This is a genomic window from Nonomuraea sp. CA-218870 (assembly GCF_050936535.1).
Taxonomy (GTDB): domain Bacteria; phylum Actinomycetota; class Actinomycetes; order Streptosporangiales; family Streptosporangiaceae; genus Nonomuraea; species Nonomuraea corallina.
On sequence record NZ_JBNJMN010000001.1, the window covers coordinates 2061054 to 2285528 of the forward strand.

The 224475-nt window shown below is 71.1% G+C and carries 225 protein-coding genes, 1 tRNA gene, 2 pseudogenes and 2 riboswitches (1 of these 230 cut by a window edge); of the genes and pseudogenes, 152 read left to right on the forward strand and 76 right to left on the reverse strand.

Features of this window, described 5'->3' with window-relative positions; all coding sequences use genetic code 11:
* Positions 1-368, forward strand: partial view of a helical backbone metal receptor gene (locus ACQEUU_RS10195; RefSeq protein ID WP_433063405.1) — the 3' end only. 400 nt of this gene lie to the left of the window's left edge; only the last 368 of its 768 coding nucleotides appear in the window; its start codon lies beyond the left edge, outside the window; it ends in the stop codon at positions 366-368.
* Here the strand turns inward: ACQEUU_RS10195 and ACQEUU_RS10200 are convergent.
* From ACQEUU_RS10200 to ACQEUU_RS10215, 4 genes are read right to left on the reverse strand one after another with little or no spacing between them, the layout of a single operon-like run.
* On the reverse strand, positions 361-1524 hold the full coding sequence (locus ACQEUU_RS10200; protein ID WP_433063407.1) for an ROK family transcriptional regulator: 1164 nt from the start codon (positions 1522-1524) through the stop codon (positions 361-363). The two genes, ACQEUU_RS10195 and ACQEUU_RS10200, sit on opposite strands and share 8 nt — an antisense overlap.
* Before the next feature lie 3 nt (positions 1525-1527).
* Positions 1528-2373: a carbohydrate ABC transporter permease gene (locus ACQEUU_RS10205; RefSeq protein WP_433063410.1), complete on the reverse strand. Its 846-nt coding sequence runs from the start codon at positions 2371-2373 to the stop codon at positions 1528-1530.
* On the reverse strand, positions 2360-3274 hold the full coding sequence (locus tag ACQEUU_RS10210; RefSeq protein WP_433063412.1) for a carbohydrate ABC transporter permease: 915 nt from the start codon (positions 3272-3274) through the stop codon (positions 2360-2362). Before ACQEUU_RS10210 ends, ACQEUU_RS10205 begins: the two co-directional genes overlap by 14 nt.
* Entirely contained in the window at positions 3271-4638 is a 1368-nt protein-coding gene (locus tag ACQEUU_RS10215; RefSeq protein WP_433063415.1) for an ABC transporter substrate-binding protein, read from the reverse strand. The genes ACQEUU_RS10210 and ACQEUU_RS10215 overlap by 4 nt, the downstream gene beginning before the upstream one ends.
* A gap of 475 nt (positions 4639-5113) precedes the next feature.
* On the opposite strand from ACQEUU_RS10215, the gene ACQEUU_RS10220 reads away from it, so the two are divergent.
* The 3 genes and pseudogenes from ACQEUU_RS10220 to ACQEUU_RS10230 form a co-directional block, all read left to right on the forward strand.
* On the forward strand, positions 5114-6148 hold the full coding sequence (locus ACQEUU_RS10220) for a zinc-binding dehydrogenase (RefSeq protein WP_433063418.1): 1035 nt from the start codon (positions 5114-5116) through the stop codon (positions 6146-6148).
* The gene (locus ACQEUU_RS10225) at positions 6145-6930 is read left to right on the forward strand and encodes a sugar phosphate isomerase/epimerase family protein (protein ID WP_433063420.1); all 786 of its coding nucleotides are present in this window, start codon (positions 6145-6147) and stop codon (positions 6928-6930) included. Before ACQEUU_RS10220 ends, ACQEUU_RS10225 begins: the two co-directional genes overlap by 4 nt.
* Positions 6927-8105, forward strand: a pseudogene (locus ACQEUU_RS10230) (MGH1-like glycoside hydrolase domain-containing protein); the annotation flags it as partial. The gene ACQEUU_RS10225 and the pseudogene ACQEUU_RS10230, both read left to right, overlap by 4 nt.
* 9 nt (positions 8106-8114) lie before the next feature.
* Here the strand turns inward: ACQEUU_RS10230 and ACQEUU_RS10235 are convergent.
* Together ACQEUU_RS10235 and ACQEUU_RS10240 are read right to left on the reverse strand one after the other, a co-directional pair.
* Positions 8115-9227 (reverse strand): zinc-binding dehydrogenase, encoded by a 1113-nt coding sequence (locus tag ACQEUU_RS10235; protein ID WP_433063423.1) that lies wholly within the window; start codon positions 9225-9227, stop codon positions 8115-8117.
* Positions 9220-10224, reverse strand: a complete 1005-nt coding sequence (locus tag ACQEUU_RS10240) for a Gfo/Idh/MocA family protein (protein WP_433063425.1) — start codon at positions 10222-10224, stop codon at positions 9220-9222. The genes ACQEUU_RS10235 and ACQEUU_RS10240 overlap by 8 nt, the downstream gene beginning before the upstream one ends.
* Before the next feature lie 50 nt (positions 10225-10274).
* On the opposite strand from ACQEUU_RS10240, the gene ACQEUU_RS10245 reads away from it, so the two are divergent.
* Both ACQEUU_RS10245 and ACQEUU_RS10250 read left to right on the forward strand, forming a co-directional pair.
* Positions 10275-11249, forward strand: a complete 975-nt coding sequence (locus ACQEUU_RS10245; protein ID WP_433063428.1) for a glucosyl-3-phosphoglycerate synthase — start codon at positions 10275-10277, stop codon at positions 11247-11249.
* The gene (locus ACQEUU_RS10250) at positions 11246-12379 is read left to right on the forward strand and encodes a glycosyltransferase (protein ID WP_433063431.1); all 1134 of its coding nucleotides are present in this window, start codon (positions 11246-11248) and stop codon (positions 12377-12379) included. Before ACQEUU_RS10245 ends, ACQEUU_RS10250 begins: the two co-directional genes overlap by 4 nt.
* Here the strand turns inward: ACQEUU_RS10250 and ACQEUU_RS10255 are convergent.
* Entirely contained in the window at positions 12351-13145 is a 795-nt protein-coding gene (locus tag ACQEUU_RS10255; protein WP_433063434.1) for a universal stress protein, read from the reverse strand. The two genes, ACQEUU_RS10250 and ACQEUU_RS10255, sit on opposite strands and share 29 nt — an antisense overlap.
* A 77-nt stretch (positions 13146-13222) precedes the next feature.
* Between ACQEUU_RS10255 and ACQEUU_RS10260 the strand changes: the two genes are divergently transcribed.
* Together ACQEUU_RS10260 and ACQEUU_RS10265 are read left to right on the forward strand one after the other, a co-directional pair.
* Positions 13223-13531 carry a hypothetical protein gene (locus tag ACQEUU_RS10260; protein ID WP_433063437.1) on the forward strand — a complete coding sequence of 103 codons (309 nt, stop codon included), beginning with the start codon at positions 13223-13225 and terminating at the stop codon, positions 13529-13531.
* A gap of 84 nt (positions 13532-13615) precedes the next feature.
* Complete coding sequence (locus ACQEUU_RS10265) at positions 13616-14167, forward strand: phosphatase PAP2 family protein (protein ID WP_433063439.1); 552 nt, start codon at positions 13616-13618, stop codon at positions 14165-14167.
* 3 nt (positions 14168-14170) lie between these two features.
* Here the strand turns inward: ACQEUU_RS10265 and ACQEUU_RS10270 are convergent, their stop codons facing one another.
* The 5 genes from ACQEUU_RS10270 to ACQEUU_RS10290 all read right to left on the reverse strand — a co-directional run bounded on the left by ACQEUU_RS10270 (position 14171) and on the right by ACQEUU_RS10290 (position 17068).
* Complete coding sequence (locus tag ACQEUU_RS10270; RefSeq protein WP_433063442.1) at positions 14171-14749, reverse strand: hypothetical protein; 579 nt, start codon at positions 14747-14749, stop codon at positions 14171-14173.
* Positions 14750-14845: 96 nt separating this feature from the next.
* Positions 14846-15274: a large conductance mechanosensitive channel protein MscL gene (gene mscL / locus ACQEUU_RS10275; protein ID WP_433063445.1), complete on the reverse strand. Its 429-nt coding sequence runs from the start codon at positions 15272-15274 to the stop codon at positions 14846-14848.
* Positions 15275-15317: 43 nt separating this feature from the next.
* Positions 15318-15488 (reverse strand): DUF397 domain-containing protein, encoded by a 171-nt coding sequence (locus tag ACQEUU_RS10280; RefSeq protein WP_433063448.1) that lies wholly within the window; start codon positions 15486-15488, stop codon positions 15318-15320.
* A 144-nt stretch (positions 15489-15632) separates the two neighbouring features.
* Positions 15633-15824: a DUF397 domain-containing protein gene (locus tag ACQEUU_RS10285; protein ID WP_433063451.1), complete on the reverse strand. Its 192-nt coding sequence runs from the start codon at positions 15822-15824 to the stop codon at positions 15633-15635.
* Positions 15825-16219: 395 nt separating this feature from the next.
* Positions 16220-17068, reverse strand: coding sequence for a helix-turn-helix domain-containing protein (locus ACQEUU_RS10290; protein ID WP_433063454.1), 849 nt, complete (start codon positions 17066-17068; stop codon positions 16220-16222).
* A 573-nt stretch (positions 17069-17641) separates the two neighbouring features.
* Between ACQEUU_RS10290 and ACQEUU_RS10295 the strand changes: the two genes are divergently transcribed.
* From ACQEUU_RS10295 to ACQEUU_RS10320, 6 genes are all read left to right on the forward strand, one after another.
* Positions 17642-18115, forward strand: a complete 474-nt coding sequence (locus tag ACQEUU_RS10295) for a hypothetical protein (RefSeq protein ID WP_433063457.1) — start codon at positions 17642-17644, stop codon at positions 18113-18115.
* A gap of 190 nt (positions 18116-18305) precedes the next feature.
* A complete protein-coding gene (gene glgX / locus ACQEUU_RS10300; RefSeq protein WP_433063460.1) occupies positions 18306-20399 on the forward strand; it encodes a glycogen debranching protein GlgX in 2094 nt (697 codons plus the stop codon).
* The gene (gene treY, locus ACQEUU_RS10305; RefSeq protein ID WP_433063462.1) at positions 20392-22548 is read left to right on the forward strand and encodes a malto-oligosyltrehalose synthase; all 2157 of its coding nucleotides are present in this window, start codon (positions 20392-20394) and stop codon (positions 22546-22548) included. Before glgX ends, treY begins: the two co-directional genes overlap by 8 nt.
* Before the next feature lies 1 nt (position 22549).
* Positions 22550-24250 carry a malto-oligosyltrehalose trehalohydrolase gene (treZ, locus tag ACQEUU_RS10310; protein ID WP_433063465.1) on the forward strand — a complete coding sequence of 567 codons (1701 nt, stop codon included), beginning with the start codon at positions 22550-22552 and terminating at the stop codon, positions 24248-24250.
* Between the two features lie 166 nt (positions 24251-24416).
* Positions 24417-25313 (forward strand): hypothetical protein, encoded by an 897-nt coding sequence (locus ACQEUU_RS10315; protein WP_433063468.1) that lies wholly within the window; start codon positions 24417-24419, stop codon positions 25311-25313.
* A gap of 73 nt (positions 25314-25386) precedes the next feature.
* A complete protein-coding gene (locus ACQEUU_RS10320) occupies positions 25387-26325 on the forward strand; it encodes a hypothetical protein (RefSeq protein WP_433063470.1) in 939 nt (312 codons plus the stop codon).
* A 46-nt stretch (positions 26326-26371) separates the two neighbouring features.
* On the opposite strand, the gene ACQEUU_RS10325 is transcribed toward ACQEUU_RS10320, so the two are convergent.
* The 10 genes from ACQEUU_RS10325 to ACQEUU_RS10370 form a co-directional block, all read right to left on the reverse strand.
* Positions 26372-26602 (reverse strand): hypothetical protein, encoded by a 231-nt coding sequence (locus tag ACQEUU_RS10325; protein WP_433063473.1) that lies wholly within the window; start codon positions 26600-26602, stop codon positions 26372-26374.
* On the reverse strand, positions 26569-26817 hold the full coding sequence (locus ACQEUU_RS10330; RefSeq protein ID WP_433063476.1) for a hypothetical protein: 249 nt from the start codon (positions 26815-26817) through the stop codon (positions 26569-26571). Before ACQEUU_RS10330 ends, ACQEUU_RS10325 begins: the two co-directional genes overlap by 34 nt.
* 31 nt (positions 26818-26848) lie before the next feature.
* Positions 26849-27049, reverse strand: a complete 201-nt coding sequence (locus ACQEUU_RS10335; protein ID WP_433063479.1) for an FAD-dependent monooxygenase — start codon at positions 27047-27049, stop codon at positions 26849-26851.
* 78 nt (positions 27050-27127) lie between these two features.
* Positions 27128-27421 (reverse strand): MTH1187 family thiamine-binding protein, encoded by a 294-nt coding sequence (locus ACQEUU_RS10340; protein ID WP_433063482.1) that lies wholly within the window; start codon positions 27419-27421, stop codon positions 27128-27130.
* Positions 27422-27550: 129 nt separating this feature from the next.
* Complete coding sequence (locus ACQEUU_RS10345; protein ID WP_433063484.1) at positions 27551-27880, reverse strand: hypothetical protein; 330 nt, start codon at positions 27878-27880, stop codon at positions 27551-27553.
* A 9-nt stretch (positions 27881-27889) separates the two neighbouring features.
* Positions 27890-28567, reverse strand: coding sequence for a uracil-DNA glycosylase (locus tag ACQEUU_RS10350; RefSeq protein ID WP_433063487.1), 678 nt, complete (start codon positions 28565-28567; stop codon positions 27890-27892).
* Between the two features lie 109 nt (positions 28568-28676).
* A complete protein-coding gene (locus tag ACQEUU_RS10355) occupies positions 28677-29576 on the reverse strand; it encodes a carbohydrate ABC transporter permease (RefSeq protein ID WP_433063490.1) in 900 nt (299 codons plus the stop codon).
* Positions 29573-30958 carry an ABC transporter permease subunit gene (locus ACQEUU_RS10360; protein WP_433063493.1) on the reverse strand — a complete coding sequence of 462 codons (1386 nt, stop codon included), beginning with the start codon at positions 30956-30958 and terminating at the stop codon, positions 29573-29575. Before ACQEUU_RS10360 ends, ACQEUU_RS10355 begins: the two co-directional genes overlap by 4 nt.
* Before the next feature lie 6 nt (positions 30959-30964).
* Positions 30965-32290 carry an ABC transporter substrate-binding protein gene (locus tag ACQEUU_RS10365; protein ID WP_433063496.1) on the reverse strand — a complete coding sequence of 442 codons (1326 nt, stop codon included), beginning with the start codon at positions 32288-32290 and terminating at the stop codon, positions 30965-30967.
* Between the two features lie 8 nt (positions 32291-32298).
* Positions 32299-33546 carry an ABC transporter substrate-binding protein gene (locus tag ACQEUU_RS10370; protein ID WP_433063499.1) on the reverse strand — a complete coding sequence of 416 codons (1248 nt, stop codon included), beginning with the start codon at positions 33544-33546 and terminating at the stop codon, positions 32299-32301.
* A gap of 131 nt (positions 33547-33677) precedes the next feature.
* Between ACQEUU_RS10370 and ACQEUU_RS10375 the strand changes: the two genes are divergently transcribed.
* Genes ACQEUU_RS10375 through ACQEUU_RS10385 form a run of 3 tightly spaced genes read left to right on the forward strand, consistent with a single transcriptional unit; the run spans position 33678 to position 37188 of the window.
* Positions 33678-34184: a PadR family transcriptional regulator gene (locus ACQEUU_RS10375; protein WP_433063502.1), complete on the forward strand. Its 507-nt coding sequence runs from the start codon at positions 33678-33680 to the stop codon at positions 34182-34184.
* Complete coding sequence (locus tag ACQEUU_RS10380; protein ID WP_433063505.1) at positions 34181-34915, forward strand: ABC transporter ATP-binding protein; 735 nt, start codon at positions 34181-34183, stop codon at positions 34913-34915. Before ACQEUU_RS10375 ends, ACQEUU_RS10380 begins: the two co-directional genes overlap by 4 nt.
* Entirely contained in the window at positions 34912-37188 is a 2277-nt protein-coding gene (locus tag ACQEUU_RS10385) for an FtsX-like permease family protein (RefSeq protein ID WP_433063508.1), read from the forward strand. The genes ACQEUU_RS10380 and ACQEUU_RS10385 overlap by 4 nt, the downstream gene beginning before the upstream one ends.
* Here the strand turns inward: ACQEUU_RS10385 and treS are convergent.
* The gene (gene treS / locus ACQEUU_RS10390; protein WP_433063511.1) at positions 37175-38881 is read right to left on the reverse strand and encodes a maltose alpha-D-glucosyltransferase; all 1707 of its coding nucleotides are present in this window, start codon (positions 38879-38881) and stop codon (positions 37175-37177) included. The two genes, ACQEUU_RS10385 and treS, sit on opposite strands and share 14 nt — an antisense overlap.
* 271 nt (positions 38882-39152) lie before the next feature.
* Positions 39153-40802: an asparagine synthetase B family protein gene (locus ACQEUU_RS10395; RefSeq protein ID WP_433063514.1), complete on the reverse strand. Its 1650-nt coding sequence runs from the start codon at positions 40800-40802 to the stop codon at positions 39153-39155.
* Positions 40803-40845: 43 nt separating this feature from the next.
* Between ACQEUU_RS10395 and ACQEUU_RS10400 the strand changes: the two genes are divergently transcribed.
* From ACQEUU_RS10400 to ACQEUU_RS10425, 6 genes are all read left to right on the forward strand, one after another.
* A complete protein-coding gene (locus ACQEUU_RS10400; protein WP_433063517.1) occupies positions 40846-42717 on the forward strand; it encodes a hypothetical protein in 1872 nt (623 codons plus the stop codon).
* A gap of 55 nt (positions 42718-42772) precedes the next feature.
* The gene (locus tag ACQEUU_RS10405) at positions 42773-43393 is read left to right on the forward strand and encodes an anticodon-binding protein (protein ID WP_433063520.1); all 621 of its coding nucleotides are present in this window, start codon (positions 42773-42775) and stop codon (positions 43391-43393) included.
* A gap of 117 nt (positions 43394-43510) precedes the next feature.
* Positions 43511-44893: a diaminopimelate decarboxylase gene (gene lysA / locus ACQEUU_RS10410; protein WP_433063522.1), complete on the forward strand. Its 1383-nt coding sequence runs from the start codon at positions 43511-43513 to the stop codon at positions 44891-44893.
* Entirely contained in the window at positions 44890-46179 is a 1290-nt protein-coding gene (locus ACQEUU_RS10415; RefSeq protein ID WP_433063525.1) for a homoserine dehydrogenase, read from the forward strand. The genes lysA and ACQEUU_RS10415 overlap by 4 nt, the downstream gene beginning before the upstream one ends.
* 225 nt (positions 46180-46404) lie before the next feature.
* Positions 46405-47487: a glycosyltransferase family 2 protein gene (locus ACQEUU_RS10420; protein WP_433063528.1), complete on the forward strand. Its 1083-nt coding sequence runs from the start codon at positions 46405-46407 to the stop codon at positions 47485-47487.
* Positions 47484-49112, forward strand: a complete 1629-nt coding sequence (locus tag ACQEUU_RS10425; protein WP_433063531.1) for a glycosyltransferase — start codon at positions 47484-47486, stop codon at positions 49110-49112. The genes ACQEUU_RS10420 and ACQEUU_RS10425 overlap by 4 nt, the downstream gene beginning before the upstream one ends.
* Positions 49113-49174: 62 nt before the next feature.
* Here ACQEUU_RS10425 and ACQEUU_RS10430 read toward each other — a convergent pair whose 3' ends face one another.
* Positions 49175-50593 carry a glycosyltransferase gene (locus ACQEUU_RS10430; RefSeq protein ID WP_433063534.1) on the reverse strand — a complete coding sequence of 473 codons (1419 nt, stop codon included), beginning with the start codon at positions 50591-50593 and terminating at the stop codon, positions 49175-49177.
* Positions 50594-50800: 207 nt separating this feature from the next.
* On the opposite strand from ACQEUU_RS10430, the gene thrC reads away from it, so the two are divergent.
* From thrC to ACQEUU_RS10540, 22 genes are all read left to right on the forward strand, one after another.
* The gene (thrC, locus tag ACQEUU_RS10435; RefSeq protein ID WP_433063537.1) at positions 50801-51859 is read left to right on the forward strand and encodes a threonine synthase; all 1059 of its coding nucleotides are present in this window, start codon (positions 50801-50803) and stop codon (positions 51857-51859) included.
* Positions 51860-52071: 212 nt separating this feature from the next.
* Entirely contained in the window at positions 52072-52977 is a 906-nt protein-coding gene (gene thrB / locus ACQEUU_RS10440; RefSeq protein ID WP_433063540.1) for a homoserine kinase, read from the forward strand.
* A gap of 457 nt (positions 52978-53434) precedes the next feature.
* A complete protein-coding gene (rho, locus tag ACQEUU_RS10445) occupies positions 53435-55477 on the forward strand; it encodes a transcription termination factor Rho (RefSeq protein WP_433063543.1) in 2043 nt (680 codons plus the stop codon).
* Between the two features lie 207 nt (positions 55478-55684).
* A complete protein-coding gene (gene rpmE, locus ACQEUU_RS10450) occupies positions 55685-55903 on the forward strand; it encodes a 50S ribosomal protein L31 (RefSeq protein WP_148033924.1) in 219 nt (72 codons plus the stop codon).
* 85 nt (positions 55904-55988) lie between these two features.
* A complete protein-coding gene (prfA, locus tag ACQEUU_RS10455) occupies positions 55989-57041 on the forward strand; it encodes a peptide chain release factor 1 (protein ID WP_433063546.1) in 1053 nt (350 codons plus the stop codon).
* On the forward strand, positions 57038-57892 hold the full coding sequence (gene prmC / locus ACQEUU_RS10460; RefSeq protein ID WP_433063549.1) for a peptide chain release factor N(5)-glutamine methyltransferase: 855 nt from the start codon (positions 57038-57040) through the stop codon (positions 57890-57892). The genes prfA and prmC overlap by 4 nt, the downstream gene beginning before the upstream one ends.
* 99 nt (positions 57893-57991) lie before the next feature.
* A complete protein-coding gene (locus ACQEUU_RS10465; protein ID WP_433063552.1) occupies positions 57992-58639 on the forward strand; it encodes an L-threonylcarbamoyladenylate synthase in 648 nt (215 codons plus the stop codon).
* 27 nt (positions 58640-58666) lie between these two features.
* Positions 58667-60484 (forward strand): hypothetical protein, encoded by a 1818-nt coding sequence (locus ACQEUU_RS10470; RefSeq protein WP_433063555.1) that lies wholly within the window; start codon positions 58667-58669, stop codon positions 60482-60484.
* Positions 60484-60858: a hypothetical protein gene (locus ACQEUU_RS10475; protein ID WP_433063558.1), complete on the forward strand. Its 375-nt coding sequence runs from the start codon at positions 60484-60486 to the stop codon at positions 60856-60858. Before ACQEUU_RS10470 ends, ACQEUU_RS10475 begins: the two co-directional genes overlap by 1 nt.
* 49 nt (positions 60859-60907) lie before the next feature.
* Positions 60908-62170, forward strand: coding sequence for a serine hydroxymethyltransferase (gene glyA, locus ACQEUU_RS10480; RefSeq protein ID WP_433063560.1), 1263 nt, complete (start codon positions 60908-60910; stop codon positions 62168-62170).
* 60 nt (positions 62171-62230) lie between these two features.
* Positions 62231-63517: a glycosyltransferase family 4 protein gene (locus ACQEUU_RS10485; RefSeq protein WP_433063563.1), complete on the forward strand. Its 1287-nt coding sequence runs from the start codon at positions 62231-62233 to the stop codon at positions 63515-63517.
* 130 nt (positions 63518-63647) lie between these two features.
* Entirely contained in the window at positions 63648-64070 is a 423-nt protein-coding gene (locus tag ACQEUU_RS10490) for a hypothetical protein (RefSeq protein WP_433063565.1), read from the forward strand.
* Between the two features lie 64 nt (positions 64071-64134).
* Positions 64135-64350, forward strand: a complete 216-nt coding sequence (locus ACQEUU_RS10495; RefSeq protein WP_270156404.1) for an AtpZ/AtpI family protein — start codon at positions 64135-64137, stop codon at positions 64348-64350.
* Between the two features lie 67 nt (positions 64351-64417).
* A complete protein-coding gene (gene atpB, locus ACQEUU_RS10500; RefSeq protein ID WP_433063568.1) occupies positions 64418-65212 on the forward strand; it encodes a F0F1 ATP synthase subunit A in 795 nt (264 codons plus the stop codon).
* A 73-nt stretch (positions 65213-65285) separates the two neighbouring features.
* On the forward strand, positions 65286-65516 hold the full coding sequence (gene atpE / locus ACQEUU_RS10505; RefSeq protein WP_433063570.1) for an ATP synthase F0 subunit C: 231 nt from the start codon (positions 65286-65288) through the stop codon (positions 65514-65516).
* Between the two features lie 35 nt (positions 65517-65551).
* Complete coding sequence (locus tag ACQEUU_RS10510) at positions 65552-66109, forward strand: F0F1 ATP synthase subunit B (RefSeq protein WP_433063573.1); 558 nt, start codon at positions 65552-65554, stop codon at positions 66107-66109.
* Positions 66109-66918, forward strand: coding sequence for a F0F1 ATP synthase subunit delta (locus ACQEUU_RS10515; protein WP_433063576.1), 810 nt, complete (start codon positions 66109-66111; stop codon positions 66916-66918). The genes ACQEUU_RS10510 and ACQEUU_RS10515 overlap by 1 nt, the downstream gene beginning before the upstream one ends.
* Positions 66919-66941: 23 nt before the next feature.
* On the forward strand, positions 66942-68591 hold the full coding sequence (gene atpA / locus ACQEUU_RS10520; protein ID WP_433063578.1) for a F0F1 ATP synthase subunit alpha: 1650 nt from the start codon (positions 66942-66944) through the stop codon (positions 68589-68591).
* Between the two features lie 3 nt (positions 68592-68594).
* The gene (locus ACQEUU_RS10525) at positions 68595-69497 is read left to right on the forward strand and encodes a F0F1 ATP synthase subunit gamma (RefSeq protein ID WP_433063581.1); all 903 of its coding nucleotides are present in this window, start codon (positions 68595-68597) and stop codon (positions 69495-69497) included.
* A gap of 1 nt (position 69498) precedes the next feature.
* Positions 69499-70947 (forward strand): F0F1 ATP synthase subunit beta, encoded by a 1449-nt coding sequence (atpD, locus tag ACQEUU_RS10530; protein WP_433063583.1) that lies wholly within the window; start codon positions 69499-69501, stop codon positions 70945-70947.
* 69 nt (positions 70948-71016) lie between these two features.
* A complete protein-coding gene (locus ACQEUU_RS10535) occupies positions 71017-71418 on the forward strand; it encodes a F0F1 ATP synthase subunit epsilon (RefSeq protein WP_148033909.1) in 402 nt (133 codons plus the stop codon).
* Between the two features lie 24 nt (positions 71419-71442).
* Positions 71443-71817, forward strand: coding sequence for a DUF2550 domain-containing protein (locus ACQEUU_RS10540; protein WP_433063586.1), 375 nt, complete (start codon positions 71443-71445; stop codon positions 71815-71817).
* Between the two features lie 7 nt (positions 71818-71824).
* On the opposite strand, the gene ACQEUU_RS10545 is transcribed toward ACQEUU_RS10540, so the two are convergent.
* Positions 71825-72415: a cob(I)yrinic acid a,c-diamide adenosyltransferase gene (locus ACQEUU_RS10545; protein ID WP_433063589.1), complete on the reverse strand. Its 591-nt coding sequence runs from the start codon at positions 72413-72415 to the stop codon at positions 71825-71827.
* Positions 72416-72542: 127 nt separating this feature from the next.
* Here ACQEUU_RS10545 and ACQEUU_RS10550 point away from each other — a divergent pair, with 127 nt between their 5' ends.
* Genes ACQEUU_RS10550 through ACQEUU_RS10565 form a run of 4 tightly spaced genes read left to right on the forward strand, consistent with a single transcriptional unit; the run spans position 72543 to position 76077 of the window.
* On the forward strand, positions 72543-73439 hold the full coding sequence (locus tag ACQEUU_RS10550) for an ABC transporter ATP-binding protein (RefSeq protein ID WP_433063593.1): 897 nt from the start codon (positions 72543-72545) through the stop codon (positions 73437-73439).
* Positions 73440-73444: 5 nt separating this feature from the next.
* The gene (locus tag ACQEUU_RS10555) at positions 73445-74545 is read left to right on the forward strand and encodes an ABC transporter permease (RefSeq protein WP_433071802.1); all 1101 of its coding nucleotides are present in this window, start codon (positions 73445-73447) and stop codon (positions 74543-74545) included.
* Positions 74545-75717, forward strand: coding sequence for a sensor histidine kinase (locus tag ACQEUU_RS10560; protein ID WP_433063596.1), 1173 nt, complete (start codon positions 74545-74547; stop codon positions 75715-75717). Before ACQEUU_RS10555 ends, ACQEUU_RS10560 begins: the two co-directional genes overlap by 1 nt.
* Before the next feature lie 42 nt (positions 75718-75759).
* Positions 75760-76077 (forward strand): STAS domain-containing protein, encoded by a 318-nt coding sequence (locus tag ACQEUU_RS10565; protein ID WP_433063599.1) that lies wholly within the window; start codon positions 75760-75762, stop codon positions 76075-76077.
* A gap of 42 nt (positions 76078-76119) precedes the next feature.
* Here ACQEUU_RS10565 and ACQEUU_RS10570 read toward each other — a convergent pair whose 3' ends face one another.
* From ACQEUU_RS10570 to nucS, 3 genes are all read right to left on the reverse strand, one after another.
* Positions 76120-76659 carry a TetR/AcrR family transcriptional regulator gene (locus tag ACQEUU_RS10570; protein ID WP_433063602.1) on the reverse strand — a complete coding sequence of 180 codons (540 nt, stop codon included), beginning with the start codon at positions 76657-76659 and terminating at the stop codon, positions 76120-76122.
* Positions 76660-76802: 143 nt separating this feature from the next.
* Entirely contained in the window at positions 76803-78275 is a 1473-nt protein-coding gene (locus ACQEUU_RS10575) for an aldehyde dehydrogenase family protein (RefSeq protein WP_433063605.1), read from the reverse strand.
* Between the two features lie 124 nt (positions 78276-78399).
* Complete coding sequence (gene nucS, locus ACQEUU_RS10580) at positions 78400-79062, reverse strand: endonuclease NucS (RefSeq protein WP_270156420.1); 663 nt, start codon at positions 79060-79062, stop codon at positions 78400-78402.
* Between the two features lie 36 nt (positions 79063-79098).
* Between nucS and ACQEUU_RS10585 the strand changes: the two genes are divergently transcribed.
* The 5 genes from ACQEUU_RS10585 (at position 79099) to ACQEUU_RS10605 (ending at position 83227) form a co-directional block, all read left to right on the forward strand.
* Positions 79099-80547, forward strand: a complete 1449-nt coding sequence (locus tag ACQEUU_RS10585; protein ID WP_433063608.1) for a 3-hydroxyacyl-CoA dehydrogenase family protein — start codon at positions 79099-79101, stop codon at positions 80545-80547.
* On the forward strand, positions 80544-80834 hold the full coding sequence (locus ACQEUU_RS10590; RefSeq protein WP_433063611.1) for an ATP/GTP-binding protein: 291 nt from the start codon (positions 80544-80546) through the stop codon (positions 80832-80834). Before ACQEUU_RS10585 ends, ACQEUU_RS10590 begins: the two co-directional genes overlap by 4 nt.
* Positions 80835-80849: 15 nt before the next feature.
* Positions 80850-81554: an alpha/beta hydrolase gene (locus ACQEUU_RS10595; protein WP_433063614.1), complete on the forward strand. Its 705-nt coding sequence runs from the start codon at positions 80850-80852 to the stop codon at positions 81552-81554.
* 40 nt (positions 81555-81594) lie between these two features.
* Positions 81595-82353 carry an SDR family NAD(P)-dependent oxidoreductase gene (locus tag ACQEUU_RS10600; protein ID WP_433063616.1) on the forward strand — a complete coding sequence of 253 codons (759 nt, stop codon included), beginning with the start codon at positions 81595-81597 and terminating at the stop codon, positions 82351-82353.
* A gap of 79 nt (positions 82354-82432) precedes the next feature.
* Entirely contained in the window at positions 82433-83227 is a 795-nt protein-coding gene (locus ACQEUU_RS10605) for an alpha/beta fold hydrolase (RefSeq protein ID WP_433063619.1), read from the forward strand.
* On the opposite strand, the gene ACQEUU_RS10610 is transcribed toward ACQEUU_RS10605, so the two are convergent.
* From ACQEUU_RS10610 to mce, 3 genes are all read right to left on the reverse strand, one after another.
* Positions 83187-84314 (reverse strand): AI-2E family transporter, encoded by a 1128-nt coding sequence (locus tag ACQEUU_RS10610; RefSeq protein WP_433063622.1) that lies wholly within the window; start codon positions 84312-84314, stop codon positions 83187-83189. The genes ACQEUU_RS10605 and ACQEUU_RS10610 overlap by 41 nt on opposite strands.
* A gap of 116 nt (positions 84315-84430) precedes the next feature.
* A complete protein-coding gene (locus ACQEUU_RS10615; protein ID WP_433063625.1) occupies positions 84431-85720 on the reverse strand; it encodes a DivIVA domain-containing protein in 1290 nt (429 codons plus the stop codon).
* Between the two features lie 192 nt (positions 85721-85912).
* Positions 85913-86335 carry a methylmalonyl-CoA epimerase gene (mce, locus tag ACQEUU_RS10620; protein ID WP_433063628.1) on the reverse strand — a complete coding sequence of 141 codons (423 nt, stop codon included), beginning with the start codon at positions 86333-86335 and terminating at the stop codon, positions 85913-85915.
* An 84-nt stretch (positions 86336-86419) separates the two neighbouring features.
* On the opposite strand from mce, the gene ACQEUU_RS10625 reads away from it, so the two are divergent.
* Positions 86420-87610: an acetyl-CoA C-acetyltransferase gene (locus ACQEUU_RS10625; RefSeq protein ID WP_433063631.1), complete on the forward strand. Its 1191-nt coding sequence runs from the start codon at positions 86420-86422 to the stop codon at positions 87608-87610.
* 174 nt (positions 87611-87784) lie between these two features.
* Here the strand turns inward: ACQEUU_RS10625 and ACQEUU_RS10630 are convergent, their stop codons facing one another.
* From ACQEUU_RS10630 to ACQEUU_RS10640, 3 genes are all read right to left on the reverse strand, one after another.
* Complete coding sequence (locus ACQEUU_RS10630) at positions 87785-87937, reverse strand: hypothetical protein (protein WP_433063633.1); 153 nt, start codon at positions 87935-87937, stop codon at positions 87785-87787.
* 120 nt (positions 87938-88057) lie between these two features.
* Positions 88058-88729, reverse strand: coding sequence for a DUF4230 domain-containing protein (locus ACQEUU_RS10635; protein ID WP_433063635.1), 672 nt, complete (start codon positions 88727-88729; stop codon positions 88058-88060).
* A gap of 25 nt (positions 88730-88754) precedes the next feature.
* A complete protein-coding gene (locus ACQEUU_RS10640; RefSeq protein WP_433063638.1) occupies positions 88755-90134 on the reverse strand; it encodes a hypothetical protein in 1380 nt (459 codons plus the stop codon).
* A gap of 235 nt (positions 90135-90369) precedes the next feature.
* Between ACQEUU_RS10640 and ACQEUU_RS10645 the strand changes: the two genes are divergently transcribed.
* The 6 genes from ACQEUU_RS10645 (at position 90370) to ACQEUU_RS10670 (ending at position 95490) form a co-directional block, all read left to right on the forward strand.
* A complete protein-coding gene (locus tag ACQEUU_RS10645) occupies positions 90370-90921 on the forward strand; it encodes a MarR family winged helix-turn-helix transcriptional regulator (protein WP_433063641.1) in 552 nt (183 codons plus the stop codon).
* On the forward strand, positions 90905-91837 hold the full coding sequence (locus tag ACQEUU_RS10650; protein ID WP_433063643.1) for a tetratricopeptide repeat protein: 933 nt from the start codon (positions 90905-90907) through the stop codon (positions 91835-91837). The genes ACQEUU_RS10645 and ACQEUU_RS10650 overlap by 17 nt, the downstream gene beginning before the upstream one ends.
* 21 nt (positions 91838-91858) lie before the next feature.
* Complete coding sequence (locus ACQEUU_RS10655; protein ID WP_433063645.1) at positions 91859-92488, forward strand: AAA family ATPase; 630 nt, start codon at positions 91859-91861, stop codon at positions 92486-92488.
* A gap of 56 nt (positions 92489-92544) precedes the next feature.
* Positions 92545-93954 carry an NAD-dependent malic enzyme gene (locus ACQEUU_RS10660; RefSeq protein ID WP_433063648.1) on the forward strand — a complete coding sequence of 470 codons (1410 nt, stop codon included), beginning with the start codon at positions 92545-92547 and terminating at the stop codon, positions 93952-93954.
* A 222-nt stretch (positions 93955-94176) separates the two neighbouring features.
* A complete protein-coding gene (locus ACQEUU_RS10665) occupies positions 94177-94797 on the forward strand; it encodes a TetR/AcrR family transcriptional regulator (protein ID WP_433063651.1) in 621 nt (206 codons plus the stop codon).
* Positions 94798-94911: 114 nt separating this feature from the next.
* Positions 94912-95490 (forward strand): YqgE/AlgH family protein, encoded by a 579-nt coding sequence (locus ACQEUU_RS10670; RefSeq protein WP_433063653.1) that lies wholly within the window; start codon positions 94912-94914, stop codon positions 95488-95490.
* A 1-nt stretch (position 95491) separates the two neighbouring features.
* On the opposite strand, the gene ACQEUU_RS10675 is transcribed toward ACQEUU_RS10670, so the two are convergent.
* Positions 95492-96100: a TetR/AcrR family transcriptional regulator gene (locus ACQEUU_RS10675; protein WP_433063656.1), complete on the reverse strand. Its 609-nt coding sequence runs from the start codon at positions 96098-96100 to the stop codon at positions 95492-95494.
* Between the two features lie 134 nt (positions 96101-96234).
* Between ACQEUU_RS10675 and ACQEUU_RS10680 the strand changes: the two genes are divergently transcribed.
* The 10 genes from ACQEUU_RS10680 to ACQEUU_RS10725 all read left to right on the forward strand — a co-directional run bounded on the left by ACQEUU_RS10680 (position 96235) and on the right by ACQEUU_RS10725 (position 105094).
* A complete protein-coding gene (locus tag ACQEUU_RS10680) occupies positions 96235-97839 on the forward strand; it encodes a DHA2 family efflux MFS transporter permease subunit (RefSeq protein ID WP_433063659.1) in 1605 nt (534 codons plus the stop codon).
* Between the two features lie 84 nt (positions 97840-97923).
* Positions 97924-98184, forward strand: a complete 261-nt coding sequence (locus tag ACQEUU_RS10685; protein ID WP_433063661.1) for a DUF3039 domain-containing protein — start codon at positions 97924-97926, stop codon at positions 98182-98184.
* A 49-nt stretch (positions 98185-98233) separates the two neighbouring features.
* On the forward strand, positions 98234-99625 hold the full coding sequence (locus ACQEUU_RS10690) for an MFS transporter (RefSeq protein WP_433063664.1): 1392 nt from the start codon (positions 98234-98236) through the stop codon (positions 99623-99625).
* Positions 99626-99694: 69 nt separating this feature from the next.
* A complete protein-coding gene (locus ACQEUU_RS10695) occupies positions 99695-100333 on the forward strand; it encodes a hypothetical protein (protein WP_433063666.1) in 639 nt (212 codons plus the stop codon).
* Between the two features lie 124 nt (positions 100334-100457).
* Positions 100458-102206 (forward strand): DEAD/DEAH box helicase, encoded by a 1749-nt coding sequence (locus tag ACQEUU_RS10700; protein ID WP_433063668.1) that lies wholly within the window; start codon positions 100458-100460, stop codon positions 102204-102206.
* Between the two features lie 146 nt (positions 102207-102352).
* Positions 102353-102730: an STAS domain-containing protein gene (locus ACQEUU_RS10705; RefSeq protein WP_433063671.1), complete on the forward strand. Its 378-nt coding sequence runs from the start codon at positions 102353-102355 to the stop codon at positions 102728-102730.
* Positions 102731-102828: 98 nt separating this feature from the next.
* On the forward strand, positions 102829-103404 hold the full coding sequence (locus ACQEUU_RS10710) for an RNA polymerase sigma factor (protein ID WP_433063673.1): 576 nt from the start codon (positions 102829-102831) through the stop codon (positions 103402-103404).
* The gene (locus tag ACQEUU_RS10715) at positions 103397-104182 is read left to right on the forward strand and encodes a hypothetical protein (protein WP_433063675.1); all 786 of its coding nucleotides are present in this window, start codon (positions 103397-103399) and stop codon (positions 104180-104182) included. The genes ACQEUU_RS10710 and ACQEUU_RS10715 overlap by 8 nt, the downstream gene beginning before the upstream one ends.
* A gap of 253 nt (positions 104183-104435) precedes the next feature.
* Positions 104436-104672: a hypothetical protein gene (locus ACQEUU_RS10720; RefSeq protein ID WP_433063677.1), complete on the forward strand. Its 237-nt coding sequence runs from the start codon at positions 104436-104438 to the stop codon at positions 104670-104672.
* A complete protein-coding gene (locus tag ACQEUU_RS10725) occupies positions 104672-105094 on the forward strand; it encodes a PIN domain-containing protein (protein WP_433063679.1) in 423 nt (140 codons plus the stop codon). The genes ACQEUU_RS10720 and ACQEUU_RS10725 overlap by 1 nt, the downstream gene beginning before the upstream one ends.
* Here the strand turns inward: ACQEUU_RS10725 and ACQEUU_RS10730 are convergent.
* Together ACQEUU_RS10730 and ACQEUU_RS10735 are read right to left on the reverse strand one after the other, a co-directional pair.
* Entirely contained in the window at positions 105091-105660 is a 570-nt protein-coding gene (locus tag ACQEUU_RS10730) for a nicotinamidase (RefSeq protein ID WP_433063681.1), read from the reverse strand. The two genes, ACQEUU_RS10725 and ACQEUU_RS10730, sit on opposite strands and share 4 nt — an antisense overlap.
* A 15-nt stretch (positions 105661-105675) precedes the next feature.
* A complete protein-coding gene (locus tag ACQEUU_RS10735; RefSeq protein ID WP_433071804.1) occupies positions 105676-106959 on the reverse strand; it encodes a nicotinate phosphoribosyltransferase in 1284 nt (427 codons plus the stop codon).
* 45 nt (positions 106960-107004) lie between these two features.
* Between ACQEUU_RS10735 and clpS the strand changes: the two genes are divergently transcribed.
* From clpS to ACQEUU_RS10760, 5 genes are all read left to right on the forward strand, one after another.
* Entirely contained in the window at positions 107005-107298 is a 294-nt protein-coding gene (clpS, locus tag ACQEUU_RS10740) for an ATP-dependent Clp protease adapter ClpS (RefSeq protein WP_148034889.1), read from the forward strand.
* Between the two features lie 10 nt (positions 107299-107308).
* Positions 107309-107833 carry a DUF2017 domain-containing protein gene (locus tag ACQEUU_RS10745; protein ID WP_433063685.1) on the forward strand — a complete coding sequence of 175 codons (525 nt, stop codon included), beginning with the start codon at positions 107309-107311 and terminating at the stop codon, positions 107831-107833.
* A 10-nt stretch (positions 107834-107843) separates the two neighbouring features.
* Complete coding sequence (locus ACQEUU_RS10750) at positions 107844-108245, forward strand: M67 family metallopeptidase (protein WP_270159633.1); 402 nt, start codon at positions 107844-107846, stop codon at positions 108243-108245.
* Positions 108246-108403: 158 nt separating this feature from the next.
* The gene (locus ACQEUU_RS10755; protein ID WP_433063689.1) at positions 108404-108676 is read left to right on the forward strand and encodes a MoaD/ThiS family protein; all 273 of its coding nucleotides are present in this window, start codon (positions 108404-108406) and stop codon (positions 108674-108676) included.
* 1 nt (position 108677) lies between these two features.
* Complete coding sequence (locus tag ACQEUU_RS10760; protein WP_433063692.1) at positions 108678-109625, forward strand: PLP-dependent cysteine synthase family protein; 948 nt, start codon at positions 108678-108680, stop codon at positions 109623-109625.
* A gap of 48 nt (positions 109626-109673) precedes the next feature.
* Here the strand turns inward: ACQEUU_RS10760 and ACQEUU_RS10765 are convergent, their stop codons facing one another.
* Positions 109674-111524 (reverse strand): DUF3352 domain-containing protein, encoded by a 1851-nt coding sequence (locus tag ACQEUU_RS10765; protein ID WP_433063694.1) that lies wholly within the window; start codon positions 111522-111524, stop codon positions 109674-109676.
* Between the two features lie 306 nt (positions 111525-111830).
* Between ACQEUU_RS10765 and ACQEUU_RS10770 the strand changes: the two genes are divergently transcribed.
* The 8 genes from ACQEUU_RS10770 to ACQEUU_RS10805 all read left to right on the forward strand — a co-directional run bounded on the left by ACQEUU_RS10770 (position 111831) and on the right by ACQEUU_RS10805 (position 119189).
* Complete coding sequence (locus tag ACQEUU_RS10770; protein ID WP_433063696.1) at positions 111831-112622, forward strand: thioesterase family protein; 792 nt, start codon at positions 111831-111833, stop codon at positions 112620-112622.
* A 61-nt stretch (positions 112623-112683) separates the two neighbouring features.
* Positions 112684-113550, forward strand: a complete 867-nt coding sequence (murI, locus tag ACQEUU_RS10775) for a glutamate racemase (protein ID WP_433063699.1) — start codon at positions 112684-112686, stop codon at positions 113548-113550.
* Positions 113504-114256, forward strand: coding sequence for an MBL fold metallo-hydrolase (locus tag ACQEUU_RS10780; protein ID WP_433063702.1), 753 nt, complete (start codon positions 113504-113506; stop codon positions 114254-114256). Before murI ends, ACQEUU_RS10780 begins: the two co-directional genes overlap by 47 nt.
* A gap of 43 nt (positions 114257-114299) precedes the next feature.
* Complete coding sequence (gene rph, locus ACQEUU_RS10785; protein WP_433063705.1) at positions 114300-115019, forward strand: ribonuclease PH; 720 nt, start codon at positions 114300-114302, stop codon at positions 115017-115019.
* Positions 115016-115606 carry an RdgB/HAM1 family non-canonical purine NTP pyrophosphatase gene (gene rdgB, locus ACQEUU_RS10790; protein WP_433063708.1) on the forward strand — a complete coding sequence of 197 codons (591 nt, stop codon included), beginning with the start codon at positions 115016-115018 and terminating at the stop codon, positions 115604-115606. The genes rph and rdgB overlap by 4 nt, the downstream gene beginning before the upstream one ends.
* A 46-nt stretch (positions 115607-115652) precedes the next feature.
* Entirely contained in the window at positions 115653-117275 is a 1623-nt protein-coding gene (locus ACQEUU_RS10795; protein WP_433063711.1) for a molybdopterin-dependent oxidoreductase, read from the forward strand.
* Between the two features lie 874 nt (positions 117276-118149).
* The gene (locus ACQEUU_RS10800; protein ID WP_433063714.1) at positions 118150-118923 is read left to right on the forward strand and encodes a toxin glutamine deamidase domain-containing protein; all 774 of its coding nucleotides are present in this window, start codon (positions 118150-118152) and stop codon (positions 118921-118923) included.
* Positions 118920-119189: a hypothetical protein gene (locus ACQEUU_RS10805; protein WP_433063717.1), complete on the forward strand. Its 270-nt coding sequence runs from the start codon at positions 118920-118922 to the stop codon at positions 119187-119189. Before ACQEUU_RS10800 ends, ACQEUU_RS10805 begins: the two co-directional genes overlap by 4 nt.
* 135 nt (positions 119190-119324) lie before the next feature.
* Here ACQEUU_RS10805 and ACQEUU_RS10810 read toward each other — a convergent pair whose 3' ends face one another.
* From ACQEUU_RS10810 to ACQEUU_RS10825, 4 genes are all read right to left on the reverse strand, one after another.
* The gene (locus ACQEUU_RS10810; RefSeq protein ID WP_433063720.1) at positions 119325-121811 is read right to left on the reverse strand and encodes an ABC transporter permease; all 2487 of its coding nucleotides are present in this window, start codon (positions 121809-121811) and stop codon (positions 119325-119327) included.
* Between the two features lies 1 nt (position 121812).
* Positions 121813-122523: an ABC transporter ATP-binding protein gene (locus ACQEUU_RS10815; protein ID WP_433071806.1), complete on the reverse strand. Its 711-nt coding sequence runs from the start codon at positions 122521-122523 to the stop codon at positions 121813-121815.
* A gap of 150 nt (positions 122524-122673) precedes the next feature.
* Positions 122674-123312, reverse strand: coding sequence for a response regulator (locus tag ACQEUU_RS10820; protein WP_433071808.1), 639 nt, complete (start codon positions 123310-123312; stop codon positions 122674-122676).
* A 29-nt stretch (positions 123313-123341) separates the two neighbouring features.
* Positions 123342-124505 (reverse strand): sensor histidine kinase, encoded by a 1164-nt coding sequence (locus tag ACQEUU_RS10825; protein ID WP_433063723.1) that lies wholly within the window; start codon positions 124503-124505, stop codon positions 123342-123344.
* 146 nt (positions 124506-124651) lie between these two features.
* Here ACQEUU_RS10825 and ACQEUU_RS10830 point away from each other — a divergent pair, with 146 nt between their 5' ends.
* Positions 124652-125230, forward strand: a complete 579-nt coding sequence (locus ACQEUU_RS10830) for a hypothetical protein (RefSeq protein ID WP_433063726.1) — start codon at positions 124652-124654, stop codon at positions 125228-125230.
* 32 nt (positions 125231-125262) lie between these two features.
* On the forward strand, positions 125263-126396 hold the full coding sequence (locus ACQEUU_RS10835; RefSeq protein ID WP_433063728.1) for a 2-hydroxyacid dehydrogenase: 1134 nt from the start codon (positions 125263-125265) through the stop codon (positions 126394-126396).
* Between the two features lie 63 nt (positions 126397-126459).
* Here the strand turns inward: ACQEUU_RS10835 and ACQEUU_RS10840 are convergent.
* The 3 genes and pseudogenes from ACQEUU_RS10840 to bcp all read right to left on the reverse strand — a co-directional run bounded on the left by ACQEUU_RS10840 (position 126460) and on the right by bcp (position 128142).
* A pseudogene (locus tag ACQEUU_RS10840) lies at positions 126460-126963 on the reverse strand (DUF4291 domain-containing protein).
* 96 nt (positions 126964-127059) lie between these two features.
* Positions 127060-127132: transfer RNA gene (locus tag ACQEUU_RS10845), tRNA-Leu, on the reverse strand.
* A 536-nt stretch (positions 127133-127668) separates the two neighbouring features.
* Complete coding sequence (gene bcp / locus ACQEUU_RS10850; protein ID WP_433063730.1) at positions 127669-128142, reverse strand: thioredoxin-dependent thiol peroxidase; 474 nt, start codon at positions 128140-128142, stop codon at positions 127669-127671.
* A 123-nt stretch (positions 128143-128265) separates the two neighbouring features.
* Here bcp and ACQEUU_RS10855 point away from each other — a divergent pair, with 123 nt between their 5' ends.
* A complete protein-coding gene (locus tag ACQEUU_RS10855) occupies positions 128266-128595 on the forward strand; it encodes a DUF3618 domain-containing protein (protein ID WP_433063733.1) in 330 nt (109 codons plus the stop codon).
* Between the two features lie 3 nt (positions 128596-128598).
* Here the strand turns inward: ACQEUU_RS10855 and ACQEUU_RS10860 are convergent, their stop codons facing one another.
* Entirely contained in the window at positions 128599-129789 is a 1191-nt protein-coding gene (locus tag ACQEUU_RS10860; RefSeq protein WP_433063736.1) for an amino acid deaminase/aldolase, read from the reverse strand.
* A 138-nt stretch (positions 129790-129927) separates the two neighbouring features.
* On the opposite strand from ACQEUU_RS10860, the gene ACQEUU_RS10865 reads away from it, so the two are divergent.
* Both ACQEUU_RS10865 and ACQEUU_RS10870 read left to right on the forward strand, forming a co-directional pair.
* On the forward strand, positions 129928-130527 hold the full coding sequence (locus ACQEUU_RS10865) for a DUF6286 domain-containing protein (RefSeq protein ID WP_433063739.1): 600 nt from the start codon (positions 129928-129930) through the stop codon (positions 130525-130527).
* Positions 130527-131066, forward strand: a complete 540-nt coding sequence (locus tag ACQEUU_RS10870) for a hypothetical protein (protein WP_433063742.1) — start codon at positions 130527-130529, stop codon at positions 131064-131066. Before ACQEUU_RS10865 ends, ACQEUU_RS10870 begins: the two co-directional genes overlap by 1 nt.
* On the opposite strand, the gene ACQEUU_RS10875 is transcribed toward ACQEUU_RS10870, so the two are convergent.
* From ACQEUU_RS10875 to ACQEUU_RS10905, 7 genes are all read right to left on the reverse strand, one after another.
* Positions 131053-132429 (reverse strand): L-serine ammonia-lyase, encoded by a 1377-nt coding sequence (locus tag ACQEUU_RS10875; protein ID WP_433063745.1) that lies wholly within the window; start codon positions 132427-132429, stop codon positions 131053-131055. The genes ACQEUU_RS10870 and ACQEUU_RS10875 overlap by 14 nt on opposite strands.
* Before the next feature lie 58 nt (positions 132430-132487).
* Positions 132488-132877: a glycine cleavage system protein GcvH gene (gene gcvH, locus ACQEUU_RS10880; RefSeq protein WP_270157811.1), complete on the reverse strand. Its 390-nt coding sequence runs from the start codon at positions 132875-132877 to the stop codon at positions 132488-132490.
* Entirely contained in the window at positions 132874-133983 is a 1110-nt protein-coding gene (gene gcvT / locus ACQEUU_RS10885) for a glycine cleavage system aminomethyltransferase GcvT (protein ID WP_433063748.1), read from the reverse strand. Before gcvT ends, gcvH begins: the two co-directional genes overlap by 4 nt.
* Before the next feature lie 34 nt (positions 133984-134017).
* Positions 134018-134115, reverse strand: a riboswitch (glycine riboswitch).
* A riboswitch (glycine riboswitch) is annotated at positions 134116-134213 on the reverse strand. It lies immediately after the preceding riboswitch.
* A gap of 17 nt (positions 134214-134230) precedes the next feature.
* Positions 134231-134968, reverse strand: coding sequence for a gamma-glutamyl-gamma-aminobutyrate hydrolase family protein (locus tag ACQEUU_RS10890; protein WP_433063750.1), 738 nt, complete (start codon positions 134966-134968; stop codon positions 134231-134233).
* 20 nt (positions 134969-134988) lie between these two features.
* Positions 134989-135753, reverse strand: a complete 765-nt coding sequence (locus ACQEUU_RS10895; protein WP_270157814.1) for a 3-oxoacyl-ACP reductase — start codon at positions 135751-135753, stop codon at positions 134989-134991.
* 4 nt (positions 135754-135757) lie between these two features.
* The gene (locus ACQEUU_RS10900; RefSeq protein ID WP_433063753.1) at positions 135758-137098 is read right to left on the reverse strand and encodes an aldehyde dehydrogenase family protein; all 1341 of its coding nucleotides are present in this window, start codon (positions 137096-137098) and stop codon (positions 135758-135760) included.
* A gap of 5 nt (positions 137099-137103) precedes the next feature.
* Positions 137104-138474, reverse strand: coding sequence for a glutamine synthetase family protein (locus ACQEUU_RS10905; protein WP_433063756.1), 1371 nt, complete (start codon positions 138472-138474; stop codon positions 137104-137106).
* Positions 138475-138596: 122 nt separating this feature from the next.
* On the opposite strand from ACQEUU_RS10905, the gene ACQEUU_RS10910 reads away from it, so the two are divergent.
* The 8 genes from ACQEUU_RS10910 (at position 138597) to ACQEUU_RS10945 (ending at position 146525) form a co-directional block, all read left to right on the forward strand.
* On the forward strand, positions 138597-139301 hold the full coding sequence (locus tag ACQEUU_RS10910; RefSeq protein ID WP_433063759.1) for a FadR/GntR family transcriptional regulator: 705 nt from the start codon (positions 138597-138599) through the stop codon (positions 139299-139301).
* An 84-nt stretch (positions 139302-139385) separates the two neighbouring features.
* The gene (locus ACQEUU_RS10915) at positions 139386-140216 is read left to right on the forward strand and encodes a metalloregulator ArsR/SmtB family transcription factor (protein WP_433063762.1); all 831 of its coding nucleotides are present in this window, start codon (positions 139386-139388) and stop codon (positions 140214-140216) included.
* Positions 140213-140812 (forward strand): dihydrofolate reductase family protein, encoded by a 600-nt coding sequence (locus ACQEUU_RS10920; RefSeq protein WP_433063765.1) that lies wholly within the window; start codon positions 140213-140215, stop codon positions 140810-140812. Before ACQEUU_RS10915 ends, ACQEUU_RS10920 begins: the two co-directional genes overlap by 4 nt.
* Positions 140813-140897: 85 nt before the next feature.
* Positions 140898-141656: a hypothetical protein gene (locus ACQEUU_RS10925; protein ID WP_433063767.1), complete on the forward strand. Its 759-nt coding sequence runs from the start codon at positions 140898-140900 to the stop codon at positions 141654-141656.
* A gap of 3 nt (positions 141657-141659) precedes the next feature.
* Positions 141660-142028, forward strand: a complete 369-nt coding sequence (locus ACQEUU_RS10930) for a hypothetical protein (RefSeq protein ID WP_433063770.1) — start codon at positions 141660-141662, stop codon at positions 142026-142028.
* Between the two features lie 178 nt (positions 142029-142206).
* On the forward strand, positions 142207-143913 hold the full coding sequence (locus ACQEUU_RS10935; protein ID WP_433063773.1) for an ABC transporter ATP-binding protein: 1707 nt from the start codon (positions 142207-142209) through the stop codon (positions 143911-143913).
* Between the two features lie 71 nt (positions 143914-143984).
* On the forward strand, positions 143985-145634 hold the full coding sequence (gene hutU / locus ACQEUU_RS10940; protein ID WP_433063775.1) for a urocanate hydratase: 1650 nt from the start codon (positions 143985-143987) through the stop codon (positions 145632-145634).
* A gap of 57 nt (positions 145635-145691) precedes the next feature.
* Entirely contained in the window at positions 145692-146525 is an 834-nt protein-coding gene (locus ACQEUU_RS10945; protein WP_433063778.1) for a MurR/RpiR family transcriptional regulator, read from the forward strand.
* Here ACQEUU_RS10945 and ACQEUU_RS10950 read toward each other — a convergent pair.
* From ACQEUU_RS10950 to ACQEUU_RS10960, 3 genes are read right to left on the reverse strand one after another with little or no spacing between them, the layout of a single operon-like run.
* Positions 146505-147254: an ABC transporter permease gene (locus tag ACQEUU_RS10950; protein ID WP_433063780.1), complete on the reverse strand. Its 750-nt coding sequence runs from the start codon at positions 147252-147254 to the stop codon at positions 146505-146507. The genes ACQEUU_RS10945 and ACQEUU_RS10950 overlap by 21 nt on opposite strands.
* Positions 147251-148063, reverse strand: a complete 813-nt coding sequence (locus tag ACQEUU_RS10955; protein ID WP_433071810.1) for an ABC transporter ATP-binding protein — start codon at positions 148061-148063, stop codon at positions 147251-147253. Before ACQEUU_RS10955 ends, ACQEUU_RS10950 begins: the two co-directional genes overlap by 4 nt.
* A gap of 10 nt (positions 148064-148073) precedes the next feature.
* Complete coding sequence (locus tag ACQEUU_RS10960) at positions 148074-148604, reverse strand: helix-turn-helix transcriptional regulator (protein WP_433063782.1); 531 nt, start codon at positions 148602-148604, stop codon at positions 148074-148076.
* A 56-nt stretch (positions 148605-148660) separates the two neighbouring features.
* Here ACQEUU_RS10960 and ACQEUU_RS10965 point away from each other — a divergent pair, with 56 nt between their 5' ends.
* The 14 genes from ACQEUU_RS10965 (at position 148661) to ACQEUU_RS11030 (ending at position 164746) form a co-directional block, all read left to right on the forward strand.
* On the forward strand, positions 148661-149347 hold the full coding sequence (locus ACQEUU_RS10965; protein ID WP_433063785.1) for an SDR family oxidoreductase: 687 nt from the start codon (positions 148661-148663) through the stop codon (positions 149345-149347).
* A gap of 50 nt (positions 149348-149397) precedes the next feature.
* Positions 149398-150759 (forward strand): allantoate amidohydrolase, encoded by a 1362-nt coding sequence (locus ACQEUU_RS10970; RefSeq protein WP_433063787.1) that lies wholly within the window; start codon positions 149398-149400, stop codon positions 150757-150759.
* A complete protein-coding gene (locus tag ACQEUU_RS10975) occupies positions 150750-152072 on the forward strand; it encodes a formimidoylglutamate deiminase (protein WP_433063789.1) in 1323 nt (440 codons plus the stop codon). The genes ACQEUU_RS10970 and ACQEUU_RS10975 overlap by 10 nt, the downstream gene beginning before the upstream one ends.
* Positions 152073-152115: 43 nt before the next feature.
* Positions 152116-153264: an imidazolonepropionase gene (hutI, locus tag ACQEUU_RS10980; RefSeq protein ID WP_433063792.1), complete on the forward strand. Its 1149-nt coding sequence runs from the start codon at positions 152116-152118 to the stop codon at positions 153262-153264.
* Between the two features lie 104 nt (positions 153265-153368).
* Positions 153369-154310, forward strand: a complete 942-nt coding sequence (locus ACQEUU_RS10985) for a sigma-70 family RNA polymerase sigma factor (protein WP_433063795.1) — start codon at positions 153369-153371, stop codon at positions 154308-154310.
* A gap of 150 nt (positions 154311-154460) precedes the next feature.
* Positions 154461-155228 carry an MOSC domain-containing protein gene (locus ACQEUU_RS10990; protein WP_433063797.1) on the forward strand — a complete coding sequence of 256 codons (768 nt, stop codon included), beginning with the start codon at positions 154461-154463 and terminating at the stop codon, positions 155226-155228.
* A gap of 198 nt (positions 155229-155426) precedes the next feature.
* Positions 155427-156740, forward strand: coding sequence for an ammonium transporter (locus ACQEUU_RS10995; protein WP_433063800.1), 1314 nt, complete (start codon positions 155427-155429; stop codon positions 156738-156740).
* Positions 156737-157075: a P-II family nitrogen regulator gene (locus ACQEUU_RS11000; protein WP_433063803.1), complete on the forward strand. Its 339-nt coding sequence runs from the start codon at positions 156737-156739 to the stop codon at positions 157073-157075. The genes ACQEUU_RS10995 and ACQEUU_RS11000 overlap by 4 nt, the downstream gene beginning before the upstream one ends.
* 30 nt (positions 157076-157105) lie before the next feature.
* On the forward strand, positions 157106-159331 hold the full coding sequence (locus ACQEUU_RS11005; protein WP_433063806.1) for a [protein-PII] uridylyltransferase: 2226 nt from the start codon (positions 157106-157108) through the stop codon (positions 159329-159331).
* A 136-nt stretch (positions 159332-159467) separates the two neighbouring features.
* On the forward strand, positions 159468-162524 hold the full coding sequence (locus ACQEUU_RS11010) for a nitrate- and nitrite sensing domain-containing protein (protein WP_433063809.1): 3057 nt from the start codon (positions 159468-159470) through the stop codon (positions 162522-162524).
* Positions 162525-162546: 22 nt separating this feature from the next.
* Positions 162547-162969, forward strand: a complete 423-nt coding sequence (locus ACQEUU_RS11015) for a roadblock/LC7 domain-containing protein (protein WP_433063812.1) — start codon at positions 162547-162549, stop codon at positions 162967-162969.
* Positions 162970-162996: 27 nt separating this feature from the next.
* Positions 162997-163359, forward strand: coding sequence for a DUF742 domain-containing protein (locus tag ACQEUU_RS11020; RefSeq protein ID WP_270156109.1), 363 nt, complete (start codon positions 162997-162999; stop codon positions 163357-163359).
* Between the two features lie 7 nt (positions 163360-163366).
* Positions 163367-163915: a GTP-binding protein gene (locus ACQEUU_RS11025; protein WP_270156116.1), complete on the forward strand. Its 549-nt coding sequence runs from the start codon at positions 163367-163369 to the stop codon at positions 163913-163915.
* A gap of 78 nt (positions 163916-163993) precedes the next feature.
* Positions 163994-164746 (forward strand): hypothetical protein, encoded by a 753-nt coding sequence (locus tag ACQEUU_RS11030; protein WP_433063815.1) that lies wholly within the window; start codon positions 163994-163996, stop codon positions 164744-164746.
* Between the two features lie 78 nt (positions 164747-164824).
* On the opposite strand, the gene ACQEUU_RS11035 is transcribed toward ACQEUU_RS11030, so the two are convergent.
* Positions 164825-165601: a TetR/AcrR family transcriptional regulator C-terminal domain-containing protein gene (locus ACQEUU_RS11035; RefSeq protein WP_433063818.1), complete on the reverse strand. Its 777-nt coding sequence runs from the start codon at positions 165599-165601 to the stop codon at positions 164825-164827.
* A gap of 261 nt (positions 165602-165862) precedes the next feature.
* Here ACQEUU_RS11035 and ACQEUU_RS11040 point away from each other — a divergent pair, with 261 nt between their 5' ends.
* Positions 165863-166036, forward strand: coding sequence for a hypothetical protein (locus ACQEUU_RS11040; RefSeq protein WP_433063821.1), 174 nt, complete (start codon positions 165863-165865; stop codon positions 166034-166036).
* On the opposite strand, the gene betA is transcribed toward ACQEUU_RS11040, so the two are convergent.
* The 5 genes from betA to ACQEUU_RS11065 form a co-directional block, all read right to left on the reverse strand.
* Positions 166008-167660, reverse strand: coding sequence for a choline dehydrogenase (gene betA / locus ACQEUU_RS11045; RefSeq protein WP_433063823.1), 1653 nt, complete (start codon positions 167658-167660; stop codon positions 166008-166010). The two genes, ACQEUU_RS11040 and betA, sit on opposite strands and share 29 nt — an antisense overlap.
* Positions 167657-168592, reverse strand: a complete 936-nt coding sequence (locus ACQEUU_RS11050) for an ABC transporter substrate-binding protein (RefSeq protein WP_433063825.1) — start codon at positions 168590-168592, stop codon at positions 167657-167659. Before ACQEUU_RS11050 ends, betA begins: the two co-directional genes overlap by 4 nt.
* Positions 168593-168659: 67 nt before the next feature.
* Positions 168660-169631 (reverse strand): ABC transporter substrate-binding protein, encoded by a 972-nt coding sequence (locus ACQEUU_RS11055; RefSeq protein ID WP_270156104.1) that lies wholly within the window; start codon positions 169629-169631, stop codon positions 168660-168662.
* Positions 169628-171544, reverse strand: coding sequence for an ABC transporter permease (locus tag ACQEUU_RS11060; protein WP_433063829.1), 1917 nt, complete (start codon positions 171542-171544; stop codon positions 169628-169630). Before ACQEUU_RS11060 ends, ACQEUU_RS11055 begins: the two co-directional genes overlap by 4 nt.
* Positions 171541-172596, reverse strand: a complete 1056-nt coding sequence (locus tag ACQEUU_RS11065; protein ID WP_433063832.1) for a quaternary amine ABC transporter ATP-binding protein — start codon at positions 172594-172596, stop codon at positions 171541-171543. Before ACQEUU_RS11065 ends, ACQEUU_RS11060 begins: the two co-directional genes overlap by 4 nt.
* A gap of 372 nt (positions 172597-172968) precedes the next feature.
* Here ACQEUU_RS11065 and ACQEUU_RS11070 point away from each other — a divergent pair, with 372 nt between their 5' ends.
* The 4 genes from ACQEUU_RS11070 to ACQEUU_RS11085 all read left to right on the forward strand — a co-directional run bounded on the left by ACQEUU_RS11070 (position 172969) and on the right by ACQEUU_RS11085 (position 177303).
* On the forward strand, positions 172969-175953 hold the full coding sequence (locus ACQEUU_RS11070; protein WP_433063835.1) for a nitrate- and nitrite sensing domain-containing protein: 2985 nt from the start codon (positions 172969-172971) through the stop codon (positions 175951-175953).
* A complete protein-coding gene (locus tag ACQEUU_RS11075; protein ID WP_433063837.1) occupies positions 175953-176375 on the forward strand; it encodes a roadblock/LC7 domain-containing protein in 423 nt (140 codons plus the stop codon). Before ACQEUU_RS11070 ends, ACQEUU_RS11075 begins: the two co-directional genes overlap by 1 nt.
* A gap of 66 nt (positions 176376-176441) precedes the next feature.
* Complete coding sequence (locus tag ACQEUU_RS11080) at positions 176442-176750, forward strand: DUF742 domain-containing protein (RefSeq protein ID WP_433071812.1); 309 nt, start codon at positions 176442-176444, stop codon at positions 176748-176750.
* On the forward strand, positions 176731-177303 hold the full coding sequence (locus ACQEUU_RS11085) for a GTP-binding protein (RefSeq protein WP_433063840.1): 573 nt from the start codon (positions 176731-176733) through the stop codon (positions 177301-177303). The genes ACQEUU_RS11080 and ACQEUU_RS11085 overlap by 20 nt, the downstream gene beginning before the upstream one ends.
* Before the next feature lie 59 nt (positions 177304-177362).
* Here ACQEUU_RS11085 and ACQEUU_RS11090 read toward each other — a convergent pair whose 3' ends face one another.
* The gene (locus ACQEUU_RS11090; RefSeq protein ID WP_433063843.1) at positions 177363-178328 is read right to left on the reverse strand and encodes an SIS domain-containing protein; all 966 of its coding nucleotides are present in this window, start codon (positions 178326-178328) and stop codon (positions 177363-177365) included.
* Entirely contained in the window at positions 178325-179446 is a 1122-nt protein-coding gene (locus ACQEUU_RS11095; protein ID WP_433063845.1) for a hypothetical protein, read from the reverse strand. The genes ACQEUU_RS11090 and ACQEUU_RS11095 overlap by 4 nt, the downstream gene beginning before the upstream one ends.
* Positions 179447-179589: 143 nt before the next feature.
* Here ACQEUU_RS11095 and ACQEUU_RS11100 point away from each other — a divergent pair, with 143 nt between their 5' ends.
* Genes ACQEUU_RS11100 through ACQEUU_RS11115 form a run of 4 tightly spaced genes read left to right on the forward strand, consistent with a single transcriptional unit; the run spans position 179590 to position 183391 of the window.
* On the forward strand, positions 179590-180708 hold the full coding sequence (locus ACQEUU_RS11100; protein ID WP_433063847.1) for a polyamine ABC transporter substrate-binding protein: 1119 nt from the start codon (positions 179590-179592) through the stop codon (positions 180706-180708).
* A 29-nt stretch (positions 180709-180737) separates the two neighbouring features.
* Positions 180738-181577, forward strand: coding sequence for an ABC transporter permease (locus tag ACQEUU_RS11105; protein WP_433063850.1), 840 nt, complete (start codon positions 180738-180740; stop codon positions 181575-181577).
* Positions 181570-182355 carry an ABC transporter permease gene (locus ACQEUU_RS11110; RefSeq protein WP_433063853.1) on the forward strand — a complete coding sequence of 262 codons (786 nt, stop codon included), beginning with the start codon at positions 181570-181572 and terminating at the stop codon, positions 182353-182355. Before ACQEUU_RS11105 ends, ACQEUU_RS11110 begins: the two co-directional genes overlap by 8 nt.
* Positions 182342-183391 (forward strand): ABC transporter ATP-binding protein, encoded by a 1050-nt coding sequence (locus tag ACQEUU_RS11115; protein WP_433063855.1) that lies wholly within the window; start codon positions 182342-182344, stop codon positions 183389-183391. The genes ACQEUU_RS11110 and ACQEUU_RS11115 overlap by 14 nt, the downstream gene beginning before the upstream one ends.
* Here ACQEUU_RS11115 and ACQEUU_RS11120 read toward each other — a convergent pair.
* A complete protein-coding gene (locus ACQEUU_RS11120; RefSeq protein ID WP_433063858.1) occupies positions 183385-183990 on the reverse strand; it encodes a TetR/AcrR family transcriptional regulator in 606 nt (201 codons plus the stop codon). The two genes, ACQEUU_RS11115 and ACQEUU_RS11120, sit on opposite strands and share 7 nt — an antisense overlap.
* 127 nt (positions 183991-184117) lie before the next feature.
* Between ACQEUU_RS11120 and ACQEUU_RS11125 the strand changes: the two genes are divergently transcribed.
* The 6 genes from ACQEUU_RS11125 to ACQEUU_RS11150 all read left to right on the forward strand — a co-directional run bounded on the left by ACQEUU_RS11125 (position 184118) and on the right by ACQEUU_RS11150 (position 191610).
* The gene (locus tag ACQEUU_RS11125; RefSeq protein ID WP_433063860.1) at positions 184118-185389 is read left to right on the forward strand and encodes a glycosyltransferase; all 1272 of its coding nucleotides are present in this window, start codon (positions 184118-184120) and stop codon (positions 185387-185389) included.
* A gap of 30 nt (positions 185390-185419) precedes the next feature.
* Positions 185420-186817 (forward strand): aminobutyraldehyde dehydrogenase, encoded by a 1398-nt coding sequence (locus ACQEUU_RS11130; protein ID WP_433063863.1) that lies wholly within the window; start codon positions 185420-185422, stop codon positions 186815-186817.
* A 264-nt stretch (positions 186818-187081) separates the two neighbouring features.
* Entirely contained in the window at positions 187082-190207 is a 3126-nt protein-coding gene (locus ACQEUU_RS11135; protein WP_433063865.1) for a nitrate- and nitrite sensing domain-containing protein, read from the forward strand.
* Positions 190204-190626, forward strand: coding sequence for a roadblock/LC7 domain-containing protein (locus ACQEUU_RS11140; protein WP_270156088.1), 423 nt, complete (start codon positions 190204-190206; stop codon positions 190624-190626). The genes ACQEUU_RS11135 and ACQEUU_RS11140 overlap by 4 nt, the downstream gene beginning before the upstream one ends.
* A 17-nt stretch (positions 190627-190643) precedes the next feature.
* The gene (locus tag ACQEUU_RS11145) at positions 190644-191051 is read left to right on the forward strand and encodes a DUF742 domain-containing protein (protein ID WP_270156087.1); all 408 of its coding nucleotides are present in this window, start codon (positions 190644-190646) and stop codon (positions 191049-191051) included.
* Positions 191032-191610: a GTP-binding protein gene (locus ACQEUU_RS11150; RefSeq protein WP_433063869.1), complete on the forward strand. Its 579-nt coding sequence runs from the start codon at positions 191032-191034 to the stop codon at positions 191608-191610. The genes ACQEUU_RS11145 and ACQEUU_RS11150 overlap by 20 nt, the downstream gene beginning before the upstream one ends.
* A 70-nt stretch (positions 191611-191680) precedes the next feature.
* Here the strand turns inward: ACQEUU_RS11150 and ACQEUU_RS11155 are convergent, their stop codons facing one another.
* Positions 191681-192454: an ABC transporter ATP-binding protein gene (locus tag ACQEUU_RS11155; RefSeq protein ID WP_433063872.1), complete on the reverse strand. Its 774-nt coding sequence runs from the start codon at positions 192452-192454 to the stop codon at positions 191681-191683.
* A 147-nt stretch (positions 192455-192601) separates the two neighbouring features.
* Between ACQEUU_RS11155 and ACQEUU_RS11160 the strand changes: the two genes are divergently transcribed.
* A complete protein-coding gene (locus ACQEUU_RS11160; RefSeq protein WP_433063874.1) occupies positions 192602-193573 on the forward strand; it encodes an ABC transporter substrate-binding protein in 972 nt (323 codons plus the stop codon).
* Between the two features lie 3 nt (positions 193574-193576).
* Here the strand turns inward: ACQEUU_RS11160 and ACQEUU_RS11165 are convergent, their stop codons facing one another.
* The 3 genes from ACQEUU_RS11165 to ACQEUU_RS11175 are packed head-to-tail and all read right to left on the reverse strand — an operon-like array spanning position 193577 to position 196181.
* Positions 193577-194374 carry an ABC transporter permease gene (locus ACQEUU_RS11165; protein ID WP_433063877.1) on the reverse strand — a complete coding sequence of 266 codons (798 nt, stop codon included), beginning with the start codon at positions 194372-194374 and terminating at the stop codon, positions 193577-193579.
* Positions 194371-195183 (reverse strand): ABC transporter permease, encoded by an 813-nt coding sequence (locus tag ACQEUU_RS11170; RefSeq protein ID WP_433063880.1) that lies wholly within the window; start codon positions 195181-195183, stop codon positions 194371-194373. The genes ACQEUU_RS11165 and ACQEUU_RS11170 overlap by 4 nt, the downstream gene beginning before the upstream one ends.
* Positions 195180-196181: an ABC transporter substrate-binding protein gene (locus ACQEUU_RS11175; RefSeq protein ID WP_433063883.1), complete on the reverse strand. Its 1002-nt coding sequence runs from the start codon at positions 196179-196181 to the stop codon at positions 195180-195182. The genes ACQEUU_RS11170 and ACQEUU_RS11175 overlap by 4 nt, the downstream gene beginning before the upstream one ends.
* A gap of 107 nt (positions 196182-196288) precedes the next feature.
* On the opposite strand from ACQEUU_RS11175, the gene ACQEUU_RS11180 reads away from it, so the two are divergent.
* The 5 genes from ACQEUU_RS11180 (at position 196289) to ACQEUU_RS11200 (ending at position 200901) form a co-directional block, all read left to right on the forward strand.
* A complete protein-coding gene (locus ACQEUU_RS11180; RefSeq protein WP_433063886.1) occupies positions 196289-196495 on the forward strand; it encodes a hypothetical protein in 207 nt (68 codons plus the stop codon).
* A gap of 294 nt (positions 196496-196789) precedes the next feature.
* On the forward strand, positions 196790-199507 hold the full coding sequence (locus ACQEUU_RS11185) for a nitrate- and nitrite sensing domain-containing protein (RefSeq protein ID WP_433063888.1): 2718 nt from the start codon (positions 196790-196792) through the stop codon (positions 199505-199507).
* Positions 199504-199926, forward strand: coding sequence for a roadblock/LC7 domain-containing protein (locus ACQEUU_RS11190; RefSeq protein ID WP_270156240.1), 423 nt, complete (start codon positions 199504-199506; stop codon positions 199924-199926). The genes ACQEUU_RS11185 and ACQEUU_RS11190 overlap by 4 nt, the downstream gene beginning before the upstream one ends.
* Positions 199926-200333: a DUF742 domain-containing protein gene (locus ACQEUU_RS11195; RefSeq protein WP_433063891.1), complete on the forward strand. Its 408-nt coding sequence runs from the start codon at positions 199926-199928 to the stop codon at positions 200331-200333. The genes ACQEUU_RS11190 and ACQEUU_RS11195 overlap by 1 nt, the downstream gene beginning before the upstream one ends.
* A gap of 7 nt (positions 200334-200340) precedes the next feature.
* Positions 200341-200901, forward strand: a complete 561-nt coding sequence (locus tag ACQEUU_RS11200; RefSeq protein ID WP_433063894.1) for a GTP-binding protein — start codon at positions 200341-200343, stop codon at positions 200899-200901.
* On the opposite strand, the gene ACQEUU_RS11205 is transcribed toward ACQEUU_RS11200, so the two are convergent.
* The 4 genes from ACQEUU_RS11205 to ACQEUU_RS11220 are packed head-to-tail and all read right to left on the reverse strand — an operon-like array spanning position 200898 to position 204481.
* Positions 200898-201935 carry a methyltransferase gene (locus ACQEUU_RS11205; protein WP_433063897.1) on the reverse strand — a complete coding sequence of 346 codons (1038 nt, stop codon included), beginning with the start codon at positions 201933-201935 and terminating at the stop codon, positions 200898-200900. The genes ACQEUU_RS11200 and ACQEUU_RS11205 overlap by 4 nt on opposite strands.
* A gap of 4 nt (positions 201936-201939) precedes the next feature.
* On the reverse strand, positions 201940-202722 hold the full coding sequence (locus ACQEUU_RS11210; protein WP_433063900.1) for an ABC transporter permease: 783 nt from the start codon (positions 202720-202722) through the stop codon (positions 201940-201942).
* Positions 202719-203495, reverse strand: coding sequence for an ABC transporter permease (locus ACQEUU_RS11215; RefSeq protein WP_433063902.1), 777 nt, complete (start codon positions 203493-203495; stop codon positions 202719-202721). The genes ACQEUU_RS11210 and ACQEUU_RS11215 overlap by 4 nt, the downstream gene beginning before the upstream one ends.
* Entirely contained in the window at positions 203492-204481 is a 990-nt protein-coding gene (locus ACQEUU_RS11220) for an ABC transporter substrate-binding protein (protein WP_433063905.1), read from the reverse strand. Before ACQEUU_RS11220 ends, ACQEUU_RS11215 begins: the two co-directional genes overlap by 4 nt.
* A 524-nt stretch (positions 204482-205005) precedes the next feature.
* Here ACQEUU_RS11220 and ACQEUU_RS11225 point away from each other — a divergent pair.
* The 19 genes from ACQEUU_RS11225 (at position 205006) to ACQEUU_RS11315 (ending at position 221181) form a co-directional block, all read left to right on the forward strand.
* Positions 205006-207744: a nitrate- and nitrite sensing domain-containing protein gene (locus tag ACQEUU_RS11225; protein WP_433063908.1), complete on the forward strand. Its 2739-nt coding sequence runs from the start codon at positions 205006-205008 to the stop codon at positions 207742-207744.
* A complete protein-coding gene (locus ACQEUU_RS11230; protein ID WP_270156232.1) occupies positions 207741-208163 on the forward strand; it encodes a roadblock/LC7 domain-containing protein in 423 nt (140 codons plus the stop codon). The genes ACQEUU_RS11225 and ACQEUU_RS11230 overlap by 4 nt, the downstream gene beginning before the upstream one ends.
* A gap of 5 nt (positions 208164-208168) precedes the next feature.
* A complete protein-coding gene (locus ACQEUU_RS11235; RefSeq protein ID WP_408638176.1) occupies positions 208169-208570 on the forward strand; it encodes a DUF742 domain-containing protein in 402 nt (133 codons plus the stop codon).
* Positions 208524-209138, forward strand: coding sequence for a GTP-binding protein (locus tag ACQEUU_RS11240; protein WP_408638175.1), 615 nt, complete (start codon positions 208524-208526; stop codon positions 209136-209138). Before ACQEUU_RS11235 ends, ACQEUU_RS11240 begins: the two co-directional genes overlap by 47 nt.
* A 55-nt stretch (positions 209139-209193) precedes the next feature.
* Positions 209194-210750, forward strand: coding sequence for a signal recognition particle protein (gene ffh / locus ACQEUU_RS11245; RefSeq protein WP_433063913.1), 1557 nt, complete (start codon positions 209194-209196; stop codon positions 210748-210750).
* 195 nt (positions 210751-210945) lie between these two features.
* On the forward strand, positions 210946-211389 hold the full coding sequence (gene rpsP / locus ACQEUU_RS11250) for a 30S ribosomal protein S16 (RefSeq protein WP_433063915.1): 444 nt from the start codon (positions 210946-210948) through the stop codon (positions 211387-211389).
* 1 nt (position 211390) lies between these two features.
* A complete protein-coding gene (locus tag ACQEUU_RS11255) occupies positions 211391-211636 on the forward strand; it encodes an RNA-binding protein (RefSeq protein WP_379620357.1) in 246 nt (81 codons plus the stop codon).
* 72 nt (positions 211637-211708) lie between these two features.
* Positions 211709-212212 carry a ribosome maturation factor RimM gene (rimM, locus tag ACQEUU_RS11260; protein ID WP_433063918.1) on the forward strand — a complete coding sequence of 168 codons (504 nt, stop codon included), beginning with the start codon at positions 211709-211711 and terminating at the stop codon, positions 212210-212212.
* Positions 212209-212988: a tRNA (guanosine(37)-N1)-methyltransferase TrmD gene (trmD, locus tag ACQEUU_RS11265; protein ID WP_433063921.1), complete on the forward strand. Its 780-nt coding sequence runs from the start codon at positions 212209-212211 to the stop codon at positions 212986-212988. The genes rimM and trmD overlap by 4 nt, the downstream gene beginning before the upstream one ends.
* Before the next feature lie 137 nt (positions 212989-213125).
* Complete coding sequence (gene rplS, locus ACQEUU_RS11270; protein ID WP_270156226.1) at positions 213126-213485, forward strand: 50S ribosomal protein L19; 360 nt, start codon at positions 213126-213128, stop codon at positions 213483-213485.
* Positions 213486-213625: 140 nt separating this feature from the next.
* The gene (gene lepB / locus ACQEUU_RS11275) at positions 213626-214516 is read left to right on the forward strand and encodes a signal peptidase I (protein ID WP_433063924.1); all 891 of its coding nucleotides are present in this window, start codon (positions 213626-213628) and stop codon (positions 214514-214516) included.
* Entirely contained in the window at positions 214513-215103 is a 591-nt protein-coding gene (gene lepB, locus ACQEUU_RS11280) for a signal peptidase I (RefSeq protein WP_433063926.1), read from the forward strand. Before lepB (ACQEUU_RS11275) ends, lepB (ACQEUU_RS11280) begins: the two co-directional genes overlap by 4 nt.
* A gap of 39 nt (positions 215104-215142) precedes the next feature.
* Complete coding sequence (locus tag ACQEUU_RS11285; protein ID WP_433063929.1) at positions 215143-215811, forward strand: ribonuclease HII; 669 nt, start codon at positions 215143-215145, stop codon at positions 215809-215811.
* A gap of 39 nt (positions 215812-215850) precedes the next feature.
* Positions 215851-216174, forward strand: a complete 324-nt coding sequence (locus tag ACQEUU_RS11290; RefSeq protein WP_026215037.1) for a DUF2469 domain-containing protein — start codon at positions 215851-215853, stop codon at positions 216172-216174.
* 182 nt (positions 216175-216356) lie between these two features.
* Positions 216357-216710, forward strand: a complete 354-nt coding sequence (locus ACQEUU_RS11295) for a YraN family protein (protein ID WP_433063932.1) — start codon at positions 216357-216359, stop codon at positions 216708-216710.
* The gene (locus ACQEUU_RS11300; protein ID WP_433063935.1) at positions 216711-218318 is read left to right on the forward strand and encodes a YifB family Mg chelatase-like AAA ATPase; all 1608 of its coding nucleotides are present in this window, start codon (positions 216711-216713) and stop codon (positions 218316-218318) included. It begins immediately after the preceding gene.
* 20 nt (positions 218319-218338) lie between these two features.
* Positions 218339-219880, forward strand: a complete 1542-nt coding sequence (dprA, locus tag ACQEUU_RS11305) for a DNA-processing protein DprA (RefSeq protein WP_433063938.1) — start codon at positions 218339-218341, stop codon at positions 219878-219880.
* A 58-nt stretch (positions 219881-219938) separates the two neighbouring features.
* Complete coding sequence (locus tag ACQEUU_RS11310; protein WP_433063941.1) at positions 219939-220112, forward strand: hypothetical protein; 174 nt, start codon at positions 219939-219941, stop codon at positions 220110-220112.
* A 193-nt stretch (positions 220113-220305) separates the two neighbouring features.
* Entirely contained in the window at positions 220306-221181 is an 876-nt protein-coding gene (locus ACQEUU_RS11315; protein WP_433063944.1) for a tyrosine recombinase XerC, read from the forward strand.
* A gap of 123 nt (positions 221182-221304) precedes the next feature.
* Here the strand turns inward: ACQEUU_RS11315 and ACQEUU_RS11320 are convergent, their stop codons facing one another.
* On the reverse strand, positions 221305-222663 hold the full coding sequence (locus ACQEUU_RS11320; RefSeq protein ID WP_433063947.1) for a carotenoid oxygenase family protein: 1359 nt from the start codon (positions 222661-222663) through the stop codon (positions 221305-221307).
* Between the two features lie 91 nt (positions 222664-222754).
* On the opposite strand from ACQEUU_RS11320, the gene ACQEUU_RS11325 reads away from it, so the two are divergent.
* Positions 222755-223291: a PadR family transcriptional regulator gene (locus tag ACQEUU_RS11325; protein ID WP_433063950.1), complete on the forward strand. Its 537-nt coding sequence runs from the start codon at positions 222755-222757 to the stop codon at positions 223289-223291.
* A 137-nt stretch (positions 223292-223428) separates the two neighbouring features.
* On the opposite strand, the gene ACQEUU_RS11330 is transcribed toward ACQEUU_RS11325, so the two are convergent.
* Complete coding sequence (locus ACQEUU_RS11330) at positions 223429-224469, reverse strand: M23 family metallopeptidase (protein ID WP_433063953.1); 1041 nt, start codon at positions 224467-224469, stop codon at positions 223429-223431.
* Positions 224470-224475: the final 6 nt, after the last annotated feature.

Here is a 224475-nt window from a genome sequence, read left to right on the forward strand (position 1 = left end):
TCAGAGCCGGGGAGGTCTGGCGCGAGCCGCACCGGGGGCCGCGACGGACCGCGATCGTCCCGATCTGGCGCCGTCCCTGGATGGTGGCGGGCCGCGACACCTTCACCGGCGACGTGCTCGCCCGGCTGGGCGTGGACAACCTGTACGCCGGCCACCCCGAGCGCTATCCCAGGATCCCGCTCGCCGAGCTCGCCGGCGCCCGCCCCGACCTGGTGGTGCTGCCGGACGAGCCGTACGCCTTCAGCCGGACCGACGGCCCCGAGTCGTTCCCCGGCCTGCGCTGCGTGCCGGTCAGCGGCCGGCTGCTCACCTGGTACGGGCCCTCGCTCGTGGCCGCCAGGGCGGAGCTGGAGCGGGCGCTCAGGTGACGGCGTCCGTGCGCGGCCGGGCGGCCAGCGCCGCGTCGACGGCCTGGGGCGACAGCACGTGCTCCATGACGATCACCGCCGTGCCCACGATGCCCGCGCGGTCGCCCAGCGAACTGGTGGCGATCTCCAGGTTGCGGGTCGTGTACGGCAGGCTCCTGCGGTAGACGCTCTCCCTGATGCCCGTCAGGTAGTGCTCCCCGGTCTCGGCCATGTCGCCGGCGAGCACCAGCACGCCGGGGTTCAGCAGGCTGACCGCGGTGGCCAGCACGATGCCCAGCGTCCGCCCGCCCTCCTGGACCCGCGCGATGGCCGCCGGGTCGCCGGTCTGCACCAGCCGCACCACGTCGCGGCTGCTGTGCCGGCCCAGGTCGGCGGCCATGGCCTGGCCGCTGGCCAGCGACGCCACGCAGCCGCGCGAGCCGCAGGTGCACACCCGGTCGTCGGTCTCGAACAGCCGGACGTGGCCGAGGTTGCCGGCCGCCTCCTCGACGCCCCGGTAGATCCGGCCGCCCAGCACGATGCCGGTGCCGATCCCGGTCGACACCTTGACCAGGACCAGCGACGCGCAGTCGCGCCACGACGACCACCACTCGCCCAGCGCCATCGCGTTGGCGTCGTTCTCCACCAGCACCGGCACCGGGAACTCGGCGCGCAGCGCCTCCGTGATCGGGTGGTCGTCCCAGCCCGGCATGAGGAACGACCGGATCATCCGGCCGGAGGTCTGGTCGACCGAGCCGGGCAGGTTCAGGCCGATGCCGCAGATCTGCCCCGGCGGGCGCCCGGTGCGGTCGAGCAGCCGCCGGAACGCCTGCCGCACCCAGGTGAGCACGGCCTCAGGGCCCCGCTCGATGCGCATCTCGATGTGCTCCTCGGCCAGCGGCCGGGCCGCGAGGTCGGTCAGCGCGACCCGGGCGTGGCTGGCCCCGAGGTCTGCCACCAGCGCCAGGCGGCTGGTGGCGTCGATGTCGAGCACCGAGGGCGGTCGCCCGCCCCCGGAGGCCCCGACGCCGGACTCGTGGATGTACCCGGCGTCGATCAGCCGGTCCACCCGGTCGGTGATGGTCGACCGGGACAGGCCGGTGTACTCGATCAGTTCCTTGCGGGTGCGGCAGGTGCGATCGCGGATGAGCTGGAGGATCTGCCCTGCCGTCAGCATGGTCTATCCCTTCTCCGCTCCCGCCGTGAGCCCTTCCGTCAGCAACCTCTCACTGGCGAAGAAAAGGATCACGATGGGCAGTGTCAGAACCACCGATCCTGCCATGAGCACCGTCGTCGGGATCTCGATACTGCCCGCGAGTTGCGAGAGTCCGAGGGAGACGGTCCAGCTGTCCCGCTTCTCCACCAGGAAGAGCAGGGCGAACAGGAACTCGTTCCAGGCGATCATGAACGCGTAGAGGCCGGTCGCCATGAGCGCGGGCTTGGACAGCGGCAGCACCACCCGCCAGATGGTCGTCAGCCGGCCGCAGCCGTCGATCGCGGCCGCCTCCTCCACGCTCTGCGGCACGGTCTCGAAGTAGTTGCGCAGCATGTATACCGTGACGGGCACCGTCTGCGCGATGTACACGAGGATCAGGCCGACCAGCGAGCCCCGCAGCCCGAGCATGGTGAACAGCACGAACAGCGGGATGGCCAGCACGATCGCCGGGAAGAGATAGACGGCCAGGAACAGGAAGTGCACCTGGCGGCGGCCGAAGAAGTTCAGCCGGGCCACCGCGTACGCGCCGGGGATCGAGATCAGCAGGGTGACCGCCACGGACGCGACGGCCACGATCGCGCTGTTGCGCATGAAGGTCAGGAACCCCTGCCGGTCCAGCACGTTCAGGTACGTGTCGAACGTGAAGGTCTGCGGCCAGAGGGAGCCGGGCTGCAGGATCAGCTCCTGGATGTCCCGGAACGACAGCATGACCATGTAGTAGAACGGGAACGCGGTGATCAGGAAGAGCACCGCGATCACGACCGGCCGCAGCACCTTCAGCAGCGCCCGCTCGAACCTATCCCTGCTCACGTTCACCTCCGCCGAAGAACCGCAGGTAGATGACGAGGAAGACGACGAGCACGACGGCGAGCACGATCGCCTGGGCGGCGGAGGCGCCGATGTCGTCGCGGGCGGTCAGGAAGTTGTAGACCCGCACGCTGACGACCTCGGTGCCGGCGCCGCCGCCGGTGAGCAGGTAGACGTCGTCGAACTTGGTGAACGTGAACACGAACCGCAGCACCGACAGCAGCGCGATGATCCGCCAGAGCTGCGGCATGATCACGTAGCGGAACCGCTGGGTCGGCGTGGCCCCGTCGACCACCGCCGCCTCCTCCAGCTCCGCCGGCAGCGCCTGGATCCTGGCCAGGATGAACAGGAAGGCGAACGGGAAGTAGCGCCACGCCTCGAAGGCGATCACCGTGAGCAGCGCCACCGGCACCTCGATGCCCAGGAACGTGCCCTTGGCCTGGGTGAGGAAGGCGATCGGCTCGTCCAGCCAGGTGTTGACGATCCCGTACTGGGGGTTGAGCATCGTCTCCCACAGGAACGCCACCGCCACGACCGGCGCCACGTACGGGATCAGGATCGAGGCCCGCACGATCGTGCGGCCCCTGAACCGGTCGCGCAGCGCCAGCGCCGTCACCAGCCCGATCACGATCGACAGCGCGGTGCCCGCCACCGTGTAGACCAGCGTGTTGACCAGGGCGGACCAGAACCCCGGCTCGGTGATCACGTAGGTGAAGTTCTCCAGCGTGTAGTTGCCGAAGATGCCCGCCTGCCGGATGTTGATCAGGCGGACGTCCTGGAACGCCAGCATGATCGCCCACAGCAGCGGCACGACCACCACGACCAGCGTGATGATCAGGGTGGGGGAGATGAGCGCCAGCCCCGCCCGGCCCTCCTGCTCGCGCAGCGTGCGCCCGCGCCTCACTCGCGGATCCCGCGCTTGATGGTCTCGACCTCCCGCTTGGCCTGGGCCGCGGCCTCCTGGGCGGTGACCGAGCCCGCCACCGCCGCGCTCAGCGCGGTGGGCACGGGCAGCTCGCCCATCACGGCGCCGGCCAGCTTGCCCTGGCCCTGCGGGATGCCCCAGCGGCCGAACGTCTCAGGGCTGGTGCGCAGCGCGTCGAGCACCTCGGGCGGGTAGACGTCGCTCAGCGGCTTCTTGGTGTCGACGCCGGCCTCGAGCCCGCCCCACTTCTCCGCGAAGCCCTCGCGGGTCGGGAACTTGCCTTCCGGCGCCATGCCGAGCCACCGCTCGTAGCCCTCGTTCATCATGTACGAGACGAACCGGCTCGCCGGGTCGGTCGCGGAGTCCCGCATGATCGTCCAGGAGACGATCTCACCGTACTGCGCGGGCTCGCTCCCGTCGGGCCCCTTCAGCGCGGTCACGACCCCGGTGTTCTCGGCCAGCCACTCCGGGTCGGCGCGGCACTGCTCGCAGCTCGGCAGCGCGTCCTTGCGCAGCCCCGCCAGCTCGTCGAGGATGAACGACGACCAGATGGTCATGGCGGCCTTGCCGGAGAAGTAGGTCGCCCTGGTCGAGTCGACGTCCTGGGTGCCCTTGACCGAGTGGTTCTTGGCCAGGTTCGCGTAGAAGTCGAAGGCCTTCACGCACTGCGGCGAGTCGAGGGTGACGTTGCCGGCGTCGTCCACCATCTGGCAGCCGTTGGCCAGCGCCACGTGCTCGAAGCTCTGGGCGGTGAAGGAGTCCTTCGGCGCGACGGCGAGCGTGATGCCCGCGACGCCGCCGGTGTTGAGCTCGGCCGCGGCCTTCTCCAGGGCCTCGTAGGTGTCGGGCGGCGCCAGGCCCGCCTTCTCGAACAGGTCCTTGCGGTAGAGGATGAGCTGGGCCCAGCCGTCGCTCGGGACCGCCAGCAGCTTGCCGTCGCCGGTGTTGAGCTCCAGCGCGCGGGCGGAGAACGTGTCGCGCCCGAGCTGGTCGACGATCTTGCCAGGGGTCTCGGTGTCGAGGAGGTCGTTGGCCTCCAGCTCGCGGACGGAGCCCAGGGGCAGCGCCCCGATCACGTCGGGCAGGTCGCCCGCCGCCGCGGCGGAGGTGATGACCTGGCTGAACTGGTCCTCCGCCACGCCCACGAGCTCGACCTGGATGCCGGTCCGCTCGGTGAACTCCTTGATGATCTGTTGCTGCACGGCCATGCGGTCTTCGAGGTTCTCCTCGGTCCAGACCGTGATCTTGTTGCCGGCTTCCTGCTCGCTGCCGCCGCCGCAGGCTGTCAGGCACGCGGCCGACAGCACTGCGGCGGAGAGGACGGCGGTTACCTTCTTCGGCATGACGCGCTCCTCCGGGATGGGGATATGCCGCCACTTACCCGCTGATCATCAAGCAACGCGCGGGTGTCCATTCCGATACCAGTCTGTACCCATGCCGACCCTTCACCGCCGTTCCTCGCACGCCCCTCGTTTGGTCCTCAGGCGACGGCCCGCGGCAAAGGGCGGGTCCATTCGCGGCGAAATCCTCGTGTCCGGCGGACGCGGCGGTCGGCGCAGAAAGGCTCCATCTGATCGGATTTCGGGCATCGATGTGGAGCGGTTTCGGTCGGCACAAGCGACTGGTACCCCCGCCTGGAGCTGCCTGACGTCACATGCAGGTAAGGTCGCTTTCCAGAAATCGGTGACTGAAACCCCTTTTTGCTCCAGTTTCTCATACGGAAGTCGTAGACTTTCGAGTGATCCGCGCATGACTATGGTGTGCGGAGCCGAACTAATCCCGTGACTTTTGTTTGATTCATAAGCGTAAGTGATGGTAATGCGCGTCATCACCTTCCAAGAACCGGGCCGCGTCGCCGTCGGCCTGGAGCCGCCCGCCGAGCTCGTCCCGGGCAGTGTGCGGGTCCGTACGATGTACTCGGGCGTCTCCGCGGGCACCGAGCTCACCGCCTACCGCGGCACCAACCCCTACCTCAACCGCAAGTGGGACACCGAGCGACGCCTGTTCCTCGACGGCCGGACGCACGCCTACCCCCTGTCCGGATGGGGCTACCAGGAGGTCGGCGAGGTGGTGGAGGCGGCCCCCGACGTCGCCGAGCCCGCCGTCGGCAGCGTCGTCTGGGGCATCTGGGGCCATCGGGCCGAGGCCGTCGTCCCGGCCTCCCTCCTGGCCGGCCACGTGCTGCCGCCCGACGCGACGCCGCTGCACGCGGTCTTCGCCCGGGTCGGCGCCATCGCGCTCAACGCGGTGCACGCCGCCGACATCCACCTCGGTGACCAGATCACCATTTTCGGCCAGGGCGTCATCGGCCTGCTCGCCACCCGGCTGGCCGTGCTCAGCGGCGCCCGCGTGGTGGCGGCCGACGCGATCCCCGGCCGCCTGGAGCTGGCCAGGAAGTACGGCGCGGCCGAGACGTTCGACGTACGCTCCGGCTCGGTCGCCGAGTTCACCCGCAAGCGGATCGAGGGCGCCGACACCGCGATCGAGCTCAGCGGCAGCCACCTCGGCCTGCAGGAGGCCATCCGCACCGTGCGCCGGGGAGGGCGGGTAGTCGCGGCCGGCTTCTACCAGGGCGACGGGATCGGGCTGCGGCTCGGCGAGGAGTTCCACCACAACCAGGTCCAGCTCATCTCCTCCCAGATCGGCGGCGTCGCCTCCTGGCTGTCCCACCGCTGGGACGTCGAGCGGCTCCAGCGCACGTTCATGGAGGTCGTCCACCGGGGCGAGCTCGACGTCGGCTGCCTCGTCACCCACCTCGTGCCCGTCGACGACGCGCCGGCGGCCTTCGACCTGATCGACAAGCACCAGTCCGAGGTGCTCCAGCTCGTCTTCACCTTCGAGGAGTCACAGTGAAGCTCGCCGCTCAGGAGCAGCTCCTGCCGGGCCGGTCCCTGCAGGAGAAGTTCGCGTTCGCCGTCGAGGCCGGGTTCGACGCCATCGAGCTGCGGGGCAAGGGCGACTTCCACTTCGCGGGCCGGCTCACCGAGCTGAAGCGCGCGCTCGCCGACGGCGTCGTCATGCCGACCGTCTGCGTCGACATGCCGCACTTCATCGGCGACTTCGACCCGGCCAAGCGCAAGGACGCCATCCAGCAGCTGCGCTCCCAGCTGTCGGTCATCGGTGAGCTGGGCGGCATCGGCGTCATGACCCCGGCGTCCTGGGGCCAGTTCTCGCTCCGGCTGCCCCCGTTCACGCCGCCGCGCAACGCCAGTGAGGACCGCGAGGTGCTGGCCGAGGCGCTGGGCATCCTCGGCGAGCACGCCCAGCGCAACGGCGTGCTGATCATGCTGGAGCCACTCAACCGGTACGAGAACCACATGGTCAACACGCTGCGCGAGGCGGTCTCGTACTGCGCGATGGACGCGATCAGGGTCGTCGGCGACACGTACCACATGAACATCGAGGAGGACGACCCTTGCCGTTCCCTGGTGGAGGCCGCCCCCTACCTCGCGCACATGCAGATCAGCGAGTCCAACCGCAACCAGCCCGGCACCGGTCACCTCGACTGGGCGGCCCAGCTGGCCGCCCTCGACGCCGTCGGCTACGACGGCTACCTGGCGCTCGAATGCCGCCTGCGCGGCGAGCCCGAGATCGTCCTCCCCCAGACAGCAGCCTTCATCAGGAAGTTCCTATGATCCTTCGCGACGCGCTGCGCGTCCTGATCGACAACTGGGACGGCAGCTACACGGTCCCCTCCCGCACGCTCTACCCCCACCAGTGGAGCTGGGACTCCGCCTTCATCGCCATCGGCCACGCCCGCTGGTCGCCCCGGCGGGCCCGGACGGAGCTGCTCAGCCTGTTCGGCGCCCAGTGGCGTGACGGCAGGGTGCCGCACATCGTGTTCAACCCCTCGGTGCCGGAGGGCGCCTACTTCCCCGGCCCAGAGTTCTGGGCGGTGCGGTCGCCGTCCGGCTGGACCACCTCCGGCATCGTGCAGCCGCCGGTGCACGCGCTGGCCGCCTGGCGGGTCCACCTGGCCGAGCCCGACCCCGGCTTCCTCACCCGGATCTACCCCCGGCTGGTGGCGCAGCAGGAGTTCCTGCGCGCGCAGCGGCGCGGGCCCGACGGGCTCGTCTCGATCGTGCACCCCTGGGAATCCGGCATGGACAACAGCCCTAGCTGGGACCTGCCGCTGAACGCCGTGGAGCCGACGCCCGACGGCGTGTGCCGCCGCGACCTGCGCCACATCGACCCCTCCGAGCGGCCCACCGACCGCGACTACGAGCGCTACATCGCGCTCGCCCGCGCCTACCGCGACACCGGCTACCGCCGGGCGTGCGCCTTCCAGGTCGAGGACCCGCTCTTCAACGCCGCGTACGGGAGCGCCGAGTGGGCCCTGGCTGAGATCGCGGCGGTGCTCGGCCGCGACCCCGCGCCGCACCGCGCGGAGGCCGAGCGGATCACCGCCGCCATGGTCGAGCACCTCTACCAGGACGGGCTGTTCCACCCCCGCGACGCCCTCACCGGCTGCCTGGTCCGCTCCTCCAGCGCGGCCGGCCTGACCCCGCTCATCCTGCCCGGCCTGCCCCGCGACGTGGCCAACGCGCTGATCGGCACCGGGCTGGACCTGTTCGGGCTGAAGGACGGCGTGCTGCCGAGCTACTCCCCGGCCGCCGCCGAGTTCGACCCGGCGTGTTACTGGCGCGGGCCGAGCTGGATCAACGTGGCCTGGCTGGTGTGGCAGGGGTTGAAGGACCGGCGGGCCGACCTGGCCGACGGGCTCGCCAACGGCATGGTCAACGCCGTGGGCCGGTCCGGCTTCCGCGAGTACTTCGACCCCTTCACCCTGGCGGGACACGGGTGCGGCGACTTCAGCTGGTCAGCCGCCCTGCTCGTGGACGTCCTGGCTGAGCACGGCCTGAAGGGCGTGCCGCTCACGGCTCGCGAGCTGGGTCAGCAGGCGGGGGCCATCCGCGAACCCGACCACGTCGGTGATCAGGTGCCGGCGTAGCCGCTCCCCGCGCCCGGCGAGCAGGGCGATGCTCTCGTGCGAGAGCCGCTCCCTGTCCCAGGCGTGCGCCAGGCCGCGCGGCACCCTCCCGATCTGCGCGCAGCGCAGCGACAGCCCGTTGTGGTGGAACTCCTCGCCCAGCCGCACCTCCTGGGCGCCGTCGGTGTAGAAGGCCAGGTCGACCGCCACGCCCTGGGGCCGGAGCAGCTTCAGCGCCAGGGCCAGCGCCCTGGCCTGGCCGCGGCACTGGAAGACCACGTCGGCGCCGCGGTCGTCGGGGCCGTGCCGCCAGCGCCGCTTCAGCTCGACCGCCGGGTCGGCGTCCGCGGCCATCGTGTCGGCTCCCAGCGCCTCGGCGACCGCCAGCCTGGACGGGGTCTCGTCCACGACCACCACCTCCGCGGCCCCGTACGACATCGCGAACGACGCGGTCAGCAGGCCCACCACGCCCGCGCCGACCACCGCGACCCGCCGCCCGCGCACGCCGTCGCCCAGGTCGTGCACGTCCGGGCCGTACAGGTCGGCGGCGGCGTGCAGCAGCCCGTTGGCGCAGATGGGGCCCATGTGGGCGACGTAGATGCCGAGCATCGGGTCGAGGTCGGCGGGCAGCGGCACGAACCGGTCGCGCATCGGGTCGGCGACGTAGCCGCTGCGGTGCCCGTAGGTCATGGCCACCAGCGTGCCCTCGGCCACCGCCCGGGTGCGGGTCTCGACCACCCGGCCGACCTGCATGTAACCGATGCCGCGCACCGGGTAGGCGATCGACGGGGCGCCCTCCAGGAACAGGCCGAGGGCGCGGTCCCAGGTCGAGGTCAGGTAGGGGTTGTCGCCCTTGACGTAGGTGAGCTCGGTGCCGGCCGACACGCCGCTGTGCACGGTCTCCACCCGGAAGCCGCCCTCGGGCACGTCGCCGAGCTTCTCCTCGACCAGGGTCACCTCGCCGGGCGCCTCGATGCTCAGCACCGTCGCGACCTCACGCATCGATCATCACCGGCTTCCGTTCGCGTGCGGACCGGGCCAGCGCGAGCGCCAGCCGGTGGGTCTTGAGCGCCTCCCGGTACGGGGCTCGTACGTCGGCCTGTTTACCCTGGACGGCGTCGATGAACGCGCGATCCACGGCCACCTTGGCCCGCTCCCCTTCCCGCACCCGTTCCCCGCCGTCGACGACCAGCTCGGTCTCGCTCAGTTCCAGCGCGATGCCCTCCGCGTGCACCTCCAGCCCGGCCCGGTGCTTGCGGTCCAGCAGGCTGCAGGTGGCCAGCAGACCGGCGGCGCCGTCGGCGAAGCTCATGACGGCGGCGGTGGCCCGGTCCACCTCGCCGTCGACCGTGTTGACGGCGGGCACCGCGTGCACCATGGTCACCTCGCCCACGAGCAGCCGTGCCAGGTCCAGCACGTGGACGGCCTGCTCGACCGTCTGTCCGCCGGACATGTCGGGCTTCAGCCACCAGGCGACCGGCGGCACCTTGTCCAGCCAGTGGCCCAGGGCCAGCCGCACCGGCCGGCCGGCCAGCAGGTCCCGGGCGCGGTCGAGGATGTCGAGGTAGCGCCAGTGGTGACCGACCGCCGACGGCAGCCCGCGCCGGTCGATCTCGTCGGCGATCGACTCCGCGGTGGCCAGGTCCAGGGAGAGCGGCTTCTCCACAAAAATCGGCAGATTGCACGACAAGATGTCATGTTCCGGGTTACCGTGCGCGAAGGGAGGCACGCACACGTACACAGCATCCAGATCGCCGGCGCTCAGCAGATCGGCATGGTTGCCATAGGCGGTGGAGCGGTGCTTCGAGGCCAGCGCCTCGGCTCTATGAGGATCGGTATCGGCGATCCCAGCGATCGTTACATCGGGGAAACCTGATAGGACGTCGGCATGACGGGCGGCGACATTGCCTGCCCCTACGATGCCCACACGGATAGCGGGAGACATACCCGGCCTATCCCACGAGAGTCGCAAAACAAACAAACATGTTCGAAGAGTCATCAAGGGGGCAGATGTCGCCGACCTGACCTCCAAAGATCGGGGTTGACTGCATGGAAAAAGACTTGGGGACCTTGGCCAGGGTCCGTGAATGGTATGGACCCCACTCCAGCACGGCCGCCGAATGGCCGGTCGACGCTCTCCTGCTAGCCAAGGGAACCACCACGGTGAGCGTGGTGCTGCCGGCTCGGAACGAGGAGTCGACAGTGGGCGACATCGTCACCGAGATCCGCCGTGAGCTGGTGGAGCGGACACCGCTCGTGGACGAGATCGTCGTGGTCGACTCCCTGTCCACCGACGCGACCGCCGCCAGGGCGGCCGCCGCCGGCGCCCGGGTGGTGGCGCAGCAGGAGGTTCTCTCCCACCTGCCGCCCATGACCGGGAAGGGCGAGGCCCTGTGGAAGGGACTGGCCGCCACCACCGGGGACGTCGTCGTGTTCATCGACGCCGACCTGCGCGACTTCGGCTCGCACTTCGTCTCGGGACTGCTCGGGCCGCTGCTGGTGGACCGTGATATCCAGTTCGTCAAGGGCGCCTACGAACGGCCCTACACGGGCGCAGACGGGGTGGCCCGCCGCGGCGGCGGCGGGCGCGTGACCGAACTCGTGGCCCGGCCCCTGCTCAACATGTTCTGGCCGGAACTGTCCGGCTTCGCCCAGCCCCTCGGCGGCGAGTACGCGGCCCGCCGCGAAGTGCTGGAACAGGTCCCCTTCGTCACCGAGTACGGCGTCGAGTTCGGGCTGCTCGTGGACCTCCTGCAGCTCGTCGGCCTCGACGCGATGGCCCAGGTCGACCTGGGCGTCCGCACCCACACCCACCAGTCGGTGCCGGCGCTCGGCCGGATGGCCGGGCAGATCATGCTCACCGCCTGGTCCCGCCTGGAGAACCAGGGACGCCTGGTCTCCTCCGAGTCGCCCGCCCACACCTTGCTGCAGTTCGGTCTGGACGGGCAGGCGGACCTGGTGGACGTGGCCGTGGCGGAGCGGCCCCCCCTGGCCTCTCTGGTCCTAGAGGAGGACGTGGCATGAAGATCCTGCTGAACTCCGGCCCCTGGCTCCCGGTGCCGCCCCCCGGCTACGGCGGCATCGAGAACGTCGTGGCCACCCTGATCCCCGAACTGCGCTCACGCGGCGTGCGCGTGGTGCTCGCCTCGGTCGGGACGAGCACGATCGAGGTGGACGAGCTGATCAGCGTCTACGACGACGGCCAGTTCCCGCACCTGCAGAAGCCGTACAACCAGGTCATGGGCATCGCCCACGCCCACCAGGCGCGCGTGGCCGAGGAACTGCGCCGCCGCGACGACATCGACCTCGTCCACGACCACCTGGAAGTCGTCGGCCCCGGCGTGCTGGCCGCCCTGGACGGCCCGCCCGTCCTGCACACCCTGCACTGGGACCTGCGCAAGCACGCGGCCTTCTACGACTCCTTCCCGAACAAGATCGCTGTCAACGGCGTCTCCCACTCCCAGCTCGCCCGCGCCCCCGAAGCGCTGCGCCGGTCGGCGCTCGGCGCCGTCCACCTGGCCACCCCCCTGGCGGGCACCGGCCTGCGGGTCGAGCGCGGTGAGCACCTCATCGTCATGGGCCGTGTCTGCGGGCTCAAGGGCCAGCACATCGCCGCCCGCATCTGCCAGAAACTCGGCCTGCCGCTGACCCTGGCCGGCCCGGTCAGCGGCCTGTCCACCCCCGCCGAGCTGGAGTCCGTAGCCGAGGATCCGTCCCACCCCCTCTTCGGGCACCCGGACGTGCGTTACCAACTCGACCACGTCTCCCCCTACCTCGACGGCGAACGCGCGACCTGGATCGGCTCGGTCGGCGGCGAGGAGCGCGACAGGCTCTACGCCTCGGCCCGCGCGGCGTTGTTCCCCATCCAGTGGGACGAACCGGGCGGCACCGCCGTCGTCGAGGCCCTCGCCCTGGGGGTGCCGCCCATCGGCCTGCGCCGCGGCTGCCTGCCGGAGATCATCGACCACGGCCGCACCGGCTTCCTCGCCGACACCGAGGAGGAACTCGCCGAGTGGATCCTCCGCGCGGACGAGATCGACCCGGACGAGTGCCGCCGCGAGGCCGCCCGCCGCTTCTCACCCGCCGTCATGGCCGAGCAGTATCTGGAGCTGTACGAGCGAGCGATCAGGAGAAGCCCCGTGGCAGCACGGTGACCGGGACCGAGGAGGCGCGCAGCATCTTCATCGCCAGCTCGCCGATGAAGACGCGGTGCGGCTGGGCGTCCTCGCTGGCCGCGCAGACCAGCAGCTCGCCCGGCAGCCACGTGGCGGTCTCCATCGCGGCCGCCACGTCGTGCCCCTCGGCCACCTCCGCCTCCGCCTCGATCCCCGTGGTCTCCCAGGCCAGCCGCACCGCCAGCGCCAGATCGTCGCGGATGCGCTCCGGGTCGTCGGTGCGCAGGTCGAAAGTGAGCAGCCGGAGCGGCACGCCCAGGCGCAGCGCCGCCTGGGCCACCCGCCCCACCGCCTCGTCGCACTGCGGCCGGTGCACGTACGCGAGCGTGAGCCTGGACGACCGGCCGACCGGCGCGTAGCCGGACGGCGCGACCATCACCGCCTCCGGCGACAGGTGGAGCAGATGGGCGGCGGTGCTGCCGAGCGCGATGCGGCCGTGCTGACCGCCGCCCGCCGACCCGACGACGATCAGATCGGCCCTGATCCGGCTGGCCAGCACCCCGAGCCCGCGACCGGCGCCCCGGCTCTCGAACGCCATGTACTCCGAGGGGACGTTCTCCAGAGCCACGCCCGCCTCCGCCAGGTAGGCCTGGGCCTGGACCGACTCACCGGGACTGCCGGGCGCATAGATCGAGGCCACCGTGAGCTCACCGCCGGTGACCCTGGTGATGGCCGCGCCGAGGGCCAGCGCCTCCCGCCCGCCCGCGTCGTGGGTGTAGCCGACGATCACGTGCTCTCCGATCACGACTGCCTCTTTACCCGCTGCGAGCTGGGAATACGCCCCCGTTGCCAAGCGTTGTACCAAAACGGAGGCGAAAGGAATTGAAGATCACTCTTGACACCAAGTTCGTCGGCTCGTCCGGGATGGTCACCCTCCGTGACGCCGTCGCGCAGCTCAAGGCCCAGGATCTGGCCTGCACCGTCGCCCGCGACAAGCTCGAGCCCAAGGCCCGGATGTTCACCGAATGCGTCGAGCGCGGTTTCACGCCGCTCCGCAGCGAGATCATGGCCGCCTGCTACCTCGCCGAGCGCGACGCCGCGGCCGAGTCCTTCGATCGCGGTCTGATCACGGAAGGCGAGCTGGAGCAGACCCGGCTCGCGCTGGCCAGGCGCTTCCTCGGCGCCGCCTGAACCCTCCTTCTTTCGGCTGACGCGCTCATGGTCGCCATGCTCGTAAAGTCGTGTCCATCAGCTGTTTGAACGGATGGGACACGCGTGTACCGCGACATCGTCGACTTCGCACTCACCACGCCCGCCTGGCTGCACACCCTTGCCGAGGTGGGCACCGACGCAGGGCTGTTCATCTTCGCGGCGCTGTTCGTCGTGTGCTGGTGGCGGGCCCGCCATGCGCCCCCGCGCGACCTGGCCATCGCCATCGCCGGGCCGGCCGGGATCGTCGGCGCGTACGTGACCAGTGAGGTGCTGAAGCTGATCGTCAGGGAGGACCGGCCGTGCCGGGGCGGCGTCCGGACGATCGCCGCCTGCCCGCCGCTGGACGACTGGTCGTTCCCCAGCAACCACGCGGTGATCGCCGCCGGCGCGGCGGGCACGCTCATGCTGGCCTGGCGCGCGCTGGGCTGGGTGGTGGTGCCGCTCGCCGCCGTGATGGCGTTCTCCAGGGTGTTCGTCGGCGTGCACTACCCGCATGACGTCCTGGGCGGGTTCGTGCTGGGCATCACGCTGGCGCCGCTGCTGACGCTGCTGATGGTCGGCGCCGTCACCCCGGTCGTCCGGCTGGTCCGCGGACGCCTGACGGCCGCGGGGTGAGCGTCAGGCGTCCGACCAGGAATGACGGCCGAGGAAGCCCCGCTCGCCCGTCGCGTACTCGTGGAAGGCGCGCCGCACCTCCTCCAGCTCCGCCACCTCGGCGCGCACCATCGCGCCCTCCTTGTACTCCAGCTCGTAGCCGGGGGAGACCTGGATGAAGTGGTGGCCGAAGGTCACCAGCGTCACGAACGGGTTCTGCGGCGACATGGTGCCCAGCACGTCGTGCACCAGCCCCAGGTCGGGATCGCGGACGACGAGCCCGTCGCCGGTGTGGAGCTGCATGCCCTGGTAGACCCCGAGCGGCGCCACGTTGTGCACCAGATCGCGCTGCGGGTCGTAACACACGAGCCCGTGCGTCCGCGCCACCTCGAAGACCTGCGCCGACATCTCGTCCATGGTCTCCAGGTCCATCGTCACCAGGACGCGGTCGCCGAAGGCGGTGACCGCGCCCGGCAGCTCCTTGGCGACCTCCGGCAGGTCCCCCCGGGCGGGCTCGCCCTTCCGGACCTCCAGGTAGGTGGCCCGCGCCTGGTCCCTGGAGACGGGCACGGGCTCGTCCCACACCATCAACTCAACGCTCACCCGTCCATCTTGTCGGACCAAGGCCGCACATGAGCGGGTACGAACTGGAACAACGCCGAAACCGCGCCCTGACCGCCGCTCGCCCGCGTGGCGTCCCTACCCGGTGGTGGCGGGTTTCTCCGTCTCGGGCACCAGCTCGACCGTGCAGTGCATGCACCGGCGCGCCTCGATCGGGATCTCCCCGATGCACTCCGGGCACTCCTTCGTGGTGGCGGCCTTGTCACGGTCGAACATCTTGATGAGCCGCGTCATCGGCATCACGACCAGCCAGTAGACCACCGCCGCGATGATCATGAAGGTGATCAGATGGTTGAGGAAGTCGCCGTACTTGAACTCGCTGCCGTTGACGGTGAACGAGTACTCGGCGAAGTCCGGTTGACGCCCTCCGGTGATGGCGCCGATCAGCGGCGTGATGAGGTCTCGGACCAGGGCCTGCACCAGCCCGCTGAAGGTGGCGCCGACGATGACGGCCACGGCCAGCTCGACGATGTTGCCGCGCAGCAGGAAACTCTTGAACCCACCCATAGCGGGGGTATGTAGCCGGTCACGCCAGGGTCAAACCTGCGCCTCAGACGGCGTCGAACCGGCCCTCCTTGATCGCGTCGCGGAAGCTTTCCCACTCCGTGCGGTCGAACGAGAGTTTCGCGCCTTCAGCATCCTTGCTGTCGCGGATGAGGACTGTGTCGCCGAGTTGTGCTACTTGGACGCAATGCCCGTTGTTGCACGAGTGCCAGGTCATTTCGGGGAGACCTTGGAGGGGACCCATGCGGTACCTCTCAGAAGTTGTCTGCAGACGTCGCCCTCAGCCATACCCCGAAATGTGTTCACGTAAGACAGAAGGGCGGGCCGCCATTGCGTGGCCTGCCCTTCTGTGACGGCTGGTTCAGCTGTGCTTGAGTTGCCCGATGAAGGCGTGCCACTCGTCCCCGGAGAACCTCAGCATGGGCCCGTCTGCTTGCTTGGTGTCGCGGACGGCGATGCGGCCGTCGGGCAACGGCGCCACGGCGACGCAGCTGCCGTTGTTGCAGCGGGAGGACACCTTCCAGGTGATCTCCGGCGGGGGAAGCGAAGTCATGTCGTGCCTCTCCTGGTCAAAGCGGGAAGCCGCTCGACCTATTGTCTTGATCACCTTTCCTGGCTGCTTCTCCACGAAAGCCGCATATTCCTGATGTAAAAGGAAGATCGTGTGGTTAGGCGGATTGATGTTTTGGATCGCGATGTCGCAGCCCGGAAGGGGCTCCCACTTCTGCGCGGCTCCTGTTGTTGCTGAAGCGGCGCGATTATGCAATGTCAAGGCGTCCTGGTTTTTTGCACGGCTAAAGACTCCCTGCCCGGCTGCGACGCTGGGTGGAGCTGGCTGGCTGGAGCTAAATCAAGGCATGCTGCAGGTGGCTTTGAACGTCAAACATGACGTTTGTAGCCGCTTGCCTTACATGGTACGTGCCTGAGGCAATTGCCAGATAGGGATTCTCATATTTCCTTGCCGGCGAAGTGGTCGCGCCGCATGAGGATCATCTTGAGGGAGGCGACAGGGCTGAGCGCGTCTGCGCGAAGGTGATCTATTACATCCCTGAAGCGGCTGACTTGGTTGGGTTTCTCCTCGAAGATGTGACCCGCCCTCGTTTCCATGAACACCATGTCCGCGATATCGACATTCCGGTCAAACTCCAGGAGCATGAAGGCGCTGTCGAACCCCATGTGCGCTCCCACTTCGAAGGGCACGACCTGGATGGTCACCTGCGGCAGCTCGGCGAACTGGGCCAGTTGCTCCAGCTGTCTCTTCATGACCTTGGCTCCGCCGATGTGCCGGTGGAGGGAGGACTCATCCAGCAGCACCCAGTAGCGTGGAGGTTGCGGCCGCCGGAGTAGTTCCTGGCGCCGCATGCGCACCTCTACCTGCCGCTCCACGAGCGTCGCGTCCTTGTCGGGGAAGAATCCCCGAATGACGGCCCTGGCGTAGTCCTCGGTCTGCATGAGGCCGGGGATCGTTGTCGTCTCGTACTCGGTGATGGCTTTCGCTTCGTTCTCAAGGTCGATCAGTGGTCCGATGTCGATGCCCTCACCCTGGTGCCACCAGCCCTGTTGTCTGGCGTCGCGGGCAAGCTCCATGAGTTCGTTCGCATTCTGGATGCCGTAGAGCTGGCCGAGGTCGCGGACGTCGCGAAGACTGGCCCGCCGCTGACCGGTCTCGATCCGGCTGATCTTCGCCGGAGAGCAGAGAAGGTGCTCCGCCACCTGGGCGATGCTCAGGCCTGCCTCCTGGCGTAGATCTCGCAGGCGTCGGGCGAGTTGGCGTTGACGGAGTGTCGGACTGGTCATCTGTCTCCGTCCGCTTGCCTGTGGACCGCGGTGCTCTCCGCTGTCTTGGGCGATCGGGTGTGGTTTGCAGGGCTGGGGGGTGCGCAGCTCATAACGGCCCTCGGGTGGGGTGACGCTTACGCCTGTTGTACCCACAGAAGTGGCTAGGGGCAAATGAGTAAGGCAACAGTCACTGGCAAAGCCTAGCGGCATTTGCCATATGCATGTAGCAATGGCACAAATCAGTCGTGCCCCAAGGACTCACACCATGGATCGGATTAACACGATCAACGACAAAGATGTCCGAACTGGATTCGGCTTTCTGCTTCTCCGCTTCCTTGATCGATGGATCTGCCGCCGCTTCGATGGGCGCGCAAGAGCGGCGGGCTGGCGAGTGCGGAGCCCAGCCCCGCTGATCAGGGTCTACAGCAGAACCGTAGGGCATGCGCTGATCACGTGCGGCACCTGTCGCGGCACCGGGGTCACCCCCCGCGGTGCGTGTCTGGACTGCTTCGGGTCAGGAGAGAGACCTTGAGCATTTTCGACACACTGCATCGACTGACCGTTCCCGTCCTTCGCCCACACCCTCTAGTTGTGCTCTGGCGATGGAGGTATGAGATCGGCCTCGCCGGATTCCTGGCGTACGCGGCGGTGGTGGCCACCGGGCCGGCGTTGATCGCCATCGCGACGGTGCTCGTGGTGGTCGCCCTCTGGCCGCCCGCGCGGTCGGAGGTGTGGGGGCGGATCCGGTGCGTGGTGACCGCGCACCGGATCCGGGTCGGATTCGTCGAGGCGTACCTGGTGAACCGGCGCGGGAAGACGCCCGCCGTGCTCTGGTGCGCGCCGGCGCCGTTCGGGGAGCGGGTCTGGGTGTGGTGCCGGGCCGGGATCACGGCCGACGACCTGGAGCGGGGCCGGCGCAGGATCGCGGGAGCGTGCTGGGCCGTGGACGTGCTGGTGTGGCCGCATCCGCGCAAGCCGCACTGGGTGCTGCTGGAGGTGATCAGGGTCGGTCACGCACAGGCCGGCTGCCAGGCCGGCCGGTTCTCCGCGCGGGGCACGCCGTGATCCGGGTGCGCCGGTAGGTCGTGGGCCGTCTCCGATGCCGCGTCGTCGGAGGCGGTCCACCGCTTTCCCCGATGAGGTGATCGAAGCGGAACGCGGGGAAGGTACTGGGTCGCGTCAGCGGGTAACGAGACCGGACTTGTCCGGTAGGGCGGGGGAAACCGAATATGGGAGGGACCGGGAGGACGCCTCGATGATCGAAATTTGGCCTGGAGATCCCTACCCGCTCGGGGCGACCTACGACGGCGCAGGCACGAACTTCTCGCTCTACACGGAGGTCGCCGACGCCGTGGAGCTGTGCCTGTTCGACGAGGACAACCGCGAGGAGCGGGTGAAGCTCACCGAGGTCGACGGCTTCATCTGGCACGGCTATCTTCCGGGGATCGGCCCCGGCCAGCGTTACGGCTATCGCGTGCACGGCCCGTACGACCCGGCGCAGGGGTTGCGCTGCAACCCGAACAAGCTGCTGCTCGATCCGTACGCGATGGCGATCGAGGGTGAGGTGACGTGGCACGAGGCGGCGTACGGTTACCGGTTCGGGCAGCCCGACAGCCGCAACGACCTGGACTCGGCTCCGTACGTGCCGCGTTCGATCGTGATCAACCCGTTCTTCGGCTGGGGTCATGACCGGCCGCCGGCGACCCCGTACCACGACACCGTGATCTATGAGGCGCACGTGCGGGGGCTGACCATCAGCCATCCGAAGATCCCCGAGCGGATCCGCGGCACCTATGCCGCGCTCGGCCATCCGGTGATCACCGATCATCTGACGAAGCTGGGGGTGACGGCGCTGGAGTTGATGCCGGTCCACCAGTACGTCACCGATCACATCCTGGAGGAGCGCGGGCTGTCGAACTACTGGGGCTACAACTCGGTCGGCTTCTTCGCCCCGCACAACCGGTATTCGAGCACCGGGCAGCGGGGGCAGCAGGTGCTGGAGTTCAAGGCCATGGTGAAGGCGCTGCACGAGGCCGGCATCGAGGTCATCCTGGACGTGGTCTACAACCACACGGCCGAGGGCAACCATCTGGGGCCGACGCTGGGGTTCCGGGGGATCGACAACCCCAACTACTACCGGCTGGTGGACGACGACCCGCGTTACTACATGGACACCACCGGCACCGGCAACAGCCTGCTCATGCGGTCGCCGCACGTGCTTCAGATGATCATGGATTCGCTCCGCTACTGGGTCATCGAGATGCACGTCGACGGGTTCCGCTTCGACCTGGCCTCGACGCTGGCCAGGGAGCTGCACGAGGTCGACCGGCTGAGCGCGTTCTTCGACCTGGTGCAGCAGGACCCGGTGCTGTCGCAGGTCAAGCTCATCGCCGAGCCGTGGGACGTCGGGCCGGGCGGCTACCAGGTGGGCAACTTCCCGTCGCGCTGGACCGAGTGGAACGGCCGTTACCGCGACACCATCCGCGACCTGTGGCGCGGCCAGCCGGCCACGATGCCGGAGTTCGCCTCCCGCTTCACCGGGTCGAGCGACCTGTACCAGGCCGACACCCGCCGCCCGGCCGCCTCGATCAACTTCGTCACCTGCCACGACGGCTTCACCCTCCAGGACCTCGTCTCGTACGACCACAAGCACAACGAGGCGAACAAGGAGGGCAACCGCGACGGCACCGACGACAACCGGTCCTGGAACTGCGGCGAGGAGGGCCCGGCGGGCTGGGCCATCGAGTCCCTGCGCGAGCAGCAGAAGCGCAACTTCCTCACCACGCTGTTCCTGTCGCAGGGCGTGCCGATGCTGTCCCACGGCGACGAGCTGGGCCGGACCCAGAAGGGCAACAACAACGGCTACTGCCAGGACAACGAGCTGACCTGGGTCGACTGGTCGGATGTGCGGGAGAACTGGCTGCTGCTGGAGTTCACCCAGAGCCTGGCGGCGCTGCGCAAGAAGCACCCGGTGTTCCGGCGCAGGCGGTTCTTCTACGGCAAGCCGGTACGGGGGCTCAGCGACATCGCCTGGCTCACCCCGTCGGGTGAGGAGATGACCGACAGCGACTGGAACGTCGGCTACGCCAAGTCTCTGGCCGTCTTCCTCAACGGCGACGCCATCACCGAGCCCGACCGGCGTGGCCGGCCGATCACGGACGACTCGTTCCTGTTGCTGTTCAACGCGCACCACGACACGATCCGCTTCACGATCCCCAAGGATTACGGCGATATGTGGCATACCGAGATTGACACCGCGATGCCGATCAAACTGGATGTGCGGGTGTGCCGGGCGGGGGAGGACGTGGCCGTGCCCGGGAGGAGCGTGCGGGTGCTGCGCCGTGTCTAGGCCCATCTCGACCTACCGGCTGCAGCTGACCCCCGACTTCGGCTTCGCCCAGGTCGCGGAGATCGCCGGCTACCTGCGCGACCTCGGCGTCAGCCACGTCTACCTGTCACCGATCCTGCAGGCGACGCCCGGCTCCCTGCACGGCTACGACGTGACCGACCACTCCAGGATCCGCGAGGAGTTCGGCGGCGCGAAGGGCTTCCGCGAGATGGCCGGGCAGCTCGCCGCGCACGATCTCGGCATCGTGCTCGACCTCGTGCCCAACCACATGAACACGCGGAACGCCCCGTTCTGGTCGGTGCTGAAGGACGGGCCGGACTCGCCGTACGCGCGCTGGTTCGACCTGGAATGGGAGGACGGCAAGGTCGCGCTGCCGGTGCTCGGCGACGACACCGAGCCGGTCGTCGACGGCGACGTGCTGCGCTACCACGAGCACGAGTTCCCGTACCCGGGCCACTACCGGCTGGTCGACTGGCGGCAGGGCCCCGGCTACCGGCGCTTCTTCGACGTGTCCACCCTGATCGGGCTGCGGGTCGAGGACCCCGAGGTGTTCTCCGCCACCCACGAGGTGATCTTCTGGCTGCTGGGCGAGGGACTGGCCGACGGGCTGCGCGTCGACCACCCCGACGGCCTCGCCGACCCGCGCGGCTACCTGGAACGGCTGCGCACCAGGACCGGCGGGATCTGGACCATCGTGGAGAAGATCCTCATCGGCGAGGAGCGGCTGCCCGGCGCCTGGGCGTGTGACGGCACCACCGGCTACGAGACGCTCAACCGCGTCACCGGCCTGTTCGTCGACCCCGAGGGCGAACGGCCGCTGGTCGAGCTGTTCACCCGGTTGACCGGCGAGCCCGCCGACTACCGGCAGGTCATGACCCTGGCCAAACAGGAGGTCATCGAGCTGTTCTTCGGCGCGGAGGTGAACCGGCTGGCCCGCGCCGCCTCCTGCGACCCCGCGGCCGTCGCCGAGCTGCTCGCCGCCATGCCGGTCTACCGCGCCTACGTGGTGCCGGGCGAGCCGCCGCCCGCCATGTCGGTCGAGATCATCGAGGCGGCGGCCGCGACCTGCTCCCCGGCCGTCCGCCCGCTCGTCGAGCAGGTCCTGTACGGGCCGCCCGAGGTGATCACCCGCTTCCAGCAGACCTGCGGTCCCGTCATGGCCAAGGGCGTGGAGGACACCGCGCTCTACCGCTGGTTCCCGCTGTCGAGCCTGAACGAGGTCGGGTGGGAGCCGGACCACTTCGGCGTGGCGGTCGAGGAGTTCCACGCCTACTGCGCGGCCATGCTCCCGCACACCATGACCACGCTGTCCACCCATGACACCAAGCGTTCGGAGGACGTTCGCGCCCGGCTCTCGGTGCTGTCGGAGCTGCCGGAGGAGTGGGAGAAGGCGGTGTCCGAGTGGTCGGCCCAGGTCGCCTTCGACGCGCGGCTCGACTACCTGGCCTGGCAGAACCTCATGGCCGCCTGGCCGATCTCCGCCGACCGGTTCACCGACTACCTGCTGAAGGCGGCCCGCGAGGCCAAGACCGCCATCTCGTGGGTACGCCCCGACGCGGACTACGAGCAGGGCCTGCGCGCGTTCGCCGAGGCCGCCGTGCGGCTGCCGATCGGCGACTTCACCGAGCGGATCGACCGCTACGCGATGGCGAACTCGCTCGGGGCGAAGATCGTCCAGCTCATGATGCCCGGCGTGCCCGACGTCTACCAGGGCAACGAGACCACCGACTTCTCCCTGGTCGACCCCGACAACCGGCGGCCCGTCGCGTACCCGCGCGTGCCCGCCTCCGACTGGGACGCCGCCAAGCTCCGGGTCACCACGCAGGCCCTGCGGCTGCGCCGCCGCCTCGGCCCCGCCGCACCGTACACGCCGCTGCGCGCCGAGGGCGAGGCGGCGGCGCACGTGATCGCGTTCGCCCGCGGCGGCGCCGACCCCACCGGGACCGGCGTCGGCGCGCGGGCCGTCGCCGTCGCCACCCGCCTGCCGGTCCGCCTGGAGCGGCGCGGCGGCTGGGGCGGCACCACGCTGGCGCTGCCGCCGGGCACCTGGCGCGACCTGCTCGGCGGCGGCCTGCACACCGGGCGCGTTCCGCTGGCCCACCTGCTCGGTTCCCTCCCCGTCGCACTGCTGGAGCGAAATGATCTTTGACGTGTGGGCACCCAACGCCACGGCCGTCGAGGTCGAGACCCTGGGCCGGCGCAGCCCGCTGACCGCGGGGGCGGACGGCTGGTGGTCGCTGGACGTGCCGGACGCCGCTCACGGCACCCGCTACGCGTACGTGCTCGACGGCGACGGCCCCTACCCCGACCCGCGCTCCCGCCGCCAGCCCGAGGGCGTCTTCGGGCCGAGCGCCGTGTACGACCACGCCCGCTACACCTGGGCCGACCACGAGTGGAAGGGCCGCGACCTGCGCGGCGCCGTGATCTACGAGCTGCACATCGGCACCTTCACCCCCGAGGGGACGTTCCAGGCCGCCGCCGGCCGGCTGGACCACCTGGTCGAGCTGTGCGTCGACTTCGTGGAAGTCATGCCGGTCGCGCCGGTGCCCGGCGCGCGCAACTGGGGGTACGACGGGGTCGACCTGTACGCGGTGAACGAGACGTACGGCGGCCCCGACGGGCTCAAGACCTTCGTCGACGCCTGCCACCGGGCGGGCATCGGCGTCATCCTCGACGTGGTCTACAACCACCTGGGGCCCTCGGGCAACTTCCTGCACCCGTTCGGCCCGTACTTCGGCGGTTTCGAGGGCAGCTACTGGGGCGAGGCGGTCAACCTGGACGGGCCCGGCTCGGACGTGGTGCGCCGCTACTTCGTCGAGAACGCGCTGCAGTGGCTGCGCGACTACCACATCGACGGGCTGCGCCTGGACGCCGTGCACGCGCTGCACGACAAGCGCGCCACCCACCTGCTGGCCGAGCTCGCCGAGGAGGTGGACGCGCTGTCGTGCGCCGTCGGCCGGCCGCTGTCCCTGATCGCCGAGTCCGACCTGAACGACCCGCGCATGGTCCGGTCCCTGGACGCGGGCGGCCTGGGCATGACCGCCCAGTGGAACGACGACGTACACCATGCCCTGCACACCGCGGTGAGCGGCGAGACCCACGGCTACTACGCCGACTTCGCCGGTCTGTCCGCGCTGGTGAAGGTGCTCACGCGCGGGGTCCTGCACGACGGCGGGCACTCCAGCTTCCGCGGGCGGGCGCACGGCAGGCCCTACACCGGCGTCCCCGGTCACCGGCTGGTCGCCTGCCTGCAGAACCACGACCAGATCGGCAACCGGCCGATGGGCGACCGGCTGCCGATGCCGGCGCTCAAGCTGGGCGCCGGGCTGCTGCTGACCTCGCCGTTCACGCCGATGCTGTTCATGGGGGAGGAGTGGGGGGCGGGCACGCCGTTCCTGTTCTTCTCCGATCACGTGGAGCCGCACCTGCGGGAGAGCGAGGGCGGGCGCAGGAAGAAGGAGTTCGACGGCTTCGGCTACACGTGGGAGGCGCCGGACCCGTCCGCCGAGGAGACGTTCCTGCGCAGCAAGCTCGACTGGCAGGAGCTGAAGGAGGAGGCGCACTGGTCGCTGCTGTGCTGGTACCGCGACCTGATCGCGCTGCGCAGGGCGCTGCCCGAGCTGACGGACCCGCGCCTGGACCGGGTCCGGGTGGAGGCCGATCCGGGCGGGGAGTGGCTGGTCATGCGGCGGGGCGGGGTCTGCGTGAGCGTGAACTTCGGCACGGACACGGTCACGGTGCCGGTGGCGCGGGGCAGGGTGCTGCTGGCTTCGGACGATCCGGTGACGGGCGACGAGAAGGGGACCCGGCTCCCCGGCCAGTCCCTGGTCATCCACCGCCCTTCGGGCTGACGCCCGCGGGCCGGCCGTCCTCCTGGCCCCGCTCCGGAGCGCCCGCACGATCTGATGGCCGTCCACAGGCGCTCACCTCCGGGCCGGTCATCCCCAGAACGGTGTTCGCCTCGACGGGTCCCGCCCCTCGTCGCCGATCCTGAGGCCCCGACCACCGGAGGCCCTCATGAAGATCGTCCTGCCGCTGCCCGCGGCCCTCACGTCCCTGTTCATCGTCACGCTCACCGTCGCCCCCGTCACGCCCTGGCGGCTGACCGGCCCACACAGCCGGGCCGCCCTGGCCGCGCTCGGCACGCCCCGCCTGCGGCTGACCCGCCATCCCACCCCGTGGAAACCCGGCGCCATCCCGCTCACCCCCGACGAGCGCCGCCTGCTGCGCCGCTCCGGACAGCACCTCGCCGTCTCCTCGACCGCCCCGCCGCACGCGTCCCCCGCCGCCGCCCAGGCCGCCAGGGCCGCCGCCCGCGCCCTCGCCCGGACGTACGAGGGCCTGCTGTTCGACCCCCTGACCGGCGGCGTCCTGCCCGCCCGCCATCCGGAGCCCGCCGCCTTCGACCTGACCGACGGGTGGCTCGGCTGGGACGTCCGGGTCCACGACGACGCCACCTGCCCGCCGTGGGACCCGGCCGGCACCGCCGCCTGCGACGGCCTCACGATCACCTCCCGGGGCCTGCGCCGCTTCGGCCTGCCGGAGGTCACCCTCGACGGCGCGGCCTGCGCCCACACCCTGTGCGCCGCCAACCTCCTGCGCACGGTGGCCGCCCGCCTGGTCGCCGGCCACCTCGCGTTCGCCTCCGCCCATCCCGGCGCCCGCCGCCGGGCCATCGACGACCACCTCCCCCTTCCTCCCGGCCCGCTCGGCGTCCGCCTCACCCCGTGCGCGCCCGCCCCCTCACCAGGACGGGGCAGCATCAGACGCCTGAGAGTCAGGCCCGCCACCGGGCCAGGTCCCGCAGCCTGCCTCCAGGTCGGGCCGCCGTCGGGGTTCACCGGCTCGCTCAACGACTGGCTCTGCGCCACCCAGACCCCGGTCCGCACCGGCCTCACCCCCACGGCGGCCTGAGCCCCGGCTCCTTTTCGCGCCCCTGGACGGGCCGGGCGGGGAACGTCAGGCGGCGGTCGTTCGTAGGACTGACGTGGACCCTTTCGAAGACCTCGACGACAGGCTGAGAGAGACCCGCGAGCGCGTCCGCTGGTTCGACCACCTGGCGGCTCAGCGGACCACGCTGGGGCGGCAGATCCGCGAGGTCACCGACCTCGTGACCCGGCTGGAGCAGAAACTGGCCGAGGAACGGCGCGACGTCGAGCGCCTGGAGGGCGGCCTGCCCGGGCTCCTGGCCAGGCTCGCCGGGTCCAGGGACGAACGGCTCGCCAAGGAGCGCGCCGAGGCGGCCCTCGCCGGCGAGCGCCTCGACGGGCAGCGCGCGAGGCTGGAGGCCCTCACCGCCGACCTCGCCACGACGGAACGGGACCTCGCCGCCCAGGCGGGCGCGCCCGACGACTACCAGCGGCTGCTGACGGAGAAGGAACGGCTGCTCGTCGAGCGCGGCGACGAGCGGGGGCGATGCCTGATGGAGCTGTCCGGCCGGTTGGCCGACACGCGGGCCGACCTGCGTGAGCACGAGGAGGCGGTGCAGGCGGGCATGGCGGCCGCGCAGTGGGTCCGGCAGGTGCTGACGCTGCTCGAAACCGCCCGCGGGGCCTCGACCTGGGACATGCTGGGCGGCGGCATGTTCGCCGACGCCGTCGAGCACCAGCACCTCGTCGGCGCCGACCAGGCCACGTGGCAGGCCCAGCAGGCGCTCGACACGTTCTCCAGGGAGCTGGCGGACCTCGGCTGGGCCGCCGACCCGAAGATGCCGGAGGTCGACACCCGCTGGTTCGCCGACGTCTTCTTCGACAACATCATCACCGACGCGCTCAAGCACCAGCGCATCGCCCGGACCCGCACCGCCGTGGCCGAGATGTCCGCCTGGATCGACGACTCGCTCCGGACGCTCGCCCAGCGCCAGGCCGACCTGGCCCAGCGCCTCACCGACCTCACCACCGAGCGCGAACAACTCCTCTCCACCTGACCACCACTCCAGGGGGCTCCCTCCGGTCGGCTCACACCCGGTCGGCTCACACGCCGGCCGACTCACGCTGGGTGGGGCGGGTTCTGTCAGCGGCTGAGGATGTGGCGGAGGGCGGACTCCAGGGTGGCGGCCGGGTGGGGGCGGGGCCGGTGGCGCGCCAGGCGATGTAGCCGTCCGGGCGGATCAGCACCGCGCCCCCCGCGCCCACGCCGTACCGCGCCCGCCGCTGACCCGTGACGTCCGTCAGCTCGTCGACCACGATGTGCGACAGCTCCACCCCGAGGCGCCCTCGATGACCGCCGTGGAGTGGTAGCGGGCGCCGAGGACGGCGCCCATCGGGTCGTCGAGCGGCTCGGGATAGCCGTCGCGCGCGGCCGGCGGCATGCGCAGGCCGAGGTCGGCCAGCGGGGCGTCCGCGGTCATGACCCCGATGGGGCGCCGCTCGGCGTCGTAGGTGTCGAGGAAGTCCGGCCCCGCCTGCCCGGTGATCACCAGGTGTCGCCGATGCCCGCCCAGACGTCGGTCAGTTCCTGTTCGATGCCCGGGACCGTACGGAGTAACTCGACGGCCCGATGTCAACCCCGAAGGCCTTGGGCTGGACCGAGGTGCCGGGCCGTCGTTCGGCGAGCAGGACGGGGATGTCCCGCCAGGCCAGGAGCATGGCCGCGCTCAGGCCGGCGTATCCGCCGCCCACGACCAGAACCGGGACGCGGTGGTACGACATGACTGCCTCCCAAGGGACGAGTAATATCGCGTTGGCCACGATATGACGCGTCTTGGGAGGGGCCAAGACATATCGCGTTTATCGATCCAAGTGCTGTTCCAGCGACTCGACCTTGCTCGTCATGCCGTCCGTGACGCCGGGGCGCAGGTCGGCCTTGAGGACGAGACCCACACGAGGCGCGACCTCGGCCACCGCGTCCACGGCCCGCTTGACCACGTCCATCACCTCGTCCCACTCGCCCTCGACGGTGGTGAACATGGCGTCGGTGCGGTTCGGCAGCCCGCTCTCGCGCACCACCTTGACGGCGCGGGCGACGGGCTCGGCGACTCCTTCGCCGACGCCCAGCGGGGTGATGGAGAATGCGACGATCACGACGTGTCCTTCTGAGTAATCCCCGGTGAGCGCCCGCCGGCCGGTGCCGGTCGGCTCCGGCCGGGGCGGCCCGCGCCTCGCGCGCCGCGTCCCCGGCTGCCCACCTTCGACGGGTGGCCGGCCGGACGGTCACATGTGGAGGTGCTCGTCCTCCGACTCTTCCTCGTCCTCGGCCGGGCCCTCGGACGGCTCCACGCCGAGCATCGCCTCGCGCGGCTCGATCTCGTCGATGTGGTCGACGAGCTGCAGCACGTGCTCGGGCTCGATCAGCCACTGCAGGGCGGAGGCCCCGGTCTCGTCGGACTTGACCAGCTCGGCCTGCTCGTTGCGCTCCTCGTCGGTCAGCTCGGCCTCGGGGTGGCGGATCTCCGCCAGGGCCGCCGCCTGAAGGGCGTCCACGTCGAGCACTTCGACCGTCAGCTCGACCGTGAGTCGTAGGAACTTCTGTGCGTCACTCATGCGACGAGCCTAGGGCAGCTTCCACTCCACGGGGGCCGCGCCTTGCTGGACGAGCAGTTCGTTCGCCCGGCTGAACGGCCGGGAGCCGAAGAAGCCGTTGCGCGCCGACAGCGGGGAGGGGTGGGCGGACTCGACCCGCGGCACCGACCCCAGCATGGGCGCGAGGTTGCGCGCGTCGCGCCCCCACAGGATCGCGACCATCGGCTTGCCGCGCTCGACCAGGGCCCGGATGGCCTGCTCGGTGACCTCTTCCCAGCCCTTGCCGCGGTGGGAGGCGGGCTTGCCCGGCATCACGGTCAGCACCCTGTTGAGCAGCAGCACGCCCTGGTCGGCCCAGGGGGTGAGATCGCCGTTGGCCGGCCGGGGCAGCCCCAGGTCGGACTCCATCTCCTTGAAGATGTTGATCAGGCTGCCGGGCAGCGGCCGCACGTCGGGGGCGACGGAGAACGACAGCCCCACGGGGTGCCCCACCGTGGGGTACGGATCCTGCCCCACGATCAGCACCCTGACGTCGTCGAAGGGCTGGTTGAAGGCGCGCAGCACGTTGCCCCCCGAGGGGAGGTACTGCCTGCCTTCGGCGATCTCCTTGCGGAGGAACTCGCCCATGTGGGCGATGCGCTCTGCCACGGGCTCCAGCGCGCGAGCCCATCCGGCTTCGACGACTTCGTTCAGTGGACGTCCGGCCATGGGCGATGAGCTTAGCCAGGTCTGGCGGGCGATGCGTACGGAACCCGGAGAAATGATCACCAAGGAGCGGGCGCCCGTGCCCCCGCGGGATACGGGCGCCCGCCGAGGTCTACTTCACCGAGCCGGCCATCATGCCCTGGACGAAGTAGCGCTGGAACGCGAAGAACAGCACCAGCGGGATGATCAGCGACAGGAAGGCGCCGGACGAGAGGATGTCCATGTTGGTGCCGAACTGCCGCATCTGGGACTGGAGATACTTGGTCATCGGCTGGTTCGCCGAGTTGGCGAAGACCAGCGCGATGAGCATGTCGTTCCACACCCAGAGGAACTGGAAGATGCCCAGCGAGGCGATGGCGGGCTTGCCCAGCGGGAAGACCACCGACACGAAGATCCGCCACTCAGGAGCCCCGTCCATCCGCGCCGCCTCCAGCAGGGAGGCGGGGATGCCGATGAAGAAGTTGCGCAGCAGGAAGATCGCGAAGGGCAGTCCGAACGCCACGTGGAACAGCACCACGCCGGGGATCGAGCCGAAGATCCCTGCCTGGCCGTAGAGGGCGGCCACGGGGATCAGCGCGATCTGGATCGGCACGATGAGCAGTCCGACCACGACCAGGAACAGCAGGTCCCGGCCGGGGAACTCCATCCAGGCGAACGCGTACGCCGCCATGGCCGCGATGCCGATCACCAGGATCGTGGTCGGCACCGTGATGGCCACCGTGTTCCAGAAGGACGCCCCGAAGCCGCCGGCCAGCAGGTCGCGGTAGTTGGCGATGGTCAGCTCGGCCGGCTTGGTGAAGACCGTCCACCAGCCCTCGGCGTTGTTGATCTCCGTGGTGCGGAGCGAGACCACCAGCAGGCCGAGGGTGGGGACCAGCCAGAACAGGCCGAGCAGGATCATCACGACCTGGACGACGCCGCTGCCGAGGCGGTCGACGATGCGTCCGATCAGGTTTCTCCGCGGCGCGCCGGCGTGGCTGCGCGCCGGTGCCGGTGCCGTCGCCGTCGTCATGAGTCGCCCCTCTTGAACCTGCGGATATTCATGATCATGAAGGGCAGGACCAGGATGAGCAGGAAGACGGCCAGCGCGCTGCCGAGTCCCTGGTTGTTCCCGCCGCCGAACGAGACGCGCCACATCTCCAGCGCGATCACGTTCGCCTCCGGCTGGACCGACGGCGGTGCGATGATGAACACCAGGTCGAACACCTTCAAGGTATTGATGATCATCGTCACGAAGACGACGAGCAGGACCGGCGACAGCAGCGGCACCGTGATCCTGCGGAACACCTGCCACTCGCTGGCGCCGTCGATGCGGGCCGCCTCCAGCGCGTCACGCGGGATGGCCGCCAGGCCGGCCGCGATCAGCACCATGGCGAACCCGGCCCACACCCAGACGAACGCCCCGATGATCGCCGGGGTGATCAGCGTCGGGCCCAGCCAGGTCAGGCCGTTGTAGGCGGCGGTGAAGTTGTCCGCCGGCAGCCGCACCACGTAGGAGCCCGGGGTCAGGCCCTCGAACCGGAACGAGCCGTCCTCGGCCGTCGTCGCGGTCGCCGCCACCTGGCCGTCGCTGACCGCCTCCACGGTCATCCCCGGCAGGCCCTTCTCGGTGGCGTCCGGCTGGCCGTTCACGCCGCCGCCGCCGGGGGTGAAGTCGAACCACACCGTGCCGGCCAGCCCGTCGCCGCCGGTCGCCGCGACGGCCGGCTGGGCGTTCGCGGGCATCACCTCGGGCTTGACACCCACGATGGGGATCAGCACGGGCTGCCCTGCCTCGACCGGCTGCTTGGTGACGACGGTGCCGTCCTCCTCGGCGGCCACCGGCGACTCGTCGCCGGTCCGCGCCCGCGCCTCCGGGTAGCCCTGCGAGGAGGAGAACGTGTCACCGACCACCGTCATGACGGCGTTGGCCAGGCCCTTGTCGGGGTCCTCGTCGTACACGAGCCGGAAGATGACGCCGGCGGCCATCAGCGAGACGGCCATCGGCATGAAGACGATCAGCTTGAACGCGGTCGCCCACTTGATCCGCTCGGTCAGCACCGCGAAGATCAGGCCGATCGTGGTGACCACGATCGGGGCGACGACCACCCAGATCAGGTTGTTGCGGATGGTCCGCAGCGTGCCGCCGTCGCTGAAGATGGTCCCGTAGTTCTCCAGCCCGACGAACGCCTGGCCAGAGGCGTCGTACAGGCTTCGGAAGATCGAGTAGCCGATCGGGTAGACCACCCAGATGCCGAGCAGCAGGGCCGCCGGCATGAGGAAGACGATGGCGATCGTCGGTGACGGGCCGAGGCGTCGTCTCTTTGGGGGGGTATCAGCCGGTCCCGAGGTAGGCCCGCCCGTGGAGTCCACGGGCGGGTCCTGGGGGCCGTCCAACCTTTCGGTCACGGCCATGCCTCTTTACTTCCAGGCCTTCTTGGCCTCGGCCTCGAGCGCCTCCTGGGCGCCCTTGACGTCACTCGGGTCGCGCAGGAAGTCCTGCAGGACCTTCCACTCGCCCTTGCCGTCGGTGCCGCCGAAGGCGCTGGGCGCGAGGTCGGACATGTCGTAGCGGACCGACTCACCGGCCGTGACGATCGTCTGGCCGAGCTGCTTGGTCATCTCGTTCGGGTAGTTGTCGGGGGAGACGTTCCTGTTGGGGGACAGGTAGCCGGGCAGCTTGGCCCAGACCTCGCCGCCCTCCTTGGAGGCCAGGAACTGCAGCAGCGCCATGGCGCCAGGGGAGTCCTTCATGGCCACCGCGACGTCACCGCCGAGCACGACCGGAGCGGTGTCGCCCACCTTCGGGAACGGGAAGTACTTGGCCTCCTCGCCGACCTTGGCGCCGGACTCCTCGGCCGTGACGGCGACGAAGTCGGCCTCGATCACCATCGCGGCCTCCTTCTCGCCGTAGACCTTGGTGACGCAGGTCGGGAAGTCGGTCTGCAGCGCGCCGGAGGTGCCGCCGGCGACGAACTCCTTCTTGCCGGCGATCTGCGCGATCTTCTCCAGGGCGGTGGCGACGCTGGGGTCGGTCCACGGGATCTCGTGCTTGGAGAGCTGGTCGTACTTCTCCGGGCCGGCCGAGGACAGGTAGACGTTCTCGAACAGGTCGGTCAGCGTCCAGCCGGAGGCGCCGCAGAACGAGAACGGCGCGGTGCCGGAGTCGGCGATCGTCTGCGAGGCGGTCACCAGCTCGTCCCAGGTGGTCGGCGGCTGCACGCCGGCGTCCTCGAAGGCCTTCGACTGGTACCAGACCAGGGACTTGTGCGCCGCCTTGATCAGCACGCCGTACACCTGGCCGTCGGCGGAGCCGAGCTCCTTCCAGTACTCGGTGTAGTTGGCGTCGATCTCCTTGGTGACGTCGTCGGTGAGCGGCTTGAGCGCCTTCTGCTCGGCGTACTGCTGGACCAGGCCCGGCTGCGGCAGGATCGCCACGTCGGGCGGGCTGCCGCCCTGGATGCGCGGGCCGAGGTAGGCGCCGGTGTCCTCACCGGTGGAGGCGTAGGTGACCTTGGCGCCGGTCTTGTCGGAGAAGGCCTTGAGCACCTGCTCGAAGTTCTTCTGCTCCTCGCCGGTCCACTTGGCGGCCACCTCCAGCGTGACGCCCTCGAGCGTCTTGCCGCCGGCGCTCTCGGAGGCGGCGGGAGCGGACGCGGCCGGCTCGGAGGTCGTCGGCGCGTTGCCGCAGGCGGCCACCGCCAGCGCCAGACCGGTCAGGATCGCTGCTGCACTGCCTTTTCGCATGGCTTGCCTCACTGTGTTCGGATGATTTCTTCAAGTTCGGCTTTCAACGAGGCCGCCACATCGTCCGCGGTCTCGCTGATCGGGGGGTTGAGCGCTTTGGCGACCGTGCTCGCGATCACCAGGCTGAGCTGGTTGTAGTGCGGGCTCGCCGCGCGCGGCTCGGCGGCGAGGATGCTCTCTTTGAGTACGGGCAGGTACGGGAAGCGCTCGATGAGCTCGGGATCGTCGTAGAGCTCGGTCCACACCGGGGGGAACGATCCCTCGGTGAGCACCCGGCGCTCGTTCTCCAGGCTCGTGAAGTAACGGATGAACTCCGTCGCGGTCTGCTGGTGCTGCGAGTAGGCGCTGATCGCCAGGTTGATGCCGCCCAGCGAACTGCTCCCCGGGCCGTCGGGGCCCGGCAGTGTGGTGACCGCGATCTTGTCGCCGAGCCTGTTCCTGGCCGGGCCGTAGGCGTGCGGCCAGTTGCGGGCGAAGGCGAGCCGGCCTTCCTGGAAGGCGAGGCGCGACTCCTCCTCCTTGTAGTTCAGCGACTCTTCGGGGATCCAGCCCTCGCGCAGGCCCTGCTGGAGGAACTCCAGCGCGGTCGTCGCGGGGGCGGGGTCGAGGGTCACCCGGGTGCCGTCGGTGCTGAGGATCTGCCCTCCCGCCGACTGCACGGCTTCGGAGAAGTTGACGGTCAGCCCCTCGTACGCGAGGAACTGTCCGGCATAACCCTCGATATCGTGCTTTTTCGTGATCCGTTGGGCTTGTTGGCGAAGCTCCGCCCATGTTCGGGGCGGCTTCTTCACCAGGTCGGTGCGGTAGTAGAGCAGCCCCGCGTTGCTCGTGTACGGGACCGCCCACAGCTTGTCCTTGTAGATCGCGGTCTTCACGACGGGCGGCAGGAACTTGTCGAGCGGGAAGGACCCGCGCTCCAAGGGGATGATCCAGCCGTTTTCCGCGAACTCCGCGGTCCACACCACGTCCAGCCCGAGCACGTCGTAACGGGTGCTGCGGGCCTGCAAGTTGGCCACCATCTGGGCGCGCTGCTCGTCGGCCGCCTCGGGCAGCTCGATGAGCGTCACCTTCTCGGCCGGGTGGGCCTGGTTCCAGCGATCCAGCAAGGGTTGAAGGTACGCCGTGGTGTCGCGCCCGGTGGCGAACGTGATCGGGCCGGTGCCTCCGGTCCGTGACGTGTCGCCACCTTGATCACCCGTCGCCGCGCATCCCTGCGCCGCAAGGACGGCGAGGACGAGCGCCAGACGACGGAACACCGCTATTTCCTCCTTGTGCGCAGAGGCTACATACGTGTTAGGTAGATGCATTCATGTTATGCACACCGGTAATCTGATGGTCAACGGGAATGCATGTAACGCATCCGTAACACACACGGGGAGGTGAGGCGGTGAGGCTTCACCTGCTGGCGCTGCTGGCCAAGGAGCCTGCCCATGGCTACGAGCTGAAACAGGCGCTCGAACAGACCTTCGGCAGCGCGTACCCGTCGCCCAACATCGGCCAGATCTACGTGACGCTGGGCCGGCTGGAGAAGGACGGCCTCGTCCGAGCCGTGGACGTCGAGCAGTCCAACCGACCCAACAAGAAGGTCTACTACCTCACCGCCAAGGGCCGGGACGTGCTCGACCTGTGGGTGGACGAGCCTACCGAGGGCCCGCGGGTGCGTGACGAGTTCTTCATGAAGCTCGTGCTCGCCCCGATGATCGGCATCGCCGACCGGATGGTGCTGATCAACCGGCAGCGCCGCCACTATCTGTCGCTGATGAAGGACCTCAACGAGCTCCTCGACCGCACCCCGCCAGAGGACAGGGTGGCGACACTGCTCATCGAAGGTGCCATGCTGCACCTCCAGGCCGATCTGGACTGGCTCGAAAGGTGTCAGGAGGACCTCGCATGAGTGACCAGCCCGTGCTCAAGGCGGTCAACCTGGTGAAGATCTACTCCGGCGGCGCGGTGCCGGTGCCCGCGGTGCGCGGGGTGGACCTCCAGGTGGAGCCGGGGGAGTTCGTGGCGATCATGGGCCCGTCGGGCTCGGGCAAGTCCACGCTCGTCCACATGCTCGGCGGCCTCGACGCGCGCACCAGCGGCGAGATCTGGGTCGACGGCCGGCGGGCCGACACGCTCTCGGAGAGCGCCTGGGCGCTGCTGCGCCGCAAGAAGATCGGCTTCGTCTTCCAGTTCTTCAACCTGGTGGCCAGCATGACCGTGGCCGACAACGTCGAGCTGCCCGCTCTGCTGGCCGGCGCCTCGCCCAGGGAGGCCCGCGAGCGCCGCGAGAGCCTCCTCGGCGCGCTCAACCTCACCGACCGCGCCGACGCCGCGCCCACCCAGCTCTCGGGCGGCGAGCAGCAGCGGGTCGCGCTGGCCCGCGCGCTCGCCAACCAGCCCAGCGTGCTGCTGGCCGACGAGCCCACGGGCAACCTCGACAGCCGCAACACCCGCGACGTGCTCCGCCTGCTCGGCCGGGTCCACAAGGAGGGCCAGACGATCGTCATGGTCACCCACGACGCCCGCGTGGCCGCGCTCGCCGACCGGGTGGTCAGCCTGCTCGACGGCGAGATCGTGGACGACGGGCGGCTGGCCAGGCCGCGCCGGCGCACCGTCGGAGAAGTGATCGACCTTCGATGAGCACGGCACTGGCGGGAAGCCGCTGGATCAGGGCGGACCTGCGGGCGCGGAGGGGCCAGGCGACGCTGACCGTGCTCGCCGTGGCCGGCATCGTGGCGGCCCTGATCACCGCGGTGACGCTCCTGGAGGACTCCACCAACCCGTGGCGCGGCCTGTTCGCCCAGACCGAGGGCGCCCACGTCTGGCTCTACACCCGCGACAACACCGCCCAGCTGGCCGGCGTGCAGGCGCTCGACGGGGTGACCGCCACGGCGGGCCCGTACCGCTCGGCCCCCGTCACGGCCATGCAGGAAGGCAGGCGTGAGCCCGCCTCGCTGCGCGCGATGCCCGCGACCCCGCCCCGCGTGGCGCACCCCGCGCTCGTGGAGGGCGGCTGGCTCGACCCGGCGCAGCCCGACGGCGTGGTCGTCGAGCACTCCTTCGCCCGCGACCTGCGCCTGCGGATCGGCGCCCCGTTCACCGTGATCGCGCTCAACGGCCAGCGCCACACCCTCTACGTGCGCGGCATCGCCGACACCGCCGACCAGGGCTTCTATCCCGAGTGGACGCCCGGCCTGGCGTGGGTGCTGCCCGAGGCGCTCGACCGGATCGAGCCGATGCTGGGCCGCAGCGAGTGGGTGACCGGGCTGCGGCTGGCAGACGCCGACGCCGCGCAGGTGGTCTCCCAGCGGGTCGTCGTCATGCTGGACGACCAGTTGCAGCGGCTCTACACCTGGCGTGAGATCAGGGCCGCGATGGAGCTCGACAACCGGCTGCTCGGCACCCTGCTCGCGCTGTTCGGCGTGGTCGGGCTGGTGGCGGCGGCGCTCGCGCTGGCCAACGCGGCCGGCGGGCGGGTGCTGACCCAGCTCCGCGACCTGGCCACGCTCAAGTCCATGGGCTTCACCCGTGGCCAGGTCGCGCTGCTGCTGCTGGTCGAGCACGGCGCTCTCGGCCTGCTCGGGGTCGCGCTCGGCGCGGTCACCGGCTGGGCCGCCACCGTGGCGGCGCTCGGCGCCACCTCCGTCGCGCCGATGCCCGTGCTCACCATCGTCGCGGGCACCGCGCTGGTCGTGCTGGCCGCGGTCGGCGTGCCGGCCTGGCGCGGCGGGCGCACCCCGCCCATCCCGGCTGCCTCCACCCAGCCGCCGGGCGGCCGCCTGTCCCGGCTCGCCAGGCTGGCTCTGCTGGTACGGCTCCCGCCGGCGCTCGTGCTGGGGGCCAGGGACGCCTTCACCCGCCGGGTGCCCGCGTTCCTGACCGTGTTCGGGCTGGCCGTGCCCATGATGATGGTCACGATCGGCCTGGGCGTGTGGGCGACGCTCGACAACTTCGCCCGCAACCCCGACCAGGTCGGCCAGCACGCCGCGCTGCACGTACGGCCCGGCAAGATGGAGACGGACCAGGCCGCCGGGCTGGCCCGCGCCGACCGCGACGTGGCCGCCGTCTATCCGGGCACCGATGTGAACGCGCTGGCCCCCGGCGAGGGCCGCTCGGTCCTGGTCCGGGCCATCGGCGGCTCGGCCTCCGACCGCTACCCGTTCCCTGTCGTCGAGGGCCGCATGTACGCGGAGCCGGGCGAGGCCGTGGCCGGCCAGGGGCTGCTGGACCTGCTCGGGGTGAAGATCGGCGACCGGGTGCGGCTGACCGTGGGCGGCTCGCCGCTGATCGTGCGCATCGTGGGCCGCACCGTCGAGCCCGACCAGGACGGCGAGGTGCTGTCGGTCGGGCTCGACAGCCTGGCGGCCAAGGACTCCGTGCCGCCTGAGTACTACGCGCTCGCCCTGCACCCCGGCGCCGACCGCGACGAGGTGGCGGCGAGGCTGCTGGCCGGGTCGGGGGAGAGCCTGGAGGTGCAGGCCGCGGTCAACCCCGCCGACAGGCTGGCGATGATCCGGGTGGTGATCGTGGCGCTGATCGCCGTGCTCACCCTGCTCGGCCTGGCCAACCTGCTGACCGCCAGCGCGCTCGGGCTGCGCGACCACGACGCCGACCTGGCCGTGCTGAAGGCGATGGGGCTGACGCCCCGCCAGGTGATGGCCACGCTGGTGACCGGCACCGGCCTGCTCGTGGTGCTGGGCGTGGTGGTGGGAGCGGTGGCCGGGGTGTCGGTGGTGACCGGGCTGATCGACCTGCAGGGTCACACCAGCGGGGTGGGCGCCGGGATCGGACGCCCGCCCTCGCCGGTGACACTGGCCACCGCGGTGCTGCTGGCGGTGGGCACGGCCCTCGCGGTGGCGCTCATTCCCGCCCGCCGCGCGGCCCGTGCCCAGGTGCCCGTCACCGCTCGGTGACGGCCTCCCGCCGGAGCGCGAACCAGTAGAAGCCGTGGCCCGGCAGCGTCAGCAGGTAGGGCAGGTCGCCGATCACGGGGAAGTGCACGCCGCCGCGCGCCTCAACCGGCGTCATGCCCGTGAACCGGCGCAGGTCGAGCTCCACCGGCTGGGGGAACTTCGACAGGTTGTTCACACAGAGCATCACGTCGTCGCGCTCCTCGCGCACGTACGTGAGCACGGACGGGTTGGACGACCACATCTCGGTGTACGCGCCGGTGCCGAAGACCGGGTGGTTGCGCCGGATCTGCAGCATCTTGCGGGTGAAGTTCAGCAGGGATCCCTCGTTACGCTGCTGGGACTCCACGTTGATCGCCTGGTAGCCGTAGATCGGGTCCATGACCACCGGCAGGTAGAGCCGCCCGGGGTCGCCGGTGGAGAAGCCCGCGTTGCGGTCGGGACTCCACTGCATCGGCGTGCGCACCGAGTCGCGGTCCTCCAGCCAGATGTTGTCGCCCATGCCGATCTCGTCGCCGTAGTACATGACCGGCGAGCCCGGCAGCGACAGCAGCAGCGCGGTGAACAGCTCGATCCGGTCGCGGTCGTTGTCCAGCAGCGGCGCCAGGCGGCGGCGGATGCCGAGGTAGGCCCGCATCCGCGGGTCCTTGGCATACTCGCTGTGCATGTAGTCGCGCTCTTCCTCGGTGACCGTCTCGAGCGTCAGCTCGTCGTGGTTGCGTAGGAAGATGCCCCACTGCGCGGTGTCCGGCAGCTTGGGGGTACGGGACATGATCTCGGAGATCGGCTCACGGGTCTCCTTCTTCACCGCCATGTAGATGCGGGGCATCAGCGGGAAGTGGAAGGCCATGTGGCACTCGTCGCCGCCGACCGTCGGGTCGCCGAAGTACTCGACGACGTCCTCCGGCCAGCCGTTGGCCTCGGCCAGCAGCACCCGGTCGGGGTAGAGCCGGTCGACCTCGGCGCGGATCTTCTTCAGGTAGGCGTGCGTCTCCGGCAGGCCGGCGCAGGCGGTGCCCTCCCTCTCGAACAGGTACGGCACCGCGTCCAGCCGGAACCCGTCGATGCCCAGGTCGAGCCAGAACCGCAGCACCTCCAGCATGGCCTCCTGAACCGCCGGGTTGTCGTAGTTGAGGTCCGGCTGGTGGTGGAAGAACCGGTGCCAGTAGTACTGCTTGCGCACCGGGTCCCAGGTCCAGTTGGACTCCTCGGCCCCGACGAAGATGATCGGCGCGTCCGGGTAGCCGGTCGGCTCGTCCGACCAGACGTAGAAGTCCCCGTACGGGCCCTCGGGGTCGTGGCGGGACGCCTGGAACCAGGGATGCCGGTCCGAGGTGTGGTTCATCACCAGGTCGGTGATGATCCGCAGGCCGCGCTCGTGCGCGGCCTCGACCAATTGGATGAAGTCGGCCAGATCCCCGAAGTCAGGCAGGATCTTCATGTAGTCGGAGATGTCGTAGCCGCCGTCGCGCAGCGGCGACTCGTAGAGCGGCAACAACCACAGACAGTCGATGCCCAGCCACTCGAGATAGTCGAGCTTCTCGATGAGGCCGCGCAGGTCTCCGGTGCCGTCCCCGTTGGAGTCCTTGAACCCTCGCACGAGGACCTCGTAGAACACCGCCCGTTTGTACCAGGCCGGGTCCTCCGAGATGAAGTTCTCGGCCACCGGCTCCGGTGATGGGGATGCGTTGATCATGTGTCGCTCACAGTAAGAGATGTGGGCAGGACGAAGTCACCGGTTACCCCGGCGTTCATATCTGGTGACCGCGCCGCGTGGAGTCGTCATCCCTGCGAATCCATGCCCTTGACAGGCCCGGATTTGTGATCCGGCGCCCGCTTGTGCGGCGCTTACGGGCCGAACACTACCAGCCCGTTGGCTTTCCGGAACCCGCTTATGCTGTGCGAGATTTAATACCCCTGAGACCTCTCCGTAATCGTGATGTTACGCCGCGTTCTTCTCGCAGTAACTAGAACGGTGCGGACAGGTCAGTCAGATCATTCTCGAAGTCGCTCAGCCACAGCCCGAAGAGAACCAGTCCGCGCACCCAGAACCGGTCGTTCCACCCGTTGAACCGGGTCAGCGCGTCAGGCCCGTCCGCGACCAGCGCGTGCAGCTCGTCCGACAGCAGCCCGGGCACCCGCGTGGCCACCACCCGCAGCATCCGGTGGGAGTACTCGCGCGCCGGGGCGGCCGTGGAGCGCAGCGGCACCCGCCGCAACGGCTGCTTGACCACGTTGGTCGAGGGCAGGGCCGCCACCCGCGGATCGGCGGCGTGCAGCACCTCGCGGTAGAAGCGGCCCCGGTCCTTGCGGGCCACGCCCACCGACAGGGCCGCGTCGAAGAAGTCGGGGTGGATGAACGGCGCCGCGAACGACGCCTCGGGACCCACCAGGTTGACCGCGGAGCGGGCGATGCCGCGCACGGTGCGGGTGTGGAGCACCGACAGCGGCAGCTCGGCCCGGTGACCGTGGAGCATCGAGGTGGCCGAGGCGAACTGCTCGCGCACCGTCTCGGCCGTCCACGCCTCGGCCGCCTCCGACAGGAAGGGCCGCGACGGCGCCCCGAGGCTGAGCGAGCCGAGCACGGCCGCCGACCGCTCGGCCTGACCGGTGGCCTCCAGGGCGGCGCCGCTGACCATGAAGTTCTTCAGCAGCGGCCCGCCGGCCAGGCCGTCGACGAGGATCCGGCCCGACTCGTGTACCTCCTTGGCGAACGGGGCGTACCAGGCGTGGTGCGGCGTCAGGTATTCGAGCCTGCGCGCCACCGCGGCGGCGTCGGCGGGGTAGGCGGCCGGGTCCTGGGCGATCACCCGGTGCGGGATGCCCAGCTCGCGGGTGATCGCCCGGGCGAAGGCGATGTCGGTGTCGGTGCCGTCGTCGGGGCTCGTGGTCCACGACTCCACGTCGAACCCGCGGGCCCTGGCCACGCTGCCCAGCAGCCGCGAGTCGTAGCCGCCGCTGATCGGCACCAGCAGCTTGCGGCCGTCGTAGTCCTTGTAGACCTCGTGCAGCAGCTCCACGATCTCGCCCGCGCTGACCCACGTCTCGTAGGGCTCCTCGCGCAGCCAGCGCGGCAGCCTGCGCTCGGTGGACAGCCGGTCGCCGTCCCACACCAGCGCGCCGGAGCCGGACAGCCGCCTGATCGCCCGGTAGGGCGTCGCCTCGCCCAGCGGGAACGTGACCCGCAGGATCGACGCCCACGCCGACCAGTCGATCTCCAGCGGCACCAGCGCCAGCAGCGGCTGGATCAGGGACGAGAAGTAGACCGCCTCGCCGATCCGGACGTGGTAGACGTCGACCAGCCCGAGCGCGCCGGCGTGCAGCGTCACCCGCGCGCCGTCGCCGATCAGGCCGGGAGTCTCGTACGTCTCCGCGACCGCCATCCAGTCGGAGACCGGCGCCGACCGGTCGGCGCCGGGCCGGCGCTCTCCCCAGGAGAACGCGAACCCCTCGCCGGACCGCTGATAAGGAGGCAGCGGGGCGGAGCTGAACAGCGCCGCCTCGGCCGTCTGAAGGGCGGGCCGCACGCGCGGGCCGGCGGAGCACAGCTTGTCGAGCAGGGCGCCGTCGACCCGGCCGAGACCCCCGCAGACATAGGGCCGCACGATGAACTGCACCGGATCTCATCCCTTCGAGCCGCTTCCCGCAAAAGAGTATCCTTTGCCGGGCTACGAGACGGAGGTCCAGGTGTCCACGGAGCTGGAGAGCACGCGCAAGGCGCTGCGGGAAGCGGTCGCGCAGGCCGAGCACGCGGCCGAGCTGGCCAGGCTGCTGGACGCGGCGCAGAGCAGGCTGGCCGAGGCCGAGCGGCACGCCGAGGAGGCCAAGGCGCTCGCCGAGCGGCTGGCCGCGGCCGAGGAGGCGCTGGAGGCGGAGCGCGCCGCCGCCGACAAGCTCCGCAAGGAGCTGGCCGAGCAGCGCTACCAGGCCGAGGTGGCCAACTGGAAGCTGAAGTCGATCAAGGTGGCGCGGTGGAGCCGGCTCGGCGACGCGATCAAGACCGGCAAGAGCAACCCCGTACGGCTGGCCAAGGAGCTCAAGGGCGCCACCAAGCCGGTCAAACGGCCCATCGCCCCCAAGCGCAAGCCCGTTGCCGCCGGCCGGCAGAAGGACGAGCGGCCCGGCGCCGCCTTCCAGGCCACCGCCTCGACCCGCACGCTCGCGGGTGAGTCGTTCAAGCTCAAGCCGTTCCGGGTGCCGACCGGCCCCAACACCCGTCCCCACATCACCGCCGCGGTGATCGCCGAGCCGCACGCCGAGGCGCTGCTGCGCTACGAGTGGCGGCAGACCACCGGGTTCACGCCGCGCGACTTCGCCCGCGTGCTGCCGCTGGAGGTGCCCCACCTGCTCGTGGTGGAGTCCGTCGCCACCGGGCCTTGGGCCGGGGAGCTGCGCGGCGAGCCGGGCGAGGGGCTCAGGGCGCTGCTGGCCTGGTGCGCCGAGCGCGGCGTCCGCACCGTCTTCTGGCACACCCACGGCGACGTCTCGGCCTACGCCGCCGCCGCCGAGCTGTTCGAGCACCGTTTCACCACCGACCTGACCGTGGGCTGGCCGCGCCTGCAGTTCGGGATCCAGCCCCGGATCCACAACCCGCTCCCGCTGTCCGGCGGGCGCATCGACCGGATGCTGACCCTCGACCAACTGCTCCCCGAGCACCTTTCCTATCCCGACGCGCTCACCTCCTACCGCTGGCCGGCCGGCGTCGACTGCCCGCCCGGCACGCCGATGTGGCGGCTGGCCGAGCTCGCCGCCTGCGGCACCCCGATCGGCCAGGACCCCGACACCCGCCGCGCGCACGTCGCGCTGCGCCGCGCCTACGACAGCGGCACCATGACCGAGCGGATCGACGAGCTGCTCGACAAGGTCGGCCTGCCCGGCGTCCGGGCCACCCTCGACACCTCCGTCCTGCTGGTGGTCCCCGACGGCCGGCTGCTGGAGCACGCGCTGGCCCAGGTCGGCCGCCAGAGCGGGGTGACCCAGCTGGTCGTCTTCGGCCCGCCGCAGGCCGAGCTGCGCGCCCGCGAGGTCCTGCCCGACGCCGAGGTGATCCACCGGCCGCTGCGCCCCGACCTGACGGTGGGCGCCATGCTCGGGCGCGGGCTCGACCTGTGCGAGGCCGACCTGGTCGCGGTCATGGACCCGCGTGACGTCTACGGCTCCCACTACCTGTCCGACCTGCGGCGCGCCTTCCTGTTCACGACCGCCGACCTCGTCGGCAAGGGAGCCTTCTACGCCCACCTGCGCAAGCCGCAGGCCACGCTGCTCAAGCAGCCCGACGCCGAGTACTCCTACCTGCCGGAGATCTCCGGGGCCACCCTGCTCGCCCGCCGCAACGCGCTGCGCGAGCTCGGCTTCGCCGACCTCACCGACGGCTGGGACGAGGTGCTCATGCGCCAGTGCCGCCAGGACGGGATCAAGGTGTTCTCCGCCGACCGGTTCGGCTACGTGCGGGTGCGCGACGAGGACCGCTGGCTGCTGGGCGCGGCCCACCTGGTGGAGTACGGCTCCGCCGAGCCGCACGCCCTGATCTGACCGTGTGCGCGCGGGTCACCGGACCGGTGATCGGGCCGACGGCCGGGGAGGGCCCGTGACGCCCGCGCGGCTGGCGGAGGTGCTCGGCGAGCCGCCGGCGCCCGACGGCACGTGGGAGCGTGAGGCCGTCTACGTCTCGGCGGCCGCGCTGCGGCGCGGCGTGCCGGCCGCCGGGCTGGCCGCGCGCCTGCGCGAGCTCCCCGGCGTCACCGGGGCCGAGGCGCTGCCCAGCGGGTTCGTGCGGGTGGTGGTCGCGGTGCCGGGCGCGCTCCTGGACGACTTCCGGCCTCCCGCCCTGGCCGACCCCGGCTGGCCTGACTTCCCCCGTACGTGGGAGAACCCGGGATTCGTGGTCCGCTACGGGCACGCGCGGGCGGCGGCCGTGCGGCGCTGGGCGCGCGAGCTGGGCGTGCCGCGCGACGGCCGGCCCGAGCTGCTGTCGTCCCCGTACGACCGGGCGGTCCTGCGGGTGCTGGCCGAGCTGCCCGGACGGGCGGCGAGCCGGGACCCCGGCTGGGAGGCGTGGCTGGTGCGGCTCGCGCTGGCCTACCATGACGCGCACGAACGCGCCCCTGCCGTGCCGATGGGCGACGCGGCGCCCGAGCCGGTGCACGCCGCGCGGGTGCGGCTGGCGGCCGCGGTGGAGAGCGTGCTGATCGGACCGGACCGGATCTGAGAAATACCTGCTTTGAAGGCGAAAAAGCGTAAAATCTTCGCCGCCTGGCTGACGTTCGCGTCTCGATAGATGGGCACCGGGCACGGGCAGACGGGCCGTTCCGATAGCCTCGATCGGGTGAGTCGATTCGCCCACCCCGCCGGGGACCGGCACGCCGAGCCGCCCCCCCACGAGCGCCCCCCGCTGGCGCCCGACGACCTCAACCGGATCAACCCCGTGATCTGGCCGCGAACGTCCGGCCGGGCCGATGGCGCGCTCACGATCGGCGGGATGGACGTCCGCGACCTGGCCCGCGAGTACGGCACCCCGCTCTACGTGCTCGACGAGGAGGACGTGCGCTCGCGCATGCGCGACTACGCCACCGCCTTCGCCGGGTCCGAGGTCCACTACGCCGGCAAGGCGTTCCTGTGCAAGGAGATCGTGCGCTGGCTCCATGACGAGGGCCTCGGCCTCGACGTGGCCAGCGGCGGCGAGCTGGCCGTGGCGCTCAGCGTCGGATTCCCCGCCGAGCGCATCACCCTCCACGGCAACAACAAGTCGACGGCCGAGCTGACCCGGGCCCTGGAGGCCGGCGTCGGCCACATCGTCGTCGACTCCTACGACGAGATCGCCCGGCTCGGCTACCTCGCCGCCGAGCTCGGCAAGCGGCCCAAGGTCATGATCAGGGTGACCACCGGCGTCGAGGCGCACACCCACGAGTTCATCGCCACCGCCCACGACGACCAGAAGTTCGGCCTGTCGCTGAGCTCCGGCGCCGCGGCCGAGGCCGTGCGGCGCGTCCTGGAGCTGCCGTCCCTGGAGCTGGTCGGCCTCCACTCCCACATCGGCTCCCAGATCGTCGACACGGCCGGGTTCGAGGTGGCCGCCCGCCGCCTCACCACGCTGCTCGTGCGGATCAAGGACGAGCACGGCGTCGTGCTGCCCGAGCTGGACCTCGGCGGCGGCTATGGCATCGCCTACGTCGACGGCGACGACGCCCCCGACATCAAGGACGTCGCCGACAGCCTGCGCGAGATCGTGCGCAAGGTCTGCCTCGACGCCGGGCTGCCGGTGCCCCGCCTCACCGTCGAGCCGGGCCGCACCATCGTCGGTCCAGGCGGCGTCACCCTCTACGAGGTCGGCACGGTCAAGGACGTCGAAGGGCTGCGCACGTACGTGAGCATCGACGGCGGCATGAGCGACAACGTCCGCACCGCGCTCTACGGCGCCGAGTACACCGTCGTCCTGGCCAGCCGCGAGAGCGACGCCGGGCCGATGCTCAGCCGCGTCGTCGGCAAGCACTGCGAGAGCGGCGACATGATCGTGCGCGACTGCTATCTGCCCGCCGACCTGGTGCCGGGCGACCTGGTGGCGGTCGCCGCCACCGGCGCCTACTGCCGTTCGCTGGCCAACAACTACAACTACCTGCCCAAACCCGCCGTGGTCGCCGTCGCCGGCGGCCGGTCCCGGGTGATCGTGCGGGGCGAGACAGAAGACGACCTGTTGAGGGGGCAGCTGTGAAACCGTTGAAGGTGGCCCTGCTGGGCTGTGGCGTGGTCGGCTCCCAGGTCATCCGGCTCCTGCACGAGCAGCGCGACGACCTGGCCGCCCGCGTCGGCGCCCCGCTGGAGCTGGCCGGCGTCGCCGTGCGCCGGCTCGGCCGCAAACGCGACGTCGAGGTCGACCCCGGCCTGCTCACCACCGACGCCGAGTCGCTCGTCACCCGCGATGACGTCGACATCGTCGTCGAGGTGATCGGCGGCATCGAGCCCGCCCGCTCCCTCATCACCGCCGCGCTCAACCGCGGCAAGTCGGTCGTCACCGCCAACAAGGCGCTGCTGGCCGAGGACGGCGCGAGCCTGTACGAGGCCGCCAGGTCCGGCAGCGGCGACCTCTACTTCGAGGCCAGCGTGGCCGGCGCGATCCCGCTGCTGCGGCCGTTGCGGGAGTCGCTGGCCGGCGACCGCGTCAACCGCGTGCTCGGCATCGTCAACGGCACCACCAACTACATCCTCGACAAGATGGACTCGACCGGCGCGTCCTTCACCGACGCGCTGGAGGAGGCCCAGACCCTCGGCTACGCGGAGGCCGACCCCACCGCCGACGTCGAGGGCTTCGACGCCGCCGCCAAGGCCGCCATCCTGGCGGGTCTCGCCTTCCACAGCCGGGTCACCGCCGACCAGGTCCACCGCGAGGGCATCACGGAGATCACCGCCACCGACGTGGCCTCGGCGAAGGCCATGGGCTACGTCATCAAGCTGCTGGCCATCTGCGCCCGCTCCGACGACGGCCGCTCCGTCGGCGTCCGCGTCCACCCGGCCATGATCCCCAGGTCCCATCCGCTGGCCGGGGTGCGCGAGGCCTACAACGCGGTCTTCGTCGAGGCGGAGTCCGCCGGGCAGCTCATGTTCTACGGCAAGGGCGCGGGCGGCGCCCCCACGGCCTCTGCCGTGCTCGGCGACCTGGTGGCCGTCGGCCGCAACCGCCTGGCCGGGACCCGCGGCCCGGAGGAGTCCACCTACGCGTCGCTGCGGGTGCATCCCATGGGCGAGACCGTCACGCGCTGCCACGTCGCCCTGGACGTCGCCGACAAGCCGGGTGTCCTGGCCCGGGTGGCGGAGCTGTTCGCCAAGCACGACGTGTCCATCCAGACGGTGCGCCAGGAGGGGCACGGCGACGACGCCCAGCTCGTCATCGTCACCCACCGCGCCAGCGACGCGGCACTCTCGGCGACGATGGAGGGGCTGCGCGAGCTCGACATCGTCCGGGCCATCGCCAGCGTCATGCGCGTCGAGGGCGACGAGTAGCCGCACAGGCGTCGTTTCCGTCCCGTGATCGGCGGATGCTGATCACGGGACGATTTCGGACACCGCCGGGGTGGCTCTTAAGGGCACTGTGCGTAAAAGATGCTGAATGTGCGCTGTGACCTATCTGCAGGGTTTCCGGGAAAAGCCCACCGGATCAGTACGTACGTGTCAGAAGCGGCGTAAGGTAGGCGCCGTTCGCGTTCTCGGCCCCCAGGAGCAGCATCGATGTCCCTCACCCCATGCGGTTTCGCCCGTACGCCGGAGAAGGGGCTCGCCCGGCTCCTCTGGCGTGGCGGCGCATGGGTCGTGGACGGGCCGGAGGAGCCCGGGGAGGCGGAGCTGCGGGCGCTGCGCGGGCTGGAGATCGTCTGGCCCGGCCAGGAGGCGCCGCTCGACGGCGTCATGCGGCTGGCCGCCGCCGGGGTGCCGCTGACGGCCTCACAGGCGCCCGCCTGGGTGCCCGCGGAGCTCGCGGCGCTGGTGACCGACCGCGCCTGGCTGGCGCACGAGCCCGACGGCACCGCGCGGTGCGTGGCCGACCTGCGGCGCGAGGAGCACAGCATCCGGCTGCGCCGGCTGGCCGCGCCGCGTCACCCCGCCGCGCCGCTGGTGAGCGTGGTGATGGCGACCAAGCGGCCGGAGTTCGTGGCCTCGGCCCTGGGCCGGATCGCGCGTCAGCGCGGGGTGCGGGCCGAGGTGGCGCTCGGGCTGCACGGGGTCGCGTTCGACCGGGTGCGGGAGGCGGTCGAGGACTGCCAGCTGCCGGTGAGCTGGGTGGAGGTGGACGCCGGGGTCCCGTTCGGTGAGGTGCTCAACCGGGCCGCCGCGCTGGCCGGCGGCGACCACCTCACCAAGTGGGACGACGACGACTGGTACGGTCCCGACCACCTGGCCGACCTGCTCATGGCGGCCGCCTACTCGGGGGCCGACGTGGTGGGGGTCACGGGTGAGTTCCTCTATTTGGAGCCGCTCAATCTGACGATCAGGCGGACGACCTTCGCGAGCGGGGCGGCGTACGTGAGCGAGGTGTTCGCGGATCACGTGGCGGGGGGGACGATCATGCTCTCCCGGGACAGATTTCAGGAAATAGGGGGTTTTCCTGTTTTGTCGGAAGCAGTGGATCGAGAGTTTCTCAAGGCCGCGGCCGAAGCCGGGGCGCGCGTCTACCGCACCCACGGGCTCGGGTACGTGCTGCGCCGCGGACTGAGCGAGCAGCACACGTGGCGGCTGCCGCTGGCCCACTTCGTCAAGGTCGCCGCCAACCAGTGGCACGGCTTCCGCCCCAGCCTGCTGATGGAAGCGGCATGAGAGTACGCGGCAACGACTACCGCTCGATCCGGCCGGCCGGGAACTTCACGCCGGAGCTGCGGGTGAGCGTGATCATCCCTGCCTACGGCGGCCAGCACCAGCTCGACCTGGTGCTCGCCGGGCTCGCCAGGCAGACCTACCCGGCCGACCTGACCGAGGTCATCGTCGTCGACAACGGCAGCGACCCGGCCCTGCGGCTGCCCGCCGACCGCCCGCCGCACACCCGGCTGGTCCGCTGCGAGACGCCCGGCCGCGGCAACGCGCGCAACGCCGGCCTGGCCGAGGCCAGTGGTGACGTGATCCACTGGCTCGACTCCGACGTCGTGCCGACCGCGGGAGCGGTCATGGCGCACATGCGCTGGCACCACGCGGCCCCGTACCTCGCCGTGACCGGCTACCTGCGCTTCTCCGAGGCCCCGCTGCCCGACACGCTGCCCGACGACCTCGAAGCGCACTTCGAACCCGCCGAGCCGCACGCCTGGATCGTCCGGCTGATCGAGCGGACCAACGGGCTCACCGACACCTTCGACCGTCCCTTCAGCCTGCACGTCGGCGGCGCCACCTCCGTCAGCGCCCGGCTGGTCGAGGCCGCCGGGCCGATGGACGGCGAGCTGGTCCTCGGCCAGGACACCGAGATGGGCTACCGGCTCATGCAGGCCGGGGCCGTGTTCGTGCCCGAACCCGAAGCTCTCGCCTACCACCTCGGCCCCACCATGCGGATGCGCCACCAGGAGCGCATCGACCGGGTCAGCTACGCGTTCGTGGGCGACCGCGTCCCCGCCTACCGCTGGCTGCGCCGCCATCCCGGCAGGCAGTGGAAGATCCCGTACCTGGAGGTCCTGGTCGACGGGACCGCCGGGTACGACACCGTGCGCGCCACGGTGGACGCGCTGCTCGCCGGGACGCACCACGACCTGCGCGTGGTGGTGCTCGGGCCCTGGGACACGCTCCGGCGCGACCGCCGCGCCCCGCTCCAGGACCCGAACCTGGAGCTGGCGCTGGTCCAGGGCCACTACGCGTTCGAGCCCCGGGTGCGGCTGGCCACCTCCCACCACGCCGACCCGGCCGTGCCGTACGTGCTGCGGCTGCCGCCCGGCTGGGTGCCCGGCGAGGACACCGTGGCCGCGCTGCTCGAACGCGCACGCACCGACGGGCTCGGCCTGCTCAACGTGCTGCTCGACGAGACGCCCGGCGGGGTGGTGGCCGCGCGGCTGGAGTACGCCGCGTCGTTCGCCAGGGCGCGCCTGCTCGCCGGTCCGGGCGAGGAGCTCGACGACGTGGTGGACGAGGTGTCCGGCGTCGCCTGGGCGGCCGGAGAGAGCTACGGGTTCGCCACCGAGCAGCCGGAGCCGCAGGGCCGCCGGAGCGCGTACCGGGTCCGGCTCAAGGCCAAGGCCGAGACGGAGCGGCTGGGCAAGGAGGCCGAGCGGCTGCGGGGCGAGGTGGCCAGGTGGCGTGACGAGGCGGGCAAGTGGCGCAAGAGCGCCGTCGAGTACCGCAGGGAGATCGCCGCGCTCCGCAAGGAGGTGGCGGGCCTGCGCCGCGACCTCGCCGCCGCCGAGCGCCGCCAGCGCACCCTCCGCACGGCTCTCTCCGCCCGCGTCAGACGCGCCCTGCGCAAGTGACGCCCGCCCCGGTCACGTACGGCGACGTCCCGTACCGGGAGTGACGCGGACGCGCGGCGAGGTCAGCCGGGGCGCAGGGCGGACCTGAGGCGGGCCAGCAGGGTGCGGTCGGGGGAGGGCGGGGCCTGGATGGTCACCGGGGCCGGGGGCTGCGCCTTCGGCCGGGGCCAGTAGCGGTCGGGAGTGACGTGACGCACACCGTGGGTGGTGTCGATGATCGCGTCCAGGTCCTCGCCGGGCCGCGCCAGCAAGAGGGCGCGGCCGAGCGCCGAGGTGCGCTCCAGCCGGGCCTCGCGGCCGTCCGGCAGATCCACCGCCAGGACCCCGATCAGGTCCTTCTGCGCCGTCTCGATCAGGCGTTCCAGCGTGACCCGGTGCAGCGGCACGTCCACCGGCCCCCGGTAGCGGAACGGCGCCGGGGCCGGGGTCGGCGCGGCCTCGTCGATGAGCCTGATCCGGTCGTCGTGCCCGAACAGGTCGCGCATCAGCCGCAGCTCGAAGCACGGGTCCGACAGCACCGACCGCCGGCCTTCCCGCAGCCGCGACCACGGCCCGACCAGCGTCACCACCACGTCGTGCACCTTGCCGTCGAGCGCCGCCGACACCGCCCGGCGCACGACCGGCTCCGCGGTGTCGGTGACGTCCAGCACCACCTCCACGTACGGCGTCAGCCACCGCCGCCCCCGATCCTTGCGCAGGTCGCGGCGGAGCGGCACGCGGTGCGCGAGGTACGGCTCGACGGCCCGCACGGCGCGCTCCCGCTCGCGGTGCTGCGCGGGCAGCCCCAGATGGACGGCCCGAGCCCGCGTCTCCGGTACGAAGACGACGCCGTGCATCGCCAGCCGGTAGGCGAACTCGGTGTCCTCGCCCCGCGGCACGTGCGGGTCCAGGCCGCCGACGGCGTCGAACACCTCGCGCCGCAGGGCGACCGTCGGCCCGGTGCAGACGTGGTAGGGGTTGCGGCTTTTGCGCAGCCCGTCGGTCTTGGCGATCGTCGCCTCGGTCGAACTGGGCACCGCCTCGCCGAGGTCGAACAGCTCGTCCAGCGCGCGGGCCCGGAACACCTCGCCCGCGGTGAGCGGCGGCGGCTCGACGAACTTCTTCATGCCGATCGTGACCAGGTAGTCGGTCACGTGATGCCAGCGGGCCATCGCCTCGATGTGCTCGCGGCAGGGCACCATGTCCGCGTCCAGCCGCTGGATGATCTCCCCGTCGGCGGCCTTGACGCCGGTGTTGACCGCGTTCGAGATGCCCCAGCCGCACGCCGGCCGCACGATCCTGGTGTTGTCCGGGCGGATCTCAGGAAGCTCGACGGGCGGCTCGCCGCCGTCGTCCACGACCACGACCTCCATGAGGTGGCCCGGGTAGGTCTGCGCCGCCAGCGCGGCGAGCGTCAACTCCAGGTGGGGCCCGCCGTGCACGGGTATCACCACGCTCACGGACAGGGCCGGTGACCAGGCGCCGAGCTCGGGCGGCGGCAAGGCTGAATAGTCGTTCTGCGGCAAAGCAGGACGCGCGTTCATATGGTTGACCCCCTGCCGAGACCCTATCGGGAGATGCTGGGAATTTGCTGAATAATGGCTTTGGCGAGACCAGGCTGTCAGGGCCTTGACAACTCTCCCCGGCCGCCTCGCACCCCTGCCCACCCCGTACACTCGGTGCCGAACACCGCAGGTAGGGAGACAGTCATGAGCAGGTCCTGGCGTGGCCTCATCGAGGAGTACCGCGAGCGTCTTCCGGTCACCCCCACGACGCCGGTCGTCACGCTGCTCGAAGGCGGCACGCCGCTGGTGCCCGCGCACCGCGTCTCCGCCCTGACGGGATGCGAGGTCTACCTCAAGGTCGAGGGCGCCAACCCCACCGGCAGCTTCAAGGACCGCGGCATGACCATGGCCATCAGCAAGGCCGTGGAGGAAGGCGCCAAGGCCGTCATCTGCGCCTCCACCGGCAACACGTCCGCCTCGGCCGCCGCCTACGCCGTCCGCGCCGGCCTCACCTGCGCCGTCCTGGTGCCGCGCGGCAAGATCGCGATGGGCAAGCTCGCCCAGGCGCTCGTCCACGGCGCGACCCTGCTGCAGGTCGAGGGCTCGTTCGACGACTGCCTGGAGATGACGCGCAAACTCTCGTCCAACTATCCGATCGCGCTGGTCAACTCGGTCAACCCGTTCCGCCTCCAGGGGCAGAAGACCGCCGCCTTCGAGATCGTCGACACGCTGGGCGACGCCCCCGACATCCACTGCATCCCGGTGGGCAACGCGGGCAACATCTCGGCCTACTGGATGGGCTACCAGGAGTACGCCGACGACAAGGTGGCGGCCACCCGCCCGCGCATGTTCGGCTTCCAGGCCAGCGGCGCCGCGCCCATCGTCGACGGCGCCCCCGTGACCCGCCCCCACACCATCGCCACCGCCATCCGCATCGGCAACCCCGCCTCCTGGCAGCTCGCCACGGCCGCCAGGGACGAGTCCGGCGGCCTGATCCACAAGGTCACCGACCGGCAGATCGCCGCCGCCTACAAGCTGCTGGCCCAGGAAGAGGGCGTCTTCGTCGAGCTGGCCTCGGCAGCCAGCGTGGCGGGCCTGCTCCAGGCGCACGCCGAGGGCCTGGTCGACCCGGGGCAGCGGATCGTCTGCACGGTCACGGGCAACGGGCTCAAGGACCCCGACTGGGCCATCTCCGGGGCTCCCGCGCCGGTCACCATCCCCATCGACGTCCACGCGGCCGCCTCGGCCCTCCACCTGGCCTGACCCCGCGCGTTCCGCGACTCTGTGAGACCTACGGGCCGTGGCCCCCGCGCGAGGAGACAGGGAGACGGGCGTGGGAAGGTCGTCGTCTCCGTGGCCGGAGATGTCGCGCGGCTCCGGAGTCGTCCGCCTGCACGGGGTTCGCGGTGTATGGAGGCGACGCCGTCGATGAGCTTGTTCAGGGGGCTTACGGTATTCACGGGGAAAGGTGAGGAATGAGAACCGTCGAGGTACGGGTGCCGGCCACGTCCGCCAATCTCGGGCCGGGGTTCGACGCGCTCGGGCTGGCGCTGACTCTGTACGACCACGTCGAGGCCGCGGTCACCGATGAGCCCGGCGTGACCGTGGAGGTCGAGGGCGAAGGCGCGGGGCAGGTCGACTCCGGCGAGGGCCACCTGGTCGTCAGGGCCATGCGCAGGACGTTCGACCGGATGGGCGCGGCCCAGCCGGCCGGGATCCGGCTGCGCTGCCGCAACCGGATCCCGCACGCCCGGGGGCTCGGCAGCTCGTCCGGGGCCATCTGCGCGGGGATCCTCGCCGCGCGGGCGCTTGGCGGCGGCGAGCTGGGCGACGACGCGGTGTTCGCGCTCGCCACCGAGATGGAAGGCCACCCCGACAACGTCGCTCCGTGCCTGGCCGGCGGCCTGACCATCGCATGGAGCGAGCACGACGACGCACCGCGTATGGTGAAACTGACACCTGATGCGGCCGTCCGTCCCGTCGCGATCGTCCCGCCGACCCGCCTCGACACGGAGACCGCTCGGGGGTTGCTGCCGAAGGACGTGCCCCACAAGGACGCCTCCTTCAACACCGGCCGGGCCGCGCTGCTGATCGCGGCGTTGACCCAGCGGCCGGATCGGGAGTTGCTGCTCGCCGCCACCGAGGACCGTCTCCATCAGCCCTACCGCGCGCCTGCGATGCGGGAGAGCGCTGATCTGGTAGAACGGCTCCGTACAGTGGGCGTGCCCGCGGTCGTCTCGGGAGCGGGGCCCACGGTCCTTGCGTTTTCGACCTCGGATACGCAGGATTTGATCGCGCCAGAAGTGGGTACTGACTGGCACATCCAGCTAATGGACGTCGACCCGGTTGGTGCGAGCGTTCAATTCCCCGAGACACGCTGATGCCTCTCTAGACCTTCAGGGAATAGCCGTGTGCGCTGGTGATGTTAGGCTAATAGCCGCACCAGGTGCCCCCTTGTTGGGTGCGTGCTTGTCAGCCACACATCGCTGCATCATGCTTCACGTCGCGAGGCGTGAGCAGCGCGGCTGTCTCCCCGGAATCCGTCGCCTCCGGTTGGCCCACACCCGGTTGGCCCGACGTGAGGTGGCGACGACGGGGACCAGCGCGTTCGATCACCTCGACATCTGGTTGTCGGCAGCAATCTGGGGGGTCTCATCCACGCGCCACTGTCCTGTGGCGACCTGGACGAGCCCCTTGCCTAGAGTGGCGACCGTCCTCAGCGGCGGCCGAAGATCGCAAATGTGCACCCCGAGCCGGTCTGTCCCGCCGGATCGCAAGCACCTCCGGGACGCCCGGCCGAATGAAGCCGGCGCCCGACCCCTGGGAAGGACCTTTTAGTTGAGCGACACCACCGAACTCCTCTCCGACGCACCAGGCACAACTGCGGCGTCCGGCGACACCCCCACTCGCGCCGCGGCCAAGCCCCGCGCGCGTCGCTCCGGCACCGGCCTGTCCGCCAAGGTGCTGCCCGAGCTGCAGAAGATGGCTGCCGAGCTGGGCATCAGCGGGACCGGGCGGATGCGGAAGAGCCAGCTCATCGCGGCCATCCAGGAGAAGCAGGGTGGCGTTTCCGGAGAAGGCGCCCCGGCGATCGCCGACGCGCCCGCCGTGGCGGACGCGACGCCCGCCGTGGAGCGCCCCGCCCGGGCGCGCAGGGAACGCTCCCGCACCAAGGCCGCCGAGGAACCCGCCCCGCAGGCCGCCGAGCCGGTGGCCGAGGCGGCTGTCGTGACCGCGCCCGCCGAGCCCGTCGTGGCCCCGGCCGAGCCCGTCATCGAGCAGCCCCCGGCCGACAACCAGCAGGGCGACTCCCGCGCGGACCGCGGCGAGAGCCGGCGCGAGCGCCGCAGCCGCGGCGAGCGCCGCGAGCGCGGCAACGACCGTGGCGACCGCGGTGACCGTGGCGAGCGCGGCAGCGACCGCGGTGACCGTGGCGAGCGCGGCAGCAACGACCGTGGCAACGACCGTGGCAGTGATCGCGGCAGTGATCGCGGTGGCGACCGTGGAGGCGACCAGCGGGCCGCCGACGCGGGCAGCCGTGGCGACCAGCGTGGGAACGACCAGCGCGGGAATGACCAGCGTGGGAATGACCAGCGCGGGAATGACCAGCGCGGCGGCGACCCACGCGGCGGCGACGGTGACGACGATCGCGGCGGCCGCAGCCGCCGGGGCCGCTTCAGGGAGCGCAACCGCGGCCGGGGCCGCGACCGCTTCGACAGCACCGAGCCCGTGATCGGCGAGGACGACGTCCTCATCCCGATCGCCGGCATCCTCGACATCCTCGACAACTACGCCTTCGTCAGGACCAGCGGCTACCTTCCGGGCAGCAACGACGTGTACGTCTCGCTCGCCCAGATCCGCCGCAACGGCCTGCGCAAGGGCGACGTCATCACCGGCGCCGTACGCCAGCCGCGTGAGGGCGAGCGGCGCGAGAAGTTCAACGCCCTGGTCCGCCTCGACACCGTCAACGGCATGGACCCGGAGCAGGCCCGCAACCGGCCGGACTTCAACAAGCTGACGCCGCTCTACCCGCAGGAGCGCCTGCGCCTGGAGACCGAGCCGAACATCCTCACCACGCGGATCATCGACCTCGTCTCCCCGATCGGCAAGGGCCAGCGCGGTCTCATCGTCTCGCCGCCGAAGGCCGGCAAGACGATGGTGCTGCAGGCGATCGCCAACGCGATCACCCGCAACAACCCCGAGTGCCACCTGATGGTCGTGCTCGTGGACGAGCGGCCCGAAGAGGTCACCGACATGCAGCGTTCGGTCAAGGGCGAGGTCATCCACTCGACCTTCGACCGTCCCGCCGAGGACCACACCACGGTCGCCGAGCTCGCCATCGAGCGCGCCAAGCGCCTGGTGGAGCTGGGCCACGACGTGGTCGTCCTGCTCGACTCGATCACCCGGCTCGGCCGCGCCTACAACCTGGCGGCCCCGGCGTCCGGGCGCATCCTGTCGGGTGGTGTCGACTCCACGGCCCTCTACCCGCCCAAGCGCTTCTTCGGCGCCGCCCGCAACATCGAGAACGGCGGCTCGCTGACGATCCTCGCCACGGCCCTGGTCGAGACCGGGTCCAAGATGGACGAGGTCATCTTCGAGGAGTTCAAGGGTACCGGCAACATGGAGCTCAAGCTCAACCGGTCCCTGGCCGACAAGCGCATCTTCCCCGCGGTGGACGTCGACGCGTCCGGCACCCGTAAGGAAGAGATCCTCATGGCGCGGGAAGAGCTCCAGGTCGTCTGGAAGCTGCGCCGGGTGCTGCACGCGCTCGACATGCAGCAGGCGCTGGAGCTGCTCCTCGACCGGATGAAGGACACCAAGTCCAACGCGGAGTTCCTGCTCCAGGTGCAGAAGACCACGGTCAACAACGACCGCGACTAGCGGCGGACGACCGGCAGGCGGCGGGGACGTCCCCGCCGCCTGTTCGCGTCCGCGGCGGCGCCGGCCCGGCGGGAATGCGGGGCGGCGCTGGACGGTTGAAGGATCTGGCACACTGGTAGCTGACCGATTTTCGCGGTACCGGCTCCCGCCCTCTGCGCTCCGTCGCACCTGCCTGGCGACCCGGCGACCGCACCCGAAAGGACAGCCATGAAGCGCGACATCCATCCTGACTACCACGTGACGCAGGTGACCTGCTCCTGCGGCAACACGTTCACCACCCGCAGCACCGCCAAGAACGGCGTCATCCACGCCGACGTCTGCTCTGCCTGCCACCCGTTCTACACCGGCAAGCAGAAGATCCTCGACACCGGTGGCCGGGTGGCGCGCTTCGAGAAGCGCTTCGGCAAGAAGGCCTCGGGCAAGTAGCTTCACCGACGCCGGCCCGACGCACGACCGTGCGGCGGGCCGGCGTTCTTGGTTGAACTCAGCCCACACGACGAAGGACCCGACGGTGAACCTCGACGAGTTGCTCAAGGAATACTCCGAGCTGGAGCTGCAGCTCGCCGACCCCGCCGTGCACGCCGACCAGTCCAGGGCCCGCACGCTCGGCAAGCGCTACGCCCAGCTCACCCCCATCGTCACCACCTACCGGGAGCTGGAGGCCGCCCGCGACGACCTCGTCGCGGCCAAGGAGCTGGCCGGCGAGGACGAGGGGTTCGCGGCCGAGGCGAAGGAGATCGAGGAGCGCCTGCCCAAGCTCGAAGAGCGGCTCAAGCACCTGCTCATCCCGCGTGATCCCAACGATGACAAGGACATCATCATGGAGATCAAGGCGGGCGAGGGAGGCGAGGAGTCCGCGCTGTTCGCCGGCGACCTGCTGCGCATGTATCTCCGCTACGCCGAGCGGATCGGCTGGAAGACCGAGATCATCGACAGTCAGCCGTCCGACCTGGGCGGCTACAAGGACGTCACCGTCGCGATCAAGGCCAAGGGCGACGAGGGCGTGTGGTCCAGGCTCAAGTACGAGGGCGGCGTTCACCGCGTGCAGCGGGTGCCCGTCACCGAGTCGCAGGGCCGCATCCACACCAGCGCCGCCGGCGTGCTCGTCTACCCGGAGGCCGAGGAGGTCGAGGTCCAGATCGACCCCAACGACCTGCGCATCGACGTCTACCGCTCCAGCGGCCCCGGCGGGCAGAGCGTCAACACCACCGACTCGGCGGTCCGCATCACCCACCTGCCGACCGGCGTGGTCGTCTCCTGCCAGAACGAGAAGAGCCAGCTGCAGAACAAGGAGTCGGCGCTGCGCATCCTGCGCGCCCGGCTGCTGGCCGTGGCCCAGGAGGAGGCCGACGCCGCCGCCCAGGCCGAGCGCAAGTCGCAGGTGCGCACCGTCGACCGTTCCGAGCGGATCCGCACCTACAACTTCCCCGAGAACCGCATCTCCGACCACCGCGTCGGCTTCAAGGCGTATAACCTCGACCAGGTTCTCGACGGAGAGCTCAACGCCGTCACCCAGTCCCTCATCGACGCCGAGATGGCGGAGAAGCTCGCACAACACTCATGACATTTCTGCTGGACGAGATCGCCCTCGCCACCGCCCGGCTGGCGGAGGCGGGTGTGCCGTCCCCCCGCACCGACGCCGAGGAGATCGCGGCGTTCGTCCACGGCGTGCGCAGGAGCGAGCTCCACACCGTCAAGGACGCCGACTTCGACGCGCTGTTCTGGGAGGGCGTCGCGCGGCGTGAGGCCCGCGAACCGCTCCAGCACATCACCGGCCACGCCTACTTCCGCTACCTCGACCTGGCCGTCGGCCCCGGGGTCTTCGTGCCCCGCCCCGAGACCGAGGTGATGGCCGGCTGGGCCATCGAGACGCTGCGCGCGATGGACGTCACCGCGCCGCTCGTCGTCGACCTCGGCACCGGCTCCGGCGCGATCGCGCTGTCCATCGCGCAGGAGGTGGCGCTGTCCGAGGTGCACGCCGTCGAGGTGGACCCCGACGCCTACACCTGGGCCAAGCGCAACATCTCCGAACACGGTCAAGGCCGCACCCACCTGCACCCGGAGGACCTGGCCGAGGCCCTGCCCGAGCTCAACGGCAAGGTCGACCTGGTCATCTCCAACCCGCCGTACATCCCGCCCGGAGCCGTGCCGCGCGACCCCGAGGTGCGCGACTACGACCCGGTCCGGGCCCTCTACGGCACCGGAGACGACGGTCTCGGCGAGGTGCGGGCCGTCGAGCGCACCGCGCGCCGCCTGCTGCGCCCCGGCGGCTGGGTCGCCGTCGAGCACGCCGACGAGCAGGGCAGGGCCGTCTACCTGCAGTTCTCCGAAGACAACGGCTGGCGCGACGTGCGGCTGCGCCAGGATCTCACCCGCAGGGATCGATTCGTCACCGCACGGCTCGGCCAGGACTAGGATGCACGCCAGCGGCGCGGCCCTCCGGACGACGCCGAACGAGGGGAAGGAGGCGGCCTCGCAGGACACCGCCCGCGGGCGGAGTGAGGCAACGAGACCGTGACCAAGCGCTTTGACTGCAGCGACCTCGACCAGCGGGCGGAGGGCCTCCGGGAGGCCGCAGAAGCCGCCCGGCGCGGCGACCTCGTCGTGCTGCCGACCGACACGGTGTACGGGATCGGCGCCGACGCCTTCACCGCCGCGGCCGTCACCGCACTCCTGACGGCCAAGGGCCGCGGCCGTGACATGCCGCCGCCCGTGCTCGTCGGCACCGTACGCGCCGCGAACGCCCTCGTCGAGGACCTCGGCCCCTACGGGCAGGATCTGATCGACGCCTTCTGGCCCGGGCCGCTGACCCTCGTCTGCAAGGCCAACCGCGCCCTGTCGTGGGACCTCGGCGACACCAAGGGCACCGTCGCCCTGCGCATGCCGCTCCACCCGGTGGCGCTCGACCTGCTCAAGGAGACCGGCCCGCTGGCCGTCTCCAGCGCCAACCGCTCGGGCTCCCCGGCCGCGGTCACCGCTGAGGAGGCGGAGCAGCAGCTCGGCGACTCCGTCGCCGTCTACCTCGACGGCGGCAAGTCCGGCGACAACACCCCGTCGTCGATCCTCGACCTGACCACCGCCGTACCGAGGCTCCTGCGCCGCGGCGCCATCCCGGTGGAGAAACTGCGCGGCATCATCGGGTACGTCGCCACCGACGCCTGACCGATACCGTCTGCTTATCCCGCCTGCGTGGTGGGCGGCGGCCCGCATACGGTGAGACCCGGGAGCAGCGACGTCCGGGAGTGGCCCATGGGCAAGTTCGACGGCATGGATCCCCAGCTCGTCCGCGAGCTGCTGGCGGAGACCAAACGGGCGGCCGTCGACCTGCGGGAGACCGAGGGGCGCGTCTCGCGGATCATGTCCAGGGCGGGCCTCCCCCTCCAGACCACGCATCGGCCCGTGCAGGTCGCGGAGGAGGCGGACCGGATGGTCAAGGACGTCTCCGCCCGCCTGGACCTCCTGGAGAAGCGCGCCGCCGGCGAGAACCGCCGCACCGACCCTCCCACCGACGGCCCTCGTGACACCCAACCAGACGCCCGCGACCCCAAACCGGACCCCGACGGCCGGGGTGAGAAGCCCGGCGCGGATGGGCGGGATGAGAAGCCTGGCGCGGATCGGCGGGATGAGAAGCCGGATCGGAGTCAGCCGGAAGGCCGGGACGGTAAGCCGGACCCCGACGCCCGGGGCGAGAAGCCCGGCGCGGATGGGCGGGATGAGAAGCCTGGCGCGGATCGGCGGGATGAGAAGCCGGATCGGAGTCAGCCGGAAGGCCGGGACGGTAAGCCGGACGCCGACGGCCGAGGGGAGAAGCCCGACGCGGATGCCCGGGGCGAGAAGCCCGACGCAGATGGGCGGGGCGAGAAGCCCGACGCGGACCGGCCCGATGCCAAGCCCGATGGGGATGGCGAGCGGGACGGGAAGTGCGACGACACCGGGGCGCGTGATGACAGGCTCGGTCAGGGCAAGCCGGACGCGGATCAGGGGGCGCCGGACGCCGAGCGGAGGGAGCCGTACCCGGACACCGGGGAGAAGCCCGATGCGAGGGATCAAGAGAAGCCGGACGTGGGAGACCGGGGGACGCCGGAAGAGGACCGGTCCGGCGCCAGGCCGGAGGATGACGGCCGGCGGGACGGGGTGTGCGACAACCGGCCGGGGACCGAGAAGCCCGACGTCGGCGAGCCGAGAGACGGATCAAATCAGAACATCGCCGACACCCCGGCCAAGGATCACCCGGACGACATCGACACCACCAGGCCCCGGGTCGTCGAGGTCGACGGGGTCAAGGTCATCCAGGTGCCTCTCGATCCGCCCACAGCGAGGGAACTGGAGAGCCTGCTCGACAACCTCGACCGTGCCCAGCCGGCCGACATGCCCACCGTGGGCGGTCCCTGCGACGACGGAGCCTCCCGGGACGCCTCGCCTGGCGAGGGACGGTCAGTTCCGGAGAACGGCCGGGACGCCTCACCTGGTGAGGGACGGTCCGTTCCGGAGGGCGGCCGGGACGGGTCGCCTGCTGAGGGGCGCGGTCCCGAGAACGGCCAGAACGCCCCCTCGCGCGACGGCGGCACCGGCCTGGTGGTTCCACCCACCCCTGCCCCTGACGGCGGCGTCACGGCCGTCGTGAGCATCGACGTCCCGCTTCCTGACGACGGGGCCACGGCCGCTGTCAACGCATCGCTTTCTGACGATGGGGCCGCGGCCGCGGTCGTCGTCGACGCGTCGCTGGGTGGGGACGCGGTCGGCGTAGGCGTGGATGCCGCCCTTCCTGACGGTGCGACCTCGTACGGCGACCTGTCGTTCGCCGGAAGGGAAGGGGCGCGGTCCGGCGGGGGTGATGCGGCGGTCACCGCGGAGGAGTTGCGTGCGCTGATCGAGAACGCCGCGGACGGCCCGCCGATGGAGACGCCGGGCGCCGAGGTCCTGGACTGGGGGCCGGGTGCCGATGGTCCGCCGGGGCAGGTCGAGCCCGGTGGGCCGCGCCGGAGTGACGATGGGAGGAGCGCTTGATGTACGTGGATCCGCCCGCGCCGCGTCCCCGCGAGCTCGGCGAGATGCCGCCCGCCACCGCGACCGGTCCGCTGGACGAGCAGCCCAGGGTGTGGGAGTTCAACCCTGAGTACCAGCGGCTGGTCACCGCCTGGCAGGAGGCTCTGCCCCTGCTGGAGCAGCTCGCGTCCGCCGTGGACAAGGTCTACGCCAGGGCCAGGAGTCCGCAGACGTGGGACGCCCCGGTGGGTTCGCGCTATGTCGAGGACATCGGCCAGTGGCGGAACAGGGTCGCCCTCTACCGCCAGGCCGTGCTGACGGCCATCAGCGACGAGGCCGCCGACACGCCGCGGTGGATCCCCGCCCCCGCCGGCGCGCCGCACGCCTTCTCCTGAAGGAGGCGCCAAACTAGGACAAAGAGGTACGCCGCCGTACAGTGGGGTCATGGGTGCAGGACCCTTCTACGGCCCGGACTTCGGGCTCCTGGAGGAGCGGGACCCGGAGCTGGCCGGCGTGCTGCTCGACGAGGTCGAGCGGGTGCGCGGCGGCATCCAGCTCATCGCCAGCGAGAACTTCGCCTCGCCCGCCGTCCTGGCCGCCCTGGGCTCCACGCTGAGCAACAAGTACGCGGAGGGCTATCCGGGCAGCCGCTACTACGGCGGCTGCGAGGTCGTCGACCGGGCCGAGAGGCTGGCGGTGCGGCGGGCGCGCGAGCTGTTCGGCGCGGACCACGCCAACGTGCAGCCGCACTCGGGCTCGTCCGCCAACCTCGCCGCTTACGCGGCGCTGCTGCAGCCGGGCGACCGGATGCTCGCCATGGCGCTGCCGCACGGCGGCCATCTCACGCACGGCTCGCGGGCGAACTTCTCCGGCCGGTGGTTCGAGGTGGCCTCGTACGGGGTGCGGCGCGACACGGAGCTGATCGACTACGACGAGGTCAGGGACCTGGCGCTGCGGCACCGGCCCAAGGTGATCGTGTGCGGGGCGACGGCCTATCCGCGGCTGATCGACTACGGGGTGTTCCGGGGGATCGCCGACGAGGTGGGGGCGTGGCTGATGGCGGACGTGGCGCACCCGATGGGGCTGATCGCGGGCCGGGCGGTCCCGTCCCCGGTGCCGTACGCGGACGTCGTCACCTTCACCACCCACAAGACGCTGCGCGGCCCGCGCGGCGGCGGCATCCTGTGCACGGACGAGCTGGCCGCGCGCGTCGACCGGGCGGTGTTCCCGTTCACGCAGGGCGGGCCGATGATGCACGCGGTGGCGGCCAAGGCGGCGGCGTTCGGGGAGGCGATGCGGCCGGAGTTCGCCGCGTACGCCCGGCAGGTGATCGCCAACGCGCGGGCGCTGTGCGCGGCGCTGGCGGAGTCGGGGATGCGGCCGGTCGCCGGCGGCACCGACACCCACCTGGCGCTGATCGACGTGCGGGCGCTCGGGGTGACCGGCGCCGAGGCCGAGCGCAGGTGCGCGGCGGCGGGCATCACCCTCAACCGGAACGCGATCCCGTACGATCCCGAACCCGCGCGGGTGACCTCGGGCGTCCGCGTGGGCACACCGTGCGTCACCACGCAGGGTCTGGGACCGCGAGAGCTGGAGGAGGTGGGGACGCTGGTCGCCCGGGCGGTGCGTGAGCCGGAGGCGGCGGCGGACGTTCGGGAGCGGGTGTTGGCGCTGTCGGCCATACATCAGCCTTATATGAGCCAATAATAAGCTGGTCTGTGTCGTTTTCCGGTCACAGGCGGCCGGAGCATCCGGGAAACTAGGTCCGTGCGCGAATACCTGTTCATGGCACTCATCGCGGCGGCGGTGACGTATCTGCTGGTCCCGCTGGTGCGCCGCTTCGCGATCCGCATCGGCGCCGCCCCCGAGATCCGCGAACGCGACGTGCACACCACGCCCACGCCCAGGCTGGGCGGCCTGGCGATGTACGGAGGTCTGGTCGTCGGGCTGCTGGTGGCCGGCCAGCTGGACAACACCGGCGAGGCGCTGGCCGCCTCCGACGGCGAGCCGGTGCTGGCCCTGATCGTGGCGGGCGGCCTGATCACGCTGACCGGCTTCCTCGACGACTGGTGGGGCATGGACCCCTTCATCAAGCTGGCCGGGCAGATCGCCGCCGCCGGGGTGCTGGTCCACTTCGGGCTGCGGCTGACCTACATCCCGCTGCCGAAGGACTGGGGCGGCTCCACCAGCCTCGACTACACACTGAGCACGATCATCACGATCCTCGTCGTGGTGGTGGCGATCAACGCGGTCAACTTCGTCGACGGGCTCGACGGGCTCGCGGCGGGCATCGTGTGCATCGCCGGCATGGCGACCTGGGCCTACTCGATCTACCTCGGCCAGAACGTCAGCGGTGACCGCATCACCACCACCGCCGCCATCTCCGCCGTGCTCATCGGCGCCTGCGTCGGGTTCCTGCCGCACAACTTCCACCCGGCCAAGATCTTCATGGGCGACACCGGCGCCATGCTGATCGGGCTGGTGCTGGCCTCGTCGCTCGTCACGGTGATGCCGGTGGACCCGTCGGTCATCGAGGGCATCAACCGGTTCGGCGTGCTGCTGCCGCTGCTGGTGCCCGCCGCGGTGCTGGTGCTCCCGCTCATCGATCTGATAACGGCCGTGGTCCGCCGCACCTCCTACGGGATGTCGCCGTTCGCGCCCGACCGCGGCCACCTGCACCACCGGCTGATGGACATCGGCCACTCCCACCGGCAGTCCGTGCTCATCATGTACGCGTGGGCGTTCCTCTTCGCGTTCGGCATCTTCGCGATGTCGGTGGTCAGCGTGCCGGTGCTGGCCTTCCCGGTGGTGATTCTGCTCGCGCTCGGCGTGCTGGTGCTGATGGCCCTGCCGCGCTGGCGCGGCCGGGGCGGCGCGCACGCCTCGCGGGACAAGCCGTCGAGCGACGACGACGACGGCCCGCCCACCGGGCCGATGCCGCCGGTGAGACCGGAGACCGAGTTCGGCCGGCGGGTTCCGCCGCCGGGCGGGCCACAGGAGCCGACCAGCACCGATCCCCACTCGGTCATTCCGCTCTATCCGGGCCGTCCATGATCGCGCACTAGAAACGGCAGGTAAAAGCGGTCTTCTGTGAGCTTGTGATATCTTTCACGAGCAGGGCCTCCAGACGCTCGTGTCCTGGAGGTAGCAAACGCTCGCTTGATAACTGGCTGATGGAGCACCGATGCAGGCCAACGACGTGCGCGTACTGAAGAGCGCCGCGCTTCCCACCCTTGGGGTCGGGGCGATCGCGCTGGTCGCGGCCTTCGTCCTCGCCGGTGCCAAGGGAGCGCTGGGCGCCGCGATCGGCGTGCTCCTCGTGTGCGTCTTCTTCAGCGTCAGCGTGGTCGCCGTGTCGTACGCCGCCCGCGTCTCGCCCCAGCTGATGGCCATCGCCGCGATGGGCAGCTACCTCGTGAAGGTCATCGTCATCATGCTGATGCTGGCCACCTTCGGCGACACCACGCTGTGGAATCCGCAGGCGTTCGCCTGGACCGTGGTGGTCTGCACCATCGTGTGGACGGCCTTCGAGGTCCGCGCCTTCCTCAAGACCAAGATGCTGTACGTCGACCCCGACGCCAAAGTCCCCGGACAGGGCGACCGATGAGCCTGGTAAAAGACGGGGTCCGATATGACTAGTCCTCTGCCCGCCTGCTATCGTCAGGGCCGCGATGAGCGAACAGGAACGCCGACCGGAGACAGACGGTCGCGACTTCGCCGACGCCATGTGGTCAGTCCCCAGCTATCTTCTCGCCGGGATGGCGGTCTACGGCGGCATCGGGTGGTTGCTGGACCGCTGGCTCGACATGTCCGCGTTCTTCCCCATAGGCATCGTGCTGGGGCTGGTGCTGGCCGGCTACGCGGTCTACCGACGGCACGGTCGCTAGCCCCGCGCCGCGACCACTTCGCCGAGGAAACTCCTGTGATCCACTACGACGTTGAAGGGAACGCCGCGTGAGTGCGCTGACGGTCCTAGCACCACCGGGCGGAGAGTTCCGGGCGCCGACGCCCGACGAACTGTTCAACCTGGGTCCCATCGCCGGCATCGCCTGGCTGACGAAGCCGGTGCTGCTCGCCATCCTGAGCTCGATCCTGGTGATCGGCTTCTGCTGGGCGGCCTTCGCCAGCCCCAAGCTCGTGCCCAGGGGGGTCCAGAACGTCGCCGAGTACGGCTACATGTTCGTCCGCGACCAGGTCGCCCGCCCCTTCCTGGGCAAGGACGCCGACCGGTGGATGGGCCTGCTCGTCAGCGTCTTCTTCCTGGTCCTGGTCTGGAACGTCATGGGTGTCATCCCGTTCATCCAGTTCCCGGTCGCCTCGCACATCGCCTTCCCGGCCGTGCTCGCGATCTCGATCTACGTCCTCAAGGTCTACCTGGGCGTCAAGCACCAGGGCGGCATCGGCTACTTCAAGAACATGATGTTCCCTCCGGGACTGCCGAAGGCGATCTACCTGCTGCTGGCCCCGATCGAGTTCCTGTCGAACATGATCATCGCGCCGTTCACGCACGCGGTGCGACTGTTCGCGAACATGTTCGCGGGGCACATGCTGCTCGCCTTCTTCAGCATGGTGGGCTTCTGGTTCCTCTTCGAGAAGCTGACCCTGCCGGGCTCCGCCGTCGGCCTCGTCGGCGTGGTGATGACCATCATCCTCACCGGCTTCGAGATGTTCATCCAGTTCCTGCAGGCTTTCCTCTTCGCGATGCTGGCCGCGATGTACATCGGTGGCGCTCTGCACGCGGAGCACTGAGAACCACATACCGGAATATCCATGACCGGTGAGACTCCACTTCACCGGCCGTCCCAGTAAAGGAAAAAGAGCAATGGGTCTTCTCGCTGAGGTCTCCGGCAACGTCACCGCCATCGGTTACGGTCTCGCCGCCATCGGCCCCGGCATCGGCGTCGGCATCATCTTCGGTCAGGGCGTGCAGGCCATCGCGCGTCAGCCCGAGGCCTACGGCCTGATCCGCCAGAACATGCTCCTCGGCTTCGTTCTCACCGAGGCCCTCGCCCTGATCGGTCTGGTCGCGCCGTTCATCTTCGCGGCGCTCTGACGACCAGAAGAATCCCCTGACGAAAGGCTGCACCCATGATCATGGCAGCTACGCTCCACGCGGTGGTGGCTGAAGAGGGCACCAACCCTCTTCTCCCGCACACCTATGAGCTCGTCGTCGGTATCTTCGCGTTCCTGGTCGTCGTCCTCGTCGTCGGCAAGATCCTCGTCCCGCGCGTCCAGAAGACGCTGGCCGAGCGGACCGACGCCATCGAGGGCGGCATCAAGAGGGCGGAAGAGGCCCAGGCCCAGGCCCAGGCCCTGCAGCAGCAGTACGCCGAGCGGCTCGAAGAGGCCCGGCGAGAGGCGGCCCGGCTCCGCGAGGAGGCTCGCGAGCAGGCCGCGCAGATCAAGGCCGAGCTCCGCGAGGAGGCGCAGGCCGAGGCCCGTCGCCTCGTCGAGGCCGCGCACGCCCAGATCGAGGCCGACCGCCAGGCGGCGTTCGCCCAGCTCCGCACCGAGATCGGCCGCCTGTCCACCGACCTGGCCGGCCGCATCGTCGGCGAGTCGCTGGAGGACGAGGCCCGGCAGAGCCGCATCGTCGACCGGTTCCTCGACGAGCTGGAGAGCTCCAACGCGCAGGCGGTGCGCTAATGCGCGGCATGAGCAGGACGTCGCTGGCAGAGGTCGAGGAGCGCTTCAACGCGGTCGCGGGCAGCGCCGACCTCGGCGCGCTCTCCGACGAGCTGTTCGCGGTCGCGGATCTGCTCGACCGGGAGCACGGCCTGCGCCGGGCGCTGTCCGACCCGGCCAAGCCCGCCGAGCAGAAGGCGCAGACCGTGCGCGTGCTGCTGGAGGGCAAGGTCAGCGAGGCCGCGGTGGCCACCACCCAGGCGGCGGTCTCGGCCCGGTGGTCGCGCGTCGGTGACCTGGCCGACGTGCTGGAGCGGCTCGGCGTCGTCGCGGCGGCCGCCGAGGCGGAGAGCCTGAGCCGGCTCGACGACGTGGAGGACGAGCTCTTCCGCTTCGGCCGCATCGTGGCCGCCAACCCGGAGCTGCGCCGCGCGCTCAGCGACGCGGGCGCTCCTCAGGAGGGCAAGCGCGAGCTGCTGCGGTCGCTGCTCGACGGCAAGGTGACGCCGAGCACGTTGCGGCTCGTCACGCAGGCCGTCGCACATCCGCGAGGACGTAGCCTGGAAGCAGGGCTGGAGGAGTTCGGCCGCCTGGTGGCTCAGCAGAGCCGGCGCCTGGTCGCCGTGGTCCGCAGCGCGGTCGAGCTGAGCGAGGAGCAGAAGCGGCGCCTCGTCGCGTGGCTGCGCGCCTCCTACGGACGTGACGTGCACCTGAACGTCGAGGTGGACAAGCAGGTGCTCGGTGGATTCTCGGTCCGCATCGGCGACGAGATCATCGACACCACCATTGTGGGACGAATCGAAGAAGTCCGCCGCCGGTTGGCCGGCTAGGCGAAGAGGGAGACAGAGTAGAGATGGCGGAGCTTACGATCCGGCCGGACGAGATCCGGGACGCGCTTGAGCGCTTCGTCCAGGCGTACGAACCGGAAGGCGCCGCGCGCGAGGAGATCGGGACCGTCGTCGACGCCGGCGACGGAATCGCCCATGTCTCCGGCCTTCCCTCGGCGATGGCGAACGAGCTGCTCGAGTTCGAGAACGGCACGCGCGGCCTGGCACTGAACCTCGACCCCCGTGAGATCGGTGTCGTTATCCTCGGCGAGTTCGCCGGCATCGAGGAGGGCCAGACGGTCCGCCGGACGGGCGAGGTCCTGTCCGTGCCCGTCGGCGACAACTTCCTCGGCCGCGTCGTCGACCCCCTGGGCAAGCCACTCGACGGCAAGGGCGCGATCGAGCACGAGGAACTGCGGGCCCTGGAACTGCAGGCCCCGTCGGTCGTCCAGCGGCAGCCCGTGAAGGAGCCGCTGCAGACCGGCATCAAGGCGATCGACGCCATGACCCCGATCGGCCGCGGCCAGCGTCAGCTGATCATCGGCGACCGCGGCACCGGCAAGACCGCGATCGCCGTGGACACGATCCTCAACCAGCGCGAGGGCTGGCTGTCGGGCGACCCGGCCCGCCAGGTGCGCTGCGTCTACGTCGCCGTCGGCCAGAAGGGCTCGACGATCGCGCAGGTGCGGTCCCGTCTCGAGGAGGCGGGCGCGATGGAGTACACGACCATCGTCGCGGCCCCGGCCTCCGACCCCGCGGGTTACAAGTACATCGCCCCCTACGCCGGTTCGGCCATCGGCCAGCACTGGATGTACCAGGGCAAGCACGTTCTCATCATCTTCGACGACCTCACCAAGCAGGCCGACGCCTACCGCGCCGTCTCCCTGCTGCTGCGCCGCCCGCCGGGCCGCGAGGCGTTCCCCGGTGACGTCTTCTACCTCCACTCCCGTCTCCTGGAGCGCTGCGCCAAGCTCTCCAACGACATGGGCGCGGGCTCGATGACCGGTCTGCCGATCATCGAGACCAAGGGCAACGACGTGTCGGCGTTCATCCCGACCAACGTCATCTCCATCACCGATGGCCAGTGCTTCCTGGAGACCGACCTGTTCAACGCGGGCGTCCGCCCCGCGATCAACGTCGGTATCTCCGTCTCCCGAGTCGGCGGCTCCGCCCAGGTCAAGGCCATGCGCAAGGTGGCCGGCACGCTCAAGCTCTCCCTGTCGCAGTACCGCGACCTGGAGGCGTTCGCGGCCTTCGCCTCCGACCTCGACGCCGCCTCCCGGGCCCAGCTGGACCGCGGTCAGCGGCTGGTCGAGCTGCTCAAGCAGCCTCAGTACTCACCGTTCCCGGTCGAGCGTCAGGTCGTGTCGGTGTGGGCCGGCACCACCGGTGAGCTCGACGAGGTGCCGGTCGAGGACGTCCGCCGCTTCGAGACGGAGTTCCTCGACTACCTGGCCTCCTCGCACAAGGGCGTCTTCGACGGCATCCGTGAGACCAAGGAACTGCCCGACGACGCCGTGACCGCTCTCAAGGACGCCATTACGGAGTTCAAGAAGGGCTTCACCACCTCCTCGGGCGAGCTGCTGGTGAAGGACGAGCCGGTGGCGCCGCTCGGCGCCGACGAGGTCGGCCAGGAGAAGATCAAGAAGGTCGTCCGGCCGGCGGAGAAGAAGTAGGACATGGGTGCCCAGCTAAGGCTGCTGCGGCGGCGGATCAACTCGGTCAAGTCGACCGCGAAGATCACGCGCGCCCAGGAGCTCATCGCCTCCTCACGGATCGTGCGGGCGCAGCAACGGATGCAGGCGGCGCTGCCGTACGAGCGCGAGATCACTCGCGCCGTCACCGGCGTCGTCAGCAACGCGGCCAGCGTCGACCACCCGTTGACCGTGGCGAAGGAGAACCCCGCCAAGGCGGGCGTCCTCATCGTCACCAGTGACAGCGGGTTCTGCGGCGGCTTCAACGCCAACGTGCTGCGCGAGGCCGAGGCCCTGCGCGGGCTCATCGAGGGACGCGGGATGCAGTACATCCCGTTCGTCAGCGGAACCAAGGGTGTCACCTGGCACACCTTCCGCCAGCGCGAGATGGGCGGGCAGTGGACCGGTTTCTCCCGGAACCCGTCCTACGCCGACGCCAAGGAGATCGCGAACACGCTGATCGACTCCTTCAAGGACGACAACGGGATCGACGAGATCCACATCGTCTCGACCCAGTTCGTCTCGATGCTCACGCAGAACGTCGTGGTCAGGCGGATCCTGCCGCTGGAGGTCGAGGAGACCGAGGCGACGGAGTCCACCGCGATCCCTCCGTACTTCGAGTTCGAGCCGACCGCGGGCGACGTGCTGGAGTCGCTGCTGCCGCGCTACGTGGAGTCCCGCATCTTCACCGCGCTGCTGCAGTCCGCGGCCTCCGAGGAGGCCGCGCGGCGGCGCGCGATGAAGTCCGCGACCGACAACGCCAACGAGCTGATGCGGATTCTCACGCAGCAGATGAACCAGGCTCGCCAGGCGGAGATCACCCAGGAAATCAGCGAGATCGTCGGTGGCGCCAACGCGCTCGCTGACGCCGCAGCGGGGAAAGAGTGAAATGACTGCAGAGGCTGTTGAAACTGTAGAAACCCCCGCGGCCGGCACTGGCCGCGTGGCACGTGTCACCGGCGCCGTCGTCGACGTGGAGTTCTCCATCGACACGATGCCGGACATCTATAACGCGCTCAAGGTCGACGTGACCCTCGGTGGCGAGACCAGGACCCTGACGCTGGAAGTGGCCCAGCACCTGGGTGACAACCTCGTCCGGGCCATCTCCATGCAGCCCACCGACGGCCTGGTCCGCGGCCAGGCCGTGCTCGACACCGGCGGCCCGATCTCGGTGCCCGTCGGCGACGTCGTCAAGGGCCACGTGTGGAACGCGCTGGGCGAGACGCTCGACGTGCCCACCTCGTCCCTCAAGATCGAGGAGCGGTGGGGCATCCACCGTCCGTCCCCGCCCTTCGACCAGCTCGAGTCGCGCACCGAGCTGCTGGTCACCGGCATCAAGGTCATCGACCTGCTCACCCCGTACGTGCAGGGCGGCAAGATCGGCCTGTTCGGCGGCGCCGGCGTCGGCAAGACGGTTCTGATCCAGGAGATGATCCGCCGGGTCGCCCGTAACTTCGGCGGCACCTCCTGCTTCGCCGGTGTGGGCGAGCGTACCCGTGAGGGCAACGACCTCTGGCTGGAGATGGAGGAGGCGGACGTCCTCAAGGACACCGCGCTCGTCTTCGGCCAGATGGACGAGCCGCCGGGCACCCGGCTGCGGGTCGCGCTGTCGGCGCTGACCATGGCGGAGTACTTCCGCGACGTGCAGAAGCAGGACGTGCTGCTGTTCATCGACAACATCTTCCGCTTCACGCAGGCCGGTTCCGAGGTCTCCACCCTGCTCGGCCGTATGCCGTCCGCGGTGGGTTACCAGCCGACGCTGGCCGACGAGATGGGCGTGCTCCAGGAGCGCATCACCTCGACGCGCGGTCACTCGATCACCTCCATGCAGGCGATCTACGTGCCCGCCGACGACATCACCGACCCGGCCCCGCACAACGCGTTCGCGCACCTCGACGCGCAGACCGTTCTGTCCCGGCCGATCTCGGAGAAGGGCATCTACCCCGCGGTGGACCCGCTCGACTCCTCCTCCCGGATCCTCGACCCGCAGATCGTGGGCGAGGAGCACTACCGGGTGGCCCAGGAGACCAAGCGGATCCTGCAGAAGTACCGCGAGCTCCAGGACATCATCGCCATCCTCGGCATCGACGAGCTTTCCGAGGAGGACAAGGTCACCGTCCAGCGGGCCCGCCGCATCGAGCGCTTCCTGTCGCACCCGATGTACGCGGCCGAGGCCTTCACCGGCCAGCCGGGCGAGACCGTGCCGCTGGACGAGACCATCGCCTCGTTCAAGGGGCTGTGCGCGGGTGAGTACGACCACCTGCCCGAGCAGGCGTTCTTCATGGTCGGTGGCATCGACCAGGCCGTGGCCAAGGCCAAGGAACTCGAGCGCCGCTAAATCGCCCTCTTACGGTGGTGGCGCGGCGGCCGGCCGTGCCACCACCTGATCGGAAAGGAACCTACACAAGTGGCCAAGCTACGCGTAGGGGTTGTCTCACCCGAGCGTGAGATCTGGTCGGGCGAGGCCGACATGGTGATTGCCAAGACCGTGGACGGCGAGATCGGTATCATGCCGCAACACGCACCTGTTCTCGGCGTCCTCGTCGAAGGCGGCGTGCTCCGTGTGAAGCGGGAAGGCGAGAGCGACCTGGTCGCCGCCGTTCACGGGGGTTTCATCTCCGTGGCGGACGACGAGGTGTCGGTGCTCGCCGAGGCGGCCGAGCTCGGCTCCGAGGTCGACGTCGCGGCGGCCCGTGACGCTCTCGACCGGGCCCAGGCCTCGGTCGAGGCCAACCAGGAAGACGCCGACGCGGCGCTCGAGGCCAAGCGGGCTCGGGCACGGCTGCGGGCGGCGGGCGAAGAGGTCTGACTTTCACGAGCCTTGGGGGGCGGCATGGTGGCAACGTTGGTGATCTGCGCGCTGCTGGCCGTCGCCCTGAGTGCCCGGGTGTTTCTGGTTGCCCGCCGCGGCAACGTACCCTGCCGCCTGAAAGCGGGTGACGGGGGCTGGCGTGCCGGAGTGGCACGTTACGCCGACGGAGAGCTCCACTGGATTCCCCTCTGGGACGTGCGACTGAGGCCGCGCCACGCGATCGCGAGGCGCGGCCTCGTCGTTTCGGGGCGCAGGGAGCTCGACAACGGTCTGTACGCGGTCGACTGCTCGGGCTCGACCCGCGACGTCTCGCTGGCGATGAGCGCCGACGCGCTGACCGGTTTCCTGGCCTGGCTGGAGTCGGCGCCCCCGAGCGCCTATCTCGACGTCGCCTGAGGCGCGTCTAGCGGGTGGCGCCGGGCTTCCAGAGGATCTCGTCGCCGTCGTGGGCGATCCGGCACAGGATGAAGAGAAGGTCCGACAGCCGGTTGAGGTAGGTGGCCGTCAGCGGGTTCATGTCGTCGTGCTCGCCCAGGGCCGCCCAGGTGGTCCTTTCGGCGCGGCGGACGGTGACGCGGGCCAGGTGGAGCGCGGCCGTGGCGGGGTCGCCGCCCGGCAGGATGAAGCTCCGCAGCGGCTTGAGCCGCTCGTTGAAGTGGTCACACTGCTCCTCCAGCCAGTCGACGTAGGACTGCTCGACCCGTAGCGGCGGGAACTCGGGGTTCGGGGTCACCGGGCTGGACAGGTCGGCGCCGAGGTCGAACAGCTCGTTCTGGACGCGCCGCAGCACCGTCACCAGGTCGTCGGCCAGGGTGCCGTGCGACAGGGCCAGCCCGAGGTGGGCGTTGGCCTCCTCCACGTCGGCGTAGGCTGCGAGCCGCGGGTCGGTCTTCGACGTCCGGCTCATGTCGCCGAGCGTGGTCGTGCCGTCGTCCCCGGTCCGGGTGTAGATCCGGGATAGAACGACCGGTTTGTCGTTGTCTGGGCGCGTCATGCCTTCAGCGTAATGACAAATGTCATCCGGATCGGACGCGTACCGCACCCCAGGCCCCTGATTTCCGCAACTACCAGGTCGAATGCTGAATACGTCACTATCGGGACATGATGAAGGAGAGGACCTGATGCTTGAGATCAGCGGACTGCGCAAGCGCTTCGCCGGCTCCGCCGGGACGCCAGAAGGCAAGCAGGCCCTGGACGGGATCGGCTTCACCGTCCGGCCGGGGGAGATGTTCGGCTTCGTGGGCGCCAACGGCGCGGGCAAGTCGACGACCATGCGGATCGTGATGGGTGTGCTCAAGGCCGACTCCGGCACCGTGAGCTGGCGCGGAGAGCCCGTGACGCACGTCCACCGCCGGCGCTTCGGCTACATGCCCGAGGAGCGCGGGCTCTACCAGAAGATGCGCGCCAGTGAGCAGATCGAGTACTTCGGCCGGCTGCACGGGATGAGCCAGGACCGGGCCAAGAAGGCGACCGAGGACCTGCTGGAGCGGCTCGGGCTGACCGAGCGCAGGAACTCCAGCGTGGAGTCGCTCTCCCTGGGCAACCAGCAGCGCGTGCAGCTCGCCGTGGCGCTGGTGCACGACCCGGAGCTGCTGATCCTGGACGAGCCGTTCTCCGGCCTCGACCCGATCGCGGTCGACGCGCTGGCGACGGTGCTGCAGGAGCGGTGCCGCGGGGGCGTGCCGGTGATCTTCTCCAGCCACCAGCTCGAACTGGTGGAGCGCCTCTGCGACTCCGTGGGGATCGTCTCCGCGGGCCGGATGGTGGCCAGCGGCCCGGTCGACGAGCTGCGCGCCGCCGAGGGCGGCACGCTGCGGGTCGTGGTCCGCAACCCGGCTCCCGGGTGGGCCGACGGCCTGCCCGGCCTGGTGAGCGTGCAGGGTGACCGCCACGTGCTGGTCACCGAGGACGGCGACGACCAGGAGATCCTGCGCCGGGCCGTCAAGGCGGGACATGTCGAGCACTTCGGGGTCGAGCAGCCGACCCTCACCGAGATCTTCAAGGAGGCCGTGGCGTGAACGGGATGATGCTGGTCGCGCGCCGGGAGATCGTCACGCAGATCCGGACCCGGGCGTACATCTTCAGCCTGCTGATCACCGTGGTGATCGTGGGAGCCCTCGCGTTCGCGCCCAAGCTGTTCGACGGCCCCGACTCGTACACGCTGGGGACCGTCAACTCGCAGCAGCTGCCGCTGGAGGCGGCGGCGCCCGACATGGAGTTCGAGTGGCGCGCCTACCCCGACGAGGCGGCGGCGACGCGGGCCGTGCTCGACGGGGACGTGGACGCGGCCCTGGTCGACGGCAGCAAGGTGCTCACCGACGGGGAGATCGACACCGAGCTGGGCGTGCTGTTGCAGAGCACGCACCGGGAGGTGAAGCTGGGCGCCGCGGGAGTGAACATCGCCCCGCTGCAGGTGGAGTCCGTCGGCGCGGACACCCGGTACGAGGCCGCCAGGACGGGCATCGCGCTGGTGCTGGTCCTGGTGCTCTTCATGCTCATCATCGGGCAGGTCATGACGGTGGCCATGGGCGTGGTGGAGGAGAAGGGCAGCCGGATCGTGGAGATCCTGCTCAGCTCGGTGCGCCCGTGGCAGCTTCTCGGTGGCAAGATCATCGGACTGGGCGTGCTCGGCCTGATCAACCTCGGCTCGATCCTCGTGGTCGGCCTCGTGGCCTCCTACGTCTCCGGGTTCGCCGCCGACTTCCCGCCCGGCATGACCGGCATCATGGCCGGCGTGATCCTGTGGTTCGTGCTCGGCTACGCGTTCTTCGCCACGCTGGGCGCCGCGCTGGCCTCTCTGGTGTCCCGCCAGGAGGAGGTCGGCAACGTGATGTCGCCGATGACCATGGTCATCATGGCGGCCTACTTCGTGGCCTTCTACGCCGTCAACGACCCCACCGGGCCCGTCGCGACGATCGTCTCCTTCGTGCCGCCGTTCTCCTCCATGGTGATGCCGGTGCGGATGGCGGCCACCGAGGTGCCCCTGTGGGAGGTCGCGGCGTCGGTCGGGCTCATGGTGCTGGCCGTGCTCGCCACCCTGTCCTTCGGGGCCAAGGTGTACGAGCGCGCGGTGCTGCGCACCGGTGCCAGGGTGAAGCTCGGTGAAGTCCTCCGCGCGAAGTGATGGACGCGATCGAGCGGGCGCGCCGCAGGACCTGGTGGATGCTGGCGACGTTCGGGCCCTTCGTGTGGCTCTTCGTCGGCGCCCGCCTGGCCCTGTCGGCGGTCAGGGGAGACCCGCTCCCGTGGGCGCGCACCGCGGCCGCGCTGGTCCTGCTCGCCTGCTTCACCTGGCTCTACCTGCGGATCTGCACGGCCGTGATCGAACACCGGTATCCCACCCGTGAGGTGGTGGGAGCCGGCGCACTGGCCGTCGCGGCGGTGGCGGCCGGCGGCGCGGACCCGGCGTCCTTCGGCATGGCGCTGGTCGCGTGGCTGTCGGTGGCCTCGCTCGGGGTGCCGGCCTGGGCCGCCGTCCTCATGGCAGTGGGTACGGCGGGCGCGGGCGTCGCGCTCGGTCACCTGAACTACCTGATCGATCCGGACATGCTCGTGACCGGCGACTGGAGCGAGGGCAGGACCCTGCTGTTCCTCGGCGTCACCTACGGCCTCGTGTGCGCGGCCTTCCCGCCGGCCAACCGGCTGTGGATGTGGATGCTGGAGCTCACCATCCAGGCGCACCAGGGCAGGGAGGCGCACACCCGGCTCGCGCTGGCCGAGGAGCGGCTGCGCTTCTCCAGGGACCTGCACGACCTCGTCGGGCACCGGCTGTCCACGATCGCGGTCAAGGCCGGGCTGGCCGTGCGACTGTCGGACGCGGACGGGGACGCGGCCAGGGCGCAGATGGCCGAGGTCAGCGACCTCACCCGCCAGGCCCTGCGCGAGCTGCGGCAGGCCGTGCGCGGCTACCGGGATCTCGACCTGACCGCCGAGCTGAACAGCGTGAAGGACGTGCTCGAAGCGGCCGGCATCGACTGCCGCTGCCATCTGCCCTATCGCGATCCGCCCGGCGAGGTGGCCCCGATGTTCGCCTACGTGGTCCGGGAGGCGGTGACCAACGTGCTCAAGCACAGCGCGGCCACCTACTGCGACATCCTGGTACGGTTCACCGACGACCGGGCCGAGCTGCGGGTACGCAACGACGGGGCCGGGCCGCGTGACGGCGGCGACGCCGGCAGCGGGCTGACGGGGCTGAAGGAGCGGGTGGCGGCCCTCGACGGCGAGCTCACCGCCGGGCCCGCGGGCGACGGGGAGTTTCTGCTCACGGCGGTCGTGTCCCTGCCCGTACGTGGGTAGGGGATATAGGTCGGGGTCATATCCCCTATTCAAGGAGGTGGCATGCGCGTCCAGGGCAATCTGAAGGGTCAGGTGGTACGGCTCGGCAACCGGCTCGACGCGGGCACGTCGGAGGGAGTGCGGTCGCGCCTGCACGAGGCGGTGCAGTCCGGCGCCGGCGATCTTATCCTCGACCTGTCCGACCTGGAGATGATCGACGCGACGGGTCTCGGCGTGCTGGTGGGCACGCATCGGCTCGCGCTCGACGCCGAACGCCGCATGGTGCTGCGCGCGGTGCCCCCGCGGATCATGCGGATCCTGGCGGTGACCCGGCTGAACCGCGTTCTCCACGTCGAGGCGCCGGCCGCCGCGGTGGCGTGAATTTCCATTCCAGCGGCATTTACCAACAATTGCGGGCGGCCGTTATGGGGCCAGCGCTCTGAGGAAGAGATGTACGGCGACGCCCACGAGTTCGTCGAGCTCCGGCGGTTCCCCGGCCAGCAGCCATTCGATGAGGAGCTCCTGGAGCCCGCCTATTACGCCCAGCGCGACCAGCCGCCGATTCATCCCCGGCGCCTGCGGAAAATCGGCCCAGGCTTCCTCCACGAGCCGCGCGAAGGAGTCGATCGCCCGCTGCCGCGACATCATCAGCACATCGCCGGATCTGCGCACCTCCACATGCATGATCCGGGCCCTGCGCCAGTCGGCCGTGGCGAACTCGATATAGGCCCGGATTCCCGCCCTGATCCGGCCGTCGAGCGTGTTGGGCGCGTCCTGCAGGGCCTTGGAGACCACCGCCAGGCTTTCCTCGACGCAGCGCTCGTGCAGCGCCTGTAAGAGTTCCTCGCGGCCCCCGAAACATTCATAGAAGGCGCGGTTGGAGATCCGCGCCTCCGAGCACAGCCTTTCGATCGTCGTGGCCGCGAAACCTGGTTTCGCGTAGAGCGTGTAGGCGGCTGTCATCAGCCGCTCGCGTCTGTCGGCCAGCCTTTGTTCCGCTGACATTCCCCGGTAAGACCGGTTCACATTCCACCCGTCCAACATGATCGTGGCCCCCGAGCACACAATTATGGATGGATGATCGGATTGTGGAAAGGGCAGACAGATTACCTCTTACGTCGTCCGTGCAAGAACGTGACAACTTTGATCAGCCGCTCAAGCTCCTCGGGCTGCCGGGAGAACGAGGTCAGCCGCATTCCCGGCACCGCGAAGCGCTGCCGCGAGATGGACTTGGCGCGGGCGAACTCCCGCAGCCCGTCGGCGCCGTGGATGCGCCCGAAGCCGGAGTCGCCCGTACCGCCGAAGGGCAGCGAGGCCACGCCGGCGAACGAGATGACCGAGTTGACGGCCGCCATCCCGGTGCGCATGGCGCGCGCCAGCCGCATCGCCCGGCGCCTGTCACCGGAGAACACGGTGCCCGCCAGCCCGTACGTCGTGTCGTTGGCCAGCTCCAGCGCCTCCTGCGCGTCCTTGGTGCGGCGCACCGTGATCGTCGGACCGAACGTCTCCTCGCGCACCGAGGGGGAGTCCTCCGGCACATCCTCCACGACCACAGGGTCGACGTACGGCGGCCGCACCGAGTCCGGGCCGCCCGTGACCGTGCGGCCTGACTTGGTCGCGTCGTCGATGTGCCGTTTGATGATGTCGAGCTGCCCCGGCATGGTGATCGGCCCGTAGTGCTCGCCCGCCTTCACCGTGGCGACCCGCTCCGACAGCGTCCGCATGAACGGCTCGTACACGGCGTCGACCACGTACACCCGCTCCACGCCCACGCACGTCTGGCCCGCGTTCGCCAGCGCGCCCCACAGGCACGCGTCGACCGCGGCCTCGATGTCGGCGCCGGCGTCCACGATGAACGCGTCCTTGCCGCCGCACTCGGCCACCATCGGCGTCAGGTTCTCCGCGCAGGCCGCCATCACCCGCTTGGCCGTCGCCGTGGAGCCGGTGAAGGCGATCTTCTTGACCCGGGGGTCGCGTGCCAGGAACGCGCCCGTCTCACCCAGCCCCGTCACCGTCTGGAACACCGGCCGCTCCGGCACCGCCTCCGCGAACAGCTCCGCCAGCTTCACCCCCACCCCGGGCGTGAACTCGCTCGGCTTGAACACCACGGCGTTGCCCGCCGCGAGCGCGTAGGCGATCGACCCCATCGGGGTGAACACCGGATAGTTCCACGGCCCGATGATCCCGACGACGCCCAGGGGGAGGTACTCCAGCGTGGCCGCCAGGTTGGCGCCGATCATCCCGCCCGAGACCCGGCGCGGCCCGAGCACCTTGCGGGCGTTGCGGGCGGCCCAGTCGATGTGCGTGATCGCCAGCACGATCTCCAGAGTGGCGTCCGCGACCGGTTTGCCCGTCTCTTCGTGTACCAGCTGAGCCAGGGCCCGCAGTTCGCGCGTCACGATCGCCTTGTAGTCCAGCAGCCTGCGCCTGCGTCCCGCGTGACCCAGCTCCTCCCACCAGACGGCGGCCTCCTGCGCCCGGCCGACCGCTTCGCGCACGGCTTCGGCGTCATGCTTCTGGTGGCTGCCGACGACCGTGCCGGTCGCCGGGTTCAGGGATTCGAACGTGAGCGTCGTCATGACGCCACGATAGGCCCGTAAGGCTTTGCTTACTAGCCGCCCCCTGACGCACGGGTCCGGCCGGCCTTCACGGCGTCGATCCGGCTCACGGCTGACGGGGGCGCGACGCCGTCCCGCGAACGCGTCAGAACAGGGTCGGGTTCTCCGGCTCGATGCCGCGCAGCGCGGCGTAGTCGAGCGTGACGCACTCGATGCCCCGGTCGGCCGCCAGCACCCGGGCCTGTGGCTTGATCTCCTGCGCGGCGAACACCCCGCGCACCGGGGCCAGCAGCGGGTCGCGGTTGAGCAGCTCCAGATAGCGGGTGAGCTGCTCGACGCCGTCGATCTCACCCCGGCGCTTGATCTCCACCGCCACCGTGGCGCTCTTGGCGTCGCGGCACAGGATGTCGACCGGGCCGATGGCCGTCATGTACTCGCGCCGGATGAGCGTGTAGCCCTCGCCGAGGGTGGTGATGTGCTCGGCGAGCAGCTCCTGCAGGTGGGCCTCGACGCCGTCCTTGATGAGCCCGGGGTCGACGCCCAGCTCGTGGGAGGAGTCGTGGAGGATCTCGGCCATCGTCAGCACCAGCTTCTCGCCGGTCTTGCCGTGGGTGACGGTCCAGGTCTCGCCGTCCTCCTTGAGCTTGCACGGCGGGTTCATCCAGTTGAGCGGCTTGAAGGCGCGGTCGTCGGCGTGGATCGACACGCTGCCGTCGGCCTTGATGAGCACGAGCCTGGGGGCCATCGGCAGGTGTGCCGTGAGCCGTCCGATGTAGTCGACGCTGCAACGCGCGATGACCAGCCGCATGAGAGTCCACCCTAGCGGCTCTGTAAAACTACGAGCATGGCGTTTGAAATGGTGGGAGTGGTCGGACTCGGCACGATGGGTGCCGGAATCGCGGAAGTGTTCGCCCGGGGCGGGCTGCGGGTCATCGGAGTGGAGGCCGACGCCGACGCGCTGGCCCGCGGCCGGGGCCACCTGGAGAGATCGACGCAGCGCGCCGTCGACCGGGGCAAGCTGACGCCCGCCGACCGCGACGCGGTCCTGGGCCGGATCACCCTCACCACCGCCAGGGAGGACCTGCGGGAGGCGGACCTGGTGGTCGAGGCCATCCCCGAGGTGCTCGGCCACAAGACGGCGCTGATGCGCGACCTGGACGGCATCTGCAAACCGGAGACTGTGCTGGCCACCAACACCTCCTCGCTGTCCGTCACCGCGATCGCCGCCGCCACCGGGCGGCCCGGCCGGGTGGTGGGCCTCCACTTCTTCAACCCGGCCCCGGTCATGCGGCTGGCCGAGGTGGTCCGTACGGTCGTGACCGACGCCGACGTGGTGCCGGCGATGCGGGAGCTGGCCGTACGGCTCGGCAAGACGGCGGTGGTGGTCGGCGACCGCGCCGGGTTCGTGGTGAACCGGCTGCTGCTGCCCTACCTGAACCACGCCGCCGTGCTGATGGAGCAGGGCGTGGCCGGGCGCGACGACATCGACGCGGCGATGCGTCACGGCGCGGGGCTGCCCATGGGCCCGTTCGAGCTGCTCGACCTGATCGGGCTCGACACCGCGTACGAGATCATGGGCGTGCTGTTCGACGAGACCCGCGACCGCCGCCACGCGCCTGCGCCGGTGCTGCGCGAGCTGGTCTCGGCGCGGCTGCTGGGCCGCAAGACCGGGCGCGGCTTCCACGGCGCCGATCCCCGGCCGCACGAACCCGCCAAGTCCTCGGTGATCACCTTCGACATCGCCGGATCGGGCGGCGGCGAGCTGGCGGAGCGGCTGCGCGCGGCCGGGTTCAAGTCGGCCGAGGAGCCCGACGTGCTGCTCCGCCTGGCCGACCGGCCGATGATCGAGCACGCCGTCCAGCTCCGCGACCCGGCCAGGATGGTCGGCGTCCACCTGGTGGGCGGCCGGGTGGCCGAGGTCGTCTCCACGGTCCTCACCTCGCCGGAGGCGGCCCACGCGGCCGCCGACCTGATGAAGGTGATCGGGCTGACGCCGGTGGCGTGCAGGGACCGGGCGGGGTTCGTGGTGGACGCGCTGCTCTACCCGTACCTCAACGACGCCGTGCGGATGTACGAGTCCGGCTACGCCTCGATCGACGAGATCGACTCCGCCATGCGGCTGGGCTGCGGCTACCCGGCGGGGCCGTTCGAGACGCTCGAGACCATCGGCCTCGACACGGTCCGGGAGGGGCTGCGGGCCCTGTACGCGGAGTACCGCGAGCCGGCCTTCGCCCCGGCGCCGCTGCTCGACCAGCTCGTCACGGCGGGCGTGCGCGCCTTCCCGCGGCCATGAGCCCGCGCCGCGCCCGGCGCAGGGAGCACACCCGGCCCGCCGTCGTCCCGCCCAGCGCCGACCGGGTGGAGGAGTGGCCGGACGGCGAGTGGAAGGTGCGCTCGCTCACCGGCCAGGCGTCGACCAAGGACTACCGCTGTCCCGGCTGCGACCAGGAGATCCGGGGCGGCCGGCCGCATCTGGTCACCTGGCCCGACTGGCCGGGCGGCGAGGAGGAACGCCGCCACTGGCATCCGGTGTGCTGGCGCAAGAGACTGGACCGCGGCCCCGGCCGCAGCCGCTACTGACGACGAAGGAGTGACGTGGAGATTCGCGCGGCGACCGTGCTTCCCGCCCGGCGTGAGCCGATCGAGCTGCACACCGGCGACGGCCTGACCCTGGTCGGCGAGCTGGCCCTGCCCGAGGAACGGCCTCCGGTGGCGACCCTGGTGACGCTGCATCCGCTGCCGACCCACGGCGGCTTCATGGACAGCCATGTCTACAAGAAGGCCGCCAACCGGCTGCCGGCGCTGGCCGACCTGGCGGTGCTGCGCTTCAACACCCGCGGCACCTCCTCCGACCGCGGCACCTCCCAGGGCGCGTTCGACGGCGGCGAGGGCGAGCGGTTCGACGTGGCCGCGGCGCTGGAGTACGCCGAGTTCCACGACCTGCCCAGGGTCTGGGTGGTCGGCTGGTCGTTCGGCAGCGAGCTGGCGCTCAAGTGGGCCCACGATCCCCTGGTGGAGGGGGCCATCCTGCTGTCGCCGCCGCTGCACAGGGCCACCGACGCCGACCTCGACGCCTGGGCCCGGTTCGGCCGGCCGCTGATCGCGCTGGTGCCCGAGTTCGACGACTACCTGCGCCCCGAGGAGGCCGAGCGCCGCTTCGCCCGGGTGCCGCAGGCCGAGGTGGTCGGCGTCGAGGGAGCCAAGCACCTGTGGGTGGGCGAGCCGTACGTGCGCATCGTGCTCGACGAGATCGTCCGCCGCGTCGTACCGGACCGTTACCCCCTCCCCACCGAGATCTGAGCCTCATAGAATCTCGTTCGGTCCGTACGGAGGAGGCATCGTGGGCGCGTTCGCTCTAGACGGTAAGAAGGCCCTGGTCACCGGGGCGTCGAAGGGCATCGGCAAGGCCATCGCGCTCGCGTTCGCCGACGCCGGGGCCGACGTGGCGCTGACCGCGCGCTCGGCCGACGCGCTCGCCGAACTGGCCGGCGAGATCCGGGCGCGCGGCCGCCAGGCCGTGGCCATCCCCGCCGACCTGACCGACAGGGACACCGCCGCCGCGACCGTGCGCGCGGCCATCGCCGGGCTGGGCCACCTCGACATCGTGGTCAACAACGCCGGTGGGTCCAACTTCCTGGTCGAGTTCAAGGACCTGCGGCTGAGCGGCTGGGACAAGATCATGCGGCTCAACCTCGACTCGGCCATGGCCGTCTGCCACGCCGCCGCGCCCCACCTGCTCGGACGCGGCAGCGGCTCGGTGATCAACATCGCCTCCGCGGCCGCGCTCGGCGCGCCCTTCCTGGCCCCGTACGCGGCCGCCAAGGCGGGCCTGGTGGCCCTGACCAAGACGCTCGCCCTGGAGTGGGCGGCGGCGGGCGTGCGGGTCAACGCCCTTCTGCCGGGCTGGACCGCCACGGACCTCAACCGCAACCTCTGGGATGACGGGAACGGCGGCCTGGCGACGGTCTCCGGCGTGCCGATGCGCCGCTGGGGCACCGTCGAGGAGATCGCCCGGCCCGCCGTGTTCCTCGCCGGTGACGCCTCGTCCTACATGACCGGGCAGACGCTGATCGTCGACGGCGGACTGACCACTGCCTGACGAACCGGACGGTCCATTCCCGGCATATCGGCATGGGCATGGAGTGAATGTCGCGGCGAACCGGGCTACCGTGAGGTCCGTGCAGCTCTACACGAGAACAGCCGGGAGCGGACTCCCGCTCGTACTGCTCCACGCGTTCCCGCTCTCCTCGGCCATGTGGCTGGCCCAGCGGGAGGGTCTGGCCAGGGCGTGCCGGGTCATCACCCCCGACCTGCGCGGCTTCGGCGGGTCACGGCTCGGCGACGACGAGCCGTCGATCGACCTCATGGCCGACGACGTCGCCCGCATGCTCGACGACGAGGGCGTCGAGCGGGCGGTCGTCGGCGGCCTGTCGATGGGCGGCTACGTCGCCATGGCCTTCTGCCGCCGCCACCCCGACCGGGTGCTGGGCGTCATCCTGGCCGGCACCAAGGCGAGCCCCGACACCGAGCCCGCCCGCGACAACCGCGAGCGCATCGCCAGGGCGGTGCTCGCCGACGGCAGCGACGTGCTGGTCAAGGAGGTGCTTCCAGCCCTGATCGGGACCACCACCAAGCAGCGCAGGGCCATGGTGTTCGGCCGGGTCAAGGGGCTCGTGCAGGCGGCGCCGCCCCAGGCCGCGGCCTGGGCGCAGCGCGCGATGGCCGCCCGGCCCGACTCCTTCGACACGCTGGCCGCGCTCAAGGTGCCCGCGCTGGTGCTGGTGGGCGACGAGGACGAGCTGGCGCCGCCGCCGGACGCGCAGGCCATGGCGGAGGCGGTGCCGGAAGGGCGGCTGGAGGTCATCGCCAAGGCCGGTCACCTGGTCGCCGTCGAGCAGCCCGAGGCGTTCAACGCGGCCGTGGAGCGCTTCCTCAGCTCCGAGCTTGCCGGGGTATCACGATCTCACGGATGATCAGGGCGATCGCGGCGGCCACCGGGATGGCCAGCAGCGCGCCCACGATGCCCAGCAGGGCGCCGCCCACCAGGGCGGCGATCACCGTCACCGCCGGCGTCACGTCGACCGAGCGCTTCATCACCCGCGGGTAGATGACGTAGTTCTCGATCTGCTGGTAGATCACGAAGAAGATCGCGCAGGCGAGGCCCGCGGGCACCGAGCCGAGCAGCGCCACGCCGGTCACCAACACGGCTCCGATCGTGGCGCCGACCAGCGGGATCAGGTCGGTCAGGGCCACCACGAGGGCGAGGGCGAGCGCGTACTCGACGCCCACGATCGACAGGAAGACCCACGTCAGCACGCCGGCGATGACCGAGATGAGGATGTTGCCGGCGACGTAGCCGCCGATGCCGCCGAGGATCTGCTCGGCGATCGCCCCGGTGCGGTCACGGCGCGAGGCGGGGACCAGCTTGAGCAGGTAGGCCTTGATCGTGTGCAGCGAGCCCAGGAAGTAGAGCATGAGCACCAGCAGCGTGATCGTGGTGAACAGGCCGTCGAGCACCACCAGCCCGGCGCCCACCACGCCGGTGGCCAGCGACGGGCCGAGGGTGCTCGTGACGAACGAGGCCAGCTGCGGCAGGATCTGGTAATCGGCGTCGAGTTCGCGCAGCGTCGGATGGCTGCTCAGCTCCCTGACGTACTCCGGCACGGCCGCCACGAAGTCGGCGAGCTGCCGGCTGACCGGCGGCACCACGGCCAGGCCGAACAGCACGAACGCCACGATCACCGCGGCGAACACGGACGTGATCGCCCACCGCCTGGCCAGGCCGCGCCGCTGCAGCGCCTCCACCGCCGGGTTCAGCCCGACGGCCAGGAACATCGCCACCACGATCAGGATGATCACGCTCAGCGAGCTGACGACCATCTGGGCGAGCGCGATGGCGGTCAGCACCCCGAGCCCGCCGGTCAGCCCGAACAGGAACGGCCCCCGGACCAGCGGCTTCCCCGGCATCCCGTACCCGTCAGGAGGGAACCCCGTCCCGTCGGTCGTCGGCCCGCCGCCGCCTGCGGGCGGCGGCGCGGCGGGATCGGCTGTCGCGGTCACGGGCTCTCCTGCACCAGGGGGCACAACGAGAGAGAGCCTAGCGACCTCGGTCACCAGGCTCTCTCATCTTGTGCGATCAATCCCGTGTAGGACGCCTCAGCGGCGGGCGCGGCCGGTTACTCCTGCCACCACTCGGCGTCGTCGTCAGCCTTGCTCTCGGCCTTGGCGGGCGCGGCGATCGGAGCCGGGCGGTCGTCGACCGTCGCGGCGGCCAGGGCCGGCTTGGGCGGGGCCGCGGTGACGGCGGGCTCGGGGTCGAGGCCCGGCAGGGCGGCGCCGCCGAGCAGCTGGCGCAGCTGCGCCAGGTGGCTGGTGATGCTGTCGCGCTGGCGGGTCAGCTCGTCGACCTGGCGCTGCATCGAGGTGCGGGTGCGCTCGGCCTCGTTCTTCGCCTCGGTGACGATCGTCTCGGCGCTGCTCTTGGCCTCGCTGACGATCTGCTCGGAGCTCTTGCGGGCGTTGGCGACCAGCTGCTTGGCGTGCAGATCGGCCTCGCGGCGGGTCTGCTCGGCCTGCTGGGTCGCCTTGGTGGCCCGGGACTCGGCGGTGGCGGCGCGCTGCTCGGCCTCGGCCACCAGCTTCTGCGTCGCGGCCTGCGTGGCGGCGTGGCGCTCGGCCTCCTGGCGCTCCGCCTCCTCGCGCCGGGAGGCGAGCTGGATCTCGAACTCGGCCTCGTCCTGCGCCCGCTTGGCCTCGGACTCCTCCAGGACCCGCTGCGCCTGCGCGCGCATCTCGTCGGCCTGCCGCTTGGCGGTGGTGAGCACCTCGTCGCGCTCGCGCTTGGTCGAGGCGCGCAGCTGGGCCACCTCGCGCTCGGTGGTGGTGCGCAGCTTGGCGATCTCACGCTCGGCGTCGGCGCGCTTCTCGGCGACCTCGTGGTCGGCGGTGGCGCGGAGCTTGGCCACCTCGCGCTCGGTGGTCGCCGTCAGCTCGTCGGCCTCCCGGCGGGCGGTCGAGCGGATCTCCTCGGCGTCGCGCTCGGCGCTCGTGCGCATCTCCTCGCTCTCGCGCGTCGCCTGCGCCCGCTTCTCGGCCGCCTCGGCCTCCGCGGCGGCGCGCAGATCGGCCGCCTCCACCTTGGCCGCGGCCTTGATCTCGTTGGCCTCGGACCTGGCGGCCTGGACGAGCTCGGTGGCCTGCTCCTCGGCCAGGCGCAGGAGCTGCTCGATGCGGGCGCCGAGACCGGAGTAGGTGGGCCGCTCCTGCTCCTGCAGCTGGCGCTGGGAGTCGGACAGCTCTCGCTGCAAGGAAGTGGCCTGCTCGCGGGCCTGGCGCAGTTCGGCGTCGAGCTGCTTCAGGTGATCGTGGACCTGATGCCGGTCATAACCTCGGAGCACCACGTCGAACTCGCGGGCTGGTGCGTCTTCGAAGAAGTTGTTGAGCTGGGCGTCGATGTCGGACTGCATGGAGGCTCGATCCTGGGTTGTCGAGACGGCTACACGGGCCGGACGGGGGGTTCGGGGCATCCGAGCCTGGAGCCCGTGCCTCGCGGCAGGCTCCATGTCCGGTGGAAAGCCAGCGTACTCCGCCGATGCCGAGTGCGAAGCCCCGTCCGGGTTTCTGCATGACCAGTTACTAATGAACGAATTTTGTGTTTGCTAGCTCTTGGCCGCTTGCACCAACTCGGTCAGCATTCCTCCCACATCCTTGGGGTGCAGAAACGCGATCTGCGATCCCATGGAGCCGTGCCTGGGGCTCTCGTCGAGCAGGCGCACACCTTTGCCGCCGATCTTAGACATGGCCTCGGAGACGTCCGGCACGCCGAACGCCACATGGTGGACTCCCTCACCCCTCTTGGCCAGGAATTTCCCCACGGGCGAATCGGGCGACAGCGGCTCGAGCAGCTGGATGTAGGAGCCGCCGCCGTCGGCGTCGGCGATCCGCAGCATGGCCTCCTTCACGCCCTGCTCCTCGTTGACCTCCCTGGCCACCACCTCCAGCTCGAACAGCCCGGAGAAGAGCGCGATCTGCTCCTCGAGGTCGTGGCACGCGATCCCGATGTGGTCGATGCGCATGAACATGTGTGGCCCACCTCCATAGCGAACACCCTGCTACCGCTAGGTATGGTGTCAAAGAGCTCCCCTCGTGTGCACAGGAGGCCCCGCATGTCTGGTTCCGTCATCGTCGCCGGAGCGCGTACCCCCATCGGCAAGTTGCTCGGCTCGCTGTCCACCCTGCGGGCTGTGGACCTGGGCGGCCTCGCGATCAAGGCCGCGCTGGAGCGTGCGGGGGTGGCGCCCGAGGCCGTTGAGTACGTGATCATGGGCCAGGTGCTGCAGGCAGGCGCGGGCCAGCTCCCCGCCCGCCAGGCGGCGGTGAAGGCCGGCATCCCCATGACGGTCCCGTCCATCCTGATCAACAAGGTGTGCCTGTCCGGCCTGGACGCCATCGCGCTGGCCGACCAGCTGATCCGCGCGGGCGAGTTCGACATCGTGGTCGCGGGCGGCATGGAGTCGATGACCAACGCCCCGCACCTGCTCCCGGGCCTGCGCAAGGGGGTCAAGTACGGGGGCTCGGAAGTCGTCGACTCGATGGCCCACGACGGCCTGTTCTGCGCCTTCGACCAGTGCGCCATGGGGGAGTCGACCGAGCGCTACAACGCGCGGCTGGGCATCGGCCGCGAGGAGCAGGACGAGGTGTCGGCCCGCTCCCACCAGCTCGCCGCCGCGGCGGCCAAGAACGGCGCTTTCGAGGCGGAGATCGTGCCGGTCGAGATCCCGCAGCGGCGCGGTGAGCCGCTGGTCGTCGAGCACGACGAGGGCGTGCGCGGCGACACCACCGCCGAGACGCTGGCCAGGCTGCGCCCGGCGTTCGCGGCCGACGGCACCATCACGGCCGGGTCGGCGTCGCAGATCTCCGACGGCGCCTGCGCGGTGGTGGTCATGTCCAAGGCCAAGGCCGAGGAGCTGGGCCTGGAGTGGCTGGCGGAGATCGGCCGCCACGGCAACGTCGCAGGCCCCGACTCGTCCCTGCAGTCGCAGCCGGCCAACGCCATCAAGCACGCCCTGGCCAAGCAGGGGCTCACGGCCCAGGACCTCGACCTGGTGGAGATCAACGAGGCGTTCGCCAGCGTGGTGATCCAGTCGGTCAAGGAGCTCGGCGTGCCGATGGACATCGTGAACGTCAACGGCGGCGGCATCGCGCTCGGCCACCCGATCGGCGCCTCCGGCGCCCGCATCGTGCTCACCCTCGCCCACGAGCTGAAGCGGCGCGGCGGCGGTGTCGGCGCCGCCGGCCTGTGCGGCGGCGGCGGCCAGGGCGACGCGCTGATCATCAGCGTGCCGAAGGGCGCCTGAGAGCTGTCACTTGACGCGGACGAAGACGGCGCGCCCGCTCCCCGAACCCTGGGGAGCGGGCGCGCCGCCTGTGGGTGGTGCCTCGTCAAGGGAGGTCAAGGGAGGATAAGGGAGGTCAAGGGGGATGGTGCGCCCGGCCGCGAGGGAGGGTGCGGCCGGGCGTTCGTGGAGTGGTCATACGTCACGCAGCCGGGCGAAGACGGAGCGGTGACGGCGCTCGGGCCTGCCGGCCTTGACCGCTTCCCGCACCCGCCGGCGCTCGGTGGCCTCCTGGCGCAGCTCGTACGCCCGGTGCTGCATGACGGTGTAGTCGAACTCGGCGTTCATGAGAGTGCTCCTCTTCGTCTCTTCCGGCACTCTCAAGACTCGTCCTAAGGACCACCCCGGCACATCGGGCGGATGCCTTATCTCCGGACCCGGGGACCGGGCATCCCGCGTCTAGGTGTCCTAAGGTCTCGTGCCCGCCTTGAACGTGACCTCGGTGAAGCCGAGCGACTTCAGCATGCCCTCCAGCATGCTCCGCGTGTTGGCGTCGGCCCTGGCCCTCAGGTCGCTGGCCGCCGCCGCCTCGGCGATCTTGCGTTCGGCGAGCACGTACAGCTCCCGCTGGTCGGCCGGGGAACCGGACAGGAAGTCCTCCGCCCGGTCCAGCAGCCCGCGCTGCTGCGCGAAGACGTAGGAGCGCTCGTTGTCGAGGTTGGGCTTCTCCAGCTGGGCGGGCGGCAGGGTGATCGTCACGGACCTGCGGTCCTCCGACACGGTCAACGCGTCCCCGGCCAGGCCGGCGAAGTCGACGTAGGCGTCCACGCCGCCCGCCCCGACGAAGAGGGTGCGGGAGCCCTTGACCGCGTCGGGCAGGAAGTTGGCGTCCTTCTCCAGGTCCACCACGACCTGGAAGCTGCCGGTCGCGGCCTCGAAGCGGCTCAGGTCCTTGATGGACTGCAGCAGCACCGGCTGGCTGCGGTCGACGGTCTGCTCACCCATGGGGTTGAGCCAGGACCAGGCCAGCCGCCCGGCCACCACGAGCAGGACCGCCAGAACGAGCAGTCCCGCGAGATATCGCCACGTGCGGCGCCGGCCCGGAGTGACCGACGGGGGCGCCGTCTGCGAAGTCGTCATGTGACCTTGACTACCCTGAGATGGATCATCTGTGCCAGCTCTGAGGTGACATCTCCGGTCCCCAGTTCGGCGAGGGCTGCCCGCTCGGGTCCGGATAGACGGGGTAGACCTGCGGGGCGCTCTCCTGGTGCACCTGTGTGGCGACCGGGGTGGACACCTGCGGGGGAGTGCCGGCCGGGCCGCCGCCGAAGTGGGTGGCCGACAGCTTGCACGCCTGGAAGTCGCTGAAGAACATGCGCAGCCACTCGCGGCGCTGGTGCTCGTTGAGCCCGGAGAACCAGGCGGCGGCGTACTCGTGCTCCAGCAGCGGCCCGCCGGGCAGCGGCTCGCCGCGCAGCCAGGCCGTCACGATCTCGCGGTAGCCGTCGGCGGGGCTGCCGGGGCACCGGGCGGCCAGCGCGTCGACGTACTCGTGCGCGGCCTCCTCGGCGAACCCCGCCGACAGGTCGGGCACGTGGATCGGCGCCAGCCCGTGGGACGGCTTGAGCGGCTCGTCCAGCGGCCGCTGCTCGACCCGGGTGAACGCGGCCGGGGTCTCCGCCAGGCGCGAGGCGATCTCGGTGAAGGCGGCGCCCAGCTCGGTCAGCCCGCCGCGCATGCCGGGGTGGAGGCATACGGTGATGGGCCACTCCTGGCAGCTGTAGGCGATCTCGTGGGCCGCCGCGGGCCGCGGCTCGGAGAGCACCCGCGCCACCCCCGTTGCGGCCCCCAGCGTCGCCAGCAGCGCGAACGCGAGCACCAGGGCCTGCCGGGTGACCAGGGCGGCCCACCCCAGCAGCAGCGCCCCGGTGACGCCCAGCAGCCAGATGATCTGGTTGAGGAACACGGCCCCGCTCAGCCCCTGGAACAGGTCGTACGGCTCGCCCGTACCCGGTGCGAGACGGCCGGCCCAGCCCGCGCCGTCGGCGAGCCAGCTGAACAGCGCGTAGCAGCCCAGCCCTGCCAGCGGGACGGTCGGCGTGTACGGCAGCATCCAGCCGGCCACCCACCCGATCACCGAGTAGAGCGCCAGCCCCGCCATGCCCATGCCCAGGCCCGTCAGGCTGAGCCGGCCCGCCTGCTCGGTGAGCAGCGTCCTGCCGGCCAGCACGAGCACGGTGGCCGCGAACGAGCCCGCCACCACCAGCACGATCGCCAGCGGCGCCTTCAGCGCGCGCCAGGTCGTCAGCGGCAGGTCGCGCGTGGCACGGCGCTTGCGCAGGGCCACCCAGGCGGCGAAGGCGGCGGCGACCGGCCCGGTGATCCGGAGCGAGCCGATGACCGCCGCCACGATGTTCTCCCACGCGTCCACACCGGGGATCAGGACGCTCCACGCCGCGACCAGCCCGAGCAGCAGCAGCACGACCACCGTGACGGCCGCGCCCTGTTTGATCTCCCCGCGTGTGACGCCCCCGTGTTCACGCACGCGTCATCCCCATGAAGTCCATCAAGCACCCCCCGTGCCCCGTAGGCGACGGCGGGAGCGGGCGAAGTCCGGCCGGGTCCCCACGCGGCTGATGGACTTGGCTCCCCCGTCACCAATCAATGCGAGAACCATAACGGAGCGTGATGAAGGATGCCCGGATTCTTGGCCAAGCGGAGAAGGCGATGGCGCTCTGTAAGCAGACGAATCTGGACGAGGGGCGCGCTAACGTATCTGCGTGTCGCAGCCCAAGCCGCTCAACCTTCCGTTCGACCCCATCGACCGGGCCGCGGAGACCTGGCGCGCGCACTTCGGCGCCTCGTCCGCGATGGCCGCCGTCACGTCGATCATGAGAGCGCACCAGATCCTGCTGTCCCAGCTCGACTCGCTGCTGAAGCCGTACGACCTGACCTTCGCCCGCTACGAGGCCCTGGTGCTGCTGACCTTCAGCAGGACCGGGGTGCTGCCGCTGTGGAAGATCGGCGAACGGCTGATGGTCCACCCCACCAGCGTCACGAACACCGTCAGCCGGTTGGAGCGGTCCGGGCTGGTGCGCCGCATGCCCAACCCGCGGGACGGGCGCGGCGTGCTCGCCGAGATCACCCCGGCCGGACGCGACGTCGTGCGGCGCGCCACGGACGACCTCATGGCGGCCGAGTTCGGCCTGGAGATGTACGCCGAGAGCGAGCTTGGCCGGATGTTCGACCTGCTGCGCACGCTGCGGGTGGCGGCGGGTGACTTCTCGGTCCCTTCCATGGGGCAAGATGAGGAGCATGGCGGACTTCTCTAGGCCCGGGTCGCTCTACGGAGCGGTGGATCTGGGCGCGCGCAAGCAGGCTTTGGAGGCGCAGGCCCGGCGGGAGGCCGGGGGTTCCCAGGCTGCCTCATCGGCCTCGGTCGTCGACGTGACCGAGGAGACGTTCACGACGGACGTCATCGACCGCTCGATGAGCGTGCCCGTCGTGCTCGACCTGTGGTCGCCGCGGGCCCCGGGCAGTTCCCAGCTCAGCCCGGTGCTGGAGAAGGTCGTCGGCGACCTGGGCGGGCGGGCCGTCCTGGCCAAGGTCAACGTCGACGCCAGCCCGCAGATCGCGCAGGCCCTGCGCGTGCAGGCCGTGCCGACCGTGCTCGCGATCTTCCAGGGGCAGGCCGTCACCGGTTTCCAGCAGGTGCTGCCTGAGCAGGAGGTGCGCCGCTGGCTCGACGAGCTGATGGCCGCCGTCGAGCAGTTCTACCAGGCCAGCCCGGGGGCGCGGCCGCCCGCCCAGGGGCCGGGCGAGCCGGAGGCGCCGCCCGCGGACCCCGACCTGGTCGCCGCCGAGCAGGCCATCGACCAGGGCGACCTCGACGCGGCCGAGGCGGCCTACGAGCGGCTGCTCGCCCGCGTGCCCGCCGACGAGGACGCCAGGATGGGCCTGGCCGGCGTCAGGCTGATCAAGCGGACGTCCGACGCCGACCCGGCCGAGGTGCAGCGCCGGCTGCAGGACCCCGCCGACATCGACGCGCAGCTGCTCGCCGCCGACCTGGAGATGCTGTCGGGCTCGGTCGACGCGGCGTTCGACCGCGTCATCGGGGTGGTCAGGCGCACCTCCGGCGACGACCGCGACAAGGCCCGCGTCCACCTGCTGGGCCTGTTCGAGACCCTTCCGGCCGAGGACCCGTCCCTGGCGAAGGCGCGCAGAGCCCTGGCCAGCGCCCTGTTCTAGCCCGCGTTCTAGTCTGGAAGGGTGCACGTCGTCACCCTTTCGGCGACCTACGGCACCGCCGGCCACCAGATCGGCCCGGCGGTCGCCGGGCGGCTCGGCGTGCCCTTCGTCGACCGGGCCATCGCCGGCGCCGTCGCCGAGGAGCTGGGGTGCTCGCTGGAGGAGGCGCTCGCCTACGACGACCGCGCCGAGCACGGCCTGCGTCGGCTGTTGTTCGAGGCGCTGCGCCTGCCGACGGTCACGTTCGGCGGCGTCGACATGTACGTTCCCGGCGCGCTGCCGCGCGCGCCCGAGGAGTTCGTCCGGCGCACCGAGCGGGTGCTCCACGAGACCGCGCGCTCCCAGGGCGGGGTCTTCCTGGGCCGGGCCGGGGCGATCGTGCTCGCCGGCCTGCCCGGAGCGCTCCACGTGCGCCTCGACGCCCCGCTGGAGCGGCGGGTCCGCCGGGTGGCCGGGCTGCGCCGCACGACCGAGCACGAGGCGCGCGAGGTCATCGAGAACAACGACCGGGCCCGGTCCGCCTACGTCCGCCACTTCTACCGCGCGGACGCGGCCGATCCCCGCCACTACCACCTGATGGTCGACAGCACGGCGATCCCCGTGGCGGCGTGCGCCGACCTGATCGTCATGGCCGCCGAGGCGCTGGCTTGACCGGAACACCCCTAACATGGGAGCACTTCATGGTCAGGCGCGAAGGAGCGATTGACGTGGCGACCGTCCCGAGTGTGTCGTACTCCATCACCGTGCGGCTGGAGGTGCCGGCCGGCGGCAAGGCCGTCAGCCAGCTCACCCACGCCGTAGAGTCGGCCGGGGGGGTCGTGACCGCCCTCGACGTCACCAACGCCGGCCACGAGAAGCTACGGATCGACGTCACCTGCGCGGCCCGCGACACCGACCACGCCCAGGCCATCGTGGACCAGCTCGAGGCCGTCGAGAGCGTGGTCATCCACAAGGTCTCCGACCGGACCTTCCTCATGCACCTCGGCGGCAAGATCGAGATGCAGTCGAAGGTGCCGCTGCGCAACCGCGACGAGCTCTCCATGGCCTACACGCCGGGGGTGGCGCGGGTGTCCATGGCGATCGCCCGCAACAAGGAGGACGCCCGCCGCCTCACCATCAAGCGCAACACCGTCGCCGTCGTCACCGACGGCTCGGCGGTGCTCGGGCTGGGCAACATCGGGCCGGAGGCGGCGCTGCCGGTGATGGAGGGCAAGGCGGCGCTGTTCAAGCGGTTCGCCGGCATCGACGCCTGGCCCATCTGCCTCGACACCCAGGACGTCGACGAGATCGTGCGCGCCGTCCAGCTCATCGCCCCGGGCTTCGGCGGGATCAACCTCGAGGACATCGGCGCGCCGCGCTGCTTCGAGGTCGAACGGCGGCTGCGCGACCTGCTCGACATCCCGGTCTTCCACGACGACCAGCACGGCACCGCCATCTGCGTGCTGGCCGCGCTGACCAACGCGCTGCGGGTGGTCGACAAAAAGCTGGAGGACGTGCGCATCACGATGGCGGGCGCGGGCGCGGCGGGCAACGCGGTGCTCCGGCTGCTGATGGCCGCCGGCGCGCGCAACGTGATCGTCTGCGACTACCGCGGCGCCGTCCACGGCGCCCGCGACGACCTCGACGACTCGCTGCGGTGGATCGCCGAGCACACCAACGCCGACGGCTACTCCGGTGACCTGCGTGGCGCGGTGAAGGACGCCGACGTCTTCGTGGGCGTGTCGGCCCCCGGCATCCTCTCCGGCGAGGACATCGCCTCGATGGCGCCGGGCGCGGTGGTGTTCGCGCTGGCCAACCCGGAGCCGGAGGTCTCGCCCGACGAAGCCCGCGAACACTGCGCGGTGGTGGCCACCGGGCGCTCCGACTACCCCAACCAGATCAACAACGTGCTGGCCTTCCCCGGCGTCTTCCGCGGCCTGCTCGACGCGCAGGCCACCGAGGTCACGGAGGAGATGCTGCTGGCGGCGGCGGGCGCTCTCGCCGCCGTCGTGACGGCGGAGGAGCTCGGCCCCAACTACATCATCCCGAGCGTCTTCCACCCGGACGTGGCGGGCGCGGTGGCGGCGGCGGTCCGCGAGTCCGCGGGCGGCCGGGCCCGCGGTTTCACCGAGGCCTGACGAGAGCCCTTCCCGGGTTCTGGTCCGTACGGCGGGGGCGGCCATCGCGACGGTGGGCGCCCCCCGCTCGTCGTGGGGCCTCGGGGAAGCGACGGCTGCCCGGCCGGATCAGGACAGAGGTGTTGTCGCGGCCTGGGGCCGTTCATCAGAATCTGGAGCGTTCTAGAGGAGCGGTCACCGATCTCCGGGTGGCCGCGGCGACCTGGAACGGATGGAGACTCGATGGAGCCAGGGCCCCTCTCTGCGGGAACGGTCCGTCCCGGCGGGCGCACGGCGAAGGTGCGCACGGCCGTGCTCCGGGCCGCCCAGGACGAGCTGGTCGAACGCGGCTTCCACCGCCTGACCATGGAGCAGGTGGCGGGCCGGGCGGGCATCGGCAAGACCACCATCTACCGGCGCTGGGGCACCCGCGCCCGCCTGGTCACCGACCTCATGGGCGAGCTGGCGGCGCGGTCCTTCCCGCCTCCGGGCACGGACGCCGGCTCGATCGAGAGCGTCCTCCTGGCCAACGCCCGGTCCGTGCTGGCGGCGATCAACGACCCGCACTTCGGCGCCACCCTCCAGGCGGTGATCGCGGCCGCCACCTCCGACGAGGGGGCCGCCGCCGCGCTGCACGCCTTCTACGACCGGCGCATCACCGAGTGGGCCAAGGTCGTGGACGCCGCGGTCGCGGGCGGTGAGCTGTCGCCGGGCACCGATGGTGCGGAGCTCATCCGCGCGGTCTCGGCGCCGCTCTACTACCGCCTGATGGTCCTCAGGCAGCCCGTGGACGAGACGACGGCCGCCCGGTCGGCCGCCCGCGCGCTGATCGCCGCGAGGGCGGGCGCGTTCGTGACCTCCTGACGCTCCGTGCCCCAAGCGCCGCCGCGGTCGTCCGCATCGTGGCCTATCACTGCATTGCGTAACATCCGGCGGCTAGAGGCGCGAGAAGCCCTCTTCCTCCTTCATGATGGAGGTATGGCGGAGGCGATCTACGTCGGCGGGTTGTTGGTGGCGACGCCGCTACTCGACGACCCCAACTTCCGGCGTAGCGTCGTGCTGATCCTCGAACACGACCACGACGGCGGCACGCTCGGGGTGGTGCTCAACCGGCCGAGCGAGATCGCGGTGACCCAGGTGCTGCCCGTGTGGGACCCGCTGGTGACCGGGCCGCCGGTGCTCTTCGAGGGCGGGCCGGTGCAGACCGACAGCGCGCTGGCCCTGGCCGCCGTGCCGAGCGGCGAGGAGCCGCTGGGCTGGCGCAGGCTCCACGCCGGCACCGCGGCCGTGTCGCGGCTGGGCACGGTCGACCTGGACGCGCCGCCCGAGATCCTCCAGGGCGAGATCGCGCAGATGCGCATCTTCGCCGGCTACGCGGGCTGGACCACCGGGCAGCTGGAGAGCGAGATCGCGGAGGGGGCGTGGTACGTCGTGGACGCCGAGCCCGGCGACACCTTCCACGCCGACCCCGGCTCGCTCTGGCGGCATGTCCTGCGGCGGCAGAGAGGCGAGCTGGCGTTCGTGGCGACCTGTCCGGACGATCCCACGATGAACTGACCTAGACGTCCCAGCCGGGGCGCAGCGAGCGCTCGACGAGCTGGAGCGTCTCCTCCATGCGCCGGACGATCTCCCGCGGGCCGCACGGGTCGGCCGGGCAGGTGAAGCCGATCCGCATGGCGGCCATGACGAACGTCACGACGAGGTGGGGGAGCGGGGTCCGGCCGGGGTCGACGCCGCGGCGGGCGGCGATGGCCTCGACCAGGCGCCGCTCGGTCTCGATGACGCGGGCGAAGGTGGCGCTCGCCAGGTGGGGGTTGGCGTCGAGGAGCCGCCGCACCTTGAGGAATCGCGCGTTGTCCTCCGGTGTTGAGAGCTCCATGGTGCGCAGCAGCGCGCGCAGGGCGTGGGTCATGGAGGCGAACGGCGGCTCGTCCGGGGGCCGCTCGGCCAGGGCCTCCAGCATGGTCCGCTCGGTCTGTTCGTGGAACCACAGGACCAGGTGGTCCTTGCCGGTGAAGTAACGGAAGAAGGTGCGCGGGGAGACGTCGGCCGCGGCCGCTATCTGGTCGATCGTGGTCGAGTCGTACCCTTGTTCGAGGAAGAGCTCGAACGCGGCGTCCTGGAGGGCGAGCCGTGTCTTCTCCTTCTTGCGCTCCCGCAGACCCATGCCCGTAACCCCTTCGCCGTCTTCCTGTCATATTCTGCCACATGTCAGATGTAGGCGAATGAAACCCGTTTGTCAGCTGGCAGTCTCTGCCACTAATGTGCCTGAGGCTCAAAGAGACTCTTGAGGGGGATTTCATGGCAGAAGCGAAGGCGGTGGACGCGCCGTCGCCGCCACCGGCCGCGGCCGGCGCACGCGGCAATCCGTGGCTGGTGCTGCTGGCGGTCAGTCTCGGCGTCATCATGGTGATGCTCGACGGCACCGTGGTCGGCATCGCCAACCCGGCCATTCAGGCCGACCTTGGCGCCACCCTGGCCGAGCTGCAGTGGGTGACCAGCGGCTACTTGCTGGCGCTGGCGGTCTTTCTGATCACCGCGGGCAAGCTGGGCGACCTGTTCGGGCACAAGCGCGTCTTCCTCATCGGCGTCGGCGGCTTCGCCCTGGTGTCGGTGGGCATCGGCTTCAGCGCCGAGCTGGCCGACCTCATCCCGGGACTCTCGCCGGCGGGCGCCCTGATCGGCCTGCGCGTGCTGCAGGGCCTGTTCGGCGCGCTGCTGCAGCCGGCCGCGCTGGCGCTGCTACGTGAGGCGTTCCCGGGTGACAAGCTCAAGCAGGCGATGGGCGCGTGGGGTGCGATCATCGGCCTGTCCAGCGCGGCCGGCCCGATCGTGGGCGGCGTGCTCGTGGAGAACGTGAGCTGGGAGTCGGTCTTCTTCATCAACGCCCCGGTGGGCATCCTCGCCCTGGTGCTGGGCGTGCTGCTCATCGAGAAGAGCCCGATCAAGGTGATGAACAAGATCGACTGGGGCGGTGTCGTCCTGCTGTCCGGCGCCATGTTCGCGCTGGTGTGGTCGATCATCAAGGCGCCCGAATGGGGCTGGGGCGACTCCACCACGCTCGGCTTCCTGGCCGCCTTCGCGGTGCTCACCGCCGCCTTCGTCTTCTGGCAGAGCCGGGCCAGGCAGCCGCTGGTGCCGCTGTCGCTGTTCGCCAACGCGTCGATCTCCATCGGCACCCTGCTGATGATGATGGTCGCCTTCGCGATGTTCGGCGCCATGTTCTTCCTGGGCTTCTTCTTCCAGGGCACCCACGGGCTGACCCCGCTGGAGGCGGGCCTGCGGATGCTGCCCATGAGCGCGGGCATGATCGTCGCCTCTCCGCTGGCGGGCATCCTGCTCGGCAGGCTCGGGCCACGGCTGACGATGTCGGCGGGCCTGGTGGTCACCGCCGGGGCGATGTTCCTCATGTCCCAGCTGACCATCGACGCCTCGTTCCTGGAGACCTCGATCCCGTTCGTGGTGCTGGCGTTCGGCATGTCGCCGGTCTTCGTGGGCGCCACCGAGATCATCGTGGGCAACGCCCCCGAAGGCCTCACCGGCGTCGCGGGCGGCCTGCAGCAGTCGGCCATGCAGGTCGGCGGCGCGCTCGGCACCGCCATCCTGGGCGCGGTCATGGCCGGGCGGATCTCCGCCACGCTCCCCGGTCACCTCGGCCCCGCCGCCCAGGCGATCCCGCCCGGCCAGCTGGAGCAGCTGGAGGCGGCGGCCTCGTTCGGCGGGCTCCCGCCCGGCATCCCCGAACAGCTGGCCCAGGCCGTGGGCCCGGCCGTGAAGAGCGCCTTCATGGACGGCATGAACATGGCCTTCCTGGTGAGCACCGGCATCGCGCTGCTCACGGCGGTGCTGGCCCTGTTCGTCAAGTCCGGCCGCAAGATGGACGACGTCCCCGTCCACGTCGGCTGAACCCGCGTCACGGCCCCCGACCGCACCGGCCGGGGGCCGTACCGTTCTTCTGGCCCGTACCCGGGCGGGCATAGACTCGGTGGGGTGAGCACGAAGATCCTTCCAGAGCAGGAAACCCGTCCGAAGACGTCACACGGTGACGGTGACCACGAACGGTTCGCCCACTACGCCGACAAGCACAAGATCACCGAGTCCATGGTGACGGGCACGCCGATCCGCGCCCTGTGCGGCAAGGTGTGGGTGCCCAGCCGGGACCCGAAGAAGTACCCCGTCTGCCCGGAGTGCAAGGAGATCTACGAGGGACTCCCGTCCGGCGGCGGCGAGGGCGACGGCAAGGGCGAGTGACCTCGGCCCCCTCGCCCGCCGCACGCGCCCGCCTGAATACGATGTCGGGGTGACAGTACCGAAAGCACTCGACGCCCCATACGATGCCCCGCGCATCTTCGGCCCCGCCTACCGCACGGCGACCCTGGGCATCCTGCTCGTCGTCACGCTGGTCGCGTTCGAGGGCATGTCGGTCAGTGTCATCATGCCGCAGGTCTCCAAGGACCTGAGGGCCCTGGACCTCTACGGGGTCAGCTTCTCCGCGTTCTTCATCGCCAGCCTGTTCGCCAACGTGGTGGCGGGCCTGTGGGCCGACCGGCGCGGCTACGCGCTGCCGTTCCTCGCCGGTCTGGGGATCTTCGTGCTGGGCATGGCGCTCGCCGGGGCCGCGACTGGCAAGGAGATGTTCCTGCTGGCGCGGGCGGTGCAGGGGCTGGGCGCCGGCCCGACGGTCGTGGCGCTCTACGTGATGATCGCCCGGGTCTACCCGCAGGACGTCCGCCCCCGCGTGTTCGCGGCGCTGTCGGCCGCGTGGGTGCTGCCGTCGATGATCGGCCCGTCCGTGGCGGGCTTCGTCGCGCAGTTCGACTGGCGCTGGGTGTTCTACGGCATCATCCCGCTCGTCGTGCCCGCCCTGCTCATGCTCGCGCCCTCGCTCAGACGGCCGATGGACGACCACGAGCCCGCCACCGGCCCGCGCTCGCGCCCGGCCGCCATGACGGTGGCCGCCACCGCGACCGCCACCGGCAGCGGCGTGCTCCTGTACGGGATCGAAAGGCTGGACGCGTCGCCGGTCGCCGGCGCCGTGTGGAGCCTGCTCGGCCTGGCGGCCCTGGGGTACGGGCTGGGCAGGCTGCTGCCGCCGGCCGCGCTCCGGTTCGGCCGCGGGCTGCCCACGACCGTCATGATGCGCGGGCTGTTCTCCGCGGCGTTCTTCGGGGTCAACGGGTTCATCCCGCTGGCCCTGACCGACGTCAAGGGGTTCTCCGTGGCCCAGGCGGGCCTCGCGCTGACCACCGGGGCCCTGGGCTGGTCGGCCGGCTCGTACCTGCAGAGCAGGCGTGAGATCGAGCCGCACCGCCGGATCAGGACGGGCGCGGCGTGCGTGACCCTCGGCATCCTGCTCGCCGTGCCGGCGGTCGTGCCGGGGGTACCCGGCTGGATCGCGGTGCCGGCCTGGATCGTCGCCGGGTTCGGGATGGGGCTGGCGATGGCCACCATCAACGTCACCGCGCTCAGGCAGTCGCCGGTCAACGAGCAGGGCGCCAACAGCGCCTCGCTGTCCGTGACCGACATGCTGGGAGCGGCGCTCGCGCTCGGGATCGCCGGCGCGCTGTCGAACCTCATCGGCCACACGCCCGATCAGATCGCGGTGGGGTTCGCGGTGATCTGCGGGCTGATGGCGCTGATCGGGCTGGCGGCCACCTTCCTCGCGGCGCGGGTGGCCGCCCCGGCAACCTGATCCGTCACTCCAGCCCCGGCCGCAACGGATCGCCGGACCGGCGCCGCCCGTGATGGTAGGACATCGTCCATGGAGCGTGACGACCGCGTCCGGACGCGCTGGGACTCGCTGCCGCCGTCCGCGCGCATGCACGGCACCCCCGCCGATCCCGGCCCCCGGCTGCCGGGACGGGCCCTGCGCCGGGTGGCCTGGCCGGTGCTGGCGATCGCGGCGGCGACGGCGCTGGTGGCGGCGCTCGCCTTCGCGGCGCCGCGCGTGCTGCCCACCGGCGGCGGGACGACGCCGCTGATCGACACGCTCGCCGGGGTGCGGCTGGAGCTGCCGCCCGGGTGGGCGGACGGCAAGGTGGCGCCGGTCACCGGGTTCACCGCCGTCGCCAGGGACGACGACGGCGGCGGCGTGGTCATGACCAGGCCGCTGGCGGGACCGGTGAAGGACCCCGGCGAGAGCGTCAAGGACGCCGTCGCCCACTACGCGCGGCTCCTGTTACAGGGTGACCGGGTGAAGGTGGTCGACGACCGGCCGGTCGCCCGGGGGCACACCAGGGCGGTGCGCGCCCAGTACGACGACGTGGTCAACCGGCCCGCGTACCTGCGTGTGACTCTCGTCACGCATGGCGGGGGAGCGGCGCTGGTCCTCGGGCTGCTCCAGCCGGAGGAGACGGCCGCCAGGCAGGCACTGGACGCGGTCATGGCGAGCGCCGGGTGAGCCCGATAGCACGCATGAGAGTGTTTGGCCAGAATCGACGGTGCGCGGCACGTCTTGTCAGTGAGCCGGTTTACTCTTGGGACACTGTGAGACAGCGAAGCACACGAACCTCAGAGGTGATGCGGTGAGCACCTTCGCCGCATCCCACCTGTCGCCTTCCTATCCCGACCGCGCCGCGTGGGGCACCGCGCCCAAGCTGCGCGCCTGGCAGCAGGAGGCGTTCGACCTCTACTTCGGGCGAGAGCCACGCGACTTCCTCACCGTGGCCACGCCGGGCGCCGGCAAGACCACCTACGCCCTGCGCATCGCCAGCGAGCTGCTCACCCGCGGGGTGATCCGCGCGATCACCATCGTCACCCCGACCGAGCACCTCAAGCGCCAGTGGGCCGACGCCGCCGGCAAGGTGGGCATCGGCATCGACCCCGAGTTCAAGAACAGCCAGGGCGCCACCAGCCGCGACTACACCGGGGTCGCGGTGACCTACGCCCAGGTCGCCATGCATCCCGCCCTCCACCGCGCCCGCACGGAGGCCCGCAAGACGCTGGTCATCTTCGACGAGATCCACCACGCGGGCGACGCCAAGTCGTGGGGCGACGGCGTGCGCGAGGCGTTCGAGCCGGCCACCAGGCGGCTGCAGCTCACCGGCACCCCGTTCCGCTCCGACGACAGCCCGATCCCGTTCGTCACCTACGAGGAGGACGGCGAGGGCCTCAAGCGCAGCCGCGCCGACTACTCCTACGGCTACGGCCCCGCGCTCGCCGACAACGTCGTGCGGCCGGTGATCTTCCTGGCCTACTCCGGCGAGATGAGGTGGCGCACCCGCGCGGGCGACGAGCTCGCCGCCACGCTCGGCACCCCGCTCACCAAGGACCAGCTGTCCCAGGCCTGGCGGGCCGCCCTCGACCCGAAGGGCGACTGGATCCGCCAGGTCATGCAGGCCGCCGACCGGCGCCTGACCGAGGTGCGCCGGCACGTGCCCGACGCGGGCGGCCTGGTGATCGCCACCGACCACGAGACGGCCCGCGCCTACGCCCGCCACCTGCGCGCCATCGCCGGCGAGCCGGCCACCGTCGTGCTGTCCGACGACCCCGGCGCGTCCAAGAAGATCAAGCAGTTCGCCGCGTCAGGCGACCGCTGGCTGGTCGCCGTCCGCATGGTCTCCGAAGGGGTCGACATCCCCCGGCTGTGCGTGGGCGTCTACGCCACCTCCACGTCCACGCCGCTGTTCTTCGCCCAGGCCGTGGGCCGCTTCGTGCGCGCCCGCAAGCGCGGCGAGACCGCCTCGGTGTTCCTGCCGTCGGTGCCCACCCTCATGGGGCTGGCCAACGAGATGGAGGCCGAGCGCGACCACGTGCTCAACCGCCGCCCGCCCGAGGACGGCCTCGACGACAGCCTGCTGCAGGACGCCAACCGCAAGAAGGACACCCCTGACGTCCTGGGCGACGAGCTGCCGTTCGAGACGATGGAGACCTCGGCCACCTTCGACCGGGTGCTCTTCGACGGCGGCGAGTTCGGCACCGGCGCGGAGGTCGGCTCCGCCGAGGAGGAGGACTTCCTCGGCCTGCCCGGCCTGCTGGAGCCCGACCAGGTGGCCACGCTCCTGCGCAAGCGCCAGTCCGACCAGCAGGCGGCCAGGCGCAAGCAGCCCGCCGAGCCCAAGGACACCCTCGCCCCGCACGAGCGCATCGCCGAGCTGCGGCGCGAGCTCAACGGCCTGGTCGGCGCCTGGAACCACCGCACCGGCCAGCCCCACGGTGTGATCCACGCCGAGCTCCGCCGTTCCTGCGGCGGACCGCCGATCGCGCAGGCCGGCGCCGAGCAGATCCAGGAGCGCATCGACCTCATCCGGCGCTGGGCCACCCAGCGCCGGTGAGGCTTTCGGATCAGCGGCCGGCGATATCGTGACGCTCCGTAACCCTATGCGTTTGGCGACAGAGTCGTAGCCTTCCGTTAGAAAGCGGGCCGCGTCGGCAACACTTCCCCTTGGGCTGCCTTACGGAGATCCAGAGGGACGTGCTCATGTCGCCTGAGGCCATGGGAAGGCCGCTGCTCGTCGTCTCGTGCGGCCTCTTCTCCGACACGGTCGTCGTCCGGCTGAGCGGCGAGATCGACGCGTACGGGCTCGCCCCGCTCCGAGAGCACCTGCAACGCGTGTGGGAGCTGCCGCCCACGTCCTTCCTGGTTCTCGACATGCGCGAGGTCGGCTTCTGCGACTCGATGGGCATGAACGAGCTCCTCGACATCATGCACCGGTGCGAGGCGCGTGACACCCGGCTGCTGCTGGGCGGCGTGCAGGGCGTGCTGGCCCGGGTGCTGTCCATCACCGGGCTGCGCAACGCCTTCGAGGTCTTCGGCACCCTCGACGAGGCGTTGCGCCGCGCCGCCGTGCGGGCCTGAGAACGTGCGGGCCTGAGAACCCGAATCCCGCCATCGGGTGAAAAGGAGTGACGACACCCGATGGAGAGGGGGCGAGTTTGATCACGGACACAGCACGCGTGTCCACAGACGCCGAGGTGATCGAGCAGTCCTGGCGGGACCCGGCCGCGTTCTCGACGCTGTTCGACCGGCACGCGCCCGCCTTGCACCGCTACGTCACCCGGCGGCTGGGCGACTCGCTCGCCGACGACCTCGTCGCCGAGACGTTCCTGGCCGCCTTCCGCCGACGCGACCGGTACGACGTGCGCCACGCCGACGCCCGCCCCTGGCTGTACGGGATGGCCGCCAACCTGATCGGCAAGCACCGCCGTACCGAGATCAGGTCCTACCAGGCGCTGGCCAGGACCGGCGTGGACGACGTGGTGGAGAGCTACGCCGACCGGGTGGACGCGCGGGTGTCGGCCTCCGCGACGCAGCGCGACCTCGCCCGCGCGCTGGCCGAGCTGTCCCCCGACGAGCGTGACGTGCTGTTGATGACCGCGTGGGCCGACCTCGGCTACGAGGAGGTGGCCCAGGCGCTCGGGATCCCGGTGGGGACCGTCAGGTCAAGGCTGCACAGGGCCAGGAAGAAGACCCGCGCCGCGCTGGGCGGGATGGACCCGACCGACATCGAGGAGGAAACAGACCATGGATGACCTGCGGCTGCTCCAGGAGATGCGCGCGGACGCGCCGGAGCCCGACGATCGGCGGCTCGCCACGATGCGCGCCGCGCTCGGCGAGGAGATCACGGTGCACGGCCTCACCACCGGAGCACCGCCCCGCGAGGCCCTCGCCGCCGGCGCGCTCGCCACCCAGGGCGCCGTCCGGGGGACCGCCGCGCGGCGGGTGCCCCGGCGGTTCGTCAAGCTGGCCGCCGCGCTCTCGGGAGTCGCGGCCGCCGCCGTCGCGGCGCTGATGATCAACGGCGGCGCGTCCGCGGCGTTCGCCGTCGCCTCACAGGCCGACGGCTCGATCAAGGTGACCATCAACGAGCTCCGCGACCCGGGGGAGCTGGAGCGGGCGCTGGCGGCCCAGGGCGTCGACGCCCAGGTCGACTACCTTCCCGAGGGCAAGACCTGCCAGCCGTCCAGGGGCGAGCCCGCCAAGGCCGAGGGGCGGGTGGAGTCCGGCCTGCACGCGAACGGCGGCAAGGTGGACTTCACCATCACCAAGAACGCGGTCGGCGGTGGCGAGACGCTCGTGCTGGCGGTCACCGGCAGCGGGCCAGGTGAGACGCCCACCAGCTTGTCCATCTCGGTGATCAAGGGTGAGGTGAAGGAGTGCGCGCCGGTCCCGCTGCCCAAGCCGGCGGGGTCCGGCGAGCGCGTGTCAGGGCCTGAGAAGGGAACCGAGGGCCCGGCGGCGGACACCCGCGGCACAACCGAGCAACGGGACGACGACGGCTCGCCGCGCCTGGACAGCGACGGCGGCTGACCCGCCGCACCCTCGCCCGGCGGGCCCGGGGTCGCCGGGCGACCGGGTCCGGCCCGCACCCTGCTCTCACCTCGGCCCGGCGGGAACGGCCGGCGTCCCCGAGCGATGTGCACCGGAGGTGGAGATCTTTCCTCCGGGTGGAGAAAGTCCTTCGGGTTCTTGGCGTCCGCATCACCGGAGCGTGAAGGAATCTGTACTCTTCGTGATCGGTGGCGTCGCAGGGACGCCGCGTTACCGTAGAGGAGTGCCAGAGGTGAGTCTGTACCTGCCGGAGGACATGAGGCAGCGGGTCGCGGAGGCGGCCCGGGCGCATCACATGTCCGAGGACGCCTACATGCGCGAGGCGATCGCCCGGATGCTCGGCGACGACATCGTGACCGAGCGGCCCCGCCCCACGCTGCCGCTCTTCGAGTTGAGCGACGAGCCGCTGACGGCCGAACGCGTCGATGAGATCCTCGCGGAGGGTTTCGGCGAGGGCGGGCGCGGCTGATGCTCGTTCTCGACACCAGCGGCCTGCTCGCTGCGATCGACCCGGGGCAGCCGCAGCACAAGGAGGCCCGCGACGTGCTCTTCACGGAGCGAGGAGCGATCCTTCTGTCCCCGTACGTGCTCGCGGAGACCGACTACATGATCCTCAAACTCGCGGGAGTGCGTCGCGAACTCGACTTTCTGCGGAGCATAACCAGCGGCTTCTACGAGATGGTCGTCATGTCCGCACTGGACGTACGACAGGCGGCGGACATCGTGGAGCAGTACGCGAGCATGCAGGTCGGCCTGACTGACGCGTCTGTGGCGCTCATCGCGGCCCGCTATGAGACGACTCGGGTGCTCACGCTGGATCAGCGGCACTTCCGGGCGATGAAGCCGCTGTGGGGCGACGCGTTCACCGTGTTGCCCGCCGACGTGAACTAGCGGACCATCGGGGCGCCGTGCAGGGTGACGCCGGCGGCGTCGAGCTGGGCCACGGCCGCGTCCGTCGTCTGCCGGGACACGCCGGCCGTGAGGTCGAGCAGCACGCGGACCGCGAGGCCGTGCGTGACGGCGTCGACGGCGGTGGCGCGGACGCAGTGGTCGGTGGCGATGCCGACGATGTCCACCTCGCGCACGCCGCGCTCGCGCAGCCACTCCGACAGCGGCACGCCGTCACCCGAGGCGCCCTCGAAGCCGCTGTAGGCCGCCTCATGGGCGCCCTTGCTGAAGACCTCCTCCACCGCCGAGGTGTCGAACGCCGGGTGGAAGTCGGCGCCGGGCGTGCCGGCCACGCAGTGGGCCGGCCAGGAGGTCACGAAGTCGGGCTCGTCGGCGAAGTGCGGCCCGGGGTCGACGTGGTGGTCACGGGTGGCCACCACGTGGTCGTAGCCGTGGGCGGCCACGTGCCGGGTGATCGCGGCCGCCACCTCGGAGCCGCCGGCCACGGGGAGGCTGCCTCCCTCGCAGAAGTCGTTCTGCACATCGACGATGATCAGCGCCGTACCCATAGGGGCCACGATACGTCAGGCGAACTCCGTGGGGATCGCCGCGTACCCGCGGACGAGGTGGAGTGCGTCCTGCGGCAGGCGGGTGAGCGCCTCGGCGTGGCGGTTCCGCGCCTCGGTGAGCGGCTCCCGGCCGATGATCTCACCGTCGCGCACGAGCTCGGTCAGCAGCGGCACGCCGCCTGCCGGCACCAGCCCGGACGTGCTGACCAGCTCCGTCTCGTAGTGGCCGGACGCGTCGAGCACGCGGTAGGCGTGTTTGAGCCCGCCCCGCGACGGCTTGCCCACCGACCGCTTGGCCACCGGCTCCAGCTTGCCGGTCGCGGTCTCGCGGGCCACCAGCTTGTAGACCAGCGCGGCCGTGGGCACTCCCGAGCCGGTCACCAGGGAGGTGCCGACGCCGTAGCCGTCGACGGGGGCGGCGGCGAGCGCGGCGATGGCGTACTCGTCCAGGTCGGAGGTGACCAGGATGCGGGTGTGGAAGGCGCCGAGCGCGTCGAGCTGCTCGCGTACCTCCTGGGCGGCGGCGGCGAGGTCGCCGGAGTCGATGCGGACGGCGCCGAGCTTCTCCCCGGCCAGCTCGACCGCGGTGCGCACGGCCTCGGGCACGTCGTAGGTGTCGATGAGCAGCGTGGTGTCGGGGCCGAGGGAGGCGATCTGGGCCTCGAACGCCTGCCGTTCGGTGTCGTGCAGGAGGGTGAAGGCGTGGGCGGCCGTGCCCGCCGTGGGGATCCCGTACGCCCGCCCGGCCTGGAGGTTGGAGGTGGAGGCGAACCCGGCGAGGTAGGCGGCGCGGGCGGCGGCGACGGCGGCCTGCTCGTGCGTGCGGCGTGAGCCCATCTCGATGAGCGGCCGGGCGCCGGCGGCGTTCACCATCCGGGAGGCGGCCGAGGCGATCGCGCAGTCGTGGTTCAGGATCGACAGGATGAGGGTTTCGAGCAGCACGGCCTCGGCGAACGTGCCCTCGACGACCATGATGGGGGAGGCGGGGAAGTACAGGTCGCCCTCGCGGTAGCCGTGGATGCCGCCGGAGAACCGGTAGTCGGCGAGGAAACCGAGGGTCTCCTCGTCGACCACCCGCCGCTCGCGGAGGAAGGCGAGTTCGTCGGTGCCGAAGCGGAAGCGTTCGAGCTCGTCGAGGACCCGTCCGGTGCCGGCGACGACCCCGTAGCGGCGCCCTCCTGGCAGGTGGCGGGCGAACACCTCGAAGACCGCCCGCCGGTGCGCGGCCCCGCTCCGCAGGGCCGCCTGCAGCATCGTCAGCTCATAGTGATCTGTGAGCAACGCCGTGCTCATGGTCATCGTCACGAGTCGAGAGTACGGCCCACATAGGGCAGACTCATGAATGTGGGTAGCACGGCTCCAATCACCGTCGAGCGTCCTTCACAGGACGTCCGGCCCGATCTGCCATGGGTCACGATCGTCTGGAATGACCCGGTCAACCTGATGTCCTATGTGACCTATGTCTTCCAAACGGTCTTCGGCTACACCCGGGAGAAGGCCGAGAAGCTGATGATGGACGTCCACCACAAGGGCAAGGCCGTCGTGTCCAGCGGCACCCGCGAGGAGATGGAACGCGACGTGCAGATTCTGCATTCCTACGGGCTCTGGGCCACGGTCCAGCCGGACTCGGTCAAGTGAGGCGGCGCTCGTGAGCTCGGGATTCTCCCCCGGACGCGGCGGGGGCGTGATCGCGGCGTTCGACGCCGCCGAGGTCTCGATCCTGCGTTCGCTCGTCTCGATGGTGCTCGGGCTGGTCGCGCCCGGCCAGACGAGCGACGACCCGCTGGAGCGGGCGCTGGGCATCGGCGACGCCAGTCCGCCGTCGGACCCGGTGCTGGCGCGGCTGTTCCCGTCGGCCTACGAGGACGAGCGGGAGTCGTCGGAGTTCCGCCGCTACACCGAGGCGACGCTGCGCGACGGCAAGCGCTCCGACGCCCAGACCCTGCTCGACACCGCCGCGCCGGGCCGGGTGGAGCTGACTCCTGAGCAGGCCCAGGCGTGGATGCGCGCGCTCAACGACGTGCGGCTCACGCTCGGCACCCGCCTGGAGGTGACCGAGGAGATCCACCAGGAGCTGGAGTCGATGTCCGAGGACGACCCGCGCTATCCGGCGTTCGTCACCTACGACTGGCTCACCTACCTGCAGGACAGCCTGGTCCGCGCCCTCTGGTAACTTCCGCTGCATGCTGACCATCTCGCAGGAACTGGTTGACAAGATCGTCGCCCATGCCCGGGCCGACCACCCCGACGAGGCGTGCGGTGTGATCGCGGGGCGGGACGGGGTGCCGGAGCGGTTCATCCCGATGGAGAACGCCGAGCGTTCGCCGACGTTCTACCGGTTCGACTCGATGGAGCAGTTCCGCGTCTGGCGTGAGATGGACGACCGCGACGAGGAGCCGGTGGTGATCTACCACTCCCACACCGCCACCGAGGCGTACCCGTCGCGGACGGACGTCTCGTACGCGTCGGAGCCGAACGCCCACTACGTCCTCGTCTCGACCAGGGACGAGAACGAGGTCGAGTTCCGCTCGTACCGCATCGTGGACGGTGAGATCAGCGAGGAAGAGGTAAGGTTCGTCCCATGATGGGCGGGCCTGTGCAGAGTTTCCTCTTCGCGCACACTCCTGCTGTCCTCCTGTACGACTGTCGTCCCCGCTGATCAGGAACCTGACCAGGAATCCCCAGCAGGCCATCGGCGTTGCATGCCGATGGGACGACGACCAGATCGAGGAGATTGACAGCGATGGCCATCGAGGTCCGCATTCCGACCATCCTGCGTAACTACACCGACGGCGCCAAGGCCGTCAGCGCCGAGGGCGCCACCCTGGACGAGCTGATCGCCAGCCTGGAGTCCCGCCACCCCGGCATCAAGGAGCGCCTCGTCGACGACAACGGCCTGCGCCGGTTCGTCAACGTCTACCTGAACGACGAGGACGTGCGCTTCCTCGGCGGGCTCGGCACCCCCGTCTCCGACGGCGACACGGTGACCGTCCTCCCGGCCGTCGCCGGCGGATGACATGCGGTTCGAATCCCTGATCGACTCGGTCGGCCGGACGCCCATGGTGGGGCTGCCGCGGCTGTCCCCGTCGCCGGACGTGCGCGTGTGGGCCAAGCTGGAGGACCGCAACCCCACCGGCTCCGTCAAGGACCGGCCCGCGCTGTGGATGGTCGAGCAGGCCGAGAAGGACGGCCTGCTCACCCCGGGCTGCACGATCCTGGAGCCGACCAGCGGCAACACCGGCATCTCGCTGGCCATGGCGGCCAGGCTCAAGGGCTACCGGCTGGTGTGCGTCATGCCGGAGAACACCTCCGAGGAGCGCCGCCAGCTGCTGCGCATGTGGGGCGCCGAGATCATCTCCTCGCCGGCCGCGGGCGGCTCCAACGAGGCGGTGCGGGTGGCCAAGGACCTGGCCGCGTCCCATCCCGACTGGGTCATGCTCTACCAGTACGGCAACCCGGCCAACTGGCGCTCCCACTACGAGACGACCGGGCCGGAGATCCTGGAGGACCTGCCCACCGTGACCCACTTCGTGGCGGGTCTGGGCACCACGGGGACCCTCATGGGCGTCGGCCGCTTCCTGCGCGAGCGCGTCCCCGGCGTGCGGATCGTGGCCGCCGAGCCGCGCTACGGCGAGCTGGTCTACGGGCTGCGCAACGTGGACGAGGGCTTCATCCCCGAGCTGTACGACGAGTCGGTGCTGACCACCCGGTTCTCCGTGGGGTCGGCCGACGCGCTGCGCCGCACCCGCGAGCTGCTGGCCTCGGAGGGCATCTTCGCGGGCGTGTCCACCGGCGCCGCCCTGCACGCCGCCCTCGGCGTCGCGCGCAAGGCCGTCAAGGCCGGCGAGCGGGCCGACGTGGTGTTCGTGGTGGCCGACGGAGGCTGGAAGTACCTCTCGACGGGCGCGTACGAAGGCACCCTCGACGAGGCCGAGCAGCGGCTCGAAGGCCAGCTCTGGGCCTGAGCGCGAGAAAGGGCGGCCGGCGTCGCGCCGGCCGCCCTTCGCGTCCCGTCAGTTGAACAGCAGGCGCAGGGAGAACGTCATCTCCGTGTCGGTCACCTTGCCGCTGAGACCGACGGCGCGCAGCACCTCCACGCTCGCCTTCTCATCGCCCTGCATGTCCGCCAGGTAGAGCTTCTCCACCTTGTCCAGGTCCACGAACAGGCCGTACGTGGCCTCGCCCGCGTCCGGGATGGCGGCCTGGAAGGTCTCGCTCTCGCCGAGCGTGCCCTCTCCTGCCAGCTTCTTGGCGTACTCGTCGGTGGTCGCCACGGTGAACACGCCGTCGCCCGCGACCTTGGCGATCTGGAGCGGCTGACCCTGGGCGGCCAGGCTCTGCTGCAGCCGGTCCACGATGGCCTGGGCCTTGGCGGGGTCGGTGGCGATCCGCAGGCCGGCCTTGAACTGCTGGGTGTCGAGGCCCTCGCTGTCGATGGCGAGGGTGAGGTTCTGGCCCAGCAGGGTCGCCAGGTCGTCCGGCAGCTTCAGCCCGTACTGCTGCGCCTGCTGCAGGACGGCCTGGAACTCCTGGGACGCGCCCGCCGACTTCTGGATCTCGGGCCATTGCTTGGTCAGCATCTGGTCCATGCCGGAGACCGTCAACGCGCCGGCGGTCGAGCCGGGCAGCGCGGCCAGGTTCGCGGTGGTCAGGTCAGCGCCGCCGGTGAGACCGGTGGCCCCGGTCATGGTGCCGGCGAGTTCCACGTACCCGGCGTCGAAGCGGAGCGCGCCGGTGAACCGGGCGGTCTTGAGCTGCTTGAGCGCCTGCTGCTGCTCGGCGGTCACGAGATCCTTGGACTGCTCGGCGAGCTTGCCCGCGTGCGCCCAGAACGACAGCACGCCCTGCTCGCCGAGCGTGCCCAGGTCGGCGCTGAACTCGGCGTTGTCGGCCAGGCTGGACTCCGCGGCGGCGTACTTGTCGGCCTGCTCCTGCGTCTGGCCCACGATCGCGTAGTCCTCGCGGAAGGCGATGCCGTGCTTGGCGCGGCCCATCACCTTGGCGATGCCGGCCTTGGCGGCCTCCTCGTCCTTGACCTGGACCGCGATCACGACGTCGGGGTCCTCGCCGCCGCTGGGCACCGCGCCGAACCCGATCCGGCTCCCGAGCCACGGATCGATGTCCTTGGCGAAGTCGACGTCCTTCAGGTCTCCCTCGCTCTCCTTCAGGGAGTCGAAGAACGCCTTGCGAGGATCGTCACCCTGGAAGGTGTCCTTGGTGGCGGAGAACTTCTGCGCGATCTGGAACAGGGCCACCTTCTGGTTGGCGGCCGGGTCGAGGTCAAGCCGGGCGTAGGCGATGGTTTCGGCGGGCAGCACGTCGTGCGGCTGGGTGCCGCCGCCGCCCAGGAACGAGCCGACGGCCCAGGCGCCGCCGCCGAAGAGCACCACGGCGAGCGCCGCCGCGATGGCGATCACCAGCCCCTTGCGGCTCTTGCCGGGCGGCTCGCCGCCCGCCGCGCCCTGGCCCTGCCAGCCGAGCTGCTCCTGCTGGCCATAACCCTGCTGCGGGTAGCCCTGCTGGCCGTAACCCTGCTGACCGTAACCCTGCTGGCCGTAGTTCTGCTGGCCGTAGCCCTGCTGGTCGTAGCCCTGCTGCGGGTAGCCGCCCTGCTGGGCGTGCTGCTGCTGGCCGTACGGGGCCTGGCCGTGCTGTTGCTGCCCGTACTGCTGCTGGTCGTAGCCGGGCTGGCCGCCATAGGGGGCCTGCTGGCCATAGGACGCCTGCTGGCCGTAGGGAGCCTGCTGACCTGAGTCGGTCTGTCCCCCGTACTGCGGCTGCCCGTACTGCTGCTGCTGGCCGTAGGGGGCCTGCTGCTGGTACGGCTGCTGCGGGGGGTAGGGCTGGCCGTGGGACGCGGGCATCGTCGGCGGGTTCTCGGGCTGATCCTGATTCCACCGGTACGCTGTCGTCCGGTCAGGATCCTGCCCCGACGGGGGATAATTCGCAGACATCACTCAACTCACACTGTGGACGCTTAAATCACACAGAAACTAGCTGATGTTGCTAGACCCCCGCTTGCAATGTACTGAAGTACGTGTCAGGCCCGGCTGTGCGGGCTCCCGGCTTCTTTTCGCAAGATCGCCATATTTGGGCAGGTGGGTCGTCAATGTCCGGATGCCGTACAGTATGACGTACTAGAATATAGTTCCGTATCGAGGCAGGGGCGGATGACCAAGTTCGACGAGGCCACGCAGGCGATCCGGGTCGACGAGACCACCTACGACGTGTGTCTCGACCCCGGCTACCAGATCGGCGGCCCGCTCAACGGCGGCTATCTGATGGCCGTGCTGCTGCGCGCCGTGGTCGACGAGTCGCCGTTCGCGCACCCGGTGAGCACGGCCGCCCAGTTCCTCAAGGCGCCCGTCCCCGGGCCCGCCACCGTACGCGTCGAACGGATCAAGACCGGCAGGACCGCCGCGTTCACCCGCGCCACCCTCGTCCAGGACGACGTCGCGCAGATGGAGACCCTCGTCACCACCGCCACGCTGACGAACGCCGACCCCGTCTACGCCGCCGAGCCCGGGCACGCCATGCCGCCCCTGGAGGAGTGCGTCAGGCTGCCCGACCCCAAGCCCGAGTCGAACATGAACATGAACGCCCAGGTGGAGGTCCGGTTCGACCCGCCGAGCATCGGCTGGCTCACCGGCGCGCCCGCAGGCCGGCCGGAGTCGCGCGCCTACTTCCGGATGGCCGAGCCGCAGGACCCCGACCCGTTCGTGCTGGCGGTGGCCGTGGACGCGCTGCCGCCCGTGGTGTTCTCCGCCGGCCTGCGCGGCTGGGCGCCGACCGTCGAGCTCACCTGGCACCTGCGCGCGCTGCCCGCCCCCGGCTGGCTCACCGTGGTCGCCGGCGGCCGGCTCATCGCCGACGGATGGTTCGACGAGGAAGCCGAGGTGTGGGACTCGACGGGCCGCCTGGTCGCCCAGTCGCGCCAGCTGGCGCGGGTGGGACGAGGGTGACACGCGCGCTGTGAGCATTCTTACGCAGTGGAGACAGCGCAGGTCGCCTACCCTCTGAAGAGTGCCGGACGCCAGCATTGGGATCTTCGACAGCGGGGTCGGCGGACTGACGGTCGCCCGGGCGATCATCGACCAGCTGCCCCACGAGTCCATCACCTACGTCGCTGACACGGCCCGGCAGCCGTACGGGCCCAAGCGCATCGCCGAGGTGCGCGCCTACGCGCTCGAGGTGATGGACCACCTCGTCGCCGACGGCGTCAAAATGCTCGTGATCGCCTGCAACAGCGCCAGCGCCGCCGTGCTCCGCGACGCCCGCGAACGCTACGAGCTGCCCGTCGTCGAGGTGATCCAGCCCGCCACCCGGCGGGCGGTGCGCGCCACGCGCAACGGCAGGGTGGGCGTGATCGCCACCCGGGCCACGATCCAGTCGATGGCCTACCACGACGCCTTCACCGCCGCCCCCGACGTGCTGCTCACCGGCGTGGCCGCCCCGCGCCTCGTGGAGTACGTCGAGCGCGGCGAGACGATGAGCGAGGAGCTCATCCAGGCCGTCGGCGGCTACCTGGAGCCCATCCAGGAGGCCGGATGCGACACGCTCATCCTCGGCTGCACCCACTACCCGCTGCTCACCGGCGCGATCTCCTACGTCGCGGGCGACGGGGTCACGCTGGTGTCCAGCGCCGACGAGACGGCCAAGGACGTCTACCGCGTCCTGCACGACCGCGGCCTGGCGGCCGGCAGCGAGGCCACCCCCCGGCACCGCTTCCGCGCCACGGGCGACTCCACACTCTTCGCCCGGCTCGGACGCCGCTTCCTGGGCCCGGAGATCGACGCGGTCGAAGTCGCTCCTGTGGGGGGTACCACCGTCAAGGGAGGCCCGCATGAAAGTGACCATCATCGGCTGCTCAGGAAGCTTTCCCGGCCCTGACAGCCCCGCGTCCTGCTACCTCGTCGAGGCCGAGGGCTTCCGGCTGCTGCTCGACTTCGGCAGCGGATCCCTGGGAGTGCTCCAGCGCCACATCGGCCTGTACGACGTCGACGCGATCTGCCTGTCCCACCTGCACGCCGATCACTGCCTCGACCTGTGCGGCTACCACGTGGCCCGCACCTACGGCCCCGCCGCCCCGTACCCGCGCGTCCCCGTGCACGCGCCCGCCGACGCGCCGCGGCGGCTCGCCGGCGCCTACGGCATGCCGGAGGAGCCCGGCATGGAGACCGCGTTCGACTTCACCGGGCTCGCGCCCGGCACGATCGAGGTCGGCCCGTTCACCCTGACCTCCGCCCGGGTCAACCACCCCGTGGAGGCGTACGGATTCCGCGTCGAGCACGGCGGGCGCAGCGTCGCCTACTCCGGCGACACCGGCGCGTGCGCCGAGCTCGTCAAGCTGGCCGCCGACGCCGACCTGCTGCTGTGCGAGGCGTCGCTGCTCGACCGGCCGGACCTGCCCGTCGGCCTCCACCTGTCCGGCCGCCAGGCGGCCGAGCACGGCGCCAAGGCCGGGGTGGGCCGCCTCGTGCTCACCCACCTCGTACCGTGGAACCCCGAGACCGCCGTCCTGGACGACGCCACCAAGGGCGGCTACACCGGGCCGATCGAGCTGGCCCGCAGCGGCGCCGTCTACGACCTGGCGTGAGACGCGGTCCGCGCCGGCGTGCGGCGGAGATAGGCTGATCCGCATGTCGCGACAGGATGGCCGAAACCCCGACCAGCTCCGCCCCGTCACCATCACCAGAAACTGGCTCTCCCACGCGGAAGGCTCCGTGCTGGTGGAGTTCGGCCAGACGCGGGTGCTGTGCGCCGCTTCCGTGCAGGACAGCGTGCCGCGCTGGCGGCGCGGCAGCGGCGAGGGCTGGGTGACGGGCGAGTACGCGATGCTCCCGCGCGCCACCAACACCCGCAACGACCGCGAGTCCGTACGCGGCAAGATCGGCGGCCGCACCCACGAGATCTCCCGGCTGATCGGCCGCTCGCTGCGCGCCTGCGTCGACTACAAGGCCCTGGGCGAGAACTCGATCCTGCTCGACTGCGACGTCCTCCAGGCCGACGGCGGCACCAGGACCGCCGCCATCACCGGCGCCTACGTCGCGCTGGCCGACGCCGTCGCCTGGATGCGCGAGCGCAAGATGTGCCCCGGTGACCCGCTCATCGGCTCGGTGTCGGCGGTCTCCGTGGGCGTCGTCGGCTCGGTGCCCATGCTCGACCTCTGCTACGTCGAGGACGTCGCCGCCGAGACCGACATGAACGTCGTCATGACCGGCGAGGGCAGCTTCGTCGAGGTGCAGGGCACCGCCGAGGGCGCGCCGTTCGACCGCGGCGCCCTCGACCGGCTGCTCGACCTCGCCGCCGTCGGATGCGAGGAGCTCACGCTGATCCAGCAGGAGGCGCTGTCCGCATGAGGATCCTGCTCGCCACCCGCAACGCCGGGAAGATCGCCGAGCTGCGGCGCATCCTCGACGGGTTCGACATCGTGGGGCTCGAGGAGTTCCCCGACATCGGCGACGTGGCCGAGACCGGCGTCACCTTCGAGGACAACGCCCTGCTCAAGGCCCGCGAGGTGGCCCGGCAGTCCGGCCTGCCATCGGTGGCCGACGACTCCGGGCTCTGCGTCGACGTGCTCAACGGCATGCCCGGCGTCTTCTCCGCCCGCTGGTCCGGACGGCACGGCGACGACCGGGCCAACCTCGACCTGGTGCTCGCCCAGGTGTCCGACGTGCCCGACGACAAGCTCACCGCCCACTTCACCTGCGTGGCCGCGCTCGCGCTGCCCTCCGGCGAGACGCGCGTGGCCGAGGGCGTCCTGCCGGGCCGGCTGATCCGCGCCCCGCGCGGCTCCGGCGGCTTCGGCTACGACCCGATCTTCGTGCCCGACGGCGACACCCGCACCACGGCCGAGATGACGGCCGGCGAGAAGGACGCCATCAGCCACCGCGGCCGCGCCTTCCGCGCCCTGGCCCCCGTCGTCCGCGAGCTGCTCACCCCGTAACCACCGCGTAAGAACCCGCGGCCACCGGAGGCGTAGCGTCGGTGGTGTGGGGAGAGAAGAAGCCGCGCCCGCCTGGGCGGGCGCGCTGGCAGGCATCGTGGCGGGCGCCGTGGCGCTCGGCGTCGCGCAGCTCGGCGCAGGACTGATCCGGGCAGGGGTGTTCCCGGTCCTGGCCGTGGGCGACTGGGTGGTCGACCTGTCGCCGGCGCCGCTGAAGGAGTTCGCGATCCGGACGTTCGGCGAGAACGACAAGAACGTCCTGGTCGGGGGAGTGCTCGTCGTGCTCGCCCTGATCGCGGCCGGCATCGGCGTGGCGGCCCGGCGTCGTCCGGCCTACGGCACGGCCGGCCTCGCCGCCTTCGGGGCGATCGGGCTGGCGGCGGTGCTGACCAGGCCCGGCGCGTCGGCCGCCGACGCCCTGCCGACCCTGGCCGGGGTCGTGGCTGGCGCCTGCGCCCTGCCCTGGCTCCTGCGCCGCGCCACCCCGCCCCGGGGCCGCCCCGCGGACGGGGCAGGCTCTCCGAGCGGCACACCGGGGCACGAACCACCCGCCGGGACCGCCGAGCGGCCCGCGGTCATGCGGGCGCCGGGCGTGCCGGCCGCCTTCGACCGGAGACGCCTGCTCACCGGCGCCGCCGGAGGCGTGGCGGCCGCCGGAGCCACCGCCTTCCTGGGCCGCTCGCTCGCCGGGGCCCGCGCCGTCGACGCCGCCCGGGTCCGCGTCACCCTGCCCCCCGCCGCGCACCCGGCCCCGCCCCTCCCGGCCGGAGCCGACCTGAGGATCGGCGGCCTGTCCCCGTTCGTCACCCCGAACGCCGACTTCTACCGCGTCGACACCGCGCTCATCGTCCCCCAGGTCGACCCGCGGACCTGGACCCTGCGCGTGCACGGCCTCGTCGACCGGCCCATCGAGATCACGTACGACGACCTGCTCCGACGCCCGCTCGTCGAGGCCGACATCACCCTCGCCTGCGTCTCCAACGAGGTCGGCGGCCCCTACGTGGGCAACGCGCGCTGGCTCGGCGTGCGGATGGCCGACGTGCTGCGCGAGGCCGGCGTCCGCCCCGAGGCCGACATGCTGCTGTCCACCTCCCGCGACGGCTTCACGTGCGGCACCCCCGTGGACGTCATCCTGGACGGCAGGGACGCGCTGTTCGCCATCGGGATGAACGGCGAGGCGCTCCCCGTGGACCACGGCTTCCCGGTGCGGCAGGTGGTGCCCGGCCTGTACGGGTACGTCTCGGCCACCAAATGGGTGGTGGACGTCAAGGTGACCAGGTTCGACCGCGACGAGGCGTACTGGACGCCGCGCGGCTGGGCGGCCAAGGGGCCCATCAAGACGCAGTCCCGGATCGACGTCCCCCGGGCCGAGGCCGAGCTGAAGACCGGCCGCACCACGATCGCGGGCGTCGCCTGGGCGCAGCACACCGGCGTCGACGCCGTCGAGGTGCGGGTCGACCGGGGCCCGTGGCGGCAGGCGCGGCTCGCCCAGGTGCCCGGCCCGGACACCTGGCGGCAGTGGGCGCTCGACTGGGACGCCACGCCGGGCGACCACACGATCGAGGTACGGGCGACGGACGCGGCCGGTCGCACCCAGACCGAACAGCGCGCGCCGGTGGCCCCCGACGGCGCCACCGGCTGGCACACGATCAACGTCCACGTCACCTGACGACGGCTCGATCGCCCGGCAATGAGGGCGTTTGTGCTGGTAGGGCGCCTAGTCCTGGCCGAGAATCTTCCTGACTTTCGCCCCTGCGTCACGCCGCGCGCCCCTACGATCGGCGTCGAGCACTGACAGGAGGCAGGACGTGTCCCGCGACCGCAAACCCAGCGTCCGGTGGGTCCTACCCGAGGGGCAGTACAACCCCGTGGTCGCCGACGGGGTGCGGTGGCTCGACTACGAGAACGCCACCACCCCCGGCCCGCCCGACTCCGATCCGCCTGACCCACCCGACCCCGCTGCCCATGCGCAGGCGACGCCGGAGCCTGCCGGGAGCCCGCTCCCGGAGCGGCACTCCTGCGGAACGGCCGGGTGGAACTCCGGCGCGTGGCTCTTCGAAGCCCCGGTTTCTCCGGGTCCTGCTCCGGCAGGACCGGTTCAGGCGGACGGCGAGGGTTCCCTCGGCACGGTCGCGCGAGGTCCCGAGGTACGGGACGGTGGGGTCCACGACGGTCCGCCCACCGTGGGCTCGACCCGTTGGGGTGATCTGAATCCAGACGGTTCACCGACTCGGCGCGACCTGGGAGCACAGGCTCTCGGCCGGTCGGCCCCGCACGGTGAGAGCCCCGCTGAAGCGCCCGACCTGCAGACGACCCCGCCGCACGGCGCGTGCGTCGGCCGTGAGCCCGCGACTTCCGACACCCAGGCTGCCGAGCCCGGCCCGCAAGGGAGCGCGGGCGTGGACGGCGCCGGCGATGTGGGGAGCGCCGGAGGGGCGGGAATCCTAGGAGAACTCGGACAGCCCGAACCCACCGGCGCGGCCCGGCCAAGAGGCGAGCAGCCCTGGCCGGAAGGCCGGGCCGGTGCGCCTGCCGTTCCCCCGGTGACCTTTCTGGGGACCCGCCCGCCGGTCGCGGCCGCCGGTGTTCGCGACCTCGGAGAGACGCAGCTCGGTCATCCGGGGCACCAGGGGCCCGCCGGGCGTCCGTCGGATCACTTCGGCGGGGGCGCGGGGAGCAAGCGAGGGGTCGCCGGGTACGACTGGTTCGACTGGCCGCACCGGCCGCCGGCTCTGGCCGAGAGCAGGTCGTACGGGACGCCGGGCGGGCTGGCCCGGCCGGACCCGCAGGTGGAGCAGGACCTGGCGCTGGCGGTGGAGCCGGGCACCCGGTTCCCCGATCCGCGCGGGACCTGGGTGCGGCTGATCAACGGCGGCGGCCCCGCCGACGACCCGTTCCGCGCCTCGAACGCCGCCGACTGCGCGCTGGCCGTGCTGTCCACCTGGCACGGGGAGCCGGCCGCCGCCGCGCCGAGGACGCCCGAGTACGACGCCATCGGCCGGCCGCTGCTCACCGGCGAGGCGGGGAGCACCGCGCGGATGGAACGCTGGACGGGCCAGCGCTTCCAGTACGCCGGTCAGGGACGGCACGCCTACCCGATGCTGGCCCTCCGCCTGCGCGAGGCGGGGCACGGCGCGTCGGCGGTGATCGTGGTCCGCTGGCCCGCGGGCGGGTCGCACGCCTGGAACGCGGTCAACCATCAGGGCGAGGTCATCTGGATCGACGCGCAGCGGGGTCACATGGCGGTCGATCCTCTCTACACCACCGTGACCGGGGTGTTCTGCGTCATCCTCGACAGGAAGGGGCAGCCGCGGTGAACCTCGACCAGGCCAGGGCGCTGGCGGAGGAGTACTTCAACGGGGTGCGCCCGGCGGAGGGGGCGCTGCCCGTGGGGGTCTACGGGTTCGGCGAAGGGTTCGTGGCGTGGGCGCGGGAGCCGGAGCCGGATGATCCGGCCCGGCTGCCGGACACGATCGGCGGCGGGTGCGTCGTCATCGACGGGTCCTCGGGCGAGGTGGTCGCCCGTCCTCTGCTGGATCCGGAGTCGGTCGCCGACCTGTGGCCGGGCCGCCACCCGCGCTGACCGGCGGGTCCTGCCATCGCGGGCCGGGCGCCGCCCCCATGGACGCCCGGCCTCGGGCACGCCGGAGCGAAGACCCTTCGCGACGGAGTTACCTATATCCGGATTTAGCCAGCGATAACTGATTTATCCGGATTGTCAGCCAGTGCCCAGCGCTCCCACGATCGACGCCCTGGCCGCCCGTCGCCCCGGCAGGATCGCGGCCACCACGCCCGCCACCCCCGACAGCGCCACGAACAGCCCGATCTGCCACGGCGTCACCGCGAAGACCGCCCCCGGCAGCATCGCCCGGCCGGCCGCCCAGCCGAACACGAGGCCGAGCACCACCCCGACCACCGCGCCGACGAGCCCCAGCACCAGCGCCTCGATCGAGAGCATCCGCCGCAGCTGCGCCCTGGTCAGCCCGAGCGCCCGCAGCAGCGCCGACTCCCGGGTACGTTCGTGCACCGACAGGGAGAGCGTGTTGGCGATGCCGAGCAGCGAGATGAGGATGGACAGCCCGAGCAGCCCGGCGACGATCATCAGCAGCATGTCCAGCGTCTCGTCGAACTCCCCGCGCACCTCGGTCGAGCTCCGCAGCTGGACCGTCGGGTGCGCGGCCGTGGCCGCCTCCACGACGGCCCGCGCCCGCTCCGGGGCCACGCCGTCCGCGATGACGATCACCACCTGGCTGTCCGGCACGTCACCGAACAACTCGGTGAACTGCTCCGGGGCCACGGCGAGCGACGGCAACGGCGACGCCTCGCCCAGGGCCGCCACCACCGTGAGCGCCACCGTCCCGGACCCCGCGCCGACCCGTACCGTGTCGCCGACGCCCACGCGCAGGTCCGCCGCGGCCTTCCCGCGCACCGCCACCTGCCCGGCGGCCAGCTCGGGCAGCGCGCCGGAGACCGGCTCCGGACCGATCCGGCCCTCGTACGTGCCGATCCGCACGTCCACCGCGCCCACCGTCGCGGCGCTCTCGCGGACCCGCAGCACGGCGGCCAGCTCCGGCCGGTCCTTCAGCTCCTCGCCGACCGACCGGGGGATGCCTCTCTCCCGCTCCTGGGGGACGAGCAGATAGTCGACGGGGAACTGCTCGTCCAGCTTCTCCGTGACCGTCGCCCGGGTGGACGTGGTGACCACAGAGATCAGCGTCATCAGCGTGACCCCGACCGTCAGCGCCACCGTCGTGGTCGCCGCCCGCCCGGGGTTGCGTCCCGCGTTGTCCACCGCCAGCCGCCCCGGCACCCCGAACAGCGCCGCCGGGACCCGGCCGAGCACCCGGCTCAACGGCCTGACCAGCACCGGCCCCAGGATCAGCACCCCCAGGAACGTCAGCACGCCGCCCCCCATCACCACGAACAGCGAGACCTGCTCGCCCGGCGGGAGCACCAGCGCCCCCGCCGCCGCCGCGCCGAGCCCCGTCACCAGGAACAGCGCCGCGAGGACCACCCGCGGCCGGCCCGCGCGGAACGGCTGCTCCTCCACCTGCGTGCGCAGCGCGGCCACCGGCGCCACCCGGGTGGCGGTCCGGGCGGGCGGCACCGCCGCGCCGACCGTGACTGCCAGGCCCACGCCCAGGCCGACGGCGATCGTCTCCGGCGACAGGGCGAGCGCCGCCTCGGTCGGCAGCGGCGCGTTCAGCGCGTCGAGGACCGCGAGCGTGAGCGCGCCCAGCCCGTACCCGGCCGCGAGCCCGGTCGCCGACGCCACCAGCGCCACCACCGCCGACTCGATCAGGATCGAGCCGAACACCTGTCCCCGGGTCGCCCCGACGCAGCGCAGCAGCGCCATCTCGCGGGCGCGCTGCGCCACGAGGATGGCGAAGGTGTTGTAGATGACCAGCCCGGCCACGAACATCGACACCAGGCCGAACATGAGCAGCCCGACCGTGAGCGCGCGCAGCTCCAGCCCGGCCCGCCGGGCCAGGTCGGCCGCCAGCTCCTCACCGGTCAGCACCCGGTGGCCGCCACCAGCGGCCGCCGCCACGGCCCGCCTGAGCGCCGCCGGGTCGTCCCCGGCCACGTCGATCTCGGCGAAGCCCTTCACGCCGGTCATCCGCCGCGCCGTGGCCGGGGTGAACCCGACCGCGCCGGTGTACGCCAGCTCCTGGTCCACTCCCGGATCCAGGAGGCCGACCAGCTTGAACGCGTGCGCCTGCCCCCGGTGGTCGAGCACCCTGACCGTGTCGCCGACCTTGAACCCCTCGGCCCTGGCCGTGTTCTCGTCGACCACCGCCGCGTGGTCGTCGGAACCCGGACCGGTGCCGCCGACGATCGTGGTCCGGTCCAGCGCCCCGGAGACGATCGACACGGCCGTGGCCGGCACGTCGCCGATCGCCCTGCCGTCCCTGCCGAGCAGCGGCGCGTTCGCCCGTACCAGGCCCTGGGCCTCGCGCACGCCCGGCACCTCCCGCACCCGGGCCAGCACCTCGGACCCGATCCGTTCGCCGGGATCCTCCGGCAGCACGGCCACCGCCACCTTGCCGGCGTCGGCCGTGACCCGCTCGGCGAACCCGGCCTGGATGGTGTCGTTCAGCACGAACGTGCCCGCGATGAACGCCACCCCCAGCATGATCGACAGCGAGGTGAGCAGCAGCCGGAACCGGTGCGCCCGCAGCCCCGCGCGTGCGGTCCTCAGCACCTCACGCCTCCAGCTTGATCAGCGTGTCCAGCACCGTCTGCGGCGTGGGCGCGGACAGCTCGTCCACCAGCCGGCCGTCACGCAGGAACACCACCCGGTCGGCGTACGAGGCCGCCGTCGGGTCGTGCGTCACCATGACGATCGTCTGCCCCAGCTCACGCACCGACGCGCGCAGGAACGACAGCACCTCCGCGCCGCTGCGCGAGTCGAGGTTGCCCGTCGGCTCGTCCGCGAAGATCACCCGCGGTTCGCTGATCAGCGCCCTGGCCACCGCGACCCGCTGCTGCTGGCCGCCGGACAGCTCCGCCGGCCGGTGCCCGAGCCGGTCACGCAGCCCCACCGTGGCGATCACCCGGTCGTAGCGGGCCGGATCCGGCCGCCGGGCGGCGATCCGCAGCGGCAGCAGGATGTTCTCCTCGGCCGTCAGCGTCGGCAACAGGTTGAACGCCTGGAAGACGAAGCCGATCCGCTCCCTGCGCAGCAGCGTGAGCTGCTTGTCGCCGAGCCCGGTCAGCTCGACGTCACCGATGTGGACAGTGCCGGAGGTGGCCGTGTCCAGACCGGCCAGGCAGTGCATCAGCGTGGACTTGCCCGAGCCGGACGGGCCCATGATGGCGGTGAAGGCGCCGGAGGCGAAGGACACGTCCACCTCGCGCAGCGCGTGCACCCGGGCGTCGCCCTCGCCGTACACCTTGGTCAGGGATGTGGCCATCACGGCCGGAGGGCCATGGTGCCGGGACTCGGTGAAGCTCACGTTCACTCCTCGTCAGGGACTTACGAACGCGATTCACGCTAAAGCCGGAAATCTCGCCATCCATGGGCCCTGAGGAGGGACTTCACCTGCGCCGCCGGACGACCCCCATCAGCCGTTCAGCCGATGCGACGGCACGATCAGCCCCGCCTCGTACGCGTACACCACCACCTGCGCCCGGTCCCGCAGCCCCAGCTTGGCCAGCACCCGCCCCAGATGCGTCTTGACCGTCGCCTCCGCCACCTCCAGCTCGGCCGCGATCTCCGCGTTCGAGCGGCCCCGCGCCACCATGAGCAGCACCTCCCGCTCGCGCGGCGTCAGCTCCGCCGCCGCGGCCGGCGGCTCCGACGGCAGGTGCGCGGCGAACCGGTCGAGCATCCGCCGCAGCGTACGCGGCGACACCACCGCGTCACCCGCGTGCACCGACCGGATCGCGCTCACCAGCTCCGCCGTGGGCACGTCCTTCAGCAGGAAGCCCGAGGCCCCCGCCTTGACCGCCGCGAACGCGTACTCGTCCAGGTCGAACGTCGTCAGGATGAGCACCTTCGGCCCCCGGATGTGGCCGAGCGCCTCCACCCCGTCCATGCCCGGCATGCGCACGTCCATCAGCACCACGTCCACCTCGACGGACCGCAGCAGCTCCACCGCGCGCGACCCGTCGCCCGCCTCCGCGACCACCTCGATGCCGGGCTGCGCGCCCAGCACCATGCGGAACCCCGCCCGCAACAGCTCCTGGTCGTCGACCAGCATCACCCGGATCGTCCCGTCCACCCGAACCCCTAAGCCGCCCGCACCCGCGGCACCGGCAGCCTGGCCAGCACCTCGAACCCGCCACCCGGCCGCGGCCCCGCCGTGACCTCCCCGCCGTACATGGCGGCCCGCTCCCGCATCCCCAGCAGCCCGTGACCGCCGGAGGCGGGCGGCGCGGCCGCACCCAGACCGTCGTCGGTCACCCGGACCACCAGCTCCGAGTCGCGGCACCGCAGCTCCACCAGGGCGCGCACCCGAGAGCCGCCGTGCTTGAGCGCGTTCGTCAGCGCCTCCTGGACGATGCGGTAGACCGCCAGCTGCACGCCCTCCGGCGGCGCGCCGGGATCACCGACGACCCGCAGCCGCGCCGGCACGCCCGCCCCGCGCACCAGGTCCTCCAGTTGCGCCAGCCCCGGCTGCGGCGTGTACTCGGGGCCGCCCGCGCCCTCGTCCTCCCTGAGCACGCCCACCAGCCGGCGCATCTCCGCCAGCGCCTCCCTGCCGGTACGGGAGACGGCCCGCACCGCCAGCCGGGCCTGCTCCGCGTCGGAGCCGATCGCGTAACCCGCGCCGTCGGCCTGCACCACCATGACACTCACATGGTGGGCCACCACGTCATGCAGCTCCCTGGCGATCCGCGCCCGCTCGGCCGCGGCGGCCATCTTGGCCCGCTGGTCGCGCTCCAGCTCCGCCCGCCTGGCCCGCTCCTCCAGGCCCTCCAGATAACGCCTGCGCGTGCTCGCGTACAGCCCGGCCAGCCAGACCGTCACCACGAGGATCGAACCGGTCGTGAACATGCCCAGCGTCGGCGTGTCCCACCGCACCAGCGCCAGCAACACCCCGAGCTCCGTCACCAGCACCGCCGCCGACGACCACCGCAACGAGCACCGCGCGGCCACCGCCCAGAGCGCCACCAGCACCGCCAGGTTGGCCGGCACCACCTCCACCCCCGCGGCCCACTGGCCGAAACTCACCAGCGCGACCCCGCAGAACGCCAGAACCGGCCGCCGCCACCACACCATCAGCGGCGCCAGCAGCACCAGCGTCAGAGCGACATGGCCGGCCAGCCCGGCAGGCTCGTCGAACGCGCGCGGGGCCGCCGGCAAGAGGCACAGCACCGCGACGGGCGCCACCCGCAGGGCGTCCATCATCTTCCCGCGGCGCGCCGACCACGCCCTCACCTTGCCGAACACATCCTCACGATACGGACGCCGAACACCTCCCGGGTCCGCCTTGAGACGGAAGTGCGCGTACGACCCAGGTCTTACACCACGCTTACGGCAGCTACGGCAACCTGGTACCCGGGAGCGCCCTCCGGGGCGAGTAAAGGGAGATCGTGATGACGGATCATGATCGCGATGCCGGGTCGCGCGGTGTGAACGGACCACCGCGCGACCCGAGCCGCCACGACCCGAGCCGCCACGACCCGAGCCGCTACGACACGAGCCGCTACGACACGAGCCGCTACGACCCGAGCCGGCACGACACGGCGGAACGGCCGCGCACCGAGATCCTCGGGTTCTCCGGCGACGGCAGGACCACCGTCCACCCCACTCCCTACGGAGACTTCGGGCCTGGCCCGTACTCCGGCCCCGGCTGGGACCCGCTGCCGCCTGCGCCACCCCCGAAGCCGGCCCTCGGCGACCTCCTCCGAGACAAGCTCCGAGACAAGCGCACCCAGATCGCCGGAGCCGGACTCGCCGGCCTCGTGCTCGGCGGCCTCCTCGGCGGCGGCGCCGTCGCCCTGGCCGGCGAGCTCGGGAACAGACCGGAACCCGCCGCCTCCTGGGACCGGCCCGGCCCCTTCGACCGGCACGACGACTTCCCCCTGCGCCCCGGCGAGCGCCGATGCTTCCAGACCGAGGGCCGGATCATCTGCCAGCTCGAACCCCAGCCCCTGCCGACGCGCACCGGCTAGCGATCTCCGGGTACGCGGCGGGAGTACGGGGAATGAACTCCGGGCAGCCGAACCCCGGGACCACCATGCCGCCACACCAGCCCCACCACCCTCCCCACCCCACCCCGCCCAGCGACCCGATCGCCCCGGACCCGCACGTCCCACCGAGCGAGCCTGTCCCGTCGAGTGGGTCCGCCCGGTCCTGCGAGGACGTTTCTCCCGGCGGGTCTGCGCCGTGCGGCGCGCGGCGTGAGGCGGGCCGGTTCGGGTCGGCCTCACGGCTGCCCGTCGTCGTTCTGGTCCCACACCCGCGCGGCCTCGACGCGCTGTCGGCCGTGGACGGCGTCACCCCGCTGCTGTACGACGTGCGCGCCGAGCCCCCGGAAGGCGCCGAGGCGGCCGAGGTCATCGTCATCCCCTCCCGCCCCGTGGACCGCGTCCTCGCCCTGCTCGACCGGCTCCCCGCACTCCGGCTCGTCCAGACCCTCAGCGCCGGCACCGACTCCTGGACCGGCCGCCTGCCCGCGCACGTCACCCTGTCGAGCGCCCGCGGCGCCCACGGCCCCGCCGTCGCCGAATGGGCCGCCGCCACCCTGCTGACCGTCGCCCGCGATCTCCCCGCCTTCGCCGCCGACCAGGCCGACGGCCGCTGGAACCCGCACGTCGCCGAGTCGCTCTGGGACCAGCGGGTGCTCATCATCGGCGCCGGCGACCTCGGCACCCAGCTCCGCGCCCGGCTGGAGCCGTTCGGCCCGCGCATCACGATGATGGCCCGCCGCGCCCGCCCCGGCGTCGTCCCCATGACGGACCTCCGCACCCTGCTGCCGGTCCAGGACGTGGTCGCCCTCATGGTGCCCCTCACCCCCGACACCCACCACCTCGCGGACAAGGGCTTCCTCGCCGCGATGAAGGACGGCGCCATCCTCCTCAACGCGGCCCGCGGCCCCGTCGTCGACACCCACGCCCTGCTCGCCGAGACCCGCGCCGGCCGCCTGCGCGCCATCCTCGACGTCACCGACCCCGAACCCCTCCCGCCGGACCACCCGCTCTGGCACGCCCCCGGCGTCCTCGTCACCCCGCACGTGGCGGGCGACGTCCCCCAGGCCGACACCCGCGCCTGGCAGGTCGCCGCCACCCAGATAGCCCAGTACGCCCGCGGGGAGAAACCGGCCAACACGGTCGGGTGATCGGCTTCGCCGAGTGTGGCCCAGCCGGTCGCCGTCGCGGTGCCGACAGGTCGCCGTGCTCGCTCAGCCGAGAGCAGGTGCGGTGCTCGCGCCGATGGTCTCGGCGAGTCGCGTGGGCAGGGGGTACGGGCGTTCCACCGGGAGCATCTCGGTGACGTCCTTCCCGTCGTGCAGCGCCTGCGGGATGTCACGGACCCGATCGGTCAGGTCGGTGATTCCCAGGATCCATTGGTCGACATGGCGGGCGACGGCAACGCCGGACAGCCCGATCTGGATGGATCGATGGGGCAGGGCATGGTGGTGCGGGTCGCGTTCAGGATCCCACTGGATCCGGACCGGGCTTTCGCGTAAGCGTTTCTTCCACTCCGCATGGCCGGTCCCGGCGTCGGGATGGCTGAGGCAGGAGTGTCCCAGCGCCCAGGCGAACCCCTCTCACGTGATGTCGATGGCCAAGACCCTGGTCTGGCCTGGCTTCGTGGCCCATCCGCAGCGGTACATCATCCACAGGAAGGACGGTTTGATCCAGGTCATCCGTTCGCGTTCGAAGGGCGGGACGAAGCGTTTCATGACCCCGCAGCATGACGAACCTGCTTGTCGTCGATCGACCGGATCAATCGCTCTGATGAGGAAGGGGGCCCTGTTCCCGCATTCAGGAAATATGTGTGGGGCCGGTGGGATTCGAACCCACACTGTCAGCTACCTAAAAGCTGTGCCTCTGCCATTGGGCTACGGCCCCTCACCTTTCCCTTACCGGCGGAATTCGCGGTCTGAGAATGGCGGTCAGGGCAGAGGAATCGCACATTCTCCTGTCGATTGTCGAGCCAGTCACCGTTGATGTGGTCGACATGGAGGGTGAGCGGTCTGCCCTGCCACGTGCCGTCAATCCTACAGCCTGCGCAGGCGTACGGCAGCCCGGCTTCCTGCATGGCCCGGCGCGGCGCAGGCGCCTTATCGCGGATGGAACCCGGCGGGCGGAGGACGAGTATTTCCTGGTAGGTGCGCAGTGTGGGAGGTTTCCGGCCCTTGCCGTGCGCCCTGCCCACGAAATGCGAGGTGTCGATGGCGTAGTGCTTCAGCCGGCGACCGATGTGCGCGTGGCTGGCGCCGGTCCACCTGATGCCCTGGCGGCGGAGCACGTCGGCGACGCTGAGAGAAGCCGCCGCCGCCTCGGCGAGCATCTCTCGCGTGTACTTCTGGTAAGCGGCCATGTCGTGAGAATAGAAAAACTCACCGACAATTCTTGAGGGTCACAGGCGGGTGAAATGCTCTTTGTCAGGAAAGGCCGAGTTTCTTCTTGAGGCTCGCGACGTGGCCGGTGGCCTTCACGTTGTAGAGGGCCTGTTCGATCTTGCCGTCGGCGTCGATGACGAAGGTGGAGCGGATGACGCCCTCCACCTCCTTCCCGTAGAGCTTCTTCAGCCCGTACGCCCCGTACGCCTTGTGGACCGCCAGCTCGGGGTCGGACAGCAGCGGGAAGGTCAGGGCGTCGCGTTCGACGAACGTGGCCAGCTTGGCGGGCTTGTCCTTGGAGACGCCCAGGACGACGTAGCCCTCGGCGGTGAGCTGGTCGAGGTTGTCGCGGAAGTCGCAGGCCTGTTTGGTGCAGCCGGGGGTCATGGCGGCGGGGTAGAAGTAGAGGATCACCCGCTTGCCGCGGTGGCCGGCGAGAGAGACGCTGCCGCCGTCGGCGGTGGGCAGCGTGAACTCGGGCGCGGCGTCGCCGGGCGCGAGCTTGGATTCGGTCATCAGGTCCTCCCGTGGTTCTTCTTGAGAACCTACTGGAGAACCTACCGGCGGCCTGCCGTGCCGTCCGGGCTGGTGACCTGACAGACTGATCGTCACGAGCAGGAGCGCGCCGGAAGGAGAGTCATGGCTGACACCGATCCTGATGAGCTGGAGCGGCGGATCGCGCGGACGCGCGCGGAGTTGGCGCAGACGGTGGACGCCATCGCCGACCGGGTGAGCCCGAAGCGGGTCGCCGAGCGCACGGTGGCGGATGCGAAGAGCAGGGCCGGTCACCTGGTGGCGCAGGTGAGTGACGCGCTGGGCATGTCGCCGCGGCCGGTGGAGCTGGGGCAGGACCCGGACCGGCTGTGGGACGAGGAGCCGCCGGACCTGGCTCCGGTGCTGATCGGGTTGGGCGCGGTGCTGGCGCTGGGGGCGGCCGTGGTGCTGTGGCGGCGGCGCAGGCGGCGGTAGGGCTTACAGGAAGGTCCTGCCCTCGCCTCGGTAGGTCGGCACGGATTCCACGACGGTGTCGCCGTCGACGAGGTGCAGGGTGTCGAAGCGCTCGCACAGCTCGCCCGCCTTGGCGTGCCTGAACCAGACGCGGTCGCCGATGCGCAGGTCCTCGGCGGCCTGGCCGGTGAGGGGGGTCTGGACTTCGCCGGCGCCTTCGTCGCGGCTGTAGCGCAGGCCGGCGGGCAGGTACGGCTGGGGTACGCGGCTGGGTCCGGCGGGGCCGGAGGCGAGGTAGCCGCCGCCGAGCACGGTCACGGTGTCGTGGCCGGGGCGGCGTACGACGGGGAGGGCGAACATCGCGGCGGGGCGGCCGGTGAAGCCGCGGTAGAAGTCGAACAGCCGGGGGTGGAAGAGCCCGGATCCGGCGGCGACCTCGGTGACGGCCTTCTCGCGTACGGTGCGTTCGATGGAGCCGGTGCCGCCGCCGTTGACGAACTCGAGGTCGGCGACCTGGCGGACGGCGTTGACGATGCGGCCGCGGCGCAGGATGAGCTCTCTGGCCGAGAGGGTCTGCATGAGGCGTACGGCGCGGCCGTACGCGGCGCTGGGCGGGGCGTCGCCGACGCCGGCGATCTGCGCCTCGTAGGCGAGCAGGCCGGTGAGCCGGTAGCCGGGGCGTTTGGCGATCTCGGCGGCGAGGTCGGCTGCCTGGTCGGCGTCGCGGACGGGGGAGCGGAGCGCGCCGGCCCTGAATCGGCCGCCGAGTGTGACGAAGCCGGCGTCGACGTCGAGGCAGAGCCGGATCTCGTGCCGGGGGCGGACGCCGGCCAGGGCGTGGTCGATGAAGGCGAGGTGCTCGGCGGAGTCGACGGTGAGGGTGATGTCGCGGGCGGCTTGGGCGTCGCCGGCGAGTTCGGCCAGCGCGTGCCGGTCGGCGGTGGGGTAGGCGACGACGAGGTCGGTGTGGCCGTGGGAGGCGAGCCAGAGCGCTTCCGGGAGGGTGAACGCCAGCAGGCCGCGGAAGCCGTCGATGGCGAGCACCTGGTCCAGCAGCGGGCGTGACCTGATGGATTTGGTGGCCACCCGGATCGGCTTGCCGGCGGCGCGGCGGACCATGCTCGCGGCGTTGGCGCGCAGGGCGGCCAGGTCGAGGATGGCGAACGGTGGCTCTAGCGAGGCGGTGGCCCGGTCGTAGCGCTGGCGGTCGTCCATACCGGCAGCGTAACGGCATAACCGGCAGATGAACATGAGGGTGATTCGCATTGATCGCCCAGGCCGTAATGATCGTGCAAACGGGCGGCGGGGACACGGTCGAGCGCGAGCCCCGCCCGTGTACCTCTGGTGGGTGTGATGACCACGCTGCAGCAACTCCTGCCCGGCACCGCCGTCGCCCCGCGCGACTCCCCGCTCCGCAGGTCCCGGCGGGTGCTCAGGCCCGCCCGCACGCCCGCCGCGGTGATCGTGGCGGCGCTCCTGACCGCCGGCTTCTGGCTCGTGGCCGCGGAGATTGTCGCGGGTCTGTGGAGCCGGCCGCTCGGCGTCGTGCCCGTGGACGACGCCGTCGCGCTGGCGTCCGCGACCTCGTGGAAGGAGCTGTCGCTGTCCGCGCTCGGGGTGGCGCTGGCCGGCGCGGGCCTGATCCTGCTGGCGGTGCTGCCGGGCCGGTGCAGGCTCGTACCGGTGGAGACCACGGACCCGCTGATCGTCATCGGCATCACCCGCTCCGGCCTGCGCCGCACGCTGCTGGCGGTGGCGCGGCAGGCCGAGGGGGTGGAACGGGTCAGGGTACGGCTGCGCAGGCGGCGCATCGAGGTCACCGTGACGACCGGGCCCGAGTCGTCGGGCGCGATGCTCAGGCAGGTGGGCACCGCGGTCGGCGACCGGCTGGCGGGGCTGGGCACGCTCGGCACGGGCGAGGTCGTGATGCGGCTGCGCAGGAAGGGACTGTGATGCGGCAGTACGGGGGCAACCGCCTGGGACTGGCCGTGGTGGGCGCGGTGCTGCTGTTCGCCGGCGGCTATGCGTGGCTGCGCGGCCGGGGGCACCTGGCCGGGCTGTCGCCGCGGGCCAGGGTGCTGCCGGAGCGCACCGTCGACGCCGTGGCCGGGAACCCGTGGACGCTGTGGGCGATGGCGCTGCTGCTGGTGGTGCTGGCGCTGGTGACGTTGCGGTGGCTGGTGCTGAGCCTCGGCTGGGGCCGGTTGGGGGCGCGGTCCGGTACGGGCACCGCGATGCTCTGCGTGGGCCTGAAGGACGTGGAAGGGCTGTCGCGGGCGGGGGTGCGGGTGCTCGGCGACCCGAACGGCGCGGCCCGGCTGCGGATCTCGTTCTCCTGCCCCGCGGAGGCGGACGTGGGCGCGGTCGTGGGCAAGCTGGACCGGGAGATCGTCGGCCGCATCCGCCGCGAGGTCGGCGACGACGAGGTCGGCGCGGTCGTCCGCGTCCACGTCCGCCGTCAGGCGGCGCCGCGGCGCGTCAGCACTCGATGACGTTCACCGCGAGGCCGCCGCGCGAGGTCTCCTTGTACTTGTCGAGCATGTCCCTGCCGGTGTCGCGCATGGTCTTGATGGCCTTGTCGAGCGACACGTGGTGGCGGCCGTCGCCGCGCAGGGCGATGCGGGCGGCGGTGATGGCCTTGATGGAGGCGACCGCGTTCCGCTCGATGCACGGGATCTGCACCAGGCCGCCGATCGGGTCGCAGGTCAGGCCTAGGTTGTGCTCGATGCCGATCTCGGCCGCGTTCTCCACCTGCTCGGGGGTGCCGCCGAGCACCTCGGTGAGCCCGGCCGAGGCCATCGAGCAGGCCGAGCCGACCTCGCCCTGGCAGCCGACCTCGGCGCCGGAGATGGACGCGTTCTCCTTGAACAGCACGCCGATCGCCGCCGCCGTCAGCAGGAAGCGGATCACGCCGTCGTCGTCGGAGTTCGGGGCGAAGCGGGAGTAGTAGGTGAGCACGGCGGGGATGATGCCGGCCGCGCCGTTGGTGGGGGCGGTGACGATGCGGCCCCCTGCGGCGTTCTCCTCGTTGACCGCGAGGGCGAACAGCGACACCCAGTCCATCGCCTGCAGCGGGTCCTTCTCGGCGGACTCCGCCTGCAGGCGGCGGTGCAGCTGGTGGGCGCGGCGCTTGACCTTGAGCCCGCCGGGCAGCACGCCCTCCTTGGCGATGCCCCGGCGCACACACTCCGACATGACCCGCCAGATGTCGAGGAGCCGGGCGCGGATCTCATCCTCGCCGAGGCCGAACGCCTTCTCGTTCTCCAGCATCAGCCCGGAGATCGACAGGCCGGTGGCCGTGCAGTGCTTGAGCAGCTCCTCGCCGCTGGTGAACGGATAGGGCAGGACCGTGTCGTCCTGTTTGATGCGGTCGGCGCCGGTGGCGGTCTCGTCCACCACGAAGCCGCCGCCGACCGAGAAGTACACCTTCTCGCGTACGGTCCCGCCCGCCTCGTCGTAGGCGGTGAAGCGCATGCCGTTGGGGTGCTCGGGCAGCGAGATCTTGCGCTCGAAGACCAGGTCCTCGCCGACCACGAACGGGATCTCGCGCTCGCCGAACAGCCGGACCGTGCCGGACTCGCGCATGGCGGCCAGCCGCCCGTCGATGGCGTCGACGTCCACCAGCTCGGGCTTCTCGCCCGACAGGCCCAGCAGGACCGCCTTGTCGCTGCCGTGGCCCTTGCCGGTCAGGCCGAGCGACCCGTACAGGATGACCTCGACGCGGGCCGTACGGCCGAGCAGCCCGTCGTGGTGCAGGCCGCGCGCGAACTTGTGCGCGGCGGCCATCGGACCGCCGGTGTGGGAGCTGGACGGGCCGATCCCGATCTTGAAGAGGTCGAAGACGCTGATCGCCATCGATGGGCGCCTTTCACGAGGTGGGAACCGGGGCCCGCGGCCGGGCCCCGGCGGTGGATCAGGACTCGCCCGAGGTGAGTGCGGCGTACTCCTCGGCCGACAGCAGGTCCTCAGGGTCGCCGTCGGCGCGCACCCGGAACATCCAGCCTTCGCCGTACGGGTCGCTGTTGGCCAGCGACGGGTCGTCCACCAGGGTCTGGTTGACCTCCACCACCTCGCCGCCGACAGGGGTGTAGATCTCGCTCACCGACTTGGTGGACTCCACCTCGCCGACCGAGTCCCCGGCCTCGATGGTCGAGCCGACCTCCGGGAGCTGCACGTACACCACGTCACCGAGGGCGTCGGCGGCGAAGGCGGTGATCCCGATCGTGGCGATCAGGCCGTCCTCAAGGCCGGAGACCCACTCGTGCTCCTTGGTGTAGCTCAGGTCGTCAGGGATGTTGCTCACTTGTTCCTCCTGTAAAAGGGCAGCTCGACCACGTCCACGGGTTCTTGCCTGCCCCTGATGTCCACGGCCAGACCTTCGTCGACGCCGGCGTCGACGCCGGCGTCGACGCCGGTGTCGACGTAGGCCATCGCGATGGGCTTGCCCAGCGTCTGCGAGGGCGCGCCGCTGGTGACCTCGCCGACGACGGCGCCGTCCTTGGTGACGGGGTAGCCGTGGCGGGGCACCCGGCGGCCGCGCGCGACCAGCCCGACCAGGCGGCGCCGCGGCGGCACGTTCTTGACCGCCTCCAGCGCCGACCGGCCCACGAAGTCGCCCGGCTTGTCGAATTTCACCACCCTGCCCAGTCCCGCGTCGAACGGGGTGAGCTCCGCGCTCAGCTCGTTGCCGTACAGCGGCATACCCGCTTCCAGGCGGAGCGTGTCACGGCTGGACAGCCCGGCCGGCTTCAGCCCGTGCGGCTCGCCGGCGGCGGTCAGCGCGTGCCAGAGCGGCACCGCGTCCTCGGCGGCCACGAACAGCTCGAAGCCGTCCTCGCCGGTGTAGCCGGTGCGGGCGATGAGCGCCTTCCGGCCGTCGACCGTGCCGGGCAGGCCGGTGTAGTACTTCAGGCCGGCGAGGTCGGCGTCGGTGAGGGTGGCGAGGATCTCCTCGGCCCGTGGGCCCTGGACGGCGATGAGGGCGTAGCGGTCGGAGCGGTCCTCGACCCGCGTGTCGTACGCCTTGGCGCGATCGATCAGCTCGTCCGCGACCTTGTCCGCGTTCGACGCGTTGGCCACGACCATGAACTCCTCGTCGCCGAGCCGGTAGACGATGAGGTCGTCGAGCACCCCGCCGCGCTCGTCGACGATCATGGTGTAGCGGGCCCGCCCGTTCGCCAGCGCCGACAGGTGTCCCACCAGGGCGTGGTCGAGGGCCTGCGCCGCCTGCGGGCCGGTCAGGAAGATCTCTCCCATGTGCGACAGGTCGAACAGCCCGGCCGCCTGGCGGACCGCGTTGTGCTCCGCGGACTCGCTGCCGTAGCGCAGCGGCATGAGCCAGCCGGCGAAGTCGGTCAGGGTGGCGCCGAGAGACTCGTGCACGTCTCTCAGCGGCGTCGATCGGGACATGTCTCGCACCTCAGGGCAGGATCGGATGCCGGGATCCTCCCCCTCTGTCGTCGGTGCCTGAGAGTTTCGCCCGGCTTTTTTCCGGACTTTCACCTTCGGCGAGGTCGCGCGGACCTGCTTTCCAGAGGACACCTCGGCCGTACGGTCCTTTGCCTTGAGAGGTTCGCGGGGAGGGCTTGCTCCTTCAGGGGCCCCGACCGGCTGTCAGGACGCTCTCCCGCACGGCTTCGACGGTGATGCGGCAAGCCTAACGGCCTGGGGAGCGAATTGTCGCGTCCGGCCGTCTCGCGGCGGAGACGAGGGCTTCGAAGAGCGCGCAGTCCTGGGCCGCCTCCGGGTGCCACTGGACGGCGACGGCGAAGGGGTGGGAGTCGAGTTCGACCGCCTCGACGGTGCCGTCCTCGGTGGTGGCCGTCACGGTCAGGCCCGCGCCGAGGCGGTCGACCGCCTGGTGGTGGTAGTGCGGCACGGTGACCGGGGCGTCGCCGAGGATCTTCGCGACCTTGCTGCCGGGGACCGGGCGCACGGGCAGGTGGCCGAACTCGCCTGGGGCGGGGGAATGGCCGCGGTGGCCGGTCACGTCCGGGAGGTGCTGGTGGAGGGTGCCGCCCAGGGTGACGTTGAGGACCTGGAGGCCCCGGCACACGCCCAGGAAGGGGAGGCGGGCCTCCAGCGCCGCGGTCATCAGGCCAAACTCCGCCGTGTCCCGAAATTTCCGGATGTAGTCGGTGTGGGGGTGGGGGGACGCCCCGTACCGCTCCGGATCGACGTCCCCGCCGCCCGCCAGGATCAGCCCGTCCAGCCGAGGCACCAGCGCCGCCGGTTCGCCCGCCGGCGGGATGAGCACCGGCTGCCCGCCCGCCCGCGTCACCTGCTCCACGTACATGTACGGCAGCAGCGCCACGGGCAGGTCCCACACCGTGAACCGCGCGGGCTCGACGTAGGTGCTGACACCGATGACGGGCCGGCTCACGGTCCGGCTCACGGTCCGGCTCAGGGTCCTGCTCACAGGGGCGTCACGTACGCGCCGGAGATGCCGCCGTCGACCAGGAACTGCGACGCCGTGATGAACGAGGCGTCGTCGCTGGCCAGGAACGCGACCGCGGCCGCGATCTCCGACGCCTCGGCGAAGCGGCCGAGCGGCACGTGCACCAGCCGACGCTGCGCCCGCTCGGGGTCCTTGGCGAACAGCTCCCGGAGCAGCGGCGTGTTCACCGGCCCCGGGCACAGCGCGTTGACCCGGATGCCCTCGCGGGCGAACTGCACCCCCAGCTCACGCGACATGGCCAGCACCCCGCCCTTGGACGCGGTGTAGGAGATCTGCGAGGTCGCCGACCCCATGACGGCCACGAACGAGGCGGTGTTGATGATCGAGCCCCTGCCCTGGCGGCGCATGTACGGGATGGCGTGCTTGCAGCACAGGTAGACGCTGGTCAGATTGACCTCCTGGACCCGGCGCCAGGCGTCCAGGCCGGTCTCCAGGATGGAGTCGTCGTCGGGCGGCGAGATGCCCGCGTTGTTGAACGCGACGTCCACGCTCCCGTAGGCGCCGAACGCGGTCTCGTACATCCGGACCACGTCGTCCTCGCTGGTCACGTCCGCCTTGACGAACAGGCCGCCGACCGCGGTGGCGGCCTTGGCGCCCGCCTCCTCGTCGACGTCGACGCAGACGACCTTGGCGCCCTCCTCGGCGAACCGGTGGGCGGTGGCCAGGCCGATGCCACTGCCCGCCCCGGTGATGACGGCCACACGGTCCAGCAAACGCTGCATGTCGCTACTCCGTTGAGATGAAGACGTTCTTGGTCTCGGTGAACGCGGCGAGCGCGTCCGGGCCCAGCTCGCGGCCGAGCCCGGACTCCTTGAACCCGCCGAACGGGGTCCAGTAACGGACGGAGGAGTTGGAGTTCACCGAGAGCGCTCCGGCCTCGACCGCGCGGGCCACCCGCAGCGCCCGGCCGATGTCGCGGGTCCAGACGGAGCCGGACAGGCCGTAGCGGGTGTCGTTGGCGATGCGGACCGCGTCGGACTCGCCGGCGAACGGCACCACCGACACGACCGGGCCGAAGATCTCCTCGGTGAACGCGCGGTCGGTGACGTCCGAGGTCAGCACCGTCGGCGGGAACCAGAAGCCGCGGCCCCGCGGGCACGAGCCCTGCAGGAACGGGTCGGCGACGAAGCCGCGGACCCGTTCCAGGTGCTCGGCGCTGATCAGCGGGCCCATCTCGGTGGCGGGGTCGAGCGGGTCGCCGACGCGCAGCCCGCGCACCGCCTCCGACAGCCGTTCGAGGAACTCGTCGTACACGCTCTCCTGCACCAGCACGCGGGAGCGGGCGCAGCAGTCCTGGCCGCTGTTGTCGAAGACCGCGTACGGGGCCGCGGCGGCGGCCTTGGCGACGTCGGCGTCGGCGAAGACGATGTTGGCCGACTTGCCGCCGAGTTCGAGGGTGAGCCGTTTGACGTGCGCGGCGGCCTTGGCCGCGATCTGCTTGCCCACCTCGGTCGAGCCGGTGAACACGATCTTGGCGACGCCGGGGTGCTCCACCAGGCGGGCTCCCGCGACCTCCCCTGCTCCAGGCAGGACCTGGAGCACCCCCTCGGGGAGGCCCGCCGCCAGGGCCAGCTCGGCCAGCCGCAGCGCGGTCAGCGGGGTCTGCTCGGCGGGCTTGACGATGACCGCGTTGCCCGCCGCGAGCGCCGGCGCGACGCCCCACGACATGATCAGCATCGGGAAGTTCCACGGCACGATCACGCCCACCACGCCCAGCGGCTCCTGGAACGTCACGTCGACGCCGCCGGGCACCGGGATCTGCCTGCCGTGGTTGCGCTCGGGCGCGCCGGCGTAGAAGTGGAGCACGTCGCGGACGGTGGCCGCCTCCCAGCGGGCGTTGCCGACCGGGTGGCCGGCGTTGGCCACCTCCAGCAGGGCCAGCTCCTCGGCGTGCGCGTCGACCAGGTCGGCGAAGGCGCGCAGCAGCCGCGCCCGGTCGCCCGGGGCCACCTCGCGCCACTCCCGCCAGGCCTTCGCGGCCCTGGCCACGGCCTCGTCGACCTCGGTGACCCCGGCCATCTCGACCTCGGCCACGACCTGCTCGGTCGCCGGATTGATGATCTTCATGCTCGTCACAGGCGCTCGAATCCCCTGAACATCTCCCAGTCGGTCACCGCCGCCTCGAAGGCCGCCAGCTCCACCCTGGCGTTGTTGGCGTAGTGGGCCACCACGTCCTCGCCGAACTCCTCCCTGGCCAGCTTGGAGCCCTCGAACAGGGTCAGCGCGTCACGCAGGGTGTGCGGGACGGTCTCGGCGCCGGAGGCGTAGGCGTTGCCCTCGAACGCCTCCTCCAGCTCCAGCTCCTCGTCGATGCCGTGCAGGCCGGCCGCGACCAGCGCGGCCACGGCGAGGTACGGGTTCACGTCGCCGCCCGGCACCCGGTTCTCCACCCGGAGCGAGCGGCCGTGGCCGACCAGGCGCAGCGCGCAGGTGCGGTTGTCGAAGCCCCACTTGACGGCGGTGGGCGCGAAGCTGCCCGGCACGAACCGCTTGTAGGAGTTGACGTTCGGCGCGTACAGGAGGGTGAGCTCGCGCAGGCAGGCGAGCTGGCCGGCGACGAACCGGCGGCCGAGCGGCGACAGCCCGTGCGGCCCGTCGCCCGCCATCACCAGCTCGCCGTCCGTGCCGCGCAGCGAGATGTGGATGTGACAGGAGTTGCCCTCGCGGTCGTTCGGCTTGGCCATGAAGGTGATCGACCTGCCCTCCTGGGCGGCGATCTCCTTGGCGCCGTTCTTGTAGACGGCGTGGTTGTCGCAGGTGACCAGCGCCTCGGCGTAGCGGAAGGCGATCTCGTGCTGGCCCAGGTTGCACTCGCCCTTGGCGGACTCCACGTACAGGCCCGCGCCCTCCATGTCGCGCCGGATGCGGCGCAGCAGCGGCTCGACCCGGGCGGTGCCGAGCAGCGAGTAGTCGACGTTGTAGAGGTTGGCGGGGGTCAGGTCGCGGTAGGCGCGTTGCCACGCCTGCTCGTAGGAGTCCTCGTAGACGACGAACTCCAGCTCGGTGCCGACGTGCGCGCGCAGGCCGCGCTCCTCCAGCCGGGCGAGCTGGCGGCGCAGGATCTGGCGTGGCGAGGCCGTCACGTCGTCGCCGTTCTCCCAGACGAGGTCGGCCATCAGCAGCGCCGTGCCCTCCTGCCAGGGCACGCGCCTGAGCGTCGACAGGTCCGGGCGCATCACGAAGTCCCCGTACCCGCGATCCCAGGACGACATCGCGTATCCGCCGACCGTGTTCATGTCCACGTCGACGGCGAGCAGGTAGTTGCATCCCTCCGAGCCGTGGTGCAGCACCTCGTCGAGGAAGTAGCGGGCGGACAGGCGCTTGCCCTGCAGACGGCCCTGCATGTCGGCGACGGCCAGCAGCACCGTGTCGATCAGCCCGGCGGCGACCTCCTGCCGCAGCTCGTCGACGGTGAGAAAGCCATGACTGGACCGCTCGCTCACGTGCTGGCTCCGATCTGGCAGGAGGCGGTTCGCCGTTGATTGGGCTAGTCTCAGACCATTGATGTGTATGGCGGGATCGCTTGTCAAGACCTGAGGACACGTTGGACGAGTCGGCGCGTTTGATGACGGTGTTGCGGCCGGTGAGGGCCGGAAACGCCTTCGAGGAGACGGTCGAGCGGCTCCTTCAGGCGATCAAACTGGGCGTGGTGGCGCCGGGCGGCAAACTGCCCCCCGAGCGCGAGCTGGCCGTCCAGCTCGGCATCAGCAGGGTGACGCTGCGCGAGGCCATCCGCGCCCTGCAGGACGCGGGCTTCCTCGACGTGCGGCGCGGCCGCTACGGCGGCGCGTTCGTCACCTACACGCCGCCCCGGCCGGGCCCGGCCGACCTGCGCAAGGCGGTCGCCGACATGGGCACCGACGACCTGGCCGACGCGCTCACCTTCCGCATGGCCGTCGAGTGCGGGGCCGCCCAGGTGCTGGCCGGCGCCGAGCTGACCGACGGGCAGCGCGACACGCTCCTGCGCCGGCTGGCCGACCTCGACTCGGCGTCGCTGGAGGACTACCGCCGCCTCGACACCGCCTTCCACCTGTCGATCGCCGAGCTGACCGGGTCGAGCCTGCTCGCCGCCGCCTGCGCGGACGCCCGCCTGCGGGTCGGCGACCTGCTCAACGCCATCCCCATGCTCCAGGTGAACCTCGACCACGCGGCGGCCCAGCACCGCGCGATCGTGGCGGCCATCCTCGCCGGCGACCCCGAGGCCGCCCGCCGCGCGATGTGCGAGCACCTGGAGGGCACCGCCGCCCTGCTGCGGGGTTTCCTCTCCTGACGGGAGTGCCCGGATGACCGTGTGCCCCTTCAGGCGTGTACTTATTCGTTGACACGAACATTCGTCGTGGAGAATAATGCCTCCATGGACGCACTCCTGGCCGCACTGGCCGACCCGGCGCGCTGGCGGCTCGTGAGCCTGCTGGCCGAGCGCCCCCGCTCGGTCGGCGTCCTCGCCCAGCTCGCCGGGGCGCGCCAGCCGCAGACGACCAAGCACCTGCAGACCCTGGAGCGCGCCGGCGTCGTCACCTCCCAGCGCACCGGCCAGCGCCGCGTCTACGCGCTCAGGCCCGCGCCGCTGCGGGACCTGGCCGCCGTGCTCGGCAGGCTCGCGGACCAGGCCGACGGCGCCCGCGAGACCTTCGACCGCTACGGGGCCGGGCTCCACACGGAGCGGCTCGCCGCGAAGGAGGCGGGGTGGGCCGACGGCCGCTCGTTCAGGTTCCACCGGTCGCTGGCGGGGCGCCCGGAGGACGTCTGGCGCCATCTGACCGACGCCTCCCTGCTCGCCCGGTGGTGGACGCCCGACGACCTGCGCGTCGCCGAGGTCGTGTTCGAGGCCCGGCCGGGCGGGCGGATCGTCCAGGTGTACCGCGACGCCGAGGACGCCGACGGCTCCGACCCGGTCGCCGGGCGCGCGGAGGGAGTCGTCGACGACGTACGCCCCGGTGAACGCCTCGCCTATCGCCTCTCCCCGCTGCTCCCCGGCGGCGGCCCCGCGTTCACCTCCCACCTCGACCTGACCCTTCGGCCTGCCGAAACCGGCACAGACCTCGACGTCCACTTCCGGATCACCGACAGCACCGTCGACTCCGCGGACTTCGTCGCGGGCATCGAGCTCGGCTTCGGCCAGAGCCTCGACAAGCTCGTGGTGATCCTCGCCGCGGATGACACCGAGACAAGGAGCACCGAATGACCCGCTCGACCGACCGCCGCGTGACCGCGAACCTGAACCTCACCCTCGACGGCCGCTATCACGGCCCCGGCGGTCCCGGTGACTTCGCGGCATTCGCCCCGTACGTGGCCACGGACGTGGCCCGGGGCCACCTGACCGCCATCTGGGAGGGCGCGACGACCGCGCTGCTCGGCCGGGTCAACGCCGAGGGATTCCTGGGCTATTGGCCGTCGGTCGCCGAGGACGAGAACGCCGACCCGCGTGATCGCGGTTACGCGAAGTGGCTGGTGGGCACGGAGAAGGTGGTCCTCTCGACCACGCTGACCGAAGCGCCGTGGGATCACGCCCGCGTGGTGAACGCCCCCGCAGCCGACGTCGTCGCCGACCTCCGGGCCACAGGTTCCGGCGACATCCTCGTCAACAGCAGCCCGAGCGTCATCAAGCCGCTCCTCGCGGCGGATCTCATCGACCGGCTGTACCTCATGATCTTCCCCCAGATCGCCGGGGGCGGGCAGCGGCTGTTCGACGACGGCCTGCCGGCCTCGACGTGGACGCTCACCCGGCAGGAGACCGGCGAGCTGGGCGAGATCGCCCTGGTCTACGACCGGGCCCGCTGAGACTGCGGACGCGGTCCAAGGGTGTGAAACGGGGGTCTTACGCCGCAACCACCACGATCGTGATCGTAGAGTTCTGTACACGGTCATGGAGAAGTGGTTTCAGTCACACATCATCGGGACGGGACGGCTGCCGCTGTTCTGTTTCTTCGTCGCGCTGATCGTGGCGTTCATCGCCACCCGCATCAACGTACGGCTGATCAGGGCGAAGGTGGGCTGGTTCCGCAACGTCAACGTGGGGGAGATGCACATCCACCACGTGGTGTTCGGGGTCGTGCTCATGCTGGTCGGCGGGGTGGCCGGGCTGATCGTCTCCGGCGTCTCGCAGGTGGGGTACGCGGTCGCGGCGTCGGTGTTCGGCGTCGGGGCGGCCCTGGTGCTCGACGAGTTCGCGCTGATCCTCCACCTGCACGACGTCTACTGGGAGGAGGAGGGGCGGACCTCGGTGGACGCGGTGTTCATCGCCGTGGCCGTCACCGGGCTGCTGCTCATCGGGCTGCGGCCCCTCACCTGGGACTTCGGCCTGCCGCTGGTCAACCCGGCGGCGCTGATCGTGGGCAACCTGCTGCTGGCCGTGGTCACCCTGCTCAAGGGGAAGATCTGGACCGGGATGGCGGGGCTGTTCCTGCCTTTTCTGCTGGTCGTCGGCGCGGTGCGGCTGGCGCGGCCGGGGTCGCCGTGGGCGCACTGGTTCTTCGCCGGCCGCGCGCCGCGCAAGATGGCCAGGGCCATCCACCGGGAGGAGCGCTGGCGGCGGCCGGTGATCCGGGCCAAGATCGCTTTCCAGGAGTTCCTGTCGGGGCGCCACGACCTGCCGTCCTCCCGCCGCCTGCGCCGCCGTACCTGATCCATGGCGCTTCCCCCGCGCTCCGACGGCCCGCGGAACGACGCCGCGGGCGCGAGGCTGCGCGCGTTCCACGACCGCGGCCTGGCCCTCGATGTCGCAGCCCTCGCCGCCGTGGCTGATCCGTACTCCTTCAGGGACCTGGAGCGGCTCGGCAGGCTGCACGCGGACGACTTCTCCACCGCCGAGCTGCTCATGCGGCTGGAGTTCGTGGAGTTCATCGCCGACGAGGAGTTCGCGGCCTGCGGGGTGGCCCCGGACCGGTCGCGGGAGATCCGGGCGTGGGCCGCGGCGTGGGCGGAGGACATCGCGATGCGGCGGGTCGACGACGGGGACGCCGAGTACGACGTCCCCGATCTGCCCGGGGTCGACTGAGGCGCCGCCGTCCTCGCCACCTGACGCCCTGTCCGTCCGGAGGACGCCGGTCGCGTCATCCTCAGGGAGGAGTCGTCAACATAAGTTGACATACCTGAGTCGTCAATTTAGGTTGACGGGTGCGAAAGCGCGCACCCGGCCGCCGGGTGCGGTCGAATGACTCCCGGAAGGGGATTCGGTGATCAAAGAACTGCTCGCCTACCTGCGCCCGCACCGGTGGATCCTGGTCGCGGGCGGAGTGCTGGAGCTGATCGGCTCGGCCGCCGGCCTCGCCATGCCGCTGCTGGCCAAGTACGTGGTGGACGCCTTCGGCGCGGACCGGTCGATGGCCGGGCCGCTCATCGGCCTGACCGTGGCCGTCCTGGTCGGCGCCGCTGTGTCGGCCGGCGGCTCCTACCTGATGGAGCGCACCGGCGAGAGCGTCGTGATGGGGGCCCGCCTCCGGCTCGTCGAGCGCATCCTGCGGCTGCGGGTGGCCGACGTCGACCGGCTCAAGCCCGGCGACCTGCTCTCCCGCGTCACCGGCGACACGACCCTGCTGCGCGCGGTCCTCACCAACGGTGTCGTCAACTCGGTCGGCTCGGTGTTCATGCTGGTCGGCGCCATCGTCCTGATGGCCGCCATGGACGGCACGCTGCTGCTGGTCACGCTGCTCGTGATCGTCGTGATCGGCGGGCTCACCGGCTCGGTCATGCCGCGCATCATGCGGGCGCAGAAGGACGCGCAGGAGGCCGTCGGCGAGATGGGCGCGGTGCTCGACCGGGCGCTGCAGGCCTACCGCACGGTCAAGGCCAGCGGTGCCGAGGAGCGCGAGATCACCGTCGTCGCCGGCGCCGCCGGGCGGGCCCGCGACCGCGGCCTGCAGGTAGCCGGGTGGACCTCGCTGGCCGGGGTGTCGACCTTCATGGCCGTGCAGATCGCCTTCCTGAGCGTGCTCGGGGTGGGCGGGGCCAGGGTCGCCTCCGGCGCGCTGGAGGTCTCGTCGCTGATCGCCTTCCTGCTCTACCTGTTCTACCTCGTGGCGCCGATCGGGCAGCTCGTCGAGGGCGCGGTCCAGCTCCAGCAGGGCCTGGCCGCGCTGAAGCGCATCAAGGAGGTCGAGGACCTGCCCGGCGAGCCCGTCGGCGAGCCGGCCGCCACCGGCGGCCGCCCGCTCGGCGTGCGCTTCGACGACGTCACCTTCCGGTACGGCGACGACCGGCCGGTCGTGCACGACGGGGTCAGCTTCGAGGTGCCGCCCGGCGGGCTCACCGCGCTCGTCGGCCCGTCCGGAGCGGGCAAGTCGACCGTCTTCGCCCTGCTCGAACGCTTCTACGAGCACCAGGGCGGGACCATCTCGCTGGACGGCCGCGACATCCGCGACTGGCCGCTCGGCGAGCTGCGCGCGGCGCTCGGCTACGTCGAGCAGGACGCGCCCGTGCTGGCCGGCACGCTCAAGGAGAACCTGCTGTTCGCCGCCCCCGACGCCACCGACGACGCGTTGCTGCGCGCCGTCGCCCGCACCCGCCTGGACGACCTGGTGGCCAGGCTGCCCGACGGCCTCGACACCCTGGTCGGCCACCGGGGCGTGCTGCTGTCCGGCGGCGAGCGGCAGCGCGTGGCCATCGCCAGGGCGCTGCTGCGCAGGCCCAGGCTGCTCCTGCTCGACGAGGCCACCTCCCAGCTCGACGCGGTCAACGAGCTGCGGCTGCGCGAGGTCATCGCCGAGGTCGCCGCCGAGACGACCGTGCTGGTCATCGCCCACCGGCTGTCCACGGTGACCAACGCCGACCGCATCGTGGTCATGGAGGCCGGCGGCGTGCGGGCCGTCGGCACCCACGACGAGCTGGTGGGCGCCGACGAGCTCTACCGCGAGCTCGCGGCCACCCAGTTCCTCGTGAGCTAGGCGTTCCGCTCGCGATCTCCCGTTGTACTCTTCGGGTGACGTTGATGAATGCGTTCATTCAGGAGGTCGCCATGAGCCGCACCGTGCGAGCGCCGCGAGGAGCCACGCTCACCGCCAAGGGGTGGCCGCAGGAGGCGGCCCTGCGCATGCTCCGCAACAACCTGGACCCGGAGGTGGCCGAGCATCCCGAGCAGCTCGTCGTCTACGGCGGCTCGGGGCGGGCGGCCCGCGACTGGGCCTCCTACGACGCGCTCGTCCGGACGCTCACCACGCTGGAGGGCGACGAGACCCTGCTCGTGCAGTCGGGGCGGCCCGTGGGCGTCTTCCGCACCCACGAGTGGGCGCCCCGGGTGCTGATCGCGAACTCCAACCTGGTGCCCGACTGGGCCAACTGGGAGGAGTTCCGTCGGCTCGAAGCCGCCGGGCTCACCATGTACGGGCAGATGACCGCCGGCTCGTGGATCTACATCGGCACCCAGGGCATCCTTCAGGGCACGTACGAGACGTTCGCGGCGGTGGCGGCCAAGCGGTTCGGCGGGTCGCTGGCCGGGACCATCACGCTCACCGCCGGGCTCGGCGGCATGGGCGGCGCGCAGCCGCTGGCCGTCACCATGAACGGCGGCGTCGCCGTCTGCGTCGACTGCGACCCCCGCTCCGTGGCCCGCCGCATCGAGCACCGCTACCTCGACGTGCGCGCCGAGTCGCTGGAGGAGGCGCTGCGGCTGGCGTACGAGGCGCGCGACGCGCGGCGGCCGCTGTCGATCGGCGTGGTGGCCAACGCGGCCGAGGCGCTGCCCGCGCTGCTCGCCGCCGGCGCCGAGATCGACATCGTCACCGACCAGACCTCGGCCCATGACCCGCTCATGTACCTGCCGCTGGGCGTGGCCTTCGACGACATGGCCGCCGAGCGCGACAAGGACCCGGCGGGCTTCACCGAGCGGGCCCGCGGGTCCATGGCCGTCCACGTCGAGGCCATGGTCGGCTTCCAGGACGCCGGGGCCGAGGTGTTCGACTACGGCAACTCCATCAGGGGCGAGGCGAAGCTGGCCGGATACGCGCGGGCCTTCGACTTCCCCGGGTTCGTGCCCGCGTACATCAGGCCGCTGTTCTGCGAGGGGAAGGGGCCGTTCCGGTGGGCGGCGCTCAGCGGCGACCCCGCCGACATCGCGGCCACCGACCGGGCGATCCTGGAGCTGTTCCCGGACAACGAGCCGCTGGCCCGCTGGATCCGCCAGGCCGGGGAGAAGGTCCACTTCCAGGGGCTGCCCGCGCGTATCTGCTGGCTGGGATACGGCGAGCGCGACCTGGCGGGCGGCCGGTTCAACGACATGGTGGCCTCCGGCGAGCTGCGGGCGCCGGTCGTGATCGGCCGCGACCACCTCGACAGCGGCTCCGTCGCGTCCCCGTACCGCGAGACCGAGGCCATGGCCGACGGCTCCGACGCGATCGCCGACTGGCCGCTGCTCAACGCGCTGCTCAACACGGCGTCCGGCGCGTCGTGGGTGTCCATCCACCACGGCGGCGGCGTCGGCATCGGCCGTTCCATCCACGCCGGCCAGGTGACGGTCGCCGACGGCACGCCGCTGGCCGCGGAGAAGCTCGACCGGGTGCTCACCAACGACCCCGGCACCGGCGTCATGCGCCACGTCGACGCCGGCTACGACGAGGCGGCCGCGGTGGCGGCCGAGCGCGGCGTACGCGTCCCGATGCGCGAGTCCTGAGTGACCCGTGATGCCGATGTGGGATGAGAACACCAGGTCCACGGTGTTGGAGGAGGTGTGACGGGCGCTTACCACGGCGGGCTGGACCGGCTGCTCGACGGCCGCAGGCTCTCACCGGTGCAGAGGAGGATCGCTCACTATCTGTCGGAGCACCTGGAGGAGGCCATCTTCCTGTCGAGCGTGGAGCTGGCCGAACGGGCGGGCGTGAGCCAGCCGTCCGTGACCAGGTTCGCGATGGTGCTCGGGTTCGCGGGCTACCCGGAGCTGCGGCAGGCGCTGCGCCCGCTGGTGCTCGGCGGCCCGCCGGAGGGGCAGCAGGAGAGCCTGATCAAAGGAGCCATCGACCGGGAGATCAGGAACCTGACCGCGGTGCGCGACCGGCTGCCGTCCCTGCCGCTGAAGGAGCTGGGCGCGTGCCTGGCCGCCGCCGAGCCGCTCCCCGTGCTGGGCCTGCGGGTGTCGGCGGGGCTGGCCACGACGTTCGCCTACTACACCCGCCGCATCCACCCCGACGTGCGGCTGCTCGCCCACGGCGGGTCGGAGCTGATCGACGGGCTGCACGCCGCCCGGCGCGCGGGCGCGGAGTGGCTGGTGGCCGTGGTGCTGCCGCGCTATCCCGCCGAGGTGATGCAGGCGCTGGAGTACGCGGACAAGATCGGCTACCGGGTGGCCGCGATCTGCGACCGGCCGGACTTCCCCGCGGAGGCGGTGCTCGACGCCCCGGTGGGCGACCGGCTGGTGTTCGACTCCCACGCGGCGCCGCTGGCCCTGGCCATGGCCCTGGTGGAGGCCATGGCCGACGCGGCGCCGCTGCGCACCCAGGCGCGGCTGGAGGAGTACGAGCGGATGACGGACGAGACCGGGACGTTCCTAACCGGTGATCTTCCTTAGCGAACGCACGGACCAGGTGACGGTCAGCGCGGCCAGGCCCAGCATGATCCCGAACGCGAGCGGGATCGACAGGTCGGTCAGGTCGCCGGCGAACAGCGCCCGCCCGGCCTCGACCGGGTGGTAGAACGGCGTGAACCAGGCCACCCGCTCCAGCCACCCGGGCCCCAGCGCCATCGGCAGCAGCGCCCCCGACAGCAGCATGAGCGGCAGCGCGAAGAACTGCATGAGCTGCCCCATCGCGTTCTCGTCGCCCAGGCTGAGCGCCAGCCCGTAGGCCACGCCCGAGGCGAACAGCCCGGTGACGGCCAGCAGCAGCAGCGTGAGCACCAGGCCGGGGAAGCCGATCCGCAGCCCCATGAGCAGGGCGACGAGGATGACCATGAGCGACTGGAGCATCAGCACCGCCGCGTCCCGCAGCATGCGGCCGAGCACGATGGAGGGCCGCCAGGTGGGGCTGACCGCGATCCGTTCCAGCACGCCGCTGCGCATCTCGTAGATGGTCCCGTACGCCACGCCCATCGTGCCGAACAGAGCGGTGATGACGAGCATGCCGGGCGCGAACGAGGTGAGCGCCAGGCCGAGGTCGCCGCCGAAGGCCATGCCGGCGTAGAGCGGGGCGAACAGCAGCAGGTACATGACCGGCTGGACGATGCCGAACAGCGGCCAGATCGGGTTGCGGAAGGTGCCGCGCAGCTCGTGGCCCAGGAAGAGGCCGGTGTCCCTGATCACGCGTCGGCTCCCGTGTCCCGTAGCGATCGGCCGGTCCTGGCCAGGAAGACGTCGTCGAGCGTCGTCCTGTCGTGCGGGGCCCGCTCCGGGCCGTCGAGGCGGAGCGTCGCCACGTCGCCGGAGACCTCGCGCTTGAGCTCGGCCGGGGTGCCTTCGGCGACGACCACGCCGTGGTCGACGATCGCCAGCCGGTCGCAGAGCGCGTCGGCCTCCTCCAGGTAGTGGGTGCTGAGCAGGACGCTGGTGCCCTGCTCGCGCAGCTCCCTGACGCGGTCCCAGAGGTTGGCGCGGTTCTGCGGGTCGAGTCCGGTGGTGGGCTCGTCGAGTAACAGCAGCGGGGGCGAGTGGACCAGCCCGAGCGCGATGGCCACCCGCCGCCTCTGCCCGCCGGACAGGGTGCGGCCCGGCCGGTCGGCGATCTCGGCCAGGTCGAACCTCTTCAGCACCCGGTCGGCCGCCCCGGACGGGTCCGCGACCCCGTACAGCCTGGCCGCGAACGTCACCTGGGCGCGTGCAGAGGACTGCTCCTCGACCCCGCCGGCCTGGCTGACGTAGCCGAGGGCGCGGCGGATCTCGCCGGGCTCCCCGAGCAGGTCGTGCCCGGCGATGGTGGCGGTGCCGGCGTCGGGCCTGATGAGGGTGGCGAGCATCCGGATCGTGGTCGTCTTGCCCGCGCCGTTGGGGCCGAGCACCCCGTAGATCTGCCCGGCCTCCACCTCCAGGTCGACGCCGCGTACGGCGTCGACCGTCCGCGTGCCCTTAGGGCCGCGCGCGGTGAAGGTCTTCGTCAATCCCTTCACATGGATGATCATGTTTCTCCTAGGGGAGCTCGTCGTCCTCGACCTTGCTCAGCGCCTGGCGGCACCAGTCGAGCTGCGCCCGCAGCATGGCGGTGTTGAGCCTGAGGGTCTCGTCGATGTGGCGGGGGGCGCCGAAGCGCTGCTTGGAGCCGTAGGACCGGTCGAGGCCGGCGACCGTCGCCTCCAGCAGCTCGCCCCGGTCGCGCAGCGCCGCCAGCAGGGTGTCCTTGTCGAGGCGGTCCATGAACGTGATCGCCACCTGGAACGGGTCGACGATCGGCATCAGCGCGTGCCAGAGCGTCAGGAGCAGGCGGTGGAACTCGAACCGGCCCTCGTCGGTCAGGGCGTAGACCGTGGCGCCGCCCTTGCCCTTCTCGACCACCTCCAGCAGCCCTTCGTCGGCCATCTTGCCGAGCCCGTGGTAGATCGAGCCGAACTTGACGCTGGTCCAGCTGTCGGCTCCCCAGGTCTCGAGGTGGCGGCGTACCTGGTAGCCGTTGCGCGGGCCGTCGAGGAGGGTGCCGAGGATGAGGATGCGCGTGGTGGTCACTGCTCAAGTTTGTGTTCAAATTTGAGTATCTTGTCAACCGTGAAAGGCTTCCTTCCATGAGTGAACGACCCAAGGCCCTGATCACGGGGGCCACGCGCGGGGTGGGCGCGGCCGTCGCGCGCGCTCTCGCCCCGACCCACGACGTGCTGCTCCTCGGGCGTGACCGGCGGGCGCTGAGCGACCTGGCGGCCGAGCTGCCGGGCGCGCTGCCCTGGCCGGTCGACCTGACCACGGTCACCGAGGAGTCCCTGCCGCACGTCGACCGGCTCGACGTGCTCGTGCACAGCGCGGGCGTGACCACCCTTGGCCGGATCGGCGAGCTGCCCGCCTCGGTGTGGCGCGAGACCATGGAGCTCAACCTCTTCGCGGTGGCCGAGCTCACCCGGCTGCTGCTGCCGGCGCTCCGGCGGGCCGGAGGGCACGTCGTCTGCGTGAACTCCGGCTCGGGCCGGCGCGCCAACCCGGGCTGGGCGTCGTACGCGGCCAGCAAGTTCGCGCTGCGGGCCTTCGCCGACGCCCTGCGCCAGGAGGAGCCGGAGCTGCGGGTGACCACGGTCTACCCGGGCCGGATCGACACCGACATGCAGCGGAGCGTGCGCGAGCAGGAAGGCGGCGACTACGAGCCGGAGCGCTACCTCACCGCCGACACCGTGGCCCGCGCCATGCTGGCGGCGATCACCGCCGGCCCCGACGCCCACCTCACCGAGCTGACCATCCGGCCGAGCGCCGGCCCGGTCACCTGAGAGATCGCCCGGCGCGGGCGCTGAATGGATCTATTCACTAGAGTGTGACCATGCTCGACGCACTCGCGCACGTGGGGCGCGACCCCGTCACCGGCGGTTACGTACGGGACGCCTGGTCGGACGCCGACCTCGAACTGCGCGCCTGGTTCGCCGGCGAGTCCGCGCGCCGGGGGCTCGACCTGACCGAGGACCGCAACGGCAACCTGTGGGCCTGGTGGGGCGACCCGGCGGGGGAGCCGGGCGTGGCCACCGGGAGCCATCTCGACTCCGTCCGCCAGGGCGGGGCGTACGACGGGCCGCTGGGGGTCGTCTCCGCCTTCTCCGCCCTCGACCTGCTGCGCGAGCGGGGGTTCCGGCCGCGCAGGGCGCTCGCGGTGGTCTGCTTCACCGACGAGGAGGGCGCCAGGTTCGGCGTGCCGTGCGTGGGGTCGCGGCTGCTCACCGGGGCGATGACGCCGGAGCGGGCCCTCGGCCTGACCGACGACCGCGGCGACACCCTGGCCGACGTGCTCACCCGCGCCGGCCGCGACCCGCGCGCGCTCGGGCCCGACCCGGAGACGCTGGCCCGCGTGGGGGCGTTCGTCGAACTCCACGTGGAGCAGGGCAGGGCGCTGGCCGCGCTGGATCGGCCCGTCGGCGTCGGACGGTCGATCTGGCCGCACGGGCGGTGGCGGTTCGACCTGCGCGGCCGGGCCGACCACGCCGGCACCACCCGGCTGGCGGACCGCGACGACCCGATGCTGCTGCTGGCCCGCCTGGTGCAGGCCGCCCGCGAGGCCGCCGTCCGCCACGAGGCGCTGGCCACCGTCGGCAAGGTGCTGGTCACGCCCAACAACGCCAACGCCGTGCCCGGCCACGTCGCCGCCTGGCTCGACGCCCGCGGCCCGGATGAGGAGAGCGTGCGCGCGCTCGTACGGGAGGTCGTCGCGCTCCTGTCGGAGCCGGACGCGCGAGCCCTTTCGGGTTCTGACCTCCTCGCGGGGGCCCCGGGGGAGCCGGCGCGGCGGGTGGAGGTGCGGGAGGAGTCGTGGACGCCGCTCGTCGAGTTCGACCGCGACCTGCGGGAACGGATCGCCAGGGCGGTGGAGGGAACAGCGGGACAGGAATCCGGGCAGGCCACGGGGCGGACGGCGGGACAGGTGCCCGGGGAGACGGCCGGGCAGACGTCCGGGCAGACGGCCGGGCAGACGTCGGGGCGAGTCGCGGCGTCGGGGGCGGGGCGGGTGCCGGTGCTGGCGACCGGGGCCGGGCACGACGCGGGGATACTCGCCGCCGCGGGGGTGCGCGCCGCGATGCTGTTCGTACGGAACCCCACCGGCGTGTCCCACTCGCCCGAGGAGCATGCCGAGGAGGCGGACTGCCGGGCGGGCGTCATCGCCCTCGCCGACGTGCTGGAGGAGCTGTGCCGGTGACCTACTGGTGTGAGCGGGCGTGGTTGCCGGACGGGGTCGTGGACGGCGTGCTCGTGGAGGTCGACGGGCCGAGGATCGTGAGCGTGACCCGGGGCGAGCCCGGCGGGGCTCGCCGCCTGCCGGGGCTGACCATCCCCGGCCTGGCCAACGCGCACTCCCACGCCTTCCACCGAGCCCTGCGCGCCGCCACCCAGACGGGCAGGGGCGACTTCTGGACGTGGCGTGACCGCATGTACGAGGTCGCCGGCCGGCTGGACCCCGACGCCTACCTGAGACTGGCGCGGGCGGTCTACGCCGAGATGGCGCTGGCCGGGGTCACCTGCGTGGGCGAGTTCCACTACCTGCACCACGCCCCGGGCGGGAAACCGTACGAGGACCGCAACGTGATGGGGCACGCGCTGATCAGGGCCGCGCGGGATGCCGGCCTGCGCGTCACGCTGATCGACGCCTGCTACGTGGCCGGAGGCCCCGGCGCCGCGCCGGCCGGCGCGCAGCTGCGGTTCGGCGACGGCGACGCCGACGGGTGGGCGGCGCGGGCGGAAGGGCTGGCCGCCGCGTACGAGGGGCAGCCGGACGTGGAGATCGGCGCCGCGATCCACTCGGTGCGCGCCGTTCCGCCCGAGCAGATGCCGGTGGTCGTGGAGTTCTCCCGCACGCACGCCGCGCCGCTGCACGCGCACGTCTCCGAGCAGCGGGCCGAGAACGCCGCGTGCGTGGCGGCGTACGGAGCCTCGCCCGTCGAACTGCTGCACCGGCACGGCGCGCTCGGCCCGCGCTCGACGGCCGTGCACGCCACCCACCTGTCGGAGACGGACGTCGAGCTGCTCGGCGGCTCGCGCGCCTGCCTGTGCATGTGCCCGACGACCGAGCGGGAGCTGGCCGACGGGATCGGGCCGGCGCGGGCGGTGTTCGACCGGGGCTCGCCCCTGACGCTCGGCTCCGACAGCCACGCGGTGATCGACCTGTTCGAGGAGGCCCGAGCCGTCGAGCTGAACGCGCGGCTGGCCACCGAGCGGCGCGGCCACTGGTCCGCCGCCGAACTGCTCACCGCCGCCACCTCCGCCGGCCACGCCTCGCTCGGCTTCCCGGACGCGGGGCTGCTGGTGCCGGGCGCGTGGGCCGACCTGGTGACGGTGCGGACGGACACGGTACGGACGGCGGGCGCGGCCGGGCTGGAGGCGGTGGCGTTCGCGGCGACGGCGGCCGACGTGCGCGCGGTCGTCTCGGGCGGCCGGCAGATCGTCGAGGAGGGCCGGCACGTGCTCGGCGACGTCGGCGCCCTGCTGGCCGAGGCGATGGAGGAGTTGCGGTGACCAGCGGGGACGGACTGTTCGCGGGGACGACGGGAGGACTGCGGTGACCACGACGCTGATCGACGGGATCGGGCTGCTCTACACCGGCGACCCGGAGCGCGAGGAGATCGAGGGCGCGGCCCTGGTGGTCGAGGACGGCCGGGTCGCCTGGGCGGGGGAGAGCGGGCGGGCGCCCGCGGCCGACGAGCGGGTGGACGTCGCGGGCCGGGCCGTCATCCCGGGGTTCGTCGACAGCCACGCCCACCTGGTCTTCGCCGGCGACCGGACGGCCGAGTTCGGCGCCCGCATGTCCGGCGAGCGCTACACCGGCGGCGGTATCCGCACCACCGTCGCCGCCACCCGCGCCGCGAGCGACGCCGAACTGGCCGTCCGCGCCGCCGCGCTGGTGGCGGAGATGAACGCGCAGGGCACCACCACGGTGGAGATCAAGAGCGGCTACGGGCTGACCGTCGAGGACGAGCGCCGCTCGCTGGAGATCGCCACGACGCTCACCGACGAGACCACGTTCCTCGGCGCGCACGTGGTGCCCGCCGGGGCCGATCCCGACGCGTACGTGCGGCTGGTCACCGGCGAGATGCTGCGGGCGTGCGCCCCGTACGCGAAGTGGGTGGACGTGTTCTGCGAGCGCGGCGCGTTCGACGGCGACCAGACCAGGGAGATCCTCACCGCCGGGATCGAGGCGGGGCTGCGCCCCAGGGTGCACGCCAACCAGCTGGGCGAGGGCCCAGGGGTGCGGATCGCGTGCGAGATGGGCGCCGCGTCGGCCGACCACTGCACCCATCTGACCGGCGCCGACGTGGACGCGCTGGCCTCGTCGGGCACGGTGGCGACGCTGCTGCCCGGGGCCGAGTTCTCCACCCGCTCCCCCTACCCCGACGCCAGGAGGCTGATCGACGCCGGGGTGACGGTCGCGCTGGCCACCGACTGCAACCCCGGCTCGTCCTACACCTCGTCCATGCCGTTCTGCGTCGCGCTCGCCGTGCGGGAGATGCGGATGACGCCGCTGGAGGCGATCAGGGCGGCCACCAGGGGCGGGGCGCGCGCGCTGGGCCGGACGGACGTAGGGTGGCTGGGTCACGGCAGCCGGGCGGATCTCGTCGTCCTCGACGCCCCCTCCTATGTACACCTGGCCTACCGGCCCGGCGTCCCCCTTGTTCACCAGGTGTTCCGCGGCGGTCTCCTCCTTGAGTAGGACCCGCAGAACCCTCCCCTGGTCGTAGGCCTTTGGGGAATCTTTGCTTCCGGCCGGACGTTGGGCGGGTATAGAACGCAGCCTGCGGAACGAGGTGCCAGGGGATGGCAAGACCTACGGGGAGTCGCGCGCAGGAGCAGCACGTCGCGGACCGGGATCTGCTGGGGACCTACCTGGCCGAGATCGGGAGGGTTCCGCTGCTCACCGCGGAGGAGGAGGTGGAGCTCGCCAAGCGGATCGAGGCGGGTCTGTTCGCCGAGCAGCTGCTCGACCGCGGGGGGTCGGAGCCGCGGATCGGGGACGCGGCGGACGAGGAGCTGGAGCGCCTGGCGATCTCCGGCCGGCGGGCGAAGGACGAGTTCATCCAGGCCAACCTGCGCCTGGTGGTGGCGGTGGCCCGTAAGTACTCGGGGCGCGGGATGCCGCTCATCGACCTGGTCCAGGAGGGCAACCTGGGGCTGGTGCGGGCGGTGGAGAAGTTCGACTACAAGCGCGGATACAAGTTCTCCACCTACGCCACGTGGTGGATCCGGCAGTCGGTCGGCCGGGCCATCCACGAGCAGGCCAGGCCGGTGCGGCTGCCGACGCACGCCGGGGAGCAGATGACCCGGCTGATGCGGGTGCGCCGCGACATGCTGGCGGAGTTCGACGCCGAGCCCACCGACGACGACCTCGCCAAGATCCTCGACCTGCCCGTCGAGCGCGTACGGGAGCTGCGCCGCTGGGCGTCCGACCCGGTGTCGCTCCAGCTGGGCGTGGGAGACGAGGACGAGACCGAGCTGGGCGACATGATCGCCGACGAGACCTGGGCCGATCCTGAGCAGCAGGCGATCGACATCCTGGAGCGCGAGCGGCTCGACCAGTGGCTGACCGGGCTGGAGGGCGACACGCGCGACATGCTGCGCTGGCGTTACGGCCTGGTCGACGGGCGGGAGCACACGCTCACCGAGGTGGGCGAGCGTTACGGCATCGGCCGCGACCGCGCCCGCCGGATCGAGCGCGACGCGCTCGCGCGGCTGCGCCGCATGGCCGACGCCGCCGCCTGACCTTGACGTCACCGAGGCCGGTCCCCGCCCGGGGACCGGCCTCGGCGTCTGTCCGGTGTCTGTCCGGCGTCTGTCCGGCGTCTGGACGGTCTCTGTCCGGCGTCTGGACGGCTCGTCGCCGGGGGAGGCGGGCGACGTAGGCTCGGCAGCATGATCGTGAAGAGGATGTACCGCTACCCGGTGAAGTCGATGCCGGGCGAGGAGGTCGCCGGCGTGCGGGTGACCGAGCGGGGCCTGGAAGGCGACCGGGTCAGGGCGGTGCTCGACGTCGAGACCGGGAAGATCGCCAGCGCCAAGAACCCGAGGCTCTGGCGCGACCTGCTCACCCTCGGCGGCGGGGTCCCCGGGGACGAGGAGCTGTCGAAGCTGCTGGGCCGGGAGGTCCGGGTGGTGGACGTGCCGCCGCCGGACGCGGAGCTGGAACGGTCGGTGCCCGAGGAGGTGCTGGGCGGCGGCGTCGACGCCGAGGTGGGGTTCACGACCACCAGGCTGGGCGGGGCCGCCCCGGCGGGCACGTTCTTCGACTTCGCTCCCGTACATCTGATCACGACGTCGTCGCTGGCCGCTATCGGGGAGCTGAGCCCGCGCGGGACGGTGGAGGCCGTCCGCTACCGCCCCAACCTGGTGGTCGCGACGGACGAGCCGGGGTTCGTGGAGAACGGCTGGGTGGGCGCCGAGCTGGAGATCGGCGACGGGCTGGTCCTGGAGGTCATCGCGCCGACCCCGCGCTGCGCGGTGCCGACGCTGGCGCACGGCGAGTCGCCGCGCGACCCCGACGCGCTGCGCACGGTGGCTCGGCACAACCGCCTCGACGTGCTGGGCGCCGGGCCGCAGCCGTGCGCGGGCGTGTACGCGCGAGTGCTGCGCCCCGGCGCCATCGCGGCCGGCGACGCCGTACGGCTGCGCCGCGCGGGGTGAGACGCGACACGCCCGGGACGGCCGTGGTACGCGGCAGAAAGGGCCGAAAAGCAGCTAATTGAGGGTCGTGAGACGACCGAAACTCTCTCGAAACACCAGTGTGGCGAGATTCACGAATGTGAAACACACCGGGTCGAGCGCCGAAACCGGGGCCGAACACGCTGTGGCAATCACGTCACACTAAAGGAGGGTCGCGTCGTGCAGATCGATACTGGCACCACGGCCTGGATGCTCACGGCTACCGCGCTGGTGCTGTTGATGACCCCTGGTCTCGCGCTGTTCTACGGCGGGATGACCAGGGCCAAAAGCGTCCTGAACATGATGATGATGTCGTTCGCCGCGATCATCGTCGTCACCGTGCTCTGGCTGTTCTACGGTCACTCCCTGGCATTCACGGAGAACCCTGTCGCGGCGATCAACAACTTCGTCGGCGGGTTCGACGCGCTGGGACTCCAGAGTCTCGTCGAGACGGCCACGGCGGACGACGGCTCGGGCATGCCCAGCCTCGTCTTCTCAGCCTTCCAGTTGACGTTCGCCATCATCACCGTCGCGCTGATCAGCGGCGCGATCGCGGATCGGGCCAAGTTCGGCGCCTGGGTGCTGTTCGCGGGGGTCTGGGTGACGATCGTCTACTTCCCGGTGGCTCACTGGGTCTGGGGCGGCGGCTGGCTCAACTCGATGGGCATCGAGGACTTCGCCGGCGGCACCGTCGTGCACATCAACGCCGGCGCGGCGGCTCTGGCGCTGGCCCTGGTCATCGGCAAGCGGCAGGGCTGGCGCAAGGAGCCCATGCGGCCGCACAACCTCACGCTCGTGCTGCTCGGCGCGGCGATGCTGTGGTTCGGCTGGTTCGGCTTCAACGCCGGCTCCGAGCTCATCGTCGACGGCATCGCCGGTCTGGCCTTCATGAACACCCAGCTCGCCACCGCCGTCGCGGCCGGCGCCTGGCTCGTGGTGGAGAAGTTCCGCGACGGCCACGCCACCAGCCTCGGCGTCGCCTCCGGCGCGGTCAGCGGCCTGGTCGCCATCACTCCCGCCTGTGGTTTCGTCGACCCCTGGGCCGCCGCGCTGATCGGTCTGATCGCCGGCGCGGTCTGCGCCTTCGCGGTCGGCCTGAAGTACAAGCTCAACTATGACGACTCCCTCGACGTGGTCGGCGTGCACCTGGTCGGCGGCGTGATCGGCGCGGTCGCGCTGGGCTTCGTGGCCGCCTACCCGGCCACCGACGCGCAGAGCACGGGCCTGTTCTACGGAGGCGGCTTCGGCCAGCTCGGCCTGCAGGTGCTCGGCCCGGTCGCGGTCGGCCTCTACTCCTTCGTGGTCACCTGGATCATCGGCACGATCATCAACAAGACGATGGGCTTCCGGATCCCGGCCGAGGACGAGGTCACCGGCATCGACGTCACCACCCACGCCGAGACCGGTTACGACCTCGGCACCGTGCACGCCTCGGGCGTGACCTCACCCAACGGTTCCGTCACCACCCCGGCTCCCAAGAAGGTGGAAGCATGAGGCTCATCACCGCCGTCATCAAGCCCTTCAAGCTCGATGACGTGAAGGCCGCCCTGGAGCAGTTCGGCATCAAGGGCATGACCGTCAGCGAGGCGAGCGGCTACGGCCGGCAGCGCGGCCACACCGAGGTCTACCGCGGCGCCGAGTACCAGGTGGACCTGGTGCCCAAGGTCCGCGTCGAGGTCCTGACCGACGAGGACGACGCCGAGGACGTCATCGACGTCATCGTCAAGGCGGCCCAGACCGGCAAGATCGGCGACGGCAAGGTGTGGTCCGTCCCGGTCGACTCCGTGGTCCGGGTGCGGACGGGAGAGCGCGGGCCGGAGGCCCTCTGACCATGACGCCGTGTGGAGCGGGGGGAACACGTGAGGGATGAGGCACGCTCGTACGCCGCGGCCCGCAAGGAACGCACCGCGGACACCGACCGCTGGCTCAAGGATCTCTTCCGTACGGCGAGTGACGGCGAGCACGTCTCACTGGTCGCCGTGGGCAGTCTGGGCCGGGGCGAGCTCGCCCCGGGCAGCGACCTCGACCTCGTCCTGCTCCACAACGGCCGGCCGGACGTCGGCCGGATAGCCGATCGCATCTGGTATCCGATCTGGGACTCCGCCGTCGGCCTCGACCACTCGGTCCGCACCGTGGACGAGGCCGTGGCGGTGGCCCGGGACGATCTCAAGGCGGTGCTGGGCCTGATCCAGGCCCGGCACATCGCCGGGGACGCCGAGCTGACGAGGAGGGCCAGGGAGGCGGTGCTCGCCGAGTGGCGGGCCGACTCCCGGCGCCGGCTCGGCGAGCTGCGCGACGCGGCCGACCAGCGGGCCAGGACCAGCGGTGAGCTGGCCTTCCTCCTCGAACCCGACCTCAAGGACGGCCGCGGCGGACTCCGCGACGTCCAGGCGATGCAGGCCGTGGCCGCGGCCTGGGTCGCCTCCGCGCCCGGCCCCAGGGCACGGGAGGCCCACGAGTTCATCCTCGACGTCAGGCACGCCCTGCACGTCGTCACCGCCCGCGGCACCGACAAGCTCGTGCTGCAGGAGCAGGACGCGGTCGCCGGACTGCTCGGCCTGCTCGACGCCGAGGCGGTCATGCGCAGGCTCGCCGAGGCGGGCCGGACGATCTCCCACGCCTTCGACGCGACCTGGCGCACGGTTGACAGGCTCCTGTCAGGGCCCGCGCCGCGCGGGCGCCGTCCCCTGGCCGACGGGGTGGTCGAGCACGGCGGCGAGGTGGTGCTCGCCCGGGGCGTCGCGCCCGGCAAGGACCCGGTGCTGGTGCTGCGCGCCGCCGCCGCGGCGGCCGAGTCCGGCCTGCCGCTGGCCCCCGCGACCGTCTCCGTCCTCGCGGCCCAGTCGGCCCCGATGCCGGTGCCGTGGCCGGAGGAGGCGCGCGACGCGCTGGTGTCGATGCTCGGCGCGGGCCGCGCGGCCGTGCCCGTGTGGGAGGAGCTCGACCAGGCGGGGATCATTGTCAGACTCCTTCCTGACTGGGAGCGGGTGCGGCACCGCCCGCAGCGCCATCCGATCCACCGGTTCACCGTCGACCGTCACCTGATCGAGGCGGCCGCGAACGCCGCCGGGCACACCCGCGAGGTCTCCCGGCCCGACCTGCTGCTGATCTCGGCGCTCCTGCACGACATCGGCAAGGGCTGGCCCGGCGACCACTCCTCGACCGGCGAGGTCGTGGTGCGCGACATCGGCGCCCGCATCGGGCTGCCCTCCCGGGACGTGGACGTCCTGGCCACGGTGGTCCGCCACCATCTGCTGCTCCCCGAGACCGCCACCCGGCGCGACCTGGACGACCCGGTCACGATCGAGAAGGTCGCCGGCACCGTGGGCTCGCGCGAGGTGCTGGAGCTGCTCGCGGCCCTGGCCGTGGCCGACGGCAACGCCACCGGCCCCGCCGCCTGGAACACCTGGAAGGCCGGGCTGGTCGCCGATCTGGTGCGCCGGGTGCGGTCGGTGCTGTCCGGCTCGCCGCCGCCCAAGGCCCCCACGCTCTCGCGCGAGCAGGCCGCGCTGGCCCGCCACGGCGGCGGCGCGGTGCGGGTCAACGGCGGCGCCGTGACGGTGGTCGCGCCCGACCGGGTCGGCCTGCTGTGGAGCGCCGCCGGCGTGCTGGCCGCGCACCGGCTCGTGGTGCGTTCGGCCTCGGCCGCGTCGGCCGGCGCCACGGCCGTGATCGAGTTCTCCGTCGTCCCCGAGTACGGCACGCCGCCGGACCCCGCCACCCTGGAAGCCGATCTCCGCCTGGTCCTTGCCGGCCGCCTTGACATCGAGCAAAGGCTGGCCCGCCGGGTGAGGGCGATGCGGCCGGTGCGGGTGCCGGTCGCGCCGCCCAAGGTAACGCTGGTCGACGACGCCTCCGCGACCGCCACCGTGGTCGAGGTCAGGGCCCATGACAAGCCCGGTCTCCTATGGCGCATCGGACGCGCCTTCGGCGACTGCGGTCTTGACGTCAGGGCCGCCCGCGTGGAGACTCTCGGCGCGGAGGCCGTGGACGTGTTCTATGTGGTCGACCGTGTTGGACGCCCCCTCAGCGACAGCACCCAACGCAATCAGGTTCGCGACGCCGTACTCGCCGCGTTGCGATAACCACCAGCGCACGCTCCCCGGTCACCTTTGTAACGATTGTGCCCGATTTGTGTGTTACGTCAGGTGCTGCGGATACTTTGTGGACGGCCTGATGACCGATGCCGGGCATCGGCTTGATTGAGGGGTAGCGGGAGCAGTGACAACGGGGAATGCCGAAGGCGCCGGCACCGCGCGACGGGCCCGCGCCAGACGGGCGCTACCGCGGCTGGCGCTGCGCAACTGGCGGGTGCGCTGGCGGCTCACCGCGCTCGTCCTCGTCCCCACCATGGCCGGCGTCGTGCTCGGGGGAGCCCGCGTGGTGGAGTCCGTCCAGAGCGTCTCCGCCTTCGACCGCACGGCCGTCGCGGCCGAGCAGGCGGGGCGGATCCGGGCGCTGGTGCAGGCACTCGGCCTGGAGCGTGACACCGGCGGCTGGTACGACGCCGCCCGGTCCCAGCGCAAGCGGCTGGAGCAGCCGTACGAGGAGCGCAAGGCGGAGGTCGACCGGCTCGTCAAGGCCGTGCGGACGGACCTCGCCGCGATGGACGGGTCCTACGGCGACCGCGTCACCGACGTCGTCGGCCGCACCCACGCCGACCTGGGCAACCTGTCCAAGATCCGGGCCGAGGGCCGGCGCGACACGACCCGCTACGACACGCTGCTCGACACCCTGCTGCGCCTGCACGACGAGCTGAGCCTGCTCAGCGAGGACTCCGAGATCGTCGGCCAGTTCCGTGCGCTGAGCGCGCTGACCAGGGCCAAGGAGCAGGTCTCCCGCCAGCGCGCCCAGCTCCTGCGCGGCTACTACAACGCCGACAGCGTGGACGCCAAGGAGGTCGAGCGGTTCATCGCGGCCAACGCCGCGCAGCGCAGCCAGATCCAGGCCGTGACGCAGGAGGCCGGCGCCCGCGCGGGCATGGAGCTGCAGCGCGCGCTGACCATCCCCGAGTACTACAACAGCGAGCTGACCAAGGCCCGCGCCGTCACGCTGGCCAGCGGCCGCGCGCCCGGCGTGCGGATCAGGGGCGACCTGCTCGCCTCGACCAACGCCGACACGCCCCCGCCGGACCAGTGGTTCGACGACAACAGCAAGGTCATCGCCGCGCTCGGGTCGGTGGAGAGCTCGCTGGCCGAGCGGGTGGCGCTGCGCTCCCAGGAACTGCGCGACTCCGAGATCCGCAACGCGATCATCGTCGGCACGCTGATCGTCGGACTGCTGCTGATCGTGCTGCTCCTCACCGTCGCCATCGCCCGCTCGATGGTCACCCCGCTGCGCCGCCTGCGCACGGAGGCGCTGGAGATCGCCGGCTTCCGCCTGCCGGACGTGGTGCGCCAGCTGCGCGTCTCCGGCGAGACCACCGCGCCCGAGATCCGCCCGATCGACATCGCCGGCAACGACGAGATCGGCGAGGTGGCCCGCGCCTTCGACCAGGTGCACCGCCAGGCGGTGCGGCTGGCGGGCGAGGAGGCCGAGCTGCGCGGCAACATCAGCGCGATGTTCGTCAACCTCTCACGCCGCACCCAGACGCTGGTCGAACGGCAGATCTCGCTGATCGACGGCCTGGAGAAGGGCGAGCAGGACGGAGGCCGGCTGGCCGACCTGTTCAAGCTCGACCACCTGGCCACCCGCATGCGCCGCAACTCCGAGAACCTCCTGGTCCTCGCCGGTCACGAGCCCACCCGCCGCCGCAGCCAGCCGGCCAAGCTGGTCGACGTGGTGCGCGCCGCGCTGTCGGAGGTCGAGGGGTACGAGCGCGTCCAGGTCAAGGTGCACCGCGCCACCTCGGTGCTCGGCAGCGTCGCCAACGACCTGGTCCACCTGGTGGCCGAGCTGGTGGAGAACGCGCTGCAGTTCTCGCCCGGCAACGCCCAGGTCACCGTCTCCAGCAGCCTCATCGAGGGCGGCGGGGCCCTGCTGTCGGTCACCGACAGCGGCATCAGCATGACCGATGAGGAGCTCGCCGACGCCAACCGGCGCCTGGCCGAGCCACCCGTGGTGGACGTGTCGGTGTCGCGGCGCATGGGCCTGTTCGTGGTCGGCCGGCTGGCGCTGCGCCACGGCATCCGGGTGCAGCTGCGCCGGGGTGACGGCACCGGGCTGATCGCCATGGTGCTGATCCCGCCGGCGCTCATCCAGGACGCCACCAGGCAGCCGCTGCCGCAGCGGCCCGCGTTCGGCGGGGGCAGCACGTCCGTCCCGCACCGGCCGCAGATGCCCGCGCAGAACGGCTTCCGCTCCTACGGCAGCCTCGACTCCCTCGACTCCGGCGCCGGCCGGCCTCTGACGGGGCCGTTCGGGGCCGACCCCGGCGTCTCGCGGCACCCGTCCCTCGACTCCGGGGCGTTCCCGTCGTACCCGAGCCCGGCGCAGGGGTTCACCCCGGGCTCGTACCCGTCGGGCCCGCCCGCCCGGCCGCCGGCACAGGACCGGCCGGGCTCCTACCCGTCGTACCCGAGCCCGTCGCACCCGAGCCCGTCGCACCCGAGCCCATCGCACCAGGACCCGTCGCACCAGAGCCCGTCGCACCCGAGCCCGTCGCACCAGAGCCCGTCAGGGCCGGATCCGTCAGGGCCGGGTCCGTCATCCGCTGATCCGTCGTCCACGAGCCCGCCGGAGTCGAACCGGTCGTACCCGAGCATCGAGCTGCCGCGCCGGCAGCCGCGCTCGGAGTTCCCGAAACCCGGCCTCCCGAGCTCCGACCCGCCGAACGGGCACGGTTCGCGCGCGACGCCGCCGGGCGGCCGCCACGGCGCCGGCGACCTGCGCGGGGCCGGCCCGATGCCCTCGGCGGAGGTCTCGCCGATGGAGGCGGAGCAGGAGGAGTACCTGCCGATCTTCGCCGCCGTGGAGTCGGCCTGGTTCCGCCGGCCGCCGGAGGAGCGGGCGCCGGAGAACGGCGCGGGCGAGGACGGTCCGGCGACGGCCGCGCCCTCGGGCGAGGAGACGTGGCGCACCGCCGCCGACGCCGGATGGCAGGCGGCGGCCGCCGCGAGCGACCCGAGCCTGGGCGGCGTCACCTCCGCCGGGCTCCCCAAGCGCACGCCGAAGGCGAACCTCGTGCCGGGTTCGGCGGGCAGGCCGGCGGCTCAGCAGCAGGCTCAGGCACCCCGGCCGGCTCTGTCGGCCGAGCGGATCCGCAACAGGATGGCCGGCTTCCAGCAGGGAGTGCGGCGGGGGCGGGCCGAAATCCGCGGACAGGAGGAACGAGAGTGAGCGAGCGTCCTGAGGAGGGCCAGTGACGACCCTGAGCCATGAGGCGCACCGGTTCGACTGGCTGATCACCGACTTCGTGCGGAACACGCCCGGGGTCGCGCACGCGGTCGTCGTCTCCGCTGACGGGCTCAGCCTGGCCGCCTCCGAAGGTTTCCCGCCGGACCGGGCCGACCAGCTCGCCGCGGTCTCCGCGGGGCTGCTGAGCCTCACCGTCGGCGCGTCCCGCGTGTTCGAGGGCGGCTCGGTGACGCAGACCGTGGTCGAGATGCAGCGCGGGCTGCTCATCGTCATGGCGATCAGCGACGGCTCGGTCCTGACCGTGCTGGCGGGGCCCGACTGCGACATGGGTCTGGTGGCGTACCAGATGACGCTGCTCGTCGACCGCGCGGGCCAGGCGCTCACGCCCGCCCTGCGCGCGGAGCTGCAAGCGGCCAGGACGCGGTGATGTGAGTGGAGATGAGGGGAGAGGGCCGTGTACGGGAGTGAGGGGCACGGGGACGAAGAGCCCCTGTTCCGCCCCTACGCGGTGACCGGTGGCCGGTCCGAGCCGCGCTATCACCTCGCCATGGAGACCTTGATCTCATCGATGTCCATTCCGGACGACGAGATGGCCATGCTCACTCCCGAACAGGAGGCGATCATGCAGCTGTGCCGCTCGTTCCGGTCGGTCGCCGAAATCTCGGCCCTGCTCCGGGTCCCGCTGGGCGTGGCCCGGGTGCTGGTCGCCGACATGTCCGACGAAGGGCTCGTCCGCCTGCACGCGCCACGCCTGGCGCAGGGACAGCCGGACCTCAACATGCTGGAAAGGGTGCTCAGTGGACTTCGCAGGCTCTAGCACCGGCCTGACCTCGACGAAGATCGTGGTCGCGGGCGGGTTCGGCGTCGGCAAGACGACGTTCGTGGGGGCGGTGTCCGAGATCCTGCCGCTGACCACCGAGGCGGTCATGACCGACGCCTCCGCGGGGATCGACGACCTCGGCCTGACGCCGCACAAGCAGACCACGACCGTGGCCATGGACTTCGGGCGGCTGTCGCTGGACCGCGACCTGATCCTCTACCTGTTCGGCACGCCCGGTCAGCACCGGTTCTGGTTCATGTGGGACGACCTGGTGCGCGGCGCGATCGGCGCGGTGGTGCTGCTCGACACGCGGAGGCTGGCCGACAGCTTCCCGGCCATCGACTACTTCGAGGAGGCCCAGCTGCCCTTCATCGTCGGGATCAACGGCTGGGACGGGCAGTTCCCGCACACCGACGAGGAGGTGCGCGAGGCTCTGGCGCTCTCCCCGCACGTGCCGATCGTCCGTACGGACGCGCGACGCCGGGAGTCGGTCAAGGCGACGCTGATCTCGTTGGTGGAGCATGTCGTGCGCCTGCGGGCCGCGCCGGTATAGCACGAAATTTCAGGAAATCAGCGGCTTGCGCACACTACGCTGCTAGATCTTCAGCATTGATCGCGACAAAGGGCGTACATGGTGTGGATCGCCTTGGCGGGCGGCCTGGCCGTCATCAGTGTGATCGTCTGGTCCTATCGGCGCCGGGCCTCCCAGGCTGGGGACGCGGCTCCGGAGCGGTACCCGGGGAGCTGGGCGGCCCGGCTGGACGAGGACGCGCGGGTGGCCTTCAGGGAAGGGCTGCGGGCGTACCAGGACAAGGTGGGCCCGCTGAGCGTCGGCGAGGAACGCGGCGTGCTGACCGTCCACGACCCGCCTCGCCTCGTCTCGCTGCGCCTGCTCGCGGACCGGTTCGCCGACCTCGGGCCTGAAGGGCTGCACGACCCGGAGGAGACCGTGCGCGAGCTGGTGGCCGGCTGCGTGGCCACCGAGCAGCCGGGGGTGCTGCACCTGCGTCCGGGGTGGTCGCCCGGCCCCGTCGACGGCATGGACCGGGCCGCGTTCGCGGCGACCGTGCGGGAGATCGTCTGCCCGGACGGCGCCGAGGGCGTCACGGGATGGTCCGCCGACGAGGACTCCGGCAGTCTCCAGGTCACCGTCGCGGCCAGGGGCGACGAGGAGGGCAACACGCTCCTGCTGGACCTGGCCCGCGTGCTCGACGGTTACGCGGAGCTGCGCGCCGAGCGGCCGGGCATGCCCGCCGGCGCCCTGCTGCGCGACGTGCTCTTCCGCATGCTGGCCGCGGACGACCCCGGCCTGACCTGGACCGGGCCGCCCGCCGAACGCCATCGTGCGGTCCTGCTCGCCGCCGACCGGCACCCGGCGAACTGAGCGGACCGCCACGTCGGGCACGGCCGACCGGCCTGCGGGCCGTCACCCGGCGCGCGGCGGGTGTCCGGCGCCCGCGGCCTACGGGCCGTCCGCCTGGGCGCGGCCGTCCACCAGCGCCTGGATGCCGTCGAGCACCCTGGCCAGGCCGAACGTGAAGGCGTGCTCGGCGCTGTAGGCGGCGCCGAGCGACTCGCCGGTCGCCTGTCCCACCCGCGCCGCCGTCGGGAAGTGCGCCGGGTCGGCGATGCGGCCGAAGAACGGCGCGTGGGCGGCCCACCACTGCTCGTCGGACATCCCGGTCTGGCTTTCGGCCTGCGCCGCCTCCACCGCGCCCCGGGCCGTGCCGTGCACGAAGCCGGTGATCAGGGTGATCACCGAGTCCATCTCCACGTCGGTCAGCCCGATGCCGTCGACCGCGCGCAGCTCGTAGTCGTACTTGGCGGTCAGGTTGGGGCCGAGCACCGGGCGGCTGGTGGCCACCTGCAGCAGCCAGGGATGGCGCAGGTAGAGCGCCCAATTCTCGCGGGCGATCAGCTCCAGCCTGGCCCGCCAGCCGCCGGGCACGTCCTCGGGCCTGGCCGTCTCGCCGTAGACGGTGTCGAGCATGACGTCGAGCAGCTCGGGCTTGCCCGGCACGTACGTGTAGAGCGACATCGTGCCCACGCCCAGCTTCTCCGCGACCCGGCGCATGGACAGCCCTTGGAGCCCGTCGGCGTCGGCCACCTCGATGGCGGCCCGCACGATCCGGTCGACGCTCAGGTCGGGCTTGCCCTTCCGGCTGACGCGCTCGCTGGTGCGCCAGAGCAGCGCGAGGCTGCGCGCCGGGTCTCCCTTGCCGCTGTACTCTACCGTCACCCTATGTACGGTACACCGTACGGTTGCGGATGTGAACCGTGCTCTGTACCGTACGCTGTACGACACGGGAGCGTGCGATGGCGATGATCGAGGCGCGCGGACTGCGCAAGGCCTACCGGGACAAGGCCGCCCTGGACGGTTTCGACCTGCAGGTGGCCGAGGGGACGGTGTGCGGCCTGCTCGGGCCGAACGGCGCCGGCAAGAACCGAGGGCACGCCGGACGAGCTGAAGTCGCGGCTCGGGGGCGACCGGCTCGACGTGGTGATCCGGGACGCGACCCGTCTGGCCGAGGCCGCCGGCGTCGTCGCCACGGCGGTGGGCGGCACGTCGTGGGCCGCCCAGCACCCGGTCCTCATGGCCGTGCTGTGGCCGCTCGCGCTGACGGCCGTCTTCGCCGTCCTGTCGGTCAGGACGTACCAGCGGCTGGACCGCTGACCTGGTGGCGGTAGAACTCGACCGGTTCCGGAGGCAGCGGGGTGTTGCCCAGGATGAGGTCGGCGGCCTTCTCCGCGAGCATCATCACCGGGGCGTAGATGTTGCCGTTCGTCACGTACGGCATGACCGAGGCGTCGACCACGCGCAGCCCACGCAGGCCGTGCACGCGCAGCGTCGCGGGGTCCACGACCGACATCCCGTCCACGCCCATCTTGCAGGTGCACGACGGGTGCAGCGCCGTCTCGGCGTCGCGGGCCACCCACTCCAGGATCTGCTCGTCGGTCTCCACGGACGGGCCGGGGGAGAGCTCGCCGCCGTCCAGGTCCGCCCAGGCGGGCTGGGACAGGATGTCCCTGGCGTGCCTGATCGCCTCCACCCACTCGCGGCGGTCCTGCTCCGTCGACAGGTAGTTGAAGCGCAGGGCCGGCTTGACGCGCGGGTCGGCGGAGGTGATGCGGACCGAGCCGCGGGCGTCGGAGTACATCGGGCCGATGTGCACCTGGTAGCCGTGGCCGCCGGCCGGCGCGGAGCCGTCGTAGCGCACCGCGATCGGCAGGAAGTGGAACATCAGGTTCGGGTACGCGACCTCGTCGTTGGAGCGGATGAAGCCGCCCGCCTCGAAGTGGTTGGTGGCCCCCGGCCCGCCGCGCAGGAACAGCCACCGGGCGCCGATGACCGGCCTGCGCCACTTGGCCAGCGACGGCTGCTGCGACACGGGCCGCTTGCACGCGTGCTGGACGTACACCTCCAGGTGGTCCTGCAGGTTCTCGCCCACGCCCGGAAGGTCGTGCACCATCTCGACGCCCAGCGGCTCCAGCAGCGAGGCGGGTCCGACGCCGGACAGCTGCAGCAGCTGCGGCGAGTTGATCGCGCCGCCGCAGACGACGACCTCGCCGGCGGTGATGCGTTCGCCGTCGCAGATCACGCCGACCGCGCGGTCGCCCTCGAAGACGATCCGCTCCACGAAGGCCCTGGTCCGCACCGTCAGGTTGCGGCGGCCGCGCACCGGGTGCAGGTAGGCGCGGGCCGCGCTGAGCCGGCGGCCGCGGTGCAGGTTGCGGTCGAAGGCGGCGAAGCCCTCCTGCCGGTAGCCGTTCACGTCGTCGGTGAGCGGGTGCCCGGCCTGCTGGACGGCCTCGAAGAACGCCTCGAACAGCGGCCCGCGCGCGGGGCCGCGCTCCAGCTTGAGCGGGCCGTCGCCGCCGCGGAAGTCGGTGTCCGGGTCGGCCAGGCAGTTCTCCATCTTCTTGAAGTACGGCAGGCAGTGGGCGTAGTCCCAGGTCTTCATCCCCGGGTCGGACGCCCAGCGCTCGTAGTCCAGCGGGTTGCCGCGCTGGAAGATCATGCCGTTGATGCTGCTGGAGCCGCCGAGCACCTTGCCGCGCGCGTGGTAGACGCGCCGGCCGTTCATGTGCGGCTCGGGCTCGGACTCGTACTTCCAGTCGTAGAACCTGCTGCCGATGGGGAACATCAGCGCGGCGGGCATGTGGATGAACACGTCCCACCGCCAGTCGGCGCGGCCCGCCTCCAGCACCAGCACCGACACGGACGGATCGGCGCTCAGCCGGTTGGCCAGGGCGCTGCCGGCGGAGCCGCCGCCCACGATGACGTAGTCGTAGCTCACCGGGGGATCCAGTCCTTCCACACGATCTCGTTCTCCTCCACCCAGCGTTTCGCGGCCTCGGCGGCGGTCAGGTCCTCGTTGATCATGTCACTGGCGACCTTGTTCTGGTCGTCGTTGGTCCACTGGAAGTTGCGCACCAGCTCGTACGCCTTGCCGCCGGTCTCGGCGAACCGCTTGCTGACGATCTTGTCGAGCAGGTACGGCGGGTAGTCGCACGCGACCCGGGCCGGACGCGCGTCGCAGCCGATGGCGTGGGCCGGCAGGTTGATCTTCACCAGCTTGACCTTGGTGAAAAGCCACTGCGGCTCGTAGAAGTACAGCAGCAGCGGCGTCTTGTTCTTGGTCGCCGACTGGGCGGCCTTGATCAATGCGTCCTCGCTGCCGGAGTAGACGACCTTGTAATCGAGCTTGAGATTCTTGACGAGCGCCTCGTCATTGGTGACGAACGAGGGATCGCCGTCGAGCACCTGACCGAGTTCGCCGGATTTCGCGGTCCTGAACAAGTTCGCGTACTTGTTCAGATTGCGCCAGTCGGTGATGTCCGGGTGTTCCTTGACCATCCACTCAGGGACATACCATCCGATCACGCCTTTGTTGCCTGTGAGGCCGGCGGAGAGTGCGACTTTCTTCTTCTCGATGTACTCCTCTTTGAGGTCGTTGTGACCCCAGTTCTCGACGATGACGTCGACCTCGCCGGTCTCGAAACCTTTCCAGGAATCCGCTTCGGCCATCTCGCGCGTCTGCACCTGATAACCGAGCCGGCTCTTGAGCAGGTGGGCCAGCACGGCGGCCTGGGCCTCGTAACCGACCCAGCCGTGGATGTCGATCTTGACCGTCTTGGTGGCGCCGGACGCCGTGGGGGACTCCTCGCCCGTGCAGGCGGTCAGCAGCAGGGCCAGCGCGAGCGGCCCGGCGAGAATCTTGGTTCGCATGAGGGTCTCCGCGACCGTGGCCCCGTCGGAAGGCGGGGCCACAGGTCTCGTGGGTGTCGGAGGGGGCTTACTGAGGGATCCAGGCCTGCCACTTGGCGGGGTTGGCCTCGATCCACTTCTTGGCGGCCTCCTCACCGGTCATGCCGCCGTTGGTCATGTCGTCGGACACCTGGTTCTGGTCGGCGTTGGTCCAGTTGAAGTTCTTGACCAGCTCGTACGCCTTGCCGCCGGTGTCGGCGAACTTCTTGCTGACGATCTTGTCGAGGTCCATCTCCGGGTAGTCGCAGGCGACCTTCTTGGGGTCGGCGTCGCAGCCCTCGGTGTACTCGGGCAGGTTCACGCGGACCAGCTCGGTCTGGCTGAACAGCCAGTGCGGGTCCCAGAAGTAGAACAGCAGCGCCTTCTTCTGCGCCTGCGCCTGCTGAGCGCTCTTGATCAGCGCCGCCTCGCTGCCACCGGTGACGATCTTGAAGTCCAGCTTGAGGTTCTTGATGAGCGCGGCCTCGTTGCTGACGTACGAGGGGTCACCGAAGAGCAGCTGGCCCTTGCCTCCCGACTCGGAGGTCTTGAACAGGTCGGCGTACTTGTTCAGGTTCTTCCAGTCGGTGATGTCCGGGTGCTCGTCGGCCATCCACTTGGGGATGTACCAGCCGATGACGCCCTTGTTGCCGGTCGAGCCCGCCTCGACGGCGACCTTCTTCTCCTCGATGTACTGCTTCTTGAGGTCCGGGTGGCCCCAGTTCTCGATGATGACGTCGACGTCGCCGGTCTCGAAGCCCTCCCAGGCGAGCTGCTCCTTGATCTCCGGCATCTCGACGGTGTAGCCGAGCTCGTTCTTCAGCAGGTACGCCACCACGTTGGCGCTGGCCTCGTAGCCCACCCACGGGTTGATCGCGATCTTCACGGTGCCGGCCGGGGACGAGGCGGCGGCCGACCCCTCGGGGGAGGCGGCGGTGGTGGCGCCGCCGTCGACCGTGGCTCCGCCGCACCCCGCGGCCAGGGCGAGCGTTAACAGGCCTGCGAACAGGCGAATCTTCATGTGACTTTCCTTTTCCGGGGAAGCGAACGCCTGTCGGCGCCCTGCGTGATGCGGTCCAGCATGACTCCGAGCAGGACCGTCGCGACACCGGCCACGAAGCCCATGCCGAAGTCGGGGCGCTGGGAGAATCCGAGTACGACGTCGTAGCCGAGGGCGCCGGCCCCGACCAGCCCGCCGACGACGACCATGGCGAGCGTCAGCACGATCCCCTGGTTGGCGGCGAGCAGGATGGCCCGGCGGGCCATCGGCAGCTGCACCTTCCACAGGATCTGGCCGGAGGTGGAGCCGGTGGACGCGGCGGCCTCGATCACGGAAGCGGGCACGTTCCTGAGGCCGTCCTCGACCAGCCGCACGACGGGCGGCACGGCGTAGATGATCGAGGCGAAGATGGCGGTGAACCGGGTGGTGCCGAACAGGGCCAGCGCCGGCAGCAGGTAGACGAACGCGGGCATGGTCTGCGCGGCGTCCAGCAGTGGGCGCTGCACGGCGGAGAAGCGCGCCGAGCGGGCGGCGGCGATGCCCAGCAGCACGCCGACGGCCAGGGTCGCGGCGACGGCGACGGCGACCGTGGTCAGCGTCCGCATCGAGTGCTCCCACGTGCCGAGCAGCGCGATCGCCAGCAGGCAGGCGAGCGCCGTCAGCGCCGGCCGCGCTCCGCTGACCCGCCAGGCGACGACGAGCACCGCGGCGGCGACCAGCCACCACGGCGCGGTGGTGAACAGCGTCTCCAGCGGGTTGAGCAGGTAGCTCGTCACGGTGTCCTTGACGAACGTGGTGACGGCGTACCAGTTCGTCTCGGCCCAGAGCACGGCCTCGTTGACCGGGCGGGTGACGTTGACCGTCAGGTTCTCCGGCCACTGGCGCGGCACGAACGCCGCGGCGGCCAGCCCGGCCAGCGCCAGCGCGCCGGCGGCGACCACGTTGCCCCGGCCGATCCGGCTGTGCGGGTCGCGCCTGGCCACCGAGACCATCATCCGGTCCAGCACCACGGCCATGATCACGATCGCGACGCCGGCCGGGAGCATGATGCCGACCTGCGCCCTGGACAGGCCGCGGATGATGTCGGAGCCCAGGCCGGGCGCGGAGATCAGGTTGGCGATGACCACCATGGACAGCGCCATCATGATGGTCTGGTTGACCGCCAGCGCCATCGTGGAGCGCGCCAACGGCAGATACACCTTGACCAGCGTCTGCGCCCGGGTGGCCCCCAGCGAGGCGGACGCCTCGACCGCGGTGGGGGAGACCTGCTCGATGGCCAGCGCCGTGATGCGGATCGCGGGCGGGATCGAGTAGATCATCGTCGCGATCACGCCGGCCGGGGCGCCGATGTGGAAGAACAGCGCGAGCGGCGCCAGGTAGGCGAACGTCGGCATGATCTGCATGACGTCCAGCACCGGCGTGACGGCCCCGCGCACCCGCGCCGACATCCCGGCCCAGATGCCCAGCGGGACGCCGATCACCAGAGAAAGCAGCACCGCCGCCGTGACCAGCGCGAGCGTCTCGACGCTCGACTCCCACAGCCCGAACACCCCGAACGAGCAGAACCCGGCCACCGCGAGCAGCGCGACCCGCCAGCCGCCCGCCAGCCAGGCGAGCCCGCCCATGACCCCGATCAGCCCCGGCCAGCCCATCGCCACCAGCACCGACTGCAAGGAGGTGTAGAGCGCGCCGACGAACAGGCGGATGTAGTTGAGGAAGTACAGGAAGAGCGGGTTGTCGTTGCGGTGGTCGTCGATCCACTCACGCAGCTCGGTGACCGCGGTGAACGGCGCCGCCTCGCTGTCGTGCGGCAGCGTGCCGGTGCCGCGGAAGGCGAGGTACGCGAGCGCGAACAGCGCCGCGATCCCCGCCGGGGCCACCCACCTCGGCAGGCGCAGCCTGGAGGAGGCGGAGGTGACCGTCGTGCTGCTCATGCGCCGGTCCGCGCGGTCGCCGGGACGTCCTGGCCGGACAGGAAGGCGAGCAGGTCCACCCGGTCGACCACGCCGGACAGCTCCTCGCCGTCCATCACCCGGATCGGCCTGGAGGAGGCCGAGGCGGCGCCGATGGCGTCCTTGATCACGGTGTTCGCGGGCAGCTCAGGACCGTCCAGCGGCTCGCCCTCCTCGGGCGGCCGGGCGATCCAGCGCAGCGTCAGCACGTGGCTCCTGGGCACGTCGCGTACGAAGTCGGCCACGTAGGCGTCGGCGGGAGCCCCCACCAGCTCTTCCGGGGTGCCCAGCTGGACGATCCCGCCGTCCCGCATGATCGCGATGCGCTCGCCCAGCTTGAGCGCCTCGGCCAGGTCGTGGGTGATGAACACCATCGTCTTGCCGACCTCGCGGTGCAGGCGGATGACCTCGGCCTGCATGTCGCGGCGGATCAGCGGGTCCAGCGCGCTGAACGGCTCGTCGAAGAGCATCACCAGAGGGTCCACGGCGAGCGCGCGGGCCAGGCCGACGCGCTGCTGCATGCCGCCGGAGAGCTGGTCGGGGTAGGAGTCGGCGTGGCCGTCGAGGCCGACCAGCGACAGGATCTCCCTGGCCCGCTCGTGCCTGGCGGCCCTGGCCGCGCCCTGCACCTCCAGCCCGTACGCGACGTTGTCGATCACCCTGCGGTGCGGCAGCAGGCCGAAGTGCTGGAAGACCATGCTCACGTGGTGCCGGCGCAGGTCGCGGAGCTGGGCGGGGGAGGCGGCGGTCACGTCGGTGCCGCCGATCGTCACGCGGCCCGCGGTGGGCTCGATGAGGCGGGTGAGGCACCGTACGAGGGTGGACTTGCCGCTTCCGGACAGGCCCATGACGACGAAGACCTCGCCGGGGCGGACCTCGAAGCCGACGTCCCTGACGGCGGCGGTACAGCCGGTCTTCTCCCTGAGCGCCGCGGGGTCCAGATGTCTGTCCTGGCTCGCCAGCACGCTCTCGGACTTGGGCCCGAAAATCTTCCAGAGCCCTTCGACCGCGATGGCCGCGCTGTCAGGGGACACCCGTACTCCTCGCCTTCTCGCCTAAGGGGCACAACATATGGGGTTGAGAAAGCAAAACTCAACGTCGTGACCGTTAGGAGATCTGCGTGCATCTGCGGTGTTACGTCCCTGGAACGTTCCAACCTCGCATTCATGGACATAATCGGGCGTAATGCAATATTTCTCTCCTTATGGGCTTCATAAGTGGAGCCCCAGGTTCTATGCTCATGCGTCACACTGCTTGACTTATGTCGCGTTATGGTCTGAGGGCTGGCCTGACGCGGGTGTGTGGCAATTACCCGGGCTTGCATAGATTTGCCATAGGTCATGAAGGTCCTGCATATACGCCGATGCAGGGCATTTACGCCGATACAGGGCGAGAGGTTGCGTTCGGTGAGTACAGAGTTAGCAGAGCGGCCGCCGGAGGAAGGCAGGTGGCGGCTGCGCAACTGGCGGGTCCGCGCCCGGCTGGTCGCCCTGATCTTGGTGCCGACAGCCGCGGCCGTCCTGCTGGGCGGGGTCCAGGTCGTGGCCTCGAACGGGGCGGCGGCCGACTACGCCCGCATCAACCAGCTCGCCCGGCTCAGCGAACAGGTCGGCGGCCTCACCCACGAGATCTCCGGGGAACGCGCCAGGCTCTCCTGGTACATCGCCCGGGGCCGGCCCCGGGCCCAGCTGCCCGACGTGCGCGCCCAGATCGGCAGGAGCGACGCCGCCATCCGCGAGCTGCGCGGAACCGCGAACGCGCTGCTCGGCGGGGTCACCGGCCGCACCGCCGACCAGATCGAGAACATGCTCAACCGGTTCGACGACCTGGGCGGGCTGCGCGACCAGGCCATCGAGGCCGACCTGCTGCCCACCGCGGCCGTCGAGCTCTACACCACCGTCATCAACGACCTGCTCTCCATCCACAACGAGCTGATCAGCGGCAGCCAGGACGACGAGCTGTTCCGGCAGACCCGCATGCTCGACGCTCTGGCGCGGGCCAAAGAGAGCGTCTCCCTCCAGCAGGCCCTGGTCACCACCGCCCTGGTGGAAGGCTCTTTCGGCCAGGAGCAGCTGAAGACCTTCCTCGGCGAGCTGTCCCGTGAGGAGAACCAGCGCGAGGCCTTCGCCGAGGAGGCCACGGCGGACGAACGCCGCTTCTTCGACGAGACGGTCAACGGCCGCTCCGCCGACGACATGCTGTTCCTGCGCGAGCTGGTGCTCATCCGGGCCACCGCCGGGCAGACGCTGCGCGGGCTCAACCTCGCCGACCGCGACGACGCCGGGCAGTGGTTCGAGGCGTCGGCCACGGTCATCGACGCCCTGCGCACGGTCGAGCAGCGCCAGGAAGCCGGCATCCTCGGCCGCAGCGAGTCGCTCAGCTCCGCCGAGCAGCAGCGCGCGTACGTGATCGCGGGCGCGGTCATCGCCCTGCTCGTCGCGGTCCTGGCGATCACCACCGGGGTGGCCCGCTCGCTCGTCCGGCCGCTGCGCCGGCTGCGCGCCGAAGCCCTGGAGATCGCCGGCAAGAGGCTGCCGGACTTCGTCCAGCACCTGCGGGAGTCGCGCGACGGCGCGGTCAGCGCCGAGGTGCCGCCCATCGGCATCTTCTCCCGCGACGAGGTCGGCGAGGTGGCCCGGGCCTTCGACGAGGTCCACCGGGAGGCCGTCCGGCTGGCCGGCGACGAGGCCAGGCTGCGCGCCAACGTCAACGCGATGTTCGTCAACCTCTCGCGCCGCAGCCAGACGCTGGTCGAGCGGCAGCTCACCCTCATCGAGCGCCTGGAGCGCGGCGAACGCGACGACGACCGGCTGGCCGACCTGTTCAAGCTCGACCACCTGGCCACCCGCATGCGCCGCAACTCCGAGAACCTGCTGGTCCTGGCCGGCCAGGAGGCCGCCCGCAAGTGGAGCCAGCCGGTCGAGCTCATGGACGTGGTCCGCGCCGCGCTGGGCGAGGTCGAGAGCTACGACCGCGTCGGCATCCAGGTCCAGTCGGACGCCGCCATCGCCGGGCAGGCCGTCAACGACGTCGTGCACCTGCTCGCCGAGCTGATCGAGAACGCCGTGTCGTTCTCCTCGCGCGACACCAAGGTCGTCATCTCCAGCAGTCGCATCGACGGCGGCGGGCTCATGGTCGCCGTCACCGACCAGGGCATCGGCATGAGCCCCGAGGAGCTCTCCGAGGCCAACTGGCGCCTGGCCAACCCGCCGGTCGTGGACGTGTCGGTGTCGCGCCGCATGGGCCTGTTCGTGGTCGGCCGGCTGGCGTTGCGGCACAGCATCAAGGTGCAGCTGCGCCGCCAGGACGTGGGCGGGCTCACCGCCATGGTCCTGCTGCCCGAGATGCTGCTCACCCCGGTCCCGGGCGCGGCGGCCACCGGGACGCCGTTCCCGCCGGCCGCTTCGGCCCAGGAGCCGCCGCCGTTCGCGCACGTCCCCATGCAGGCCAGCACCGCGCACCCGGGCATCGGCCATCCTTCCATGCCGGGCACGGCGCACCCGTCGATGGACTCGGCCGCAGAGTCGTCCTGGTTCAGCTCGTCGCACACCCACTCGGGTGACCACGTACGCGGCTTCGCCTCCGACGCCGGCCCGCGCGGTTTCCTCTCGGAAGGCGAGCCCGGCGCCGCGCCACGCGGGTTCCCGCAGGACGGCGGGTCCGGGCCCGGCTCCCGTGACTTCGCGCCGGACGGCGGGTTCAGGTCGGGGTCGCGTGACTTCGCCTCGGAGGGCGGGTTCGGGTCCGGGTCGCGTGACTTCGCTTCGGACGGCGGGTTCGCCGGCGGGGCGCGAGGGCTCGGGCCGGACGGCGGTCACGGCGGGGAGCTGCCGCGCCGCCTTCCCACCGACAACGGGATCGCGGCAGGCGGGCTACCGCGCCGCCTGCCTCCCGAGCAGAGCGGCCCGCCGGCTGGGCCGCCGTCCACCTCGGGTGAGTACGCGCCGCTCCACGCCTCGGCGGAGCCCGCTCCCGCGGCGTCGAGCTGGTTCACCAAGCCCGACTTCTCCGACGCGGCCGGCTCCCCGCCCGAGACGGACGCGGCCTGGTCGTCGGGGGACTCGTGGTCGGCGCAGGGCGACACCGCCGCCATCCCCAAGGTCGACCTGTCCACGCCGCCGCCCGCTCCGCCCCAGGCGGGCGCCTGGTCCTCGCCCGCCGACCAGGGCTGGAACGCCGCCGGAGCGGCCCGCGAACCGGCGCTCGGCGGGCTGACCAGCGCCGGGCTGCCCAAGCGCACGCCGAAGGCGAACCTGGTGCCTGGCGCCGCCGCTCCGGCCCCGCCACCGGCGCCCGCGCCTCCGGTGTCACCCGACCGGCTCCGCAACAGGCTCTCCAGTTACCAGCAGGGCGTGCGCAAGGGGCGCGCCGAGCTCGACGAGGAGGACTGATGAAGGATCTGAGCCAGGCCGCCAGGGACGTCAACTGGCTGGTGTCCAACTTCGTGGAAGAGGTGCCCGGCGCCGCGCACGCCGTGGTCGTTTCGGCCGACGGGTTGCCGATGGCCTTCTCCCGGGGCTTCCCGAAGGACCGGGCCGACCAGCTGGCGGCCATCGCCGCCGGGCTGGTCAGCCTGACCCAGGGCTCGGCGCGGGTCTTCGAGGGCGGCAACGTGGTGCAGACCCTGGTGGAGATGCAGCACGGTCTGCTCCTGGTGATGTCGATCAGCGACGGATCCTGCCTGGCGGTGCTGGCCGCCCCCGACTGTGACATGGGCCTGGTGGCCTACCAGATGACGATCCTGGTGGAACGTGCGGGACAGGTGCTCACGCCCGACGTGCGCGCGGAACTGTCGGCCGTGCGACCGTGGTGATGGGAGTAGACGTTGGCATCGTGGCATGGCGGCGAGCCGGAGCCGGAGCGCAGCTCACTGGTCAGGATGTACGCCGTCACCGGCGGCCGTACGCGCAGCGCGCTCGCGATGGAGGCGCTGGTGTCGTCGGCGACGTCCATCCAGCTCGGTCACACCTATACGCGTGAGTACCGGCAGATCAGCGAGCTGTGCCGGCAGGTGAGGTCGGTCGCGGAGGTCTCCGCGCTGCTGGCGATGCCGCTCGGCGTGGCGCGGGTGCTGGTCGCCGACATGGAGGCGGAAGGGCTGGTCAGGGTGTACCAGCCGCAGCTTGACGCAGGCAAGCCGGACAGGAGCCTGCTCGAAAGGGTGCTCAGTGGACTTCGCAGGCTCTAGCCCGGGGCTCACCTCGACGAAGATCGTCGTGGCGGGCGGGTTCGGCGTGGGCAAGACGACCTTCGTGGGGGCGGTGTCCGAGATCATGCCGCTCACCACGGAGGCGGTGATGACGGACGCGTCGGCCGGGGTGGACGACGTGTCGCTCACCCCGAACAAGACGACCACCACGGTGGCCATGGACTTCGGCCGGGTGTCGCTGGACCGTGACCTGATCCTCTATCTGTTCGGCACCCCTGGTCAGCACCGGTTCTGGTTCATGTGGGACGACCTGGTGAAGGGCGCGATCGGCGCGGTGGTGCTGGTCGACACGCGGCGGCTGGCCGACAGCTTCCCCGCGATCGACTACTTCGAGGAGGCCAAGCTGCCGTTCGTGGTCGGGCTCAACGGCTGGAACGGGCAGTTCCCGCACGTGGAGACGGAGGTGCGCGAGGCGCTCACCCTCGCGCCGCACATCCCGATCGTCCGCACGGACGCCCGCAGCCGCGACGCGGTCAAGGCGACGCTGATCACCCTCGTGGAGCACGCGCTGACCGCCCGCACCGTCCGCTGAGAGAGGGCGGGCCGGCCACCCACCGGGTCCGGGCCGGCCACCTTCCGGAGTCGACCGTCCTAGCCGGTCTGGGCCGACCACCAGGAGGCCGCCACCAGCTCCGCCACCAGGGTCTCCGTCAGCAGGCGGACGTCCGGGTCGTCGTCGTGCGCGTACCGCACCACGGCTGTGGCGTCCTTCACCTCGCCGCCCACGGCGACGACCGTGGAGCCGCGCTGACGTACCCAGTCCATCGCCTGCTCGTCGTAGCCGGAGCCGGGGAACAGCAGTGCCCGGTAGGACAGCGTCTTGGTCAGGTAGACGTCGACGTGCGCCCAGTCGCCCGTCTCGCAGGCGTCGGCCTGCCTGCGCGGGCCCTCGCGGACCATGAGCGCCGACTGCTCGGCCGAGGAGAGCCGCTCGGCGGGGGCGATCGCGTAGACGCCGTGCGGCCCGTCCAGCAGTTCCAGCACCTGCGGCAGCCAGTCGTCGCGCCGCTCCAGCAGGTCGGCCGTGGCCTCGGCGGCGCGCCGCACCAGGGTGGCCACGTCCGCGCGCGCCCCCGTCAGGCGCGCCTCCAGGGCGAGCAGCAGGGCGAGCGTGTGCTGGAACGTCCGGCACGCGACGCCGCCGCGCTCCTCGCCCGCGCGCATCGGGATCACCGCTCGCGCGGCCCGCGCGAGCGGGGAGCCGGGCGCGTCGGTGAGGGCCATCAGGTACGAGGGCCCGTCCGCGTACCGCGCCACCGCGTCCAGCGTCTCCCGGCTGCCGCCGGTCGCCGAGATCGGCACGACCAGCGTACGGGGGTCGGGCGGGAACGTCGCGGCGGCCGAGGCGTACTCGGCCCAGGCGTCCACCCCGGCGGCGCGCAGGCGCAGCGCGGCGACCCCCGCGGCGTACCGGGAGCTGCCCATGCCGAGGAACAGCACCCGGCCGATGTCCTCGGGGAGCTCGGCGAACGGGTCCGCGGCGTCGAGCGCCCCGGCCAGTTCGGCGAGTGCGGCGGGCTTGGCCTCCAGGTCGGCCAGGAAGAGTTCGGGGTTCACGCTTTCTCCATCCAGGTGCGCAGCACGCCCATCGGGGCGTACCGCCAGCGGGGCAGGTGGCGGGCCGCGTAGATGAGCTCGCGGCACTCCTGCTCCACTTCGAAGGGCCGGATCAGGGACTTGTCCAGCAGGTCGGGACGGCCGTTCTCGGCCAGGCGGGCCTCGTAGGCGCCGAGCATGCCGGCCTTGGCCTCGGCGGCCCAGCTCGCGGCCCGCTCCGGGGCGGTGCCGCGGCGCCTGACCGCCACCTGGGCGACGTGCTCGATGCTGGTGGTGAGCTGGGCGACGTCGCGGGCGGCCGGCTGGTACGGGTCGGCCTCGGTCACGGTGGGGTTGCCGTCGAAGTCGATGACCGCGTAGCCGTCGCGCCAGCGCAGGATCTGGCCGACGTGCAGGTCGCCGTGGATGCGGATCACCGGGGCGTCGGTGGGGGGCGGCGTCAGCTCCGCCCGCAGGCGGCCGGCCACGGTCCGCAGCCAGGCGCCGTCGGGGCCGTCGGTCAGCGCCAGGGCCTCGTCGAGCGCGTCCTCGGCGCGCCGGGCGTGGTCATGGACGCGGGCGGCCCCGCTCCGGCCGGTCGGCTCCGCGGGCAGGGTGGCGAGCGTGAGGTGGAGGTCGGCCGCCAGGGTGCCCAGCGCCGGGGCGAAGGCGGTGTCGGCCGACTCGGCGGCGTCCACGCACCAGGTCCAGCCGTCGGTGGCGTCCGGGAGGTAGCCGGTGACGAGGGCCAGCACCTGGGAGCCGGCCAGCAGGGCGGCGTACGGCGGGGCGGTGTGCGGGAAGCCGGTGCGGGCCAGGTGGGCCAGGACGTCCAGCGCCGGATGGGGGAGCGGGACCGGCGGTGTGAGCCATTTCACGACGATCTGTTCGGCCACGACGACCGAATAGTTCGTCTGATCCACATGAGGGGCGAAATCCCGCTCGGTGGGCACCCCGATGTGACAGCCGGCCGGTTCGTACGAGAGGCTGGGCAGCGGCAGGAAGCGCCGGACCTCGAAGGGCGCCGGCACCTCGTCTTCCCACATGCCCAGCAGGGCCGCCGTGAGGCCGCGGTCCCGTTCGGTGAGCGGCTTCTCACTCAGAGACAGCAGCCGCTCCCAAATTGAATCCGAGTTCAACACTTAGATCAAACTTCCAGGTAGCAATGTACGCCAAAGTCTTGCTCATGTTGATTTATGCTGCAACACTCTCGGTCTGGTCTGCCGTGCCCGGTTGGTCGCGCGACCCCCCGTACAACGCACATTCCTAAGGAGTAGCGGCCGTGATCCGAACCCGGTTCACCCGTCGTCTTCCGGCTGCCGCACTGGCGGCCGGCCTCGCGCTCGCCGTCGCGGCGTGCGGCGGTGGATCGACCGACAGCGCAGGGACGGCGAAGCAGGCAGCAGCCCAGCTCGACCCGCAAGCGGACCTGACCAAGCAGCAGCTCACGGTGACCGTCTGGGACGGCTACACCCCCAAAGAGCTGCAGGACATGGTCAAGCGGGATCTGAAGATCTCCAAGCTGGACGTCACCCTGCACGACACCAACGAGGTCGCGATGACCAAGCTGACCGCCGGCGGCGACAGCGGCATCGACGTGGCCTTCGTCTCGGGGCAGTACGCCCAGGCGCTGAACGAGCAGGGTCTGCTGGAGCCGATCCACGCGGAGCTCATCCCCAACCTGGCCAACCTGTACCCCGAGGCCACGCAGCTCGCCTACGACAAGGGCAACAAGTTCTCCGTCCCCTACACCTGGGGCACCACCGGCATCTGCTACCGCAGTGACCTGGTGAAGAAGGAGCCCACGAGCTGGAACGACATCCTCAAGCCGCCGGCCTGGGCCGAGAAGAAGGTCACCATGATGACCACCGAGCGCTGGCTGGCCCTGCCCGCGCTCAAGGCGCTCGGCTACTCGGTCAACACCGACAAGGACGACGAGATCGCCAAGGTCAAGGAGTTGCTCGTCGAGGCCAAGCCGCGCCTGCTGGCCTACGACGACCTGACCTTCGGCGACCGGCTGATCAAGGGCGAGGCCGTCATGGTCGAGGCGTGGGACGGCTGGTGCCCGACCACCGACGAGAAGCAGAACATCAAGTTCGTCGTTCCGAAGGAGGGCAGCGACCTCTGGGTGGACACCATGGTGATCATGAAGACCTCCAAGAACAAGGAGGCCGCGCACGCCTTCATCAACTACATCCTCAGCCCCGACGTGCACCGCTGGGCGGCCGAGAACATCAACTACATGGTGCCGAACAAGGCCGCCATGGACAAGGTGAAGATCGTCCCCGGCTCGCTGCTCGGCACCAAGCCGGCCGAGCTGCTCAACGGTGAGTCGATCATCGACATCGGCCAGGCGAGCATGAAGTACACCCGTCTCGCGGCTGAGATCAAGGCCGAATAAGTGTGAAGGACAAGCCAGAAGCCCGGCCGGTGTCCCTCTCCCGAGGGCGCCGGCTGGGCGCGTTCGTGTTCCTCGCGCCGGGGCTGGCCTACCTGACCGTGCTGCTCCTGGTGCCGCTGGCGCTGGTGCTCAGCTACACGGTCTTCCAGCGCGGCCGGTTCGGCGGTGTGGTCTACGAGTTCACCACGGAGAACTTCACCCGCCTGTTCGACTCGCTCTACCTCCGCGTGGTCGTCGACTCGCTGGAGATGGCCGGCCTGGCGACGCTGCTCGCGCTGCTGATCGGCTACCCGACGGCCTACATGATCGCGCGCCTGCCGCGCACGTGGAAGACGGTCGCGCTGGTCGCCGTCGTGCTGCCGTTCTGGACGAACTTCATCATCCGGGTCTACGCCTGGATCATCCTGCTGAGCCCGGAGGGTCTGATCAACGGCTGGCTCCAGGCGTTCGGGATGGGGCCGTACGAGCTGCTCTACAACAAGGGCGCGATCGTGCTCGGGCTGCTCTACTCGTACCTGCCGCTGATGGTGCTGCCGCTGTACGCCGCCATCGAGAGGCTCGACCCGCAGCTGCGTGAGGCGTCGGCCAACCTGGGCGCCTCGCCGTTCACCACCTTCCGCAAGGTCACGCTGCCGCTGACGATGCCGGGGGTGCTGACCGGCTGCCTGTTCGTGTTCGTGCCGAGCTTCGGCAACTTCGTCATCCCCGAGATGCTCGGCGGCGGCAAGTCGGCCATGGTGGGCAACCTGATCCGCAACGAGTTCCTGTCGGCGCGCGACTGGCCCTTCGGCTCCGCGCTGGCGCTGGCGGTCATCGTGGTGCTGATCGTGCTCCTGGTCGTGCAGGCGTGGGTGACGCGCCGTGCGTAGATCAGGGTGGCTGCACCTCCCGTTCTGGGCGACGTACGTGTTCCTGTACGCGCCGATCGTGGTGCTGGTCGTCATGTCGTTCAACTCCGGGGAGACGGCGTACACCTACGAGGGGTTCAGCCTCAAGTGGTACGGCGAGCTGGCCGCCGACGAACGAGTCATGAGCGGCCTGGTCAACACGCTCATCGTGGCCACGGGCTCCACCGTGATCGCCACCGTGCTGGGCACCATGCTGGCCGTCGGCCTGGCCCGTCACTCCCGGTCCAAGACCCTGGACGCGCTGGCGCTGATGCCGGCCGTGCTGCCGGACCTGGTGCTCGCCATCGGGTTGCTGCTCTTCTACGGGTTCATCCAGCTCACGCTCGGGCTGTACTCGGCCGTGCTGGCGCACGCGCTGTTCTCGATGGCGTTCGTGGCGGCGGTGGTGCGCACCCGGCTCACCGGCGCGGACACCTCCCTGGAGGAGGCCTCGCGCGACCTGGGCGCCGGCCCGGTGACCACCTTCATGAAGATCACGCTGCCCCAGCTGGCCCCCGGCATCATCGCGGGCGCCCTGCTGGCGTTCACGCTGTCGCTGGACGAGTTCGTGATCGCCTTCTTCACGATCGGCAACACCGAGCAGACGCTGCCGATCGTCATCTACTCAATGATCCGTTTCGGGGTCACCCCGGAGATCAACGCGCTGGCCTCGATCCTGCTCCTGGTGAGCTTCACGGCGGTGATCGCCGGACAGCGCATGACCAAGATCGGGGAAAGGGTTCCGCGTGCTCAAGATTGACGGCGTCAGCCGTAGGTTCGGCGACGTCACCGCGCTCGACGACGTCTCGCTGGAGATCGGCCAGGGCGAGTTCTTCGCCCTGCTCGGCCCGTCGGGCTGCGGCAAGACCACGCTGCTGCGCATCATCGCCGGGTTCGAGACGCCCGACAGCGGCACGGTGACGCTCGACGGCGAGGACCTGCTGGGCAAGCAGCCGAACCGGCGGCCCATCAGCCTCATGTTCCAGTCGTACGCGCTGTTCCCGCACATGACGGTGGCGAAGAACGTCGCGTACGGCCTGGAACGCGAGAAGCTGCCGCGCGCCGAGATCAACAAGCGCGTCGGCGAGGTGCTGGAGACGGTGGGCCTGTCGGCGCTGGGGGGCCGCAGGCCGAACCAGCTCTCCGGCGGCCAGCGCCAGCGGGTCGCGCTGGCACGGTCCATCGTCAAGCGCCCGCGCCTGCTCCTGCTGGACGAGCCGTTGTCGGCGCTGGACAAGAAGGTCCGCGCCGACATGCAGCTGGAGCTCAAGCGGCTGCAGCACGAGGTCGGCATCACGTTCGTGGTCGTCACGCACGACCAGGAGGAGGCCATGTCGCTGGCCGACCGCATCGCGGTCTTCGACAGCGGCAAGGTACGCCAGGTGGACGAGCCGGTCGCGCTCTACGAGCGGCCGCGCACCCGCTTCGTCGCCGACTTCGTCGGCGCCAACAACCTGTTCGAGGGTACGGTCGGCGCCGGCGACGAACTGGTGACCGAGGACTTCGGCGTGCTGCCCGGCACCCCGGCGGAGGGCCTGGAGCAGGGGGCGAAGGCGCTGCTGGCGGTCCGGCCGGAGCGGGTCGAGCTGATCGGGGCTGAGGAGTCGCGCGGGCTGAAGGGCTCGGTGCTGGACGTAAGCTTCTACGGAGGCGTCTCGCACATCTCGGTGGAGGTCCCCGGCCGCGACAGGCCCATGCTGGTGGCCGTGCAGGGCGCAGGAGAGGTGCGGCCGGGCGCCGACGTCCGGCTCGACTGGCGGGCGGGCGAGGCGGTCATCATCCCGGTGGATCAATGAATCAGATCGTTGCCCGTCACCGTCCGCGCGTACGACAGGATCAGCTCCGCGGCCTCGTCGGGGCCGATGAGCGGGTGCCGCGCCGTGATGCGGTAGCCGTACGCGTCCTCCAGCGCGACCAGGTTGCGGGAGATCGTCAGCGGATCGGTCGTGAGGCTGAAGACGCCCAGCGCCGCCCCCGTGTCCAGGATCGACTGGTACATCGACACCTGCCGGTCGTACAGCGAGGTGAGCAGCACCCCGTAGACGCGGTTGCGGCCGGCGGCCCCGCCCATCTCGTTGAGCAGCCGCACCTCCGGGTCGAGCGGCCCCGTCGGCAGCCCCGAGCGGATGGTCAGCACCAGCTTGGCGACCGGGTCGGTGAACGCGGCGATCTGCCGCAGCCGCTGCTCGTAGAAGCGCTCCATGCCCGCGTGCTGCGCCTCGACCAGCAGCTCGCTCAGGTCGGGGTAGTGGTAGAGCACCGCCCCGGAGGTCAGCCCGGCCTCCTCGGCGACGTGCGACAACTGCACCCGGTCGATGCCATGCCGGATGATGGCCCGTCGCGCCGCCTCGATCAGGTCGACACGCCGGTCACTGCGGCTCTTGCGCTGGGCCATCTTCGCCTTCGCTTCCGAGAGTTGGCTAAACATTCAGGAACCCGTGACCATAGTGCCCTGAAGTTGACCTTCACGCCAGATGAGTTTTGAATTCCCCTTCAAAAGGCTAAACCCCCGCGGAGTGCTCATGTCTCTCACCATTCTGTTCATGCCGGAAAGCGCCTACGGCCCGACCAACAACAGCGCCGGCATCGGCGACATCCTCCGCCGCCGCGGCCACCGCGTGGTCTTCGCCGCGGAGGCGTCGTGGAAGGGCAAGCTGGAGGCCCTCGGCTTCGAGGAGGACCTGGTCGACCTCGCGCCCCCGTCCGACGAGGAGCAGGACGCCGGCCAGTTCTGGAAGGACTTCATCCGCGACACCGCCCCCGAGTACCGCAAGAGCACCCGCGAGCAGCTGGAGACCGTCACGGTCCCGATCTGGAAGGAGCTGATCGACGGCGCGAAGTACTGCGAGCCGCAGCTCAAGCAGATCATCGAGCGGGTCCAGCCGGACGTCATCGTCGAGGACAACGTCCTCACGTTCCCGGCGCTGCTCACGGCGGGCAAGAAGTTCGTCCGCATCGTCTCCTGCAACCCGCTGGAGATCCGCGGCGAGGACATCCCGCCGGTCTTCTCCGGCCTGCCCGCCGACGACCGCTCCGAGTGGGACGCCTTCCGCGCCGAGTACGACCGCACCCACAGGGAGATCTGGAGCGCCTACAACGAGTGGTGCGTCGAGCAGGGCACCTCGCCGCTGCCCGACCTCGACTTCATCCACGAGGGCGGCCTGAACCTCTACGTGTACCCGGAGATCCTGGACTACACCGACGCCCGCCCGCTGGGCCCGACCTGGCACCGGCTCGACTCCTCGGTGCGCGAGACCGACGAGGACTTCGAGCTGCCCTTCGAGCGCCGCGAGGGCGCCTCGCTGGTCTACTTCTCGCTCGGCTCGCTGGGCTCGGCCGACGTGGGCCTCATGCAGCGGGTGATCGACGTGCTGGCGACCACGCCGCACCAGTACGTGGTCTCCATGGGCCCGCTGCACGAGGAGATCAAGCTCGCCGAGAACATGTGGGGCGCCGAGTTCCTGCCCCAGACGAAGATCGTCCCCCAGTGTGACCTGGTCATCACGCACGGCGGCAACAACACGACGACCGAGGCGCTGCACTTCGGCAAGCCGATGATCCTGCTGCCGCTCTTCTGGGACCAGTACGACAACGCCCAGCGGGTGCACGAGCTGGGCTATGGTGTCAGGCTCTCGACCTACACCTTCACCGAGAAGGAGCTGACGGGGGCGCTCGACCGCCTTCTCGGCGACGCCGAGCTGCGGGCCAGGCTGGCCGCCGCCGGCGAGGAGATCCGCCGTCGCGACGGCCTGCGCAAGGCCGCCGACCTGATCGAGGAGTTCGGCCGCAGCTAGGCGGCCGGGACCGGCAAGGAAAGTAAGTTCATGCGTACGTTGATCAACCCAGCCACCGGCACCGTCTGCGCCGAGGTGCCGGACACTCCCGTGGAGGCCGTCGCCACCGCCGTCGAGCGGGCCAGGACGGCCTCCGCGGAGTGGGCCGAGGCCACGCCCGCCGAGCGCGCCAGACTCCTGCTCAAGGTGGCGGACCTGGTGGAGGCCGAGTCCGAGGAGCTGACCAGGCTGGAGGTCGAGGAGACCGGCAAGCCCGCGGCCGTCTTCAGGGACGGCGAGCTGCCCTTCCTCGCCGACAACCTGAGGTTCTTCGCCGGGGCCGCCCGCTCGCTCGACGGCACCGGGGCCGGGGTCTTCAGCTCCGGCTACACCTCGGTCCTGCTGCGCCGCCCCGTGGGGGTGGTCGGGTCGATCGCGCCGTGGAACTTCCCGCTGGTCATGGCCGTCTGGAAGGTCGGCCCCGCGGTCGCCGCCGGCAACGCCGTGGTGATCAAGCCGGCGCCCCAGACGCCGCGCACCACGCTGCGGCTGGCCGAGCTGTTCGCCAAGGCGGGCGCGCCCGCCGGGCTCGTGCAGACGGTCACCGGCGGCGCCGAGGTCGGCCAGGCGCTGGTCACCGACCCGGGGGTGGACATGGTGAGCGTCACCGGCTCCACCGACACCGGCCGGGCGGTCATGACCGGCGCCGCCGCCACGCTCAAGCGCGTCCACCTGGAGCTCGGCGGCAAGGCGCCGGCGCTGGTCTTCGAGGACGCGGACCTGGCCGAGATGGCGCACGGCGTGGCCATGGGCGCCACGTACAACACCGGCCAGGACTGCACCGCCGCCACCCGCGTGTACGTGGCGCGGGAGGTCTACGACGAGGCGGTGGAGGCGCTTCGGGCAACTCTTGCCCACATCACCGCCGGCGACCCCTGGGATCCGGCGACCGACATCGGCCCGCTGATCTCCGAGGCGCACCGGGAGCGCGTGCACGGCTTCGTGGCGCGCTCCGGCGGCCGGATCGCGCACGGCGGGGCGCCGGTCGACGGGCCCGGCTTCTTCTACCCGCCGACGCTTGTGACCGATGTCGCACAGGACAGCGAGATCGTCCAGGGCGAGCTGTTCGGGCCGGTGCTCGTCGCCCTGCCGTTCGACGGCGAGGACGAGGCCGTCCGGCTGGCCAACGACACCCGTTACGGGCTCGCCTCGTCGGTGTGGTCGCGTGACGTGGCCCGCGCCATGCGCGTCTCACACCGGCTGGACGTGGGGGTGACCTGGGTGAACGACCACCTGCCCATCGCCAGCGAGGCGCCGCACGGCGGCGTCAAGGGCAGCGGGTTCGGCAAGGACATGAGCCAGGAGGCCGTCCTGGAGTACGCGGTGACGCGGCACCTCATGATCAAGCACGCGGCCCCCGCCGAGCGGGACTCTTTCAGGCCAGCGTGAATCCGTGTGCGGCGAAATGTCGCCCAAAGTACCTACTTGGGCGCATTTGATGGGATATGTTCGGTTGGCCGATCTGGTACGGAGTGTGTTCCAATTACCCAGCCCAGCACAATCCCACACGCCACACACGTGTCTGATTTTTCGAGCACGTACGGCGAGAGGTAGCGAGAGTCAGTGAGGACGGAAAACCCCAAGCACACGAGGCCGGGGGACAACACAGGCGGACGTTTCCGGCTGGCCAACTGGCGCGTGCGCTCGAGGCTGGTGGCGCTGATTCTCATCCCCACGCTCGTGGGTGTGCTGCTCGCCGGGCTTCAGCTCGCGAGCGCCGTCGGCACCAGCACCGAGTACCGTCGCGTGACCCAGGTCGCCGAGCTCGCCCAGCGCGTGGGCGCGCTCGTGCACGAGCTGGGCAAGGAGCGCACGCTCACCGCCTGGTACATCGCCGACCGTCGCCGCCCCGTGCGTCTCGCCCAGCTCCGCACGCAGCGTGGAACGGTCGATACCACCAAGAAGCGGGTGATCGACGCCGCGAGCGCCATCGACTCCTCGCACCCGGCGCGCGTGCGCTCCGACGTGGAGAACATCACGCGCTGGCTCAACGGCCTCGACGGCCTGCGCGCCTCGATGAGCACCCAGAACGTCCCGCCCCGCGCGTCCATCAGCACCTTCTCGACCATGATCGAGGTCCTGTCCAACCTGCAGAACGGTCTGGGCGCCGGCATCGGCGACGACGTGCTCCAGGGTGACGTGGCCGCGCTGACGGCGCTCCAGCGGGCCAAGGAGGAGGTCTCCCGCCAGCAGGGCATCCTGGTCGTCGCCCTGGTAGAGCGGAAGCTGGACTACGACGACCTGTCCGACTTCCTGGGCTCATGGAACCGTCAGCAGTCGGAGCTGGAGCGCTTCGAGCAGGAGGCCGGCGCCGCCGAACAGCGCGCCTACCGCCAGGCCGTGCGCGGCCCGCAGATCGACCGCGCCGACGCCATGCGCCAGCGCGCCCTGGCCCAGCTGCGCGAGTACTCCACCATCCGGGACCTCGACGTCACCACCAGGCGTGACCTCAACCTCTGGTACGAGAGCACGCTGCTGTCCGCCAACGCCATGCGCAAGGTCGAGGACGCCCTGGCCACCAAGGTGGTGACCCAGACCCGGGAGCTGAGCGACGCCGAGCAGCGCAACGCCATCATCTCCGGCGCGACCATCCTGATCCTGCTCCTCCTCGTCCTGGTGATCACCAGCCGGGTGGCCGGTTCGCTGGTCCGCCCGCTGCGCCGGCTGCGCGCCGAGGCCCTCCAGGTGGCCACCACCCGGCTGCCGGAGACGGTCCGCATCCTGCGGGAGGGCGGCGAAGGCGCCCAGGTGCCCGACGTCCCGTCGATCGGCATCGACACCCGCGACGAGATCGGGGAAGTGGCGCGGGCCTTCGACGAGGTCCACCGCGAGGCGATCCGGCTGGCCGGCGACGAGGCCAAGCTGCGCGCCAACGTCAACGCGATGTTCGTCAACCTCTCCCGCCGCAGCCAGACGCTGGTCGAACGGCAGCTCCAGCTCATCGAGGGCCTGGAGCAGGGCGAGGAGGACGAGCAGCGGCTCGCCAACCTGTTCCGCCTCGACCACCTGGCCACCCGCATGCGCCGCAACAGCGAGAACCTGCTGGTCCTCGCCGGCCAGGAGGCCGCGCGCAAGTGGAGCGAGCCGGTGCCGCTGGTCGACGTGGCCCGCGCCTCGCTGTCCGAGGTGGAGAACTACGAGCGTGTCCAGATCCAGATCCCGTCCGGGGTCCAGGTCGCGGGCCCGGCCGTCACCGACACCGTCCACCTGCTCGCCGAGCTGATCGAGAACGCCATCTCGTTCTCCCCGCGCGAGAGCAAGGTCCAGGTCAGCAGCCAGCCCGCCGAGGGCGGCGTGCTGGTGACCATCAACGACCAGGGCATCGGCATGAGCCCCGAGGAGCTGGGCGAGGCCAACTGGCGCCTGGCCAACCCGCCGGTCGTGGACGTCGCGGTCTCGCGGCGCATGGGCCTGTTCGTGGTCGGCCGCCTGGCGCTGCGCCACGGCATCCGCGTCCAGCTCAAGCAGCGCGAGCGCGGCGGCCTGAGCGCGATGGTGCTGCTGCCCGCGATGCTGCTCATCGGCGGCCAGGGCTCGGTGCCCAACCAGCGCTCCCAGTACGACGCCTTCACCAGCTTCGACCCGGCCAAGTTCGACTCCGCCGCCGCGTCGGCCAACGGCTCGGTCTTCTCCTCACCGCCGTCCCTGTCCATGGAGACGAAGGACGTCCGGAGCGGCGAGAACGCGCCTCTCGACACCCAGTGGCCGGGCACGATCCCGGCGCCCGGTGGCGAGGGCTGGCCGTCGTACCCGGAGCCGGGCAAGCAGGAATGGCCGCCGTTCACCGAGCGGACCGGCGCCGGGCCGCAGGAGGAGCCGCGCTGGCCGTCGTTCGCCGAGCAGCCGCCGGTCCAGGAGGAGCCGCGCTGGCCCTCTTTCGGCGAGCAGCCGCCGCAGCCGCCGGTGCCGCAGGCCGAGGAGCCGCGCTGGCCGTCGTTCGCGGAGGAGCCGGTCGCGCAGCAGGAGCAGCCCCGCTGGCCGTCGTTCGCCGAGGACCCGGTGGCGCGGCGCGACGAGGCCCGCTGGCCGTCCTTCGCCACCGAGCCGCCGCCGCCGCAGCAGCAGCAGCAGCAGCGGGAGGAGCCGCGCTGGGGGTCGTTCGGCGACCCGGCGCCGCGCGCGCCCTACGGCGAGGAGCCGGTGCAGTCCTTCGGCACGGAGCAGCGCTGGCCGTCCTTCGCCGAGACGGTGAAGGCCGCCCAGTCCTACCCGTCGGACGGCGCCTACGACCCGTTCGGGCCCGGCGAGTACTCCTCGCAGGACCTGACCGGCCCGCTCCCCGCGGTGCGCAACTCCCCGATGGAGGAACAGGGCGAGGAGTTCCTGCCGATCTTCTCCTCGGTGGGGTCCGACTGGTTCCGCCGGCCGGAGTCCGAGCAGTTCCAGCGGAGCGAGCCGGGGATCCGGTCCGTCGCGCCGGTCGAGGAGGCGGAGACCGCCCAGCACGCGGCGATCACGGACAAGCCGCTGCTGCCGCAGCGCACGCCCGGTCAGTCGGGCGTGAGCGCGTCGTGGTCCTCTCCCGCCGACACCGGCTGGCAGGCCGCCCAGGCGGTGGCCCAGCCCGCGCAGGGCGGCACCACCTCGTCCGGCCTGCCGCGCCGCGTTCCCAAGGCGAACCTGGTGCCCGGTACGGCCAGCCTGGCCGAACCCGCGGTCACCTCGCCCCCGCCGCAGATCTCTCCCGAGCGGCTGCGGAGCCGGCTGTCGAGTTTCCAGCAAGGTGTACGGCAAGGCCGCGCGTTCACCCGCGGAGATGTGAATGAGGAGGAGCAATGAGAGAGTTGAGCCAGGGAGCGCGTGGCATCAACTGGCTGATCACTGATTTCGTCAACAACGTGCCGGGCGTCGCGCACACCGTCGTGGTGTCGTCCGACGGCTTGCCGCTTGCCTACTCGGAGGGGTTCCCCAAGGACCGGGCCGACCAGCTCGCCGCGGTGGCCTCGGGCGTGATCAGCCTGACGCAGGGCGCGGCCCGGGTCTTCGAGGGCGGGATGGTGACCCAGACCGTCATCGAGATGCAGCGCGGCCTGTTGATGATCATGTCGATCAGCGATGGCTCCTGCCTGGCGGTACTGGCCGCTCCCGACTGTGACATGGGCCTGGTGGCCTACCAGATGACGCTGCTGGTCGAGCGTGCGGGGCAGGTGCTCACACCGGCTGTACGCGCGGAACTGCAGGCGGCCCGACCCCGCTAGCCGGGTGACAGGAGATCATGGTGTCAGGTCAGGGTTGGGTTGGTGATAGCAATACTCCGCCGCATCCGTCGGCTCCCCGTCCGCCGAAGTCCAGCTCCCTGGTACGGCCGTATGCCGTGACCGGGGGGCGGACGGCCCCGCGGATGAAGTTCGCCATGGAGGCGCTGGTGTCCTCCGTGACGTCCGAATACCAAGACATTTCATTGCTGAGTCCGGAATATCAGGCGATCATCCAGCTGACCAGGAACGTTCGGTCGGTTGCCGAGATCTCCGCCCTCCTCAAACAACCTCTGGGGGTGGTCCGGGTGCTGATCGCCGACATGGCGTCAGAAGGCCTGATCCGCGTGCACCAGCCTGCCCTGGACGCGGGCAAGCCGGACCTCAACCTGCTGGAAAGGGTGCTCAGTGGACTTCGCAGGCTCTAGCCCCGCCCTGACCTCGACGAAGATCGTCGTGGCGGGCGGGTTCGGCGTGGGCAAGACGACGTTCGTGGGAGCGGTGTCCGAGATCCTGCCGCTCACCACGGAGGCGGTGATGACCGACGCCTCCGCCGGAGTGGACGACGTGTCGCTCACCCCGAACAAGACGACCACCACGGTGGCCATGGACTTCGGTCGCGTGTCGCTGGACCGCGACCTGATCCTCTACCTGTTCGGCACGCCCGGTCAGCACCGGTTCTGGTTCATGTGGGACGACCTGGTCAAAGGCGCCATCGGCGCGGTGGTGCTGCTGGACACCCGCCGGCTGGCCGACAGCTTCCCCGCGATCGACTACTTCGAGGAGGCCAAGCTGCCGTTCGTCATCGGCATCAACGGCTGGGACGGGCAGTTCGCCCACTCGGAGGAGGAGGTCCGGGAGGCGCTGTCGATCGGCCCGCAGACGCCGATCGTCCGCCTGGACGCCCGCGTCCGCGACTCGGTGAAGTCGACCCTGATCACGCTGGTCGAGCACGCGCTCTCCCGCCACATGCACGCGCCCGCCTGACCCTCGGCGGACCGGAGGCCGTCGCCCGGACCGGGCGGCGGCCTTCCTGTCTCCGGACGCGCCCCCGCCGTCAGTGCGCCACCGGCTGGCCGCGGACCAGACGGCCCACCTCGGCGCGCAGGTGGACGAAGTCGGGGTGCTCGCGGGTGGTGATCTGGTCGCGCGGCGCGGGCAGCTTGACCTGAAGGTCGCCGACCACGTGCGCGGGCGCCTTGGACAGCACCACCACGCGGTCGCCCACGTACACGCTCTCGTCGATGTCGTGGGTGATCAGCACGATCGTCATCCGGTGATGCCCGCGCACCTTGAGCACGAGGTCCTCGAGGTCCTCGCGGGTCTGCGCGTCGACCGAGCCGAACGGCTCGTCCATGAGCATCAGGGTGGGCCGGTAGGCCAGCGCGCGGGCGATCGCGACCCGCTGCTGCATGCCGCCGGAGAGCTGGAACGGGTACTTACGCCCGGCGTCGGAGAGCCCCACGGACTCCAGGGCCTCGGCGGCCGCCTCGCGGCGGCGCTTGGCGTCCATGCTCTTGCGGCGCAGCGGCAGCGCCACGTTGTCGGCCACCGACATCCAGGGGAACAGGGACCGGCTGTAGTCCTGGAACACCACGGCCAGGTTGTCGGGCGTCTGCCTGACCAGCTGACCGTCGACCTTGATCCGGCCGCCCGTCGGAGTGATCAGGCCGGCGATGGAGCGCAGGAGCGTGGACTTCCCGCATCCGGAGGGGCCGACGATGCACAGTAACTCGCCCTCGGCGACGCTCAGGTTGAGCTGGTCGATGGCGTGGTGCGCGTTGGGCCCGCCTGCTCCGTAGGTGTGTGTGAGGTTTTCTATCTCAAGCAACGTGGTTTTCCTAGGGGCGAGTCCAGAGATAACACGGCGACTCTACCGAAGGGCCCATTGGTTGCAAATGCCGAAGCCGCATTCTGCCGCGATGAGCTGCGGGTACGCTTCACCGCTGTCATGACACCCCGTGCAGGAGCGACTCCGATGTCACGCATCATACGAGGTCAGGCCATGGTCATCGCCCTGGCCGCGGCACTGGCGCCGGCCGCCTGCGCCGCGGCGGGGCCGGTTCCGGCGGACGGAATGAGCGCGGAAAAGACCGTTCTCGACGTAGGCGTGCTGCCTATTCCCGACGCGGCGCCGTTGTATATCGCCGGTGTTAAGGGCTTCTTCCTGAAGGAAGGGCTGAGTGTCCGGCCGGTGGTCGTCCAGGGAGGCGCGACGGCGCTGCCGAGGCTGGAGAGCGGCGCGCTGGACATCACGATGACGAACTACGTCTCGGCGTTCCTGGCGGCCGCCGCCGGCGAGCCGATCAAGGTCATCGCCGACCTCTACCATTCAGGTCCCGGGGCGTTCCTGCTGATGGTGCCGGCCGGCTCGCCGGTCAGGAGCCCGGCCGGGCTCAAGGGCAGGACTGTCCTGGTGAACAACCTGCGCAACATCGGCACGCTGGCCGTCAGCGAGACGCTCCGCCGGGCCGGGCTCGGGGCCGGCGACGTGACGTACGTGGAGAAGCCGTTCCCCGACATGGCGGAGGCGCTGGTCGCCGGGCAGGGGGACGCGGCCTGGATGACGGAGCCGTTCATCACCGCGGCGAAGCGGCGGCAGGGCTTCCGGGTGCTGGCCGACACCATGACGGGCGAGCTGGCCGACCTGCCGATCTCGGGCTGGATGGTGACAGGGGAGTGGGCCGCGGCGCATCCCCGGGCGCTCGCGGGCTTCCGGCGGGCCGTCGCCCAGGCACAGCGGTTGGCCGCGGGGAGCAGGGACGAGGTCATGGCGGTGCTGCCCGCCTACACCGCGATCGGGGACGTGACGGCCGGGCAGATCGCGCTCGGCCGCTACCCGGTGAAGCTGGAGCCCGCGCAGTTGCAGCGGGTGGCCGACCTGATGCTGCGGCAGGGGTACCTGCGGGAGAGGCTGGACGTGCGGACCGTGCTGGCGCCGGGCGGATGACCCTCACACGCCCGCCCTCTCGCGCGCGTGATGCCAGCCCAGGACCCGGCGCTCGGCCACCAGGAACAGCTCGTTCAGCAGATAGCCGAGGACGCCCAGCAGCACGATCCCGGCCCACATCGCCGGCAGGTTGAACATCGAGTACGCCACCGTGAGCTGGAAGCCGATCCCGTTCGTGGTGCCGGGCAGCAGCTCGGCGAAGACGGTGACGATCAGCGACAGCGACAGCGCCAGCCGCAGCCCGGCGAACACCTTCGGCAGCGCGGCGGGCAGCACGATCCGCATCACCCGTTCCCGGCGCGACAGCCGGAAGGCCCGGCCGGTCTCCAGGTAGAGCGGCTCGACCGCGCGGGCGCCGTCGGCGGTGTTGAGCAGCACCGGCCAGACGACGCTGAACATGATGAAGGCCAGCTGCATCCGCAGCCCGAAGCCGAACACCACGAGGAACACCGTCACCAGCGCCGGCGGCGGGATCGCCCGCAGGAACTGCAGCACGCCGTCGAGATAGTCGTAGGCCCGGGCGGACAGCCCGAGCGCCAGCCCGAGCAGGATCCCGGCGGTGGCGCCCCCGGCCAGCCCGCCGGCCATCCGGCCCAGGCTCGGCAGGATGTCCGCCACGGCCTGGTCGGTGAGGAACAGCCGGCCGGGCGGCCCGGAGAACCACAGGGCGTGCATCCGGGTCACGATCGTGGACGGCGGCGGGAAGAACGCGCTGCCCGCGGCCCTGGTCGCCACCTCCCAGAGGATGACCAGCACCGCCAGCAGCAGCCACCGGGACAGCGCCCGGCCCAGCCGCGTCACGAGCCGCCTCCCACCCGCGCGTGGTGCCATCGGAACAGCCGGCGCTCGGCCGCCACCAGCAGGGCGTTGACCGCCACCCCGAACAGCCCCACCCAGACGACCCCGGCGAGGATGTCGTCCATCCTCGCCGGCACCGCGATGCCGGCGAAGTAGATGAACACGCCGATGCCCTCGCCGCGCCCGGCGACGATCTCGGTGCTCACGGTCAGGATGAGCGCCACGCCGGTGGCCAGCCGGAACCCGGTCATGATGAACGGCGCCGCCGAGGGCAGCGACACCCACCACAGCACCGAGAGCCGGCCGAAGCCGTAGGAGCGCAGCGACTCCCTGGCCACCGGATCGACGGCGCGCAGGCCGTACATCGTGTTGTAGAGGATGGGCCAGACGGCGGCGTAGACGACCAGGGTGATCCGCAGTTGCAGGCCGGTCCCGATGAGGAGGGCCACCAGCGGGATCAGCGCCACGGACGGGATCGGCCGCAGGAACTCCACGATCGCCCGCGTCGCCGCGTCGATCAGCGGGACGCTGCCGAACAGCACGCCGAGCGGCACCGCGACGAGCGCCGCCACGGCCAGGCCGATCGCCCAGGCGAGCACGCTCGTGCCGGCGTGCGCGCGGAAGGCCTGGTCGGACAGCAGGCTCCCGGCGCGCTGGAGGATCTCCGAGGCGGGCGGCAGGAACTCGGCCGCCCCGGCCCGTCCGGCGATCTCCACCAGCGCGACGAACCCGAGCGCCCCGGTCACCCGGCGCGCCCACCGGGCGGACCGGGGGCGTGCCAGCGGTGATCGGGTCAGGACGGGCGTGCTCACCCGGAGGTGGTGGGAGACATCAGCGACGCGACGTCGATGTCCTTGCCGAGCCATCCGGCCTCGACCATCCAGTCGGCCACCCGTTGCAGCCGGACCGGGTTGTCGGAGCTGGAGAAGTACGGGAACGTCACGGTCGCCGCGGTGGCCTTGTCGATCTGGGTGAAGTTCGGCAGCACGTCGACGACCAGCTCGCGGTTGCCCTCCATCATCTTGGCCGCGTTGTGCAGCGCGCGCTGGAAGGCGGCGGCGGTCTTCGGGTTCTTCTCGTACCAGTCCTGGGTGCTGACGTACCCGGAGATGGGGAACTCGGCGGCGGGGCCGGAGGCGGGGTCGAGGATCTTGCGGGCGCCCATCTGGGAGGTCGCCGCGGTCACCAGGGGCTCGCCGAGATAGGCGGCGTCGATCTGGCCCTTCTGCCAGGCGGGCATGATGTTCTGGAACGTCACCTGGACATACTTGATCTTTTTCGGATCGACATTATTGGCTTTAAGGACCTGGGTGAGGGCGAGCTCCTGGAAATTGTGCAGCACGTTCACGTTGATCGTCTTGCCTTCGAGGTCCTTCGCCGACCTGATTGGCGAATCAGGTAAAGCCATGACACTCAGGGAGTCCGGCGCCGCGCGTGAGCCTTCGGCCAGGATCCGCAGCTTCAGCGCGCCCTGGTCGTGTGCCTGGAACATGGAGACGTAATTGCCGAACATGGCGTCGATCTCACCATTCAGGAGCATGGGAATGGCTTCGGGGGACGACTGGACGATCTGCGGCGTGACCTTGAGCCCCTCCTTCTCGAACAGCTTCTGATCGATGGCCACGTAGAGCGCGGCCGTGTCGATGGCCGGCAGGCCGACGACCTTGATCTCGGTCTTCTCCAAGCCGCCGTCGGCGGCAGCGGTCGAGGTCGGCACGCTGGTGGTGGGCGTGTCACCGCTACAAGCGGTGATCCCCAGCGCCAGGGCCAACCCGATGATGGCGGCCCTGCTGGAACGGCCAAGCCTCATGTCGGGAACTCCCTTCGCACGGTGAGACGGAGCCGGAAGGTAGGGGGGTGGTCTGTTACTCGCGGAAGATGCGCCTGACACGCAACAAGCACTGACGGTAGCACCAGATGACGCTTCTTCATCGCGAAAATATCACTTGTGGTTGCATTGCTAGATTGACGTTCTATCGTGGTGATTGGCTTGAACATTTAGCAATCTATGTGCTTTCGCCAGCCTTGACCCAGGTTGAGGGGCCTGAGTCGGGTGGTGAAGGAGGTGATCCGTGGGTTCCCGATACAGGTGATGCGTTCGATGATCGGCTGACCGAGCTGTGAGCAGACCGTCCATTTCGCCGCCGGCGACGGACGGTCCGGTAATCGTGTCGCATTGTCGGGAACGATTGGATCCCAGGTTCGTGGATCTCATGCTCGAAAAGGCCCTCATCTCGATAGTCATTGAGCCCTCCTGCAATCCATGCATGGTCATCGAGATTCCCTCCGGGGCGAGAGGTAGCGAAGGCAGTGAGTACGCAGGGTGCTGTAGCTTCCGTTGACCGCGAGTCGCACGGCCATCAGGACCGACCCCAGGTCAAGCCTTCCTCTAGCAGATTCCGCCTGGGCAACTGGCATGTGCGGTCACGCCTGGTCGCGCTCATCGTGGTGCCCACCGCCGTGGCCGTGGCCCTGGGCGGGCTGAACGTGATCACCTCCCTCCAGGACGCGAACACGTACCAGACCCTGCGCGAGGTCGCCGAGCTGAGCGAGTCGCTCGGCGCGGTCAGCCACGCGCTCGGCGCCGAACGGGACGCGACCGCCCTCTACATCGCCCAGGGCCGGCCGGACGTGCGCGAACCGCAGTTACGCGGCCTGCACGACGAGGTCGACGACCTGATCGGGGACGCCCGGCGGCGCGCCGAGACCGTCAACGACACGCACGGCGACGCGGTGCGCCCGGTGCTGCGCCGGCTGGAGGAGATCCGGGCGCTGCGCGACACCGCCGTCGAGGGCAAGATCCAGCCGCTGCCCACGATCTCCAAGTACTCCCAGATCAACGCCGCCATCCTGCAGTTCCACGACCAGCTCGGCCAGGTCGCCGTGGACGACGTGGTCGCGCACACCGCGGGCGCGATGGCCGCGATGGCGCGGGCCAAGGAGCAGGCGTCCCGGCAGCGCGGCATCCTGGCCAGCGCGCTGGACAAGAAGGGCTTCGACGCCGGCGAGCTGGAATCCCTCACCGCGGCCAAGGCGCGGGAGGAGAGCGAGCAGACGCTCTTCGCCACGCTGGCCACCCAGGAGCAGCTCGAACTCTTCCGCAACCAGGTCGTGGGCCGCGACATCGACCAGACCGACCTGTTCAGGCTGCGGGCCGTCGCCCAGTCGGCGCAGAACCGGCCGCTCAGCATCGGCAACGAGCCGGCCAAGGACGTCGACACCTGGTTCGACGTGAGCACCGGCAAGATCGACGCGATGCGGAAGGTGGAGACCACGCTCGCGTCCACCCTCATCCTGCGCGCCCGCGCGCTGGAGGACGGGGCCAACAGGTCCGCCCTGATCTCGGCCGTGCTCATCATGATCCTGCTGGTCGTGGTGCTCGCCATCATCTCCCTCATCGCCCGCTCCCTGATCAGGCCGCTGCGTAGGCTGCGCCGCGAGGCGCTGGACGTGGCCAACCACCGGCTGCCGCAGACCGTGCGCACGCTGCGCGACAGCGGTGACACGACGGCCGCCCCCGTCGCGCCGATCGGCGTCAAGACCCAGGACGAGATCGGCGAGGTGGCGCGGGCGTTCGACGAGGTGCACCGTGAGGCGGTGCGGCTGGCGGGCGAGGAGGCGCGGCTGCGCGCCAACGTCAACGCGATGTTCGTGAACCTGTCGCGGCGCAGCCAGACGCTGGTGGAACGGCAGATCACCCTGATCGACGGGCTGGAGCAGGGCGAGCAGGACGAGCAGCGGCTGGCCAACCTGTTCAAGCTGGACCACCTGGCCACCCGCATGCGCCGCAACTCCGAGAACCTGCTGGTCCTGGCCGGCCAGGACCCGCCGCGCCGGTGGAGCCAGCCGGTCAAGCTCGTCGACGTGGCCCGCGCCTCGCTGTCGGAGGTGGAGGGGTACGAGCGGGTCGTGCTCCAGGTCCCCGACGGGGTGTCGATCGCCGGGCAGGCCGTCAACGACGTCATCCACCTGCTGGCCGAGCTGGTCGAGAACGCGCTGTCGTTCTCCCCGCGCGAGACCCGGGTGACCCTGTCGGGCAGCCGGATCGACGGCGGCGGCGTGATGCTGTCGATCACCGACGCGGGCATCGGCATGACCGCCGAAGAACTGGCCCAGGCCAATGAGCGGCTGACGGACACGCCCGGCATGGACGTGGCGGTCTCCCGCCGGATGGGCCTGTACGTGGTGGCCCGGCTGGCGCACCGCCACGGCGTCCGGGTGCAGCTGCGCCCGCACGCCGCCGGCGGGCTGACCGCCATGGTGCTCATCCCCGAGTCGCTGCTCTCCCAGTCGGCCGCGCTCGCGGGCGCGTCCGGCGGCCAGAGCGAGCCGTACAGCGGGCCGCACCCCGCGCCGATGCCGCTCAACGTCTTCCCGATGGGCCCCGGACACCCGTCGTTCCCCTCCAGCCCCGACGGCGGGTCCGGCTGGCCGGTGCCGCCGTGGCCGTCGGACGGCGGCTGGCCGGAGCCGACCCGGGGAGGCGGCGGCGCGTACGAGACCAACGACTGGATGCCCCCGCGCACGCCCGGATGGAACGGCGGCAACCAGCTGCCCCGCCGCGGCATGCCCGACCAGCAGCGGCCCATGGGCTACGCGTACGGCGAGCGCATCGACCCGCCCGAGCGGCCGAGGTACGAGTTCCCCGGCGGCGAGCCGTCCACCGGCCCGCTCCCGGCGGTGGGCTCCGGCTCCTCCGGTGACGGGGACGACTACCTGCCGATCTACGCCGCGGTGGAGTCTGCCTGGTTCGAGCGCGGCGGTTCGAGCTGGAGCTCGTCGAAGGCGGACGAGGGCTGGTCGGCCGCGAAGGCGGCGGTGGAACCGGTCCGCGACGGCTCGACCGCGGCCGGGCTGCCCAAGCGGGTGCCCAAGGCGAACCTGGTGCCCGGCTCGGCCGAGACCGCGTCGGCGCCCAAGGGCGTCACGCCGGTGCCTCCCGTCTCGCCCGACCGGCTCCGTTCCCGGCTGTCGAACTTCCAGCAGGGCTTCCGGGCGGCGCGCGAGGACATCAACGGCGGCCGGGCGCCCGCGCCCCCGCCGAGCCCGGCTTTCGGCGGCAACCCCTCCGGAGGGCCCGCCTTCGGCGGCGGTAACGGCAGGAACGATCAGACAGGCGAGGGTGATCGGATATGAACGAGTTGAGCCATGCCGCCCGCGGCGTGGACTGGTTGATCACTGACTTCGTCAGTACGGTGCCGGGCGTGGCCCACGCGGTGGTGGTCTCCTCCGACGGGCTGCCGCTGGCGGCCTCGTCGGGGTTCCCCGCGGACCGGGCGGACCAGCTCGCGGCGATCGCGTCCGGTCTGGTGTCGTTGACCGCGGGAGCCGCCCGGGTCTTCGAGGGTGGCGGGGTCTCGCAGACCATTGTCGAGATGCAGCGAGGGCTGATGCTCATCATGTCGATCTCGGACGGCTCGTGCCTGGCGGTGCTCGCCGCTCCCGACTGCGACATGGGGCTGGTGGCCTACCAGATGACCTTGATGGTGGATCGGGCGGGGCAGGTGCTCACGCCCGCGGTGCGTGCGGAGCTGCGCGCGTCCCAGACCAGGTGATGCCGGTGTCGGATCTGCGGTGGAACAACGGTGGCCGGGAGCCGGGCTCCCCGCCCCGGTCGCAGCCCGACCCGGCGTCGCCGGTGCGGCCGTACGCGGTGACCGGCGGGCGCACGGCGCCGCGGGTGAAGCTGGCGATGGAGGCGCTGGTGTCGTCGGCGACGGCGGAACAGCGGGAGTTCTCCCATATAACCCCTGAATATCACGCGATTTCCCAATTGTGTCGCCAGGTGCGGTCGGTCGCCGAGGTCTCGGCCCTGCTGCACATCCCGCTGGGCGTGGTGCGGGTGCTGATCGCCGACATGGCGGCGGAAGGACTGGTACGGGTGCACCAGCCGCAGCTGGAAGCCGGCCGCCCGGATGTCAACTTGCTGGAAAGGGTGCTCAGTGGACTTCGCAGGCTCTAGCGGGGAATTGACCTCGACCAAAATAGTGGTGGCCGGCGGCTTCGGCGTGGGCAAGACGACGTTCGTGGGAGCGGTGTCGGAGATCATGCCGCTGACCACCGAGGCGGTGATGACCGACGCCTCCGCCGGGATCGACGACCTGGGCATGACCCCGCTGAAGTCCACCACGACCGTGGCCATGGACTTCGGCCGGGTGTCGCTGGACCGTGACCTGATCCTCTATCTGTTCGGCACGCCGGGTCAGCACCGGTTCTGGTTCATGTGGGACGACCTGGTGCGCGGCGCCATCGGCGCGGTGGTGCTGGTCGACACGAGGAGGCTGGCCGACAGCTTCCCCGCGATCGACTACTTCGAAGAGGCCCAGCTGCCCTTCATCGTGGGCATCAACGGCTGGGACGGCCAGTTCCAGCACGGCGACAACGAGGTGCGCGACGCGCTCTCGCTGGTGCCGCACATCCCGCTCATCCGCCTGGACGCGCGCTCCAAGGACTCGGTCAAGGGCGCCCTGATCCACCTGGTCGAGCACGCCCTGACCGTGCGCACCGCCGTGCCGGGCTGGAACGGCTAACCGGCCGGCGACTCGATCACGGCCTCGACCACGCTGGCGGAGCCGTCCAGGGGGACGACCCGGGAGATCGCGAGGCCGGCCCGCGCCAGGAGCGCGCCGTACTCCGCCCGGCTGCGCTCGGCGCCGCCGTCGAAGACCGCGAGCATCCGCATGTCCAGGTCCTTGCCCAGGTGGGGAGCGTCGTCGTCGGGCAGCACGACCTCCAGGACGAGCACCCGGCCGGCCGGGTCCATCGCCCGGCGCACGTTGCGCAGGATCGTCACCGCGTCCTCGTCGTCCCAGTTGTGCAGCACGCTCCCCAGCAGGTAGGCGTCGCCGCCCGCCGGGACCTCCCGGAAGAAGTCGCCCGGCACCAGCTCGCACCGGCCGATCACCCCCTCGGCCTCCAGCGCCGGCCTGGCCTGCTCGATGACGTGCGCCTGGTCGAGCAGCACGCCGCGCATCTCGGGGTTCGCCCGCAGGGCCGCCGCCAGGATGTGCCCCCGGCCGCCGCCCACGTCCACCAGGGTGCGTACGTCCGTGAAGTCGTAGCGCTTCACCAGGCCCTCGATGAACGGGATCGCCCGGGTCGCCATGTACTCGCCGAACAGCCTGCTGGTCTCCGGGTTCGCGGCCAGGTGGTCGTAGAGCCCGCCGAAGCGGGCCGTGAGCGCCGACGACCCCGCGCGGACCGTGGCCGGCAGGCTGCCCAGCGCGTACCAGAGGCTCTCCTCGCCCAGCATCTGGATGGAGGAGCGCAGCGAGCCGGGGACGTCCGAGCGCAGCGGGGTGCCGCGCCCGGTGAGGTCGTAACGGTCGTCCCCGGTGCGCCGCACCAGGCCCATGGCCGCCAGCTCCCGCAGCACCCTGCGCAGCGCGTCCGGATCCGCCTCACACCGCTCGGCCAGCTCGGCCGTGCCCAGTGGGCCGTGGGCCAGCTCGTCGGCCACGCCCAGGTCGGCCATGGTGAGCAGAGCCGCGAAGCGGGACAGGTCCGCTATCGCGCTCCAGAGGAGGTCGTCGGAGTGACGCATGGGTGCCTTTCTCGAGGTCATACGGTCATGGTGTGCGATTGGCCTGGCGGTGCCAGATCAGGACACGCCGCTCGGCCAGCACGAACAGCGCGTTCACGAGATAGCCCAGCACGCCGAGCAGCGCGATCGCCGACCAGACGCCGGCCGCGTCGAAGCTCCGCTGGGCCACCAGCAGCTGGTAGCCGATGCCGTCGGTGCCGCCGAAGATCTCCGAGATCACCATGAGGATCAGCGCCAGTGACAGGCTCAGCCGCAGCCCGGCGAAGATCTTGGGGGACGCCGCGGGGATGACGACCACGCGCAGGTGCTGGGCCTTCGACAGCCCGAACACGGTGGCCGTGTCGGTGTAGGTGCGGTCCACGGAACGGGCGCCGTCGATGCTGTTGAGCAGCACCGGCCAGATGACGCCGAACACGATCGTGGCCAGCTGCGTCGCCAGACCCGACTGGAACAGCACCACGAACAGCGGCAGCAGCATCGGCGGCGGCACCGCCCGGCCCAGCTCGATCAGGCCGTCCACGTACCCGGAGATCTTGCGCGAGCGCCCGAGGACCACCCCGAGCGCCACCCCGATCACGGAGGCCAGGATCCAGCCGCCGAACATGCGGCCGAGACTGGGGATGATGTTCTCGAACGCGTCGTCGGTGAGGAAGAGCCGCGACGCCGGCCCCGAGAACCAGAGCTCGTACATCCGCGTGACGATCGTGCTGGGCGACGGGAAGTCGTCGTCCAGATAGACGAACCGGGTGATCAGCTCCCAGGCGACGAGCACCAGGGGGACGAACCAGAGCCTGTTGAGCACCTTCACGTCCGCGCCCCTCCCGTCCGGAGCCAGTGCCAGCGGAAGAGCCGGCGCTCGGCCAGCTGGAGCACCACGTTGGCCAGCACGCCGAAGATCCCCGCCCAGAGCGCGGCCGCCATGATCAGGTCCATCCGGTTGCCCGCGCCGGCCGCCACCGCGAACACCCCGAGGCCGTTGACGCCGCCCGCCACCAGTTCGGCGCTCACCGCCAGCACCAGCGCGATCCCGGCGGCGATCCGCACGCCGGTCGCCACGAACGGCGCGGCGCTGGGCAGGCTGACCCGGGTCAGCACGGCCAGCGAGCCGAACCCGAAGGTCCGCATCGACTCCTTGGCCAGCGGGTCGACGTCGTTCATGCCGTACAGGGTGTTGATGAGGATCGGCCACAGCGACGCGTAGACGATGACCGACACCTTCATCAGCGAGTCGTTCGGGATGAGCAGGATGGCCAGCGGGATGATCGCCACCGAGGGGATCGGCCGCATGAACTCCACCAGCGGACGGACCGCCTGCTCCAGCGGGGGCAGCGCGCCGAGCAGCACGCCCAGCGGCACCGCGACGCCGATCGCGATGAGCAGACCGAGCCCCCAGTTCCCGACCGTGATCAGCATTCCTTCCAGGAATTCCGGGTCGAGGGGGAGGAGCGCGGCTTCGTACAGGATCACCGACGGCGCGGGGAAGTCGAACGCCCGGGACACCCAGAGCCGGACGACCAGCTCGCCGATGACGAGGAAGCCCGCGACGCCGATGGCGCCGCGGGTCAGACGTGCTCTGTTCATCCCGCGGACGGGGGCGCCACGATGATCGACTTCACGTCGATGGGCTTGTCGAGGTACTTGTACTCGAGCATCAGGTCGGCGACCTTCTGCAACCGGTCGGCGTTCAGCTCACTCGGGTAGGTGCCGAGGGTGATCACCGACGCGGTCTGCGCGTCGATCTTGGTGTAGTCCGGAAGCCTGGCCTCGATCTCCTTGCGGTCGCTGGCGGCGAGCTCCTGGGCCTTGGCGATCGCGCGCTGGTAGGCGGCCAGCGTCTTCGGGTGCTTCTGCGTCCACTCCTCGGTGGCCATCCAGCCGGCGATGGGCAGGTTCTCGGTCTCGCCGGTCATCGTGTCGGCGAGCTTGCGGAAGCCGAGCTTGCTCTGCGTCGCGGTGATGAACGGCTCGGTGATCCAGCCGGCGTCGGCCTGGCCGCCCGCGATCGCGTTGCCCATGTCGGGGAACGGCTTCTCCGCGAACTTGACGTCCTCTGCAGTAAGTCCGGCGACCTTGAGCTGCGTCGTCACGGCCAGCGTGGCGATGTTATTCAGGGTGTTGACCAGGATGGTCTTGCCCTTCAGGTCCGCCACGGACTTAATCGTCGAGTCCTTCGGCACCATGATGTTGAAGTTGTTTTCAGCAGCCTGGTACATGTCCGCGACGAGCTTGATCTTCTTGCCCTTGCTGACGGCGGAGAAGGTCGAGACGTAGTTCGTCATGGAGATGTCGAGCTCGCCGCTCTCGATCATGGGGACCGCGACCGCGCCACCGGTAATGGTGACCGGCTCGACGGTGAGGCCCTCCTCCTTGAAGAAGCCCTTGGCGTTCGCGATATACAGCGATACGGAGTCCGGAATGGGGAGGGCGCCGACCTTGATCGTGGTTTTCTCCAAACCGCCGGTGTTGGCCGTCGTGTCGGCGGGCTCGCCGCCGCTGCCGCAGGCGGTAAGGCTGAGTGCGACTGCGACGCCGAGGGCAATGGCGCGACAGCGCAGGATGCGTGTCATGGGGGAGGTTCTCCTACCAGGGGGAAGCTTCTGGAGCGCGGCATTCGGATGCCGGGCGTGAAGCGTACCGGAGGCTTGATCGGAGCTGAAGACGCTATCCCTCGAATGGCCTACTTTTCTGCCTAATACGACATCTCGGTTTATGGTCGTATATATTACTTTCTGTCATCTTACGGGTCATATGTCCGGATTGAGGCGATGGTTGCGCTCCGTGAACGGAGGTTAGCGGCCCGAACAAAGCGACCCTTCGGACGACGGAAAACTCGTGAGACGTTGGCTCAACTATGAGGTTTGTGCTCAAATTGGGCACCGAACTTGCCTGCGATCACGCGTCGGCGTGAGAAAAACGCACGATCTCCCTCAACAGCAGGCTATGGCGAGAGGTTGCCACAGTGAGGACACCAACGACCGATTCCGGTCGTAGCAGGGCGAAAGACCTGCCGGGACCGCCTGTTTCGACGCTGGCGCCAGGGGAACGGCCCCTGCCCCAGCCGGGCAGCGCGTTCGCTCTGCGTAACTGGCGCGTGCGGACCCGCCTCATCGCTCTCATCGCCATCCCGACGGTCGTCGGCGTGCTCCTCGGCGCGCTGCGCGTCGGCACCTCCGTCGCCAGCGCCCAGGAGTACGCGCGGGTCGGCGAGGTGAACACGCTGATGAGCGACGTCGGCGAGCTGACCCACAACCTCGCGGTCGAGCGCGACAGAGCCGCCCGCTTCGTCGCCTCCAACCGCCGGCCGAGCGAGTCCTCGCAGCTGGAGACCCAGCACGGCATCGTCGACGCCAGCATCGAGCGCACGCTCGCCACCGCCGGGACCGTCCAGGGCTCCCTGTCGGACCTGGGCCGCAGGCGTCTGGACCTGGTCCGCATCCGGCTCTCCCAGCTCCCCGCGATGCGCGAGACGGTCAAGGCGACTCAGCTGCCTCCGCTGCCCACCGTGGAGAAGTACGGCGAGGCCATCAGCGAGCTGCTGCAGCTCTTCGACGAGCTCGGCAGCGGGGCGGCGGACGAGCAGATCATCGCGGCCGGAACGGCCATGCGCGCCGTCGCGCGGGCCGAGGAGGAGACCTCCAAGCAGCGCGCGCTGCTGGCCTCCGCGCTGCTGAAGGGCGAGTTCACCGGACCGGAGTTCAACGCCTTCGTCGACGCCCGCGCCCTGCGGGAGAGCGAGCGGGCGACCTTCCGCAGCGCCGCCACCCCGAGCCAGCGCGAGCTCTTCGACAACACGGTCACCAGCGCCGAGGTCGGCCGGGCCGAGTTCTACGCCAACCGCGCGATCTTCCTGCACAACAGCCGGACCCCGCTGCAGCGGCTGGACATCACGACCACCAAGGACGTCGACCGTTGGTTCGACTCCATCACGCAGACCGTCGACAAGATGCACGCCGTGCAGAAGACGCTGTCGCAGGAGATCGCCACCCGCGCCGCGGACCTGCAGAGTGCCGACAGGCAGGCGGCGGCGTTCAGCATCGGCCTGGTCGTCCTGCTGCTGGTGCTGGTCCTCGTGGTAACCGCGATCATGGCGCGCTCGCTCGTACGGCCGCTGCGACGCCTGCGCGGGGACGCGCTCAAGGTCGCCGGCAAGACGCTGCCCGGCCTGGTGCGGCAGTTGCGCGAGGGTGAGGCGGACCCGGAGTCGCTGCACGTGCCGCCCATCCAGATCTCCTCCAAGGACGAGATCGGGGAAGTCGCGCGGGCCTTCGACGAGGTGCACCGTGAGGCGGTGCGGCTGGCGGGCGAGGAGGCGCGGCTGCGCGCCAACGTCAACGCGATGTTCGTGAACCTGTCGCGGCGCAGCCAGACGCTGGTGGAACGGCAGATCACCCTGATCGACGGGCTGGAGCAGGGCGAGCAGGACGAGCAGCGGTTGGCCAACCTGTTCAAGCTGGACCATCTGGCCACCCGCATGCGCCGCAACTCCGAGAACCTGCTGGTCCTGGCCGGCCAGGAGCCGCCCCGGCGCTGGAGCCAGCCCGTCAAGCTCGTCGACGTGGCCCGCGCCTCGCTGTCGGAGGTCGAGAACTACGAGCGGGTCGTGCTCCAGGTCCCCGACGGCGTCTCCGTCGCCGGGCAGGCCGTCAACGACGTCATCCACCTGATTGCCGAGCTGGTCGAGAACGCGCTGTCGTTCTCCCCGCGCGAGACCAGGGTGACGGTCTCCGGCAGCCGGATCGACGGCGGCGGCGTCATGCTGTCGATCACCGACTCCGGCATCGGCATGACCGGCGAGGAACTCACCCAGGCCAACGAGCGGCTCGGCGAGTCCGCCGTCGTGGACGTGTCGGTCTCCCGCCGGATGGGCCTGTTCGTGGTCTCCCGGCTGGCGCAGCGCCACGGCATCCGCGTACAGCTGCGACCGCAGAGCGGCGGCGGGCTCACCGCGATGGTGCTGCTCCCCGAGACCCTGCTGGGCATGCAGGCGATGCCCTTCGACGGCTCGCCCGGCGCGGCCGGCGCCCTGGCCGGCATGCAGCGCTCCCGCGCCGACGTCCACGCCTCGCAGCCGCCCGCGCCGCAATGGGGCGACAACGGCTTCCAGATGAGCCCGGCGCACCCCTCGTACCCGCCGAACGCCGACCCCAGCGGCTCGTGGCCGTCCTCCGCCATGCAGTGGCCCTCCAGCGGGCTCTCCAGCGGGCCCTCCAGCGGGCCGGACTCGTGGGCGTCGGGCCCCCGGAGCGGCGGGTTCGACACCGATGACGTGTGGATCCCCTCCCGCGTCCCCGGATCGTGGGCCAACGAGCCGGCGCCGCTGCCCGAGCGCACCGCCGACCCGCTGCCCACCAGGAACCCGGGCGGCCGGGGCAGGCAGACCTACGACTTCCCCGAGACGGCGGAGTCCGGCGCCACCGGCCCCATCCCCGCGGTGAACCCCTCCTCGGGAGGCGACGACTACCTGCCGATCTTCGCCTCGGTGGAGTCGGCCTGGTTCGAGCGCGGCGGCAGCAGCGGCGCCTGGGGATCGGCCACGGCGGACGCGGGCTGGACCGCCGCGCAGGCCGCCGCCGAACCGGTACGCGACGGCGCGACGGCCTCCGGGCTGCCCAAGCGGGTGCCCAAGGCGAACCTGGTGCCCGGTTCGGCCGACACGGCCTCCGCGCCCAAGGGAGTCGCCCCGATGCCCGCGATCTCGCCGGAACGGGTGCGCAACCGGCTGGCGAGCTTCCAGAAGGGCTTCAGAGCGGCGCGTGACGATCTCAGTGAGGGCAGGGCGAGCTTCGCCTCTGACTCCAGGAACGCGGATAACAGGGAGGAGGGCGCGTGAACGACCTGAGCCAGGCGGCACGGGGGGTGGACTGGTTGATCACTGACTTCGTCAACAGTGTTCCCGGTGTCGCGCACGCGGTGGTGGTGTCGTCCGACGGGCTGCCCCTGGCCACGTCGGCAGGGTTCCCGGCGGACCGGGCCGACCAGCTGGCGGCCATCGCCTCCGGGCTGGTGAGCCTGACGCAGGGCTCGGCCCGGGTGTTCGAGGGCGGCGCGGTCAACCAGACGATCGTGGAGATGCAACGGGGGCTCATGCTGATCATGTCCATTAGCGATGGATCCTGTCTGGGAGTGCTCGCCGCCCCCGACTGCGACATGGGGTTGGTGGCGTACCAGATGACGTTGATGGTGGATCGCGCCGGCAAGGTGCTGACTCCGGCGGTGCGCGCGGAGCTGCGCGCCAGCCAGACCAGGTGATGTAGGTGACGGACCCCAGATGGAACAGCGGCGGCTGGACTCCTCAGCCGCCCCCGCCGTCGAGCAACGACCCGGCCTCCCCGGTCCGTCCCTACGCGGTGACCGGGGGGCGGACCGCGCCCAGGGTCAAGCTCGCGATGGAGGCCCTGGTGTCGTCGGCGACGGCGGAACACCGGGAGTTCTCCCACATCACTCCCGAATACAAGGCGATCAGTCACCTCTGCCGCCAGGTGCGGTCGGTCGCGGAGGTGTCGGCGTTGTTACGCATGCCGCTGGGCGTGGCTCGGGTGCTGATCGCCGACATGGCGGCGGAAGGACTGGTGCGGGTGCACCAGCCGCAGCTCGATGCCGGCCGCCCGGATGTCAACCTGCTGGAAAGGGTGCTCAGTGGACTTCGCAGGCTCTAGCCCCGGCCTCACCTCGACGAAGATCGTGGTGGCCGGAGGCTTCGGCGTGGGCAAGACGACGTTCGTCGGCGCCGTGTCGGAGATCATGCCGCTGACCACCGAGGCGGTGATGACCGACGCCTCGGCCGGGATCGACGACCTGGGCATGACCCCGCTCAAGACGACCACCACGGTGGCCATGGACTTCGGCCGCGTGTCGCTGGACCGCGACCTGATCCTCTACCTGTTCGGCACGCCGGGTCAGCACCGGTTCTGGTTCATGTGGGACGACCTGGTGCGAGGGGCCATCGGCGCGGTGGTGCTGGTCGACACGAGGAGGCTGGCCGACAGCTTCCCCGCGATCGACTACTTCGAGGAGGCCCAGCTGCCCTTCATCGTGGGCATCAACGGCTGGGACGGCCAGTACCCGCATGGCGACAACGAGGTCCGCGACGCGCTCACGCTCGCTCCGCACATCCCGCTCATCCGCCTGGACGCGCGCTCCAAGGACTCGGTCAAGGGCGCGCTGATCAACCTGGTCGAACACGCGTTGTCGGTCCGGATGGCCGTGCCAGGCTGGAACGGCTAGCGAAGCGGATAGGCTGAGAGCAGACCCACATTCGCTTCGAGGACTGGCCAACCACGTGTTCGAGACGCTTTCCGACCGGCTGACATCGGTCTTCTCCTCCCTCCGATCCAAGGGTCGGCTGTCCGACGCCGACATCGACGCGACCACCCGCGAGATCCGCATCGCGCTGCTCGAAGCCGATGTCGCGCTCCCGGTGGTCAAGGCGTTCGTCGCCCGGGTGAAGGAACGCGCTCGCGGGGCGGAGGTCTCGCAGGCGCTCAACCCGGCTCAGCAAGTCGTCAAGATCGTCAACGACGAGCTGATCGAGATCCTCGGCGGTGAGACGCGCAGGCTCCGCTACGCCAAGACGCCGCCGACCGTGATCATGCTGGCGGGCCTCCAGGGCTCCGGCAAGACCACGCTGGCGGGCAAGCTCGCCACCTGGCTGCGCGAGCAGGGTCACGTGCCGCTGCTGGTCGCCGCCGACCTCCAGCGCCCCAACGCGGTGCAGCAGCTGCAGGTGATGGGCGAGCGTGCCAAGGTCGCCGTCTACGCGCCCGAGCCGGGCAACGGGGTCGGCGACCCGGTCGACGTCGCCCGCCGCTCGGTCGAGGAGGCCAGGCGCCAGCAGCACGACATCGTCATCATCGACACCGCCGGCCGGCTCGGCATCGACCAAGAGATGATGCGCCAGGCCGCCGACATCCGCGACGCGGTCACGCCCGACGAGATCCTGTTCGTGGTCGACGCCATGATCGGCCAGGACGCCGTCACCACGGCCCAGGCGTTCATGGACGGGGTCGGCTTCGACGGCGTGGTGCTCACCAAGCTCGACGGCGACGCCCGCGGCGGCGCGGCCCTGTCGGTGCGGCACATCACCGGCCGCCCGATCATGTTCGCCTCCACCGGCGAGAAGATCGAGGACTTCGACGCCTTCCACCCCGACCGGATGGCCTCCAGGATCCTCGACATGGGTGACATCCTCACCCTGATCGAGCAGGCGCAGAAGACGTTCGACGAGGACCAGGCCGCCAAGATGGCGGGCAAGCTCACCTCGGGCGAGAACTTCACGCTCGAGGACTTCCTCGAGCAGATGATGATGGTCCAGAAGATGGGCCCCATCAAGAACCTGCTCGGCATGATGCCCGGCATGGGGCAGATGCGCGACCAGATCAACTCGATCGACGACCGCGACCTCGACCGCATCGCCGCCATCATCCGCTCGATGACCCCGGCCGAGCGCCAGGACCCGAAGATCATCAACGGTTCCCGGCGGGCCCGCATCGCGAACGGCTCCGGCACGACCGTCAGCGCCGTCAGCAACCTGATCACCCGCTTCTTCGAGGCCCAGAAGATGATGAAGCGGATGGCCGGCGGCATGGGCATCCCCGGCATGCCGGGCGGCAAGGGCAAGGGTGGCAAGGCGTCCAAGAAGGCCAAGAAGGGTCGGCGCGTGAGCGGCGACCCGCGCAAGGCCGCGCTGGGCAAGACCGCCGCGGCCGAGCAGCCGGCCGAGCCCACGAAGGGCGGCGCGCTGGGCAACCTCGGCGGTCTCGGCGGCAAGCTGCCGCCGGGCGTCGAGCTGCCCCCGGGCTTCGACCCGTCCAAGCTGCGGTTGCCGGGGCAGAAGTAATCTTCGCACCGGCGGGCGTGTGGGTCCCGGGCAGTGCCCGGTGTCTGGCACAATGACATGTTGGAACATCGTGACCAGGTGGGTGCCCTCTCATCTCCCGCCGGCCGCGCCTGTCCCTTGAGCGGTCTGCCATCGTGCCCCACTCGATGAAGGCCCGCTCGCTCGCGCTCTGTTAACGCAGGAGAGACCACACCCGTGGCAGTCAAGATCAAGCTCAAGCGGCTCGGCATGATCCGCAACGCTCAATACCGCATCGTCGTCGCCGACAGCCGCACCAAGCGTGACGGGCGGGCGATCGAGGAGATCGGCCTTTACCACCCGAAGGAAAACCCTTCGCGCATCGAGATCAACGGTGACCGCGCGGCTTACTGGCTGGGCGTCGGCGCGCAGCCGACCGAGCCGGTGCTCAAGCTGCTCAAGCTCACCGGCGACTGGCAGAAGTTCAAGGGCGAGGCCGCCCCGGCGCCGCTGAAGGTCGCCGAGCCGGCGCCCGACCGGCACGCCGTCTACGAGGCCGCCGCGAAGGAGGCCCTGGCCGGTGGCGACACCGGCACGACGACCGCCACCACGCCTAAGAAGTCCAAGAAGAAGGACGAGGCCGAGGCCGCCGCCGAGACCCCGTCCGAGGGCGAGGGCTGACGTGCTCGAGGAGGCCCTCGAGCACCTCGTGAAGGGCATCGTCGAACATCCCGACGATGTCCGGGTCCGCGCCCGCCGCATCCGCAGCGGGCGCGTTCTGGAGGTCCGGGTGCATCCTGACGACCTGGGCAAGGTCATCGGCCGCGGCGGGCGCACCGCCAAGGCTCTGCGCACGGTCGTGAACGCCCTGGCTGACGGTAAGTACGTCCGGGTCGATCTGCTCGACCTGCACGAAACGGTCCGTTAGCGCCAGGTTTCGCGCGCCCTCATCGGTCAACGCCGGTGGGGGCGCTCGTGGTTTCGGAGAGGAAAGGTCCACGTGCAGTTGGTCGTCGGCAGGATAGGCCGTCCCCACGGAGTGCGCGGTGACGTGACCGTGGAGGTGCGCACCGACGATCCCGGGCTGCGCTTCGCCGTGGGGAACACGCTCGTCACCGACCCGCCCGAGCGGGGGCCGCTGGTGATCGAAGCCAGCCGCTGGCACAAGGACGTCCTGCTGCTGTCCCTGGCCGGCGTCACCGACCGCGACAGGGCCGAGGAACTGCGCGGCACCATGCTCGTCATCGACTCCTCGCAGGTCGAGCCGTCCGACGACCCCGACGAGTTCCACGACCACCAGCTCATCGGGCTGACGGTGGAGACCGTCGGCGGCGAGACCGTCGGCGAGGTGGGCGACGTGCTCCACCACGGCCAGGACCTGCTCGTCGTGCGGCGCGGCGGCGGCCGCGAGGAGGCGCTCATCCCGTTCGTGAAGGCGCTGGTGCCGGTGGTGGACCTGGAGGGCGGCAGGCTCGTCGTCGACCCGCCGGAAGGTCTGCTGTGAGGCTCGACATCATCACGATCTTCCCCGAGTACTTCGCGCCGCTCGACGTGTCGCTGATCGGCAAGGCGCGCCGGCGCGGCACCCTCGACGTCCGCGTCCACCAGCTCCGCGACTGGGCCCGCGACGTGCACAAGACCGTCGACGACACCCCGTACGGCGGCGGCCCCGGCATGGTGATGAAGCCGGAGGTGTGGGGCGAGGCCATCGACGACGTGATCGGCGACGGCGCGCCCCGGATGATCGTCCCGACGCCGAGCGGCCGGCCGTTCACCCAGGAGCTCGCCCAGGAGCTGGCGCGGGAGCAGTGGCTGCTGTTCGCGTGCGGCCGCTACGAGGGCATCGACTCCCGGGTGATGACCGAGTACGGCTCGCGGCTGCGCGTCGACGAGGTGAGCATCGGCGACTACGTGCTGGCCGGGGGCGAGGTGGCGGTGCTGGTGATGACGGAGGCCGTCGGGCGGCTGCTGCCCGGCGTGCTGGGCAACGCGTTCTCCGCCGTCGACGACTCCTTCGCGCCGGGAAGCATGCGCAACCTGCTCGAAGGCCCGGTCTACACCAAGCCGCCCGTCTGGCGCGGGCACGAGGTGCCGGAGATCCTGCTGTCCGGCCATCACGGCAAGGTCGCCAGGTGGCGTCGTGACGAGGCGCTGCGCCGTACCGTCGCCACGAGGCCCGAGCTGGTGGCGGCGATCGACCCCGAGACACTCGACAAGGGCGACAGGCGGATCCTCGACGAGCTGGCGTTTCGCGTCCCTCCGGAAGATGTGGCAAACTGAAGCGTCGCCAACTGTCATGCGGTTGGTCCAGCATGCCCGGGAAGCTTCCCGGGTTCACCGAATCAGCAGGCGCGTCCGCCATGAGCCCAGGCCGGGTGGACCTCCGCGTGCTCGCGAGACTTGAGGAAGCATCTCTCATGCACACGAAGATCCAGGAGCTCGAGAAGGACAACCTGCGCAGCGACGTCCCGGGCTTCCGCCCCGGTGACACGCTCGAGGTCCACGTACGCGTCGTCGAGGGCAACCGGTCCCGCGTCCAGGTCTTCAAGGGGTTCGTGCTGCGCCGTCAGGGCAGCGGCGCCCGCGAGACCTTCACCGTCCGCAAGGTCAGCTACGGCGTCGGCGTCGAGCGCACCTTCCCGGTGCACAGCCCGGTGATCGAGAAGATCGTCGTCGCCACCCGTGGCGACGTGCGCCGCGCCAAGCTCTACTACATGCGCGAGCTGCGCGGCAAGGCGGCCCGCATCCGCGAGAAGCGCGAGACGCCCAGCAAGTGAGCGCGGCGTCCGGACGGCCTGCCCTGCGGGGCGGGCCGTCCCGCCTTTGCGGGGGCCTTTCCTTTATGTGGAGCGACTCGTGCCCGGTGTAACGTCGGTCCAGGCTTGTCGAGCCGGCGCATCATCTAGGCTCATCACCGATGACTAGCGAGAGCCAGGAGCACGGCGCGGCGCGCCGCCCTGTCGAGGACGAGGTGGACGTGGTCGCCGAAGAGACTCACAAACCGGCCAAAGGCGGGGAGCCGGACAAAGACCCGAAGGACGGCAAGAGCGAGAAGAAGGGCTCCTTCTGGAAGGAGCTTCCCGTCCTGGTGGTGGTGGCTCTCGCGCTGGCTCTGATCATCAAGACCTTCGTCGTCCAGGCGTTCTACATCCCGTCGGAGTCGATGGAGAACACCCTCCTCACGAACGACCGGGTCCTCGTCAACAAGCTGGTCTACCACACCCGCGACATCGAGCGCGGCGACGTGGTGGTCTTCTCCGGCGTCAACTCCTGGGACGGCGAGTTCCAGATGGAGGAGCCGAGCAACCCGGTCGAGGGCTTCTTCCGGTGGGTCGGCACCGCGTTCGGCATCGTCCCCGGCGAGAAGGACTACATCAAGCGCGTCATCGGCGTCGGCGGCGACCACGTCGAGTGCTGCGACAAACAGGACCGCATCACCGTCAACGGGGTGCCGCTCGACGAGAGCTCCTATCTCTACCCGGGTAACCTGCCCTCCCGCGAGAAGTTCGAGACCGACGTGCCGCCCGGCCACCTGTGGGTGATGGGCGACCACCGGCAGGTCTCCATGGACTCGCGCTCCCACACCGGCGACCCCGGCGGCGGGGCCATCCCCGAGAGCCAGGTCATCGGCCGGGCGTTCGTCATCGTCTGGCCGTTCTCCCGGGCCGCCACCATCCCCATCCCCGAAACGTTCGCGCAGCCCGCGCTCCAGGCGCTCGGCGGGGCGACCCCGCTCGTCGCCGGATTCGTGCTGGCTGCCCCCCTGGTCCTGGTCCGCCGGCGCGTGCTGCGCAGCAAGCGTCGATGACCGTGACCGAGAAGGCGGAGTCCTTGGAGAAGAAGAAAAAGGGCGGCTTCCGGGAGACCGTCCTCCTGCTGATCACGGGCATCGGCATCGCCCTGCTGCTGCAGGCCTTCGTGGTCGGGTCGTTCTACATCCCCTCGGAGTCGATGGAGAACACCCTCAAGATCAACGACCGGGTGTTCGTCAACAAGCTCGCGGGGCCGCCCGAGCGCGGCGACATCGTGGTGTTCAAGGGCTGGAACGGCGAGGACACCATCAAGCGGGTGATCGGCGTCGGCGGCGACCAGGTCAAGTGCTGCGACTCCAAACGGCGCATCACCATCAACGGCAAGCCCCTCGACGAGTCGTCCTACCTCTACCCGGAGGACTTCCCCTCGGGCGACAAGTTCGACGTCAAGGTGCCCCCGGGCAAGCTCTGGATGATGGGCGACCACCGCAGCGCCTCCGCCGACTCGCGCAGCCACACGGAAGGGCCGGGTGGCGGGTTCATCTCGGTCGACGACGTCATCGGCACGGCCGTGGTGCGCTATTGGCCGCTCGGACGCGGCACGATCTTCACCAAACCCGACAGCTTCGCACAAGTCGAGTAGTCGCGGTTTGCGCCGGATGGGGCGTACGCTTCCAGTGTCATGACAGTAGCGTTCCGCCCTCGACCGAGCGTGGTCCGGCGTGATTCCGGGCTCTACGCCTATGAGCGGGCGCTGGCCCGCCGCGGCCTCACGCCCATCGCCGGAGTGGACGAGGCCGGTCGCGGCGCGTGCGCCGGCCCGCTGGTCGTCGCCGCCGTCATCCTGCGCAAGCCGGTCGAGGGGCTGGGCGACTCCAAGCTGCTCACGCCCGCCGTGCGTGAGCGGCTGCACGACCAGATCCTCGCCACCGCGCACGTCGGCGTCGTCGTCATCCCGCCGGAGACGATCGACGCCAGGGGGCTGCACAAGTGCAACGTGGCGGGAATGCGGCGGGCGGTCGCGCGGTTGTCCTGTGATCCGGGATATATCCTCACCGACGGATTCCCGGTGCCGGGCCTGCCGGCGCCGTCGCTGGCGGTCTGGAAGGGGGACCAGGTGGCCGCCTGCATGGCGGCCGCGTCGATCGTGGCGAAGGTGACGAGGGACCGGCTGATGGCCGCGCTCGACGTGACCTATCCGCAGTACGGCTTCGCCGAGCACAAGGGGTACGTCACACCACAGCATCGCCTCGCACTCGAGACGCACGGCCCGTGCCCGCATCACCGTTACTCCTTCGTCACGGTGGCCAGGGGGATGGGCAAGAATGAAATGGGGGCCGGGGTTGCCTGATCAGGCACGCCGGGGGACCGGTACGACAGGAGGACCGCGATGAGCGCAGAGGATCTCGAAAAGTACGAGACCGAGATGGAGCTGCAGCTTTACCGCGAATACCGCGATGTCGTCGGCTTGTTCACCTACGTGGTGGAAACGGAGCGGCGGTTCTACCTGACCAACTCGGTCGACCTGGACGTCCGCACGGCGGAGAACGGCGACGTGTTCTTCGACGTGAAGATGCAGGACGCGTGGGTGTGGGACATGTACCGTCCCGCGCGGTTCGTCAAGAACGTCCGTGTGGTGACGTTCAAGGACGTTAACGTCGAGGAGCTCGCCAAGGCCGACCTGGAGATGCCCAAGGAGGGCTTCTCGGGCTGACGCCGTGACCAGCTGACAAAAGGGGCGCGAGGACTCGCGCCCCTTTTCGCCTTCTGCGTGCCCTCTGCCGGGGGTTCCGTCATCCACAGGCGGCGGTCCGCGAGGCAGGTTGTCCCCAGAACCACTTTCGGTGGCCGATCCGCCACGCTCCGTGCGTCAAGGTCGGTGCCCGGAGGTGGCACATGGCCGCGAAGAACGAACTCGGCAGACACGGTGAGCAACTCGCCGCCGACTACCTGCGCGCCGAGGGCATGACCATCATCGAGCGCAACTGGCGCTGCCGCCACGGCGAGATCGACATCCTCGCCGAGGACGGCTCCACCCTGGTGGTCGTCGAGGTCAAGACCCGATCGAGCGCGTCTCACGGCACGGCGCTGGAGTCCGTGCGCCCCGCCAAGCTGGCCCGCCTGCGCGCCCTGGCGGCCAAGTGGCTGTCCGCCCAGTCGCGGACGTACGCCACGGTCAGGATCGACGTGATCGCCCTGGAGCGCTTCGCGGGCGACTACTCGCTGCGTCACGTACGGGGGGCGTCGTAGATGACAGTCGCACGCACGCGCAGCGTCGCCCTGGTCGGCGTCACCGGCAGCTCGGTGGAGGTGGAGGCCGACGTCGGCAACGGCCTGGCCGGCATCCACCTCATCGGGCTGCCCGACACGGCGCTGAGCGAGGCCAGGGAGCGCGTCCGCTCGGCCATGGTCAACAGTCACTTCCCGTGGCCCGACGCCCGCATCACCGTGAGCCTCTTCCCCGCCAGCCTCCCCAAGCGCGGCAGCCAATTCGATCTTGCCATCGCGGTGGCCATCCTGGGAGCGGCGGGCGTGGTCCCCGCCGCCGGGATCGCGGCGCCGTTCTTCCTCGGCGAGCTCGGCCTGGACGGCCGCCTGCGCCCGGTGCGCGGCGTGCTCCCGGCGGTGCTGAGCGCGGCCAAGCAGGACGACGACGTCACGGTGGTGGTCCCGGAGGCCAACGCCGAGGAGGCCTCCCTGGTGCCCGGCGTGCGGGTGGTGCCCGCACCCGACCTGCGCCGTCTCGTGGAGTGGCTCCGCGCCGGCGACTTCCCGCCGTCCCCGCCCGAGCATCCCGGACGCTTCCGGCCCGAACGGCCCGAACGGCCCGGGCCGTCGGAGTACGGCGGGCCCGACCCCGGGGAGCGGGCGCTGCCCGTCCTGCCGGCCGTCCGGCCCCACGCCGACCTGTCCGACGTGGTCGGCCAGCCGATGGCCCGCAGAGCCCTGGAGGTGTGCGCCGCGGGCAACCACAACCTCTGGATGCTCGGCCCGCCGGGCACCGGCAAGACCCTCCTGGCCGAGCGCCTGCCCACTTTGCTGCCCGACCTCCACCTCGATCACGCCCTGGAGGTGACGGCGATCCACTCCGTCGCCGGGGCACTCCCGCCCGACAGCCCCATGGTGTTCCGGCCGCCGTTCATCAGCCCTCACCACACCGCCACGGCTGCGGCGATCGTCGGAGGCGGCAGCTCGACGGTCCGTCCCGGCGCGGTCTCCCTGGCCCACCGCGGCATCCTCTTCCTGGACGAGGCGCCGGAGTTCCCGTCCCACGTGCTCGACTCGCTGCGCCAGCCCCTGGAGTCCGGGCAGGTGACCGTGTCCCGCTCGATCGGCTCGGTCACCTTCCCCGCCCGGTTCATCCTCGTCCTGGCGGCCAACCCGTGCCCGTGCGCCCAGCCGCGGGACAAGGGCGGCGGCTGCGGGTGCTCACCCACCACCCGGCGCCGCTACCTGGGCAGGCTCTCCGCCCCGCTGCTCGACCGCATCGACATGAAGGTCACGGTGGCCCGCTCCTCCCGGCGAGAGCTCATGGCCGACCGCCAGTTCGTCGAGACCAGCGAGACCGTGGCCGAGCGCGTTCTCGCGGCCCGCTCGCGCGCCGCCGAACGCCTCGCCGGCACCCCGTGGCGGACCAACGCCGAGATCCCGGCCGCGGCCCTGCACTCCCGGTTCCGGCCGTCCGACGCGGCCATGAGACCCATGACCAGCTGCCTCGACTCCGGTTCCCTGAGCGCCCGCGGCCTCGACCGGGTCGTCCGCGTCGCCTGGACGCTCGCGGACCTGGCGGGCAAGCCCCGACCCGACGAGAACGACACCTCGGCCGCGCTCGCCCTCTGGCTCGGCCTCGACCCGTGACCCACCCCAGGAGGACCCACATGCACACCCCCGAGCACCAGGCCAGAGCCGCCCTCATGCGCGTGGCCGACGCTGGCGACACCGTCATGGGCGACCTCGTGTCCCGGCTCGGCGCTCCACACGCGCTGCAGACCCTGCGCGAGGGGGACACGCCACCCGGCCTCGCCGACGGCGAGCTGACCCGCCGCCTGCCGACCTGGCACGCCCGCCTGGCCGCCTGCGACCCGGCGGCCGACCTGGAGGCGGGGGAGCGGGCGGGCGCCAGGCTCGTCATCCCGGGCGACCCCGAATGGCCCACCCAACTGGACGCCCTCGACTCCGGCCGCCCGCTGGGCCTCTGGCTCCACGGCACCGCCGACCTGCGCTTCTCCTGCCTGCGCTCGGTCGCGGTGGTCGGCGCCCGGGCCGCCACCTCCTACGGCGTCCACGTCGCCGCCCAGTTCGGCATCGGGCTGAGCGAAGGCGGGTGGACCGTGGTGTCCGGTGGCGCGTTCGGCATCGACGGGGCCGCCCACCGGGGAGCGCTGGCCGCCGACGCCCCCACGGTCGTGGTCCTCGCCTGCGGCGTCGACTACTGCTACCCGGCTGAGCACCGCTCCCTGTTCGCCGGCGCCCGCGACCAGGGCGTGCTGGTCAGCGAATGCCCGCCGGGCGTCCGGCCGACCAGGGCCCGCTTCCTCATCAGAAACCGCCTGATCGCCGCCCTGTCCAGAGGTACCCTGGTCGTGGAGGCGGCCCTGCGCAGCGGCGCACTCAACACCGCCGGCCACGCCCTCGCGCTCGACAGACACCTCGGGGCCGTCCCCGGCCCCATCACCTCCACCCTCTCCGACGGCTGCCACCGCCTGCTCCGCGAGCGCAAGGCCGTCTGCGTCACCACCCCCGAGGAGATGATCGAGCTCGTCGGCGTCATGGGCGACGACCTGGCCCCCACCCCGCGAGGTCCCGCCCTGCCCCGCGACTTCCTGCCGGAGCGGACCAGGCGCGTCCTGGACGCCGTCCCTGGGAGGGTCAGCGCCGGCCCCGCCACCATCGCCGTGGCCGCCGGGGTGGACCTCGACACCGCCCTCAGCGCCCTGGGCGCCCTCGCGGCGGGCGGCTACGTCGAACGCACCGCCAACGGCTGGCGGGCCCGCACCCCGGCCTCCCCGGTCTACCCGAAGGCCGCACCCGCCCCAGACCCGGTCCGGCGTCCGGACCCCCACCCTCCGGCTCCCTTCCCGGCGGTGCTGGACAGTGAGCATCCTCCCCTGGCCCGAGTGGGCGAGTCCCGGCACGGTGCGGAGGACATCGAGGGTGGGATGCCGGGTTCATCTGCTGACGAGAACGCGCTCCCGGGCCGGCCTTCGGCTGAGGAGGGTGCGGAGGTCGGCGGTGGTGCCGTCCCCAGGGAGGATGCGGAGTTCGGCGGTGCTGCCGTTCTCGGGGAAGATGCGGAGTTCGGCGGTGCTGCCGTTCTCGGGCAAGGCACGGAGCCCGGAGGGACTGTCTCCTCGGCGGGGCGTCCCCAGCCTGGAGCGCAGATCACGCTGGTCCCGAGACCGCGACACACTGACGACTGAGCCGCTGGGTTGCCCGGCCTATGACCGAGACACGTCCAAGGCCACCTCATGGACGCGGGTGACTCTCTTCCTCGGTCGCTCGGTCACGACCGAGACACGTTCGACGGCGGCGTTGAGCGACAAGGCGTTGAGCGACAAGGCGTTGAGCGACAAGGCGTTGAGCGACAAGGCGTTGAGCGACCAATCGGCAGCGCGGTCGAGCGGGGCTGTGACGATCAGTCTTCGAGAGTGATCTATGCTCCCGGACGCGGGTCCTCGGCGCGCACGATACCGGCGCGGAGACGGAGTGAGAGGCGCGGTCGTGCGAGAACCGGGGGAGAACGCCCGTGCTGGAAGCCCTCAGCGGAAAGCGGTGTCATCGGGACGACCTGGGTACCCACCGAGAGGTGAGGGCGGAAGAGCGATGGACGGGAGACGCTGTGGGCGTGGATGAGGTGATCGGGGAGTACGAGTCGTACCTGCGGTTCGAACGGGACCTCTCGCCGCATACGGTCCGGGCCTACCTCGGTGACGTGAGGGCGCTGCTCGACCATCTCGGTGGAGGGATCGAGGGTCTGGACGTGAGTGCGCTCCGCGAGTGGCTGGCGGCGCAGCACGACGCGGGTAAGGCTCGGGCGACGCTCGCGCGGCGGACGGCGTGCCTGCGGACGTTCACCGCCTTCTGCCATCGGCGCGGGTGGCTCCCCGACGATCCCGGCCTGCTGCTGGGAACGGCCAAGGCCCCTCGCGCGCTGCCCGCCGTACTCGATCAGGAGCAGGCCCGGCAGGCCCTCGACGCGCCGTCCATCGGGGAGCCGAAGGAACTGCGCGATCAGGCCCTGCTGGAGCTGTTGTACGCGACCGGGATCCGGGTCAGCGAACTGTGCGGGCTGGACGTCGATGACGTGGACAGGGATCGGCGGGTCGTGCGGGTGCTGGGCAAGGGGCGCAAGGAGCGGGCGGTGCCCTTCGGCGCGCCGGCGCTGCGGGCGCTGGACAGGTGGTGCGTGCACGGCAGGCCCCTGTGGACGCGTGAGGGGAGCGGGCCCGCGCTGTTCCTGGGGGTGCGGGGCGGGAGGGTCGACGCGGGCACGGTCAGGCGCGTGGTGCATGCCCGGCTGCGTCAGGTGGAGGGAGCTCCGGACATGGGGCCCCACGGGCTCCGGCACAGCGCGGCCACCCACCTCCTCGAAGGAGGGGCCGACCTGCGCAGCGTCCAGGAACTGCTCGGCCACGCCTCCCTGAGCAGCACCCAGGTCTACACGCACGTCTCGATCGACCGCCTCCGCCGCGCCTACGACCAGGCCCACCCGCGCGCCTGACCACCGGTCGGCCTCTGCCGGGGGCGCTTCCTGATGCGATCTTCAGTCCAGGTCGTCCGGGATCCCTGCCAGGTAGCGTCCGGTCGCTGACGGTCTGGCCCTCGCGGAGATCCCGGGGCGCCGTCAGGACGTGGGGTCGTCCGGGAACCACGTGCCGTGGAAGCCCGCCGGAACGCCGCGCGGCAGCTCGACGGCCGCCACCGGTCCGGCGGCGACGTCGGCGGCGTCGAGCACGAGGAGCTGGGACGCGCTGCCGTCGAGCGTGGTGGTGATGGAGATCAGCCAGCCGTCGTCCTCGCGGCGCGGCCCGGAGGTCGCGGGCACGAAGACCGCCTCGCCGGTGACCGTCGACGGGGGCAGGGCGTGGCCGGTGACCTGCCCGCTGGACAGGTCGTACTTGACGAGCTCGGGGCCGGTTACGGCGTACAGGAAGCGCGCACCCCGGCCCACCCGTTCGTCGTCGAGCGTCGGGAACTCCACCGAGCGGTCGTCGAGCGCCTCCTCCTTGGCCACGCCGGTCGCCGGGTCGAGCGTCCAGCGGTGCAGCACGGCAGCGGCCGGAGAGGCGGCAGCGGCGGCGGCGGGTCCCGCCGGGTCGTCGGTGTCGCCGGCGGTGCCCCACATGGCGGTGAAGTCGGAGCGGGCATAGCGGACGGCGTTGAGGACGATGCGCCCGTGAGCGTCCTCGTGAGCGTCGCCGACGTGGAAGACGTAGCAGGGATCGACGTCGAACCAGCGCACGGGCGCGTCGGGCCGGTCGTGCCGCATGACGCCCAGACGTGCCCCGTACGCGTCGTCCCACTGGTAGGGCATGGTCTTGCCGACCAGTTCGGGCCGGAAGGTGAGCGGCAGGTCGAGCCAGACCACGTGGTGCTCGGTGATGGCGAAGTCGTGCATCATCGTCGCCCCGGGGACGGTGATCTCGCGGCTGTGCGCCAACTCGCCCGACGCGTCGAGCCGGTGGTAGGTCAGGTAGGGCGGGGTCATGCCGTACCCGAAGAAGTGCAGTTCGCCCGTCACGGGATCCTGTTTCGGGTGGGCCGTCATGGCCGTGGTGAGCCGCCCGGCGAAGTCGTGCGGGCCGACGGTGTCGAGCTCCGGCGTGACCTCGTACGGCAGGCCGCCCTCCTCCAGCGCGAGCATGCGGCCGGCGTGTCCGATGACGTGCGTGTTCGCGGTCACGACGGACAGGTCGAGGGTGCCGTCGGCTCTGGTCTCCGGTTGCCCGGCCAGATAGCGCGTGCGGACCCACCGGTTGCGGTACCACTCGGCGCGGCCGTCGCGCAGCCGCACCCCGTGCAGCATGCCGTGTCCGAGGAACCAGTGGTCGGACGGCCGGCCGGGCGGCGGGTTGGGGCCGTTGCGGACGTAACGGCCGGTCAGCTCGGGCGGCAGCGTGCCGGTCACGGGCAGGTCGGCGGCGTCGATCTCGTCCGGGACGGGGGTCAGGTGGCCGCTCATGTGGGCGGGGGTCTGTGTCATGTCAACTCCTCTGGACGTGGACCAGTGTTCACATATCCAATTGGACATGTCAATACGGACCTGTCCAATTGGAGGTGATATGATCGACGGCATGGCCCTGAGATACGCACTGCTCGGCCTCCTGGCGGAGCGGCCCGCGACCGGATACGAGCTGGCCAAGGAGTTCGAGGGCGACCTCGGCAGGTATGCGTGGCAGGCCGGTCACAACCGGATCTATCCGGAGCTGGCCCGTCTCGTGGACGAGGGCCTGGTCGAGCGTGCCGAGGAAGGCGCGAGGGGCCGCCGCGTCCACGCCGTCACCGCATCGGGCCTCGCCGCGCTGCGCGCATGGCTGCTCGAACCGTGGGAAGGCAGCACGGTGCGTAACGAGGGGGTGCTGAGGCTCTTCCTGCTGTCCGCGCTCGATCCCGGCGACGCCCGGAGGATCCTTCACGAGATCGTCGCCCAGTCCGAGAAGGAGATCATCCCGCTCAGGGACATCGTGTCCGGTGAGACGCCGGTCGTCGGGGAAGGTCGTCTGGCCCTCGGCTGGCTCGCCGCCGGTTACGGCCTGCGCCAGTACGAGGCGTCCCGAGACTGGGCCGTCTGGGCACTCGGCGAGCTCCACAAGGCGGACGGCGGGCGCTGAGCCGTTCGCCGGTTTCCGAGCGGCCGGCGATTCCGCCGCCCGCAGCTCGTTCTCGTTTGCGGCTCGTCACCGTCCGCGGTCACTGCGTCGGGTCGTCGGCCGCGGTGGTTACGTCGGGTGGTCGCCGTCCGGGATCGTTACGTCGGGCCGTCGCCGTCCGGGGCCACGACCTCGGGTGGTCGCCGTCCGTGGTCAGTACGCCGGTTCGTCTCGGCGTTGCCGGGCGCCGTGGGGGCCCGGTGATCCGGCTCCTTGCGGTGCTGACCTCTGCCCGACGGAGGGTGGGCCGCATGCCTGCCCCGGGACCGGCGTGATCTCGTACGGAGAAGGCGGAGCAGGAGGACGAGCAGGACAGGGGCGACGACGAGGGTCGCCAGCGCGAGCGGGCCCGGCAAAGGGACGGCGGTGGACCGGGGGATGAACGCCGGGAGCGGCTCGGAGGCCGGTGACCCACGACCTGGTGACTCGGGGACCTGCGCCGGCGGGGTGGTGACCGGCGGGCGCCGGGGCGGGGCCGCGGACGTTGCGGACGACCAATAAGGCAGGAGGCGGACGCGGGCGGCGGACAGCAGGAGGAGAGGGTCGAGATACGTCTCGCCTTCGCGGAGCCCCCAGTGGAGACAGGACTCCGGGCAGTGCGGCGGGGTGGGGGCGAGGTCGCCGAGGTGATCTCCTGCGGCCACAGGGTCACCAGGGCGGACTGCCGGGGCGACCGGCAGGTAGGTGGTTCGCAGGCCGCCCGGGTGGTCGACCGTGACGACGCCTCGGCCTGCCACGGAGCCCGCGTAGCCGACCGTGCCCGGCCCGGCCGCCAGGACCGGGGCGGCGGGTGGCGCGGCGAGGTCGACGCCTCGGTGACCGGCCAGCCAGGGGGCGGGCGGTGGTGAGAACCGGCGGAGAATCCTGAGATCCCCGTCCAAGGGCTTTCGCCAGCTCGGCCGCGCCGGTGAGGCCCGAGGCGCGGCCAACGAGGACTCCGTGCGGCGGGGCGGGGCGGCGCGTGGTCGGGTGGTGTCGGCCGGGGTGGTCAGGGGCGGGGCGGCGCGTGCTGGTGTGGCGGTGTCGGTTGGAGTGACGGAGGGTGGGGTGGCACGTGCCGGCCGCGTGGCGTCCGCCGGGGTGAGGAAGGGCAGCGCTATGGCGAGGACGAGGGCGGCCAGGGCGGTGCGAGGAGGCATGCTCGC

Bases quoted from the DNA above. Each gene is read 5' to 3' on its own strand.
- ACQEUU_RS11140 (WP_270156088.1), top strand. From the start codon at position 190,204: ATGAGAGAGTTGAGCCAGGGAGCGCGTGGCATCAACTGGCTGATCACT.
- thrB (WP_433063540.1), top strand. From the start codon at position 52,072: ATGAGAACCGTCGAGGTACGGGTGCCGGCCACGTCCGCCAATCTCGGG.
- thrC (WP_433063537.1), top strand. From the start codon at position 50,801: ATGAGCAGGTCCTGGCGTGGCCTCATCGAGGAGTACCGCGAGCGTCTT.
- ACQEUU_RS10555 (WP_433071802.1), top strand. From the start codon at position 73,445: ATGATGCTGGTCGCGCGCCGGGAGATCGTCACGCAGATCCGGACCCGG.
- ACQEUU_RS10560 (WP_433063596.1), top strand. From the start codon at position 74,545: ATGGACGCGATCGAGCGGGCGCGCCGCAGGACCTGGTGGATGCTGGCG.
- ACQEUU_RS10750 (WP_270159633.1), top strand. From the start codon at position 107,844: ATGCTGACCATCTCGCAGGAACTGGTTGACAAGATCGTCGCCCATGCC.
- bcp (WP_433063730.1), bottom strand. From the start codon at position 128,142: ATGACCGAATCCAAGCTCGCGCCCGGCGACGCCGCGCCCGAGTTCACG.
- ACQEUU_RS10765 (WP_433063694.1), bottom strand. From the start codon at position 111,524: ATGCCCGCGTCCCACGGCCAGCCCTACCCCCCGCAGCAGCCGTACCAG.
- ACQEUU_RS10235 (WP_433063423.1), bottom strand. From the start codon at position 9,227: ATGCGTGAGGTCGCGACGGTGCTGAGCATCGAGGCGCCCGGCGAGGTG.
- ACQEUU_RS11300 (WP_433063935.1), top strand. From the start codon at position 216,711: ATGACAGTCGCACGCACGCGCAGCGTCGCCCTGGTCGGCGTCACCGGC.
- ACQEUU_RS11285 (WP_433063929.1), top strand. From the start codon at position 215,143: ATGACAGTAGCGTTCCGCCCTCGACCGAGCGTGGTCCGGCGTGATTCC.
- ACQEUU_RS10365 (WP_433063496.1), bottom strand. From the start codon at position 32,290: ATGCGAAAAGGCAGTGCAGCAGCGATCCTGACCGGTCTGGCGCTGGCG.
- ACQEUU_RS11055 (WP_270156104.1), bottom strand. From the start codon at position 169,631: ATGAAGATTCGCCTGTTCGCAGGCCTGTTAACGCTCGCCCTGGCCGCG.
- ACQEUU_RS10250 (WP_433063431.1), top strand. From the start codon at position 11,246: ATGAAGATCCTGCTGAACTCCGGCCCCTGGCTCCCGGTGCCGCCCCCC.
- ACQEUU_RS10970 (WP_433063787.1), top strand. From the start codon at position 149,398: ATGCTCGACGCACTCGCGCACGTGGGGCGCGACCCCGTCACCGGCGGT.
- ACQEUU_RS10290 (WP_433063454.1), bottom strand. From the start codon at position 17,068: ATGACCAGTCCGACACTCCGTCAACGCCAACTCGCCCGACGCCTGCGA.
- ACQEUU_RS10200 (WP_433063407.1), bottom strand. From the start codon at position 1,524: ATGCTGACGGCAGGGCAGATCCTCCAGCTCATCCGCGATCGCACCTGC.
- ACQEUU_RS11220 (WP_433063905.1), bottom strand. From the start codon at position 204,481: ATGACACGCATCCTGCGCTGTCGCGCCATTGCCCTCGGCGTCGCAGTC.
- ACQEUU_RS11000 (WP_433063803.1), top strand. From the start codon at position 156,737: ATGAGGCTCATCACCGCCGTCATCAAGCCCTTCAAGCTCGATGACGTG.
- ACQEUU_RS10360 (WP_433063493.1), bottom strand. From the start codon at position 30,958: ATGGCCGTGACCGAAAGGTTGGACGGCCCCCAGGACCCGCCCGTGGAC.
- lepB (WP_433063924.1), top strand. From the start codon at position 213,626: ATGACTAGCGAGAGCCAGGAGCACGGCGCGGCGCGCCGCCCTGTCGAG.
- ACQEUU_RS10355 (WP_433063490.1), bottom strand. From the start codon at position 29,576: ATGACGACGGCGACGGCACCGGCACCGGCGCGCAGCCACGCCGGCGCG.
- ACQEUU_RS10915 (WP_433063762.1), top strand. From the start codon at position 139,386: ATGGACGCACTCCTGGCCGCACTGGCCGACCCGGCGCGCTGGCGGCTC.
- hutU (WP_433063775.1), top strand. From the start codon at position 143,985: ATGAGCCGCACCGTGCGAGCGCCGCGAGGAGCCACGCTCACCGCCAAG.
- ACQEUU_RS11215 (WP_433063902.1), bottom strand. From the start codon at position 203,495: ATGAACAGAGCACGTCTGACCCGCGGCGCCATCGGCGTCGCGGGCTTC.
- ACQEUU_RS10545 (WP_433063589.1), bottom strand. From the start codon at position 72,415: ATGACGCGCCCAGACAACGACAAACCGGTCGTTCTATCCCGGATCTAC.
- ACQEUU_RS11295 (WP_433063932.1), top strand. From the start codon at position 216,357: ATGGCCGCGAAGAACGAACTCGGCAGACACGGTGAGCAACTCGCCGCC.
- ACQEUU_RS10380 (WP_433063505.1), top strand. From the start codon at position 34,181: ATGAGTGACCAGCCCGTGCTCAAGGCGGTCAACCTGGTGAAGATCTAC.
- ACQEUU_RS10495 (WP_270156404.1), top strand. From the start codon at position 64,135: ATGAGCGAACAGGAACGCCGACCGGAGACAGACGGTCGCGACTTCGCC.
- ACQEUU_RS10770 (WP_433063696.1), top strand. From the start codon at position 111,831: ATGACCAAGTTCGACGAGGCCACGCAGGCGATCCGGGTCGACGAGACC.
- ACQEUU_RS11060 (WP_433063829.1), bottom strand. From the start codon at position 171,544: ATGAGCAGCACGACGGTCACCTCCGCCTCCTCCAGGCTGCGCCTGCCG.
- ACQEUU_RS10335 (WP_433063479.1), bottom strand. From the start codon at position 27,049: ATGTCGTACCACCGCGTCCCGGTTCTGGTCGTGGGCGGCGGATACGCC.
- ACQEUU_RS10635 (WP_433063635.1), bottom strand. From the start codon at position 88,729: ATGACGACTTCGCAGACGGCGCCCCCGTCGGTCACTCCGGGCCGGCGC.
- ACQEUU_RS10820 (WP_433071808.1), bottom strand. From the start codon at position 123,312: ATGCTGGTCGACGACCAGGAGCTGTTGCGGGCGGGGTTCCGCATGGTG.
- ACQEUU_RS10570 (WP_433063602.1), bottom strand. From the start codon at position 76,659: ATGACAGCCGCCTACACGCTCTACGCGAAACCAGGTTTCGCGGCCACG.
- ACQEUU_RS10490 (WP_433063565.1), top strand. From the start codon at position 63,648: ATGCAGGCCAACGACGTGCGCGTACTGAAGAGCGCCGCGCTTCCCACC.
- ACQEUU_RS10695 (WP_433063666.1), top strand. From the start codon at position 99,695: ATGGAGCGTGACGACCGCGTCCGGACGCGCTGGGACTCGCTGCCGCCG.
- ACQEUU_RS10630 (WP_433063633.1), bottom strand. From the start codon at position 87,937: ATGAACGCCGAGTTCGACTACACCGTCATGCAGCACCGGGCGTACGAG.
- ACQEUU_RS10830 (WP_433063726.1), top strand. From the start codon at position 124,652: ATGACGGATCATGATCGCGATGCCGGGTCGCGCGGTGTGAACGGACCA.
- ACQEUU_RS11075 (WP_433063837.1), top strand. From the start codon at position 175,953: ATGAAGGATCTGAGCCAGGCCGCCAGGGACGTCAACTGGCTGGTGTCC.
- ACQEUU_RS10665 (WP_433063651.1), top strand. From the start codon at position 94,177: ATGGAGCCAGGGCCCCTCTCTGCGGGAACGGTCCGTCCCGGCGGGCGC.
- prmC (WP_433063549.1), top strand. From the start codon at position 57,038: ATGACATTTCTGCTGGACGAGATCGCCCTCGCCACCGCCCGGCTGGCG.
- ACQEUU_RS11145 (WP_270156087.1), top strand. From the start codon at position 190,644: ATGGTGTCAGGTCAGGGTTGGGTTGGTGATAGCAATACTCCGCCGCAT.
- ACQEUU_RS10425 (WP_433063531.1), top strand. From the start codon at position 47,484: ATGAGAGTACGCGGCAACGACTACCGCTCGATCCGGCCGGCCGGGAAC.
- ACQEUU_RS10860 (WP_433063736.1), bottom strand. From the start codon at position 129,789: ATGGACGACCGCCAGCGCTACGACCGGGCCACCGCCTCGCTAGAGCCA.
- ACQEUU_RS10420 (WP_433063528.1), top strand. From the start codon at position 46,405: ATGTCCCTCACCCCATGCGGTTTCGCCCGTACGCCGGAGAAGGGGCTC.
- rph (WP_433063705.1), top strand. From the start codon at position 114,300: ATGTCGCGACAGGATGGCCGAAACCCCGACCAGCTCCGCCCCGTCACC.
- ACQEUU_RS10910 (WP_433063759.1), top strand. From the start codon at position 138,597: ATGACGGTGTTGCGGCCGGTGAGGGCCGGAAACGCCTTCGAGGAGACG.
- ACQEUU_RS10525 (WP_433063581.1), top strand. From the start codon at position 68,595: ATGGGTGCCCAGCTAAGGCTGCTGCGGCGGCGGATCAACTCGGTCAAG.
- ACQEUU_RS10510 (WP_433063573.1), top strand. From the start codon at position 65,552: ATGATCATGGCAGCTACGCTCCACGCGGTGGTGGCTGAAGAGGGCACC.
- ACQEUU_RS10385 (WP_433063508.1), top strand. From the start codon at position 34,912: ATGAGCACGGCACTGGCGGGAAGCCGCTGGATCAGGGCGGACCTGCGG.
- ACQEUU_RS11175 (WP_433063883.1), bottom strand. From the start codon at position 196,181: ATGAGGCTTGGCCGTTCCAGCAGGGCCGCCATCATCGGGTTGGCCCTG.
- ACQEUU_RS11180 (WP_433063886.1), top strand. From the start codon at position 196,289: ATGACGCTTCTTCATCGCGAAAATATCACTTGTGGTTGCATTGCTAGA.
- ACQEUU_RS11160 (WP_433063874.1), top strand. From the start codon at position 192,602: ATGTCACGCATCATACGAGGTCAGGCCATGGTCATCGCCCTGGCCGCG.
- ACQEUU_RS11130 (WP_433063863.1), top strand. From the start codon at position 185,420: ATGCGTACGTTGATCAACCCAGCCACCGGCACCGTCTGCGCCGAGGTG.
- ACQEUU_RS10540 (WP_433063586.1), top strand. From the start codon at position 71,443: ATGGTGGCAACGTTGGTGATCTGCGCGCTGCTGGCCGTCGCCCTGAGT.
- lepB (WP_433063926.1), top strand. From the start codon at position 214,513: ATGACCGTGACCGAGAAGGCGGAGTCCTTGGAGAAGAAGAAAAAGGGC.
- ACQEUU_RS10680 (WP_433063659.1), top strand. From the start codon at position 96,235: ATGGCAGAAGCGAAGGCGGTGGACGCGCCGTCGCCGCCACCGGCCGCG.
- ACQEUU_RS10920 (WP_433063765.1), top strand. From the start codon at position 140,213: ATGACCCGCTCGACCGACCGCCGCGTGACCGCGAACCTGAACCTCACC.
- atpD (WP_433063583.1), top strand. From the start codon at position 69,499: ATGACTGCAGAGGCTGTTGAAACTGTAGAAACCCCCGCGGCCGGCACT.
- ACQEUU_RS11195 (WP_433063891.1), top strand. From the start codon at position 199,926: ATGCCGGTGTCGGATCTGCGGTGGAACAACGGTGGCCGGGAGCCGGGC.
- ACQEUU_RS11205 (WP_433063897.1), bottom strand. From the start codon at position 201,935: ATGACCTCGAGAAAGGCACCCATGCGTCACTCCGACGACCTCCTCTGG.
- ACQEUU_RS10675 (WP_433063656.1), bottom strand. From the start codon at position 96,100: ATGGGTCTGCGGGAGCGCAAGAAGGAGAAGACACGGCTCGCCCTCCAG.
- dprA (WP_433063938.1), top strand. From the start codon at position 218,339: ATGCACACCCCCGAGCACCAGGCCAGAGCCGCCCTCATGCGCGTGGCC.
- ACQEUU_RS10585 (WP_433063608.1), top strand. From the start codon at position 79,099: ATGGCGTTTGAAATGGTGGGAGTGGTCGGACTCGGCACGATGGGTGCC.
- ACQEUU_RS10215 (WP_433063415.1), bottom strand. From the start codon at position 4,638: ATGCCGAAGAAGGTAACCGCCGTCCTCTCCGCCGCAGTGCTGTCGGCC.
- glgX (WP_433063460.1), top strand. From the start codon at position 18,306: ATGATCGAAATTTGGCCTGGAGATCCCTACCCGCTCGGGGCGACCTAC.
- rpmE (WP_148033924.1), top strand. From the start codon at position 55,685: ATGAAGCGCGACATCCATCCTGACTACCACGTGACGCAGGTGACCTGC.
- ACQEUU_RS10900 (WP_433063753.1), bottom strand. From the start codon at position 137,098: ATGAAGATCATCAATCCGGCGACCGAGCAGGTCGTGGCCGAGGTCGAG.
- ACQEUU_RS10285 (WP_433063451.1), bottom strand. From the start codon at position 15,824: ATGACTTCGCTTCCCCCGCCGGAGATCACCTGGAAGGTGTCCTCCCGC.
- ACQEUU_RS10735 (WP_433071804.1), bottom strand. From the start codon at position 106,959: ATGACCATGAGCACGGCGTTGCTCACAGATCACTATGAGCTGACGATG.
- ACQEUU_RS10870 (WP_433063742.1), top strand. From the start codon at position 130,527: ATGCGGCAGTACGGGGGCAACCGCCTGGGACTGGCCGTGGTGGGCGCG.
- ACQEUU_RS10730 (WP_433063681.1), bottom strand. From the start codon at position 105,660: ATGGGTACGGCGCTGATCATCGTCGATGTGCAGAACGACTTCTGCGAG.
- mce (WP_433063628.1), bottom strand. From the start codon at position 86,335: ATGTTCATGCGCATCGACCACATCGGGATCGCGTGCCACGACCTCGAG.
- ACQEUU_RS10930 (WP_433063770.1), top strand. From the start codon at position 141,660: ATGGCGCTTCCCCCGCGCTCCGACGGCCCGCGGAACGACGCCGCGGGC.
- gcvT (WP_433063748.1), bottom strand. From the start codon at position 133,983: ATGTCCCGATCGACGCCGCTGAGAGACGTGCACGAGTCTCTCGGCGCC.
- glyA (WP_433063560.1), top strand. From the start codon at position 60,908: ATGGGTGCAGGACCCTTCTACGGCCCGGACTTCGGGCTCCTGGAGGAG.
- ACQEUU_RS11190 (WP_270156240.1), top strand. From the start codon at position 199,504: ATGAACGAGTTGAGCCATGCCGCCCGCGGCGTGGACTGGTTGATCACT.
- ACQEUU_RS10550 (WP_433063593.1), top strand. From the start codon at position 72,543: ATGCTTGAGATCAGCGGACTGCGCAAGCGCTTCGCCGGCTCCGCCGGG.
- ACQEUU_RS10725 (WP_433063679.1), top strand. From the start codon at position 104,672: ATGCTCGTTCTCGACACCAGCGGCCTGCTCGCTGCGATCGACCCGGGG.
- ACQEUU_RS11240 (WP_408638175.1), top strand. From the start codon at position 208,524: ATGTCAACCTGCTGGAAAGGGTGCTCAGTGGACTTCGCAGGCTCTAGC.
- ACQEUU_RS10835 (WP_433063728.1), top strand. From the start codon at position 125,263: ATGAACTCCGGGCAGCCGAACCCCGGGACCACCATGCCGCCACACCAG.
- ACQEUU_RS10615 (WP_433063625.1), bottom strand. From the start codon at position 85,720: ATGCAGTCCGACATCGACGCCCAGCTCAACAACTTCTTCGAAGACGCA.
- ACQEUU_RS10475 (WP_433063558.1), top strand. From the start codon at position 60,484: ATGTACGTGGATCCGCCCGCGCCGCGTCCCCGCGAGCTCGGCGAGATG.
- ACQEUU_RS10350 (WP_433063487.1), bottom strand. From the start codon at position 28,567: ATGGCCGGACGTCCACTGAACGAAGTCGTCGAAGCCGGATGGGCTCGC.
- mscL (WP_433063445.1), bottom strand. From the start codon at position 15,274: ATGGGTGGGTTCAAGAGTTTCCTGCTGCGCGGCAACATCGTCGAGCTG.
- ACQEUU_RS10590 (WP_433063611.1), top strand. From the start codon at position 80,544: ATGAGCCCGCGCCGCGCCCGGCGCAGGGAGCACACCCGGCCCGCCGTC.
- rdgB (WP_433063708.1), top strand. From the start codon at position 115,016: ATGAGGATCCTGCTCGCCACCCGCAACGCCGGGAAGATCGCCGAGCTG.
- ACQEUU_RS10925 (WP_433063767.1), top strand. From the start codon at position 140,898: ATGGAGAAGTGGTTTCAGTCACACATCATCGGGACGGGACGGCTGCCG.
- ACQEUU_RS11080 (WP_433071812.1), top strand. From the start codon at position 176,442: ATGTACGCCGTCACCGGCGGCCGTACGCGCAGCGCGCTCGCGATGGAG.
- ACQEUU_RS10755 (WP_433063689.1), top strand. From the start codon at position 108,404: ATGGCCATCGAGGTCCGCATTCCGACCATCCTGCGTAACTACACCGAC.
- atpA (WP_433063578.1), top strand. From the start codon at position 66,942: ATGGCGGAGCTTACGATCCGGCCGGACGAGATCCGGGACGCGCTTGAG.
- ACQEUU_RS10990 (WP_433063797.1), top strand. From the start codon at position 154,461: ATGATCGTGAAGAGGATGTACCGCTACCCGGTGAAGTCGATGCCGGGC.
- ACQEUU_RS10865 (WP_433063739.1), top strand. From the start codon at position 129,928: ATGACCACGCTGCAGCAACTCCTGCCCGGCACCGCCGTCGCCCCGCGC.
- ACQEUU_RS11030 (WP_433063815.1), top strand. From the start codon at position 163,994: ATGGTGTGGATCGCCTTGGCGGGCGGCCTGGCCGTCATCAGTGTGATC.
- ACQEUU_RS10245 (WP_433063428.1), top strand. From the start codon at position 10,275: ATGGAAAAAGACTTGGGGACCTTGGCCAGGGTCCGTGAATGGTATGGA.
- ACQEUU_RS10280 (WP_433063448.1), bottom strand. From the start codon at position 15,488: ATGACCTGGCACTCGTGCAACAACGGGCATTGCGTCCAAGTAGCACAA.
- ACQEUU_RS10780 (WP_433063702.1), top strand. From the start codon at position 113,504: ATGAAAGTGACCATCATCGGCTGCTCAGGAAGCTTTCCCGGCCCTGAC.
- ACQEUU_RS10875 (WP_433063745.1), bottom strand. From the start codon at position 132,429: ATGGCGATCAGCGTCTTCGACCTCTTCAAGATCGGGATCGGCCCGTCC.
- ACQEUU_RS10895 (WP_270157814.1), bottom strand. From the start codon at position 135,753: ATGCAGCGTTTGCTGGACCGTGTGGCCGTCATCACCGGGGCGGGCAGT.
- ACQEUU_RS10705 (WP_433063671.1), top strand. From the start codon at position 102,353: ATGTCGCCTGAGGCCATGGGAAGGCCGCTGCTCGTCGTCTCGTGCGGC.
- ACQEUU_RS11050 (WP_433063825.1), bottom strand. From the start codon at position 168,592: ATGCGAACCAAGATTCTCGCCGGGCCGCTCGCGCTGGCCCTGCTGCTG.
- ACQEUU_RS10565 (WP_433063599.1), top strand. From the start codon at position 75,760: ATGCGCGTCCAGGGCAATCTGAAGGGTCAGGTGGTACGGCTCGGCAAC.
- ACQEUU_RS10815 (WP_433071806.1), bottom strand. From the start codon at position 122,523: ATGGCCACATCCCTGACCAAGGTGTACGGCGAGGGCGACGCCCGGGTG.
- ACQEUU_RS11290 (WP_026215037.1), top strand. From the start codon at position 215,851: ATGAGCGCAGAGGATCTCGAAAAGTACGAGACCGAGATGGAGCTGCAG.
- ACQEUU_RS10855 (WP_433063733.1), top strand. From the start codon at position 128,266: ATGGCTGACACCGATCCTGATGAGCTGGAGCGGCGGATCGCGCGGACG.
- ACQEUU_RS11120 (WP_433063858.1), bottom strand. From the start codon at position 183,990: ATGGCCCAGCGCAAGAGCCGCAGTGACCGGCGTGTCGACCTGATCGAG.
- ACQEUU_RS11125 (WP_433063860.1), top strand. From the start codon at position 184,118: ATGTCTCTCACCATTCTGTTCATGCCGGAAAGCGCCTACGGCCCGACC.
- ACQEUU_RS10650 (WP_433063643.1), top strand. From the start codon at position 90,905: ATGGCGGACTTCTCTAGGCCCGGGTCGCTCTACGGAGCGGTGGATCTG.
- atpE (WP_433063570.1), top strand. From the start codon at position 65,286: ATGGGTCTTCTCGCTGAGGTCTCCGGCAACGTCACCGCCATCGGTTAC.
- ACQEUU_RS11320 (WP_433063947.1), bottom strand. From the start codon at position 222,663: ATGACACAGACCCCCGCCCACATGAGCGGCCACCTGACCCCCGTCCCG.
- ACQEUU_RS10760 (WP_433063692.1), top strand. From the start codon at position 108,678: ATGCGGTTCGAATCCCTGATCGACTCGGTCGGCCGGACGCCCATGGTG.
- ACQEUU_RS10670 (WP_433063653.1), top strand. From the start codon at position 94,912: ATGGCGGAGGCGATCTACGTCGGCGGGTTGTTGGTGGCGACGCCGCTA.
- ACQEUU_RS10315 (WP_433063468.1), top strand. From the start codon at position 24,417: ATGAAGATCGTCCTGCCGCTGCCCGCGGCCCTCACGTCCCTGTTCATC.
- ACQEUU_RS10985 (WP_433063795.1), top strand. From the start codon at position 153,369: ATGGCAAGACCTACGGGGAGTCGCGCGCAGGAGCAGCACGTCGCGGAC.
- ACQEUU_RS10515 (WP_433063576.1), top strand. From the start codon at position 66,109: ATGCGCGGCATGAGCAGGACGTCGCTGGCAGAGGTCGAGGAGCGCTTC.
- treS (WP_433063511.1), bottom strand. From the start codon at position 38,881: ATGATCAACGCATCCCCATCACCGGAGCCGGTGGCCGAGAACTTCATC.
- ACQEUU_RS10240 (WP_433063425.1), bottom strand. From the start codon at position 10,224: ATGACTCTTCGAACATGTTTGTTTGTTTTGCGACTCTCGTGGGATAGG.
- ACQEUU_RS10345 (WP_433063484.1), bottom strand. From the start codon at position 27,880: ATGAGTGACGCACAGAAGTTCCTACGACTCACGGTCGAGCTGACGGTC.
- ACQEUU_RS10965 (WP_433063785.1), top strand. From the start codon at position 148,661: ATGAGTGAACGACCCAAGGCCCTGATCACGGGGGCCACGCGCGGGGTG.
- rplS (WP_270156226.1), top strand. From the start codon at position 213,126: ATGCACACGAAGATCCAGGAGCTCGAGAAGGACAACCTGCGCAGCGAC.
- ACQEUU_RS11325 (WP_433063950.1), top strand. From the start codon at position 222,755: ATGGCCCTGAGATACGCACTGCTCGGCCTCCTGGCGGAGCGGCCCGCG.
- ACQEUU_RS10715 (WP_433063675.1), top strand. From the start codon at position 103,397: ATGGATGACCTGCGGCTGCTCCAGGAGATGCGCGCGGACGCGCCGGAG.
- ACQEUU_RS11330 (WP_433063953.1), bottom strand. From the start codon at position 224,469: ATGCCTCCTCGCACCGCCCTGGCCGCCCTCGTCCTCGCCATAGCGCTG.
- nucS (WP_270156420.1), bottom strand. From the start codon at position 79,062: ATGCGGCTGGTCATCGCGCGTTGCAGCGTCGACTACATCGGACGGCTC.
- ACQEUU_RS10220 (WP_433063418.1), top strand. From the start codon at position 5,114: ATGCGCGTCATCACCTTCCAAGAACCGGGCCGCGTCGCCGTCGGCCTG.
- ACQEUU_RS10625 (WP_433063631.1), top strand. From the start codon at position 86,420: ATGTCTGGTTCCGTCATCGTCGCCGGAGCGCGTACCCCCATCGGCAAG.
- ACQEUU_RS10575 (WP_433063605.1), bottom strand. From the start codon at position 78,275: ATGACGACGCTCACGTTCGAATCCCTGAACCCGGCGACCGGCACGGTC.